Raw genomic sequence first — 230,686 nt, 5'->3', positions numbered from 1 at the left:
CGTCTGGGATGTGGGCCTCGCCGAGGTCGGCGTGGTCGAGCCCGAGATCGCGCTGACGAAGCTCCTCGCCGCGGAGCTCCTCGTCGAGCAGCCCGCGTCGCGCGTCCCGGCCGCGCGCGAGTTCCTGTTCAAGCACGCGCTCGTCCGCGACGTCGCGTACGCCTCGGTCGGCGACGAGCTCCGCCAGAAGCTGCACGCCGCCGCGGCGCGCTGGCTCGACCGGCACGGCGAGGACAGCGCGACGGTGGCGCAGCACTTCGACCTCGGCGGCGAGCACGAGGAGGCCGCGATCCGCTGGGAGGCCGCCGCGCGGCGCGCCCTGGCGACGAACTCGCTCCGGGACGCGGTCACCATGGCCGATCGCGCGCTCGTGTTCTCCCCCGACAAGCCGACGGGGTTCTCGCGCGCGGTCCTGCTCGAGGAGGCGTACTCGCGGCTCGACGCGCGCTCGCCCGAGCGCGACTCGGCGATCCGGGCGATGTGGGAGAACGTCCACGACGAGGCGAGCGAGCTGCGCACGCTCACCGCGCGCGCCCGCTACGACCACGCGTGCGGCTCCGGGATGGACCTGGAGGGGCGCCTGACAGAGCTGCGCGACCGCGCTCGGTCGATCGATCGGGTCGAGGAGGAGGCGCAGTGCTCGGCCACGCTGGCGCAGGTCCACGCGTTCGCCGGGCAGCTCGCGATGGCGGAGCAGGAGGCCGCGCACCTGCTCGACCTCGCGGCGCGGCGGGGCCTCGTCTGGGCGGCGGTCGACGCCTGGCAGACGCGCGCGGTCGCCCACCAGACGCGCGGCGAGCCCGCCGCGGCGCTGGAGGCGCGCCGGAACGCGGCGCGGGCGGCGCGCCGCGCGGGGCTGCAGGAGCGCGAGGCGATGCTGACGATGAACGTCGGCTTCGCGCTCACGACCATCGGCGCGCGGGCGGAGGCGCTCCAGGAGATCGAGGGGGGCATCGCGAGGGCGCAGGCGATCGGCAGCTCCGGGGCGGCGCGGCACGGGCAGATGATCCTGCTCTGCTGGGCGGCGACGTTCGGCCCCGAGCCGCAGCTCGACGCCGCGCTCGCGGAGCCGCGCGCGAGCGCGGACGAGGCCGCGGGGAGCATGTGGGTCGTGCGCGACCGGGTGACGCTCGGCATCCTGTTCTACCGGGGCTGCGAGCTCCTGCGCTTCGATTCGTCGGGCCTCGCGCGGGCGCGCTCGCTGCTGAAGAAGGCGACGGAGGCCTACCGCGTCACGGAGAACCGCGACGTCCTCCCCGTGGCGCTCGGGTTCTGCGCCGAGGCGGAGCGCCGCTTCGGCAACGCCGAGCAGGCCCGCGAGATCGCGCGCGAGGCGGCGGCGCTCGTCGAGGCGGGCGCGCCAAGCCTGCTCAACGAGGCGCCCATCTACCTCGCGCTCCACGACGCCTGCGTGGACATGGGCGACCTGGAGGGCGCGCGGGACGCGATGGAGCGCGCGATGCCGCCGCTCCTGCGTCGGCTGAAGGGGCTGGAGGGGACGCCCTACGCGAGCTCGTTCCTGCTCAACCTGCCGCAGAACTCGGCGCTGCTCGCGGCCGCCGAGGCCTACGGCTGCGTACCGCCGCCGCTCGAGGCGATGATGAGCAGCAAGCTCTAGGGCGCGCCGCGCTGAAGGCGGCGACGCGCGCCCGCGCCGCGCTGAAGGCGGCGACGCGCGCCCGCGCCGCGCTGAAGGTGGCGACGCGCGCCCGCGCCGCCCTCCGGCGGCTACGGCGAGCCAGCGGCCCCGGCCGTCACTTCCGGGGCGCGGCGCCGCCGCCCTGCTTGGGGGACGTCGGCTGCACCGGGCGGAGGTTGATGGTCAGCACCTCGTCGCGCGTGAACACCACGAAGCGCGCCTCCGGGGTGTACCCGTCGGCCGCGACCCGGATGCGGTGTCCGGTGCCATCCCGGCTGAACCGCGCGAAGAACGGGTTGCTGGGGAGCTCGACATCATCGAGGTAGATCTTCGCGTCCAGCGGCGTGGCGATGATCCGGAGCTCGATGAGATTGGCGACGACGGGCGGAGTGAAGGTGGGCGTCGGCCCGGGGCTGGTCGTGTCGACCGGAACAGGATCCGGCTCCGGCGACGTCCAGGGAAACAGCGAGATGACCGCCCACGTGCCGCCGATCAGCAGCACGGAGAGCGCGGCGATCCCCGCGCCCCATAGCGCCTTGCGCCGGGTCGACTTGGCGTTGGCGACCATGATCGTCGGGATCGTCTGGCGGTTCGAGATGCTGTCCTCGCGCGAGCTGTCGTCGCCCAGCATCGGGTCCGCCACCGGCGCGGCGAACTGCTGCGACATCTGCGACATCGTCATGCGCTGGGACCACGGCACCGCGGCGCGCTCCTCGAGCACCGGCAGGACCTCGAACTCCTCCGCGCCCTCGCCCGCGACCGAGTGGAGCCGCCCGAGCTGGTCGCTGATCGCGGCCCGCACCTCGGCCCGGCGGTTCGCGAACGTCTCGCCGATGAGGCGGCCGATCTCGGCCGACGAGGGGCGCCGGCCCATCGTCGCGAGGTAGGCCTCGACGTCCTCGCGCATCAGGGCCGCCGTCGCGTACCGGTCCTCCGGCGCCATCGCGAGGGCGCGCGAGCAGATCCGCTCGAGCGCTTCGGGCGCCGCGGGCCACCGCTCGCGCAGCTGCGGGATCTCGCCGAACGTGAGCCGCTGGAGGATCTGCACGTCGGAGAGATCTCCCCAGAAGCGCTCGCCCACGACGAGCTCCCAGAAGATGAGGCCCATCGAGAAGACGTCGGCGCGGCGGTCCACCATCGTCGCGAGGGCCTGCTCCGGCGCCATGTACCGGATCTTCCCCTTCACGACGCCGGTGCTTGTATCCGCGTCGCGCGTCGCCCACTTGGCGATGCCGAAGTCGACGACCTTCGCCTGCCCGTCGTAGGTGACGAAGATGTTGTGCGGGCTGATGTCGCGGTGGACCACATGGAGCGGCTGCCCGTTGAAGTCCATGAGGTCGTGCGCGTAGTGCAGCCCCGCGAGCGCGTCCGAGAGGATCGCCAGGTAGACCGCGCGATGACGTGAGGGGTCGATCTTCCTGCAGATCCGATCGAGCGAGTGCCCCTCCAGGTACTCCATCACGATGTAGTACTGGTCGTCGATCTGACCGCACTCGTACGTCTGCACGACGTTCGGGTGGTTCAGCCGCGCCGCGAGCCTCGCCTCGTCGAGGAACATCGCGTTGACCTCGGGCTCGGTCGCGATGCCCGGCCTGAGCCGCTTGATCACGACAAGCTTCTCGAAGCCGAGCGGGCCGCGATGCGCAGCGAGGAAGACCTCGGCCATCCCTCCCTGCCCCAGCTTTGCGATCAGCCTGTATCTCCCGAAGCCTCTCGCGGACTGCACGGGGAGCCGGACGATCATCGATGACGAGGTCACAGCACCCGATCGTTCGTAAGGATTGCTGACTCGTCAAGCAGACTCATGGAGATGTGCCTCCCGAGGACGCCGGAGAGATGTTGGGGCCGGAAGCGGATGGCCCCCGACCCCACATCTCCAATGTTGAGGTGAATTCAGCTACTTAGGGTTCGCAGTGGCGCGCTCACCCCTCGCCGATGGCGATGCCGAGCGCCTGACGCAGCGCGAAATACTGATCGCTCGTCGAGAAGATGATCAGCTCCTTGAGCTTGTCCTGGGGCGGGAGATCCCCGGGCTGCTGCGGCTCGGCGGCGATGATCTTCTTCGCGATCTCGAGATCGCCCGAGAGGAGCAGGCCGGTGCGCGCCGCCGTGATGTCGACGCACTGGACCCACCGCTTGATGTTCGCCTTCGCGCCCTCCGCGAGGAACTTCTTGACCACCATGCGGAGCCCCTCGAGCTGCACCGGCTGCATGAAGCCGCGGAGCGTCTGCGCGGTGGCCATGATCTGCTTCTCGATGTCCTGCGGCACCGACGTGTCGGGCGCGACGAGCTTGATCCCGGCGAAGAGGAGCACCGTCAGCTCGGTGACCGTCGGGAACAGCGTCTTGATGTAGTGCTCGCCGCGGTACATCGCGAGGTGCTTGCCGACGATGAACGTGAGGTCCTGCGGCGAGAACCCTGTCAGGACGGTCTGCCCCGCGACGGACGCCGGCTGCTCGTTCGCCACCGCGACGAGCGCGCCGGGCACGTCGCTCCGCACGTAGAGCCGCGGCGCCGGGAGGCCGAGGACGTTGGCCGCCCAGCCGAAGGTCCGGGCGAACGTCACCGTCGAGGTCGCCGGATCCTGCAGGAACCGCTGATCGAGGACCGGCAGCTCCCTCCTCTGCTTCAGCGTCTCGATCTTCGCCCTGAGCGCGGCCCCCGCGATCATCTCGAAGATCTTGCCGACGTAGAGGTTCTCCTCCTCGTGGAACAGGTTCCTGATCCACTGCTCGTTGTCGAGCCGGCTCTTCGCCGGGATCAGCCCCTGCGGGCGGTAGTCCTCGAAGTACTGCTGCTCGTCCGGATCGGCCTTGCGGAGGAACGCGAGCGCCGCCGCGACGCACCAGGCCTGGTCGTAGCGCTTGCCGTCCACGTACAGGCGGTAGAGCCGCTTGTACGGGTCGATCTTCATCGGGTCGATCTTGACCATCGCCTGGAACTCGCCGGTCGCCTGATCGAACTGCTCCGACTGCTCGTAGAGCTCCGCCAGGATCAGGTGCTCGGTCGCGTCCTCGGGCTTGAGCCGCGACGCCATGCGGAACGTCTCGACGGCGGCCGTCCGGTCGCCGAGCCGGTCGCGGTAGATGAGCCCGAGCGCGTGCCAGAGGCTGTACTCGAGGTCCGTGTTCCCCTTGCCGGCGACCCGGTGCAGCATCTTGCGGTACGCCCGCTCGAGCTGCTTCCACTCCTTCTGCGCCGTGAGGATCTTGTTGATGCGCTCGAAGGCCTCGAGGGAGTGCGGGTTCAGGTCCAGCGTGTCGTTGAACAGCTCCACCGCGCGCGCCGGGTCCTCCAGCTTGTCGCGGTAGATCTGCGCCATCGTGTAGAGGTAGCGGCTCTTGCGATCCGGCTGCGTCTCGAGCTCCGCGATCCGCTGGAGGCAGTCGACCATCTGCTCCCACTGCCCCGTGCGCTGGTAGAGCTGGAGCAGCTTGTGGAGCAGGACGTGGTTCTGCGGCTCGAGATCGAGCGCCTCCTCGAGGGCCTCCACGCCCTTCGAGGTGTTGTTCTCCTTCTCGACCCAGATGTCCCCGATCTCGTTCAACATCTTGAACCGCTCGGGGCCGTCCATGATGTTGTCGAGGATCAGCCGCTTGTAGTGGCAGACCTGCTTGTAGTCCTTGAGCGCGTCGTAGACGGAGACCATCGCCTCGAGCGTCGGCCGGTGCGCGGGGTCGGCCCCGAGCGCCTTCTCGAAGTTGTTGACCGCCTGCTTCGACTGCCCCTGCGCCTGCTTGATGCAGCCGAGCTTGTAGTAGACGGTGGCGCGCTCCTCGGTCTCGGCCTCGTCGAGGCTGGTGAGCACCTTCTGGTAGTTCGTCAGCGCGCTCGCCCAGTCGCCGAGCTTGAAGCTCACGTCCGCGAGGCCACGGATCGTCTCCTGGTCGGTCAGGTCGAGGTTGTGCGCGGCCGTGTACGCCTTGAGCGCCGCCTCGTCCTTGCCGAGCCGATCGAGGACCCTGCCGAAGGTCCGCTGCAGCCGGTGCTGCTCTGACCGGTCGCGCTTGCCGCTCTTCCTGACGAGCATCTCCGCGAGCGGCTCGGCCTGGGCCCACCGCTCCGTCGAGACGTACTCGTTGAGGAGCGGCATCGCGGCGTCCTCGTTGTCGGGGTCGCTCTGGAGCGCCATCTCGTACGCCTGCACCGCGAGCGTGTGCTCGCCGAGCATGTCGTCGCGGAGCTTGCCGAGCTCGACGAGCAGCCGCGCCTTGGCGCGGGGCGCGTCGGTGTTCATCTGCTCCTGCTCGAGGTAGCGCGCCGCGCGATCCCAGTCGGCCGCGTCGATCGCGATCACCCGCAGCGCCGCCAGGGACGGCACGTGGGCGGGGTCGAGATCGAGCGCCATCTCGAAGCGCTCCTGCGCCAGCGTCCGCTCGCCGAGCTTCTCGTCGAGCTGCCGACCGATCCGGAAGTACATCTCGACGCGCTGCTTGCCGTCGGCGGTCAGGTCCGCGACGCGCGTCATGTACTCGATGGCCTTCGCCGAGTTGTCCTGCTTCTCGTAGAGCTTCGCCAGCGCCTCCAGGGACGGGATGTGCGTGTCCTGGATCTCGACGATGTTCAGGTAGGCGTCGATCGCGCGGTCGAGGTCCTCGATCTCCTCCGCGTAGACCTTCGCCGTGTGGGACCAGAGCTCGATCTTCTTCTGGCGATCCTCCGCGGCGTTGATGTGCCGATCGTACGTGTTGATGAGGTCGTGCCACTGCCGGAGCCGGCGATAGCAGCGCTCCAGGGCCTCGAGCGCGGGCTCGTGCGTCGGGTCGATCTCGACCACCTGCTCGAGCCGCGCGGCCGACAGATCGGGCTTCAGGAACTGCTCCTCCTGGAGGGTCGCGATCTTCATCAGCACGTCGATGCGCTCGCGCTCGGTGGTGACCACGTCGAGCTGCATCTCGAGGACGCGCACGAGATCCGGCCACTGCTGCGTGGTCGTGTACACGCGCTCGAGCCCCCGCATCGCGAGGAGGTTCGACGCGTCGATCTCCAGCACCTCGCGGTAGACCGCGCCGGCCTTGTCGATCAGGCCGAGCTTGGTCTCATAGAGGCCGGCGGTGCGCAGCTTCACGGACGCGACGACGTCGGGCTCGCTGACGGCCCGCGCCTTGCGGAGCAGGACGTCGACGAGATCGTTCGACTGATCGCGATCCGTGTAGATCCGCTCCAGCGCCTCGAGGGCCGCGAGGTGAAGCGGATCGACGTCGAGGGCGCGCCTGTAGAAGCTGAGCCCCTGCTCGACCTCGCCCATGTGCTTCTCGAGGACCTCGCCGAGCTCGGTCAGGATCTCCTTCCGGTCGACGTCGATCACCGCGACGTTGAGGGCGTTCGTCAGCATCTCGCCCTGCCGCTGCCACTGGCCGGTCTTCTTGAAGAAGTTCGCCATCTGGCGCAGCACAGCGACGTTGTTCGGGTCGTACGCGTAGATCTGCTGGTAGTACGGCTGGGCGTACTCGGGGTGACCGAGGTCCTCCGAGTACCACTTGGCGAGCCGCAGGCAGAGCGTGATCTTCTGGACCGGGGACGTCTGCTGCTGCAGCCACCCGTTCACCGTCTGCACGAGCTCGGGCCAGCGGTTCGTCGCCTGCGCCATGCGCTCGAGGTACCGGACCGTCTCCATGTCGGAGAAGTCCATCTCGAACGCCGTGAGCAGCGCGTCGAAGGCCTGGGGCCTGTCCTCGAGCTGCTCCTCGAAGACCCGGGCCACCTTGCGGAGGATGTCGGTCTTCTCGTGGACCTCCTCGCGCGACTCGAGCCGCGCGAGGTAGAGCTCGATGAGCGGCTCGCTGCGCCGGGCCGCGTCGTGGAGCTCCTCGAGCGCCGCGAAGGCCTGATCGTGCGTCGGGTCGAGCTCCAGGACCTTCTCGTACGCGAGCGTGCCCCGGTCCTTCTCCTCGACCTGGTGCTCCCAGATCTGCGCCACCTCGAGGTACTCGCGCACCTTGTCCGCCGGCGACTCGTAGGCCGCCGCCCGGCCCATCTTCACGTCGATGACCTCGACCCAGCGCCCCTCGGCCCGGAGCAGGTTCTCCAGGGCGGCCATCGCCTCGAAGTCCTTCGGGTCGACGTCGAGCAGCTTCCTCCAGGCGTCGATGGCGTCGTACGCCTGCCCGAGGACGTGCTGGTAGGTCGTCCCGAGCTCGCGGTAGAGCGCGATCACGTTCTCGGCCGGCAGCACGTCCCGCGCCCGATCCACCGTCTGGTGGAGCGAGGTCACGATCTGCTCGGGCTCGTTGCGGAGCCGCCAGATCGCCGCGATGGCGTAGAGCGCCTCGAGGTTCGCGTAGTCGATGTCGAGCACGCGCTGGTAGTCGTCGAGCGAGGAGTCGTCGCGGCCGAGCTGCTCGTGGAACAGCTTGGCGCGGCGGAGGAGCACCGCGACGCGCGACTCGTCGTCGAGCGCGATGTCGTAGTGTCGCTCGAGGACGTCGCAGAGCTCGGCCCACTGCCCGACCCGTTCGTACAGGTTGGACAGCGCCCCGAGCGCCTCCGGATCCTCGCCGCGGAGGTCGAGGACGCGCTTCCACGTCTCGACCGCGCCCTGGACGTCGTTCAGCCGATCGGCGAGCAGGTGCGCCATCTTGGCGCGGATGTCGGCCTCCTGGCTGTCGCCCATCGCGTTCTCGAGCTCCCGCTCCAGCACGACCTTGAGCTGGGTCCAGGCCCCCTTGGTCGTGTAGATGCGCTCGAGGGCGCTGATCGCCTGCTCGTTCGTCGTCTCGAGCTCGTCGAAGATGCGCCGGAAGGCGCGGATGGCGTCGTCGAGCTGCCCGAGCCGCTCCTCGTACGTCTGGCCGAGCCGGAGGTACAGGTCGACGAGCTCCGGGCGATCCTCGGTCGCGCGCACCCGCTGCTCGAGGACGCTCGCGAGCTCCGGGTACTGCTCGAGCTGCGTGTAGATCCGGTCGAGGTTCGAGAGCGCCTCGGCCTCGAGCGGATCGATGCCGAGCACGTACCGGTACGTCTCCTCGGCCTTGGCGACGTCGCTGAGGTCGGTCTCGAAGACCCGCGCGAGCCGCTTGCCGATGCTGGTCTGCACGTCCTTGTCGGCGTGGATGCCCAGCACGTCGGCGTACGCGTTGGCGAGCAGCTCCCAGCCGCCGTCGACCGAGCCGGCGAGCCGCTCGACCTCCTCGATCGTCTTCTCGTCGCCCGGGTACTCCTTCAGCGCCCGGATGAAGACGGCGAGGGCCCCGTCCGGCGAGATGAGGCGCTCCTCCTGGAGCTCGCCGAGCCGGTAGTACATCGACAGCCGATCCGGCTCCTGGGTGAGGTGGGTGAGCTCCGCCTCGAGCACCCCGCCGAGCTTCTCCCACTCCGCCGCCGCCTGGTAGAGCGGCTCCAGGATCGCGCCGATCTCGATCTGCTTGATCCCGGCCGCGAAGAGCCCCTCGAGGGCCTCGAGCGTGGGCGAGTGCTCGGGGGCTGCGGTGAGCACCTCGCGGTACGCCGCGATGGCCGCCGGCAGGTCGTTGAGCCGCGTCTGGTACACAACGCCGAGCCGGTACTTGAACTCGAGGATCTCGTCGGGCGACTGGGCGACCTCCGACTCGCGCGAGAGGATCGTCACGAGGTCGCTCCACCGCTCCGTCGCCGTGAACAGGCGGTCGAGCGACGCGATCGCGGTCTGGTTCTCCGGCTCGACGTCGAGCACGCGCCGGTAGCGCGCGACGGCGCTGTCGATGTCGTCGAGCTGCGTCTCGAAGATCTGCGCGAGCCGGAGCCCGAGCTCGACGAAGCGCGACGGCTCCTCGTCGAGCCGGCCGAGCTCCGTGTCGTAGAGCGCGGCGACCTGCGGCCAGCGGTTCACCATCATCGCGAGCCGCTCGAGGTTCGCGAGCGACTCCTCGTTGCCGATGTCGAACGTCACCGCCCGCGCGTACGTCTCGAAGGCGGTCGCGTGGTCGCTCAGCATCTCCTCCGAGAGGCGCGCGATGCGGTGGAGCAGGTCGACCTTCTCGTACGGGTCCTCGGCCACCTTGACCCGGACCTCGAGCACGCTGATCAGCTTCGGCCACTCGCCGGACGCGTCGTAGATCGGCTCGAGCACCAGCGCGGCGCCGAGCGGATCGCGGCTGCCGTCCTTGATCTGCTCGAGCGCGCGGAGCGTCGGCTCGTGGTCGGGCATCTGCTGGAGGAGATCGCGGTAGAGCTCGATCGCCCGCGAGACGTCGTCGAGGTGCTTCTCGTAGAGCTCCGCGATCCGGTACTGGTAGCTGATGCCCTCGGCCGGGTCCGCGGTGATCTCCGCCTCGTGCTGGAGCACGCTGAGCAGCTCGAGCCAGTTCTGCGAGGTCTGGTAGAGGACGTCGAGCCGCCCGAGCGCCTGCAGGTCGTCCGGATCGATCTCGAGCACCCGCTGGTACGTGTCGATCGCGCTCGCGACGTTGCCGAGCTCGCGCTCGTACACCGCGCCGATCTGGTAGTAGATCCGCTTCTTCTCGTTCGAGTCGAGGACGAGATCGGCCTTCTTCGCGTAGACCGACAGCAGCTCCTGCCAGCGCGAGAGGCTGAGGTAGAGCTTGGTCAGCGCGTCGATCGCCCGCAGATCCTCGGCGTCGAGCTCGAGCACCTTGCCGTAGACGGCGATCGCCTGGTCGTGCCGATCGAGCACCTCCTCCTCGATGCTCGCGGCCTGGAACAGGGCGAGCTTCTTCTCGCTCAGGTCGTCGAGGATCTCCGCCTTCTGCTGGAGGATCTGCGACAGCTCGTTGTACCGCTCCGACGTCCGGAACAGCCGCTCGAGCGACTCGGCCGCGTGCAGGTTGCGCAGATCGATCTCGAGCACGCGCCGGTAGTGCCCGACGGCGCTGTCCATGTCGCCGAGGTCGCCCTCGTAGATGCGCGCGCTCATCGTGTAGAGCGTGCTCGCGAGCTCCGCGTCGGTCTGCTGCGCCGCCAGCGTCTCGAACACGCGCGCCAGGTCGGCGAAGCGACCGGTCGCGCGCGCGAGCCGATCGAGCCCCTCCTGCGTCGACTCCGAGGCCGGATCCTGGCTCAGCGCCCGCGCGTAGGTGTCGAAGGCCGAGTTGAGGTCGGCGCCCGCGTCCTCGTAGAGCACGGCGATCTGGTGGAGCAGCTCGACGCGACGGGTCACGTCATCGCTGCGGCGCACCTGCACCTCGTGCACGCCGATGAGCTTCTGGTAGTCGCCCGACTGGCGGTACAGCGGCTCGAGGATCTCCGCGATGGCGACCTCGTGCTCGGGGAGCTTGCCGAGGCGCTCGAGGGCCGCGAGCGCCTCGACGTTGGTCGGCTCGCGCTCGAGCACCTGCCGGTAGATGTCGATCGCCGAATCGACGAGCCGCATCCGCGACTCCCGCAGCGCGGCGAGCCGGAGCATCAGCCGGATCTGCGCCTCCTCCTCGGCCGCGATGCTGAGCTGCGCCTCGAGGTTGTCCGCCAGCTCCTCCCACATGCCCTGGCGGCTGAAGAGCCCGTCGAGCGCCGAGAGCGCCACGAGGCTCGTGTCGTCGATGGAGAGGACCTCGCGGTAGGCGGCGATCGCCTCCTCCGGCTGCCCGAGGCGCTGCTCGTAGACCTCGGCCATCTGCGCGTAGAGGCCCTCGCGCTCGGCGGGCTCGTGCACGAGCTCGATGCGGCGCCGGTAGACGCCGATGAGATCGCCCCAGCGCTCGGTGCGCCGGTAGAGCGCGTCCATCGCCTCCAGCGACTCCGAGTCGGCGGGATCGATCGAGAGCACGCGGAGGTAGCCGTTCGCCGCGTCCTCGACCTTGCCGAGCCGCTCGTGGGTGCTCGCGAGCCGCATCCAGTACTCGCGGCTCAGCCGGGTGTCGCTCAGCGAATCGGCGATCTCGCTGAAGATGACGTCGAGCCGATCCCAGGCGCCCGCCTGCGCGGCGAGCGACTCGAGCTCCGCCCGCGTCTCGGCGTGCGACGGGTCGTCCTTGAGCGCCCGCGACTGCGCGTCGAACGCGCGGTTCAGGTCGCTCAGGCTCTCGGCGGCCGTCCGCGCCACCTTCCGGAGCAGCGAGACGCGCGTCGCCGTGTCGCCCTCGGCCGCGGCGAGGATCTCGAGCGCCTGGATCAGCTTCTCCCAGTCGCCGCGCCCCTCGTAGATCTCCTGCAGGATGGCCGCCGCCTCCGCCCGCAGCGACTCGTTCGTGAGCAGCGCCTCCAGCGCGAGGCGCGCCGCGTCGTTGCCCGGATCGAGGATCAGGATTTCCTTGTAGTTCTCGAGCGCTCCGGCCGCATCGTTCAGGTGCTTCTCGAGGGTGCTCCCGAGCCGGAACTTGAGGTCGATGAGCGCCTCCTCGTCGAGCGGGGAGTCGATCCGCTTGCGGAGCACGTCGACGTAGGACTCCCAGTCCTGCTGCTCGCGGTAGAGCTTGTCGAGCGCCGCGAGCGCCTGCGGGTCCGTCGGCTCGTCGTCGAGCACCTGGCGGTACGTCGCGATCGCCTGCACCGCGTCGCGCAGCTCGCCCTCGTAGAGCTCGGCGATGGCGTAGAGGATCTGCTTGCGCTCCTCGGGCTCGGTGACGATGCCGAGCTTCTTCTCGTAGATGCCGAGCAGCTCGCCGAAGCGGCCCGTCTCGCGGTACAGCCGTTCCAGCGCGCTGATCGCGGCCTGGTTCTCGCCGTCCGCCTCGTACACGGCGCGGAACTGCGAGAGCGCCTCGTCGATGCGCTTCACCTCATCGAGCAGCACGCGCCCGAGCCGGAGCCGGAGATCGACCCCGAGCGCGATGTCCCCCTCGCTCTCGCCGCGCGCGATCGCCGTCGAGTAGGCGTCGATGAGGGCGTCCCACCCCTCGGTGGAGCGCGCGGCCCGCTCGACGTCATCGATGCACTGCTCGTCCTGCGGCGCGATCTGGAAGGCCGAGAGATAGCGCTCGAACGCCTTCTGCGGCTCCTTCAGCCGCGTCTCGTAGAGCGCCGCGACCTGCCGGTAGAGGTCGAGCCGGGAGGCGTCGTCCTGGTCGTGCGAGAGCTTCACCTCGATGGCGCCGGCGAGCCCCTTCGAGTTGTTCGCCTGCGTGTAGAGCGGGATCAGCGCCTCGGCCGCGGCGAGGTGCGCGACGTCGATCGAGAGCACCTTCTCGTAGGCGCGCGCCGCGCGATCCGCCTTCTGCTTCTGGACCATCCAGAGCTCGGCGATCTTGAGCAGCAGGCTGATCTTGGCCGCGTCGTCGGTCTCCTTCGCCTCCTGCGACTCGAGGACGCGGATGAACTCGTCCCACTTGCCGCTCTCGGCGTAGAACACCTCGAGGTCGTCCCAGCGCTGGAGCTGGAGGTACGCCTTCTTGAGCGCCTCCTGCGCCTTGCGGTCCTGGGGGTTCAGCGCGATCACCTCTTGCCAGGCCTTGACCGCGGCCTCGTCGTCCTTGAGGCGCTCGCCGTAGAGCTGCGCGAGCTTGCTGAGGAGCGCGAGCTTCTGGGTGCTGTCGAAGGTCGTGTCGACCTGCTTCTGAAGCACCCGCGCGAACGCCTGGTAGTCCTTGTTCTTCTCGTAGAGCCCCGCCAGCGCGTTCAGCGCCTCAGGGTTCTCCGGATCGTTCGCGAGGACCTCGTCCCAGAGCTCGATGCAGAAGTCGACCTTCTTCACCCGCTCCGACGCGAGCTTCGCGATCTCGAGGTACTTCGCGGCGCGCTCGCCGCCCTCCGGGAGCGCGGCGGCCTCGCGGCGGAGCAGCCCGATGAGCTTCTCCCAGTCGCGCCGCTTCTCGTAGCTCTGGCGGAGGAAATCGATCGCCTGCGCGTGCTCGCCGTCGATCGCGAGGATCGCCTCGTAGCTCTTCACCGCCTCGGCCGCGTTCGAGAACTTGCCCGAGTAGAGCTCCGCCGCCTTCGAGTAGTTCTCGATCTTCTCGGCGGGATCCGAGACCGCCTCGGCGATCTCGATCAGCGTCTTGACGTACTCGTTGTACCGCTTGGCCTGCTCCTGCTTCTGGGCCTTCGCCTTGAGCTCCTCGACGCGGCCCGCGACCTCGGCGGCCGGGGGCGGCGGCGCGGTCGGCCGCCGGCCGACCTCGGAATCAGCAGGCCTGCTCTCGGCGGGAGCGCGCGGCGGCGGCGCCGGCTCTGCGCCGACGACCGAGGATCTCGCGTCGCCGTCGTCGTCCGACGCGGCATCGACCGGAATGTCCGCAGGCGTGCTCGCCCTGCCGCTCAGGGGGGCAGGCGCGCTGAGCGGAGCCTGCGCGCTCACGGGCGCCGCTGCGCTCACGGGCGCCGCTGCGCTCACGGGCGCCGCTGCGCTCACGGGCGCCGCTGCGCTCACGGGCGCCGGCGTGCTCACGGGGAGCGGCGTGACGTCCGCGGCCCGCTCGACCGGCGCGACGGCAGCCGGCGCAGGCGTCGCAGCAGGCGCGGCGGCCGTGAGGCGCTCGCCGATCTGCGCCTCGAACGCGCTGACGCTCGGGTGCGTCGGCGCGACCGCCGAGAGCCGCTCGAACCAGCTCCTGGCCCGGATGAGATTGCCGAGCTGCCGCCAGGCGATGCCGCCCGCCTGGGCGATCATGAACGGGGAGTTGCCGTTCTGGTTCGCAGCGCTCTCCGCCAGCGCCGCGACGCGCTCCCAGTTGCCCTCCTTCGTCCCCCAGAGCTCGCGCAGGTAGGCGAACGCCGCCTCGTTCGAGGGGTCGTACCGGAGCGATTCCTCCAGGAGCTTCGAGCCGATCTCGACGTTCTGGTGCCGCGTGGCCCAGCGGACGCCGAACTTGAACGCCGCCTCGCCGCGCGCCACGCCGGCGCGCGACTCGAGGATGCCACGCTGCGTCTCGACGATCGCCTGCGGCCGCTCCTCCTCGGCGAGCAGCCCCTCGAACATCGCCGCGGCTTGCTTGTCGGAGGGCGCCGTCTCGTACGCCCTCCGGAGCAGGCCCTCGAGCTGGGCGCGATCGAAGCGCTTCGCGAGGCGCGCCGCGCGCAGCAGCAGCCGCTTGCGCTCGCTCGTGGTCGCGGCGGTGTCGGCCGCGTCGACCAGCTCCGCCATGTGCGCCGCCCACGACGACTGATCGACCTGCATGTCGCCGAGGCAGGCGCGCGCCTCCTCGCTCGTCCCGCCCGAGGCGCCGAGCGCGCGCGCGTACGTCGCCGTCGCTCGCTCGAAGTCGCCCGCGTCGCAGAGCACGTCGCCGAGCTCGACGAGGAGCTCGGCGGCCGAGGTCCCTTCGGGGGCGTTCCTCAGCTCGAGCTCCAGGAGCTTCAGGACCATGTTGGTCTTGCCGAGGTCCCAGTAGATGGAACGAGCCGACTCCAGCGCCTCGAGCAGCGCTGGATTCAGCTTGTACGCGTCCTGGAAGTGCTTCAGCGCCTTGACGGCCTGAAGGAACTTCTCCTCGAGCAGCCGCCCGAGCTTCAGGTGATATGCCGCCTTCCGGGTCGCGTCCCCTTCGGCCGCAATCCCCTTCTCGAGCTCCTCGACGAGCCCTTGCCAGTCATGAACCGACTCGAGATGATTGAGACGCTGCGCAAGATCCATTGATTATCGACCCTCGGCCCCGACCTTCGAACGGATTGAAACGCCTTACGTGTCCCGCGCCACGCGCGGCATCACGGCTACTGGCCACCGAGCCGCGCGACGAGCGTGTTCGCCGTCTCGCACTCGGTCTTGAAGCTCGCCGCCCTCGATCCCTTGCAGGCGCGCGCTGTGAACCCCTTGAGCATCTGGATCGCCTCCTGCTTGCGCGGCGGCTCCAGGGTCGCGTACGTGCTCCCGAGGCTCCAGAGGATCTGTACTGACTCCGGACCATCCGCCGGGGCAACCGCCCGAGCGGCCTCGAGCTCGGTCACCATCTCCGCCGTGGACCCGCGCTCCTGGTAGACCGACGCGAGCAGGCTGTGGACGCCGAAGAGGTACTTGTCTCCCGGCTTCGCGAGCGACTTCGCCTCCTTGAGCACCTGCTCCGCCTCCTTCGTGTAACCGAGACGGGTATACAGGTCGGCGAGCGCCGCGTAGTAGCGGATCTCGCTCGGGTTGTGCTCGATCGCCTTGGTGAGGTTCTCGAGCGCCTTCTGCTCGTCGTCCGTCCAGAGGTAAACGTTCCCGAGCTGCGAGTAGCAGTCCGCGAAGTTGGGATCGTTCTCGATGCACTTCTGGTAGGGCTCTTTGGCCTCTTCGTAGGAGATCGTCTTCTTCTTCGCCTGCTGCTCGAGCGCCCAGCCCCGCTCGAACCAGTAGTTGGCGAACTTCGGAGCGATCTGCGTGGCGCGAGCCAGCGTGGAAGCGACCTTATCCCACTCCTCTCTCTTCTTGTGCGCCATCGCCAGCTTGAAGAAGATGCGGTGGTTCATGGGGTCGAGCTTGGTCGCTTGCTCGTACTTGTTGGCCGCCCCCTCGGGGTTCACGGCGACTTCCTTGTCGGCGTGATTCGCCAGGATGACGGCCTCCTGCCGATTCCGGGAGCAGCCCAGCCCCGCCGCGCCCGCCGCGACCAGCCCAACCATCAAGAATGCCCCAAGCTTCATCTGCTCACCTTTCGAATGGGATCGGCTCTGCCGGCGTCCAAGTGTCCGCGGGGTCACGCCGCCCCTCTCCATCAATTCCTGGAGTCGGCTGCGCCGCTCCTCCAACAGTTCGCGGAGCCGGCCGCGCCGCTCCGTCAGCAATCCGGAGACGGGCTGCGCCGCTCCGTGTGGCACCGTCACAAGCGTCCTGAGGTGGCGCGCGTTCAACCTCGCGCGGCGTCGCGAGAATAGGCGGAGGCTACCGCGGAAGTCCAGGGCTTCAGACCCCGCTCATGCGCCGGCCGGCGGCGCCTTCCGGCGAGCCCCCGCCCCCTCCCCCGCGAGGGCGCACGCCGACCTGGTGGTCCCCCCAACGACCACGGCGCGGCGACCGCCGGTGACGTTGAGCGGCGCCCCGCTCCTGTCGCGTCCGGCTCCCGAAATGGCAAACGCCCCGCACAGTGCGTGCGGGGCGCTCGCGAGAGCCGACCGGCGAGACGAGCTCAGCCGCCGGGGCTGAGCATGATCGGGTAGACGACGGTGACGATACCGCCCTCGGGCTGCGGGAACGACAGGCCGTAGAACGCCCGCACCACGCAGGAGACCACGCCGTTGTCCGGCAGATCCGAGCCGCCGTTGCCGACGTTGGAGACCGCGCCGTCGCGCCCGATGACGAAGCGCACCGCAACGCGGCCCTGCAGATTCGGGTTGTTCCTGAGGCCGTTCTCGTAGCAAAGCCGGAATCGGCCGAAGTTCTGGCGAACGATACGCTGAATGACCTCGGGCGGCAGACGGCCGCTCACGCTCGTCGCACCCATGCGCACCTGCGGCGGCTTGGTGCGATGCGACCCGCCGAGGCGGCCGTGGCCGGAGCCGAAGCCCTGGCCGGTGCCGGTGCCGGCGCCGTGACCGATGGTCCCGATCGAGCCGAGGCCGATCCCCTCGCCGCGCCCGCCGCCGCCCTCGCCGATACCGGAGAGGCCGAGGCCGCCCGCGCCGAACGAGTCGCCGATCTGATCGCCCCACATGTTGCCGCGGGCGCTCAGCGCATCGTTGCCGAGCGAATCGTCGCGCCCCCACGGCGCGGTCGGGGCGTTCGGGTCGCCGCCGGCGCCGGCGTTCAGCAGGCCGATCATGCCGAACTCCGCGGCGTCGCGCAGCGCGGCCTGGCGGGCGATGTGCGGATCGGCGTTGTCCGCGGGGCCCTGGACGCCGTAGCGGTTGCCGGTGGCCTTGGTGTTCGGGTTACCCATCGAACCCTCTTCACCCTTGGCGCGCGTACCGGTGCCGCCCTCCTTGTTGTCCGCCGCGTTGTCGGCGACCTGCTCGGTCTCCTTCTCCTCCATCTCCTTCTCGGCGGCCGCCGCGAGGTACTGCTGGATAAGGAACTGCTGGTCCGCCGAGATCCCGTCCTCCCCCGTGTCGCCCAGCGGCGGCATGAAGAAGGCCATCGCCGCGAGCAGCCCGAGGTGCACCGCCATGGAGAGGCCCGTGTACAGCAGGCCCTGCGTGTCCAGCTGGAAATGGCCGGCCACGACCTTGCCCGCGTTCACGGCGGACACCTGGAAGACGATGCCGTCGAGCTCGACCTTCGCCTTCGCGCCGGTCGGAAGCGCCATCTGGTAGGCGCCCGACAGCTCGGAGCAAGGCTGCGCGCGGCCCTGGTCGATCGCCTGCTGCACCGTCATCTTCGGCGTCCCCGGGACCTCGATCGTGCCGGTGGCGCGGGGAAGGAGCACCACGGAGACCGAGCCCGTGCGGTCGGCGAGGACGATGGGCGCCCGCGTGGTGCCGAGCTTCTCCGAGGGGATGAAGTAGTCGCACTTGAAGTTCTTGCTCTCCTCCTCACCCACGTAGAAGGAGCGCGGCGGCGTGAGGTGCGCGACGTGAAGCACCGCGGCATCCCACAGAATCATGATCTCGACGGAGGCCGCCGGGACCTCGACTTCTTCGCTCGGCACGTCCGGCCCGTTCTTCACGAGCGTGTACGTGTACGAGCCTTCCGGCGCGTCGTGGGGCACCTCGTCGACGGCGGGCGCCGACTGCGCGAACGGGTTGTTGTAGGCAAACGGGTCTGCCCCGCTCGCAGCGGTCGCGGCGAACGGGTTCGACGGCGCGGCCGCGAACGGGTTCGACGGCGCGGCCGCGAACGGGCTCGACGGTGGCGCGGCGGCGAACGGGTTCGCGGGGACCGGCTTCGCAGGGCCCGCTGCCGCGGCCACCGCCACCGGCTCGGCGCGCTCCAGCATGATCTTCGTCCCGCCGATCTGGAGCTGATCGCCTGGGCTGATCTTGCACTTGTTGACGCGCGCCCCGTTCACCATCGTCCCCGGCTCGTTGCCGAGATCGATGAGCGTGATGTCCTGCGGGGAGGCGACCTCGATGACCGCGTGCATGCGCGAGGCAAGCTCGTCATCGACACGCAGATGGCTCTTCGCGTCCTTGCCTACCTTGACGATGTCCTGCGTGATCGTCTCTCGACGGACGAGCGCTTCGTTTTGGTAGAGCGCAAATGTGAGAGCGACCCTTTGCTTGCCTTCCATCTCCGCCAGCCTTCCCTATACGCCCCGCGGCGCACGCCCCCGGCACCGGGGGATAAATCGATAGGGCAGGCGTCAACCTGCCCGGCACATCAGAGGTTCTCGACCGACTTGAGCATCTCCGGAACGAACGAGGTGCGGGGCCGGATCAGCGTCGTCCGGACGGGGCCGGGCCGCACGCGGATGGTGGCGTCGTTGGGGCCGAACCCACCGGCGTTCAGCGGATCGTCGGAGAACTCGTACCCGTAGCCCTCACCCTTCCCACCGCCGGCGCCGCCCGGAGCAGCCTGCGCGAACGCCGATGAGGCGACCACGCTCGTAAGAACGGCAGCCACGACTCCCGCACCCAATCGGGTCAACCCTCTCATTCCAGCCTCCTCACAATGTTTCGACGCGGTTACAGTGCCATTGTACCGCCGGACGCGGCGGCCGGTCAACCAGCTTCGCATGCCATCGAGGCGCCGGAGAGCATGACCCACACTCGCCTCGACAGCCGAATCAACCCAAGGTTCCCAGAGCGTCTCGAAGAAACGACGAACCCCCCTCTCCTTACGTGCAGCGTGTGACGTGCAGCGAGAGAGGGGGGTTCGGAGCACTGTCTGACGCACCGCTGCACGGCCCGGGACGTCGGTTAAGCTCGCCCGGAATACTCCAGTATCCCTGGCTTGCTCTCCCTGGGCCTCGGGCCGCTCGCGACGTGCGTCAGACGGCGCCTGGGACAAGGCTCCTTCGGCCTAGGGCGCCGGAGTCGCCCCTTCTCCCCCTTCGCCCTCGTTCCCGGCAGCGGCCTCCTGCTCGGCTTCCTTCGTCTTCATGTCAGCCTCGGCCGCCTTGCGCTCGGCCTCGGTCTGCTTGTTGAAGGCGATGATCTGGTCGATCTCTTCCATGCGCTCCTTCGAGCGCTTCACCGCGTCGACGAACTCGGCATTGGAGCCCGCCTTCTGGATGAACTGGCCGAACAGCCCCTTCGCCGACTGGAGGGCGCCCTCGGCGGACTTGCCGCCCGACTTCGCCTTGTACTCCTGGGTCAGGATCGCCTCGTTGTAGTAGGTCTCGGGGCGCTCGGGGGCGAGCTTCTTGGCGGAGTCAAGCTCGGCGCTGGCGGCCGCCACCAGCTTGTCGAAGTTCGAGTCGTCGATCTGACCGCGCAAGGCGAGCGCGAGCCCCAGGTGTGCGTCGTAGTCGTTCGGACGCATCCTCAGGGCCGCACGGTAAGCCTCCTCTGCCTGCTGGAACCCGCGGAACTGGAGGTTCACCGCCGCGTAGTTCATCTGCGCTTCGTAGAAGGTCGGGTCGAGCTTCCTCGCGAGGTTGAACTCCTGCACGGCGCCGTTCAGGTTCGCGAGCTCGACCTGGATCATGCCCGCGGTGTTGTGGATCGGCGCGTAGTTCGGGTTCTTGCGGATGGCCTGAGAGCAGACCAGCGCGGCGAGCTCCAGCGCCTGCGTGTCGACCTTCTTCTGCTTGCTGACGTTTGTCGCGACCCCCTTGCCCGACCGCCGGCCCGCCTTCTGCTTCGCCGTCTCCAGGTAGTAGATGGCGAGCTGGTTGAACGCGGGCATGAAGGCGTCGTCGACGGCCAGCGCGCTCTGGATGTACCGCTTCGCGCGCTGGAAGTCGTTGGGGCCGTCGCTGTCGGCGACCTGGTTGCCGCGCTTCATGTACAGGAGCGCGAGGTGCACGAGCGCCTCGACGTTCTTGTACTGCGCATCGACGACGGCGGCCTGGCGCATCTCGCTGATCGCCGCGTCGATGTTCCTCTCGCCCGACTCCGCCAGGTTGTAGAGCGCCACCTGGACGCGCGCCGGGTGGAACTTCGGGTTCTTCTGGAGCGCCTGCTGGAAGTGCTTCTTCGCCTCCGAGTCCTTCTTGCAACGCTGGTACGCGAGCCCCGCGTTGTAGATGGCCTCGGCGAACGTCGCGTCCCCTTGCTCGTCCGCCGCGTCCAGGAACAGCTGGGCCGTCGAGCTGCAAGTCGCCTCGCTCCAGTCCCCAGCCTTGTCGTGCTGGACCATGGTGTCCATGGCGTTCTTGAACTTGTTGGCCGCCGCGACCGTCACGGCGTTGCCCTTGCTGTCGGTGAGCTCCTTGCCCGTCGTCGGATCCTTCGCCGCGCGATTCGTCCCGCTGACGCTCCCGCCGCCACAACCCGTCGCGGCCAGAAGGAGCACCGCAACCGCTGCCAATGAGGTGATGCTTCTCATATTTCGCTCCATCACTTCCTGGGTCGGGTCGTGGCCCGATCGAGCGCCGAGCCTTCCTTCGAGCCACCGGGCGCTGCCTTCTTGTCCTCACCCTCTTCCTTGGTCGCCGCCGGCTTGTCGGTGACGGCCAGCGCATCTCGGAACGGGGTCCCGTCGAGGTTCAGCGGCGCCGGACGATCGCTCAAGCCGGAGTTGACCCGCGACGGAGAGCCGCGGAATTCGTCGATGAGGTGGTACTCGGCGCCGTAGTTCTTCGAGAGCCACACCTCGCAGGTGCGCGAGTAATCGTCGAAGTACTGGTACTTCACCGACAGGTCGAGGCAGGTCTTGAACGCGCCCTTCGCCATCTGCTTCTGCGGCTCGCTCGCCTCGTCCAGGCGCGAGTAGTACTCGCCTCGGATCTCGTCGTACGAGACGTCGGTGCCCGGCACCACGCCGTGCCCCTTCCACTCCTTCGGAATGGGAGCGGCCCGGAACTCGGCGACGAACTTGCCCCACATCTGACCGACGCGCGCACCGGCGGCGATGACCCACCTCGGCGGGGGCGTCGGCTCCAGCTTGAGGATCTTCTGGTACTCCGCGTCGGCCGCCTCGATCGCCGGGCGCTTCTTCTTCACCCAGTCGGCGACCTTTGTGTTGATGTGCTTGAGGACGTCCTCGCGGTTCCCGGCGCCCTTGTACTCGGGGAACTTGATCTTATCGACGTCCTTCCGCTTCTGCTCCGCGAAGTGGAAGTAGGCCTCGCCCACCGCGGTCAGCACCTTGCCGAGCCGGCGCAGCTGCTCCGGCTCCTCGCCGCCGATCGCGTCGAGCTTCTTCAGCGCGGCCGCGGGGTCCTTCCAGTAGCCGCGGACCTTGTTGTACTCGCCGTTCGCCGGCGTCACGCTCTTCGTCTGTAGCAGGACGCGCGCGTACATCGCGTGCGCCTGCACCTGGACGTCGAACGTCGCGTTGCGGTCGATCTGCGGCATCGCCGTCGACAGCCGCCTGCGCGCCTGGTCCCAGTCCTCGCGATCGATGTAGTGCGCGCCGATCGCGAACGCGATCTGCGCGGTCTGCGCCGGCTTTGCCCTGCCGTAGTTCTTGTTGAAGAGGTCGGCGTCCTTGATCGCCTGGTCTTCCTGGCCGAGTCCGAGCCGCAACACGACCGCGTCCTGGAGCGCCTCCGCGGCCTTCTCCCCCTTCGGGTTCTCGCGGGCGTAGCGCTCGTACCAGTTCGCCGCCTCGTCATAGACCGCGATCGCCTGGTAGTTGCCGCCGATCTCGTAGATCGACGTCTTCGCCAGCTCGGTGTTGTGGAGGTTGTACCTCGGATCGAGCAGGATCTTGCGCGCCGAGATCGACTTGGCGATGAGGCGAGCGGCCTGGAACGCCTTCGCGGCGTTGTAGAGGACCTCCTCGCTCTTGTCGCACGCGGGCTGCTTCGCCTCGCACGCGGCCTCGCCGTACTTCTTCCACATGTCCATGTAGGCGACGGCGGCCTTCTCGTAGTTCTTGAGGGCCTCGACGCCGCCGGCCGCGTCCGCCGCCTCGACGAGCTTCTGGGCACGCAGGCGCTCGATGTCGCGCTGGATGCGGATCAGGATGCCGCACTGCTCGGCGTTCTCCTTCTCCTTGCCGCCCTTGCAGTAGAGGTCGATGAACTTGGGCACGTCCGCGGCCATGTCGTCGTAACAAGACGGACGCGGCGGGTCCATGTTCGCGCCGAGGACGTTGAGCGACTCGAGGTAGAGCTGGGACGCGTAGATGCCGACTTCCTTGTCGGCGTGGTTCAGCGCCACGTCGCGGAACGCGAGCGCGGCCTCCTCCCAGTGCTGCGCCTCGAAGTACGTGCGGCCGCGCGCGTACTTCACCTCGACGTACTGCTCCTGCGCATCCTTGTCGTTCGCGGCGGGCTTGATGTAGCAGACGTAGCGGTTGAAGGCGGTGATCATGCCCTTCTGGCTGTCGGTGAAGTCCTTCGGCTGGAACTTCGCCTTGTCCGCCTTCTTGTCCTTCTCGCCCTTCTTGCCCGTGCTCGGATCGGGGAGGTTGCCGGCCCCCTTCAAGTGGGAGCCGTCCTTGTGGGTCTCGGTGTAGATGTTCTGGTAACAGAGCACCGACGCGTACGCGGCCTCGGGTGCCTGCGGGCCGTTCGGATCCTCCGCCACGACCGAGTCGAAGGCGGGGCCGCACTTGGCCCAGTCCTTCTGGAAGTACAGAAGGTCGGCCATCGCGTACTTGATCTTGAAGATGTTCGGCCAGTCCTCCTTCAGGATGCGGGGGAACTCGAACTTGGCGAACTGCTCCTGCTTGAAGTTGTTGACGACCTTGTCGTAGAGCTGCGCCGCCAGCTGCATCGTCTTCTTGTCGCTGGTGCCGCGCACGCCGCCCGAGCCAACCGCCTCGAGGTGCCAGGCCATCGCCGTCTCGGTCATCAGGCCGGCGGTGATGTTGGAGCACTTCAGCTTGGCGTCCGCAGGGTGCCCGTCGCCCTGGAACTTGTTGTGAACGTCGAGCTGGCGCCCGAGCACGTCCACGATCTGGTCCTTGTTGCCAGACTTCATGGCGAGCGTCGCCTCGGCGATGTGCCCCTGGTAGACGCAGTACTTCGGGCCCCGATCGCGGGTCATCAGGTCGGTGTAGAGCTCGATGCCCTCCTTGTAATGACCGGTGTCGAGGTAGTTCTGCCCGAGGTCGTCCATCATCTTGAACGTCTTCTCGGAGCTGCCGCTCGAGTCGCCGCTGAGCGGCCGGAGGAAGTCATGGGACTTCCGCGGGTCGCCCGCCAGCGCGTAGACGGGGATGATGTCGCGCCGCGCCGAGATCGCGAGCTGCGCCGCGTTCGGCATCTGCTGGAACTGCTGCCCGTACTCGATCGTCTTCTTGAACTCGCTGATGGCGCGGGCGAAGTCGCCCTTGTTCCAGTAGACGTACCCGAGCTTGTAGTGGGCGTAGCCCCAGACCTTGTTCTCGGGCGCCGGGTACTGGGTGACCTTGACGTACGACTGCTCGGCGAGGTCCCACTTGGACGGGTCGCCCTGCGCCTCGTTGAAGAAGAGCTCGCCGAACGCGAGGTACGCGTTCGGGATGTACTTCGAGTTGGGCCAGTTCTTGATGAGCTCGAAGTAGACCTTGCGCGCGTCCTCGAGCTGCTGCGCCTGCTCGTACTCGTAGGCGAGGTAGTAGAGGACCTCGTCCGTGCAGCCCGTGCTCTTCGCGGGGTCGGACGCGTTGGTGCTCTGGCAGTACTTCGGGTACTGCGTCTTGAGCTGCGTGTAGTACTTGATCGCGCTCTTCCGCGCGGCGGCGAGGATCTTGTCGGCCTTGCTGACCTCGGCCCGGATCCCGGCGACCGCCTTCGGGTTCTTCCGCTTGGCCTCGTCCGCCTTGATCTGTCCCTCGGTCTTGTCGCGGAACGCCGCCGACTCCAGCTCGACGTAGCCCTCGGCGAGCCGCCGCATCAGCTTCGGTCGATCCGGCGCGTTCTTCGGCGTCGAGCGGTACAGGCCCTCGAGGCCCTGGATCTCGGTGATCAGCAGGCTCCTCACCTTGGGGGCGAGGCGGTTCCGCCGCTCGTCGCGCTGCGCCGAGGCCTGCGAAGCGGTCGGGTTGGCCGGCTTCGTCAGGTCGTCGCGCTTCTTCAGTTGAATGCCCGTAGGGGCCGATTTGAAGCTGACCTGCGGCTTCTTGCCCGCCGACACCTGGAGCTTGCCGCCCGGACAGGCGGCGATCGCATCCTTCGCCGGCTGCGTGATGCATGCGTCGGCCGCCGACGCGGGGCTCGTCGTGACGGCGCACGCCGCCACGGCCAGCGTGCCCGCCGCTGCGCGGAGCGCATGCAGTACATCGAACTTCGACTGCTTCATCTCCATCTCCGTCCCTCCGCCACGGACCCCCGTGAGGAAGCGCTGTTTGCCCCGCGGTCTCGTGCCGCGAGGCGAACCCTTAAGAAATCTCTCACTTGCTGCACTTCGAGGTCACGACCTGCCGGTAGAAGCCCAGCTCGTCGCGCCAGTACTCGCCGTCGAACGGCCACAGCACGTGCTCATCGTCGGGCTTGACGACGCCGTACGTGAGCGCGTCCTCCTTCGACAGCTGGCCGCTGACGACCTGCTGGTCGAGCTTGTTCCTCTCGGCCGCGGTGATGTCGATGAGGATCTTCGACGAGTCGCGGAGGTGCTCGTTGAGCTCGTCGAGGTTGCGCTGGTAGCGCTCCCGGCCGAGCGTGCCGGCGTTCCGGACCGCGAGGCTCCTCGCGAAGTCGAGGGCGTCGGTCACCTCGCTGCCCACCGGAGAGTTGCGGAAGTTGGCGGGCGCCTTCTTGAACCGATCCGCCTCCTCGTCGAGCACGCGCACGTACTCCATGTTGCGGCGCAGCTGGCGATCCGAGAGCGCGTTCTCGACGATCGGACGGACCGTCGGCGACAGGTTCGCCTTGCCGGCGCTCACGTCCTTCAGGAACTGGAAGAAGCGCTCCTCGTTCCCCTCCCCCTGGAACCGGTTCAGGATCGCCTCGAGCTCCTTCTTGATCGGCTCGTACTTCTTCTTCATCTTGGCGACGATCGTGATCGCGTCGCCGTACTGGCAGATCGTGAACGAGACGACCGCCTTCAGGATCTCGGCCTCGGGATAGAACGAGTTCGGGAAGTAGGGCGCCTCGATCGTGTGGATGTTGCCGAGCGCCTGCGGGTACAGCCCGGCCATGAAGTACGCCCAGGACCCCTCGAAGAGGCTGTCCAGCCAGTACTCGCTCGCGACGTCGACGCGGTTCCAGTACTTGACGGCGGCCGAGAGCTTCGCGGCGTCGATCGTCGGGACGTTGTTGTCGTCCAGGCGGACAGAGGCCGAGTAGTAGGTCCGCGCCATCGACAGGAACGCGAGGTCGCGCATGCGCGCCTCGTCCTCGAGGCCCTCGACGCCCTCGTCGATCGCCTGGACGATGCGCTGGAACGACTTGACCGCCGGCACCGACTTGCGCAGCTGCACGTACGAGATGCCGCTGAAGAACTGGGCCTGGACGTAGTACTTGCTGTTGGGGTCGACCTTGGCGAAGAGGGCGATGGCCTCCTCGTAGTTCCGGTTCCGGTACTTGTAGCGGCCGAGCAGGTAGTTGAGCTGCCAGTAGAGGTCGCGCTGCTGGGGGTTGTTGAAGCGCGCGATCTGCTCGGTCTTGTACTTGCCGACGCGCTCGATGATGTCCGCCGGCTCGGGGAGCTGCGTCGCGAGCTTGGACAGCCAGAGCAGCGTCTCGTTGAACTTGATGTGGCTCGGCTTGTCGGCGACCTGCGAGAAGATCGCATAGCTCGCCTGGTAGAACTGCAGCCGGTACAGCGCGATCGCGAGGTGGTACTGCGCAATCTGCCGGTTGCCCGCGTCGTCGCCGGTGTCGCCGTCGACGACGCGCTTCAGCTGCCGCGCGGCGTCGCTCCACCGTTCGCCGTCGAACAGCCGCTTCGCCTGCGCCGCCTCCTCCGTCATCTGGCCCGCGGTCACGGGGCCCGCATCGTCGTCGAGGTTGATCTCTTTGTTGGGCTTCGTGCCGCCCTTGGCGTCCGCCTTTTCAGCCGCGACGGGCTTACCCTTGCCGGCCTGCGCATGCCCCACGACGGGGGATAGCAAGAGGGCAGAAGCTACAAGGCAGATACTCGCCACCCGGTTCCGCATCGTCGTTCCTCGCTTTCGGCGACGTAAAATCGTGGCCCCTTCGCCCCGTTCGCGGCTCCACACACCGGAAGCGCGCGCCGTAGACCCCCGAGGCAGCTCGGTCGAGAACCAAAAAGTTCAATGAGAATCAACGGATACTTGCGTGTGGCGGGGGATGGTAGGATTGCGGCACGCGGATTGTCAAGCGATGCCAGCTGTGGGCCTGCTCTACATTCCCGGCCTCAGACACCGGGCGCCGCGTCGACCTTGGGGTTGCGCACTGCGTAGGAGTTGAGGGTGGAATGTTCGAACGGAAGCGCGACCGCTTCCTTAAGTAGGCGCGGCCGCTTCCTTCACCCGAGCGCCACGGCGGCGCCGCGCGGCGGAGGCGTGGCCGCCGGCTGCCAAGGGACGGGCGGGCGCTGGGTCGAACGCTGTGCGCCGGGCACGGCCCCCGACCTCGTCGGGGCGCGCCCCATCCGGCTGTTGACGCTCAAGGCGCGCTTCGTCTAGGGTCCAACCGCTGACGTTGTGCCTCTGAGCACCTCGACTTGAGCGTTTTCTTGCCTCCCGTCCGCGCGCCTCAGCCGAGGCGATGGCGCGCATCGCCGCCGAAGGAGCACGTTCTGATGACCCGTTCCATTCTGTCCGGCCTGCTCGGCCTGCTCAGCGTCGTCGCTATGGCGAGCCTGCCCTCCGCGTGTGAAAGCGGCGGCGTGGGCGACCCGTGCCTGCCCGAAGACGAGTACGATCCGCAGTTCGCGGGCTTCAAGGTGACGGAAGAGAACATCGAATCGCGGTCCTTCCAATGCCAGACGCGGATCTGCCTGGTGAACCACTTCCAGGGGCGCGTGAGCTGCCCGATGGGCCAGGAGGCGCCAGAGCCCTGCGACCCGAACAACGCCGCGTCCTGCGGGGGGAACCGCGATGCGTGCGACCTGTCCGGGGCGGTCGAGCCGCCGAACTGCGCTGGGAATCAAGACTGCCGGTGCCAGGGCGACGCCGACTGCTACGGCGAGGGCTGGAGCTGCGACACGGCCGACGGCATGTGCAAAGCGTACGTGTGCCGCGCCGAGAACGCCGACGGCAGCTTCAAGGAGTGCCAGGACCCGACAAAGTCTGCGGGGGAGAACGCGGGCAAGCCCTGCTGCGTGCCGGGGACCGACGATCCCGTCGCGTCGCCCGTCTGCGGCCAGTGCGCCGGCAACTCGCAACGGAACGCGGAGCAGGCGGTGTACTGCTCCTGCAGGTGCGGCGTGGCCGACGGAGAGGCGGAAGACCCGAACTTCAACTTCTGCGAGTGCCCGCAGGGCTTCACCTGCTCCGAGATCCGCCCGAACGTCGGGCTCGGCGACCCGAACATCACCGGCAAGTACTGCATCAAGCAGGGCTCGCAGTTCGAGGGCGAGCAGGCCTGCGGCGACGTGCCCGGCCGCGTCAACTCGGACCAGTGCGAAGGCTTCTAGGCATCGAGTGACGGGCCGCGGCGCCTCGCGCAGCCCTCGACGTGCGCCGGTCGATCAGGCCGGCGGCTCCCTTCCCTCCAGCGACGATTCAGGTTCACACGACGGCCTGCGGCCCGGGCGCACGGCGCGCCCGGAACGCGCAGCGCGCGCCGGAGCGCCGTCGGCCCATGCGACGGGCGACGCCGGCAGCGGTGGAGACGCGCGCGCCGGGGGCTCCGCGCGGCGCGGCGCCCGTGGCGAGGCGTCGCCGAGGCGCGCGGCGCTCACGCCCGATACCGCTCCGCCGATGGACGCGCGGAGAGCGCTCGGGGTGCGCGCGGAAGACGCCGTGGTCGCCTACCTCGCGGCGCAGGGAATGGAGATCGTCGCGCGCAACGCGCGGGTCGGCCGCCTGGAGATCGACGTGATCGCGCGGGACGGCCCGGTCATCGCGATCGTCGAGGTGCGGACGCGCGGCGCCGGCTCGTACGTTCGCGCCCTCGACAGCATCGACGCGGGCAAGCGCGCCCGCGTGCGACGCGCCGGAGAGCAGCTCTGGCGCACCCGCTTCTCGCGCGTGCGCGGCGTGGAGCGGATGCGCTTCGACGCCGCGTCGGTGACGTTCCTCCCGAACGGAGAGGCAGCGATCGAGCACATCAAAGCTGCCTTCTAGCGCGGAGCGCGGCGACGCCGCGGTCGGGGAGAAGACGACGCGGCCACGCTGTCGCCCGGCTAGCTCAGGTTTGGATATTCGGGTTGATTCTGGGTTGATTTCGAGCTGCTGCAGGGAATGCTCGAGGGGGTGCGCAGCCGCTGGAGCGGCGCGCGGTCGCGGTCACGCCTCGATCTGCTCCTGCATCTCGGCGCGGAGGCGCTTCAGCTGCGCGAGACCGTCGGGGTCGATCTCGGTGGAGACCTTCTGCGCGCGCGCGTCGGCCTCGAGCTTCGCGAGGATGGCGTCCATCTTCTCGATCTTGGCCTGCTGACGTGTCCGCAGATCCTCGACCATCTTCTCGAACGCCTCGAAGAAGTGCTGGAGCTCGTCGCCCTTCCGCAACCGCTCGCGCACGATGAGCTTGCCCTCGCCGACCTGACGGAGCAGCCGCTTCATCTTGAAGATCGGGCCGGCGATCTTGTGCGTGAAGACGATGCCGGCGACGCCGACGCCGAGGACGAGCAACGACAGCAGCGCGACGATGAGGCCGAGCAACATCTGCTGGTTGTCCGCGACGTCGGCGGCCTGCCGCTCGAGCGCCTCGGCGTGCTGCTGCAGCGTCGCCGCGTCGCGCTCGAGCCGCGCCTGCTCGTCCTTGAGCTTGATCTCGTCGCGCTGCGCCGCCTCGCCGAACGTCTTCGAGAGCTCGGGGTCGTCCCTGTACTCCTTCGCGATGTTCATCGCGACGACCTCGCTGACGCGACGGCTCTGGACAAGGACCTCCTGGCCGCGCTTGACGGTCTCCTGACCCTGACGGACCGTCTCCTGCCCCTGCTGCACGGCGCCGCGGCTCTGCTCGATGATCTTCGAGCTGGCGTTCCAGAGGAGCATCCCGAGCGCCACGGAGAGCGCGAGGCTGATCCCCACGAGGAACCCCGTGTATTTCAGCTGGAATTTCTGATCGAGCAGGTAGTTCCGCGCGCTCCGCTGGTAGCGCGCTCTGACCTCCGGCGCGGAGGTCTGCGGGGCCGTGCTGGAAGCGTCGCTCATGGGATCCTCGAAGCTGGCTGGAGATGACAAGGGTCGTGAGGCACGGGGAAAGCCAATATCGAGCAGCGATGGTGCGTCACAGCGAGGCGACGATCTTGTGGAAGGTGTCGACCGCGCTCTCGACGCACATCTTCATCAGGATGTTCTCGCTCTGGACGTCTTTCTTCGGGGTGCCGCTCTGCGTGAGCTTGGGCGCGAACTCGCCCTGGAGCGCCTTGGCCGGATAGGTCCACATGCTGACGCGCACCACCTGCGTGAGGTTGCCGCCCTGGTACATCGCGGGCTCGACCGTGGCGAGGAGGTAGAAGCCCCTCATCTTCTTGCCGCTCAGAATCTTCTTGCCCTGGGCGAGCGTCTCGCCCTTGGGGGCGACCGCGTAGCCGGCCTTCCCGAGGATCTTCGACTGAATCGCGGCGCGCACGAGCGGCTCGATCTCGGACTCGGGGCGGCCGCTCTTGTTCGTGATCTCGATGGCCACGTAGTACTTCGTGTCGGCGCCCGGCGGAGGCGGCGCCCCCGGACCGCCCCCGCCGCCCGAGGACAGCGTCGCGATCGACTTCTGCATCTGCGACTTGACGGCCGCGCTCTGCTCCCGGCCCTCGGCCCGCTGCAGGCACGCGAGCCCCGCGGGCTTGCCGAGCCTGCCGAGCGCCGCGGCCGCCGCGACCCTGACGGACGTGTTGGCGTCCGTGAGAGCGTCGCAGAGCGGCTTCGTGGCGGCGTCGTCCGCCGACGCACCGAGCGCGAGCGCCGCCTGCGTCCGGACACGGTAGTCGTCGTTGCTCTTGAGCTGCTCGGCGAGGTAGCTCGTACGCTGATCCGCGTAGCTCCTCGTGGGCATCAGCGAGAGTACAAGCGTAAAAACCAGCAACACGAGCGCAGGAAAGGGCCGACGCATTCCACGTCCGACGATACACGAGCGCATCGCGGCCGTGGCGATCGGATCGGCGGGCCTGCACTCGAAATTTGGTGCGCACACGCTCGCACTTTTGCCTTGCATTCGCTCGCTCCTCGTTGCCACCGAACTGGACGGTTTGACGCGGCCTCCTCGCGGGGCTTCAAGACGTGAAACATGTTGGGCTCCAGGGCGAACACGACATCATCATCCACTTATCTACCCGTCTACCTGTCCTACGCGATGCTTCCCCGACGCTCGGCCGACGTGTCACGTGCATGTCCGCTCACGTCCGCTCACGTCCGCGCTCGCCCGCGCCGCCTCGTCTCGCCCGCACGCGCCCGGGCGGGCTCGAGCACAGCGCTGCCGCGGCTCGGCTTCCCCTTGCCCGGGCGCTGCCCGCGTGACGAATAATGCGCGACCATGACGAGGAGCTCGCCGGAGGCGCTCGGGAGATGCGTGGCTTGAGACGATGCATGCAGGGCGCGCTCCTCGCGGCGACCGCGCTCGTCGCGGCGCTCCCGGCGCACGCGCAGACGCAAGGTGCGCCGCTCCGCATCCATGTCCGGGGGAGCGCGCAGATCGACGCGGTCGCGTGGACCGAGCCCGACGGGTTCGTCGTGCGCGGCAGCGTCATCGACGACGCGCGGAGCCCGGTCGCGGAGGCGCCGCTCGCCATCGACGCCGTCACGGGCGGCGGAGCGCCCGTGGACCTGCCGACGGCGGAGGGGTGCGCGGCCGACGGCGCGGCGCGCGGCCGCGAGCACCGCGCCTCGCACGGGGGGTATGCGATCTCGACCGACGAGCGGGGCGGGTTCTGCCTCCGCGGGCGCGCGCCGCTCGCGAACGCGACGCTGCGCGTCCGCTTCCCGGGAGGGAAGCTCTACGAGCCGGCGGAGGCGAAGATCCCGATCGAGACGCACGCGGCCCCGCTCGCGCCGGTGATCCTCCGGTTCGATCCGCCGGTGGACGCGATCGATCTGGATCGCCCGACCGTCAACGTCACCGTGGCGCTCCGGATCGATCGCAGCGGCGCGCGAGGCGCCGCGAGCGGCGCGACGTTCGAGCGCGAGCGGCTCCCCGTCGTGCTCGAGGACGAGCGCGGCACGAGGCTCGCGGAGGCGCCGACCGGCGGCGACGGGCGCGCGCGCTTCGAGCTCGCGACCGAGGGCCTCGGCGGCGCCGGGCAGGGCGTGCTGCGCGCGCGCTTCGACGGGACCGCCGCGCTCGCGAGGGCGAGCGTCGGCCAGGGCGTCGTCCGGTACGCCCAGGTCACGCTCGCGCTCTCCCACCCGGTCGAGCCGGCGCGCGCGGAGGACGGCGTGCCGATCGAGGTCGAGGTGCGCTCGTCCGGCGGCCCGGTCGAGGGCGGCGTCGTCGAGGCGCTGCGCGCGGGCGAGCCCGTGGGCACCGCGGCGGTGATCTCCGGCAAGGCGCGGGTGATCGCCGCGTTCACCGCCGAGCGCGAGGGGACCGTGCCGCTGTCACTCCGCTATGTGCCCGCCGCTCCGTGGTGGATCCCCGGCGCAGAGCTCGCGATCGACGTGCCCATCACGGGCCCCGGGGTGTGGCGGCAGCTCGCGCTCGGCGCCGCCGTCCTCGCGATCGCGGGCTGGGTGCTCGGCGGCTGGCGGCGGGCTCCGAAGCGCGCGGAGGCGCGCGCGGGCGACGAGAAGCCCGCCGCGCCGCCTGGCCGCGCGGGCGTGCGGATCGTGGGGCCGATCGACGACGCCACCGGCTGGCGCGGCGCCGTCGCCGACGCGCACGACGGCACGCCGATCGCGCAGGCCGAGCTCACGATCGTCGTGCCCGCGTTCGACGACAGCGGCGTCGTCGCGCGCGCCGTGACCGACGACGCCGGCGAGTTCTCGATCGAGGCGCCGTACCGGAGCGACGCGAAGCTCGTGGTGCGCGCGCCGACGCACAGCAGCTACGAGCAGGCGCTCCCGCCGCCGAGCAAGCTGGGCATCGCGCTGGTCACGCGTCGCCGCGCCGTGCTCGATCGCCTCGTCCGCTGGGCGCGGCGGCAGGGCGCGCCGTTCGAGGGGCCGCCGGAGCCGACGCCCGGGCACGTGCGCCGCGTGGCGAGCAGGGTCCAGCAGCACGAGGTCGAGGTGTGGGCGACCCGGATCGAGCACGCCGCCTTCGGGCCCGATGCCGTCGACGAGCGGATCGAGCAGGACCTCGGCGCGTCGGAGCCGAAGCCCGGCATCTCGCAGATCGCTCCGTGAGCCGAGCGCTCGGGCGCGCGGCGGCGACCCTGCCGCCGCGCCGACCTGCCGTTTCGCTGGCCGGATCGGGCGACCGCGCGAGCGCACGTTGACGTACGGGGTACGTCCCATATAGTCGGCTCCCTCGCCGGAGAACGCCAACGTGGAAATCGCCCTAATTATCGTCGGCCTCGTCGTGGTGGCGGCGATCGTCTACTTCGTCACGAAGAAGGCGGCGCCGCCCGAGATCGAAGCGCCCCCCCAACCGAAGAAGCTCCCGGAGAAGGCGAAGCAGCCCACCGCCAAGCCCTCCGACAAGCCGCGTGTCCAGAAGAAGCCTTCGGCGGAGGAAGAGCCTCCGGCGAAGGCGAAGGAGCCCGCGCCGCAGGACGAGCCGCCCGCGGCGACGCCCTTTCCTGTCGAGGTGCCCGCCGTGCCGCCGCCCGCGGACGAGGCGGCGCTGCCCGCGTCCGCGATCGCGGAGGCGCCCCTCGTCGAGGCGCCGGCCAAGCCGGCCCTCGCCAGGCCGGCGCGGGAGACGACGCCCCCGGGCGCGCGCAAGCGCGACATCGAGGGGCTCCGCAAGGGCCTCACGAAGGTTCGGGAGAGCGAGGGGTTCTTCGGCCGGCTCAAGGCGCTGTTCGCCGGCAAGAAGGAGATCGATCCCAACGTCGTCGAGCAGATCGAAGAGGTGCTGCTCACCTCGGACGTCGGCGTGAAGACGTCAGAGCTCCTCCTCGACGAGATCCGCTCGGCGCTCAGCCGGAACGAGCTCGCCGACACCGACAAGGTCTGGGACGCGCTGCGCGAGCACGCGAAGCGGATCCTGCGCGTCGGCGCCGGCGGCGGGCTCTCGCTGAAGACGCAGCCCACCGTGGTGATGGTGGTCGGCGTGAACGGCGTGGGCAAGACGACCACGATCGGCAAGCTCGCGACGCAGCTCAAGGCCGAGGGCCGGACGGTGGTGCTCGCCGCGGGCGACACGTTCCGCGCGGCGGCAGTGCAGCAGCTCAACGTCTGGGGCAAGCGCGTCGGCTGCGAGGTCGTGCGCGGCAAGGACGGGGCGAACCCGGGCGCGGTGATCTTCGACGCGATCCAGAAGGCGAAGGACACGGGCGCCGACGTGGTGCTCGCCGACACCGCGGGCAGGCTGCACACGAAGACGAACCTCATGGAGGAGCTGGCCCGGGTCGCGCGCACGATGAACAAGGCGCTCGAGGGGGCGCCTCACGAGACGCTGCTGGTGCTCGACGCCACGAACGGACAGAACGCCATGCAGCAGGCCGCGCTCTTCAAGGAGGCGCTGCCCATCACCGGCATCGTGCTGACGAAGCTCGACGGCACCGCGAAGGGCGGCGTCATCCTCGGCATCTGCGCCGAGCACGGGCTGCCCGTCCGCTACGTCGGCATCGGCGAGCGCGCGGAGGACCTCCGCGAGTTCGAGCCCGACGAGTTCGTCGAGGCGATGCTCGGCCGCGCGAGCGGCGCCGAAGACGCGGCCGCCTGACGAGCGCGGCGCCTCTCAGCGCGCTGTGCCTCGCGCGCGGCCAGGCCAGGCCAGACCAGGCCAGGCCAGACCAGGCGCCACGGCGAGCGATCTGTACCTCGCGTCCCAATCACTCCCCTCGACATCGGTCAAAGAAATGGGCGATGGTCCGATCTCTCGGGCCGCCTCGCCCGCACAAGTTGAGCCGTCAGGAACCGCCACCGTGAACCCCCAGAGCAAGCACACCGGCAGATCCGGGTCCGCGGTGATTGTGCGGCGAATTTGCGGATCGGCGCGAGTCCACCCGGGCGCGCGCCGTCTGGGGGCTCGACGGTCGCCATGGCAAAAGGATTTGGTTGTTGATCCTTTTATTTTCGCCGTGATATAGTCCGTCGGGCTTGGCGGTTGACCGAATTAATTAATGAATTCGCGTAGTTAGGAAGCTGTACTACCTGGGCGATCGATCGCTCACATCGCACGGACTTCGGAAGGGATGGCGATGAACCAGGCTCGCGTGGGGCTTCTCGTTGCGGCTGCGTTGGTCGCGGTGCCGCTTACGGCGTCGGCTCAGCCAAAAGAGCAACCCAAGGAAATTAACCTCGACGAGCCAGAGACTCCTGCCGAGGGCACGGAGCCGGCGGAGGGGCCCGCGGTCCCGGCCGAAGGCGATGAGGAGGCGGGGCTTGGGGACATCTGTAAGATCGATCCGACCGCGTGTCCCACGATCGACTTGGACAAGGAAGCGGCGAAGGTGCTCAGGCCAGAGACCTACGCAGTGCAGCAGATCTACGCGCTGCGCTATCACCGCTTCGAGGTGAACCCGTACTTCGGGCTGACGATGAACGACCAGTTCGTCGGTCACAACGGTCCGGGGCTCGCGGTCAACTGGTACCTCACCAACGTCCTCGCGATCGGGGTCAACGGTAACTGGTACGCCGGCCTCAACACGCCGTCGGACTTCAACTTCCAGACGAGCAGGGCGGCGCGTATCGGTGAGCCGATCACCGAGTACCAGTGGAACGCGAACGCGAACTTCACGTACGTCCCCGCGTACGGCAAGTTCGCCGGGTTCAGCGACTTCATCTTCCACTACGACTTCTTCGTACTGGGCGGTGTCGGCGCGATCTCGACGCGGCCCATGGCCGTCGTCGATCCGGACAACCGCACCTTCGACTGGAAGCCGAAGCTCGCCTTCCACGTCGGCGGGGGCATCCGCATCTTCTTCAACCGCTGGTTCGCGGCCATGGCCGAGGTCAGCGACTACATCTTCTTCGACGAGCTCGAGAACCCCAGCGTCGATAAGGACAGACTCCAGGACAAGAGCACGTGGCTGGCCGATGAGAAGAGCTTCACCAACAACGTGCAGGCCCAGGTTGGGTTCTCGGTGTTCCTGCCGTTCTCCTGGGAATACCGGCTGCCGAAGTAAGGCCTTTGGACGTGGGGACGCGCAGACGCCGAGCGCGAGACATGGGATGATTCAGCCAAAGACGGGGACAGGCATGATGCGTCGATTCGTCCAAAGCCTTTGCACCGTGGTGGCAGGGCTTACCGGCTGTGCACTTCTGATGACGGCTGCGCCCGCGGAGGCGCAGGAGATTCAGCTGACGGGCCCTCTGGCCGGTGCACCCGCCGTGCGGAAGCTCCGGCTCCATCGTGAGGGACGGTTTGAGGTGGCTCCAGGCGCGTCGTTCACGCTGCTGGACGAGTACCGGCGAACGATCATGCCGGGGCTGCGCCTCACCTACCATCTCACCGACTGGATCGGCATTGGAGCCTGGGGCGGGTACGGGTTCCAGTACAACGCCGGGCTGACGGACGAGCTCCAGCGCGTCGCGATCGACAGCCGCGGCTGCGCCGACCGGCCGTTCACGAAGGCGTGCCAGCTGACCAGGGTCAACCTGACACGAGGCCAGCTCACGGAGGACCAGCTGGCCCAGATCCAGTGGGTCGCAGCGCCGCAGGTCACGGTCGTGCCCTTCCGCGGCAAGCTGGCGCTGTTCGCCGAGCTCTTCGTGGATACCGACGTGAACTTCTTCGCCGGGGTCGCGGCGATCGGGGTGAAGGAGCGCAAGCAGTGCACAACGGACTGCGTGAACACCTTCGGGCTCGAGAGCCGCATGGCCTTCGCGCCGACGTTCGGCCTCGGCCTGAACTTCTATCCGTCGGACTTCATCGGCTTCGGCGCGGAGTGGCGCGCCCTGCCGTTCGAGTGGAATACTTCGGGCTTCGACAACCACGGGGCCGGCACGGATGAGGCGTTCCCGGACAACAAGGTGGACGACAAGGACCGCGAATTCCACTTCACCAGCATGGTCACCGTGAGCCTGAGCGTTCAATTCCCCACCGCCATCAAGACGACGGAGTAGACGGCTTCGCCGGCTCGGGTGACCGAGCCGGCTCGTCCGGGGCAGCTCGGACGGGAAGCCTCCAGTGCCGGGAGCAGCAGGCTCGGCCCTCGGCAGTGGAGCCCGGCGGTGATCGCCGGGCAGCTCGGACCGCGGCGGCGGGACAGCCACCAGAGGTCAGCGTTGGGTATTTTCGATTTTCTCCGCAAAAGCAATCCGCCGGCCGGCGGCGCCCCCTCCGACAACAAGAAGGTGGCCGGTCCGGCCAAGGTCGTCGCGGACAAGCGCGCTCAGGCCTACGACCGCCTCGACGCCATCCAGACGCTCGCCGCGATGAAGAGCGCCGACGCAGCGGCGGCGCTCCTCCGGCGCTTCACGTTCTCGATCGACCCCTCGATCACGGATCAGGAAGAGAAGGATCTGGCGTTCCGGGGCATCGTCGACGCCGGCAAGGACGCGGTGCCGGCCGTGGTCGAGTTCTGCCTCAAGGCCGAGACCCTCACCTGGCCGCTCAAGATCCTGCGGGCGCTGCTCGATGACGCAAATTACCGCACCGAGCTCGTCCGGCTGCTCGATCGGTGCGACACGGAGTATGCGCGCAACGTCGAGCCGAAGCAGCAGATCATCGTCGCGCTGGGCGAGATCAAGGACGACAACGTGCGGGTCGCGGTGGAGCGGTTCCTCGACGACGTCAACGAGACGGTCCGGTTCCACGCCGTGCAGACCATCTTTTCCCAGGGCGACGAGGCGAGCGTGCCTGCGCTGGTGAAGATGCTCGCGGCCGAGGAGTCGGTCCGGGTGAAGAACAAGGTGGCCGAGGGGCTGCTGACCCACGGCTGGACAGTGCCGGCAGAGCTGCGGAGCAGCGCGAACCAGGCGCTCCAGGACTCCAACGGCTACAGCGTGGGACCGGACGGCAAGCTCCGGAAGGGCGCTGGATACAGCTGACCGGGCGTGCTTTTGCGACAAGGCTGTTCGTCCTGCGATCGGGTTGACAGCGTTGCCGCGCGTGGACGAAACTCCGCGCCATGCTTGTTCAGGCCTCGGCGGCAGCTGAGAGCACGGGCCGCGTAGACCGGCCCGCACCAGCGGAAAGCGAGCGCAGATTTCGTGACTGAGCACCGCTCGTCGATGGCGGAGCTCCCGTCACGACGTCGTGAGCCATGCCCCTGCTCCGCCGGAGCGCGCAGACGGAGAGCACAGCGCACCTCGCTGTCGCGCGCGCTGGTCGCTGCCGGCCTGCTGCCCTTCGCGCTCGCCCCGCGCGGGGCAGCTGCTGCCGACTTCGAGGTCGAGTCGAGCACCGGCGTTCAAGCCTACGAGGTGGCGAGCCCCTGGGGAGCCACGAACATCGAGCGACGGCGTCTCCTGCAGACGCTGGGGCTCGCCGTCTACAACCTCCAGGGCGACTCGGTCCCAGGCGAGGCCGACTACTCGGCGACCGTGCGGCTCCGGCTGGACGCGGACTTCGGGGTGAACGGCCACCTCGAAGGCGCGCAGCAGGGCGGCGAGACCGACTACAGCGTCGCCGGCGGCTCGCGCTACATCCCGGGGCTGCGCGAGGCGCCGCTCGATCTGATGTACGCGTACGTCGAGGGCCGGAACGTCGCCAGCGGGTGGCTCGGCTTCCGCGTCGGCCGCCAGTACGTGAGCGACGTGCTCGGTTGGTGGTCGTTCGACGGCGCGCTCCTTCGCGTGACGACGCCCTACTACGTCCAGATCGAGGCGTACGGCGGGCTCGAGCAGCGCGGCGGCCTGCCGCTCTCCACATCGCGCTTCGAGCAGCAGGGGATCTGGCGCGGCAACCATCGGGGCTTCGGCGACGACCGGACGCTGCCCGGGAGCGCGGCCGACTACCCGTCGTATCAGGAGGCCCAGATCGCCCCGGCGTTCGGCGTCGCGCTGGAGAGCGCGGGTCCGAGCTTCGTCCACGGCCGGCTGACCTACCGGCGCGTCTACAACATGGGGCCCTCGATCACCCAGCAGTTCCCGGATCGCGACGGGAACGTCCAGACGACCGACGGGTCGCGCATCTCGCAGGACCGGCTCGGGTACGCGGCCGACGTCAACGTGCCGGCGATCGGCGGGCTCAAGGGCGGGGTGACCTACGACCTCTACAACCAGCTCGTCGGCTCGTTCTTCGGCGGCCTGGAGGTGTACGCGGGGAGCCGCGTCACGCTGGGCGCGGACGTCGACTACTTCGTTCCCACGTTCGACGCCGACTCGATCTGGAACTGGTTCACCCACGATCCCATCACCACGATCACCGGACGGGCGGCGGTCGACATCACCCGCGAGGTCGATGTCGCCGCCTCGGGCGGCACGCGGATGTGGATCGCCGAGGGGAACCCGGAGGAGTTCGGCGCCGGCCAGTGCCGGGCAGCGCAGCTCGGGCCGGATTGCGTCGGGACGACGGCGCTCGATCCGTCGAGCGACAGCGACCTCGAGGACTACGCTCGTGATGAAGAGAACCGCGCCACGACGATCACGACCGACGTGCTCGCGAACCTCGCGGGCCGCTACCGCACGCGCACGACGTCGGTCGAGCTCCGCGGGATGCTGCAGACGGGGGAGCGCGGGCGCCGGACAGGGGCCGATCTGTCGGGGGAGAGGCGGCTGAGCGGGCAGCGCTACGCGCTCGGAGCGCGGGTGTCGCTGTACAACTGGGCGGATCCGCTCAGGCCGGACCGGGACGCGACATCGTTCGGGTACGTCCTTGGGGCCGGGTACCGGCCGGGTGAGTTCGCAGACTTCAAGCTCGAGTGGGAGCACGACATGAACCGGCTGGTGGGCCAGCGCTTCCGCGTCGTCGGCCTCGTGAACCTGCGGGTGGCGCCGTGAGCGAGGATCGCATGGACGCAAGACAGGACGGCCGGCGCGGCGCGCGGCGGGATGACCCGAGGCTCGTCCCGGGGTGGGTCGCCATCATCGCGTGCCTGGGCGCGCTGGCGCTGGCGATCGTGGGTCCCGAGGCCGCCGCCCAGCCGAAGCCGCCGGCGACGGCCGACGACGACAGCGCGGACGCGGCCGAGGACGCCGAGGAGGGCGACGCCGAGGAGGACGCCGAGGGAGAGAAGGGCGCCCATCCGCCGCCGGGCGGGTACAGGTCGGGCCTCCACCCGATGCCCGACGACGCGGAGGTGCCGCTGGCGTGGATGCCGCCCGGGACGAGCGCGACCCCGATCCCGAGCGACGAGATCTACCCCCCGCAGACGCTGACGATCCGCTTCAACCACAAGAAGCACGTCAAGGGGCTCAAGCAGACGTGCAAGTCGTGCCACGCGGGGGCCTACACGAGCGGCGCAGTGACCGACCGGCTGCTGCCGAGTCCGGCGCAGACCTGCGACAACTGCCACGACGTCGATCACTCCGACATCACCCAGGTGAAGGCGGGGACGAACGAGAACGGACAGTGCGTCTACTGCCACATCGGCGACGACGCGGGCAGCGGCGGAAAGGTGGCGCCGCTCGTGCTGCCGCACGCGAACCTCCGGTTCCCGCACCAGAAGCACGTGAGCCGGAACATCAAGTGCAGCCAGTGCCACGGCCGGGTCGACCGGCTCGAGCTCGCCACCCGCGAGCAGCTGCCGCGCATGGCAGGCTGTTTCTCGTGCCACAACATGAGCGGCGCAGCCCAGGGCGACGCGAAGAGCGACTGCGACGTCTGCCACCTGACGCGCCCCGACGGGCGGCTCATGACCGAGTTCGCCACGGGCGATCTGCTGCCGCCCCGGTGGCTGCACAACGCGGGACACACCCCCGACTGGCTCGAGCGGCACAAGCAGGTCGCCGCGAACGACAGCGCCTTCTGCGGGACATGCCACACCACGAACTACTGCACCGACTGCCATGACGGGAAGGTCCGTCCGCGCGACGTTCACCCGAACGACTTCCTCTCGATGCACGCGCAGGCGGCCCGGCAGGACAATCCGCGCTGTGTGAGCTGCCATCAGGAGCAGACGTTCTGTGCTGACTGCCACCGCCGGACGGGCGTGGCGCGCGACGCGCCGAGCGCCGCTCGGCCCTCAGGGCGCCGCTTCCATCCCCCGCCGGCGGAGTGGACAACCGCGCCGCGCAGCGCGAAGCACCACGCCTGGGAAGCTGAGCGAAACCTGAATGCGTGCGTTTCCTGCCACACCGAGCGGGACTGCGCGACCTGCCACGCGACCCGCGGGGTCTCGGGCGGGCAAGGGCTGAACCCGCATCCGCTCGGGTTCGAGAGCAAGTGCAAGACCGCGTTCTCCCGGAACCCGCGCCCGTGCCTTGTGTGCCATCAGTCGAGCGACAGCTTCCTCCAGCGTTGCCAATGAAAAGTCAAAATCGGTCAGTATATTCCTTGCCCTGGCCTTCCGGCGACGGGTATAGCGAGGTGCGCGCGGCTTCCCTAACGATCGCCGCGAACGCCAAGGAGAACGGGCGTGAAGGAGCTGATCAAGTACCTGATCGACAACCTCTATCTCGATTTCCAGGGGGAAATCACGCTGGAGACAGTGCGGGGCTTCCTCCGCGAAGACGACGGACGGGAGGCTCGCCAACTTTTGTCGAAGCTCATCGAGGAGAAAGGGGTCGACGACATGCTGATCACGCTGGCCGACTGTCTCAAGGAGCACATTCAGAGCGGGGTGAACGAGAAGATCGTCCGCGAGCAGCTCTCGCTCTACGCCGAAAGCTGAGCAGGCCGGCCCGCGCGGCGCGCATCGCTTCCCTCCCCTTCTTCCTCCACATGGCCCTCGCGACGGCCGGCTGCGACGTGGGGGAAGCCTCCTACCAGCCGATCGACGCCCCCCCTGTCCACCTGATCGAGGCGCGGGCCACAACCGGCCTCGACCAGAACTACCAGCCCGTCCGCACCCCGCTCGATCCGAGCGGCGCCACCGAGGTGCTGTCGACCGCGAGCTTCGTGCTCAAGTTCGATCGCTTCCTGCTGCCCGGCTCGGTGAGCGGCGCGGTGGGGCCTGGGTCCCTGTGCGTCTCGGGCGATCTGGCCACGGAGGTCCGGACGTTCGCGGACTGCGTGAACCCGATCGCGCTGGCGCCGACGTACAACCCCGTCCAGCGCGAGGTCATCTTCCGTCAGGTCGAAGGCATGTCGGGCCTCTTCCCGGGGACCCGGTATGCGCTCACGGTCCTCGGGCCTGTGGACGAGGCGGCCCCGGCAGGCATCCGCGCGTTCGACGGCGCGCCCCTGGACGCCAACGTGCGCATCGAGTTCACCGTCGCGGCGACCAACCCGCCTCAGGCGATGCCGGAGCGCCAGCCGAGCGGCGACTTCTACTGCCAGCGAGACCTCGAGTGCATCGGGAGGACGGCAGATTGCCAGGACAATCCGGACACGCCGGCGAACGACCCGGCGGATCCGGAGTGCCACGCCTGCGTGAAGGGCGCAGCGAGCCTCCTCTACTCCTGCGTGCAATGCCACAGCGACGGGAACGCCGCCGCTGGGCTGAACCTGAGCGTGGCGAAGCTGGAGACGTCGGAACTGATGCCGGGGAAGGCGATTCTGAAGTACACGAAGCCCGACCCGCTCTACCAGACCGCGATCGGGCACGCCGCGCACCAGACCCAGATGGGCGAGCGCGCGCACGTGGGGGAGGAGACCCCGCAGCGCTTCGGCAGGGCCATGCCGCTCATCGACCCGGGAAACCCGGGGAACAGCTACCTCCTCTACAAGATGATCGTCGGGCAGAGCGCGCTCGACCCCTCCTTGCCCGCCGAGCAGGCCGAAAAACTCCGGGAGGAGACGGAGCGGCTGCGCGCCGCGTTCGTGATGGGGATGCCCATGCCGCCCCCGCAGTCAGACCCCTGGTTCTGGTTCCACCCCCAGATGGCGAACGACCCGAACGTCACGGTGTACGTGGACGGGATGGATATCCTGTCCGCGTGGATCCTCGACGGCGCCGAGCCGCGCGATTGCTCCGTCCCGCCCCCGCCCTGACCGCGCCCGCGCGCCGTCACATCACCCGATTCCGTCCGCCCTTCTTCGCATGGTAGAGCCGCTCGTCGGCGCGGCGGTAGAGCTCCATGGGCGAGACGGGCGCGTCCGGCGTGATGCCGGCGACCCCGAAGCTCGCGGTGACGGCGATCTCGCCGTCCTCGAAGCGGAACGGCGTGCGCTCCACGAGCGCGCGCAGCTTCTCGGCGACGACGCGCGCGCCGTCGACGGCGAGCTCCGGGACGAGCAGCGCGAACTCCTCGCCGCCGACGCGCGCGAGGACGTCGTCGCGGCGGACGTTCGCGGCGGCGAGCGCGGCCATCTGACGGAGCACGGCGTCGCCCGTGAGGTGCCCCCGGGTGTCGTTGATGCTCTTGAAGTGATCGATGTCGAACATGATGAGCGCGAGGTGGCGATGGTAACGGCACGCGCGCGACACCTCCCGCTCGAGCGCGACCTCGAAGGAGCGCTTGTTGTGGACCTGCGTCAGCCCGTCGAAGGTCATCAGGCGGTAGATCTCTTCGTGGTACGAGAGCTCGACGTTCCCCCCCTGGATGAACTTGAAGATCGTCCGGCCGATCTTGACCTGATCGCCGTCCTTGAGGACGCGCTCGTCGATCGAGACGTCATTCACGTAGGTGCCGTTGGTCGAGCCGAGATCGCGGACGACGTAGCCCATCCCGTTCCAGGAGACGCGCGCGTGGCGGCGGCTGACCGCCTCGTCGTCGAGCGGGATATCGGTCTGTATGGCGCGCCCGCACTCGATCGCCCCGGTGCCGAGCGCGATGCGGCGCCCGAGCTCCGTGCCGTAGATCACGACCAGGCACGCGGTGCCAGGCTCCACCGGAAGCGCCGGCGGGGCGATGGACGTGCAGGTGACGAGCGTCTGCCGGTGATCGTTCTCTTGCTTCGCCACGCGGGAGGACCCAAGTACACCAGAGCCGGCGTTCCGGGGCAACGCACGTCGCGCGTCGGACATGGTAGGCTTCGACCATGAAACGCTGCGGTTTCGCGCAGATGTGTGTGGCCGCCACGGCGGCCGCCGCGCTCTCCGCTCCCTTGAGCGGGTGTGGTCAGAGCGCGCCCCCGATCGACGAGAGCGACGCCTCGCCGCCAGGGCCCCAGATCGTCTCGCGCTTCCCGGACGCCCCGCCCCTCCCGGGCGAGGCCGAGTGCAAGGTCGTCGTGCAGACGGGGATCCGCGTGACCTCCGCGCAGCACATGCCCGCGTGCACGCCCGTCCAGTACGAGACAAACCCGCCGAGCGGCGGAGATCACTGGGGCCTCTGGGCCAAGTACAAGCGCTACGAGGCCGAGGTGCCGCGGGAGCTCTACGTGCACAACCTCGAGCACGGCGCGATCGTCCTCGCCTACCGGTGCCCGTCGTCGGGCTGCGCGGAGGTGGAGGCGATGCTCGACGAGGTGCGGACCGAGGCCGCCTCGGATCCGAGATGCCTCACGCTGCCCGGAGGGCCCGAGGCGCGCCTCGTGATGACGCCCGACAGCGCGCTGGACACCCCCGTCGCCGCCGCGGCCTGGGGCGCCACGTACACCGCGACGTGCCTCGACAAGCCGTCGCTCGCGCGCTTCGTGGCAGACCACTACGGCAAGGGCCCGGAAGACACGTGCAGCGACGCGTCGGCCGTCGACGTCGATCTGCCGGACGGCGGCGCACCGAGCTGCGGTGACGTGCCGCCCAAGGAGGGCGCGGGCGACACGCCCGACGCAGCCGGCGGCGGCCCGCCGGAACCGTAACCCGGTTGACAGGTGGCCCGCAGCCCGGGAGCATTCCTGGAATGAGCGAGCCGTCGACCGTGACACCTCGGTTGGCAGAGCGCTTCCGGCTGCTGGATGTCGCGGGGTCGGGCGGGTCGGCCGAGGTCTGGAGGGCGGTCGATCAGGAGCGCGGCGGCATGGTGGCGCTCAAGATCGAGCGACGCGAGCGCGGCGCGTCCGGGGAGGAGCGCGCGGCCGCGCTGCGGGCGCTCGCCCGCGAGGCGTTGCACGCGGCGCTCGCGCTCTCGCCGCGGCTGCCGGAGCTCGTCGATGTCGGGTGGCTGTCGGCGCGCGCCGGCGTCGCGCGCGTCGAGGGCGCCCCCGGCGAGGAGCGGCGCGCGTTCGTGGCGATGCGCTGGATCGAGGGGCGCGCCGTCGCCGAGGCCGTACGCGAGCTGCCTCCGGGCGAGCGCGCGGCGCTGGCGCTCGCCGTCGCGCGCGACGCGGGCGAGGCGCTCGGCGACCTGCACGGCATCGGCCTGGCCCACGGGGATCTCAAGCCGGAGAACCTGATCCTGACGCCGGAGGGGCGGATCGGGGTGATCGACCTGGGGCTCGCCTGCTCGATCCACGAGACCGCCGTGGAAGGGGCGACGCTCAGGTACCTCGCGCGCCGCGACGCGGAGCTCGGAGACGCGCGGGCGAGGGACCTGCTCGCGCTGGGGACGCTGCTCGCCGAGATCGCGCTCCCCGGCGTGGGGGCCGCGGACGATCCCATCGGGGCGGCGCGCGCCGCGGTGGCCGCGGAGAGCGCGGCCGGGCCCACGCTCGACGCGATCTGCAGGGCCCTCCTGTCGCCCTGCCCCACCGCGCGGCCGTCCTCGGCGTGGGTCACCGAGTCGGCCCGCGCCGCGCTCGCCGGCGCGCGGCCGGCGCGCGATCCGCTCGCCGGGAGATCGGCGCGGCGCGCGGGCGACGATCCCGGGGCGCCGGGCGCGGAGCGCGATCGGCAGGACCGCGACGCGCGCCGCGTGCGCGCCGCCTACCTGCGCCTGCGGCGACACGAGCTCGAGACGGCGCCCGGGGTGCGCGACGACGTGGCCTCCTGGCTCGCGGACGCGTTCGCGGTGGTCCAGCGGGCGCGCGCGCTCTCCAGCGCGGAGCCCGGCGCGGGCGACGGCACGGCGCGCGCGGGCTCGCCGCAGGGCGAGGCGGCGTGGCTGGGGCGGCTCGGCCCGGACCGCGTCGCGCGGTGGCTCACCGCGCTCGTGGGGACGAGCGCCGCGGCGTGGCCGATGAGGACCCTCGCGGCGGCGCCGGAGCGCGCGCTGGCCGACGCGCTCGTCGCCCTGGCGCGGCAGATCCCGCCGCGGGCCTGGACGTTCGCGGACGTCGAGGCGGCCGTGCTGGGCGACGGCGCGCGACGGCGCGCGACCGCGGCGACGCGCGACCGCGGCGCCGCCGGCGAGGGCGCCGCCGCGGCGCAGGCCATGGGCGCGGCGGAGGCGGCGGAGCTGGCGCTCGCGATCGCGCGGGTGCCGCCGGATCCGCTCGCGATCGAGGCGATCGAGCAGCGCGACGACGCGCCCGCCAGCCTCGTCGTCGCCGCGGCGAACGCGCTCCGGCTGCACGGCGATCTCGGTCGCGCGCGGAGCCTGATGCTGCGCGCGTCCGTGCGGGACGCGACGGAGGCCGCGGCGCTCGCCGCGGAGGTCCTGCGGCGCGCCGGGGATCGCGTCCTCGCCGAGGAGCGCGCCCGCGCCGCCATCGACGCCGGCGCAGACCCGGACGGGCGCGCGGCCGCGGTGCTCGCGCGCATCGCGATCGACGCGGGGACGCTGGACGCGGCCGAGGCGCTCGCCGGGGCGGCGGTCACCGCGCCCCTCTGCGAGGTGCGCGCGCTGATCGCGGTGCTGCGCGGCGACGCCGCGCGGGCGCTGTCCGAGGTGGCGCGCGGCGAGGCGCTCGCGGGCTCCGTCGAGGAGCTCGCGCGGATGGCCGCGGTGCGCGGCTATGCGTGGCACGCGAGCGATCCGGAGCGCGCGCACGCGTCGTTCAGCGCCGCGGTCGACTACGCCGTCCGCGCCGGGGCCGTGGTCGAGGAGGCGACCTACCGGACCGGCGAGGCGGCGGCGGCGGTGGATCTCGGCGATCTCGACGGCGCGATCGCGACCTCGACCCGCGCGGCGCTGCTCTGGGAGCACCTCGGCCGGCCAGCCCAGGGGGCGCGCGCGCTGCTCGCGTGCGCGGCCGCCTACGCCACCGCGGGCCTCGCGCACGAGACCCGCCAGATGGCCGAGGACGCCATCGCCCGGGCCCGCGACGCGGGCGACACGAAGGCGGAGGCCTACGCGCTCTGGGCGATCGCGGACGTGGCCGCCACGCGCGGGGGCGGCGTCGCGAGCGCGGAGGTCGGCTCGCGGCTCGACGCGCGCGCGGCGGCGGAGCGCGCCGCGGCGCTCCTCGCCGGCGGCTCGGCGGACGACGCGCTCCGGGCGGCCGCGCGGCGCCTGCGCCACGGCGCGGGCGAGCTCGATGGCGCCCGCGTCGAGGAGCTCGACGAGCTCGCGAGCGGCCCGGATCTCGCCGCGGCTTCGCGGCTCGACTGGTGGGGGGCGCGCGCGGCGCGCGCCGCGGACGACGTCGGCGACGCGCCCGCCGAGGGCAGCGGACAGGGCGGCGCGGCGCGCTCGGCGACCCACGGCGGCCGCAGCGACCGCGTCCTCGCCGCGCTCGCCTCGCTCGCGGGCGCCCGCGCGCCGATCGCGTCGCGCGGCCCGGCGCTCGCCGCGGCGCACGCGCTCGCGGTCCAGACCGGGCAGACGGACGTCGCGCACCGGGTGCTCGCGGCGCTCGCCGAGGCCGCGCGCGAGCTCTGCAGGCGCAACGCGGACGCGGGCTCGGCGGGGGCCTCCTCCACCTCGCCGGGGCTCTCCGGCGCCGTCCGGTCGCTGCCGTGGGTCGCCCGCGCGCGGGCGCTGCCGGAGAGCGGCCTCGGCCCCGAGCAGGCGCGCGATCTGGAGGCGCTCGTCGGCGCGCTCGGCGAACGCGAGCGGCTCACGCCGCTGCTCGATCGGGTCGTCGACGCGCTCGTGCTGTGGACGGGGGTGGAGCGGGGGCTCCTGCTCATGCGCGCCCCGAACGGGCGCCTCGTCCCGCGGGCCGCGCGCAACCTGGCGCGCTCCCGCCTCGGCGCGGAGCAGCTCGCGCTGTCGCAGACGCTCGCGCGCCGCGCGCTGGAGGCGCGCGAGCCGGTGGTCGCCGTCGACGCCGCGGGGGAGCTGCCGAGCGTGCACCGCAGCGTGCACGCGCTGAAGCTCCGGAGCGTGCTGGCCGTGCCGCTCATCGCGCGCGGCGAGGCGCTCGGCGTCGTCTACCTCGACGATCGCGTTCGCCGCGGCGCGTTCGGGGCGCAGGAGCTCCGGTGGGCGCGCACCATCGCGTCGGTCGCGGCGCTGGCGATCGCCGACGCGCGCGCCCAGGTGCAGCTGCGCCGCGCCGTTCGCCGCGCGGAGCGCGCGTCGTCGCGGCTCGCCGAGGAGCTCGCGCGCCGCGAGGCCGAGCTCGACGCGGCGGCGATCGAGCTCGCCAGGGCGCGCGGGGGCCGGGACACGCGCTACCGGTACGACGCCATCATCGGCGAGAGCGAGCCCGTGCACGCGATGCTGCGCCTCGTCGACCGCGTGACCGCGTCCGAGGTGCCGGTGCTCGTCTGCGGCGAGTCCGGCAGCGGCAAGGAGCTCGTGGCGCGGGCGATCCACCACAACGGCCCGCGCGCGGCGCACCCGTTCGTGAGCGAGAACTGCGGCGCGATCCCCGAGGGGCTGCTCGAGTCGGCGCTCTTCGGGCACGTGCGCGGCGCGTTCACGGGCGCGGATCGGCCGCGCGCCGGGCTCTTCGAGGTGGCGGACCGGGGGACGCTGTTCCTCGACGAGATCGGCGAGATGAGCCTCGCCATGCAGACGAAGCTGCTGCGCGTCCTCGAGGACGGCCTCGTGCGGCCGCTCGGCTCGGAGCGGACGCGCAAGGTCGACGTGCGCGTCGTCGCCGCGACCCACCGCGATCTGGAGGCGCTGGTCCGCGCCCGCGCCTTCCGCGAGGATCTCTTCTACCGGCTGAACATCATCACGATCCGGGTGCCGCCGCTGCGCGAGCGCGCCACCGACGTGCCGCTCATCGTCCAGCACCTCGTCTCCAAGCACGGCCGCGGACCGGTCCGGGTCACGCGCGGGGCGATGGAGCGGATCTCGGCCTACGGGTGGCCCGGCAACGTGCGCCAGCTGGAGAACGAGATCCGGCGGGCGATCGTGCTCTGCGATGGGACCATCGATCGGGAGCACCTGTCGCCCGAGATCGCGCAGGGCGGCGGCGCGGCGCCGCGCGAGCTCGGCCTCAACGTCCGCGGGAGGATCGACGCGCTGGAGACGGAGCTCGTGCGCGACGCGCTGGAGCGCACGCGCGGGAACCAGACGCAGGCGGCCAAGCTGCTCGGGCTGTCGAGGTTCGGCCTGCAGAAGATGATCAAGCGGCTCGCGATCGAGGCGTGAGGCGAGCCCGAGCGCGTCACCGCTGCTTCACGAGAGCGCCGGCGTCGCGCAGGATCGCGGGGATCCCCTCGTCGTTCGCCTCGTAATAGCCGCGGATCACGCCCTCCTGGTCGACGAGCACCAGGCGCTCGCCATGGAAGATGCTGAAGAGGCCAGGGCTCGACTCCGTCTTTCCCATGGCGATCTTGAAGCCCTTGATGATCGTCGACTCTATCTGATCGAGAGGGCCTGTCAGGAACGTCCAGCGCTCGAGCGGGAGCTTCTGCGACGCCGCGTAGGCCGCGAGCACCTCCGGCGTGTCGTTCTCCGGATCGACGGTGAACGTCACGAGGTGCAGCGCGTCACCGAGATCGCGCCCTCGCTTGTCGATCTCCTTCATGCGCTGCGTGAGCTTGGGACAGACGGTCGGGCAGGTCGTGAAGATGAAGTCGGCGATCCACACCCGGCCCCGGAGCTGCTCCAGGCCGAACCGCTCGCCCCGCTGATCCGTCAGCTCGAAGGCCGGCAGGGGGATGCGGATCGCGGGCGGCTCCGCGGCCTGGCCGCGGATCGCGCGGCCGACGAGGAAGGGCACGACGAGCCCGACCAGCGCGACGAGCGCGATCCAGAAGAGCGGCCTGCCGGTGAGCGCCCCGCGCCGAGGTGCCGGCGCGGGGCCGCGGTCTTCCGGAAGCAGCTCGTCGGTCGGTTCCGCGGTCGGAGGAGCGCCGTTCGCCGGGCGCGTCGGCTCCATTGAAACCATCCGAGGACGCTTAAGGGCCGGTCCCTGGCGCGTCAAGGCGGCCGGGCGCCGCTCAGGCGCCGATCATCAGCGCGGCGAAGAGGAGCACCAGATACACCATCGAGGCGAAGAAGACCCGTCGTGCCCAGGGGGCGCCGGTGCCCGGCCGGAGACCGCTAACGCCGAGCCCGAAGAAGGCAGCGCCGAGCAGGACCGCGGCGCCGAGGTAGACCGGGCCCGCCGCGCCGAGCGGGAAGAGGAGCACCGAGGCCAGCACGAGCAGCGCGAGATAGCCGACGATGTGGAGCCGCGTTGTGCGATCTCCCTTCTCCAGGGGCAGCACCTTGAGCCCAGCGCGCCGATACTCGTCCTGACGGAAGAGCGCGATCGCGAGGAAATGCGGGATCTGCCAGAGAAACATGACCGCGAAGAGCATGAAGCCGGGCGCATCGATCTGCCCGGTGACGCTCGTCCACCCGAGCAGCGGCGGGATGGCGCCGGGGATCGCCCCGATCGGCAGCGAGAGCGTCGTCCTGCGCTTGAGCGGGGTGTAGACGAGCACGTAGCTGAGCAGCGCCAGCGCGGCGAGCGCGCCCGTGACGGCGTTCACCCCGACGAACAGCAGCAGAAGCGACGTGACCGAGAGCGCGATCCCGAACCAGAGCGCCACCTCCGGCGCGAGCCGCCGCGCCGGCAAGGGGCGGCTCCGCGTCCGCTCCATCAGCCGATCTGTGTCGCGCTCGATGTACATGTTGAGCACATTGGCGCCCGACACGACGAGGACCGTCCCGAGCAGCGCCAGCGCGAGCTGGGTCGCAGGCACGGCCGCGCGGTCGACCGCCTGTCCGCCCAGCCCGACGCCGAGGTAGCGGCTCGCCACCCACATGCCGCCGAGCATCGTGGCGGCCACCATCCTCGTGATGCGCGGCTTGGTGAGGCTCACGAGATCGGCCGCTACCTTGAGCAGCGGGCGCGCGCCCGTGGGAAGCGCGCAGTCGTCGCCTTCAGAAGGCTCGGCCTGGCGGATGTAAGGGACCGGGGCCCGCTCCGCGGCCGGCTCGACGCTCATGGTCACGCGCGCACCTCGCCGCCGTGACCGGCGCTCGCGCCGCGTGCCCGCGCGACATCTCCTGAGACCCCTGTAGGCGGGATAGCCAGGCCGGAAAACGACGTCATCGCCTGAGCGCGGGTGGCGGGGGAGAACAGCATCTGGGCCGGGACACTAGCGCGCGCAACGCGGCTCGGGGAGTCGAGTTCGTCCGTTGTCGCCGCTTCCCTTTAGGGCACGAGTCGCCGTGCGGCAACCGTCGCGGCGCGCCCGTCCGCCTACTTCTTCGCGTCGAGCGAGCTTCTTCGCGTCGAGCGCGGCAGGGAGGGTCGTTTCTCGCGCGGATCGCCGCCGGCCGGGCGACCCCGGGCGCGCCGCCGCCTGCGGCAGGCGCCGCCGGGGACCTCACCAGAGGCCCTTGAGCTCGTCCTTGTTTTCCGCCGGCTCAGGCTCGGTGCCGGCGTACGTGAACGTGACCTGGGCGGGCTTGTCGTCCGCGACCGTGACGTCGGCCGTCTTCAGCCCATAGCGGGAGTGCCACGCCTCGAGCTTGTACTTGCCGGCCGGGACCTTCTCGATCGTGAAGGAGCCGTCATCACCGCTCACGGCAAAGAACGGGTGATCCGTCACCACGACAAAGCCGCGCATCCACGGGTGAATGTCGCAGGTGAGCTTGATGATGCCGTCGTTCCACGTCTTCGTGAGCGGATCGGCGCCCCTCGGCTGCGCCTGGTTGAACAGCGTCTCAGCGCCCTTGTAGGAGTGCACGTTGTGCAGCGTCCGGTCGCTGTTCTTGATGTCGACCTGCTGCCCGGAGACCACGCCCAGGATGCGCGGCTCATACATGCAGTCCTTCTGGTCGACCACGGCGTGGGTGTCGGGCGCCTTCCAGCCGCCCTGCACGCCCCCGACCGCGATGCGGACGAAGGTGTCCTTGAGCTTGCCGTCGTTGACGACGACGGCGTTGAACACGACGTCCTTGTCCTGGCAGATCGGGGCGTCCTTGCGCGCGGCCGGGACCTTCATCTCGACCGGCTTGCCGGTGAGCTTGACGACCCCCTGGATCGTCCCCTTGCCCTCGGGCGCGGCCGGCGCGGCCGCCTGTCCCGTCGCCTTCGGCGCTTCAACCGCCTGCGGCGCCGCGCTGGGCGCCTCGGCCGAGGCCGCCGGCGCGACGGCCGTGGACGTCGCCGCCGTGCCGCCGGCGGGCCTCGCGGGCTCCTCGGGGCACCCGGCGCCGAGCGTCAGCGCGACGAGCGCGAGAGCGGACAGCGAGACGAGATCGCGACGATGCATGAGGACTCTCCCGTGCGTGCCCCACGGCGCGCCTCGCGAGCCTGGGTCGCGCCCCGCGGGGCCCGGTGAAGGAGAGACCGGCGGGACCGGATGGCTCCCGCGCCGTCCCGGCGGCGAGCAGCAGGTGGAACGCTGCGCGCGGATCGCCCGCGCGGCGAGGGCGTGCTTAACGAGTGTCGTCGCTCGCGTCAACCTGACGCGCCCCGGGGGATGTCCGGCTCTCCGGCGCCCGGGAGGCGCTCGAGGTGCCCTCGCGCTCGGTCGCGAGCACGGCCGCCCAGAAGCCGCGCTCGTCGCGCGCGGCGAGCGCGACGCAGAGGGCGGCGATCAGCAGCGACAGCGCGTTGAGCGGCACCTCCGGGGCGCTGCGCGCGACGAGCAGCAGCGCGAGCGCGCCGCCCAGGACCGGCAGCCGCGGCGGCGCGATGAGCGCGAGCGCGACGACCACCACCGAGAGCGCGCCGACGAACAGCTGCATCGAGAGCGGCACGACCGGAGCGGGGCGCGTGAGCAGCCGGTCGAGCGCGCGGCGGAAGAGCGCCTCGATCATCGACGCGTCGTCGGCGGCGCCCGCGAGCGCCGCGCGGGTGACGAGCAGCGACAAGGCGAGCGCCGCGAGCGAGAGCGGGCTGACGAGGCGCGGCCGCGGCGGCTCGGCGTCGCGCGGCCGCGGCGGCTCGGCGTCGCGCGGCCGCGCCTCGCGGCGCGCGCCGAGCGCGACCGTCGCCACGAGGACGGCCAGCGCGTCGAGCGCGAACGCGGCCGTCGCCACGGAGCTCGTCGCGCCGGCGAGCGCCTTCGAGCCGCGGTCGTTCGCCCAGACGGCGAGGAAGACGCCGGTGAGCCGCACGAGCGCGGAGGCGCCGACGAGCCCGAGCGCGGCCGCGACCGGCCGCATGAACGGGATGCGGAGCGCGTCCCAGGCGCTGCCGAGCGCGAGGATCGCCGCGCTCACGCCAATCAGCGCGGCGGAGAGATCGGGCACGCGCTGCGCGGTCGCGTGCAGGACGACGAGGATGACGAAGCTGCCCGCGACGATCGCGGCGATCCGCAGCGCGTACGGCGCGCGGCTCCGCACGACCGCGCCGATCAGCGCCATCGCGATCACGATCGCGCCGATCGCGAAGAGCTGCGATGCGCCGGCGCCGGCGAGCTCGATCGCGTGCGCGGCGCGCTCGATGCCCACGGCCAGGCCGACCATCGCGGGCGCGAGCATGCGGCCGAGGATCATCGCGAGCAGGGCGAGCACGGCGAGCGGCCGGATCAGCCGGAGCACGGGCAGGCCGGCGAGCGGCGGGCGCTCGGCGGCGGACGACCGGCGCTCGGCGGGCGGCGCGTCGCCGCCGTCCTCGCGACGGGGCGAGGCGGCGGCGTCCGGTGCGACGGAGGGAGGAGGGGCTTCGGGGGGAAGATCGATGTTGAGGAGCATGAAGAAGAGCGCCCGTCGCTCAGCCCTTGTCCCAGGGGCGGGGGGCGTCGAGATCGGTGAAGACCGCGGCGGTCGCCGAGGCGTCGATCAGGTCCTGCATCCGCTGACCGCCGGCCTCCTCGACGATGCGGTCGTCGTACTCATCGGCGAGCACCGACAGATCCCGGAGGGCGACAAGGATCTCGTCGGCGTCGAGCGTCTCGCCGCCGAGGAGCGTGTGAACGATGACCACACACGAGCCCTGCGCGACGTAGCCGAAGGCGCCGAAGCGGATGCGCGCGTTCAGGCGGAGCAGCTTCATCGCGAGATCCGGCGTCATCTCGACGCCGCGGGCGAGCTGCGCGACGAGGCGCACGAGCGCGCGATCCGGCGCCCAGGGCAGGACATGAAGGTACACGTACGCGGTCCCCTGGCGGACGACGTAGAACAGCGGCTCGATCCGGGTGAACGCCGGGGAATCCGCGAGCGCCGCCTCGATGCGCGCGATGGTGACTTGAACGGCCGCGTCGGAATCCTTCGACATGCCGCCGAGAATACATCGCCGCGGTCCCTGTGCAGAGACGGGACCTAACGCCGGAGCGGGAGCAGCGGTCCAGGCGGCGCCCGCATCTTCTCGTCGCCCGGGACGGGCCGCGGCGCCCTGCGCACCGGCGCCGGCTCGACCGGGGCGGCATCGGACGGCGCCTTCAGCAGGAAGGGCTGCGCGTTGCGGGTGGAGCACGCGTCGTACGGATCCCGGTGGAACTCCCAGTGCAGGTACACGTTGCCGTCGGGTGAGACGATCGCGTCCGGCGCCTTTCCGAACGGTGACGCGCGGTGCACCGAGTTGAGCGCGACCATGTCGAACGCCGTCATCCCGCTCGGCCTCGTGACCCCGAGGCGCACGATGCTGCCGCTGTCCTTGTTCAGCACGATCTCCAGGTGCGTCACCCGGTTCTGGTTGAACGCGTGCCCCGAGGGCAAGCTCTCGAGCGACGCAAGGAACTCCTCCGCGAAGATCGGGTGGAGCCGGTTGTGGATCATGTTGATGTACGTCGCGAACGGCACCCGCGCGGCGTTGAGGGACGTCTGGTTGCCAGGCTTGACCGAGGGGTCGTAGTTCTCGATCGCGGCGCGCCACTTCTTCCACTTGTCCGTCGTCTCCCACGAGCCCCGGTGCGCGCTCTTGCGGGACGCGCCGTCCGAAGCCCGTTCCGCCCTGAGCTTCTCGTTGCCCACGGCCGCCTGCACACCGGCCATGTTCAGGTTGAGGTTGGGCCCGCCGGGGAGCCCTGGAGCGCCGAGGCCGATCGAGCCGACGCGGACCGGGCTCTGGTAGGGCTGCGGCGTCGCCTTCTTTCCGGCGACGCGGCTCTTGCCGTCGCCGCCCGGGTTGGCCGGGTCGAGGGTGTAGCCTGCGCTCGGGCTGTCGACGACCTCGGGCGACGCCGGCCCGGAGCCGCCCGCGGCGCCCCTCTCCGGCGCCGGCATGCCGGGGGGCGCCTGGGCCACGCGGCCGCCGCCGCTCGCGCCCGGAACGCTCGCGGGCGGCGCCGCCCGAGCGGCCTGCGCTGCCTGCGCCGGGGACGCCGGGCTGTGATGCTCCGCGCTCTCGCTGTCGGGGTTCCTCTCGCCGGGCGCGTTCTTCTCGCTGCCGGCGCGCTCCTCGCTGTGGCCGCTGTGATCGTGGTCGCTGTCGCCGACCCTGTCCTTCGGCCCCCTCGGGCCGGTCGCGCTCCCGGGCGTCGGCGTGGGATCGTCCTGATCCTTCGAGCGGATCTGCGCCATGGTCTCCTCGGCGACCTTGTTGGCGTCGTCCGCGATCCGGTCCGCCTCGGGGTTGTCCTGCTGGTCCTTCTCGACGTGCTGGCGGACGGCGATCCGCCGATCCGCCGGCGGCAGCGGCGGCGGCGGCACCGGCTGGACCGGCACGACCTTGGCCACCTCTTCCTTGGGCGGCTCCGGCTTCGGCGGCGCGGGCGGAGGCGCCTTCGCCTGGCGCGGCGGCTCCGGCTTCGGCGGCTTCTTCTTCTCCGCCTTGGCCGGCTCGGGCTCCTGCTGCGGATCGGTCGGCGCGTCCTTGTCCGGGTCGCCGTCCGGCGAACTTTCCGGCGGCGCGAGCGGGGCGGGAGGCGGCGTCGTCGCCATGCCGTCGGTCAGCACCTCGAACGTCGTATCGCCCGGACGGAGGCCCTCCCGCACCGCGTCGACCATCCGGCGGAGCTGCGCCCGATCCTCGATGCCCTGCGCCACCTCGACCGCGCCCCCGCCGCCCGCCATGTGCGCCACGATCGCCGCGCAGATCCACAGGGCGAGCGGGATATGGGCGTCGCGCGACATGGTGCTCAGCGCCTCCGCGCTGCAGAGGCCGCACCGCGCGATGAGGCGCAGCCGGAACAGCAGCGAACGACGGTCACCGGTGGCACCTCCAGACTCCGCGAGAACGACCTGCTCGAACAGTACGTCGATGCGCCAATCGCACCCCGGAAGCGCCTCGAACCTAGCATCCGGGGATCAGCACAGCAACGGTCGGCGCGCGCCGAGGCCTCGCTTCTGCCGCGTCCGCCGCGACCGCCGCGCGCCACGTGAAGCGCGCGGCCCGCTGGGAGCAGCCCTGGGCGGCGCGCTCGATGCGGCGCGCTCGAGCCGCCGCCGGCCGTCGGCGCGGCGCCCTCACCGGCGCTGCGATCAGAGCTTGTTGATCGCGTCCCAGTGATCGGCGATCTCCTGCGCCGTCCAGACAGCGCCCTCGTCCTTGAACTTTCCGGGGCTCTGAACGACCTTGTAAATGTACATCTGCGCACCGGCGACGGCGAGGACGTTGCCCGTCCGGTCGGCGCACAGGTTGGACGCGAGGAACAGCGCCGCGGGCGCGACGTGCGCCGGCGTGAGGGTGTCGCCGGCCGACTGGAACATGGGCAGATCCTCGGTCATGCGGGTCTTGGCGATGGGCGCGACCGCATTGACGGTGATCCGCTGCTTCTGCAGCTCGATCGCGGCGGTGCGGGTGAGCCCGTAGATGCCGGCCTTGGCGGCCGCGTAGTTGGCCTGTCCGAAGTTGCCGAGCATCCCCGAGACGCTCGTGGTGTTGACGATCCGCCCTCCCTCGCCCTGCGCGACCATCTGCTTCGCGGCGGCCTGCGTGCACAGGAACGTCCCCTTCAGGTGAACGGTGATGACGGCGTCCCACATCCCCTCATCCATCTTGAGGAGCGTCTTGTCGCGGAGGATTCCCGCGTTGTTCACGAGGATGTCGACCCTGCCGAACGCGTCGACGGCGGTCTTCACGATCCTCGCCGCGCCCTCGGGGGTCGCCACGTTGTCGAAGCTCGGCGCGGCCTGCCCGCCCGCGGCCCGGATCTCCTCGGTGACCTGCGCCGCCAGTGCGTCGCTCGAGCCCGATCCGTCGCGCGCGCCGCCGAGGTCGTTGACGACGACCTTCGCGCCCTCCCGGGCGAAGAGCAGCGCTTCCTCGCGGCCGATCCCGCCGCCGGCTCCCGTGATGATCGCGACCTTTCCGTCGAGCAAGCCCATCGCAGATTCCTCCTGATCCGCGCGCCGGCGCGCCGCGCCGGGCCGTTTTCGGGCGGAGCTTCGCACAGCGGGCCGCCATCCGGGCGCAGATTCGTGCGTGCCAGCGGGCGCGCGGGCGGCGAGCGCGCGGACGCGCGGACGGCGAGCGCGCGGACGCGGCTTCTTTGCCCGATCGCGCGCGGCGATGATAACGCCGCATTCGATGCAACTGCCCAGCCGCCTTTCCACGTCGACCCTGGGAGACCTGCTCGGCGCGCTGCACCGCGAGAGGACCACCGGGCTCCTGGAGCTCTGCGAGCTCAGGACGCCGAGCGGCTCCACGGTGCCCGGTCGCCAGCACCGGATCCAGCTCTTCTCCGGCCTGGTGACGGCCGTCGAGACGCCGCTCCGGGTGCCCCGCCTCGGCGAGATCCTCGCGCGGGAGGGCTCGGCGCCCGAGCCGTCGATCCAGCGGCTCGCCGCGCTCGTCGCCGCGCATCGGGGGCGCCGGACCGGCGAGGTGCTCGTGGCCGCGGGGCTCATCCCGGAGAGCGCGGTCGCGCGCGCGCTCCAGATCCAGCTCCGCGCCCGCCTCGAGGCGCTCTTCGCCATCGAGGAGGCGACCATCTGCTTCCACACGGCGAGGCCGCTCGCCGGGTCGCTCCGGCAGACCGGCCCGCTCGCGCCGAGCGATTTCCTCCACGGCCGCCCGCGCGCGCGGGACCGTCACCGGCGCGTCGCGGGCGCCGCGCGCGGCGGGCCGTCGAGCGCGCCCCCGCGCGGCGCACCGTCGAGCGCGCCCCCGCGCGGCGCACCGTCGAGCGCGCCCCCGCGCGCCGTCCGGCTGGACGAGCCGCGCCGCCGGGCGCTCGAGGTGCTCGGCCTGCGCGAGGGCGCGACCGAGGCCGAGATCCGCCGCACCTTCCGCCGCATGGCCGCGGTGCTGCACCCCGACCGCGGCGCCGCGCAGCCCGGCGAGCGCGCCCAGCGCACCGCGCAGTTCGCCGAGCTCTCGGCCGCCTACCACCTGCTCGTCGCCTGATCGCTAGACCCTGCCCACCAGGCGCTCGACGAGGAACGACGCCACGGTGATCGGCTTCGTGCCGGGGCCGAAGCCGGCGTCGAAGCCGAGCTCGACGGCGAGGTTGTGGTCGATGCGCGGGCCGCCGAGGAGCAGGATCACCTTGTCCCGGAAGCCCTGGCGCGTCGCCAGCTCGACGAGGGCCGCCGCGTTCTCCTTGTGGCAGTTCCGCTGCGTGATCACCTGCGACACGAGGAGGGCGTCGGCGCCGAGCGCCTTGGCCTTCTCGCAGAGCTCGGCGTTCTCGACCTGCGCGCCGAGGTTGTGGGCGTCGATGCACTTGAAGCTCTCGAGGCCCTTCTCTCCGGCAAAGCCCTTGTAGTTCAGGATCGCGTCGATACCCACGGTGTGCGCGTCGCTGCCTGTGCAGGCGCCCACGACGACGATCTTGCGGCCGAGCTTCTTCGCCTGTTCCTCGATCTGATCGCGCGTGAGCGGCTGGGCGGCGAGCTCCTCCACCTCGATGTCCGAGGTGTCGACCCCGTGCTGGGAGTGGCCGTAAACGACGAAATAGGTGTGCTCCCGGCTGGCCTGCTCCATGGCCGTGACCAGCGGCTCGCGCAGGCCGTGCGCCTCGGCGAAGCGCTTCGCCACCTCGCGCGCGCGGTCGCCCGGCAGGATGCGGAGGGTGAACGACATCTGGACCATCCCGTCGCCCTCGCGATCGCCATACGCACGCAGGATGTTTCGCTGTGTCATGGAGCCCATGGTGTACATCACTCCGCGGCGGTCCGGTACTGCGCCTCGCCGCCGGCAGGCGGGACTCGCGTGTTCGCCCTGGCCACCGCGCGGGATCTCGTCCGCAGGCACAGCGGCCGATATGTCATCGGCGAGCCGAAGAGCCACCGTATTCCAGGGCTCTCCTGACGAAATCGGCGTGTTCGTCGCCTCCGGGATCGGCTCGCAGGGCGGCGCACGGTGCCGAGCGCCCTCGCGCGCCGGCGGGTCACGAAGCTCACCGCCGCGGTCGGGCACATCGCCTGCGGCCCGCTGCAACGGTTGATGCAGGCGTTGCAGCGGGCGACTCGGGGGCCGAGTCGGCTATTTCAAGGCTTGAGACGGCCGACTCGGCGGGCCAGCGGGGCAGATCAAGGCTTGAAAGCGCCGGCTGGGCGACCGAGTTGGCCATTTCAAGGCTTGAAAGCGCCGGCTGGGCGGCCGAGTTGGCCATTCCAAGCCTTGAAGCGGGCGACGGGGCGCCAGAGAGGGCGATTTCAAGGCGAGCGAGGGCTCACCGCCGCGCTGGCGGCCTGCCGCCGCGGCCGCCCGGCTAGAACGCCGAAGAGGTTAAAATTCAGCTAAATTCAACAGATTGTGGCCCCCGTCGGAGCCGCCGAGGAGCACGCTGGAAGGGCACGGCACCCAGTCAGACGAGAGACCGCAAGGGCGCGAGAGGCGCAAGGGAACAGAGATAAATCATATTCTTCTCCCCCCTTGCGCCCCTTGCGCCCCTTGCGGTCCTCTTCCCATGAGTCGATTTTAGCGGATTTTCAATGTAATCGGCGTTCTAGTGGACTACGACGAGGATCGCTCCAGCACCTCGAGGATCGGATTCAGGTAGTCCGGGTGCCGGGCGACGACCCCCGAGTACCCCTTCCCTCCCGTGCGCGTGCGCTTGACGTCGCCGAACGCGCCGCGCCCGATCGCGTCCCAGAGGGTCTCCCGCTCGACCTCGCGCAGGAGCGCGTGCGCCTTGTCGAGGACCTCGCGGGCGCGCGACTCGACGATGCCGCCCGGCTTCCACTGGATCTCGTCGCCGAGGTGCCGCGCCGCCGTGAAGATGTAACGGGCGCTCTTCAGCGAGAGATACCGGTCCATGAGCAGCGGCGTGTGGACGGCCTCGCTGAACATCCCGAGCAGCGCGATCGACTGGCCGGTCGTGATCCCGACCAGGTTGAACATCGCGTCATGGACGTGGCTGTGGAAGATGTCGCCTGTCTTGAACTTCGTGGGCGGCATCCACTTGATCGGGTGCCGATCGAAGATCTGCCGGACGAGCTGCGCCTGGGCGAGCTCGAAGAGGAGGCTGTCCTCGAGCCAGGGGTTGATCTCGAAGGCGTGGCCGAGGCCCATCAGCTCCTCACGGAGGCCCGCGCGCCGGGCGAACGCCTCGTTGATGAACTGCGACGCGAGCACCGTGTGGGCCTTCTCGACGGCGTCGGCGGTCGTGAGGTAGTTGTCCTCTCCCGTGTTGATGACGATGCCGCTCCGCGCGATGATCCTGCGGGAGAAGTACTGATCGATGAACGTCCGCTGCATGTTGATGTCGCGGAACAGGATCCCGTACATCGCGTCGTTGAGCAGCATGTCGAGCCGCTCGACCGCCGCCATCCAGGCGATCTCGCTCATGCACAGGCCGGACGAGTAGTTCGTCTGCGCGAGGTAGGTGCCTGTGTCGCGGGTCGCCTCGTCGGCGGCGCGGCGGATGATCCTGAAGTTCTCCTGGGTCGCGTACGTGCCGCCGTACCCCTCGGTGGTCGGCCCCTCCGGGACGTAGTCGAGGAGCGACTGGGCGGTCGCGCGGATCACGGCGACGATGTCGGCGCCGGCGAAGCCGGCGGCCTTGGCCTGGACGGCGTCGTCGTAGATGTTGCCGGTCGCGACGATGACGTACTTGAGCGGCGCTGTGCCGACCCGGTGCGCCGCCTTGTTGGCCTCGCGCTCGTCGCGGGCGCTGTCGATCCGGGCGATCGCCTCCCGCGTCGCCGCCTCGATCGCGCCGCGCGCCTCGGCCGCGGACGGGCCCGGGCCGAAGTCGGCCGCCTCGCTGAACGCCAGCATCTCGGCGGCCTCCTGCACCGAGGCGGCGCCCTCGCAAAGCGCCCGGCCGAGGTGGTACGCGACCCCGCGGCCGACCTGCCCCGCCTTGTGGATGCGGTCGACGAGCGCGTTGGCGAGCGGCGTCCCCTCCGCGTCGGCGCCGACCACGCCGTAGGCGCGGGCCACGGTGCGCTCGACGCCGACCGTGGTGTGGCGGTCGATGAAGCGCTGCACGTCGTCGGCGATGTCGGCGGCAAACGCGCGGCACGCCTCCACCTTTTCCTGCTCCACGGGGACAGTCGTCATGGATTTCTCCGGGGCAGGCGGTCTTAGCGCACTCTCACCGCGGCCGGTACTCCGGCGCGGGATCCGCAGCGGAGCAGCCGGCCGCGGGCGGCGCGGCGGCGGCGCGCGACCACGGCGCTGACGGCGGCGCACGGCGGCACGCGGCAGCGCGCGGCGCGCGGTCCCGCACGTGCGCGGCGCCACGTGCGCGGCGCGACGGGCGGCGCTAGACGGGGGGTCATGGGCAAGCTCATCCTGCTCTTCACGGCGGTCCCGATCCTGGAGCTCTGGCTGCTCCTGTCGATCGGCGGCGTCATCGGCTTCTGGCCGACGGTGGCGCTCGCGCTCGGAACGGCCCTCCTCGGGGTAGCGCTCGCGAAGCACGAGGGGCTCAAGGTGCTCGCTTCCTGGCGGGGCGCGACGGCCGAGGGCCGCGTCCCGGACGAGGGGCTCACCGGCGGGCTGCTCGTGCTCCTCGGCGCGGCGCTGCTCGTCACGCCGGGGGTGCTGACCGATGTGGCCGGGCTCCTGCTCCTGGTCCCGCCCGTGCGCCGCCGGCTCGCCGCGGCCGTGCGCGAGCGGTTCGAGCGGCGGGTGGCCGCGGCGAGCGCCGCGGCCGCGGCGAGCGCCGCCGGCCTCGGCGGGGACGGCCCGGGCAACGGGGCGTTCTTCACCATGAGGGTCATCGACTTCGGCGGCGGACCGTTCGGCGGGCGCACCGCGCAGCGCCCCGGCGCGTCCCGCGAGCGACCGGCGTGGCCGGCGTCAGGCCCGGTCATCGACGTCGAGGCGGAGGTGACCGAGGACGACGAGCGCGGCGGGCCAGCGCAGCAGCCGCGACGACTGCCCCGCTGACATCCCGGTGACATCTGTGTTTCGGCGAGCCCATGCGCGCTCGCCCGCGCCCCTCCCGGCACCCACGACTCCCGCGCTCGACGCCTGAACACCCGCGTGAGGGGCCGGTGAAACACGCGAGCAACAACGCGAGCAACAACGCAAGATGATGATTCACGCGCGGGCTGCATGAATGAAACGATAAAGAAACACAGGATATTGTAGGCTCCTGAACGTCGTCGGCGCGGTCCGACATCCCAGGAGAGACGAGATGAAGATCTGAACTCGCACAACGTGACGCGACAACGCACAAGCAACCAACGCAGCAACCCCTATGCTAGATCCAACTCGACACGCGATCCCATCGAACGAACCGCGCCGCTCGGAGTGCGGCACGAAGAACGGCGCTGGTACGACGTCCAGCCCTGAACAGCAGCGCCGCGCTCGCCTGGGCGCGCCTCGCGCGGCGATGAGCCAGCGATCGCACGGCGCGCCCTCGCGGAGGGTGCCGCGATGAGGCTCATGCGAACCATGGCCGGCTGGCTGCTCGGGCACATCGATCCAAGGGAGCCGCTCGGCAGCTCGCTCATCAACGCCATCTCCCGGCTCCCCATCCACCTCGCCGCAGACGCCGTGTGCCTCCGAAGGAACGCGGACTCTGGCGCGCTCGAGGTGCTCTTGACCCGGCGAGGAGCGTCGGAGTCGGGCCCAGGACAGTGGTGCTGCCCCGGGAGCGTCCTGTCGCCGGGCGAGCAGCCCGAGCAGGTCCTCCATCGGGTCGGGATGACGATCTCCGATTTCACGTTCGTCGGCGACTACTTCTCGGCCGCCGCGCGCGGCTGGATGCTCTCCCGGGTCCACCAGGCGAAGCTCGCCGAGGTCCCGGCCACCGGCGCCTGGTGGCCCGTCGAGCAGCTGCCGAACAACATGGTGCCCAAGCATCGGGAGCAGGTCATCCCGATGGCGATCAAGGCCTTCCACGCCCAGCACGCGAAGCTCGCGCAGAAGGTCGCCCCCGCACCGCTCACGTGAGCCGCGCGCCGCGGGGCGCTCGCCGGCACCGGCGATGTAGAGCCCGCACACACCGGTGAAGGAACCGTGGGGGGTCCGCGCCGACCGTCCGCTCCGGACGCGCGCAGCCGGCCGCTGGGGTTCGCGCGCCGCCTGGGCTATTCTGCGGGGTACGGCTGCGGATCCCGGCGGCGGCGCTCTCCGCGGGTGATTCCGCAGGAACATGGAATCCATGACGGTCGACAAGACAGCTCTCATCGTGGGAGGAACGGGCCTGGTCGGCGGCCACTGCCTGCGCCTCCTCGTGCAGCAACCCGCGTACGCGCGGGTCGTCGCCCTGCTACGCCGCCCGGCCCCGATCGAGGATCCGCGGCTCTCCCAGCGCATCGTCGACTTCGAGCAGCTGGACGGCGCGGACTTCGCCGGCGTGACCGACGTGTTCTGTGCGCTCGGGACGACGATCGCCAAGGCCGGCTCCGAAGAGGCCTTCCACCAGATCGACTATCGTTACCCGATCACCGTCGCCAGGCTCGCCGAGAAGGCGGGGGTGAAGCAGCTCATCCTTGTCTCCTCGGTGGGCGCCGATCCGCGCTCGACGAGCTTCTACCTGCGCGTGAAGGGCGAGCTCGAGCAGGAGCTCTCGGCCGCGAGCTTCGCGTCGGTCCACGTCCTGCGCCCGAGCCTGCTCCTCGGAGAGCGGGGCGAGGTCAGGAGGGGCGAGGCCATCGGCGTCGCGGCGGCGCAGACGCTCCGGTTCACGATGAAGGGCGGCCTCCGCAGGTACCGCCCGATCGACGCGAGGACCGTCGCCGGCGCGATGGTCGCGGCCGCGCTCCAGGGGAGCCCCGGCCGCCACGTCTATCACTTCGACGACATGGAGACGCTCGCCAAGGGCATCGGCGTCGTCCAGGCCTGATCGGCCGGCCCGCACGGCGCCCCCCGCGCCGCCATGGCGCCGCCACCGCCGGCGCGACGCAAGCGCGCGGAAGTGCTAGGGCTCGCGGCGGGCACGGCGCTCGCTCGACGCTGCCGCCATGGTCTTCGCCGAGCCCCCCTTGCCGACCGTGACCGAGCGCCTCGCCTCCTCCCTGCTGCGCCCCCCGGAAGACCCGCCCCCGTCGATCGACGCCGTGCTCGCGGATCGGTTCGGCATCGCGGCGTTCCGGCCGTGGCAGCGCGAGGCGATCGACGCCCTGCTCGGGGGCGCGGGACGCGTCCTCGTCGTCGCGCCGACCGGCGGCGGCAAGTCGCTCTGCTATCAGCTCCCAGCCGTCGCCCTGCCCGGCACGACGCTCGTCCTGAGCCCGCTCATCTCCCTGATGGAAGATCAGGTGCGCGCGCTCGATGCGCGGGGCATCCCCGCGACGTTCATCGCCTCCAGCCTCTCGCGCGAGGAGAGCGGCCGGCGCCTCGGCGCCCTCCGCCGCGGCGAGTACAAGCTCGTCTACGCCGCGCCCGAGCGCCTCGCCCTCGACAGCTTCCTCGATGCGCTCGCCGCGAGCCGGCTCTCGCTCGTCGCCGTCGACGAGGCGCACTGCATCGTCCAGTGGGGGCACGACTTCCGGCCCGACTACCTGCGCATCGGCGCCGCGATCGCGCGGCTCCGCCCGCCCCGGGTCCTCGCCTGCACCGCGACCGCGACCCCCGACGCGCGCGACGAGATCATCCGGCGGCTCGGCTGGCCGCTGCGCCCGTCCGACGGCGACGACGGCGGCGCCGCGGGCGGGCACGGGCCCGAAGGGCCGCCGCCCACGGTCATCCTGCGCGGCTTCGCCCGGCCCAACCTCCACCTGCAGGTCTCCGCGGTGGACGGCCCGCGCGAGGCCGGTCTCCGCACGGCGCGCGCGCTCCTGGACGCCCTCGGCGACCCCGGGCGGCCCCGCGGCGCGGGCATCGTCTACGCCGCCACCCGCAAGGGGGCGGAGCGCCTCGCCGAGACGCTCCGCGACGCCGGCTGGGACGCCGAGGCCTACCACGCCGGCCTCGCCCCCGAGTCGCGCGCGCGCCTCTCGGCCGGGTTCGCCGATCGCAGCCTCTCCGTTGTCGTGGCCACGAACGCCTTCGGCATGGGCATCGACCGCCCCGACGTGCGCCTCGTCGTGCACGCCCAGCCGCCGTCGTCGATCGAGGCCTATTACCAGGAGGTCGGCCGCGCCGGCCGCGACGGCGACCCGGCCCGCGGCCTGCTCCTGTTCGCGCCCGCGGACATCGCGCTGCGCCGCCGGCTCTGCCAGCTCGGCGACGGCGGCGCCGAGGCGAACGCCGACGACGCCGCGCGCGCGTGGGGGCTCTTCCGCGAGCTGCTCCGCTACGTCGACGCCGCGACGTGCCGGCACGACTTCATCCTCCGCTACTTCGGCGACGAGGCCGAGTCGCTCGGCGGCTGCGGCCACTGCGACGTCTGCCTCGAGGTCGACGCCCTCGAGGCGAGCGACCCGGCGGCGCTCGCCCGCGACAACGACCTCGTCCGCCGCGCGCTCGCCGGCGTCGCGCGGGTGAAGGGCGGCGCCGGGATGCAGGCGATCGCGTCGATGCTCATCGGCGAATCGAACGAGCGCGTCCGCCGCATGGGGCTCGATCGGCTCTCCACCTTCGGCGTCCTCGAGGGGAAGCGACTCGACGAGGCCATGTCGATCCTGCGCGTGCTGCTCGCCAACGCCTGGATCGACCTCACGACCGGCGAGTTCCCCGTCCCCCTGATCACGTCGGCGGGCTGGCGCGTGATGCGCGGGGAGGTGCCCACCCGGGTGCGGCTGCCGCCCCCCGCCGCGCGCCGCAGGCCGCTGCGCCGCGCGGCGCCGGGCCCCTCGCCCGCCGCGCGCCGCGCGACGGCCGCGCTCTCCGCGCCGGCGCGCACGCCGCCGGCCGCGCTCTCCGCGCCGGCGCGCACGCCGCCGGCCGCGCAGGCGTTCCGCTCCGCGGCAGCCCACGGCGATGCGGCGCCCCTCGAGCCGACCGCTCGCGGAGCCTCCCCGCCCGCGCAGGAGGCGCCCGGGGCCGAGCTGGAGGAGCAGGATGTCCCGCTGTTCGAGGCGCTCCGCGCCCACCGGGCCACGCTCGCCAAGGAGAAGTCGCTGCCCGCCTACATCATCGCGCACGACCGGACGCTCCGCGAGATCGCCCGGATCCGGCCCGTGTCGCTCGACGACCTCGCGCTCGCGCGCGGCATGGGGCAGGCGAAGATCACGAGCTACGGCGAGGGCATCCTCCGCGTGGTGCGGGAGTTCTCGGGCCCCTGATCGCCCGAGGCGAGCCCGGGCGCGGCAGGTCGCTGGAGCGGCCGGCAGACGGGCGCCCGGGAGACGTGGAGGCGGGGAGAGCGCTCGAGTCGACTCACCCCGTCTCCACGCCTCCCGGCGCGATCGTGCGCGCTCTTCACGCGTGACCCGCGACGCGGAGCTCCGCGATGAGCTGGCCATCCAGGCTGACGAAGGTCGTGAGCCGGCCCTCGACGTTGATGAACACGTCGAGCATCACACCGGCGCCGAGATCCACGACGTGGAGGTCGTCCTTGAGGACCACCGCCGAGGCCTCGCCTCCCCTCGGCGGGCGCCTGGAATCCCTCGCCATGGCCTTCTTCGAGCTCATACCTCGCCTCCACCCGCCCGCCCGTCCGCGCCGGGCGCCCCCGGAGCCGCCCCGGCGCGCCGCGCGGTCGACCCGGGCGCGACCCGGCGCACGAGACGCCTTGGTTGCCGGCGGACACGACAAGCGCGTTCCATGCCGTGCTCGCACGGCCGAAGTGATCCTTCCCTTCACGCAGCCCCCTTTCTCTCCGCTCCTCGCCGGACCGGCGGTGTCTCCATTTCATCGGATCGGTCGGCGGGAAGGTAAGAAGTTCAGAGGACAATCGGACTTTTCTTCCCGGCTTCCCATCCTCGCGCTCGAACCGGGCAACCACGGTCGGACCGGGCAACCACGGTCGGACCGGGCAACCACGGTCAGGCCGGGCAACCACGGTGGATCAGCTCACGCGCGCCCAGGACGCAAGCGACGCCGCGGCCCCCACGGAGACCCTGCCCGAGGCGAGCACCGGGCCGAGCGCCGGCTGCTCCAGGAGCATCGCCTCGACCCGCAGCAGCGCCGGCAGGTAGACGACCTCCCGCGCCAGGCCGCCCCCCCGGTGGACGCGCGCCGCGATGCGCAGGGCGTCGGCGGTGGAGCACGCGCCGCGCGCCTCGAGTAGCCGCGCCGTCTCGACGAAGCCGGCGCCGCGCTCGACGCTCCGGGCGGCGAGGTGGCGCAGCCCGAGCTCGATCCGGCGGGCGCCGACCAGGTATCCCTCGGCGCGCTCGCGCGCGAGCGCCCAGCCCTCCTGATCGTCGCCGCCGTTCGCCGTCCCGATCGCGAAGATCCCGAGCGGGAGCGCCGCGGCGCGCACGCTGGGCGCCGCGTGCCCCTCGATCTCGTGGAGCACGGTGCGCTCCACGTCGTCGCGCGTGAGCATGCGCCCCCGCGCGATCTGGATCACCCCGTCGCCCGTCGCGGCGAGCGGCGCGATGTCAACGATCACGACCCGGAGAGGCAGGCGCCGCTCCCCGATCTCGCGCCGCATCCGCGACACGAGCGACCGGGGCGAGCGCGCATCGTCGCTCCGCACCCGATCCTTGTCGCCCGCCGCCGCGCCCGCCTCCTGCTCGACCCAGGTCGCGGCGAGCGCGTCCGCCTGCTCGTCGAACGCGTCGCGCGCCACGTAACGGCGGCGCGCGGCGGCCCAGCACCCCGCCCCGCCCGCGGCCTCGCAGATCGCGGCCTCGGCGGCGAGCTCGACGGCGCGGCCAGCGTAGACCACGCCGAGCTCCCCCTGCCCAGCGAGCCGCTCGGCCGCCGTGTCCATCGCCTTCCGCAGATCGCTGTGGTCCTGCGCGGGCGCGTAGGTGAACCGCGGGAGCTCCCCGCCGCCCCTCCCCCACACGGCGGCGAGCCGCGCGAGCTCCTCGACGAGGTTCACCGGCGTGCTCGATCCGACCACGCGGATCCGCCGCGCGGCGGCGCCGAGGAGCCGATCCGCGTCCGGAACCCAGGCCGGCGGCCCCGCCGAGCTAGCCCGAGGACGCCGCGCCACGACCCTCCGCTCCTCTCGCGCTCACCCCCACCCGGCTCACCCCCGCCCCGCTCGCCCTCGTCCCGCTCGCCTCGCGAACGCGCCGCGCGCCCCGTGCCGCGCGCCTCAGAGCAGGTTCGCCGCGAGCTCCGCGAGCTCGCTGCGCTCGCCCTTGGCGAGCACCACGTGCCCCGCGATGCGCTCGCGCCGGAACCGCTCCGCCACAACGAGGAGGCCGTTCGACGCATGATCCACGTAGGGGTTGTCGATCTGCTGGGGATCGCCCGTCAGCACGATCTTTGTCCCCTCGCCGCACCGCGTGATGATCGTCTTCACCTCGTGCGGGGTGAGGTTCTGGGCCTCGTCCACGATGAGGTACTGGTGCGGCAGGCTGCGCCCGCGGATGTAGGTCAGCGGCTCGACCTGGATCCGCCCGCTCTCCAGGAGCTCCACGAAGCCGCGCGCGTCGCGCCCAGGCTTCGCGCCGCCGTTCGAGAACAGGAACTCGAGGTTGTCGAAGATCGGCTGCATCCACGGGTTCAGCTTCTCGTCCACGTCGCCCGGAAGGAAGCCCAGATCGCGCCCGAGCGGCATGATCGGCCGGCTCACCAGCAGCCGGGTGTAGGCGTTGTCCTCCGTCGTCCGCTTGAGCGCCGCCGCGAGCGCCAGGAGCGTCTTGCCCGTCCCCGCCTTGCCGATGAGCGTGATCAGCCGCACCGAATCGTCGAGCAGGAGGTCGAGCGCGAAGGCCTGCTCCTTGTTGCGCGGCCGGACCCCCATCACCCCCTCCCGCCCGACGCGGAGCGCGACGATCTGCCCGCGCGCCGCGTCGAAGCGGCCGAGCGCCGTGTGGCTCGGCGCGCCGGCGTCGCGGAGGAGCACCGCTGAATTCGGCAACAGATCCGCCAGGTTGGCGCCGGTGAGGACGCCGCTCTGGAAGAAGGCGTCGACCTCGGCGCCGGGCACCTCGAGCTCGACGACCGCCTGCCCGACGGCCGGGTCGTGCACCCGCTCGTTCTCGTACGTCTCCGCCGGGATCCCGAGCGCGTCGGCGCGGATCCGGAGGTTCGTGTCCATGGTCACGAAGATGGTCGGCCGATCCTTGTGCCGGTCGCGGATGTCGATCGCCGTCTGCAGGATGGCGCTGTCCTGCGAGCCCGACTCCAGCCCCACGAGCAGCTCAGGCCGCCGCTCCGGGATCGCGATGCGCAGCGTGCCGCCGTTCTCCAGGAGCACGCCGGTCGCGAGCGTGCCGGCGCCGCGGACCTCGTCGAGCAGCCGGGCGATGGTCCTCGCGTTGCGCCCGCGCTCCGAGCCCTCCCGCTTGAACTGGTCGATCTCCTCGATCGCGTAGATCGGGATGATGACGTCGTTGTCTTCGAACTTGAAGATCGCGTGGGGATCGTGGAGCACGATGTTCGCGTCGAGAACGTAGTTCTTCTTCATGGGGGGAGCGCGACGGCGTAGCCGCCTGCGGCGACGGGCGCAAGGGAGTGTTGAGTCGCCCGCCCGAGGATGCCGTCACCCGCTGATCGGCAGCAGCCCGGACATCGGGAGAGATACCGAGCTTCGACTCGGCCGGATCTGGAACATCGCCCACGCCGTCCACGCCTTGTTCCAGGCGGCCCGCCGCGATCACAGATCGATCCGGTAGTCCTTGATCTTGTAGAGCAGCGCCCGGTGGCTGATCTCCAGCACCTCGGCCGCCTTGGTCCGGTTGCCCTTCGTCTTCTGGAGCGCGCGCCGGATGAGGATCTCCTCGATGACGCGCGACGTCTTCTTGATCGACAGCTCGCCGCTCGTCAGCTGCATCTGGATCGGGTCGCGCGCCTCGCGGATCCGCTCGGGCAGGTCGGCCTCGCCGATGCGCTCGCCCTCGCAGAGCACCATGGCGCGCTCGACGGTGTTCTCCAGCTCCCGGACGTTGCCCGGCCACCGGTACTCCAGGAGCAGCCGGCGCGCCTCGGGCTCGAAGCCGCGGATGTTGATGCCGAACCGCGCGTTGTTCCTCGCGAGGAAGTGATCCATCAGGATCGGGATGTCCTCCCGCCGCTCCCGGAGCGGCGGGATCGCGATCGGGAGCACGTTGATCCGGTAGAAGAGGTCCTCGCGGAACCGGCCGGCCTGCGTCTCGGCCAGCAGATCGCGGTGCGTCGCGGCGAGGATGCGGACGTCGACCTTGAGGTCCTTGTTGTCGCCCAGGCGGCGGATCGTCTCCTCCTGGAGCACCCGGAGCAGCTTCACCTGCAGCGGCAGCGGCAGCTCGCCGATCTCGTCGAGCAGCAGCGTGCCGTGGTTCGCCTGCTCGAACAGCCCCGCCCTGTCGTTCACCGCGTCGGTGAACGCGCCCCGCTTGTACCCGAAGAGCTCGCTCTCCAGGAGGTTCTCCGGGATGGCGCCGCAGTTGACCGCGACGAACGGCCCGCCCCGGCGGCCCGACCTCCTGTGGATCGCCCGGGCCACGAGCTCCTTGCCGACGCCGCTCTCGCCCGTGATGAGCGCCGTGGTCTTGTAGTCGGCGACCTTCGCGATCGTCTTGAAGATCACCTGCATCGGCGGGCTCTTCGCGAGGATCTCCTCGAAGAGGTTCTCCCGCCGGATCTCCTGGCGCAGGGCGCGGTTCTCGCGGCGCAGCGACTCCCGCTCCTCCGCCTTGCGGAGCGTGAGCAGCATCTCCTCCGCCTTGAACGGCTTCTGGATGTAATCGTAGGCGCCCGCCTTCATCGCCTCGATGGCCATGTCGATGTTGCCGTAGGCGCTCATCACGATGACCGTGGCATCGCTCCCCTTCGCCTTGAGCGTCGCCAGGAGATCGAGGCCGCCCATCCTGGGCATCCGGACGTCGGTGAGGATGACGTCAGGCCCGAACGTCTCGACCATCGCGAGCGCTTCCTCACCGCTCGAGACCGCCTCGACCTCATAGCCGTCCCGCTTGAGGAACGTGCGCACCACGAGTCGCAGGTTTTCTTCGTCGTCGACGACTAGGACACGGCGCATAGACCCTGAAAACTTTTCCTACACCGGCGCGAACCACTCCGCAACGAGTTGCATCTCGCCGCATGCCGCGGTGCGGCCATCCGCCGGGAAGGCGGCCTCGGTGGGCCTCGGTTGGCCTCGGTTGCCAGGGCGCGTCGCGCCGCGCGGCGGGCGGGCTCTGCGAAGGAGGCCGCGCACCGCGCGAAGGCCGCTGCGCGACGCGGATCGCGCCTGCGCGGCGGCCGTGCTGCGCGGCGCGCGCCCGCGGTGGTATGCGTTGACGCAGGTCGCGCAGGCTGCTTTAGCGGCGCGACGCGCACCGGGAGCGAGCAGGGCCGCGCGCGGCCCGACACGACACGCCGGAGCGGCCTTCGCGGGCAGGACCGCGTCCCTTAATTCATACGATCGCGTGAGGAGCCAGGGCATGAGCATGAAGGATCGTCTGGTCGACCAAGCAAAGAAGCTCGCCTCGTCGGGCAGGGTCGTCCGTGTCGTCAGCAACGATCGCGTGATGCGGCTCGCCACGGGGGTCATGGATGCGAAGAACCGCCTGCGCGCCGCCCGGGAGCTGGCCGCGGAGGCGTGGGACATCCTGCTGAACGGGCACGCGCTCCCGAACCTCGATCCGGCGCTCGACGACGAGGCCGGCGTCCACGTGGCGGCGCCGGCCCGCGCGGCGTCGCCGCGGCCCGCCGCGCCCGCCTCGAGCGGCGCGGGGCTGTCGGCCGTGGAGACGACGGCGAGCGCCGCGCCCGAGCGGGCCGCCGCCCGCCCGCACGTGAACGGCGCCTCCGCGAACGGCGCGGGCACCTACGTGGCGGCGGCGGCCGAGCAGCAGCTCGCGACCCAGATGGCGTCGCGGACGTCGCTGTCGCGGATCGGCGGGCGCGACGTGTTCGAGAAGGCGTACAAGTTCATGACCGCGGACAACGCCCGCGCCATGGGCGTCTACCCCTTCTTCCGCCCGCTCGACTTCAACAACGGCCCCGAGGCGCAGCTCGAGGGGCGGACCGTGACGATGCTCGGCTCGAACAACTACCTCGGGCTGACGACCCACCCGAAGGTGCGAGAGGCCGCGCGGAACGCCATCGACAAGTACGGCACGAGCATGACCGGCTCGCGGCTCGTGAACGGGTCGATGCGCCTCCACAACGAGCTCGAGGAGAAGCTCGCCGCCTACCACGGCAAGGAGGCCGGGCTCGTGTTCACGACGGGCTATCAGGTGAACATCGCGACGATCTCGGCGCTCCTCAGCAACAAGCGGAGCGTCGCGATGATCGACAAGGACGATCACGCGTCGATCTACGACGGCGTGCGGCTCGCGCAGGCGTCCGGCGCCCGGATGGTGCGCTACAAGCACAGCGACCCCGCGTCGCTCGACAGCGCGCTCTCCGAGATCGCCGACACCGAGGGCGCGCTCGTGATCACCGACGGCGTCTTCAGCGCGCAGGGCGAGATCGCGAGCCTGCCCGGGATCGTCGAGGTGGTGAAGAAGCACAAGGCGCGGCTCCTCGTCGACGACGCGCACGCCCTCGGCGTCATCGGCCCGGGCGGCCGCGGCACCGCCGCGCACTTCGGCCTCGACAAGGAGGTCGACCTCATCGGCGGCACCTTCTCGAAGTCGCTCGCCTCGATCGGCGGCTGGCTCGTCGGTGAGCGCAAAGTGCTCGATTATATTCAGCATTTCGCCTACAGTTTCCTGTTCGCGGCGAGCGCGGCGCCGCCCTGCGTCGCCGCCGCCATGGCCGCGCTCGACGTCATGCAGGAGGAGCCGTGGCGCCAGGAGAAGCTCCGCGAGAACTTCACCTACATGCGCACGGAGCTCCAGAAGCTCGGCTTCGAGCTCGGCAAGACCGAGACGGCCGTGATCCCCATCTACATCCGCGACGACCTCAAGACCGTCATGATGTGGAAGTCGCTCCTCGACGACTACGCGCTCTACGTGAACCCGTTCATCACGCCGGGCGTCCCGCCCAAGCAGCAGGTGCTCCGCACGAGCTACATGGCGACCCACGAGCGCAAGCACCTCGATCGCGCGCTCGAGGCGTTCGAGAAGGTCGGGAAGAAGTTCGGCGTGATCTGAGCCGGAGGCCGCGCCGTCGGGCGCGCCGGCCGCCGGCGGCTTCCGGGACCGGTTCTACCGCGACCACCTCCGGTGAGCGGCGCCGCCCGCTTCGGCATTTTCGCCGGACCACGGCCGTGGTGACATGAGCGATCATGGATCTTCGACCGTTCATGCAAGGGGTCGCGGCGGCGCTGGGGCCCGCGATCCGCTCCTTCTTCCTGACCGCCGCGGCGATGTCGCTCCTGGCCGTCGTCCTCGCCGCGTCCTCGTACGCCATCGCGGCCGACGGCTCGGCGCTGCGCGGGACGCTCGCGGCCGTCGCGGCGCTCGTGGCGTGCGCCGTGCTCGGCTTCACGCTGTCGTGGAAGCGGGCGCTCGGCGCCGGCATCCTGCAGGTCGTGCGGTCGAAGCGGCTCGGAGGGATGCTCGTGACCGCGGTGTTCGACCGGCTGCTCGGCGTCTCCGAGCAGGCCGAGGCGGGCGCGCGCGGCGGGCGCATGGCGCAGGCGGTGGAGGGCGTGCCGATCAACGAGGCGGCGAAGCGGCTGCGGCTCGCGGTGATCCACCGGGTGCAGGCCGCGCCGCAAGGGGGCGGCGTGCGGGGGTTCCTGCGGCGCCAGATCGAGGCGCGGCTGCTCGGAACCATCGAGACGCTGACGCTGGCGCGCTTCCGGAACGAGGCCAACCAGAAGGGGGGTATCGACCTGCTCAAGGCGCGGGACGAGCTCGCTCAGGGGGTGGACGACCTCGTCACGGACGAGATCGAAGGGACGCTGCTTGTCACGACGCTGCTCCTCGTCGGCGCCGCCGCCATCGCGTCGCTCGGGGCGGCCGCTGGCATCCAGTACATTCCGCTCTGAGCCGGGACATCCCCCCTCCGGGCTAGATGGCCGGCAAGCGCGCTGCCTCGGCCGCGGGTCGCGGCGAGCGCGCCGCCTCGGATCGCAGGCGCGGCGTCGATCTCTCACGGCCATGCACATCGGCTTTGCCTAAGTGCTCACGACTACGTTACTGTCATCCCGCTGCCGTTACTTTCCGTGTTGCTCTCACGTTTCATGTGGCTTTCATGTCATGTTGCGCAGAGGTCATGTTGCGCAGAGGAGGCAGTTCGATGATGGAGAACGGTATGGGAAAATGTGGCTCGGCCCTCGCTTGCGTCGTGGGGTTGCTCGCGTCGCCGGCCGCCTGGGCTCAGGATCCCGCGCCCCCCCCGGCTGATCCGGGCGCAGCGGCGGCCCCGCCGGAGACCACCGCGCCGGCGCCCCCGGTAGAGCCGACAGCGACGGCGGGCGACGCGGCGACAGCAGGCCAAGCGGCGCCCGTCACGCCGGCGCCCGTCACGCCGGCGCCGGGCACCACCGAGCCGGTCGGAGAGCCCGCGGCGGAGCCGAGCCAGATCCCGAGCTGGTTCCGGTTCGATGCAGACAACGTCGGTCTCCAGGTCTGGGCCGGCGCCTCGCACCAGCTCGGCCCCATCAGCCTCTCGAGCGACATCTATGTCACCACGCTGGGAACGGCGGAGTTCGACATCGGCCCCGCCTTCACGATGGGTCCGGTCACCATCAACCCGATGGTGGGCATCGCGTTCAACTTCATGACGCAACAGCCGGCGGCGCTTGTCGCTCCGCAGCTGTTCACCTACATCGACGCGAAGCCGGTTTACTTCGAGTCGTGGATCCTGGGGTCGTTCTCCAGCATGTTCGACGAGAGCGTCCAGAACTACCTCTACTCGCGCGACTTCCTCCTCTTCTATCCGACCGACGACTTCGGCATCGGCCCGCACCTCGAGCTCTCGATCGACCTCAACGAGGTCGTGATCGCCACGGACGACCCGACCACGCTCGGGGTGGACGAGGGGGCCGTCGACAACACAGGTCTCGCCAGCCTGCAGCTCGGCGGCGTGATCGGGCTGAACTACGGCACGGGGAACAAGCTGCTCCTCTACCTCGGCTACGAGACGCAGAAGGAGAGCCAGGTCGTGGGCGGCGACAAGCTCGCCGGCCGGTTCACGTTCATCCGCAACTTCTGAGGCGCGCCGCGCCGAGCCGCCGGCCGGAGCGAGGGGCGCACACGGCCTGTCCCCTCGGGGTCGGGCTTCCCATCGGCCTGGCGCGCTGGTACCGGAGCGCCATGGCCCAACGGATCTCGTTCATCACGACCGCGCTGTGCGCGCTGCTCGGACTCGGGTGCCAGGCCCAGGACCGCGTCCCGCCGGCCTCGCCAGACCCGGGCGCCTCCGCATGCCAGCCCGCCGACTGCGGCTCGCTCGCGACGATCGCCCGCATCTGCGACGACGGCTCCACGGGCGCATCGCAGTGCATGCGCGCCGAGGGCGGAGCGTGCCGCTGGGAGCACGTCTGTCCCGGCGAGAGGTCGCCCGCCGGCCCGGCGCCGACCCGGCCTGTCCCCCAGCCGACCCAGCCGCCCGGGCAGGAGCCGCCCGCGGAGCCGCCGCGCCCGAACCAGCCGGCCGCGCAGCAGCCGGGCGCGGGCTTCGCCGACGCCAATGCCGCGTTCGCACAGCGGCTCTACGGCAAGCTCGCCGCCACGACAGGCAAGCTCTTCTTCTCGCCGGCGAGCGTCTCGACCGCGCTGGCCATGACCTACGCCGGCGCCCGGGGCGAGACGGCGGCCCAGATGGCGAAGGCGCTCGAGTTCACCCTCCCGCCCGAGGCGCTGCACCCCGCGTTCGGCGGGCTCGTCAAGGAGCTGACGCAGGCGGCCGGCCCCAAGGCGCCCGAGCTCCGGATCGCCAACCGGCTGTGGGGCCAGGCCGGGCTGCCGCTCGATCCGGCGTTCCAGAGCACCACCCAGCAGCACTACGGCGCGGGGATCGAGCTCGTCGACTTCAAGGGCGGGAGCGAGCCGGCGCGCGGGCGCATCAATCGATGGGTCGAGCAGCAGACGAACGCGAAGATCAAGGACCTGATGCCGGCGGGCAGCATCACGCCGCTCACGCGGCTCGTCCTCACGAACGCCATCTACTTCAAGGGGAAATGGGCGACGCCCTTCGACAAGCAGGCGACTAAGAACGAGCCGTTCACGGTGAAGCCCGGCACCGCGCCGGCGGTGCCGATGATGCGCAAGACCCTCCAGGCGCGCTTCGGGCAGGCCGCCGATGCGTCGGTGCTGGAGCTCGCCTACGAGGCGCAGAACCCCGACCGACCGCTGGCCATGGTCGTCATCCTGCCCGCGCAGGTGGACGGGCTGCCCAGGGTGGAGCAGCGCCTGTCGGCCGGGCAGCTCAAGGGATACGTGGAGGCGCTCCGGCCGACGCGGGTCGACGTGGCGCTCCCGCGCTTCAAGATGACCGCGGAGTTCGAGCTCTCGAAGACCCTGGCGGAGCTGGGAATGCCGCTCGCGTTCGACGACGCGAAGGCCGATTTCTCGGGGATCACGAGGGCGGAGCCGCTCTTCATCTCCCAGGTCCGCCACAAGGCGTTCGTGGAGGTCAACGAGGAAGGGACCGAGGCCGCCGCGGCGACAGGCGTCGCCATGGCGACGCGGTCGGCCCCGGCGCCGTCTCCGGTGTTCCGCGCGGATCACCCGTTCGCGTTCCTGATCCGCGACGTGACGACAGGCGCGGTGCTGTTCATGGGTCGCGTGACCGATCCGCGATGACCCGGCCGTCCTGAGCCGTTTTGCCGGGGCCTTCACCGGCTCCGCCAACCCTCGATGTGAAGGAGCGAGCGATGAAGAACGAAGACGCGGCGAAGGTGCTGCATGCCGTCCGTGACCTGGCCCCCTCGATCGCCGCGCGGAGCGCGGAGATCGAGGAGGCGCGGCGCCTCCCGGCGGACCTGCTCGAGCAGCTCAAGGCAGCGGGATGCTTCCGGATGTTCCTGCCGAGGAGCCACGGCGGCCACGAGGTCGATCTGCGCGCGGGGATGGACGTCCTGGAGACGCTCGCCCGGGCGGACGGGGCCACCGGCTGGACGGTGATGATCGGCTCGGAGAGCCCGCACCTCTTCGCGCTCCTGCCGCGCGAGCGCTTCGACGCTGTCTACTCCGCCGGGCCGGACGTGATCATCGGCGGCGGCTTCAACGCGCAGGGCGAGGCCCACGCGACGGAGGGCGGCTACCGCGTCACCGGGCGCTGGAGCTTCGCGAGCGGCTGCGAGCACGCCAGCTGGCTGTTCGGGAACTGCGTGATCCTGGACGGCGGTCGCCCGCGGATGGGCCCGGCGAGCGAGATGAGCGAGATCCCGGAGATGCGCGGGATGCTGTTCCCCGCGAGCGAGGTGCGCATCATCGACACCTGGTCCGTGCTCGGCCTGCGCGGCACGGGCAGCCACGACATCGTGACGGAGGGGGCGTTCTGTCCCGCGGCGCACAGCTTCGATATCTTCCAGGGCCAGTCGTCGGTGGCCGCCCCTGGGTTCGTCGCGCCGGTTCTGCACTTCGTGCTCCACATGGGGGCCGTGGCGGTGGGCATCGCCCAGGGGGCGCTCGACGACGTCGTGACGCTCGCGAGCTCGGGCAAGAAGCGGCTGTATGCGCGCGCGCAGCTCGCGGACTCCCCGGTGTTCCAGGTCCACCTCGGCCGCGCCGAGACGAGCGTGCGCGCCGCCCGCGCCCTGCTGCGCGACACGGGGGACGAGCTGTGGGCCGCGTGCGTGAACAACCCCGGCGCCGCGCTGGCGATGGCGCCGCGGATCTCGGGCACCCTGGCCTGGGTGACGGAGGTGGCGGCCCGGGCCGTGGACGCCTGCTATCAAGCCGGCGGGGGCGGCGTCGCCCGGAACGCCTCGTCCGTGCAACGGCGGTTCCGGGACATCCATACCCTCTCTCAGCACGCCGCCGCCGCGGAGGGGTGGCTCGGTCAGGCCGGCGCCGCGCTCCTCGGCCAGCCGACCGGCTTCTGGACCTGAGACGCCGCGACCCGGAACGCCGCGCCCGCCGCCGCGTCGCGACCGGGTCACGCCGCGCCCCCGCCGCGGTATAGGTGGTCGCGCCTTGCGCTCCGCTCCGCTCGCCCCGCTGGTCCTCGCCGCCCTGTCGTTCCTCGCCTGCGCCGGCGCCCCGGGGCCGGCCGCGGCGCCCGCGCCGCCGCAGCTCAGGGAGGGCGCCTGCCCGCCTCGCCCGGCCTGCGACGCGCCGCCGCCGGCCGTCCTGCCGCGCGGGTTCAGGCACACGCGCTCGCGCCTCGTCGCGAGCGGGTGGCCGCGCCACCGCGGGCGCGACCTCTTCGCGCGCCCCGAAGGGCCCCAGTGGGCCATCGCGAAGCTCGCTTACGGTCCTCAGGACGACGATCTCGAGGACGAGGACGTCGAGGCCTATCTCCTCCGCGGCTGCAGCGGCCCATGGGAGAGGCTCGGCACCTTCCGGACGAGCGACGATGACCACCCGCACCCGACCGCCGAGGGCATCCCGGACACGGGCGGGCGCATCTATCTCGATCTCACCGCGGGGCGGCGCCTCGAGGTCGGCCGGCACCGTGTCCACCTCGCCGTGGTCGGCGACGGCACGAGCGCGGATCTGTTCATCGAGGTCCTCCCGCCCGGCGCGCGGGTGGCCGTCACCGACGTCGACGGGACGCTCACCTCGAGCGAGGTGGCGGTGGTCGGCGAGCTCTTCGGCGGCGCCCCGCCGGCCGCCCACCCCGGCGCGGCCGAGGCGATGCGCGCCCTCGCCGACAGCGGGATTTACCTCTTCTACGTGACCGCGCGCCCCGAGTGGCTCGTGGGCAGCACGCGAGCCTGGCTGAGACAGCAGGGCTTCCCGCCCGGCATCCTCCACACCACCCTCGGCGTCACCGGCGCCATGGGCCGGGCCGCGGCCGATTACAAGATAATCGAGCTCGGATGGCTCAAGGCGCGGACGGGCATCGTGCCGTCCTTCGGCTTCGGCAACATGCCGAGCGACGTCACGACGTACACGGCCGCGGGGATCGCCCCTTCACGAAGCTATTATCACAAGCTCGGCGGCGACCTCCGCGGCGGCGTGCCCCACGAAGACTACCGGGCTCTCGTCCCGGCGCTCTTCAGCCCACCTGCCGCCTGCGCGCCCTGAGGGCGGCGCTCGCGCCGCGGAGGCGCGACCTGCGCGGCGGCGCCTCGACCGCGGGGGCGCGCCCTCTCCAGGCGGCGCCCCCGCCGCCGATCACTTCGGGACCTCGATCACGTCCTCGCAGGTGAAGTCGACCGCCAGGGCCGCCTGGGGATCGGACTTCACCGCGTTGCACGCGCTGTCGCAGAGCTCGATCTGCGTCGGGTTCGCGGGGTCGTCGTAGCGCCAGGCGTCATCGCTCGCGCACGCCTGATCATACGCGAGGGCATTCGGCTCGCCCGCTCCGCTCGTGTACGTCACGCGCACCCGCTGCTTGTCGAACGCCCTGCCCTCGGGAGCCGGCGGGATCGCGACCGTGCACGACACCGAGGCGCCGCGGATCTCGTCGATGGCCGCCCTGAACGTGGTCGCCGTCGCGTCGGGGTTGCCGGTCTCGATGATGAACGCCTCCCTCGTGCCGCCGGCCACGGCGATGTCGCGCAGGTTGTCGACGTTCCCCGGCCCGTCGTCCGGCGGGTTCGCCACCCCGATCACGTAGGTCGGGATGTTGTCGGCGAGCGCCTCGTCGACGTGCTCGACGACGGCCTCGATCGAGTCGGCCCCATCGCACAGCTGCGGGTAACCGTCGGTCACGAGCACGAGCGCGTACTTCCCGGGGTCCTCCCGGCGCTGCGCCTGGATGAACGAGATCGTCCCTTCGACCACGAACGCCGTCGGCGTGCCCATGCGCCAGTCGTCGTCGGTCGCGGGTGTGACCTCGTCGATCGCTTCGGCGAACGCCTCGGAGGGCAGCGGCGTCATCTCGACATCCGGCGCCTCATAGGTGCGGGCCGAGCACATTCGCCGCCGCTCGCCGCCGGGAAAGAACGTGAGCGAGGCGGTGAGCCCTGCCGACGCGGGATCCGCGAAGAACTGCTTTGTCGCGCTGACGACGGGATCCCACTTGAGCTCCTTGCTGTGCGAGGGCCGATCGTTCGCGCCCATGCTGCCCGACACATCGAACGCGACCGCCAGGTACACGGGCTGGAGCTCGGCCGTGGCCGTGTGCGTGGCGCAGGCGTCGCCGGCGCCGGTCGAGCCGCCGACACCGCTCGGACCGCCCGGGTCGATGCTGCCGCCCACGTTCATACCGCTCCCCACGCCGAACCCGGTGCCGGCGCCTCCGCTCCCATCACCCGAGCTGTTCGCGGCCCCCGAGCCGCTCTGGGAGGTGCCCTCGCCATCGGCGCTCGATCCGCCGCCGCACGCCGCACCGAACGCAGTCACCATGGACAAGGCAATGGCTATCGCAGGCGATCTCATGGCCTGACTCCTTTATAAGCAAGTGCCGGCGCCGTGCGCCGGTAGAGAGAAGCAAACTAGCAACTGAGGTTTCAGGAGCCAACACACCGCCGAGCCGCGCTCCAGAGACCTCGCCACCCATGAATAGTATAAGCCAGAAATATGCTCATTGCGAGACATGGTTTTTCAAATACCGTGTCAGTCGCGTCGCCCTCGTCGTCCTCGACGCGCTGAGAGCGCAACTCACCCGTGTGACCGCAAAGCCTGTGCGCCGGTGTATCCTGCGTGCTCACACGCGCGCTCGCCGGTGCTACGCTCCACACCGTATGGTCCGCGCGGTGTGTTTCGATCTGATGGATACCGTCCTCTACGACCCGTACCGCGAGGCGCTCGCCGCGGCGATCTGGACCGCCGCGCCGGCCGAGGTCGCCAGGCACCGCGACCGCGCGTGCTGGCCCGCGTTCGAGACCGGCGAGATCGATGAGGCCGAGTTCGCCCGCCGGTTCTTCCGCGAGGGCGCCGAGGGCGTCTCGTTCGATATCGACGCGTTCAACCGAGTGCGCCGCGCGGGATATCGCTTCTTGCCCGGCGTCCGGGAGGTCGTCGAGGCGCTCCGGGGCCGCGCGCTCCGGTTCGTGGCGAGCAACTACCCCGTGTGGGTGGAGGAGCTGCGCGAGACGTTCGCGCTCGATGCCCTGTTCGAGGGTGTCTATTCGAGCCATCACCTGCGCGTGCGCAAGCCGGCGCGCGAGTTCTTCGATCGCCTGGTAAGCCGCATCGGGGTCGACGCGGGCGAGTGCCTGTTCGTCGACGATCGCGCGGAGAACTGCGACGCGGCGGCCGCGGTCGGGATGCGCGCGCACCTCTTCGACGGGGCCGCGGGGCTGCGCGCCCGGCTCGTCGGCGAGGGCTTGCTCGACGAGGAAGGGCGCTAGGCCCGCTCTTCCGCCGCGCCGGCCAGGGCGCCGCAGAGCGGGCACGACGCGCCGACGTGCGGCGCGTCGCCGCGATGCAGGTCGAGGATCGCGCGCGAGATCTGCGCGAGGTCGCGCCGCACCTCGCGGCGCATCCCCTTCACGCGCGCGATGGACATCGAGTCGTAGGCCGTGGTCTGGTGCCGCATCCAGGCGATCACCGCCGACTCGGCGCGCCGCGCGACCGGGATCCGCTCCGTGCGCGCGACGGTGCCGCTGCCGACGGGGGTCGCGTGCGCCGTCACGCGGGTCGCGAGCGTCCGCGCGAGCGCCGCGTAGCGCGGCGAGAACCGGAGGAACGCCGCGACCTCGGCCTCGAACTCGCGCACGTACTCTTCCTGGTCGCGCTCCCGCCGCCGGGCGTCCGCCTCCCGCTTCTTCGCGTAGGCGGGCGTGCTGCGCTCCGCCTCGAGCGCGGCGCGGGCGGCCTCGATGGCGGCGGCCGGCGCCCAGAGGCCCCGGGAGAACGTCTTTCGCCCGCGCTTCTCGACCACCATCCAGGACGGGCCCGCGAGCTTCACCCGGCGGGTGAGCCCGGCGTCGCCCGGAGGCAGGCACGCCCACCCCTCGGGGGGCGAGAGCAGCGCGCCGTCGGGCGCGCGGAAGCGGCGGGGATCCTCGGTCGGGGCCAGGGTCAGGCTCTCGGGCATGGCGGCGCGGCCGGCGTGGTAGGCCAGGTCATCCCGCGTGTCCAGCCGCCGTCGCCCGCGCCGCGCTGGAACCGCCGAACAGGGCGATGGTACGCTCGGCGCCTGCGAGGGGCCCGCCCTTCCGCCCCGGCGCGGTCAACCGGGCAGGAGGCCAGCCCGGCGCGGTCAACGCGACAGGAGGCCAGCGTGTCGGACGACGATCGCACCAGGTGGGACGCCCGCTACCGCGAGGGCGGCGACGATCCAGGCGAGCCCTCGGCGGTGCTCACGGCGCTCGAGCCGCTGCTGCCCCGGCGCGGGCGCGCGCTCGATCTGGCGGGCGGCGCCGGGCGGCACGCCCTGTGGCTCGCGCGGCGCGGGCTCGACGTGACCCTGGCCGACATCGCCGAGGTCGGGCTCGGCGTCGCGCGAGGCGCCGCGGCGAGGGAGGGGCTCGCGCTGCGCACGGTCGCGCTCGACGTGGAGCGCGATCCGCTCCCCGGCGGTCCCTGGGACCTGATCCTGATCTTCTATTTCCTCGAGCGCAGGCTCGCGGCCTGCGCGGCGGAGCTCGCCCCGGGCGGCCACCTCGTCGTGGTGCATCCGACGCGGTCGAACCTGCTGCGGCACGCGCGCCCGAGCGCGCGCTGGCTGCTCGAGGACGGCGAGCTCCCCGGGCTCCTCGGCGAGGCGCTCGAGGTGGTCCGCTACGACGAAGGGTGGCTGGAGGAAGGGCGTCACGAGGCCCGCCTCGTCGCACGGCGGCGGGGCGCCGCGGCGCCTCGTCCGTGACGGCGCGGCGCCCGCGCGATGGCGCGGCGCCTGTCCGTGACGGCGCGGCGCGCGGGCGCGATGGCGCGGCGCGCGGGCTTGCTGCGACGCGATGATCGCGCTTTGCTCTCGCCATGCGCTTCGCCCGACTCGCGCCTCCGGATCAGGATCGCCCGGCCTTCTTCGCTCGCCTCGACGGCGCAGCCGCGCTCGTCCTCGACGCACCACCCTGGCTCGGCGGCAAGGCCACCGGCGAGGCGGTGGCGTGGACCGAGGTGGACCTCGCCTGCCCCGTGGCCCCCACGAAGATCGTGTGTGTGGGGCGCAATTACGCCGCGCACGCGCAGGAGCTCGGCAACGACGTCCCGGTCGAGCCGCTCCTCTTCCTCAAGCCGCCCTCGGCGCTCATCGGTCCGGGCCAGTCCATCGTGCTCCCGCCGGAGAGCCAGCGGGTCGAGCACGAGGCCGAGCTCGGCGTGATCATCGGCCGCCGCTGCAAGGCGGTGCGGCCGGAGCAGGCGGGGGATCACGTGTTCGGTTACACCTGCGTGGGCGACATCACCGCGAGAGATCTGCAGAGGAAGGACGTGCAGTTCACGCGGGGCAAGGGGTTCGACACGTTCTGCCCGGTCGGGCCGTGGATCGAGACGGAGCTCGACCCGGCGGCGCTCCGCGTGCGGGCCGTCGTGAACACCCAGGTGCGGCAGGACGGGATGACGGCACAGATGCTCTGGAGCGTGCCCGCGCTTGTCGCGTACATCAGCCAGGTGATGACGCTGGAGCCCGGCGACATCATCGCGACCGGGACGCCCCAGGGCGTGGGGCCGCTCGCGCCCGGCGACGAGCTCGTCATCGACATCGTCGGCGCCACGGCCGGGGCGCGCGGGCTCGGGGCGCTGCGCGTGTCCGTGGCGGCGCAGGGCAACGGCGCCGGCGACCGCTGAGGGACCGAGCAGCCCCTCGGCGTCGCGCTCCGGGCCCGCGAGGCCCGGAGGCTCGGCCGTCCGCTGCCCGGAGCTCGACGACGGTGCGTGATGCCTGATCGACTCACCCGCCCGTCGACCCTGCGGCGTTCCACCATCGAGCGAGCGCCCGCTTCCTCGCATTCACGGCGGTGATCGGCGGCCAGACCGGCCAGCGCTCCCGCTGCCCGGCGTGGCAGGCTCTGTGCACTGACCCGCAGGCGAACGCATCCTTCCCACCGTCGTTGCGGTCGCCGGAGCGCCCCCCGCCAGGGGGCCGCGCGCGCCGCAGCAGATCTCCGAGGTCACCGATGACATCCCCTGCGACTGCGAACACCTGGCCATGGCACCCCATCGCGCTCCTGGCCTTCGGCGTCGGCGCGGCCCCCGGCGCGGCCGCCCGAGGCCCCGCCCCGCCGAAAGAGGCCTCAGAACGGTTGCCCGTCCCGGAGCACGATGGTCACGTGCGAGAGCCCGGTGCCGCCGAGGAGCATCGCCTTCACGAGGAACTCGACCATCGTGTCCAGGCACTCGGCGGGTGAGAAGCCCGCCCGCCCCGCCCCGAGCAGGGGCAGCGCCATGCTCCGGAGCTTCATCGTGTTGGCGTGGTAGAAGCACCCTTCGAGGAGCCGCACGATGAGATCGCGGGTCGGCCGGTAGGTCGCCACGTGATCCCAGTCGAGCGTGATCGCGTGGAAGACGAACCGCGCGCTCAGCCTGCCGGCGGAGCTGACGACCACCCCGCCGTGACGCACGGGCACATACTTGCGCGTCTCCAGGTGGCACACGCCGCCGCTCGCGTGGTTCAGCGCCATCGCCACGCCGGCGGACATCGTGAGCTGCCCGTCGTCCGCGCTCACGAGCGCGTCGGCCGACACGCCCGCGATGTTCGCGCGCACGATCGCCAGCGTCCTGTCCCCGTGGAACTGGAACGCGGTGACCGGCCCGACCGGGCCGCCCGCCAGAAGCACGGGGCGGACGCGCTGGTACTGCTCCAGGTACATGCGGAGCGTCAGATCGTGCGGGTCGCCCCAGCGCGTGCTCTGTGGGCCCATGAGCGCGGCCTCGATCTCCTCGAAGGACTGGAAGCGGTCCTTCGGGTCCTTGGCCAGGCAGCGCTCCAGGACGGCCTGAACGTCCTCGTCGAGCTCGGGCCGGAGCGCGCACGGCCGGGTCGGGATGTCCTGCCGGTGCGCGAGCAGCAGCGGCAAGAGCTCCTGCTCCTCGAACGGCCGCTGCCCCGTGGCCGCGTGGTAAAACGACGCACCGTAGCTGTAGATATCGGCCCGCGTGTCGCTCTCCTGCGGGCTCCACGCCTGCTCGGGCGCCATGTAGAACGGCGTCCCGAGCACGGTCCCCATCGCCGTGAGCGGATGCTCGCGCAGGGCCGTGGGCCCCGTCGTGGCGGTCAGGCGCGCGAGGCCGAAGTCGGCGACCTTCAGCTCTCCGGACGGCGCGATCAGCATGTTCGACGGCTTCAGGTCGCGGTGCATCACCCCGAGCTCCGTCGCGGCGGCCATCCCCCGCGCCGCGTGGAGCATGTAGCGCCGCAGATCGTCGAGCGGCAGCGGTCCGCTCTGGAGCCGCGCGGCCAGCGACGGGCCGCCCACGTACTCCATCACCATGAACGGCGAGCGGTTCGAGAGGAAGCCGAAGTCGTGACAGCTCACCACGTGCGGCGACTTGATGAGCGCCGAGATGCGCGCCTCGCGCAGCATCCGCTCCCCTGCGTTCGGGTCCGCGTGCCCCGTGAGCACCTTGATCGCCACGACCCGCGCGAGCGCGAGGTGGCGCGCGCGGAACACGGCGCCCATCGAGCCCACGCCGAGCAGCCCCTCCACGCTGTACCGGCCCGCGAGCTCCTTACCCAGCGTCAACGCGTCGATCATGGCCGAACCATCGCTTGCACCACCGAGGATGTTCGGAACCCCGCGCGCCGCGGTCAAGGGGCACGGCGCGCCGCGCATTTCCCGAGCGCGGCGTGACGGCCCGGGAAGCGATCGCCGTCGGGCGGGACGATGTGGTGAAGACGGCGCCCGTTCAGACGGCGTGGGCCGACGGGGCGCCGCCCTGCGCGCGCTGCCGGGGCGCCTCGCGCAGCCTCGCGAGCTCGGCCTCGACGCGGGATCGGAGGCGCGGATCGTCGGCGAGCCGCCTGGCCCAGAGCCGCCTCATGCGCGCCCACACGGTGCGCCGGATCGCGCGCTCATCGAGCGCGGCGGCGGCCCCGTTGCGCTCGGTCGCGACGAGCAGCCGGGCGTAGTCGGCCGCGCTCAGGGCGCCGCGGACGGCCTCCCACGCGGCGACATAGGCCTTGTCGAACCGGTCGCGGAGCGCTCGCTCGCGGCGCCTGGCCTCTTCCGCCATCGACGCGCGCCATCGCCGCTCGGCCTCGTCCCAGCGCGCCACGGAGAGGCCGTGCGCCCTGAGCACCTCGGCGCGGGGGATCGGCCTCTCCTCGAGCTCCGCCGCGACGGCAGCGCACCGCTCGAGGCTCACCTCGTCGCCGTCGCCGAGCGGCAGGAGCGCCTCGGCGGGCGGCTCGCCGTCGCCCCGGAGGACATGAAAAAAGCGGGAGGCGGCCGGCGGCTCGGGCTCCCGCGAGAGGGCGCCCGGGGCCGAGGCGGCCTGGAGAGCGACCTCGACGAGCGGAGGCGAGGCGGCCTGGAGAGCGACCTCGACGAGCGGAGGCGAGGCCTCGTCCAGCGCGAGGGTCGCGAGCCCCGCGGACAGGTCGGGCGCCGGCGAGGCGCGCTCGCCGGACCACGGGGCGCCGGGGATCGGCGCCTCGGGCGGCGCGAGGCGGGGCGCCGGCATCGGGTGGATGAAGAACGGGATCGCGGGTCGATCGCCGGCGCGCGCCTCGTCCGCGTCCGACAGGGCGAGCGTCAGGCTCGCGGCGGCGGCGACGTCGCCCTGCTGTGGCGTGAGCCCCGGCCAGCTCTGCCGCGCCGCTCCCGGCGCGAGCGCGAACGGCAGCGCCGGCGCGCGCACCGCCGCCTCGCCCTGCTCCTCGGAGAGCGCGAGCGTCTCCAGCGGCGGCGGGCCCTGCAGCAGGTCGATGAGCTCGATGTCCTCGTCCGAGAGGTGGATCGTGCGTCCCGGATCCCCCGCCCGCTGGCCCGCCGGGCCGCAGGCAACGGGCGCGTCCTCCATCAGCACGGTCCCTTCCGGACCGTTCCGGGGAGCAGGCGGCTGCGCTGCCTCGACGCGCCGGGCTCGCCCGAGGCGCAGATCGGGCCACGCGACCTCCTCGCCGTCGATCGCGACGCCGGCGGCGATCCGCACGGCCGCGAGGGCGCCCTCGCCGGGGACGGGGACGATCTGACGCCACACGACCGTGCAGCGCTGCTCGGCGCCGTCGATGCGGAGCGTGTCGGCGCTCAGCGCGAGGGTCTCGCCCCCTGTCGCAGCGGACGCGGCGAGCCCTTCGATCCGCGCGACCCCGCGCGCCCTCGGCAGGCGCATCTCCAGCCGCGGCGCGGCCGGGTGCAGGTTCTCGAGCACGATCCACTCGTCGCCGCGCAGGAAATCGATCCGCTGGTCCGGGGGCGCCGCCTGGAAGTACGACCAGTCGAAGCCCGCGGGGATCTCCGCGTTCGGGCCCTCGAGCGTCTCGCGCCGGGTCTTGCCCAGCAACCGCTTGCGCGCGGGCCACGCGCGCGCGATCGGGCCGAACCCCGCGGGCCGCGCTGGGTCCTCTGGATCGACGAGGATGGCCTCGCCGCCGTTCGGGTCGACGCCGAACGGGTTCTCGCACCCGTTCGCGCCGCGGACCGCCTTCTCGTAGACGAGCGGCATCCGCTGGAACGGCTTACCGTCACGGACCAGGAGGCGTTTGTCGAGCGCGCAGCCGCTCGCGCCAAAGACCGCGATCCGCACCGGCAAGGACTGGACCTGCGCGCCATCCGGCGCATGCGCGTCGCCCGTGAAGAGGACGTCGGCGCGGCCCAGGTAGGGCGCGAGGTCGCCGGTGAACCGCACGCTCCGCGCGGGGTTCTTGCCGTGATGGACCTCGGCGCGGAGGATCTCCTGCGGCTCCGTCCGCCACATGGCCGCGCCGGGCGTGAACGCGAAGCTCGCCTTGACGAGGATCGTGATGTACCGCCGGCCCTGCGTGCGCCAGGAGATGGCGGCGGCCTCGGCGCCGGGGAGCGCCGTCACGATGTCGGGGGGGAGCGCGCTCACCCTCGCGCGCTCCGGCAGCTGCTGCCGGCCTTGGCTCGCCTCGTCGTCACGCATTGCTTCGCGACAAGGAGTACCTCGCGGGTGGTGACGGACGTGTTGCAATCCCGTGATCCGCTCGTGGAGCCAGCGCCCTCGCGGCCCGGCGCGGCGCACGGCGATGACGGCGCACGGCGATGACGGCGCGCGCCGCGCCGCCGCTCACCCGCCGCGCGTCCTCGCCCGACATTCCCGGACGAAGCCGAGCTCGCTCTGCCCCGCCTCGATCCGCTCGATCCACCAGGCGAGCCCCGGGTAGGTGCTCCGGATGAGCTCCGCCCGCTCCGCCAAGCGCGCCGCGTCTCCCCGCGCGGCGTGGAGCTCGGCGCGGAGCGCGTGGGCCTCCGGCGCGTAGACGCCGTCGAGCACGTCGAGCACGGCCGGGTCCACGTCGCAGAGCGACTCCGGCCCGTACATCAGGTAGCGCAGGGCGCGGTTGAAGCGGAGCGGATCGCCCGGATCCACGCGGGCCTCGACCGGCGCGCCGCCGTCCGGGGGCAGGCTCGTCCAGCGGCCCCAGGAGCCTGTGCGGGCGAGCTCGGGCGCGAGGCGCTGCAGCTCGCGCTGCTCCTCGAGATCCGGCGCCGCGAGCTCGATCGGCACCGGCGGGCTCTCCACGCGGTCGGGCGGCCCCTCGTAGACGATCGCGAGCGTGTAGTGCCCTGGCTCGAGACCCGAGGGCAGATGCGAGGAGACGTCGATGAGCATGCGCCGGCACGTCCCCGGCGAGAGCAGGAACACCGGCGTGCCGAGCTCGCGGATCACGACCGGCGAGGGCTCGGTCCTCACGACCTCCTCGCCCGAGCCCGCCCTCGTGAGGCGAACGCCGATCGCGCCGGCGTTGCCTGCCCAGCTCGCGCGCGGCAGCCGCCGGATGCAGGTGCCGGGGCGATCGGCGCACACCGTGATGGCCACGTGCAGGGGAAAGCCGAGCACATAGCGGCGGTCGTGATCGATCGAGCGCAGCGCCAAACCGGGCGGGCCGGCGGGCTCTCCCTCGTTGCACGCAGGGTTATCCGACATGACGGCTCCTCATCTCCATCGCAGTCCTCTGTTCTCCTCGAGGCGCACGCGCCGGGTCTCCTTCACGTGGCGCCCGCACAGGTCATTGCCGACCAGCTCGGCGGTCCCCGGGATGAGCTGCTGGTCAGCGTCGATCATCCAGTGGGAGCGGTAGTTCATGCAGCACGTCGTCCGGCGCGGCGTCAGGTAATCGAAGTAGCCGCACTTGTGCGGCATCCCGAACGCGTGCGTGAGCTCGTGAACGATGGTGTGGAGCGTGCCTTGCTCGTATCGGCCCCGGGGCTGCCCGCGCTCGGGGTCCCACCACGCCCTGTGATGGGTGAAGAGGATCGTCCTGCCGGCGAAATATCTCGCGACACCGACGTCGATCGTGGGGCTCATGCCGGCGGCGTAGGCGGCGCCCGGCCCCCGCACGACGGCCTCGACGCGCGCGGGGATGCCATAGCCCGGGGGCTCCCACGCCGCGCCCCTGCGGCGGGCGCGAGGGAAGAAGAAGAGGCGGTCCCTGTACGCATGCGCCACCGACCCGTCGCCCGCGGTGAACTGGCCCTGGATGTCGTGCGGATCGAGCCAGAGCTGGGTTCGCGGCGGGTCGGACAGGACGGACGCGATCGCGACCGAAAATCCGATCTGCTGGCCATTCCAGCGGAACGTGACGTAGCTCGCGTCCGGGTGGTCGCCCGGGATCTCCACGTACTCTCTGCGCCTCTCTCCCTGCCCGCCGTCCAGGATCGTCACAGCCCCGGTGAACAGCAGCGCGCCCTGGACCTCGGGCAGAGGGTGCGGCTCCAGCGCGGCGATCAGGCAGAACCAGCCCGGCTCCCCGGCGTGGGAGAAGATCTCGCTCACGAAGCGGGACGCCTGCTCGCCGAGCGTGCCCGCGTCGAGCGAGAGGTGCTGCAGGTCCTGGATCACCCGCTCTTCGGAGAAGTCGAGCTGGGTGAAGACCGGCTCGAAGTGCCTCGGCACCTGCGCAATCGGCAGCGCAGGCGCGCTCTCCATCCTTATGTACTCGACGTCGATCCGGCGCCAGAGCGTCATGATCCCGGTCTCGTCGGCGGCGGCTTCCTCGAGGCCCTCGGCCTCGATCTCGGCGCGGACGATCAGGTTGTCTCCGGCGATATCGGTCATGTGCCGCCGGATCGTGCTCCGCCCCCCCACGATTGCCGTGCTCGCGCTGGTCTCCGCGGCGTCGGACAGCGGGTAGCCCTCCACCTCTTCCCAGCTCGGGCTCCTGTCCGGCGTCCCCTCGTCGTCCCCTTCGACCGGCCCCGCGTACGCTCCCGCGGCGTCGTAATCGTTCTCGTCGAGGGTGGAGCCCCAGTCCGGGTGCACCTCCGGCCGCTCGTTGGACGGGTCGTCCGGATCGCGCGCGCTCCAGCGGATCCGCGCTCCTTCCGGGAGCTCGCCGTCGGGGCTCGTCACCTCGGCCGTGATCTCGATGAGCTGCGTATTCTTTGCCCAGCGCCCGTCGAGATCGCGATTGATGTAGACGCGTCCCTGGTTATCCAGGCTCGTGTAGCCGGGCCTGACGCCAGCCGCTCGGGTGGTCCCCGGCGGCGCCGAGCTGTCCGGAAAGCCCGGGAGATAGAGACCTTTGATATCGACGATCCGGACGGTGACCATCGGCATGAAGCATTGCAAATGTCGCGCTCAGCCCGGCCGCCTCCGGACGTCTCATTCGCGGCAACGCGAACGGGGTGGAAGAGCGGAGCGGTCCTGGGAAGCGCGCCGAAGTCGAGCCCCTCGGCGGCGAGCCCCTCCCGAGGAGGAGCCCCGCCGCGGCGACAACGGAGGAGAGCGCGGCGATCCGCGGCGATCCAACCGGCAGCCTTCGACGTGGCCTGGAGGCCCCATTGCCGCTTTCTCCCGGCGCGCGTTCGTGCGTAGACTCCGCGCCCTCATGAGCTTCGAGCCAGTTGCAGGGTTTCGCTTCGGCGCCATCAGCGCGGGGATCCGGAAAGACGGGCGTATCGACGTCGCGCTCGCGGTGGCGGATCAGCCGGCGGTGGTCGCCGGCATGTTCACCCGGAACCTCGTGCGCGCCGCGCCCGTGGACATCGCCATGCAGCGCGTCCTGTCGGGGCGCGCCCGCGCCGTCGTCGCCAACAGCGGATGTGCCAACGCCTGTACGGGCGAGGCCGGCTGGAAGGCCGCTCTCGATACGACGCGCGCCGTCGCCGAGGCCATCGGCGCCCAGGAGGACGAGGTGCTGCCCGCCTCGACCGGCGTCATCGGCGCCGTCTTGCCGGCGCACCGGATCATCGAGCGAGTCCCCGAGCTGTCGGCGCGCCTGTCGCCGAGGGGCTACCTCGACTTCGCCCAGGCGATCTGCACGACCGACCGCTGGCCGAAGCTCTCTCAGCGCAAGGTGGGCGGGGGCGCCACGCTGCTCGGCATCGGCAAGGGCGCCGGGATGATCCACCCCGACGTCGGGCCGCCTCACGCGACGATGCTCGTCTTCCTGTTCACCGACGCCGTGCTCGACCCGGGCGAGGCGAACGCGGCGCTCTCGGCCTCGTGCGACGTGACGTTCAACGCGTGCACCGTCGACGGGGACACCAGCACCAACGACACGGTGCTCCTCCTGTCCTCCGGCGCGTCCCAGCGCCGCGTGTCGCGCGACGAGCTCACGACGGGCCTCACCGAGGTCTGCGGCGAGCTGGCGCGCTCGATGGTGGCCGACGGCGAGGGCAGCACGCACGTCGCCGAGATCCGCGTCCGCGGCCTCTCGACGCGCGACGGGGCGCGCACCGTGGCGCGCACCGTGGCCACGTCGCTGCTCGTGAAGACCGCGCTGTTCGGCAAGGACGCGAACTGGGGGAGGCTGCTCGCCGCCGCGGGGCGCGCCGGCGTCCCGTTCGATCCGCGCGAGGTCCAGATCCTCGTCGGCGGGATCCCGATCGTGCAGAACGGCGCGCCTGTCGGGGCGGAAGCCGAGCTCAAGGCGAACGAGGTGCTCGCGCGCGACACCTACGTCATCGAGCTCGTGCTCGGCAGCGGCCCCGGCGACTTCTCCTACCTGACGAGCGACCTCGGGCACGGGTACGTCGACGTGAACGCCGGCTACCGCTCGTGAGCCGCGCAGGGCGACCGGCCGGGCGGCTCGCGGAGAGCGTGCCCGCGTCTTCGCCCTGACCGGAAGCGCCTGGCTGCGTCCGGCGGGTCCATGCCGGCCCCGGAGCGACGACCCTCCGCCGCCTCACGTTGTGCGCCCCCTCGGCCCAGCGAACGTCGCGCGACGGAGCGCGCCGCCGGCCCGGCGAACCTCGCGCGACGAGACGCGAGCGAGGCCAGTGAACCTCGCGCGACGAGAGCTGGTGAACGCAGGTTCACAATGCGCGAAGCCGGTCGGGCTTCCCCGCGATCCTCTCCCGCGGCCCCCCTGGCACGCTGCGTGTTAGCGCGCGGCATGGTAGTCGTGCGGGAGGGCCGCGCCGGTGCCGGCCGCCGCTGGAGGACTTCGATGCTTCTTTATTCCCCCCTTGCGAAGATCCTGGGTCAAGGCGCGCTGTTCCTGATGCTCGCCGCGACCGCGGCGGGCTGTGGTGGCTGTGGTGACGCCACGCTCCAGTGCGACCGCGACGGCGAGAACTGTTTCCTCTGCGACGGCTACGGGTGTCGCCCGGCGGAGTCCGACGTAGGCGCCGGCGGCGCCGGCCAGGGCGGCCCTGGCCAGGGCGGCGCCGGCCAGGGCGGCGCTGGCGGCGAGGAGGTCGCCTGTGACGCGGAGCTCACCACGTGTCCCTGCGACGGCGACGACGCGTGCGAGGACGGCACGCGGTGCGTCGAAGGGCTCTGCATCGCGGCGTGCGAGTTCAGCTACGAGTGCGGCGCGGACCGGGTGTGCGTGAACGGCGAGTGCGCCGATGGCTGCTCCGACAGCGCCCCCTGCGCGGCGGCCGGCACGCGCTGCGACCGCGGTGTCTGCGTCCCCGACCCCGCGAACCCCGAGTGCAGCGACGCGGCGCCGTGCGAGGGCAGCGCGCTCTGCGTCGACGGCGCCTGCACCGCCGGGTGCACGACGCACGACGACTGCGCCGCCGGCGAGGTGTGCAATGCGGTGACCGGCGCGTGCATGGCCGACCCTTCGCCGCAGCCCGGATGCGCCACAACGGCCTGCGCGGCCCAGGGCCAGGAGTGCATGGACGACGGCTACTGCCACTACCCGTGCGACAGCGAGCGAGCCTGCCGGCTCATCGACAGCCGCTTCGTCGGCTGCGCGGACGGCTTCTGCAAGACACGGGAGGAGGTCGCGCCCGAGTGCACGCTCGACGAGCCCTGCCCTGACGGTGAGAGCTGCATCTCCGGCGAGTGCCTCTGATCCGCCGCCGCTGACCGAGGCCCCTCGCGCCGCCGTTCCGCCGCGGCGGACGAAGGGCCTCCCTCGACGCCCCCTCACCTTCCCCGGTCCTGCCCCCGCACACCTTGACCGTCCGTCACGCGGCGGGTAATCGCCTCGGATGGTCGCCCGCTCCCCCGTGCATCGGCCCGCGCCGCTCCTCGTCCGGCTCGCCCGCGCCGCCGTCGTCTCGCTCGCCCTCGCCGCGCCGAGCGTCGCCGCCGCCGAGACCCGGATCGCCGTGGTCGACGTGCAGCACGCCGTGATGCAGACCGAGGACGGCATCCGAGCGCAGGCCACCCTGAAGAAGCTCTTCGACCGACGGCAGCAGGAGCTCGACGCGAAGCAGACCGAGCTCCAGCGGGCGCGCGAGGACATCGAGAAGCAGTCGCGCGTGCTCTCGCGCGAGTCGATGCAGAAGCGGATGGAGGACTGGCAGCGCCAGATGGTCGAGCTCCAGACCGTGTTCGTCGACTACAACAAGGAGCTGCAGAAGAAGCAGGGAGAGCTGACCGGGCCCATCGTCAAGAAGATGATGATCATCGTCGCCCGGATCGCGAAGAAGTCGGGTTACGAGGTCATCCTGGACAAGCAGGCGGCCCCCTATGTGCGCGCCGACCTCGATCTGACGGAGCAGATCATCCAGCTCTACAACACCGGCGGCGGCGAGGACGACGCGGGCGGCGAACCGGCGGAGAAGAAGGACACCGCCAAGTAGCGCGCTCCACGCCGCGGAAAGGAGCCGGACTTGCCCGAACGAACCCAAGAGCCCGTCACGCTCGAGATCCATCAGATCCTGTCGATCCTGCCGCACCGCTACCCGCTCGTGATGGTCGACCGCGTGACGGAGGTCACCGCCAACAAGAGCATCCGCGGCTACAAGTGCGTCGCGTACAACGAGCCCTGGTTCCAGGGGCACTTCCCCCAGCGGCCGATCATGCCCGGGGTGCTGATCCTGGAGTCGCTCACGCAGCTCGGCGGGATCCTCGCCTACGCGTCGGACCCGTTCGACGCGACGTCGAACCTCATGTTCTTCCTCGGCATCGACAAGGCGAAGTTCCGCCACACCGTGACGCCCGGCGACCGGCTCGATCTCTACGTCGAGGTGCTGCACCACCGCTCGAACGTGTGGAAGCTGCGCGGCGAGGCGAGCGTCGACGGCACGCTCTGCGCCGAGGGGGAGATGCTCGCCTCCGTCGTCGATCGCGAGCCCTGATCCAAGAGGAAGATCTCACCATGAGCCGGAGCCCGTCGCCGTCGTTCGCCCGCATCGCCGCTGTCCTTTGCGCCTCCATCGCCCTCTCGCTCCCGGCCGGCTGCGGCGGCGCCGCGCCCGCCGCCCCGCCGGCGCCTCAGGCGGGCGGCGGCCTGATCGGCTCGGCGGCGCCCGAGCTCGCGGCCGAGGTCGTGAGCGGCGAAGGGCCCTCCACGCTGAAGGACGCGAGCGGCAAGGTGGTGATCGTCGATTTCTGGGCGACCTATTGCCACCCCTGCAGGAAGTCGTTCCCCAAGTACCAGGAGCTCGTCGAGCGCTTCGGCGGCGATCTCGCGGTGCTCGCCGTCGCCCTCGACGCCCCCGAGGACGTCTCGAAAGAGCAGCTCGTGGAGTTCGCGGACGAGGCGGGCGTCAAGTTCAAGATCCTCTGGGACAAGGACCAGAGCGCGGTAAAAAATTACAACCCGCGGAGAATGCCGACCGCCTTCATCGTCGACCGGAGCGGCGTCGTGCGCCACGTCCACGCGGGCTACGAGGACGGCGAAGAGGAGAAGATCTCCCGGGAGATCGAGGCGCTGCTCGGCGAAGCGGCCGCTCCGCCGGCGGCACCTCCCCCGGCGGCACCTCCCCCGGCCGAGGCGCCCGCGCCGAGCGACGGCGGCCGCTCCTCTCCGTGAGCCTCGTGCGAAGGCGGCGATGGCCCTCATGTCCCCTACCCTGATCCGGCGCGTCTCGATCGAGGCGCTCGACATCCCGCTGCACGAGCCGTTCGGCATCGCTGGCGGCGCGCAGGAGCGCGCGGCGAACCTCCTCGTCACCGTGGAGCTGGCCGACGGGACGCTCGGCTTCGGCGAGGCCGCGCCGCTGCCCGCCTTCAACGGCGAGACGCAGGAGGCCTCGCGCGCCGCCGCCCTCTCGCTGCGCGCGGCCGTGGTGGGCGCGGACGCGCGCGCGTGGCGCGCCATCGCTGTCGCGCTCCGCGCCGCGGCGGGCGGCGGCGCCGGCGCGGCGCGCTGCGCGATCGAGACGGCGATCCTCGACGCGCTCACGAGGCGCGCGGACATGCCGCTCTGGGCCTTCTTCGGCGGCTCGGGGACGGCGCTCACGACCGACATCACCATCACCACGGGCTCGCCGGAGCGCGCGGAGGAGGCCGCGCGGCGCGCCTCGGCCATGGGCTTCCGCGCGCTCAAGGTGAAGGTCGGCGGCCGCCTCGCCGCGTCGGACCCCGCGCGCATCGAGGCGATCCACGCGGCGGCGCCGGAGGCGGCGCTGATCCTCGACGGCAACGGCGGGCTCACGGCGGGCGAGGCGCTCGCGCTCGTCGCGCACGCGCGCCGGCTCGGCGCGCGCGTCGCGCTCCTGGAGCAGCCGGTGCCGCGCGACGACTGGGACGGCATGAAGGAGGTCACGCGCCGCGCCGGCGTCGACGTGGCCGCCGACGAGAGCGTCGCCTGCGCGGCGGACGTCCTCCGCGTCGCGTCGGAGCGCGCGGCGACCGTGGTCAACATCAAGCTGATGAAGGGCGGCATCGCCGAGGCGCTCGACGTCGCGGCGGTCGCCCGCGCGGCGGGGCTCGGGCTGATGATCGGCGGGATGGTCGAGTCGATGCTCGCGATGACGGCGTCGGCCTGCTTCGCCGCCGGCCTCGGCGGGTTCTCGTTCGTCGATCTCGACACGCCGATGTTCCTCGCCGAGAACCCCTTCGACGGCGGCTTCGTCCAGCGAGGCCCGGCGCTCTCGCTCGAGGAGATCGGGGCCGGGCACGGCGTCACCCCGAAGCGCCGCGATCCGGAGGCCGGCTAGCTCCGCGCTTCAGCTTGGCAGGCGGAGCCAGCGCGCCGCGACGCAGGCCCCGGCGCGCTCACGCCGCCGGCGCCGCGCCGATCCACGCCGGCACGCCCAGCTGATCGAACGGCCCTCGAAGGTCGTCGGGCAGCGACGCGGCGATGCACAGGGGAGCGCCCGTCTCGGGGTGGGCGACGGCGAGCTCGGCCGCGTGCAGCGCGAGGCGGTGCAGCGCGTAGCGCTCGCGGAAGAGGCGGTTGTGCTCGCCCTTGCCGTAGTTCACGTCGCCGATGATCGGGTGGCTGATGTGCTTGAGGTGCCTCCGCACCTGGTGCAGGCGCCCCGTGCGCGGGCGCGCCTCGACCACGGCGTAGCGCTCGAGCGCGTGGAGGCGCTCGAAGTCGGTGACGGCCGGGACGCGCGGGCCCCCCTCGCGCCGCGGGATCGGGTGATCGACGCACCCGCGCTCGGGGGGCACGCCGCGGACGAGCGCCAGGTAACGCTTCCGCACGAGGCCCTGCTCGAACTGCGCGCAGAGCAGCGCCGCCGCGACCGCGTCGAGCGCGACGAGCAGCACGCCGCTCGTCGCGCGGTCGAGGCGGTGGACCGGAAAGACCTTCCGGCCCAGCGCCCGCTCGGCGAGATCGACGAACACGACCGGCGCGCTGCCCCAGCCGCGGTGCACGAGCAGCCCGGACGGCTTCGCGAAGGCGGCGACGCGGTCGTCCAGGTGGAGCAGGGAGAGCTGCATCGCGGAGGCCGCGCTCAGCCGGTCCCCAGGGCGAGGTACCGCGCGAGCCGCTGGTACAGGGCGGCCGCGAGCTCGGCGTCGTGGTCGCACACCTCGGCGAAGTCGTCCTTGCGGATCCGGATGAGCCGCGTCCGCGCCGCGGCCACGGGCAGATCGCCCTTGCGACGCGCGCCCACGAGCGACTCGGGGAAGAGCAGGCCCGAGGAGACGATCCGCCGCCCGTCGGCCAGGTCCACGGCCCCGTCGAGCACCAGGTAGGCGACAAGATCGCTCGCGACGTCGCGCGGGATACGATCGCCCGCGCCGAGCTCCACCTCCACGCCCGCCGCGAGCGCCCCGAGCACGGCGGCCGGGCTCATGCCGGCGAGGAGCGGGCAGGCGGAGATCACCGAGAGGTCGCGCGAGGACGGACCGGCGTCGTCCGCGCGCGTCACGAAGCGCTCCTTGATGTCGATGACGACCACGCTCGCGTTGTCGAGCCCGCCCCGGTCGCGCGCGTGCTTGAGGAGGCCCGCGGCGACGTCCTCGGGGCCGCCCTTCGCGCAGAAGCGGGAGAGCGACGCCTCGCTCTCGATCGCGTTGTGCACCCCGTCGGTGCAGAGGAGGATGCGATCGCCGCGCGAGAGATCGACGAACAGGGTGTCGACCGAGACGGTGCCCGCGAGCCCGATCGCGTTCACGAGCGGGTTCCGCTGCGGCTTCCTGGCCGGCGTCGCGTTGCCGGCCGCGCGGAGCGTGTCGTAGAGGGCGTGGTCCTGCGTGAGCTGGACGGTGGTGGTCGGGCGAACGAGGTACGCGCGGCTGTCGCCCGCGTGGGCGAAGAAGGCCCGGCTGTGCGCGAGCACAACGAAGTCGAGCGTCGTGCCCATCCCCTGGTAGCTCGGCTCGGTGCGGCGCGCCTCCAGGATGGCCGCGTGCGCCGCCTCGCCCACGCGGCGGAGCAGCGCGAACACCTCGCGGCGCGCCTCGATGTTCGGGTCGGCCACGTACGCGTCGAGGATGGCGGCCGCGGGCGGGCGGAGCACCTCGTCGCGCAACGTGTCGATCGCGATCTGGGCGGCGACCTCCCCGGCGGCGTGGCCGCCCATCCCGTCGGCGATGCCGAAGAGGGCGAGCTCGGGGCAACAGAGGATCCGGTCCTCGTTGCTCGGGCGGACGAGGCCGACATCGGTCGATGCGGCGAACTCGATGCGATAGTCGAAGCGCGGGAGGATCTGGGACACCGCGCCCAGGATAGACACCGTGCGGGCGGCGTCAAAATCGCGCGGCTCTTGACGACCGCGCGCCCGCTCGCCCGCGCTCGCCCCCCCGTCCCTGCGCCGCGCCGCGCGATCGTTGCCGGGGACACGCCGGCGGCCCGGCGCGCCGTGCGCACCGGCCGCGGCGAGGCCGTGCCCCCGGCAGACACACCAGCGTGCAACGCGCACGGATCCACGGTTGGCCCGACTCTCGCGTCTTCCGGGGGCATGCAACTCATCGAGGTGGACGTCGGGCGCTTTCGGCTCGAATTTGGCGGTGGGCTCGGGCTGGAGGTCATCCTCCTGTTCAGCCGCTCGGTGGCCTTCTGGCGCTGGGGTGGCGAGCTCGTTGCGGAGGTCAGCGTCGGCGTGAGCTGAGCCGGACAGCCGTCGTCTCGGCCCGCGCCCACCGGCCGGAGCAGCTTCGGGGCGCGCAGCGAAAGAGCCCCAGACGAAAAATTCCGGTAGGATTCGGCTCGACCGCATGAGGCCTTGCTGCTGTCTGCCATCCACCACGCTCGCTCCTGCCGCGGCGCTGCCGCAGGCTCGCACAGCGATTCCGCCGTTCACGCTCGAGCCCGGCGGGCCGGCGCGGCAAACGATCGCGCGCGCGGCTTGGCGCATCACCTGGAGCGCGCGATGACCGTGCAACCGCGGATCGACGTCGCCGCCATGCGGCGCGCCCTGTCCACCGCCGAGGCGGTGATGGCGCTGAACCCGCCCGAATCGCCGATGATCGACGGGTACCGGCTGTTCCGGGTGTCGGGCGGCGACGTCGCGTGGCTGGACATGCCCGCGAACGCCGGGGCGTACGCCGTCTTCGGCTCGCACCCGCGCTGCGACGTGAAATTCGCGTCAGGCGACGACGTGTGCGTGCGTCACCTGGTCGCCACCTGCTGCAACCTCCCCGACGGCGCCTTCGGCCTGCGGCTCATGGATCTGCAGACCTCGATCCCGTTCTTCGTCGACGACGACGTGCCGCGGCGGTCGATCGTGGTCAGCGGCCCGCTGCTCGTGCGCATCGGCAAGCATGTGGTCGGCGGGCTCCCGGTCGGGCCGCGCGCCTCGTCGCGCGTGCTGCAGGTGAGCTCGTGCGGGATGAGCGAGCCGCCGCGCGGGATCGAGAGCATCGCGGAGAAGCCCGCCGACAGCGCCGCGCCCCCGGCGCCGACCGAGGGCATCACGACGAGCCATCGGTTCGCTCGCGGGGAGATCTCGCACATCACGTCGGTCCGACCCGTCTCGCACATCGAGGAGATGGTGGCGCCGCGCGCGAAGACCGGGTACGTGCGGCTCACGCTGCAGTCGAGCGAGCGCAGCGCCGCGGTCGAGCTGCCCGAGCAGGCGCTCGACGACGGCGTGCTGCTCGGGCGCGCCGACAACTGCCTGGACCGCGGGCTGCGCGCCGTCCTGAGCACCCACATCTCGCGGACCCACCTGCTGCTCCTGCGCGACGGCACCGAGGTCATGGCCCTCGATCTCTGCTCGACGAACGGGACGAGGTACGCGGGCCAGAAGGTCCGCCGCGTGATGATCCCCACCGAGGGTCTGGCCCTCACCCTGGGCCCCGAGCTGACGCTGATCTGGCACCCGCAGACGTGAAGCCGGCCGCCCTCGCGGCGACGAGGGCCGAGGCCGGCGTCCTTCCGGCCTCGACCCTCGCCCCTCGCCGCCGCGCGGCGTTCGCTACGACAGGAGCTGGCGCGCGATGAGGATGCGCTGGATCTGGCTCGTGCCTTCGTAGATCTGGAGGACCTTCGCGTCGCGCATCATCTTCTCGACGGGGTACTCCTTCACGTAGCCGTTGCCGCCGAACACCTGCACGGCGTCCACGGCGGTCTGCATGGCGCTGTCGGCGCCGTAGGCCTTCGCGAAGCTCGAGACGATCGGGTCGCGCACCCCGTGATCGAGGTTCCACGCGGCCTTCTGGTAGAGCAGGCGCGTCCCCTCGACGCGGATCGCCATCTCCGCGAGCATCCACTGGATGAGCTGGTGGTTGCCGATCGGCTGGCCGAACGTCTTGCGCTCCTTGGCGTAGGCCACGCACTCCTCGAGGCAGCGCCGCATCAGGCCCGTCGCGGCCGCGCCGATGTCGGGGCGGGTCTGGTTGAACGTCTCCATCGCGAGCTTGAAGCCCTGGCCCTCCGGCGCGAGGAGGTTCTCCTTCGGCACCTTCACGTCATCGAGGAACACCTGCGCGGTGTCGCTCGCCCGCTGGCCGAGCTTGTCCTCCTTCTTGCCGACGCGGAGGCCGGGCGAGTCGCGATCGACGATGAACGCCGCGATCCCCTTGTGCCGGAGCTCCGGGTTCGAGGTCGCGAAGATGACGTAGTAGCGCGCGTAGCTCGCGTTCGTGATCCAGCACTTCTGCCCGTTCAGCACGTAGTCGTCGCCGTGCTTCACGAAGCGGGTCTTGAGCCCCGCGACGTCGCTGCCCGCGTCCGGCTCGCTCGTGCAGTAGCTCGCCATGATCGGCTCGGCGGTGAGCATGCCGAGGTACTTCTTCTTCTGCTCCTCGCTGCCCGCGAGCTTGATCGGCGTGAGCGCGAGGCCGTTCGCGAGGAAGCTCGTCTGGATCCCGGTGCACCCGTACGAGAGCTCCTCGGCGAGGAGGGCGTTCTCGAGCTCGCCCATCCCCGGGCCGCCGTACTCGGCCGGACAGGTCGGGTTGACGAGGCCGAGGTTCCAGCCCTCGATGAAGACGTCCATCGGGAAGTACGACTTCTGATCGCACTCGGCCGCGATCGGGGTGACGCGCTCCTTCGTGAAGCGCCGCGCCGTATCGATGAGAGCCTTGTGCTCTTCGCTCACAGAGAAATCGACCACGTGACCTCCGGCTAGTGCGGCGGGGACGGCGCTCACCGAGCCCGCCGGCAACGCGGGACGAGGGCTCGCGCCCCCGTCACTCCTTCATTCTGCGCTTACGTCGCTCGAGCTCGGCGCGCACGGCGCGGCTGCCCAGGATGTAGCCGACGATCAGCCCCAGCATCAGCACCACGGGGATGTAGAGCGCGTGCTGCGGGGTCATCTCCCCGAGGTTCGGCATCAGCTCGTCCCCTGGCCCGCGCCGGCCCGCGCCTTCTGCACGGCGGCCTCGAGCGCGTCGATCCGCCGGTCGATCTGCTTCTGCCGGCGCCAGGAGAGGAAGACCATCGCGAAGATGATGAGCCAGATCGCGGCGTAGGCCTCGACGAGCAGCTTCTCTCCGCTCTGCATCTGGTTTCCGCCCTCCACGGGGCGGAACGCCTGCGCTCGGTCGTCCGTGGCCGTGCCCGTCGGTTGCTGCAGGGCCGCGTGGGAGAACAAGGAATGAAGGGATTTCACGTTATCAGTCCTCTCCGATACCGACTTCGAGGGCCTCTTGCTCGAGCTCCGCGAGCCGCGCCGACGCGAGATCGACGCGGAGGCGCGCCCACAGGAGGGCGAGGGAGAGCAGGGTGAAAGAGAGGAAGCCGAGGCCGAGCGCCAGCTTCATGTCCGGGTGCCCGAGGCCGCCGCCCTTGCCCGTGATGACCGTGGGGTGATTGCCGCCCCACATCTTCACCGAATAATGGATGATCGGCAGGTTGGCCGCGCCGAGGACGCCGAGGGCCGCGGCGAACTTGCGCTCGGCATCGCTGTCGCCCGTGAAGGCGCGGAGCACGACATAGGCGATGTAGATAAGGACGCTGAGCAGCGAGGTCGTCAGGCGCGGGTCCCACGTCCAGTACACGCCCCACGCCTTGGCGGCCCAGAGCGGGCCGGTGATAAGGACGATGAGACCCATCGCCACGGCGACCTGCGCGCCGGATTTCGCCAGCGAGTCCCACCACTGCGTGCCGCGCGCGAGGTAGCCGGCGGAGCCGATGAAGCAGGCGGTCGCGCCGAGGTACATCGCGTACCCGGCCGGGGCGTGGAAGTAGAAGATCTTCTGCACGATCCCCATCGAGGCCTCCGTCGGCACGACGTAGGCGACGAAATGGAGGGTGCCGATGATGGCGAGGGCCGACGCGGCGAGCAGGACCGAGAAGGCGATGCTGGAGCCTCCCGACGCGCCGCGCACGCCGCCCGCCGTCGCATCCCCGCTCGCTGCCAAAGCCACCCTGCGCGGCACCCGCTCGTCGTTGGCTCCCATGCTGGCGCGCCACCGTAGTGCCAAGGACGGTCGCGTTCAAGCCGCGGTTGGGGTCGGACGCGGGGCGGGCGAAGGTCGGCGAGGCGGCGGCGAAGGTCGGCGAGGGGCGGCGGCGAAGGGCGGCGAGGCGGCGGCGAAGGGCGGCGAGGGGCGGCGGCGAGGCGATCCCCGCGCTCAGCGCGGCCGCCCCCTTGGTCAAGTACCGTCCGGAGCGATCGCGTCCCAGCCGGTCGCCTTCGCGAGGCGCGACATCGCCATGTCGAGCTCCATCGTCGCGTTCAGCTGGTTGAAGCGGTTCGTGGCGTACGCCTTGGCTGGATCAATCAAGTCCTTCTCCGCCATCGTCCCGACGTCGATTCCTGTCTGCACCATCACGAGCCAGCGCTTCCCGTACCTGGCCGCCTTCGTGTAGGCCTCGAGGCGCTTCTGGGCCTCCACGACCTCGGCGTAGGCGGTCTCGACCTCGGTCGCGACCCCGCCCATGGCGAAGCGCTGCGTCGCGGCCATCTCCTCGAGCTGCGCCTCGGCGAAGCGGATGCGCGCCGACTGCGGGAGCAGGTCGAGCTTCCATTGCAGCACGAGCGCGGCGCCGTAGTGGAAGTAGTTGCCGGGGTCGCTCGTGAACGGGTTCAGCTGATCCGCGACCTCGGGCGCGGCGCTCACCCCGACCTGCAGGCCGACGCCGATGTCGGGGAACAGCTGCGCGCGCGCGAGCCGCACCTGCGCGGACCTCGCGTCGAGGCCCGCGCGCGCCTGCGCGATCTCCGGCCGGTACAGGCGCGCCGCGGTCAGGTATCGGCTGACGTGCCCGAGCCGGTGCGTCGGCGGGCGGATCGGGACGTCGGGGATGTCGAGCTCCGGGACGCCCGTGTAAAAGCGCAGCCCCGCCAGCGCGACCGAGACGTATTTTTCGACCTCCGCCGCGCGCGCCTCGAGCTCGGCCCCGAAGGTCTGGAGCTTGAGCAGCTCGATCGGATCGCCGTCGTCGCTCTCGACCTGCTCCTCCAGGCGGCGGAGCGCCTTGTCCATCTCGGCCCTCACGTCCGTGAGCAGGCTCCGCGAGTCGCGCGCGAGCTGGAGGCCGAAGTAGGCCTTGCGGACGTCGAGCCGCACCGCGTCCCGCTCCTTCTCCACGTTCGCCTGGTTCACGCGGACGTTCGCCTCGGCGGCGTCCCAGAGGCTCGTGATCTTCCCGAAGGTCCAGAGCGGCACCACGCCGTCGATGTTGGCGCGCCAGGCGACCCCGAGGCTCGAGGTGAGCGAGACGTCGGTGTTCGGGCTGAAGATGTTGTTGCCGCGGACGGTCGGCGCGAGCGCGACGCCGCCGGTCAGCTTGAACTGCGAGAACGGGGCGTAGCGGGCCTCGTCGAGCTGCGCGCGGACCTGGTTGAGCTTCGCGCGGGCGGCGAGGACGTGCGGGTGATTGCGGTCGGCGAGCGCGAGGACGCGGGGGAGATCGTGGATCATCGCCGCCTGTCTCGGGGGAGCCCCGCCGGTGTCGGCGGCGGCAGCGGGGAGCGGGGCGAGCCGGACCGCGAGGGAGACGGCGGCGGCGGCAAGGGCACCTCGTGCAGCGCGTCGGGCCATTTTCGGCGCAACGTAGCACGAGCCGGCCACGCGCTCGCGCGGCGCACGGCGCGCGGCGCACGGCGCCCGCCGCGCGCGTCAGTCCGCCTCATCCCCGTCCGGCGCCGCCGCGGTCCCCGCCTCTTCCACGTCCCCCGCTCCGTCCCCCTCGGCCGCCTCGTCTCCCCTCGACGCGACCTTTTTCTTGAGCCTCCGGAAATTCGAGCGATCCATGCCCGCCCGGCGCGCCGCCTCGCTGAGGTTGTTGCCCGTGCGCTGCAGCAGGCGCCCGATGTAGATCTGATCGAACGCGTCGACGGCGCGCTCCTTGGCCTCCGCGTACGGGAGCTCGCAGAGCTGCGCGGGCAGGACGAGCGCGTCCCTCGGAGGGCGCCGATCCGGCCCCGCGCGCCCCGACACCGAGGGCGGCAGATCCGCGGGCAGGATCGCGTCGCCGCGCGCGGAGAGCACGGCGTGCTCGATCGCGCTCTCGAGCTCGCCCGCGTTGCCCGGCCAGGCGTGCTCGCGCAGGAGGCGCGCCGCCTCGGGGCCGATCCGCTTGACGTCGCGCTCGTGCCTGCGCGCGCACCGGCGCAGGAAGTGGCTCGCGAGCAGCGCGATGTCCTCCCGGCGCCGCCGGAGCGGCGGCAGCTCGATGACGATGACGCCGAGGCGGTACAGGAGATCGTCCCGGAACTGGCCGGCGGAGGCGCGCTCCCTCAGATCGGCGCACGTCGACGCGATGACACGGACGTCGACGCGGCGCGGCTCGCCCCCGGGCCCCGCGACCTCGCCGCGCGTGAGGACCCGCAGCAGCCTGGCCTGCGCCTCGAGCGGCAGCGCCGAGACCTCGTCGAGGAAGAGCGTGCCGCTGTCCGCCGCCTCGATCAGGCCCCCGCCGACGCGCCCGTCCGGCGAGGTCTCGCGCTCCCCGCCGAAGAGCTCCTCCTCGGCGCGCGGCGCCGGGAGCGCGCTGCAGTCGACCGCGACGAACCGCCGCCCGGCGCGCGGCCCGCGCCGGTGGACGGCGCGCGCGACGAGCTCCTTGCCCGTCCCGCGCTCGCCCGACAGCAGGATGGGCGCGCCCACGGACGCCACGCCGAGCGCCCTCCGGGTTGCGTCCTGCATCGCGGCGGAGCTCGCGATCACCTCGCCGAGCTGCTCGTGCTCGCCGACGCGCTCCTCGAGGGCCCTCGCGCGCTCGGCGAGCCGCCGGCGCTCGATGGCGCGCTCGATCGCGATCGAGAGCGCGGCCTCCGGCTCGACGGGCTTCATCACGAACGCGTAGGCGCCGGCGCGCACGGCCGCGACCGCGGCGTCGACCTCGTCGTGGCCGGCCATCACCACGACCTCGACGTCGGGGTACGCCGCCTTGATCTGGTCGAGCACCTCGGCGCCGCTCATGCGCGGCATGGCGAGGTCGAGCAGCACCGCCTCGACGCGGGTGGTCGCGAGCAGCCCGAGCGCCGCGGGGCCGTCCTCCGCGGTGAGGACGTCGAAGTCGCGCACGAGCGCGCGCGCGAGGCCGCGGCGCTGGGCCGGCTCGTCGTCGACGAGGAGGATACGGGCGCGGGCTCTGGCGTTCACGAGGCGGGGCGGCGGGGCAGGATCAGATGGGCTTGCGTGAGGTGAGCGGCGCGAGATCGGCGCCCCGGCGCGTCTGCGGCTCCCTCGGCTCGTCCTGGGCCGCGGCGAAGGCGGGATCGCTGGACCGCCGGAGCTTGCCCGGGGGCGGCGGGGGCGGCGGCTCGGCGCTCCCGGTCGGCGTGTAGATCTGGCCGTGCTGCTGGAAGACGCAGATCCGGTTGCCGCCCTCGCGCTTCGCCTGGTGGAGCGCGCTCTCGGCGGCGCGGATGAGCGCGTCCTTGGAGCGGACGTCGCGCGAGGGGTAGAGCGAGACGCCGATCGACACGCTGCACGGCCTCGACGCGCCGCCGAACTCGACCGGGTTGCCGGAGGCCTCGCGCCAGATCCGCTCGGCCACGGTCAGCGACCCGGCGAAGTGCGTGCTCGGCAGGACGATGAGGAACTCCTCGCCGCCGTAGCGCGCGATCACGTCGACCTCCCGGACCGAGCGGCGGATCCCGTCGGCGACGCGCCGGATCACGGCGTCGCCGAGCGTGCGCCCCCCGATCTCGTTCATCGCCTTCAGCCGGTCGATGTCGACGAGGACGCAGGCGAACGGCTCGTGGTAGCGCTCCGCGCGCTTGAACTCCTCGTTGAGCCGCGTGAAGAGGTAGCGGTAGTTGTAGAGCCCCGTCATCTCGTCGTGGATCGAGAGCTGCTCCAGGTAGGCGCGCTGCGCCGCGACGTGGTCGTGCAGCCGCTTGATCCGGAGCATCGAGCCGACCCGCGCGAGCAGCTCCTCCTCCTCGAACGGCTTGCACACGTAATCGTCGGCGCCGATCTTGAGCCCCTCGACCCGGCTCGCGGTGTCGCTCTTCACCGTGACCAGCACGACGGGGAGGAACGTCTCTGCGGTCATGCTCTTGAGCAGCCGGCACGCCTCGAGGCCCGTGAGCCGGGGCATCACGATGTCGAGGAGGGCGAGGTCGACGCCTCCCCGGCCGATGAGCTCGATCGCCTCCTGGCCGTCGTCGACCGCCTCGACCTGGAAGCCGGCCTTCTGGAGGATGCTCACAAGCATCTGGCGCGCGAGGCGGTCGTCGTCGGCGACAACGATCCTGGCCGGTCGGCTGCTCAGGAGCTCGGCCGGCACAGAGAGCGGAGCGCCACGGATGTCCTCGCTGTTCGGCACGGGCACATCCTCCCTTCGGGCGGGGCCGGGCGCAACGAGATCGCACGACGGCGGAAGCCGCCTCGTCGCCGGTCACGCGGTCCGCTCGCCGGCGCCGCGCCGGCGCGCCGCGCCGGCCCTCGCATGGATTGCGCGCGCGTTGCCTGTCGCGCGCGGGCTGTCATCGCCCTGGTTTCGCGGTAAGGACCCCCGCATGAATCAGGCGCGGTTCTGGAAGCTCGCGGCGGTCGCGCTGGCCTTCACGCTCGGCGTGATCGTGTGGGGCGCGTTCGTGCGCGCGACAGGCTCGGGGGCCGGTTGCGGCAGCCACTGGCCGACGTGCAACGGCGACGTCATCCCACGTTCTCCGAGCGCGGCGACCTTCATCGAGTTCACGCACCGCGCCACCTCGGGCGTCGCTTTCCTGCTCGTCGCGCTGCAGCTCGTCTGGGCCCTGGTCGCGTACCCGGCGGGCCACCCGGTGCGCGGCGGCGCGGCCGCGTCGATGCTGCTCATGGTCACCGAGGCGGCGGTCGGCGCCGGCATCGTCCTGCTCGAGTACGTCGCCAACGACGCGTCGGCGGCCCGCGCGCTCTGGATGGCCGTGCACCTCATCAACACGTTCCTGCTGGTGGGCGCCATGACGTGCACGCTCTACTGGGCGCGCGGGGGCCGGCGCGTGCGCCTGCGCGGCCAGGGCGCGACGGGCGCGCTGCTCGCCGCCGCGCTCCTGGGCGTCCTCGCGGTGGGGGTGACGGGGGCCATCGCGGCGCTCGGCGACACGCTCTTCGCGGCGGGCTCGCTCCGCGAGGGATTCGCGCAGGACTTCTCGCCCACGGCGCACTTCCTTGTGTCGCTGCGCGTGCTGCACCCGGTCGTGGCAGGGGTCGTGAGCGTTTACCTGCTCTACGCCCGCGGCGCGGTCGCGGCCCGGCGCCCTTCGCCGCTCGTCGAGCGGCTCGGGGCGGCGACCGGAGGGCTCGTGCTGCTGCAGATCGGCGCGGGGGTCCTCAACCTGCTGCTGCTCGCGCCGGTGTGGATGCAGCTCGTCCACCTCCTGCTCGCCGACGCGCTGTGGATGGTCCTCGTCACGCTCGCGGCCGCCGCGCTGAGCGAGCCGGCCGCGGCGGCGGACGCGGGCCCGCGCGGGGAGAAGGCGCAGCCGGAGGCGGTCGCCACCCTGGGGTAGCCCGACGCGCGCGCTAGAACTCGGTCGAGCTCTCGTCGCTGCCCGCGGGCTCCTGCGAGATCGTGGGGCGGACGGCGCGCTTTCGCTGTTCTTCGGCCTGCGCTGGGGCGCGCTGCTCGGGGATGGACGGGGGGAAGTCGACCTGCAGCACGATCCCCTGATCGGTCTCGACCACGCGGTAGGTCGCGTCGGTCTGCGCGCGCAGGTCGATCACCATGTCGAGGTCGTTGCCCTGGTCGACGAGCTGCACCTGGGCCACCGGGGTCGCGAAGAACGAGGTGACGAGCGGGAAGCGGTTCGTCTGGATCGCCCCCGCCCCCTTCATCCGGTAGACAAGGCGTCCCGCGGCCTTCGACTCGGCGACGTCGACCTTGCCGCCCTGGATCTGCACGAAGACGCGCGAGCCCCCGGTCGGGAGCATGCGGAAGCCGGGGAAGGTGGCGACCGGCCGCCCGGTGACATCCAGCGGCGCCTCCTTCGGCTTCGGCTTGCGCGCGCGGGGGGCGCGCTTCCGGGGGGCCTGCGCGGCGCCGGCCGCCGTCTTCTGCGGGGCGGCGGCCTTCGCCGGCGCCGGGGCGGCGGCCTTCGGGGCGGCCGGAGCGCCCTGCGCGAGGGCCAGCGGCGAGGCGAGGCCGAGGGCCAGCGAGAGGCTCAGCGAGAAGCTCAGCGAGAGATGCCGGGGAGGTCGCACCGAACCAGTACAGCACGACCGCCTGGCCCGGAGAAGACGGCAGCACGTTAAGCTCGACACGTGCCGCCTCGCGTCGCCCGCCTCTCGCACGTCATCGGCGTCGACGACGCGCCGTTCGCCCGCGACCACCGCGGCGACGTGCCGATCGTCGGGACCGTCTTCGCGGGGCTGCGCCTCGAGGGGGTGCTCTCGACCCGCGTCCGCCGCGACGGACGGAACGCGACGCCGGCGATCGCCGCGATGATCCGCGGCTCCCGCTTCTACGCTCAGGCGCACGTGGTCATGCTCCAGGGCATCGCGGTGGCGGGGTTCAACGTGGTCGACATCGCGGCGCTGCGCGACGCCCTCGCCCTCCCGATCGTGGTGGTGGCGCGGCGCCTCCCGAACCTCGACGCGATCCGCGACGCGCTCCTGTCGCGCGTCCGGGGAGGGCGCCGCAAGTGGGCGCTCATCGAGCGCGCCGGCCCGATGGAGCCGGTCGCGGGCGTGTACGTGCAGCGCGCCGGGATCTCGCTGGAGGACACGAGCGCGCTGATCTCGCGGCTCTCCGTGCACGGCCATCTCCCCGAGCCCCTGCGCGCCGCGCACCTCATCGCCGGCGGGCTGACCACCGGCGAGAGCCGCGGGCGCGCGTGACGGAGCGCTAGAGCTGCCGCCGGCTGGGCGCGCTGGCGGTGCCCGGCTTCTCGACCTTCTTACCGCGGCCGGTCACCTTCGAGTAGATGACGTCGAGGTTGGCGGTGATGTCGAGATAGAACTGAGCTTCAGGGCTGTAGAAGAAGCTCCTCCGCTGGCCGCCGTAGCCGATCTGCCGGTCCGTGTTGTTGTAGCCGAGCGTGAGGTCGACGACCTCGAAGACCGGGTAGTTCACGCTGACGTCGAAGGCCGTCTGGGGGACGTAGGTCGTTCCCTGGGAGCCGTCGTACGGGGCGCAGCCGGTCTGGGTGGCGACACACCCCCCTTCGAACTCGTGCTTGAAGTCGCTGAGCAGCCCGAAGCTCGTCGCCAGGGAGAGGTCCTTGTAGAGCGGCAGGTCGAGCTGAAGGCTCGTGGCCAGGCGATCCATGGCCAGGGACGAGCCGGTCAGCTGGTCATCGGGCGCCACCGCACCGCTCGGGGTCATCCGCTCTTGCCCGAGGCCACCCTTCACCGGCGTGTACGACTCCGCGAACAGGTGCGCGTAGGTCACGCCGAGCGTCGCCGTCAGGTTGTTGAGCCCGTCGGCCTTCGAGCCGAGCAGCTTGATCTTCTGGATGATCTGCGGGCCGACCGACACCGTGAAGTACTTGCCCGCGTTCCAGCTCGCCGGCGAGGTCGGCAGGATCAACCGCAGCCGCATGGCGGCGTCCGTCTTGTACTCTCCTCGCTCCGCGCCACCGCTCTCCCAGAGCTCGCGGCTGTACCGGGCGTTGAGGGCCACGTCCTTGAACTGCGGCTCCCGGTAGTGCGTCGTGATGTCGCTGTTCGTGAGCTCGGTGACCCAGCCGATGTCGGCGGACACCGCGACTTTGTCCTTGGGCCGATCGAGCACGTAGAAGTTCGGCCGAAACGTGAAGTCCCAGCCGTAGACCTGGATGGCAGGGATGTACTCCCCGCCAACGCCGAAGAGGGTCGTGCTGCCGCCCTGGTTCCAGGTGAACGTCGACCCGCGCCAGCGCAGGGTCGTCTCTTCTTCGTCCTCCAGCAAGGTGTCGGCCGCGGTGACCTGGTTCCACCGCACTGCAGGCGACGTGGCCGGCCCTGCCTCGGGTCCCGGGGTCGCCCTGGGAGTCAGCGGCTGCACCGGAGGCGCCGGCTCCGCGGGGGGCGCCGGCTCGGCGGGCGGAGCAGCAACGGGCCCAGCTGCAACGCCAGGGGCACCGGGAGCGGCTGGGGCACCGGGAGCGACAGGAGCACCGGGAGCAGGCGGGGAGGCTTCCGGGGCAACAGGCGCCGGAGCAGTCGGCTGAGCTTGCTCGGCGGGCGGAGCCGGATCGGCCGGCGGGGCTTTCGCCGGCTCGGGCGGCGTCTGCGCGGACGCCACCGAGACGCTGCCCAGGATACCGGCAGCCACAAGCATCGATCGGAACGTCATCTCCACTCCCTCTCCTGGTCGCTTCGGACCCTCACGCTCCACCGCGCGCCCGGCCAGACGTCCGCCCGCGCTCCGCACGCCCCCCGGCGTTCAGCCCGCCGGGAACCCTGCTCGGTCGGCCCCCTCTGCAGAAAACATACCCTGCCCCAATAGGACGGTAAATATTTGAAATAATTGATTATTTATGGCCACAGCCGAGGGCGCGTTACCCCGCTGACGCGCGCCCCCGTTGCGAATGTGACGATGCCTGAAGTAAGCCAACGGGCCATGGAGCCGATGTCCTTCCCGGGCGACAGGGACTCGCCCCTCTCGTCGCCATCCCCCGGAGGCCGCCGCGGCGACGACGCAGGGGGCCTCCGGCCCACCGAGATCAACGCCCTCCTGGGCCGCGGCACGCACTTCGAAGGCAAGCTCTTCTTCGAGGGCCGGGTGCGCATCGACGGCAGCTTCCGCGGCGAGATCCGCGGCGAAGACGTGCTCGTGATCGGCGACGGCGCGCTCGTGATCGGGGAGATCCACGTGGTCACGTGCATCGTCACGGGCGGCGAGGTCCAGGCGAGCATCCGCGCCCGCGATGCGATCGAGCTCTACGCGCCGTCCAAGGTGACCGGCGCGCTGCACGCGCCCGCCATCTTCATCGATCGCGGCGTGCAGTTCGACGGCTCCTGCAAGATGGCGCCTCTCGAGGAAGAGCCTGGCGAGCGGCCTGTGCGGCCGCCCGCGGCGTCCTCCGAGCCCGACGCCGACGCCATCGGACAAGCTGCGAGGGCCGCCGAGGACGGCGGCGGCACCGCGCAGCGCGGCGCGGCCGCGAAGCGCTCCGACGCCGACCGCTGAATTCCGACCTCCGTCGAAGATCCCACAATTTCTGTAACGTGCAGGGGTGCGGCTGCCCGCTCAGCGAGGTACATGTAGTGAGCGGCTGCGCTCTCGCCCGCCCGAGGCGCACGCCCACGACGTGGCCGGCAGCCCACACACCGACGGACGCTGCTCGCACAGGAGAGTCCATGAAGAAGCTGTGGTCCCTGTCCCTGATCGCCTTCTCGCTCGCCGTCCTCGCCCTCTCGCTCTCGCCACGCATGGCCCGCGCCGCCGACGCCGAGTCGGAGAAGCTCGCGTCGCTCGGCAAGGCGCTCCGGTACACCCTGAAGACCACCGGGCCGGCCTCCGCGATCGACACAGGGGGCGCAGCGATCCTCGTCAAAGCGCCCCTGCCGGCCGTCCGGAAGCTCGTCACCTCCTACGGCAGCTACAAGACCTTCATCAGCTCCTTTGACCAGAGCCGCGTGCTCGCGAAGCGCAAAGGCACGAGCGAGGTCTATCTCCAGGTGCCAATCCTGAACGGCGCCGCGCACATCTGGACCGTCGCCGACATGTCGCCGCCCACGAAGGACGGCGCCGACGAGGTGATCTCCGGGCGCTACAAGCGCGGCAACGTCTCCGATTTCCGTGCCCGGTGGCGGCTCCGCGCCGTCGATGAGCACCACACCATCGTGAAGCTCGAGCTCTTCGTCGACCCGAAGCTCCCCTTCCCGGCCTCGGTCGTCACCACGCAGCTCGCCAGGGCGGCCGACAAGGCGGTGACAGCGGTGCGGACTCGCGCGCAGGCCGCGGCGCCCGCCAGCGCGCAGGCGAGCACCACGGCCGCCGCCGCCCCCGGCGCCTCGCCCGGCGCCGCCGCGAGCGCGACCGCGACCGCCCCGAGCGGCTCCGCCCCGGTCACGCAAGCCGGCGAACAGAGCCGCACGCCGGCGACTCCCGCCCCGCCGCCAGAGTCCATGTCCGACCGGCCGCCGGCCGATGGCGACAGCGTGCGCCGCCAGAAGGACATGGCGCGCCGGTAGCCCCCCTTCCGCTGACTGGGCATCTGCCGACAGAGCGCCCAGGCCACCCGCCTTCCCCCCTGCCGCCGTCGAGGCGGCTCATGACTCCCGTCGTGAAGCCCCGCCGCCGCCGACACGCCGCCGCGCACCGCCGAGCCTGTTGATAACCGAGGAGCGCCCCGGGCGTGCCACGGCGCGCCCGGTTGCTTGCAATTCCGCAGGCCTACAGAGGATCGCTGCCCGGACCGTCCGTGGTTCTCAACAGGCTTTTCAACACGCTTTCCGATCTTCCCACAAGAATTCCCACATTCTGCGGGAGTTTTTCAACAAGCCATGCGCCCGGCGGAGGTTGCGAGGGGACGGATGCATGAAGTAAAGCCTGTGCGGTGAGGTATCCCTTGCCGGACGAGCATCCACGCGCGCCGGCGCCCGCCCAGCATCCTGCCGCGTGGGGCGCCTGCGCTTCCCAGGAGCGGCAGCTGGCCGTCTCGTGGTGGTGATCAGGACATCCCTCCTCATCGTCCCGACCGAGCGACACGTCGAGCGCGAGCTCGCAGCGCTCGACCTGCGCGACCCGCGCGCCGCGGATCAGGAAGTCCGTTCACGGTGGAGCTTCGTCTCCGAGGCGCTCGCCGTGCTCGCGCCGGACGTCGCCATGGCGAGCCCGCAGGCGACCCGCCTCGCCACGCGGCTCGCCCTCGACGCGCTGCCGCCGGCTCGGCTCCGGCAGCCGGCCGAGCCCGCCGCGCGCGTCGCGCTCGCGCACGCCCTGGACCGCGCCCTCGGGAGCTTCCGGCGCGCCGGGACCTCCCCGGCGGATCTGCGGGCGCTCGGCACCGCCTATGCGCTCGCCGTCGCCGAGGTCCTCGATCGAGCGGACGCTGCCCTGCAGGCGGCGCACCTCGTGGACCCGCGCAGCGCAGGGTTCCTGCTCGCGCGGGCGCTCCGCGCGGCCGGCGCGGCCAGCGCGCTGCCGCTCCCGCGCAAGGTCACGATCCGCGGCGCCGTCGCCTGGGAGCCCGACGATCTCGCCTGGATCGAGGCGCTCCACGCCGCCGTCCGCGCGCGGGACGGCGCGGGCGTGACCGTCGAGCTGCCCGCGCTCCAGGGCGACGGCGCGGCGCCCGTGGCCGACGCGCTGGAACGGCGCTGGGCCTCGCTCGACGATGCGCCGGAGATCGCGTGGGTGCCCGACCGAGAGGCGGAGCCGCTCGCCGCGATCAGCGCGAGGACCGCGGAGGGCGAGGCGCGCGCCGCCGCCGCCGAGGTGGCCGCGGCGCTCGGCCGCGGGGTGCCGCCCGAGCGGATCGCCGTCGTCGTGCCCGCGCTCGACGACGCCGCGATCGAGCCGCTCCGGGCCGCGCTGGCCGACGCGGGCGTCCGCTTCTCGGAGCCGCGCGGCCGCGCCGCCGCGAGCTGCCCCGACGGGCGCGTCGCGCTCGCGATCCTCCGCCTCGCCGTGGGCCCGGTCCGCCGCGAGCAGGCGATCGAGATCCTCCGCGCGCCCGGGGTCCACGCCGGCGCCTGGATGGACCGCACCTCCGTCGCCGAGGCGGAGAAGCGCTCGGCCGACCTCGCCCACCGGCTGCGCGACGTGCCGGTCGAGGTGGATCGCACGGGCCGGCTGCTCATCGAGAGCCTCATCTCGGTCGTGGCGGCCCGCCGCGCGGACCGTCGCGCGGGGCCGCCGCGGACCGCCGGGCGGGACGCGCTGCTCGAGGAGGCGGAGCTCGATCTCGGCCTGGCGGCGCTGCACGGCGTGGGCGACGCGCACGGCGACGACGATGAAGCGTGGATGCCGCACGCGCTCGAGCGGCTGCTCGCCAGCGCCCGCTGGATCGGCGAGGCGACGACGCGGCCCGAGATCGTACGGCGCTTCCTGTCGCTCCTCGACAAGCTGAGCTTCGGGGAGCCCGGCGTCGAGGAGCTCCGCGCGGCGCTGCGCGGTGAGCGGCGGAGCGGCGGCGCGATCGCGCTCGAGGCGATGGGCGCGATGGGCCAGGGCGCGCGGGCCGCGCGCGCGATCCGCGAGCAGGCCGAGGCGCTCGCGCGGGCGGCGCACGAGCTCGGCTGCGAGGACCGCCCCGCGTCCGCGGCGGAGGTCTACGCGGAGCTCGATCGGGCCGCCGGCGAGCAGGGCGCGGGGCCGCGCGGCGACGCGGGCCGCGCCGGCGCCGTGCGCGTCGACGTCGCCGCCGGGGTCACGGCGCTCGAGCACGACATGGTGGTGGTGACCGGGCTCGAGGCGCGCGCCTACGGCGGCAGCCCGGGCGCCGACGAGACGCTGCTCGGCGAGGCGCTCCGCGCGAGGCTGCCGGCGCCGTGCCGCCCCGCGTCGGGGCGCGAGCGCCAGGCGGCCCAGCGCGCGGAGCTCGGCTGGGCGCTCGCCGGCGCGAGGAGCGTCGCCCTCTGCTTCACGCGGGGGGACGACAGCGAGCCGAACGAGCCGCACCCGCTCTTCGCGGCGGCCGTCGCGGCCGGCGCCCCCCAGCGGACGGAGCCGGCCTCGCGCGTCGCCCCGGACGCGGCGACGCTCGGGCCGCGCGACGCGGAGCTCATCGCCCTCGCGGGCGGCGGGCGGCCGGCGGCGGACATCGCGGAGCGGATCCGGATCGAGCGCGCCCGCGCGGACTTCTTCCTGGATCCGCGGGCGCCGATCGACCTCCACACGGGGCGCGTCCTGCTCGACGCGGATCCCGCGCTCGGCGCGCAGCTCCGGGCCGCGATCGGCGGGGCGCACCCCGACAGGCCGATCGCGGTCACCCACATCGAGCGCGCGGTGGGCTGCGCGTTCGCGGGGTTCGCCCGCCGCGTGCTGCACGTGCGCCGCGCGGAGGACCTCGCCGAGTCGGCCGACGCGCGGGAGCGCGGCACGCTGATCCACCGCGCCCTGCAGGCGTCGTTCGAGGCGCTGCGCGAGCTCGGCCCGGACCGCGATCCGGCCGAGCAGCTCGCGGCCGCGCGCGCGGCGGCCGAGGCGGCGCTCGGCGTCTCGGCGCCCATGGCCCCGCTCCGCCGCGAGGCGGTCGAGAAGGCGATCGCCGACGTGCTGGAGGTCGTGGTCCGCGCTGTCGACGGGGAGGAGTCGTCGCCGGAGCTCCGCTTCTTCCTCGCCGAGCGGCGCTTCGGCGCGGGTGAGCCGGCCCCCTGGCAGCCGCTGGAGCTCCCCCCGTCGGACGACGAGGGCGAGGGTACGGCGGGCGCGTCGAGCGTGTGGGTCGACGGCCAGATCGACCGGATCGATCGGTCGACCGACCAGCGCGTCGTGCGGGTCGTCGACTACAAGACCGGCAAGCTCCCCGAGGCCAAGGAGCGGCGGCGGGCGCTCCAGCTGCCGCTGTACAGCGCCATCGCAGCGCGCGCGCTGGGCGCCGAGGAGGTGCGCGCCGTCTACATCGGCGTGCGCCAGCGCGGGCTCATCGAGCTGTGGCCGCGCACGGCCGAGGACCAGCGCGCGCTCGCCGAGGGCTGGGCGGAGGCCGCGCGCACGGCGCGGGCGGCGGTCGTCGCGCTCTGGGAGGGCAAGGCCGCGCCGCGGCCGGCGCTGGCGACGATGTGCGCGCGCTGCGACGCGCGCGATGTGTGCCGGCGCCCCGCGGTCGTGCCGATGGACGAGGCGGCGGAGGAGGTCGCGTGAGCCCCGCGCCGCACGGGGCGGAGCTCGCCGAGGGCGACGCGCTCATCTACGCCTTCCGCCGCAACGTCGTGGTCGCCGCGAGCGCCGGCACCGGCAAGACCCACCGCCTCACGGCGCTCTACGTGCTGCTCACGCTGGGCCTCACCTCCCTCGGTCAGCCCGACGCCGCGTCCGCCGCGCCGCCGGTGCCGCCGGACCGCATCGTCGCGACGACGTTCTCGCGCGCGGCGGCGCGCGAGATCGCCCACCGCGTCGAGCGGTCGCTCCGGGAGATCGCCCGCTGGGACGGCGAGGCGGACATCCCCTTCGCCGACATCCTCCGCGCGCGGCAGGCGGCGGTCGCCGCCCCGCGCGGCGCGGCGCTGCCCGTGGCCGAGCTGCGCAAGCGCGCGGAGGAGGCGCTCGCCCGCCTCCCGGCGGGGCGCATCGACACGCTCCACGGCGTCGCCAAGCAGATCGTGGACCGGCACGCGATCGCGATGGGGCTCTCGCCCTCCGCCCGGATCCTCGACGAGGAGGAGGCGCAGGCGCTCAGCGATCTCGCGGTCGACGAGGCGCTGAGCCGCGCGTTCGCCGAGGGGGGCGAGCGCGCCGACGCCGCGCGCGCGCTCGTCGCCGCGACGGGCAGCGTGGAGTCCGCGCGGAGCGAGGTCACGCGGCTGCTCGACCGGCTCGACGAGGACGGCCTCACGCCGCGCCGGCTCTCGCTGTCCGACCACGCCGCCGAGGCCCGCGCGCTCGCGCTGGAGCTCCACCGCCTCGCGGCCGAGAGCGCGGCGCTCGGCAGCGCGGCGTTCCGCGAGCCGGCGGCGGCGCTCGTTGCGGCGCTCGGCCGCGAGGGCGGCGCGCCCTTCCCCGCGAGCGCGGCGAGCGCCCCGCTTGTCGAGCTGCTCACGCAGCGCAAGCCGCACAAGAGCAAGTGCACGCCGGCCGACGAGGCGCTCCTCGCCTTCCGGGAGGCGCTGGCCGGCGAGACCCACCGCGACAAGGCGCAGCAGCTGCTCGGCTTCCTCCGCGAGGCGCCGGCGCTGTCGCGCCGCGAGGCGCGGATCGTCGATCTGCTGGAGGAGATCCGCGAGCGGCTCTCGGCCATCCGCCGCACCGAGGGCGGCCTCGGGTTCGGGGACCTCCTGCGCGCCGCCCGCGACGGCCTGCGCGACGATCCGGCGATCGCCGACGCGGTCCGCGGGTCGGTCGACGTGCTGCTCGTCGACGAGTTCCAGGACACGAGCGCTGTGCAGCGCGATCTCGTGTACCTCCTGCGCGAGCAGGACGACGCTGCCCGGGCGCGCCCGGCCGGCGTCGCCCCGACGGCGGCCGGCCTGTGGGGCCATGGGCTGTTTCTGGTCGGCGATCGCAAGCAATCCATCTACGGGTTCCGCGGGGCCGACGTGTCGATCTTCTGCCGCGTCTGCGCGGAGCTCGCGGGCGCCGCCGCGGGCCGCGCGCTCGAGCTCTCGCCTTCCCTGTGGTCGCCCGAGCCGAGCGCCGATTTCGTCGCGCTCCGCGAGAGCCGCCGGTCGACGCCCGAGCTGCTCGCGTTCATCAACGCGTTCTCGGCGCGCGATTTCGCCCAGGATCGCGCCCCCGAGGCGCGCGGCGGCAGCCCGGGCGCGCCGCGCGAGTTCGAGATCGCCTACAGCGCGGCGGAGCACCTCGTCGCGGCGCCGGGCGGGGCCGCGCAGGGCCCGACGGAGGTCGCGCTCATCGACGATGACGGCAGCGCCGCGGACGGGGTCGACGCGCTCGTCCGCGACGCGCGGGGGCAGCTGCGCGAGGCGCTGATCGCGGCCGCATACATCGCGCGGCGCGTCCGCGGCGCGGGCGCGGCCGAGCCAGCGGGCGGCGACCTGCGCTTCCGCGACGTCGCCGTGCTCGCCCGGCGCCGGAGCACGATCCCGCTCGTCGAGCTCGCCCTCGCGCGCCTCGAGATCCCGTACGTGGTGGCGGGTCGCGCGCTCTTCGACGCGGCCGAGGTGCGCGACGTGGCCGCGATCCTCCGCCTGCTGCTCGACCCGCGCGATCGACTGGCGCTCGCGACGGTCCTCCGCGGCCCGATGGTGGCGCTCTCCGACACGGCGCTCGCGGTCCTCGCGCCTCCTGGCCGCGGCCTCACGGTCCCGCTGCTCGGCCGCTGGACGAGCGCCGCCGGGGCGCAGGGGGGCCGGGCGCCCTGGCCGGAGGACGATGGCCCCGGCGACGCGCGCCCCCTCCCCGCGCTCGCGCGGCTGTCCGCGGCGGATCGCGAGCGCCTCGAGGCGTTCCGCGCCCGCTTCGCCGGGCTGCGCCGCGCGGCGCTCCGCTCGACGCCTGGCGAGGCGATCCGCGCCGCGGTCTCCGCGTTCGATCTCGACCGCGTCCTCGCCGCGCTCCCCCGCGCCCAGGCCCGGCTCGGCAACGTCGATCGGCTGATCTCCATCGCCCGCCGGCGAGGGGGCTCGCTCGCGAGCTTCGCCCGCTGGCTGGAGCGCCGGATCCGCGACGAGGCGGACGAGCCGGAGGCCGCCGTCTTCTCCCCCGAGGACGACGCCGTGCGGCTCACGACGATCCACGCCAGCAAGGGGCTCGATTTCCCGGCCGTGGTGCTCCTGGACCTCAACGCGGAGCCCCGCGCGGATCAGCCCGGCCTGAGCTACATCCCCGCCGCGGGGGACGTCCCTGCCGCCCTGCTCGTGCGCCACCACGCGCGGCGCGTCGACCGGCCGTCGCGGCTCGGCTCGCTCCACGACGTCGAGGGGTCGGCGCACGGGCCGTCGTTGCCCCTCAGCACGCCCGCGCTCCAGGCGGCGCGCGCCGAGGTGCGGGCGCGGGAGCGGGCCGAGCGGCAGCGGCTCACGTACGTCGCGATCACCCGCGCCCGCCGCGAGCTCGTGCTCGTCGGCGCCGCGGTCAAGCCGCGCAGCGGCTCGGCGTGGCTCACGCTGAAGGGGACGGCGAACGCCGAGGATCCCGCGCCGCTCGCCGGCACGATCGGCGCGACGCTCGAGGCCCGCGCGTTGCTCGCGGAGGCCAGGCCGCCGGCCCCTGGCACCGACGCTTACGCGCGCGCCGCGCCGCTCCCCCGGGCGGCGCCGGCGACGGAGCCTGCGCGCGCGCAGACCGTGCGGATCGCGACCGCGTCGCTCGCGACGTTCCAGGCGTGCTCGCGCCGCTTCCGACTGAGGCACCTCCTCGGGATCAGCGAGCCCCCGGGCGAGGGTCAGCTCGGCCTGTTCGACGTCGAGGGCCCGCCTGAGCTGCCGGGCGAGGAGCGTGTCGAGCTCGACGACGGCGCCGACCCTCGCCCTCCTGGCCGCGCCGCGCACCGCGTGCTCCAGCGCTGGCCGCGCGCGCGCTGGGGTGAACCGACCGAGGCCGCGGCCGTCGTCGCGCGGCTCGCCTTCGAGGGGCTCGCGCCCCATGGCCCGGACACGCCGCGCGTCGCCGAGGGCATCGCCCGCTTCCTGGGGGGGCCCTATGCGCGGGAGGTGCGCGGCGAGGAGGCCGCGCTCCTCCGGGAGGAGGCGCTCGTGCTCGATATCGACCCCCAGAGCGCCGGAGAGCGGCGCGGGGCGAGGCTCGCGCTGGCGCTCGCGCTCGATCTGGTGGTGCTGCATCCGAGCGGGCTCGTCGATGTCATCGAGTACAAGCGCGCGCGACCTCGGGCGGATCTCGCGCCCTACGAGCTCCGCCTGCGAGCCTACGCGCTCGCGTTGCGGAGGCGCCATCCGGACCGCCCGATCCGCGCGGGTGTGCTGTTCGTCGGCGCCGAGGTGGAGCCCGTGTGGCTCAAGGCCTCGGGCCCCGTGGGCTCGATCGCCGACGAGGAGCACGCGCGGTTCGAGCGCGAGCTCGCCCGGCTCGCCGAGCGCTTCTCCGAGGCGAGGGCCGAGGGTCGCTTCGACGGGATCCCGGTCGAAGCGTGCCGCAGGCTGCGCTGCGGGTTCGTGCGCGCGTGCCACGGTTAGCCGCCTCGCGGGCGCGGGCCGTGGCGCGCGCGACGCAGCTCTCCTTGGGCCGCCCCGCTCGGAAGCCCCCGCTTACGCCCCGGCCTGCTCCTCGACCTCGTCCGCCGACGCGGTCTGCGCCGGCGCGCGCCGCGGCGGCTCCAGGACGATCGGCAGGATCTCTTCCATCGAGGACACCATCGTGATCTTGACCTGGTCCTTGACGTCCTGCGGCACATCCTCGAGGTCGCGCCGGTTCTTGGCCGGGATGAGCACGTGCCGGATGCCGGCCCGGTGCGCCGCGAGCAGCTTCTCCTTGATGCCGCCGACCGGCATCACCCGCCCGCGCAGCGAGATCTCCCCCGTCATCGCGATGTCGCTGCGCACCGACGCGCCGAGCAGCAGCGACGCCACCGCGGAGAACATCGTCACCCCCGCGCTCGGCCCATCCTTCGGCGTGCCGTGCTGCGGGATGTGCACGTGCAGATCGATCTCCTTGAGCCACTCCGGATCGAGGTGCAGCCGTTCGGCCTTGCTGCGCACGAAGCTCACCGCCGTGCTCGCCGACTCCTGCATCACGTTCCGCATGTTCCCGGTGAGCACCACGTTGCCCTTGCCCGGCATCTTCGTCGCCTCGATGAAGAGGATCTCGCCGCCCGCCGGCGTCCACGCGAGGCCGGTCGCGACCCCGGGCTGGAGCGACCGCTCGGCGAGCTCGGGGCGGTGCTTGTGCGGACCGAGCACCTGCTCCACGTGCTCGGGCGCCGCCACCTCGCGCACGTCCTGGCCCTCCGCGACCTTCACCGCCGTGGAGCGGCACACCGCCGCGATCTGCCGCTCCAGGCCGCGCACCCCCGCCTCGCGCGTGTAGTGATCGATGATCGCCGCGATGCCCGGCTCCGTGAACTCCAGCCGCTCGTCCGTGAGCCCGTGCGCCGACAGCTGCTTCGGCACAAGGAACTCCCGCGCGATCCCGAGCTTGTCGGTCCGCGTGTAGCCGGGCACCTCGATGACCTCCATGCGGTCGACGAGCGGCCCCGGGATGCCGTCCCAGTTGTTCGCCGTCGCGAGGAACATCACCTGCGACAGATCGAACGGCAGGTCGAGGTAGTGATCCTGGAAGGTCGAGTTCTGCTCGGGATCGAGCACCTCGAGGAGCGCCGCCGCCGGATCGCCGCGCAGATCGACGCCCATCTTGTCGACCTCGTCGAGCACGAGCACCGGGTTCCTGGTCCCCGCCTTCTTGAGCGCCTGCAGGATGCGCCCGGGCAGCGCGCCGACGTACGTGCGCCGGTGCCCGCGGATCTCCGCCTCGTCGCGCACGCCGCCGAGCGCGATGCGCTCGTAGCGCCGCCCCATGCTGCGCGCGATCGACTTGCCGAGCGACGTCTTGCCGACGCCGGGCGGCCCGATGAAGAGCAGGATCGGCCCCTTCTTGTCCGAGCGGAGCTGCCGGATCGCCGAGTACTCGACGACCCGCTTCTTCACCTTCTCCAGCCCGAGGTGATCCTCGTCGAGGCAGCGCCGCACGCTCTCGACGCTGAGCTTGTCCACCGTCGTCTTGGACCACGGCAGATCCGCGATCCACTCGAGGTAGGTCTTTGTCACGTTGAACTCGGCCGACTGCTGCGCCATCGAGCGCAGCCGGCTGAGCTGCTTGCGCACGACCTTGTCGACCTCCGCCGGCACCTTGGCGCGGCGGATCCGCTCGCGGAGCTCCTCGATCTCGTCGTCGTCGCCGCCCTCGCCGAGCTCCTCCTTGATCGACTTCATCTGCTGCCGGAGGATGTACTCGCGCTGCGATTTGCCCATCTCCTCCTGCACCATGGAGGAGATCTCCTTCTTCACCCGCAGCACCTCGAGCTGCCGGCCGACCATCGCGAGCACGAGGCGGACGCGCGCCTTCACGTCGAACGCCTCGAGGATCTCCTGCTTGTCGCCGACCGACGCCTGCGCCTGCGGGAAGTTCGAGGCGATGAGATCCGCGAGCGCGCCGGGCTCGCGCACGTTGTCGAGGATGCCCGCGGTGTCGCGCGGCAGGTTCGGCATGAGGCCGAGCACCTCGCGCGTCGCCTCGCGCAGGCCCGCGCCGAGCGCCTCGAGCTCCACGTCGCGCACGAGCGACTCCGGGATGCGCTCGATCCGCGCGCGCATGTACGGCTCCAGCGAGAACGCCGCCTTCATGCGGAAGCGGCCGAGCCCGTTCAGCACGACCGAGTAGTTGTTCGGGCCGAGCCGGATGACCTTCACGACGCGGGCGATGGTCCCGACGGAATAAAGCTCCTTGAACGTCGGCTCGTCCACGTCCGGCGACCGCTGGCTGATCACGCCGACCAGCGCGCGCTCGCGGCCGAGGAGATCCTCGACGAGGCGCACGCTCCGCGGCCGGCCGACGTTGATCGGCACGACCGACATGGGGAACAACACCGAGTTGCGGAGCGGGAGGATCGGGACGCTGTCCGCGTCGGGCGAGGGGGGCGTTCGCGAAGGAGGATCGCCGGTCGGCATGCCGACAACCCTAGTACAGCGCTCTTCTCGAAGCCATGACGCGGGCGAGCCGCTAGAAGTCCTTGATCTTCCAGACCCCGTGCTCGCGCGTGAAGGCGACCGTGCCACCGGCGCCGTACGCCATCGAGGCGCTGTCCCCCGTCTCCTCGATGGTCGCGGTCGGCAGCGCCGCCTTGATCGCCTGGACGACCCGGTTGATCTGCTCCTTCTGCGGCCCCTCCCAGGCGGCCTTCAGCTTCTCGGGGGTGAGCTGCGCCGCGCCCACCGCGCCCCTGACCGTCCCGGGCCGACCGCCCGGCTTCTGCGCTGCGTCAGCGCCCGCGCTCCCCGCCGCGCCTCCGGGGGCAGCGGGCTGCGCCGTGCCCTCCCCGCGCGGCGCGCCCGCCTCGCCGAGATCGCCCGCCTCGCCGGGCGCGCCGCCCGCCGGCTCCACGAGGCCTTCCTTCTCGGCGTCGGGAACGTAGCGCATGATGATGTCGTAGCGCCTTCGCTCGAACGCCCGCAGGAACCCCACCAGCGCCTGCCGGGGGGTCGCCTGGCCGTAGAGATCGACCGCCGCCGCGTCGAGCCGCCAGCCGCCCCCCTCGAAGACGAGCAGGAGCTCCTCGCCGTTCGGCATGGTGACCGTCGCCGTCACCACCGGATCGGCCGCGGGCCGCGCGATGGCGCGGGCGATCTCGAGCGCGTCGTCCGGGTTGTCACGGACCGCGCGCCGGAAGGCCTCGAGCGACATCGACCGCTTCGCCTCGTCCGAGAGCAGCCGGTAGGCCGCGTCGACGCGCCCCTCCTGGAGCGCCTGCGCGTACGCCCGGAGCGTGTCGCTCGGGCCCTGCTGGGCGTAGCTCGATCCGCACGCGGAGAGCGCGAGGGTGAACAGGAGAAGGGCCGTGCGCTTCACGGGTCGGGCCATAGCACACGCAGCGCCGAGCGCGCAGGCGCCGAGCGGCGCGAGCCCGCCGCGAGCCCCGCGCCGCTCGAGCACGCGCCCCCGCGGGCCGCGGTCACCCTCACTTCGCGCGTTTCAGGACCGCCCCGTCCTTCACCGGGGTGCCGTCCTCCTGATCCGGCGAGCCCTCGTTGATCCAGTAGACCGTCGTCTCGTCCAGCGCGATGTCGCCGGGGCGCGTCTGCTGCGAGGCGAGCACCTCCTCGTCCCCGCCGTCCTTCGGCATACGCACGACCGTCCCCTCGTCGCGGCGCGTCCAGTAGACGTGCTCCGCGTCGACCGCGACGCCGTTCAGCTGGCCCTGATCCCACACGATCTCCTCGGGCTCGCCGACCGCCTCTCCGCTCAGGTCGACCCGGAAGACGCTGCCGCCCTCGAAGCTCGCCCAGTAGACCGCCACCGCGTTCCCCTGAGCGTCCACGTCGAGCGCGATCTCCCGCGGGGTGAGCTGCTCGGCGGCGACCGTATGCGTCTCGCCTCGCACGCGGCACGCCACCGCGCCGTCTTGCTGGCCCAGCGTGCCCTGGTAGGTCCAGCACACGGCGTCCTCCGCGCTGGCCACGCGGTACGGGGACGCGAACGCCGAGCCGGGCGGCATGAGGTCCTCCGGTGTGCCGAGCTCGACCTCGGCGTCGCTGTCGCTCAGCAGCGCACGGAAGACGCCGCCTCCCCAGAGCTCGGTCCAGGTGAGCGCGTCGCCGGAGAGCGAGAGCCCCTCGGGCTGCTTCAGATCCGCGAGCAGCACGCGCGGCTCGCCGCCCGCGAGCGGGGCCGCCATCAGGGTGCCGTCCCCCGCGTTCGTCCAGAAGGCGAGCTGCCGCGCCTCGTCGATCGCGAGGTCCCTCGGCGAGGCCTGCGCCGCGCCGAGGGCCAGCGGCTCGCCGCCGCCCGGAGGCGCGGTCTTCAGCGCCCCGTCCGCCTGGGCCATGCCGGCCTCGTCGAAGGTGGTGCCGGAGATCCAGGCCACGCCGCCCGCGGTCACCCGCAGCGACACCGGGTGGACCTGCGCGACCGCGACCGGGATCGGCGCCGATGCGTCAGGCCCCGTGTACTGGCCTCCACCCGACGCCGACCACGGGCCGCACGTCGGCAGGTCCGTGCCCTTCTTGCGGCACGTCGCCCCCTCGCCCGCGTCCGCGAGCCCCGCGATCGCGATCGCGATCCCCGCGAGCTTGCCCTGCTGCGCCCGCTTGCACACCTCGGGGGGCAGCCGGAGGACGTTGCCCTCCTCGACCCGGAAGCCCGCGTCGCTGTCGGCGTCGAGCGGGACGTAGCACGCGCTCTCGCCGCAGATGCCGCCGCCCTGCGTGAGGAGCGCGACGTTCACCTCGCCGCCCGGCGCGTTCGCCACGCAGTCGCCGGGGTTCGCGGCGAACCTCTCCAGATCGACAGGCGCCGACACGGCGGCGGCGAAGCACTGGACGGTGTCGAAGCAGAGCCCGTCGCTGTCGCCGTCGCCGCCGCCGAACACGGCCTTCACCTCGAACTCGGGCAGGGCGCGCGAGTCGATCTCGCGCGGCACGCACGAGCCGGCGACGCAGCTCTGACCCTCGGGACAGCTGTTCTTGACGAGCACGTTGCCCTGCGCGTCGCGCAGCGCGTTGCCCGCCTCGTCGCGCTCGACCTCGGCCGAGCCGTCGCACAGGAACTGGATGGGCATGTGGAGGGTCGCGGTGCGCCCCTCGGGCACCGTCGTGAGCACCTCGCGGAGCAGGCGCACCCCGTCCTTGCCGCCGCGGCTCGCGATGACGCGCACCCGGAGCGCCTGCGCAGGATCGTCGGAGGCGAGGAAGCCGAGCGTGGCCGGCAGGCGGATCGAGCCCTCGCCCCCGAGCCGCTCGAAGGTCTCGTCGTAGACGATGGACCCGTCGAGCGTCGCCTCGACCCGGATCGTGTCGATGTCCTTCGGCAGCGACATGTCCGTCTGGAAGACGACCATGAGCTGCCCCTTCTCCCCGCCGCAGGACGCGACCGCCGCCGCCCCCGCGAGCGCGAGGAACGCCGCCGCCATCGACACCGAGCTCGTCCGCTTCGTGCGCATCAACGTCTCCCTCCAAATCCGAGCGGGACCGTGCCGAGGCTGCCCTGCTCCGCCGGCGTCCCCGGCTCGAAGAGCAGCGCGCCCGCGACGAGCGCGCCGGCGAAGATCGCCGCGCCGCCGCCGATCCAGAGCCACTTGCTCGCGCCGCCCGGCCCCGGAGCGCGCTCCAGAGAGACGTCGATGCGGCGGAGCTCCTCGTCGCGGACCAGGACCTGCACCTCGTGGGGCGTCATCCCGGGCGCCGTCACGCGCAGCGCGTGGGTCCCGCTCGCCACCGGGCCCTCCCAGCGGCCCTTGCCCGCCACCTTGCCGTCGATCGCGATGAGGTCGTCCCGCCCCGCGGCGACCACGAGCCGACCCCGGTGCACCGCCCGCTCGAGCCGCGCCACGAGGGCGATGCTGCCGCCGCCGACCACCTTCTCCCGGCGAACGAAATCGACGAAGCCGGGCTTCGACACGCGGATGCGGCGCTCGCCGATGTCGATCGGCACCGGCGCCGTGAGCGGCGTCGTCCCGACCGGCTCGTCGTCCACGAACACCGTGGCCCCCGGCTCGCTGGCCGCGATCTCGAGGCGCGACACGAACGCCCCGGCGGCCTGGATCAGGTCGGCGATGTCCTTCCTGTCGCGGGCCGACAGCGCGGCGCCCGCCTCCGCCTCCATCCGGCGCAGCGTCGCGAGCATCTTCGCGTAGCGCCGCAGGTTCTTCTGGCAGAGCGCGACCTTCCAGAGCAGCCGGTGATCGCGCGACAGCTCGTAGGCGCGCTCGAACCGCGCGAGCGCGCCCGCGTAGTCGCCATCGTCGAACAGCGCGGCGCCCGCCCCGTGCTCGGCCCTGGCCATCCCGGTCAGCGACTCCGCGAGCGGCTTGTCTGCGGGCGCGGCAGGCGCGGCGGGCGCGGCGGGCGCGGCGGGCGCGGGCTGGGCCGCCGCCACGCCAGCCGTGAGCGCGACGCTGAGCGCGGCCACGATGGCGCCCCCCCACGGGCCGAGATGCTTCCGTCGCATCGATGCTCCTTGCTGGCGGAGGCAAACCTCGCAGGGCCGCGCTCCGGTCAGCGCGATGCTAACCGATGCGCGCGCCGGGCGAGCAACATGGAAACGTCGCGGACAAATCGCCTTTGCTCCGCTTGCGCTCGCGAGGATACCATCCGGCGCCCATGAGAGGCCTCATCACGGTGGGCGCGGCGCTCGCGAGCGCGCTCCTCGGCATCGCCCTGGGCGCATCGTCCGCCCGCGCGGAGGGGCCCGGCGCCGTCGCGCTGAGCCGGTTCGAGCCGACCCCCGCGGGCGACCCGCTCTTCGGCGTGCCGTCGCCGTTCATCGGCGGACACCTGGCTCCGCGCGGGCTCGTCCTGTTCGATCACGCGGAGGACCCGCTCACCCTCTCGGACGGCGCCTCGCCCGAGCGGGTGATCGTCGGCAGCCAGTCGCACCTCCACGTCGGCGGCTCGCTCTCGCTCTGGGATCGGCTGCTCGTCTCGGCCTCGCTCCCGCTCGCGCTCGCCCAGAGCGGCGACGGCCCCGCGTCCGCCGCCGGCGCGGGCGCGCCCGAGGCGCCGTCGTCCCCCGCGCTCGGCGACCTGCGCCTCGGCGTGCGCGTCCGGCTGCTCGGCGACGAGCGCGACGCGCTCCAGATCGGCACGGGCGCGGCCCTGCACCTGCCCACGGGCAGCTCGGACGCGTACGTCGGCGAGGGCGCGGTGCGCGTGACGCCGCAGCTCCTGCTCGGCGGGCGGGTCGCGCAGGTGGTGTGGAGCGTCGCGGGCGGCGCGGTGATGCGGAGCTCCGAGAACCCGTCGACGCTCGCGTACGGCGGCGGCGCGGCCGTGCTCCTCTGGGACGAGCGGCTGCAGATCGGCCCGGAGGTGTACGCCGAGACGATGCTGCAGGGCGGCTCGCTGTCGCTCACCCCGCGCGAGCGGGTCGCGGTGGCGAGGACCACGAGCGCCGAGCTCCTGCTTGGCGCCCGGCTCCGCCCGCTCGCGGGCCTCGTCGTCGGGGCGGCCGCCGGTCCGGGCCTCGGGGAGGCGATCGGCGCGCCGTCGTTCCGCGCGATCGGGACTGTGGCGTGGGCTCCGCCTGCGCTCCCTCCCGAGCGCGCGGCGGACCCGGACCCGGACGCGGACGGCATCTCCGGCGCCGAGGACGCGTGCCCGTACACGCACGGGCTGGCCAGCGCCGACGCGCGGCGAAACGGCTGCCCCGTGGAGGACCGGGACGAGGACGGCGTCGCCGATCCGGACGACGTGTGCCCCGACACGGCCGCAGGCGGCGGGGGCGGCGATCCGGCGCGGCGCGGCTGTCCCGCGGACCAGGACGGCGACGGCCTGCCCGACGCGCTCGACGCGTGCCCGGCGGAGAAGGGCGACGCGGCGGGCGGCGCGACGCGGCCGGGCTGCCCCCCTGCGGCGCCGAGCAAGCCCGCGGATCAGGACGGCGACGGCCTGCTCGACGACGCCGATGCGTGCCCGCGCGAGAAGGGCCCGGCGAGCGAGGACGCGGCCGCGCGCGGCTGCCCGACGCGGGTGCGGGTGCAGGGCGAGCGGGTCGTGCTGCTGGAGCCCGTCGTGTTCCGCGTGCTGAAGAACGATCCGGCGCCGATCGATCCGAAGAGCGAGGCGCTGCTCGCCGAGGTGCACGACGTGATCGCGCAGCACCCGGAGTGGGTGAAGATCGAGGTCTCCGCGCACACGGACGGCGCCGGCAACGCCCGGTTCAACGAGACGCTCTCGACGGCGCGCGCGGAGGCGGTGCGCAGGCGGCTCGTCGAGAAGGGGATCGCGCCCGAGCGGCTTGTCGCGAAGGGATACGGGGCGAGCCAGCCGATCGCGGACAACAAGAGCGCGGCCGGGCGGGAGAAGAACCGGCGGATCGAGCTCCTGGTCCTGGAGACGAAGTGACCCGCGGGCGGGTGGTGGCCGGATTTGAACATGAAGGCGGGCAGACGGGACAGAAACATCAATAATCTTCATGACTTACCGCCTTCATGAGATTCACTCCGGGGCCCATCAGGCCACCACCCAGAAGAGAGAGAGAATGAAGCGAATCGTCATGGCCGCAGGGCTCGGCGTCACGCTGGCGCTCGTGGCTGCCCCGCGGAGCGCGGCGGCGCAGTGTGGTGCCGCGGGCCCCGTTCAGGAGCTCGTGGATGGCCTCACCTTCGTGTGGGACGTCGGGACGGACGGGGTGGTCAACAACGGGACCATCGACGCCTTCGACACCGGCATGATGCTGCGGGTGGACGGGGCGAGGTTCCCTCCCTCGACCCGGGTGGCGGAGATGGACGGGAGGCAGCTCGCCCACGGGCCGGCGCTCCTCGGCCGCCTCGAGGTCACCAGGAAGGTGTACGTGCCCACCGACGAAGGGTGGGCGCGGTTCCTGGAGATCCTCCACAACCCCACCGCCTCCGAGCTGCCGGCGGTCGTGCGGATCGAGACGAACGTCGGCTCCGACAACGACACAACGATCACGCAGTCGCACAGCGGAGATCTGGAGTTCACGCCGGTGGACCGGTGGCTCGCCACGGACGACGTCGACGCGGGCGCGGATCCGAGCCTCCATTTCAATTTCTACGGACCTTCGGCGGCGATCGCGCCGGGGAGCGTCGGGATGACCACCGACAACTGCGCGGCGACGCAGGGGCCCGCGGTCGAGTTCGCCCTCTCGGTGCCACCCAGGGGGACGCGGGTCCTCATGCACTTCGGCGGGCAGCACGCGAGCCAGGCCGACGCGCACGCGACCGCGATCCGCCTCGATGCCCTCCCGGCGAGGGCGCTGCTCGGGATGACGGCGGCCGAACAGGCCGGCGTGGTCAACTGGGACCTCAACGGCGACGCTGACGGCGACGGCGCGAACGACGACGGCGACAACTGCCCATCGGTGCCGAACCCCGACCAGGCCGACACGGACAAGGACGGACTGGGCGACGCGTGCGACGACGACGACGACAACGACGCCTCGGACGACAAGGCCGACAACTGCCCGTCGGTGCCGAACCCCGACCAGGCCGACACGGACAAGGACGGACTGGGCGACGCGTGCGACGGCGACGACGACAATGACGCCTCGAGTGACGAGGCCGACAACTGCCCGTCGGTGCCGAACTCCGACCAGACCGACACGGACAAGGACGGACTGGGCGACGCGTGCGACGGCGACGACGACAACGACGCCTCGAGCGACGAGGCCGACAACTGCCCTCTCGTCCCCAACCCCGATCAGGCCGACATCGACGGCGACGGCGCAGGCGACGCCTGCGACGCGAGCGCGCTCGACAGGGATGACGACGGTGTGGAAGACGGCGCAGACAATTGCCCCTCGACCCCCAACCCCGATCAGGCCGACATCGACGGCGACGGCGACGGGGATGCGTGCGACGGCGACGACGACAACGACGGGGCCCCGGACGGCTCGGACAACTGCCCACTCTCGGCGAACCCGAGCCAGAGCGACACCGACGGCGACGGCCAGGGCGACCGGTGCGATGACGACGACGACAACGACGGCGCGCCCGACGGCGCCGACAACTGCCCGGTCCTGTCGAACCGCGGGCAGGAGGACGCGAACAGCGACGGCGTGGGCGACGCGTGCGACTGCGACGCGCCGCCGAAGCCCGACGGCACGCCCTGCGACGACCGCGACCCCTGCACCCTGGCCGACGCCTGCGACGACGGCGTCTGCAGGGGCAACGAGCCGGTCGCGTGCGCGCCCTCCGGGAATGCCTGCACCTCCGCGCAGTGCCATCCAAGGTACGGCGAGTGCGCGCTGTTCCCGAACGAGGGCGCCCGCTGCCCCGGCGGCACCTGCGTCGCCGGCGGCTGCGTGCCCGACGATGCCGGAAGCGGGGGCGGCGGCGCTGGCGGGGGCGGCGGTGACAACGGCGGCGGCGCTGGCGCCGGCGGCGGTGACAACGGCGGCGGCGGCGCTGGCGGGGGCGGCGGTGACAACAGCGGCGGCGCTGGCGCCGGCGGCGACGGCGCGACTTCCCGGCCCGGAGGCGGCGAGCCGCGGGCGCACGGCAACGGCTGCGGCCTCGCGATGCGCGCCGACACATCGGCGACCTCGGCTGCGGTGTGGCTCGCCGCTGCGGCGCTCCTCGCCGGGTGGCGGCGACGGCGGGGGTGACCCGCCGCGCCGCCGTCGCGCGGCTCGCCCAGCTAGCCGCGGTGATGCGCTGGCCGGGCGGGAGCGCGAAGACGAGCGCTCCCCCTCGATGCTGACGCTGCCGGGCGCGATCCCCGCAGCGTTGTGCCCTTCGTCAGGGCTCCTCCGACCCCGACGTGAGCCACGGCCCGCACGTCGGCAGCCCCGCGGTCTTCTGGGCGCAGTCCGTCGCCGGCGCCGTCAACACGGCCACCGCCGGCGCCGTCAACACGGCCGCGATCTTGCCGTTCGCCATCTGCTTGCACACCTCCGGCGGTAGCTGGATCCGCCCGTCTTCCTCCACCCGGAAGCCATCATCGCTGGCGGCGTCGAGCGCCACAAGGCAACGGCGGTCGTCGCCATCGCCGTCGCACACGCCGTCGCCGGCGACGGTCTCCAGCGCCACGTTCCGCGGAGCCCCGCCGTCGCCCGCGATCGTGCAAGCCGCCGCGTCGACCTCCGCCGCCGTCGCCTCCTTGAAGCAGGTCGTCACGTCGAAGCAGTCCCCGTCCCCACCGCCGTAGACGTCGCCGGCCGAATAGTCAGGCAGCGTGCTCGAGTCGATCTTGTTCGACACGCACGCCCCCGCGACGCAGGTCTGGTCGTCTCCGCAGAGCGTGTTCTCGACGTCGTTCCCCGCGCTCTCCCCTGAGCCGTCACAGAGAAAGTTGAGCGGTAGGGTGAGCAACGCGACGCGATTCTCCGGGATCGTCGTGACCGCCTCACGCACGATGCGCACCGCGCCGAGCGCGTCCTTGACGCGCGCGCTGACCCTGATCCGGATGGATTCTCCCCCGCTGTTCGAGGAGTAGAACCCGATTGTCGCCGGGAGCTGCGCGTCGGCATCGGGCTCGCCAAGCCGCAGGTAGGCTTGATTGAACCCGCCTCCGCCGCTCTTGAACACCTGGACCTGGAGGACATCGAAGTCCTTGGGAAGGGCGAGATCCGTCGAGATGGCGACGACGATCTCGTCCGGCGAAGAACACCCTCCGCACGCGAGCGCGAGGAGCGCGGCGAGGACGAAGCGGCGGCCGCGGATCATCGGCCTCCTCCGAAGGGGATCGCGAACGAGGCGCCGCCCCGCGCGGACAGGGCGACCGAGCCGGGCGACAGGGTGCCGTCGACCGGCGGCTCCCCCGCGAAGACGCCCAGGCCGACAAGGAGCGCGCCCGTGAGCACGGCCACGCCGCCGCCGATCCAGATCCAGCGCTCGATGTTGCTTTCCTTGGGCTTCGGCACCAGCGAGACCTGCACGCGGCGTGTCTGGTTGTCGAGGATCATCACCTCGGACTGGTGCGACAGCATGTCGGACGCCGTGACGCGGAGCGCGTGGCCGCCGCTCGGCACCGGCCCGTCATAGCTGCCGCGGCCGACCACGCGGCCGTCGATGGAGATGACGGCGTTCGGCGGCGCCGCGACGATGAGCCGCCCCTGGTGGACCTCCCGCTCGAGCGTGGCCTTCACCGTGACCACATCGCCGCCCGCCACCGGCTGGGAGACCTCGACGTCCTTGAAGCCCTTCTTTGTCACCCGGATCTTCCGGGTGCCGACGTCGAGCAGCACGGGCTCGCGCAGCGGGGTCCGGCCGACCTCCTCGCCGTCGACGAAGACGGCGGCGCCCGCCTCGCTGGCCTGGAGGTCGAGGCGGCTCACGTAGGCCTTCGTCGCCTCGATGAGCGCCGCGGCGTCCTTGCGATCCTGCTCCGTGAGCTGCGGACCGGCCTCCTGGAGGAGCTTCTCGACCGTTCCGAGCAGGCGCGCGTAGCGCTTCAGGTTCTTCTGGCAGAGGGCGATGTTCCAGAGCAGCCGCGGGTCGCGGGAGAGCTCGTGGGCGCGCTCGAACTTGATGATGGCGTTGCGGTAGTCGCCGTCGTTGAAGAGGATCCGCGCGGCCTCATACTCGGCCTTGGCCTCCCCCGTGAGGGTCTCGGACAGCGGCCCCTGGGCCGCAGGAGCGCTCGCGGCAGGCGCGGCGGCCGGCGCAGGCTGGGCCACGACCGGCGCGCCGGCGGCCGGCGCAGGCTGGGCCGCGGCGGGCGCGAGCCCCGCCAGCGCGGCGCCGCCGAGCGCGAGCGCGGCACAGACGCGCACGCTCTTGCGGCTCCGCAGCGGGAGTCGTTCGCTTCCAGGCCAATTCATCTGGGTTTACCTTTGTCGTTCAGCACATCGAAGATGCTGGGGCTGTCGTTCCCCTGTGACGCGGTCGTGGTCGACGTGGCCGAGGGCGCCGCTGTCGACGCCGGTGGGGCCGAAGGCACCGCGGAGGCCCTCGGCCGAGGCGCCGTGGGGGTGGACGTCGTGGGCGCCTTCGCGGTCGCCGTCGCCGAGGTTCGGGCGCTCGCCGACGGCGCCGGGGGCGCTATCGCCACCGCGGTCGTCGTCGGCGCCGGGGTGGCGACCGTGGCCACGGCGGAGACGTCCGGAGGAGCGACCGGCGGGGGCGGCACGGACGTCGTCGCGGGCGGCGGTGGCTCGGCGGAGGTTGTCGCGGCCAGCGGCTCGACCGCAGGATCCCCCGCGTCGCCGCGGAACGTGACGAAGCGCAGGACCCCGCCGATCACCGCCGCGACGCCCACCCCGGCGATCGCCAGCGCCACGCCGCTCCGCCTGCGGCCGGCCGACGCGGGGCTCGCGGCCGTCCAGCCGGGAGCCGAGCCCGCCGGGCCCGCCGTGTGGCCGACCGCGGCGCCTGACGTCGCGCCGGCGGGCGGCGCGCTGGACCGCCCCTGCGCGGTCGCCGCGGGCACGCCGCTCACGCGCTCCTGCGCCGTCGGCCCGGGGGGAACGCTCATCCGATCGCGCGCCGAGCTCGCCCGGTCGCGCCAGCTGACCGCGGGCACGAGCCCCAGCGTCCGCTCGATCCGCTCCAGCGACGCCAGCGCGAGCGGAGGGCCGAAATCGACGATGGCGCCCGCGAGCTCGGCGACGGACCTGAAGCGCTTCGCGACGTCCCTCTCGAGGCAGTGCAGGATCGCCGCCTCCAGGCCCGGCGGCAGGTCGCGCCGGAAGGTGCTCGGGGACGGCGGCGCCTCGGTGTTGATCATCAGGATGAGCTCGGACAGCGAGGTCGCGTCGAAGGGCACCCGCGCCGTGAGCAGCTGATAGAGGATGGCGCCGAGCGACCAGATGTCCGCGCGCGCGTCCACCGAGCGCGCCGAGCGCATCTGCTCCGGCGCCATGTAGAGCGGTGAGCCGAGCACCATCGCCGTCTTCGTCAGCCCGAGCTCGGGCTCGGCCCCGGCCGACTCGGCGAGCGCCTTGGAGATGCCGAAATCGAGCACCTTCACCATGCCGCTGCCGTCCGCTCCGCGCGTGAGGAAGAGGTTCGCCGGCTTGAGATCACGGTGGATGATGCCGGCCGCGTGCGCCTCGGCGATGGCCTCGCAGGCCTCGAGCACGTAGCCCACGGCCTCCTCCAGCTCGAGCGGGCCGCGCTGCCGCAGCGTCTCCTGCAGGTCGCTCCCCTCCAGGTACTCCATCACCATGAACGGCGCGCCGGTCTCGAGCGTCCCGACGTCGAGCACGCGCGCGACGTGCTCGCTCTTCAGGCGCACCGCCGCGCGCGCCTCGCGCACGAAGCGCTCCACCATCTCGGCGTTGGCGCCGGGGTGGAGCATCTTGATGGCGACCCGCTGGTGGAGCTGCTCGTGCAAGGCGGCGACGACGACGCCCATGCCCCCTTGCCCGAGGATGCGCTCGACCCGGTATTTCCCCGACAGAACTTGACCTTCGGCAACCGGTGAGCTCACGGACACTCCTGCGCTGGGGCTGCCGTCAGGGCGCGCCACCACCGCCACGTTATCCAGGAGGCCACCTTATTCCATCCGCCGCTCTCATCCAAGGCCTCGCCTCGGCCGTTCAGCCACGTCAGAGGCCACGTCAGGCGACGTCAGAGGCCACCACGCTCGGTCGCCGTGCCTCCGGCCGTGCGCTGGACCGAGGCGGGGCGGGGCAAGCCGGACGCCCGGCTCATCCGTGGTGCTCCCCATCGTCGCCCGGGGCGACTACCCTACGCGCCATGCCCCGCATCGCCAAAGTCGAGCGCAAGACGCGCGAAACGGACATCCGCATCGAGATCGATCTCGACGGCCAGGGCCGCTCGTCGATCAGGACGCCGCTCCCCTTCCTCACGCACATGCTCGATCAGATCGCCCGCCACGGCCTGTTTGACCTCACCATCCACGCCGAGGGCGACATCGAGATCGACGGCCACCACACCACCGAGGACTGCGGCATCACCCTGGGCGCGGCCGTGCAGCAGGCGCTCGGCGACAAGGCGGGCATCGCGCGCTACGGCGAGGCGACGCTCCCCATGGACGAGGCGCTCGCGCAGTGCGCGCTGGACCTCTCCGGCAGGCCCTACTTCGTCTGGCGCGTGCCGCTGCCCAAGGCGAAGCTCGGCACGTGGGACGTCGAGCTCGCCCCCGTGTTCTTCGAGGGCTTCGCGCGCGGCGTCGGCGCGAACCTCCACGTCCGCCTCATCGAGGGGGACAACCTGCACCACATCGTCGAGATCTGCTTCAAATCGTTCGCCAAGGCGCTGATGAAGGCGACCCGCATCGAGCCCCGCGTCGCCGGCATTCCGTCCACCAAGGGGAGCCTCTGAGCCATGCAATCGATCGCGCTCGTCGACTTCGGGATGGGCAACCTGCGCTCCGTGGAGCGGGCGCTCCTCCAGGCCGCCGGGGACGCCGGCGAGCCGTGCGCGGTCACGCGCACGGGCGATCCGGAGGTCATCGCGCGGGCCGACAAGGTGGTGGTGCCAGGCCAGGGCGCCTTCCGCGACTGCGCGGCCGCCCTGCAGGACGGCATCGGCGAGGCGCTGCGCGAGCAGATCCGGAAGGGGGCGCCGTACCTCGGCATCTGCCTCGGCATGCAGGCCCTCTTCGACTCGAGCGAGGAGGCGGCCGGCGCGCGGGGGCTCGGCGTGTTCCCCGGGATCGTCAAGCGCCTCACGCCGGAGCCGAGCGCGGCCGAGGCGACGGCGGTGGCCGGCGAGCCCTGGGCCGGGATCAAGATCCCCCACATGGGGTGGAACCGCATCGCGATCACGCGCGACGTGGAGGGCCCGCTCGGCGTGTTCGCTGGCGAGCGCCCGTTCGTCTACTTCGTCCACAGCTACCACGCCGTCCCGCTCGACCCGGCGCTCGTGGCGGCGACGACGGAGCACGGCCCGCACCGGATCACCGCGGCGATCGAGCGGGACAACGTGACCGCGACGCAGTTCCACCCCGAGAAGAGCCAGGAGACGGGCCTGCGCCTGCTCGTCCGCTTTCTGAACGGGTGAGCCGACCGCGGCGCTGGCCTGTCATGGGTGCGGGCGCTGCGCCCGGTGGTACAGGTGCTTGACGTGCGCGAGCTTGAGGTGCGCGCTCAGGGGCAGCTCGGACGGCCGCCGGGCGAGGCCGCGCCGTGACGGGCGCGCTCGGCCCGCGCGCCCCTCGCGCTCCAGCGATCGCGGCGCGAGGGGGAGATCGACGACGAACACCGCGCCCCGGCCGAGCTCGCTCTCCACGCGGATCGCCCCGCCGTGCGCGCGCGCCGCGGCGTGCGCGATGTAGAGGCCGAGCCCCAGGCCGCCGAAGCGATCCGGGACCGCCCGCTCGAACCGCGCGAAGATCCGCTCCTGGTCCTCCCTCGCGATCCCCATGCCGTGATCGCGCACGATGAGCCGCGCCCGCGCGCGCGTCGCGCGCACCTCGATCGAGATCGGCTTGCCCTCACCGAAGGTGATCGCGTTCTTGATCAGGTGGAACGCCATGCGCTCGATCTGGGACCGGTCCCAGCGGCCGATCACCGCGCCCTCGGCCGCGACCGCGATGGCGCCGCGCGCGGCCGGCCGATGCGCGACCGCCACCGCCACCACATCGCGGATGAGCACGACGAGATCGACAAGCTCGCGGGCTGGCACGCGCCGGGCCGGATCGGCGCGCCGGACCTGGAGCATGTCGTCGCACAGCCTGGCGAGCCGGCCGAGCTGACGATCGAAGACGGCCAGCATCGCCGCCGCCCACGCCGGGGTGTTCTCCGGCTCCCGTTCGCTCATCCGCTTCGTCAGCTGGAGCTGCAGGAGGAGCGAGGTGACAGGCGTCCTGATCTCGTGCGCAGCGAGCACGAGGAAGTCCTCCCGGAGCCGGGCGGTGTCTTCCCGGAGCGGGACGGCGGGGACGCGGTCGTCGAGGTCGTCGCAAAACGCGGTCATGGCAGAGCCTGCTGGCAGAGTTCGGTGATGATCACGAAAGCATGGCCCGTGCCGCTCATGGCGGTTCGCAGATCGGCACTTCCGGCGGCAGAACAGGGCCACTTCTGCCGGGCGGACGCGCGTCGACGCATCGCACCGCGCCGTCGACTGCGCAGAACCTCGCGGCGTGAGCCGCCTGGACGGTCAGGGCCAAGCGCGGCGCCTCGGGCGGCTCCGGAGCGCTGCCGGGCCGCGGCGCAGGCGGGTCCGGGCGCGCCCTTGCTTGCGGGCCAGGTCCCGCGGAGCAGCTTTGTCCGCATGCAATACCAGAGCGGAGAGCAACACCAGAGTGGAGAGCCAGGAGCCAGGGCTCAGGCCCGCGGATCCATGGGTGAGCTGCACGCGCTGCTCAGGGAGTTCGACACGGCCATGCTCGTCACCATGACCCCGGAGGGGCTGATGCGGGGTCGGCCGATGGAGATCCAGGAGCCGGCCGAGCTGATGGACTGCGATCTCTGGTTCGTGACGCAGGAGGAGACGGCGAAGACCGGCGAGATCGCCCGGGAGCAGCAGGTGGCGGTCTGCTGCTACCGGCCGCGGGATCGGGCGTACATCTCGATCTCGGCGCGCGCGACGATCGACAGGAACGAGGAGAAGATCCGGAGCCTCTGGAAGCCCTCGTGGAAGACGTGGCTGCCGGACGGCCCCGCTCACCCTCACGCCGCGATCCTGAGGCTGAACGTGGAGCGCGCCGAGTACTGGGAGCCCGAGGGCGGGCGGCTCCGGATCCTGTACGAGAAGGCCAAGGCGCTCGTTCAGAGAAAGCCGGCGAGCGACAAGCTGAATCCGCCGAAGCACATCTGAGCGCCGCGCCTGCCCGCAGCGGCCCGGCTCTCCCGCGCGGCCGCCCGATCTAGCGCGCCGCTGCCGCCCCGAAGATGCGGCTGAGCGCGTCGGTGAGGGAGCTGTCGTCGTTGCTGCCGACGACCAGCTCGGCCACCTGCTTGAGCGCCTGCGGGCTGTGACCCATCGCGATCGGAAGACCGCAGGCCTTCAGCATGGGAATGTCGTTCTCGCCGTCGCCGACAGCGACCATCTCCCGCGCGGACAGCCCTCGCCTCTCGGCGATGAACGCGAGCGCGCGCCCCTTGTCGATCCGGCTGCGCGTCATCTCGATGTAGTTGTCCTTCGAGCGCGCTACCGCGATGCCGTCGTCGAGCGCCGCGAGCTCCTTCGCGAGCCGAGCGTTGTCGCGGTGCCCTTCGTCGGTGATCATCAGGAGCTTCTCGGTCACGGGGCGGCTCGCGAAGCCGGCATCGACGGTGGGCGCGAAGCCGACGACGTCGGCCTCGGCCCTGACGCGCCGGTCCGCTGCCTGAACGATCCAGTCGAAGCCGGCGTAGAGGTTCAGGCTGACCCGCTCGTCGCGTCCATGGCGCGCCAGGATCTGCTCGACGGTGGCCGCCGGCAGGGGCGAGCGGTCGAGTATCCTCCCGCCGGAGCTGAAGACGAAGGCGCCGTTCAGCGCCGCCCACGGGCCTTGCAGCTCCAGGCTGTCGGCGATCTGCTCCACGGAGCGAGGGGGGCGCGAGCTGATCAGCGTGAGCAGGAGCCCCCGCGCGGTCAACGCCGAGCACAGCGACCGCATCTCGGGCGAGACCGAGTGATCGGACCGCAGCAGGGTCCCGTCCAGATCGAAGGCAACGCCGCGAAAGCTCCCTGGCACCATGCGCGCTCTCCTGTCCTGCCGCTCGCCCGTACCACAGCCGAGCGCACGCGCGCGAGCTCTCCGGAGGTCGTTCGCCGCGCGCGCGGGTGGGCCGGGGCGCCGAGCTGGGAGCTCGGCGGAGCCGGCGTGGCTCGGCGTCAGGCCTTCTTTCTCGGATTGAACTCGGTGACCGTGTGAAGCGTCTGGGCCACCTTCTCGCCTCTCCTCGGCGGCGTGAGCCCTTCTCCATGCAGCTCGGCGACGATGGCGGTGATGTTGTCCTCCCCGCCGCGCTCGCTCGCCAGCGCGACGAGCCTCTGGCATGAGGCCTCGATCGACGGGCCCCGCTCGATCACGGCGAGCATGTCGTCGGCCGAGAGCTTGTTCGAGAGTCCGTCCGAGCAGAGCAGGAGGCGATCGTCGCGCCGCAGCTCGAGCCGGGCGACGCTGGCCTTGACGTCCGGATCGAGGCCCATCGCCTGGAGCAACATGCTCCTCATCGGGTGCTGCTCGGCCTCCTCGGGTTGAATCATCCCTGCGTCGATGAGCGCCTGCACGAAGCTCTGATCGTGCGTGATCTGGAGGATCTGCCCGTTGCGAATCAGGTAGGCGCGCGAGTCGCCCACCTCGGCGACGTGCGCCTCGGTCCCGTGCACGCAGATCGCGGTGAGCGTCGCGCCCATGCCCTGGCGGCCCGGCTGCTGCGAGGCTTGCCACACCTCGCGGTTGGCTCGCTCTACAGCCAGGAGGGTCGCGTCGTCCCAGTTGCCGCGCGCCGTGGCCATCGCCCGTCGAAGCGCCTCCACGACCAGGGCGCTCGCGACCTCGCCGGCCGCCGCGCCGCCCATGCCGTCGGAGACGGCGAGCAGGACGGGATAGGAGGCTTCAAAGGTAACCGCATGGGCAGGCGGCGCGGTCTTGGCGACCGACGTGAGGTGCGCGATGAGGAGCGTGTCCTCGTTGTTCTTGCGAACCCGCCCCAGGTCGGTGATCCCGCAGGCTCGCACCGTGATGTCCCCGGCTCCCCGTGTCGCTGCTGTCATGTAATGTCTCCTGTTTCCTTGCTTCCACCCACGAACCGACCGCTAGATAGGGCGGGAACGCACAGACTGTAACACCGAACACATCTCAACTCGCCTGGAGTTCCCGTATGCCGTGGGCGCGTCGCGGATCGCCGCCATCGCTACTCGTCTGGTGCGGCGGCGGGCCACGTCAAGCAGGGCCTGGCGAGCTGATCGGCGGGGGCTGACCCGGGTTCGGGGGGCGGCGGTGTGATCGAGGTACGTCGGCCGGCGGTGTGCCCCGGGTTGACCTGTCGGCTGCCGGCCGTCCGCCCCCGGGCGGGTCCCCGACTCAGGTCGAGATCCCCGCGGCGGGTGGCGGTGGGTGGCGGGCGGCAGCGGAGGGCGGACGGCGAGTCGCCGTCAGGGTCGGTGAGTCGCAGTCAGGTCGGCCGTCAGCGGCGGTCGACTCAGGGGATCGCCGCGGACGTGAACGGTATCGGGAAGATCTGCCCCGTCCTCCACGCCTCGGCATGATCCGCGTAATGGCACGTCCGCGGATCCCCGCTGATGCCCGTGCTCATCACCCCGAGCGAGCCGTCGAGCGGCGCGAGGTTCCAGATCAGCCGCGTCGCGCTGAGCGAGTCCTGATCGAGCGCGGCGCGCACCCCGCCTGCGTCCTCGAACTCGCCGGGCGGGAGCGCCAGGATCCCGACCTTCGCGAACCACCCGCCGATGTTCACCGTCTCCACGTCGCCGGTCGCCGGGAAGGTGCCGATGTCGAAGCGCGGGTCCTCGCCCGCGAGCGGATGGTTGTAGGTCAGCTCGTGGATCCCGCCCCAGGTCCACGCGCTCACGTCCGACCCGAGGGCCCCGCGGAGCATCGCGTCCGCCTCGCCGAGCGCCGTGCGCACGGCCTCATCCCGGGCGACCCCCGGATCCACGCCCTCGCTGATGCCGAAATAGGGCGCGCGCGGGCTCTCGAGCACGTCCATCAATCCGTTCAGCTGATTCGTGAGGAACACGTTGGGCGCGAAGTACGCGTACTCATCGGGACCGATCACGTCCCTCACCGTGTTGCGCAACAGGATCAAGGTGAGCATCTCGTAGACGGCCGCGCCGCGGCTGCTCGCCGCCGCATTTCCATCCCACTGTTGCAGGGCCTCCACCGCCGCGAGGGCGCTCGGATCGTCCCCAGGCAGCCCGACGCGCCCGAGCGCGGCCAGGTAGCTGTCGCGCAGCGGCAGCCCGATCGTGGTCTGTGTGTCGAGCTGGATCGACGCCATGTCCTGCGGTGTGAGCGGCTGCGTCGCCGTGGTCAACCGGGTCATGATCCGCTGAGCGCGCCAAGGCATGTCCCAGTAGTTGGCGAGGTGCACCGGCCGCCCCTGCGGCGCGTAGCTGCGCGGGACCATCCGGTTGTTCGCCGTCACAAGGATATGCGACGGCGGATCGTAGACCGAGGGCAGCTCGGCGTTCGTGGCGTACCCGGTCCACTCATGTCCTCCCGTCCCCGGCACCGGATAGAGCGCGTTCAGCGGGCTCTCACGCTGCGGCGCGAGACCCGAGTTCTGGTAGCCGATGTGGCCGTGGGCGCCCGTGTAGTCCGCGAAGATGAAGTTCCAGCCGATGCTCTGCTTCAGCGCCGCCGATCTGAACTGCGGCCAGCTCTGCGCCGCCGGCATCTCGAAGTAGCCGTCGACCTTCCACTCGGGTTGAGCCGCGGTCGACTTGAGCGCGAGGGTGCCAAACGCCTCCAGCCCATCCAGGCCGTCGTTGAGGACGGGCCCGTGGGGCGTCGAGCGGAACGTCCGCTGCACATCCGGCTGCCCCTTCACCCGGATGGTCTCGACGCGCCTCTTGACCGGCCTCCACTGGCCGTTGATGAGCACCTCCTCGCCTCCTCCGCTCGCCTCGCGGAGCGTCTCCACGTACAGATCGACGCTGTCGTAGAGCGAATACGTCGGCACCCAGGCGATGTGGTCGGTGTGGCCGCTGATGAACCCGGGGAACCCAGGCATCATCCAGCCCGCCACGTTGTACTGACCGTTCACCTTGAGCTGGGCCATGTAGACGGCGGACGGGGTCGCGTGGGGGAAGTGCGGATCGGTCGCGAGGAGGGGCTTTCCGGTCGAGGTGAGGTGCCCGTCGACCGCCCACGCATTGCTCGCGCGTCCGCTCGCAGGCGTCATTCGCAGGAGCTGCTGCGAGAGCTGACGCGACCCCTCCAGGCAAGACGGCGGCGGCGGGTTGACGACGGTCGCGGACGGCGCGGTCGGGCCGGGCGGCACGAGGAACTGCGAGACCGGATTCAGGTTGCCCTGCGCGTCGAACATCGACACCCCGTCCGCAGCCTCCTTGATCAGCGTCGTCGCGACCTCCGTGCCCGCGATGGTTGCCACCGTCGCGCGCTCCAGCTTGGTGAACCACGTCAGGGTGTCGAACGTGACGCCCACATAAATGTAGGCCAGGACGCTGTCCTGGGGCGTCCAAGGAGCCGGCTCATAACCGAGGGTCTGGAACTCGATCGGCAGGCCGTCGCTCGATGTCTTGGCCACGGAGATGTACTTGTTCACGCCCTCGGCGCACCCCTGCAGCACGCGCTTCGTCCGCGAGGCCGCCGCTGCATAGCGCGCCGCCGCGAACGCGGGCAGGTTCTGCGCGCGGACGAGGAGATCCTGGCCGAGAATGCTGTCGTCGTCCCCGGGCCCGTAGATCTCCGCGAGGCGCCCCTGAGCGCTCCGGCGCAGCACGTCCATCTGGAAGAGCCGGTCGCGCGCCATCGCATAGCAAAGGCCGGCATAGCCTGCCTTCTCGTCCCACGCGGTGACGTGCGACATCCCCCGATCGTCCACGCGGATGTACGCCGCGTCGAGCCCACTGATCTGAACCGCGGTTTCCTTCGCCGCGATTTGCTCTGTCAACACCTGTTCATCCTGGGCCACGCTGCACGCGGCAGCAGACAGCAGGAATGCCACGCCGGTCATTCGCCTGATCATGCCGATCTCCTTCTGCTGGCCCTCTCGCAGGGCCGCAGTTTGCAGGTCACGTGCGCCACGCTCACCCTGAGTCGCGGCCGCTCCCCATGAGAGTGCGCGGCGAGCGACTGTCAGTACAAAATGCCGCCCGAAACAAATCAGGCGAATTGCAGAGTGTTCGCTGACAAGCAGCGGACAAGACGAACGGGCGCGCCTCCTACGTTGCTTTCACATGCACGAGATAAGCGAATAGGAATTAACTAATGCAGCTCGAAAGTCAAGCTATTCGTTATCCACGCCTCTTGTACAGCCACGCTGTACACCGGCGCTCACAGACACCCTTTCAGGCGATCTGGCAAGCGATCTGGCAAGCGATCTGGCAAGCGATCTGGCAAGCGATCTGGTTTGCCTGGTTGCACGCGGACTGCCCGTAAAATCAGCAACCTAGCACTCAGCTGACATGCGCGCCACGCGGCGCGGGGCCTGCGCTGGATTCCGACGGTCGGGTGGTCGGGTGGTCGGATGGGCGGGTGGTTGGACGGGCGGGCGTCCGGTCAGACGGCTCATCATTCCGCATTGCCCGCATTCCGCGCCCGGCCCTCGCACACGGCAGTCCGGCGCTTGTCTCGTGGTGCGTGGCGCGTGGTGCAAGGTGCCGCCGTCGACAGATCGTCCGCGGCACCGTCCAGCGCAGGAATCCGTCGTCGGGGCGTGAGGTCGCCCCAGGAGAACCCTTTACCCGTAACGCGTTCTGGGACGGCTGACCGGCCCGGCGTCGCGACGCCCGAAGAGAGCTGCTCTCCCCCGTCAGGGCCCTTCGAGCCACGGCGAGGACATCGTGAGAGAGCCCGGGCGAGCTCGCGTCACCCGCGTCCGGGAGATCGCTCTCCGGCATCGGCCGCGCCCAGGGGGCGCTCGCCGCCGCGGGCGCCGCCACCGTCGAGCGCTGCGCAGATCTCGGTGAAGCTGTCGAACGGCGTGCACGGGATCCCGTCGCGCGCGCAGAGCGCGTCGAGGGCGCTGCCCCGCACCGCGAACACGCGATCGCAGCACCGCGCCGCGGGGTAGTCGAGCCGACCGTCGCCGATGTAGACCGCGACGGTCTCGCCGGTCGCCGCCTTCAGCTTGTCGAGGACGCGGATCTTGAAGTCGTCCCCCGGACCGAGCGACACCGCGTCCGGCACGGTCACGCGCCAGCGCCCGTCGAAGACGGCATCGAAGCAAGAAAACGCCGTGCCCGGGGGCAGGAACTCGCGGATGTAGAACGGTAGACCGTGGCTGACCACGTGAAACACCCACCCCCGGCGAGCACACAGCGAAAGCAGCTCCTCGAAGCCCGGGCGCAGCCCGGCGTGGGGACGGAGCTCGGCCAGGAGCTCGTCCGCCGAGCGATCCACATCCGCATAGCCGCGCCGGAGGAGCTCGAACGGCGTGATCTCGCCGCTGGCAGAAGGCGTGAGCAGCGCCTGCCGCCAGTCATAGCGGAGGTGGGCGTCCCAGATCTGGTTCGTCAGGTCGGCGCAGGTGATGGTCCCGTCGAAGTCGCTGAGGATGAGCACGACCGACGATTGTGCACCTCTTCACGCCGTCCCGCCAGCGCCGACGGTCAGATCGCGACGGGGAACGGGTTCCGCTCGGCGAACCCGGTCTGGTGAAAGTAGGGGTACGCCAGCCTCGTCTTGCTCGCTGCGTCGAGCTTCGCGATCTGCTCCGGCGTCAGGGTCCACCCAACGGACCCGAGGTTCTGTCGAAGCTGCTCCTCGTTCCGGGCGCCGATGATCACGTTCGCGACGCTCGGTCGCTGCAGCAGCCAGTTGATCGCGATCTGCGGGACGGTCTTGCCCGTCTCCTTCGCCACCGCATCGAGCGCGTCCACCACGCGATAGAGATACTCGTCGTCCACCTGCGGCCCGCCCTCGACAGACAGCTTGTTCCGGAGGCGGCTGACCTCCGGCAACGACTGTCCGCGCCGGACCTTGCCGGTGAGGCGCCCCCAGCCGAGCGGGCTCCAGACCACGGCGCCGACCTTCTGATCGAGCGCGAGCGGCATCAGCTCCCACTCGTAATCGCGCCCGATGAGCGAATAGTACGCCTGGTGCGCCACGTACCGGGAAAGACCGTACTTCTCCGAGACGGCGAGCGACTTCATCAGGTGCCAGCCGGAGAAGTTCGAGCAGCCGAGATAGCGAATCTTCCCCGCCCGCACGAGGTCGTCGAGCGCGCCGAGGGTCTCCTCGATCGGCGTGAGCGCGTCGAAGCCGTGAAGCTGAAAGAGGTCGATATAATCCGTCTGCATCCGGCGCAGGCTCCCCTCGACCGATCGGATCAGGTGGTGCCGCGAGGAGCCGACGTCGTTCGGGCCCGAGCCCAGGCGGAAGGTCGCCTTCGTGGAGACGATGACCCGGTCGCGCCGGCCCTTGATCGCCTGACCGAGGATCTCCTCCGCCAGCCCGTCGGAGTAAACGTCGGCCGTATCGAACATGTTCATCCCGGCCTCGAGCGAGACGTCGACAAGCCGGGTCGCCTCCGCCACGCCGCTCGAGCCCCAGCCCTGGAAGAACTCGTTGCCTCCGCCGAACGTCCCCGTCCCGAGACTCAGCACCGGCACCTTGAACCCTGACCCGCCGAGCAGCCTGAACTCCATGTATCTCCTCCGCGCTGTGCCCAATGGGGATAACCTTCGACGCAGGGGAGAGGTGTGCCGGACACCAGGCGCTTGCCCCTTGGCCGCGGTCGTGCACGGTTAGGAACTCCAGGGCGATCCGGAAGTCAAGCCCCATCGCGACGCGCGGACGGCGCGGCCACGGTCGCGAGGCGGGGCGCGCGCCGGAGCCGATCACAGCCCGATGTCGCTCCGGAACGCATGCAGGGCCTCCGCGCTCGCGGAGCAGCGGAGCCGCTCGTCGCGGGGCATTTGCCCGAGCGTCCGCGTCTGCCCGGCCGGGATGAACATCGGCTCCCAGTGGGTGCCCTCGTCGCCCCGCCGCTCGCAGGCGATCTCCCCGAGGATGCTGCCCGTGTAGACGCGGAGCGTCCGGCCGTCGCAGTAACAGACCTTCTGGACGACCCACGCGGCGCGAGACACCCCCGGGGGAATGAGGCCGCAGATCCGGTCCTGCAGCCGCTCCCAGAACGGCCTCACGAGCGGGCCCGGGAAGCCGTTCAGATGCTCGATGAACAGCCCGCCGTGCTCCACGAAGAGCGGCACGAGCGCCAGCCGGTAGGCGGCGAGGGCCTTCTCCCGCACGACGATGTCGAGATCCGAGGAGAGGACCTCGGGCACCTCGAGCCGCAGGACCCGGAGCGGCGTCGGCCCGTCCTTCCAGCCATGGGCCATGTCCTCGAGCTTGTGCTCGTTCGAGGAGACGAAATAGACCATGACCCGCGCCCCTCACCCGTCCAGCGCATCGAGCAGAGCCACCACGCTCTGCGTCTTGTCGTTGGGGTCGAGCTCGATGACGTCGACGTGCCAGGCCTCGAGCAGCGCCGGCTGGACGAGCCCGGCGCCGAAGGTCGCCCAGTAGCCGCGGCGGTTCGGCGCTCGCTGCGCGCCGGGCGAGCTGCCCTCGATGCGCATCTGCTCCATGCGATACCAGATGTAGCGGATGTCGACGTCGCCGAAGCTGTAGCCGAGGAAGAGAAAGCTGTTGCTGAGCAGATCGGCCCGGAGGCGCTGATCGGGCGCGGCCTCGAGCCTCAGGCGGCTGAAATACTGGGCTTCGGTCAGCACCACGGTCTCGGGACGGTTGAGGTCACCGTGGAACTTGATGACATGGCATGCCCCCTGGGCCGGGCACCGCGCGAAGTCGTCGAACGTGGAGAGCGCCACGGCCTGCTTGCCCGCGTCCCGGAGCGCCTCCTCGATATGGTGCTCGAAGTTGGTCGTGTAGATGGTCGGAAAGTGGCGGCGCGCCAGCGCCTTGTGCTGGCACGAGCCCTTGCGGCGCTCGTCGACCGCACGCGCGTGGAAGCGCGTGCGCATCTCGGCGATGAAGCTGTCGAGGCCGCCCGCGCGCTCCCGGGCGAAGAAGCCGGCGAGCTGCGGGGGCAGGCCGTGCAGCTCGAAGAGCGCAGGCTCGAAGCCGAGCGCCTCGCCCATCCACCCCACCAGCTCCTTCCACATGGGCAGCTGGAGCGGGGCGGAGAAGCCTGCGCCCAGAAAAGGAATGAGGCGTCCTTCCCGGTACGCCTGCCGGAGCGGGACCGCCGCTTGCTCGAGCGTCAGCACAGCCATCGTCGCGAGCGATGGTATCCGCCCGTCGACCTCACGCAACCGGCGCCCGCTCGGCCCGGGCGCGTCGCCCCGCCGCCGGGCCCCCTCGCCCATGGCAGCGCTCGGCCACGATGCTCGGGACGGGAGCAACAGCGCCCGGCGGGTCGGGCGAGGCGCTCGCCCGAGGCGCCCTTCGCGGGTCCCTGAATCCTTGACGCGACCGCCGTCGCGCGCGACCCTCCCGCCGTGTCGGCCACGCTCGCGGACGGAACGGTCTTTGCGAACCGCTATCGCGTGGTGCGCCTCCTCGCCGTCGGCGCGATGGGATCCGTCTACGAGGCGGTGCACATCGAGACAAACCGCCGCCGGGCGCTGAAGGTGATGCACGCGTACCTCTTCCAGAGCGAGGAGATGCGCGGCCGCTTCAAGCGCGAGGCGCAGATCACGGCGGACATCGAGAGCGAGTACATCGTCGACGTCTTCGACGCGGGCATCGACGAGTCGACCGGGATGCCGTTCCTGGTGATGGAGCTGCTCCGCGGCGAGGAGCTCGGCCAGCGCCTCAAGCGCCTCGGCAGGCTGCCGCCCGGCGAGGTCTCGACGTACCTCCAGCAGACCGGGTCGGCCCTCGACCGGACCCACGCCGCATCCATCATCCACCGGGACCTGAAGCCCGAGAACCTGTTCGTGACCCAGCGGGACGACGGGACGCCCCGCATGAAGATCCTCGATTTCGGCGTGGCGAAGCTGCTCGCCGAGGGGGGGAACGCGGCCGGCGTCACGCGGAGCCTCGGGACGCCGCTCTACATGGCGCCCGAGCAGTTCCGCGTCGACACGCAGCTCACCAGCGCCGTCGACATCTACGCGCTCGGGATGATCGCGTACACGCTGCTCGTGGGCACGCCGTACTGGAGCCCGGAGGCGCTCGGCGCCGGCGACGTGATCGCGTTCGCGCTGGTGGTCGTCCACGGGCCGCAGGAGCCGCCGGTGCAGCGGGCGATGGCGCACCGGGTGCTGCTGCCGCAGACCTTCGATGCGTGGTTCGCCCGGGTCGCGGCCGTCGACCCGTCGGCGCGGTTCCGCACCGCGAGCGAGGCGGCGCAGGCGCTCTCCGAGGTGCTCGGCTTCGCCGCGGCCGGCAGCGGACCTGTGCCCCACCCGAGCGCTCCGCCCTGGTCCCTGGCGAGCGCCTCCATGCCGGCGCTCGCCACGCCGACGCCCGGGACGATGACGCCCACCTCGACGGCGCCCGGCATGACAGCGCACGGGACGGCCGCGCACGGGATGCCGGCGCCCGGCATGACAGCGCCCGTGCTGATGACGCCCGCGATGACGAGCGTCGCCCCGCTCGGTCCGGATCACCCGGCCCGCTCGCCGGGCGTGCCGCTCGCGGCGACCATGACGGAGACCTCGATGACCTCCATCCCCGCAGGGGCGCTCGTCCCTGCGAGGCCGAGCCGGGCGCCGCTCGTCGCCGCGGCGGTCGTCGTCGGGCTCGGGGCGCTGGGCGCGGGGAGCTGGCTCCTGATCCGCGCCGGGGCCGAGCCGGCGGTGGCCGCGTCGCCGGAGGCCGCTGCGCAGGACGCCGCCACGGCGGGCGTCGTCGTCACCCCTGCGCCGAGCGCGACGCCGCCGGCGGCGACAGAGCCCTCGGCGGCGGCAGAGCCCTCGGCGGCGGCAGAGCCCTCGGCGGCGGCGCCCGACGCCGCGGCGCCCACCCCCAGCGCCAGCGCGAGCGCCGTCGCGGGCCCAGCCCCGCGCCGGCCGGCGAGCGCTCCACCGAGGCCAGCCACGAGCGAGCGACGGGGCTCCTCGACGCGCCCCAAGGTCCCCTTGCTCGGACGGGATTGAGATCCATGTCCGCCGCGATGCCGGCCTCCCCCTCACCCACGCCGGCCGATCTCTCGCCCTGTGGATGCGCCAGAACATGACACGATGCCTGCGCCGGATTGCCCCTCTCGCCCTCATCCTCTGCCCGCTCGCCGTCGCGGCCCCCGCCGCGGCGCAGGACAGCGCGGCGGCGGAGGCCCTCTTCAACCGAGGCCTCGCCGACATGGAGGCAGGCCGGTACGAGACGGGCTGCAAGGCGATCGCCGAGAGCCATCGGATCGAGCCCAAGCTGGGGGCGCTCTTCACGCTGGCGATCTGCGAGTCGCGCTCGGGCCACATCGCCGCCGCGTTCACGCACTTCGGCGAGTACCTCGCGCAGGTCGATCAGCTGACGCCGGAGCAGAAGAGCCGGCAAGGGGAGCGACCGAAGGTGGCCAGGCAGGAGCACGACAAGCTGGCCCCGCTCGTGCCGGAGCTCTCGCTCGCCCTGCCGCCGGGCGCCCCCGCAGGGACGGTGGTGAAGCGCGACGGCCGCGTGGTGGACAGCGCCGCGCTCGCGGGCGCGCCGGCGGAGCCGGGAGAGCACGTCGTGTCGACCCAGGCGCCGGGAGGGCCCGTCTGGGAGACGCGGATCCAGCTCGCCCAGGGCGAGAAGAAGCGGGTCGAGCTGCAGGTGAAGGACGCCTCGGCGCCCCCCGCCGGCGGCCTCTCGGGCCGGCGAGCGGCCATGGTCGTGGCCGGCGGCGTCGGCGTGGCGGGGCTCGTGATCGGCGGGGTCACGGGCGCGCTCACGCTGGGCAAGAAGAGCGTCGTCGAGAAGCACTGCGGCAGCGGGATCGGCGTGAGCGACGAGACGGCCTGCGATCAGGCCGGGATGGACGCCGCCGACAGCGCGAGCACCACGGGGCTCGTGAGCACGATCGGCTTCGGCGTGGGGCTGGCCGGGCTCGGGGCGGCCGCGGTGCTCTACCTGACCGAGCCGGCGCAGCGCGAGCCGACCGTCGGCGCGACGTCAAGGCGGATCCGCGCAGGGGTGCTCGCGGCCGGGCCGCAGGGCGTGGTGCTCGGGGCGAGCGGGGCGTGGTGACGCGGCGGCCGCGCGCGCCCTCGCCGCCTCTACCCGCCGGCGCGGAGGCGCGCTAGACCCGCCGCGTGCAGCTCATCCCCGCCATCGATCTTCTCGGAGGCCAGGCCGTGCGCCTCCATCAAGGACGCTACGATCAGGTCACCGTCTACGACCAGGACCCGGCCGCGCTCGCCGCCCGCCTCCGCCGCGCCTGCGATCGGCTGCACGTGGTCGACCTGGAAGGGGCCCGGGCCGGCCGCCCCGTGCAGGCCGACGCCGTCCGCGCCGTCGTCGCGGCGTTCGGCGTGGACGGAGGCAGCGTGCAGGTGGGCGGCGGCATCCGCTCCGCCGCCGCGGCCGAGAGCTACCTCGAGCTCGGCGCCGATCGCATCGTGCTCGGGACCGCCGCGGTGAACGATCCCGCGCTCGTGCGCGACCTCGCCGGCCGCTTCCCGGGGCGCGTCGTGGTCGCCGTCGACGCCAAGGACGGGCGCGTGGCCGTGCAGGGCTGGGAGCAGGTCTCCTCCGTCACGGCCCTCGACGTCGCCCACGCGCTCGCCGGCTCCCCCATCGCCGCGCTCCTCTACACCGACGTCTCCCGCGACGGGACGCAGGTCGGCCCCAACCTGGAGGCCACCCGTGAGCTCGCCGGCTCGTGCGGCTTCCCCGTGCTGGCCTCCGGCGGAGTCGGCTCGCTGGCTCATCTGCGCGCGCTCGCGCAGATCCCGGGCGTGACCGGCGTCATCGTGGGCCGCGCGCTCTACGAGGGGGCCTTCACGCTCGCCGAGGCGATCGAGGCGGCGAGCGCCTGACGGCGCGTGTGCGTTTTCGTGTACGCTCCACCCGACGATGCCCGAGCGCGACGACCCCCGGCCTTCCACCCGCGAAGTCGCAGCGGAAGAGTTCCTGTTCCACCTGCACCGGGGCAGCGAGCTCCTGCAGGACAACCGGGTCCACGCCGCGAAGGCGGAGCTCGAGCGCGCCCTCTCGCTCCAGCCGAGCGATCCCAAGGGGCAGGACCTCCTCGGGATCGTCTACTTCCGGCTGGGGCTCTATCCGCGGGCGATCGCGATCTATGAGCGGCTGATCCAGGCCCACCCGGACGCGGTCGAGCCGCGCATCAACCTCGCGCTCTCGTACCTCAAGACCGGACAGCCCGCGCAGGCGCGCTCCGAGCTCGAGAGGGCGCTCGAGCAGAACCCGAAGCACCAGCGCGCCTGGGGGTATCTCGGGCTCGCGTTCCAGCGCATGGGCGACTACGAGCGCGCGAGCCACGCGTTCGCGGCGGGCGGCCATGACGCGATGGCGCGCCGCCTGCTCGACATGACGAGCGGCGCCACGGGAAGATACCCGGTCGAGCCGCCCGACACCGAGGACCAGCCGCCGGTCGAGGCCAAGGCCGAGGCGAGGGCCGAAGCGAGGGCGGAGGCGAGGGCCGAGGTGCAGCGCGCCGCGGGCGAGGCGGTGCAGGCGCTGGATCGCGCCAGCGCGGGCTTCCGGCACGACTCGGATCTGCCGCGCATTCCCTCCGGGACCTGGTCGGCGATCGAGCCTGGCCGCGAGACGATGCCGACCATCCCGGCGCCGCCGTCGCTCCGGAGCCTCGGGGCGGACAGCCGCGCGGCGAGCGCGGCCGGCGCGTCCCGAGCGCCTGGCCCGCGGGGCGGCGCGGCCCCGACGGTCCCGTCCATGCCGGCGGTCCAGGCGCCGCCCGCAGGGGGCGCTGCGCCCGGTGTGCGCCGCGGCTCGATGGCGCCGGAGGAGCACTCGATCACGGGCCGCTTCACGGTCGCCGTCCCCGCGACCGGGGACGCGGGGACGGCGAGCAGGAAGGCCGCCGCGCGCTCGTCGGTTCCGCCCCCCACGGTGGCGCCTGGCACGCCGCCGCCGTCCACGACGCCGCTCGCGGTGCAGCCGCCGGAGACGCTGCTGGCGGTCGCGCGCGAGCGGCAGCTCATCTTCCCGCGCGACGTCGCGGTCGCGCGGCACGCGAGCGGCGTCGTCCTCGTGCAGGCCACGAAGGGCTTCGTGGTCCGGCTCGACGCGCTGCGCACGATGAGCATGCACCCCGGGACCGCCACACACGTGCTGAAGCGGCAGGCGCGCGGGCGCATCTTCGACGAGCCGCTCGGCGGACCGAGCACGCCCTTCGTCGAGATCGCCGCGCGCTGCGAGCTCGTGCTCGGCGCGCCGGAGGGGCGGCGGCTCCACGCCGTGACGCTCGGGGAGGAGCCGATCTACCTGCGCGAGGACGTCCTCGTCGGCTTCGAGCTGCCGATCGGCTACGAGAACGGCCGCCTGCCGGCCGGCGACGGCGAGGCGGTCGCGATGGTGCAGCTGCGCGGCCGCGGCCACATGGTGATCTCGGTGCCCGAGCGCGCCGCGGCGCTGGAGATCACCCCGTCGCGGCCGACGTCGACGCGCGCGACCGCGGTGCTCGGGTGGATGGGCCGGCTCCTGCCGCGCACGCTGCCCGCGGCCGAGGCGCCCGGAGGGATGCAGGGCTTCGTGACGTTCGGTGGAGAGGGGATGGTTCTCGTCGATGGTCGCTAGCGCGGGCACGTCCCTGCGGGGCATCAAGGCGCAGCGGCGGAGGACGCTCTGGGAGGACGCGAAGAACGTCCCGAACCTGCTCACGTTCGCGCGGGTCCTCATGATCCCCGCCGTCCTCCTGCTCCTCTCGAGGGGCGCGCCGCGGGACTGCTTCTGGGCCGCGTGCGTCTACTCGCTCGCGGCGATCACGGACATGCTCGACGGCTACCTGGCGCGGCGGCAGGGCCTCGTGAGCGTGCTCGGCAAGTTCCTCGATCCGCTCGCCGACAAGCTCATCGTCGCCGCCACGCTGGTGTGGCTCGTCCCGATGGGCCGGATCCCGGCGTGGGCGGTGGTGCTGCTCATCTCGCGCGAGATCACGATCACGGCGCTCCGCTCGATCGCGTCGACGGAGGGGCTCGTCATCGCGGCGGGCGACGGCGGGAAGATCAAGACAGCGCTGCAGATGATCGGCATCGTCTGCCTGATCCTCGGCTACCCGTACCACATCCACCTCGGCGTCGACTTCGGGGAGGTCGACGTGGTGCACGTTGGCCGGCTGCTCATCTATCTATCGCTCGTCTTCTCGATCACGAGCGCCGCGCAGTACATGGGCCTGTTCATCGACGCCATCGACGCGAAGAACCGGGCGGCTCCTCCGCCGTAGATGGGCAATAGGCAAGCCCGCCTGGTTCTGCTAGACCAGCGCGCGTGAAAGCCCTGAAGACATCGCGCAACGCCTTGCGCCCCGCGCTCCTCCTGGCCGCGCTCGCCGCGGCGTTCGTCGCCTCCGCCGCGAGCTGCAGCGACCAGCAAGAGGGCGAGCCCTGCGAAATCGCGAACGGCAACGAGGACTGCGCGGAGGGCCTCCAGTGCACGGGTATCGGCCAGCAGCAGCAACAACACCGTTGCTGCAGGCCCGGCGTGATAACGCAGGTCTGCGATCCCACCCAGGATCCGACGACGAGCACCACGACGACCAGCGCGAGCGGCACGGGGGGCGGTGCAGGGGCCGGCGGAGGAGCGGGCACCGGCGGAGACGGCGGGGCGGGCACCGGCGGAGACGGCGGGGCGGGCGCCGGCGGCGACGGCGGGGCGGGCGAGGGCGGCAGCGCCGGAGGCAGCGGCGGCTCCGGCGGCAACGGCGGACGCTAGCGCAGCGGACGCGGACGCCGCGGTCCGGCCACGGAAGCAAGGCGCACGAGCGCTCCGCGCCGTGCGCCGCCCGTCCTGGCCCGCCTCGTCAGGGCGTCTCGCTCCGCCGGCAGGCCGCTCCCGGCGCGCGACACGGCCGCCTCAGGCTCGAGGCGCCGGCTGCGCGAACGCCTGCCGCAGCGACGCGCCCGCGAAGGCGAGCGCCTCCTTGCCCTGCGCGAGATCGACGAGGGGGGCCACCAGGACAAAGCCGTGGAGCACGCCGTCAAAGCGCTTGAGCTCCACGGGGACGCCCGCTTCCTTCAGGCGGGCGGCGTACGTCTCGCCGTCGTCCCGCAGCGGATCGTACTCCGCGGTGATCACGGTCGCCCCGGGCAACCCCCCGAGGTCGCGCGCGCGCAGCGGGCACGCGAGCGGGTTCTCCCGGTCGGCGTCGCTCGTGAGGTAGCTGTCCCAGTACCAGCGCATCTCGGCGGCCGTGAGCATGTAGCCTTCGCTCAGCGACCGGCACGACGGCATGTCGCAGCGCGCGTCGAGCGCCGGGTAGAACAGCACCTGGTGGACGAGCGCCGGACCGCCATGCTGGCGCGACGCGACCGCGACGGCGGCGGCGAGGTTGCCCCCCGCGCTGTCGCCGGCCACCGCGACGCGCGCGGGATCGCCCCCGAGGCGCTCGGCGTTGTCGGCCACCCATCGCACCGCCGCGAGGCAGTCCCCGAGCGGCTCCGGGAACCTGTGCTCGGGGGCGAGGCGGTAGTCGACAGACACCGTGATGCAGCCGGCGAGGTTCGTCAGCGAGCGGCAGACGCCGTCGTGCGTGTCGAGGTTGCAGAGCACCCAGCCGCCACCGTGAAAGTAGACGACGATCGGCAGGGCGCCCGCGGTCGCGCCCGCGGGCCAGTAGATCCGCGCCGCGATGTCGCCGAGCGGGCCCGGGATCGCGCGCTCCTCGACGCGTCCCACCGCCTCGCTGGCCGGCATCGCGGCGGCGAGCTGGCTCGCGGCGGCGCGCGCCTCGCGGACCGGCACCGAGAAGATCGGCGGTCCCGAGAGCATGTCCAGCAGCACCTGGGACTTGGGATCAAGAGGCATGGGCGCTCCCGTGTGGAGACGAGGGGGAGGCCTCACTCTATCCGAGCGCCCGCCCCTCGCGGTAGGGGGCAGGCGCCGCGAGGTGCGGCGCGCCGGCGCGTCGCACCACCTCCCACGCCGCGCGGTCGCCTCAGCCCTGCGTCCGTCGCGCGCGCACGCGGCGCCTGAGCACGGCCGCTCCGGCGAGCGCGGCCCCGGAGAGCGCCGTCCACGGGGCGAGGGGCGCGCTCGGCGCGGCGGCGCGGCACGCGCACCCCGCTGCAGGCGTCTCCTCGGCCGGGTCGATCGGATCCGGCGTCGCGCCGCCGGTCGCGCCGGGCTCCGGCTCCGGCTCGACGGGGTCCACCGGATCGGGATCGACCGGCGGCGGCTCGACCCCGAGATCGGCGCTCTCCACCGTGACGGCGGTGACCGGGCAGTTCCCGTGACCGATCACCATGTAGTACGTCTGCGTGGGATCGAACGGCGGATCGGACTTCTCGTCGATGACGATCTCACCGTACGTGTCCGTGATCGCCTCGACGCTGTAATCGTAGCTCGTGGCCTCCGGCAGCATGTCGCCCGGCGTGAAGCCGACGTGCCGGGCGGTCCTCACGTAGATGCTCCACTCGAGGTCATCGCCGCCTTGGGGCTGGAGCTGCACGGTGAAGCGGATGCCCTTCGCGGTCCGATCCGGCGTGCTCTTGAAGTGGAAGAGGCTCTGGAGGCTGAGCTGCCGGCGCCACTCCGTGCAGGACCCCCCGGCCCCGTAGACCAGCGAGTCGATGCCGAACATCTGCGTCCTGCGCAGCTTGCCCCCGCTCAGGTCGAGCACCTCCTCGCAGTCGTCCAGGCCGCGGCTCTCGATCAGCGCCTCGACGGCGCTGGCGTCCGCCGCCGTGAGCTCGCCGGTGCTCACCAGCTTGTCGGCCGCCCTCTTCAGCCCCTTGGCGAAGTCGCCGAGCGAGGCGTTGCGGGTCAGCAGCGTCAGCGCGCTCCACACGAGCCTGTCGCCCAGCTCGGCGCCGAATTTGTCGTGCAACGACCACGCGAGGCTGCCGATGAGCTCGCCGTCCTCGTGCACCTCGCCGACCAGATCGTCGGGGCAACTCTTGACGTTGTCCGACAGATCGCGCTCCGCGCCGAAGGGCGCGAGCGACGCCTCACCGAGCGTGGGGTCGCCGTTCACGGTGCAGGCGAAGTAGTCCGCGATGCCCTCATCGATGCTGCCGGCCCAGGGAGAGAGCCCGTACTCGTTGACGGCGAACTGGCCATCGTTGTAGCCGATCGCGTTGGCGCTGACGTAATGGGTGAACTCGTGGAGGAACACGTCGGAGTCGTCCGAGAAGTCGAAGAACGAGCCTTGGCCGATGGCGATGAGGTTCGGCGCGCGGAAGGGCGCCTCCGTGCCCTGCGGCGAGAAGAACGCGTTGTCCATCGGCCGGCCCGACTCCAGCATGTTGGCGACCGCGACGAGCTTCCAGCCCGGCGTCCCCATGTCGAGCTGGTGGGCCTTCGTGAAGTAATCGCGCATCCGGGTGAGGTGGTAATAGACGCCGACCTGCGCGAACTGGTCCTTCACGTCGTCCACGCTCGTCGGCGGATCGTAGAGGAAGTCCTCCCCCGCGTTCGGCCCGACGCTCTGCTCCAGGGTGAGCGAGACGCCGCCCACGAGGTCGCCATCCACGTAGTTCGCCACCTTGAAGTTGCCGTTCCAGCCGCTCAAGGTCTGAGGGTCCGCCGCGTCGAGGCCGACGAGCTCGCGATCCTCGAGCTGCGGCGTGACCGCGGAGCTGATCGGGTAGACGCGCCCCCGCGCGTGGACGGCGAGCGACCGCCGGTGGACGATCTTGCCGGCGTGCGCGTCCACGAGGAAGCGCTCGCCGCCGAGCTCCGACCGGACATCGACGACCCAGACGAGCTTGCCGCCGGTCTCCGCCTCGGGGAACACCGCGAGCGCCGCGCTCGGCCGCTCCGCCAGCGTCATCCCGTAGGTCGCCTCGACCGCGCTCCGCGCCGCCTCCTCCCTGTATTTCGGCGCCGTCGGGACCGACAGGCCGCGCGCCACGTCGAGCACCACGACCTCCACGCGGCCCTCCGGGGCGACCTGGACCGCCGCGGCGCCGCCGAGCACGGGGTGTCCGGCGTGGAACTGCGCGAACCGGACGGTGCGGTGATCGCCGTCCTGGAGCTCGTTCTCGTAACCCAGCGAGAGGCCCTCGATCCGGAGCTCGGAAGCCGCGTGCTTCAGATACGTCTCTGCCGCGCCGCGCGCGCCGCTGGTGGTGCGGAGGAAGGACAGGTCCGCGGCGGGCGAGCCCGGTGCTACGGTGTGCCAGTCGGACGCGGCAGCCGACCCCGCAGCGGCGAGAGTCGCGAGCGCGGTCAACGGAAGCAAGATCAGCTGTCGTCTCATGGTTCTTTTCTCCGGCTGGATTTCTGCTTGCGGCGCTCGCGTGAGGCGCGGCGGGGCCGGACCGACGAGCGCGACCAACGTATCGAGTTACGTTGGGTCATCAAGGAGGCGCCACGCGGCGTTCTCTCGGAAAAGTAACAAGTTGTAGTGGCGGTTGGCTCCTTGCCTGACGTCTTGGGTCAACATGCGTGTTATGTCTCCGGCACACCCGGCGCAGGATCCCGTGACTCTCCCCGAAACAAACTTCTTGACTGGGTTCCCGTCGACGTTCGCTCCGAGCGACATCGCCTCCGCCGGTGCGACGTTGCCCGGCAGGGTGCGCGTCGGCGGCCGCGTGCTCGAGGTCGCGGAGGGCGCCGTCGTGCTCGGGGACGCCTTCGGCGCGCTGCGTGTCGCGCTGGAGGGCGCGCCCGCGCCGCGGCTCGAGGCCGGCGATCTCGCGGTCGTCGAGGGGGCGCCGGCCGACGGCGCGCTCGCCGCGGCGCGGCTCGTCGAGCGGATCGCGCCGCGGAGGCCGCCGCGGGGGCGCGCGGGGGCCGCGGCGCCGCCGTCGAGCGAGACCGAGCGGACGATCCACCGCGGTCGCGGCGCGGCGCTCGCGCGGCGCGCGGCGGCGCTCGCGGCGGTGCGGGCGCTGTTCGCCGAGCGCGGGTTCCTCGAGGTGGAGACGCCGAGCATGGTCCCCTCCCCCGGGCTCGACCTGCACCTCGACGCGTTCGCGGTCGAGGCGGCGCGCCCGACGTTCCTGATCACGAGCCCGGAGTACCAGATGAAGCGGCTGCTCTCGGGCGGCGTCCCGCGCTGCTTCCAGCTCGCGCGCTGCTTCCGGCGCGGGGAGCTCGGGGACAGGCACAACCCGGAGTTCACGATGCTCGAATGGTACCGCGCTTTCGCCGGGGTGGACGACGTGATGGCCGACACGGAGGCGATCGTGCAGCGCGTCGCGGCCGCGCTCGACGCGGACGGGACGCTCTCGGCGGCCGGCAGGCAGGTGCGCCTCACGCCGCCGTTCCCGCGCATCTCGGTCGGCGACGCGTTCGCGCGGTGGGCGGGCGTGCCCGCGGACGACGCGATCGCGCTCGCGTCGCGCGACGAGGAGCGGTTCTTCCGCCTGCTCGTGGACCAGGTGGAGCCGGCGATCGCGGCGCTGCCCCACCCGGTGTTCCTTGTCGATTTCCCCGCGCCGCTCGCGTCGCTCGCGCGGCTCAAGCCGGGCGATCCCCGGGTGTGCGAGCGGTTCGAGCTCTACGTCGCGGGCGTCGAGCTCTGCAACGGCTTCGGCGAGCTGACCTGCCCGGTCGAGCAGCGCGCGCGGCTCCTCGCCGATCAGGCGGCGCGGGCGGCCCAGGGCAAGCCGGTCTACCCGATCGACGAGCGCTTCCTCGACGCGCTCGAGGAGGGGATGCCGCCGGCGGCAGGCAACGCGCTCGGGGTCGATCGCCTCGTCGCGCTGTGCCTCGGCGCCGCGTCGATCGGCGACGTCCTCGCGTTCCCCCACGGCTGGCTGTGAGCGCCGCGACGCCCCCCGACGGCGGCGAGCGCCTCTCGCCGGAGGTCCTGTCGCAGCTCGCCCGCAAGTACCGCGCGCTCGCGGAGCTCCGGCGCGCGCGGGCGGCCGGCGAGGCGATCCCGGCCAAGGAGGTGTTCCGCGCGCTCGCGGGGGAGTTCCCCGGCGCGCTGAACGAGCTCGACAACCTGCCGTTCGACGAGATCGAGCGGCGCCACGACGCGCTGGCGCGGGCCCTCGCCGGGGGCGCGGAGGAGCGCTGGATGGCGTGGATACACGGCTATCACACGCTGATGCGGGCGGCGCTCTACGTGAAGATCCGCGTCACGCGGCGGCAGGAGCTCTCCGGGAGCGAGGCGGCGGCGCTCGCGGAGCGGGCGGCGAGGCACGCCGGCGTGGCGGTCGACGCCGCCTTCGTGATCGCGGTCAAGACGCCGCCGGACGGCCGGCTGAACCGCCTCGTCCTCGGCCGCCTCGCGGCGCAGTTCGGCGCGTCGACCGCCGAGATCCGGGAGACGATCTTCCCGCGGCGGCCGGCGCAGGGCGGCTGACGCGCCTCGCGCTCCCGCTCGTCCATGTCGACGAGCCGTCCTCCTGCACCTCGAAGGTCGACGCGAGCCCGTCGCGGTCGCGTGGAGGTCGAGCGCGCCTCGTGACGCGCTCCGGTCATGGACTAAGCTCCGCGCCCGATATGGAACGGCTCTTCTTCCTGCTCTCGGGCGTCTACGGGTTCCTCGGGGTGGCGCTCGGCGCCTTCGGCGCTCACGGCCTCAAGGAGAAGCTGGACGCGCTCCCGGACGGCGCGCTGCGCGCTTCCTGGTGGCAGACGGGTTCCCTGTACCACCTCATCCACGCGCTCGCGCTGGCGCTCGCCGCCCACCTCGCCGCGCGCACCGGCGGGGGGGCGGCCACCACCGCCGGCTTCTGCTTCGCGGCCGGCGTGCTGCTCTTCTCCGGCAGCCTCTACGTGATGACCTTGACCGGCGTCCGCGTCCTCGGCGTGGTCGCGCCGATCGGCGGGCTGTTCCTCCTCGCCGGCTGGGGCGCGGTGGCGGTGGCCGCGCTCGGGCTCGCGAAGGGCTGAGGCGCCCCGGCCCAGCGCCCCGCCTACGTCGTCCTGCGCGCGACAAGCCGGCCGAGCCGCGCGGACGCCCGCTCGCGGAAGGAGGCCATGCGGGCCCGGGCGCGCCCCCAGCGCTCGCTGTGCGCGAGATCGTCGAGCAGCGAGTACGAGACCGGCGTGACGATCAGGGTGAGCAGCAGGCTCAGGGACTGGCCGCCGATGACCACCACGGCGATCGCGTGGCGCTCCTCGGCCCCAGGCCCCGTGCCCAGCCAGAGCGGGAGCATGCCCGCCACCAGGGCCAGCGTGGTCATCAGGATCGGCCGCAGCCGGTCGCGGTTCGCCTGGAGGATCGCCTCCGCGCGCGGCATGCCCTCGGCGCGGAGCCTGTTCATGTGGTCGACCTGGAGGATCGAGTTCTTCTTCACCACGCCGAACAGCACGAGGAAGCCGAGCGCCGAGTACAGGTTGAGGGTGTTCCCGGTCGCCCACAGGCTGAGCAGCGCGAACGGCACCGCCAGCGGCAGCGAGAGCAGGATCGTGACCGGGTGGACGAGGCTCTCGAACTGCGACGCCAGGATCATGTACATGAGCACGATCGACAGGAGGAACGCCCAGATGAACTCCCCGAACGCGCGCTCGAGCTCCGCGCCGCGGCCGCGCACGCTGGTCGTGTACGCCGCGGGCATGTCCATCTCCCGCGCCGCCCCGCGCAGCGCCTCCAGCCGGTCGGCCAGCGCGTAGCCGGGCGCCACGCCGGCCCGCAGGCTCGAGACCCGCTGGCGGTCGAGCCGGTCGATGCGCGACGGGCTCCTCGCCTCCTCGATGCGCACCAGGTTGTCGAGGCGCACCAGATCGCCCCGGAGCAGCGGCGATCCGGCCGACGCGGTCCCGTCGCCGGAGCCGCGCGCCTGCGGCGCCGCCGGCGCGCGCACCGACCGGGGCACGTACAGGCGGCGGACGGCCGACAGCCGATCGCGGTCCTCCTCGACGAGCCGCAGCTGCACGTCGTAGTTCTCGTTGGCGGCCTCGTCCCGGAAGCGCGAGACCGCGTCATCTCCCCCCACCATCAGGCGCAGCGCGGTCGCGATGTCCTGCGTCCGCACCCCGAGCTCCGCGGCGCGCTCGCGCTCGATGAGCACCCGCAGCTCGGGCCGGTCGATCTTCAGCGTCACGTCCGCGTCGATGATGCCGCCGAGCTGCGCTGAGCGCTCCCGGAGCTCGTTCGCGTAGCGCTCCAGCGCCTCGATGTCGGGCCCCTGGATCGCGAAGTCGATCTCGAAATTCCCGCCGCCGATGTTGAACGACGGCACGTTGCGGACCGAGATCCGGAGATCGGAGTACTTGCGCAGCTTGCGCCGCACCTCCTGCATCACCTCGTTCTGCGAGTAGTTGTCCCTGAACGCGCGGAGGGGGTTGCCGGAGAACGTCTCCCGGAACAGCCGCGTCAGGGAGAACGTGCGCTCGTCGTGCGGGGCGATGCGGACGAATGCCTCGCCCGAGCTGACCCCGCCGATGAAGCCGCCGCCCGCCGTGGCGAGCACGCTCCGCACCCCGCGCACCCCGCGGACGTCGTCGCCGATGCGCCGCATCACGTCGTCCATCGCGTCGATGCTCGCGCTGAGCGGGGCCGTGACGCGGATCTCGAACTCCGCGTCGTCCGCGCCGGAGGGGATGTACTCCTGCTTCACGAGCCCGTAGAGCGGCACCGCCGAGGCCATCACAAGGACGGCGCCGGCCGACACGAGCAGGCGGTGCCGCATCGCGAACGCGAGGGCGCGCAGGTACCTGGCCTCGAGCCGCCCGTAGAAGCCCGGGCGCGCCGCCGCCTCGCCCCCGCCCCCCGCCTCGCCCGCGCCGTGGGCGTGGGTCCCCTCCTTGCGGAGCAGGCGCGCGCTCATCATCGGGGTCAGCGAGAAGCTGACGAGGAGGCTCACGAGGATCGCCACCGTGGCCGTGATCCCGAACTGGAACAGGAACCGCCCCGAGATCGACGACATGAACGACACGGGGACGAAGATGACGACGAGCGACAGCGTCGTCGCGAGCACGGCGAGCCCGATCTCCTGCGTGGCGGCCCGCGCCGCCTCGAAGGAATCCATCTTCTTCTCCTCGACGAACCGGAAGATGTTCTCGAGGACGACGATGGCGTCGTCGATGACGATGCCCACCATCAGCACGAGCGCCAGCATCGTCACGCTGTTCAGGGTGAAGTCGAGCGCCCACATCATGCCGAACGTCGCGACGACCGACGTCGGGATGGCGATCCCCGCGATGATCGTCGACCGCCACGACCGCATGAACAAGAGGACGACCGCGCACGCCAGGATGCTGCCGAGCACGAGGTGCACGTTGATCTCGTGCAGCGCGGTGTAGATGTAGCCCGACTGATCGCGGATGACCTCGAGCCGCACGTCCTCGGGCAGCTGCTCGGAGAGCGCCGCCAGGTTGGCCTTCACGGCCTCGATCACCGCGACGGTGTTCGCGCCCGACTGCCGCACGACGTGGAGGACGACGGTCGGCTTGCCGTCGAGGCGGGCCAGCGAGCGCTGCTCGTAGGTGCCGTCCTCGGCGCGGCCGACGTCGCGCACCCGGACGGGCCGCCCGTCGACGCTGGCGACGACCATGTCGTTGAAGGCCCCCGCGCTCTCGAGGCGGCCCATGGTGCGCAGCGTCCGCTCTTCCTCCTTCCCCGTGACGTTGCCCGCAGGGATGTTCGCGTTCTGCTGGACGATGGCGTCGCGGACGGCCGTGACCGGGAGGCCGTACGCGGCGAGCCGGTCAGCGTTCAGCCAGATCTTTATCGCGCGCTCCTGCCCGCCCACGACGCGCACCTCGCCGACGCCCGACGAGCGCTCGAGCTGCACCCGCACGAGCTTGTCGGCCACCTCGGTGAGCTCCCGGATCGATCGATCGGCGGAGAGCGCGATCGACATCACCGGGGTCGAGTCGTTGTCCTGCTTCGCGATGATGGGCGGATCGGTGCCCACCGGCAGGCGGCGCAGCGCCGCCTGCACGCGATCGCGCACGTCCTGCGCCGCCGAGTCGACGTCGCGATCGAGGTTGAAGGTGGCGATGACGACCGAGGTGCCGCTCGACGAGATCGAGCGGAGCTCGGTGATCCCCTCGACGGTGTTGACCGCCGCCTCGATCTCCTCCGAGATCTCCGCCTCGACGTCCTCGGGCGCGCCGCCGGGGAGCGTCGTGCGGACCGAGACCGTCGGCAGATCCACGGCGGGGAAGCGATCCACGCCCAGCTTGAAATAGGCCACCGCGCCGACGACCACGAGGGCGAGCGCCAGCATGGCGGCGAACACGGGCCGCTGGATGCAGATCCTGGCGAGCGTCTGCATCCTAGCTGCCCTCCACCACGCGCACCGGCTGCCCCTGCTGGAGCGACCCGGGCCGGGCGACGACCGACTCTCCCACGGCGAGACCGGACACGATCTCGACCCGATCGCCCGCCGTCTTTCCGGTGGTGACCTGCTTCTCCTTCGCCTTGCCGTCCTCGACCGTGATCACCTTCGCGAGGCCGGCGAACCGGACGATGGCGGTCGCCGGCACGGTCGGCACCGGCCTCACGGTCACGGCGATCTGCGCGCTGACGAGGCTGCCAGGCCGCAGGTGGCCGGGGTTCTTGATGTCGCTCTCCACGAGCAAGGTCCGGCTCTGCGGGTCGAGCGCGGGCGCGAGGCGCGCGACCGTCCCCTCGTAGCTCACGTCGTCTCCCGGGATCTTCACGCGAACCACCTGCCCCGCGCGCACGGCGGCCGCCTCGAGCTCCGGGATCGCCACGCGCAGCCGCAGGGGGTCGATCCGGACGACCTCCACGATCGGCGCCCCCGCGGCGAGGTACTGGCCGACGCTCGCCCGCCGCACCTGGACGACGCCGTCGAGCGGCGACCGCACCATGGCGTCGGCGAGCTGCTGCCGCGCCATGCGCAGCTCCGAGCGCCGCTGGCGCACCGCCGCCTGGCGGATCCGCACCTCCTCCCGCGCCGACTGCACGGCCGCCTCCGCGCGGACCGCCGCCGCCACGGCCGCGTCGAGGTCCATGCCCGACATCAGCCCTTCCCTGGCGAGGCTCCGCGCGCGCACCTGGTTGGCCTGCGCCTCCTTCAACGTCGCGAGCGCCTCCTTCACGATCGCCGTGCCCTCGACATCGAGCTCTTCATCGGGACCGTCCTGCGGCAAGCCGAGCTGCGCGCGGCTCTGCGCCAGCGCGGCCCCGGCCTGCTCGATCCGCAGCTCGTAATCCCTCGCCTCCAGCTGAGCGACGACCTGATCTCGCTTCACCGGGCTCGCCAGGTCGACCGAGATCGAGGCGAGGCGGCCCGGCACCTTGGCCCCGAGCGTCACCTGCTCATCCGCGTCCAGGGTCCCCGAGATCTCGATGGTCTGTTCGATGACGAGCTCCGTCACCGGCGCGAGCGTCACCTCCTTGGCGCCGGCCCCAGGCTTCTCCGCCTTGGCGCCGTCAGGCCGAGGCGCTGCCTCCTTGTCGCACGCAGCGCACTGCAGAAGCACAGCCAGGAGCGCGGCCCAGGATGTCCAGAACACCCTGAGCTGACTGGGGGAGCGGCGGACGGAGGTGAAGGATCGGCGGAGCGCGGGGCGGGCAATCCACATGTCGGTGGCCTCGAATCACCAAGAACGCCCCCCCGAGCGTATGTTGCGACAGGATATTGACGCATCAGCGTTGGGGCGCAACGTACGCGCAGGCACGCCGACGCCGCGGTCGCCAGCGCGCGCAACGCGATGGCCGCGCCGCGAGCTCCGGTCGGGCGGCGGAGAGGCAGCTCCGGCGGCGGGCGGCGCTCAGGGGCCAAGCTTCACCACGTAGCCATCGGACTCGCCGCGCGTGGTCACGGGGCCGCCGCCGAAATCCACGGTGCCGCGGAACGAGCCGACGGCGAACACCTCGCCTTTGGGGCCGAGGGCCACGCCGCCCGCCGCCTGCTCCACGGGATCGCCGATCTGGCGGCTCCAGAGGTGCTTGCCGTCCAGCCCGAGCTTCGCGATGTAGATATCGCCTCCGCTGCGGGATCCGTTCGGATCGTCGACCGTGCCCTGGCTCTCGAGGACGGTGCCGTCGAAATCGATGCTCCCGAGGAAGGTCCCCGTGATGACCGCGTTGCCCGCCGGATCCACCGCGATCGACGCGACGTCCTGCAGCTCGGAGTCGCCGAAGCCCCGGCTGTAAAGGTGCTTTCCCGCCGGATCGAACTTGGCGACGAAGAAGTTCGGCTTCGTGCCGAGCGCGACGAGCGGCCCGCCGCCGAAATCGACGCTCCCCTGGAACATCCCGGCCAGGAACACGTTCCCTGCGGCGTCGAAGGCCACCTGAGAGGCCGCATCGTAAAGGCTGTTTCCGAACGCCTTCTGCCATAGCAAAGCGCCCTTTGGATCGACCTTGGCAAAGAAGATATCGCGTCCTCCCTTGGAGACGAAGGGCCTCACCCTCGGGTCGAGGTTGAAGTTCTGATCGAACGTGCCCGCGATCGCGACGTGGCCCTCCGCGTCTGCGGCCAGCCCGCCGGCCCCGAGCGACGCCCTCTCGTCATCGATGTATATCGTGAAGACGTGCCTGCCCGCCGCGTCCAGCTTGGCGACATACACCGCATTGCCGCTGATCGCGTCGCCGATCGGCCCGCCGCCGAAATCCGCCGTGCCGCCGATGGAACCGGAGATGAGGACCGTCCCGCTGCCCCCGAAGGCGACGTACTCGAGCTCCTTCACGTACTGATCGCCGAACCCCTTGCTCCAGACGTGCTTGCCCGAGCCGCTCTCGAACCTCGCGAGCCCGAGCCCGCCGCTGCTCTCGGGCAGCGGCCCGCCGCCGAGATCGAGGTTCCGGAAATAGCTCCCTCCCACGAAGACCGCGTCGCCGAGGCCGTGGGCGACGTGCTGGCCGCCGGCGAGGCTCAGGCCGAACGACTTGCTCCAGACGTGCTTGCCGTCGCGATCGAACTTCGCGAGATACGACCCGGAGCCGCCCTGCGCGACGATGGGGCCTCCGCCGAGATCGATCGCGCCGGAGAACCGCCCGATGACGATCGGGTTCCCGTCGGAGTCCACGGCCACGCTCGCGGCCGAGTCGAAGCCGTTCTCGCCGATCTGGAGCGCCCATTGAAACCGCCCCGGCCCGACCGGAGCGCCGCCCTCACCGCCGCTTCCGCCATCTCCGCCGCCCGCGCCAGCGCCGCCAGCGCCGCCAGCGCCACCGCCACCGCCGCCGCCGCCGCCGCCGTCTCCGCCGCCACCACCACCACCGCCGCCGCCGCCCTCCCCACCCTCACCGAGGCCACCGCTTCCATCGCCGTAATTTCTCACCTTGGGCGAGCAGGCCACGGCGCCGAGGGCGGCGATCGAGAGCAACACGAGGGCGCGAACATGAGTGCCATTGTCGAGTGAACGCATCCCTGGAGTATATAAAGGGTGCGGGCGCGGGGTTTCCTTGAAACCGCGCGCTGCCGCTCGATGCTGTCGCGGAGGAGGCGATGAGCGCGGCGCGCAGCTCACACCGCTGCTCGCGAGAACGCCGCCAGCGCCCGGGGCCGCTCGTCCGCCGCGGGGGCGATGGGCGCGAGCGGGACTCCATCCCGGTAGATCACCCCATGACCGAGCGCGGCCGGGACGCGGGGCCCCGGCGTGACGATGCCCACGAGGTTCAGCGGATCGCACGCGCTCAGCTGGACGATCTCGCCGGACGGGGGCGCTCTCCGGACGGCGCGGAGCGCGTCGAGCGCCTCGGGCAGCGCGAAGTGCTCGCCCACGAAGCCGGCGATGAGGTGGCCGCCGCGGAGCTCCCCCGTCATCTCGAGCCGCCGGTAGACCCGGAGCAGGTCGCGCCACGCGGGCGGCCGCGGCTCGCGCGCGAGCAGCTCGCGGCAGACCACGCCGTAGCGGCGGAGGTACTGGTGCGCGAGCGCCTCCACCACGTCGGGGCCGTCGGTCCCGTCCCCGGCGGCGCCGGGGGCGGGCGCGGACGCCTCCGGGCGCGCCCGCAGGAGCGACCACCTGCCCGACGCGACAGGGCCCGCCCGGCGCGCCCCGCCCCGCAGCCGCCCGGCGCCCAGCGCGACGGACGCGGCGCCGCCGCCGAGCAGCGAGCGCAGCGCCGCGAAGCCGTCGCCGGTCACGAGCCCGGCGGCGACGAGCTCCCAGAGCACCTCCTCCACCTCGGACCGGGAACGGCCCGCGCCCGCGACGATGTCCTCGAAGAACGACGCGCCCGCGCGCGACAGGAACGACAGCACGCCCTGCGCCGCCTCCGAGAGCGACGCCGGCGGCGGCTCGCCGTCGGCCTCCCGCGGCGCGAGGAGCCACGGGAGATCGCGGCGCAGCGCCAGCGTGATCGGCGCCGCGCGCGTGGGCGCCGCCGCGTCGCGCGGGACCACGCGGCCCCAGGCCACCTCGCCGGACAGGCAGAGCGCGTCGAGCAGCCCCTCGTCGTAACCGGCCACGCGCGCGGGCAGCACCTCCCGCTCCCACGCCCCGGCGGCGAGCTCGAAGCCCTGCAGCTGCTCGATCACCCGCCCGAGGCCCCCCGGCCCGCGCGCCTGGGTGCCCGGCGCCACGCCCTGCCACGCAAGGAGGAACCGGAGGAGCTCCGCCGCGGTCGCCGGCTCGATCGCCTTGCGCAGGCCCGTGACGGTGCGGCGGTGGATGCGGGCGAGGAGGCGGCGGTCGCACCACTCGATCGACAGATCGCGCGAGCCCGCGCCGACCTGCGGCGCCCGCGCCGGCGCGCTCGGCCGGAAGCGCCCGCGCAGCGCGCCGCCCGCGAGCTCGATCCGCGCGAGCGCGGACAGCGCCTCGTCCGCGGGCACGTCGAGCCGCCGGACGAGCTCCTCGGTCGAGACCGGCCCCGCGGCGCTCAGGAAGCCGCGCACGAGGGCCGTGATCGCGGCGCCGCGGTCCTCCGCCCCCGCGGCCGGCCGCAACGCGGGCGGCACGGCGACGTCGGGCGCGAACACGGCCTCCGGCCAGATCGCCTCGACAAGCGGCCGCCGCTCGGTCGCGACCCAGCGCGGCGCGCACGGCGAGCCCGACCCCGCGCCGGCAGGAGCGCGCACCTCCGCCGCCCGCCCCGCGGCGCAGAGCGCCTCGAAGAGCCGCGCGAAGCCGCTCCGGCCCCCCTCCTCGGCGGGGAGCGCGACCCGGTCGAGCAGGAGCTCGTGCAGCTCGTCCGCGTCGCGCGCGTCCGGCCGCGCCTCGGCGATCACCTCGGCGATGACCTCCGGATCGAGCCCGCCCAGCCGCTCGGCGACCTCCGCCGGGAGCCCGCGCCGCACCCGGACCGCGCGGGCGCGCCGCTCCTCCAGCGGGGCGTCGTCGAGGAACGCGTAGGGGTTCGCGTTCAGGATCTCGTGCGAGAAGACGCTCGGCTCCGGCGTGTCGAGCGCCACGACCCGGATCGCCCCGCTGCGCAGGCCGACGAGCAGCCCGCGCAGCCCCTCGACATCCATCAGCTCGGTCAGGCAGTCGCGCAGCGCCTCGCGCACGAGCGGGTGGTCCGGCGGCTCGACGTGCGCGAAGAGCCCGTGGTTGTCCTGGCACCCCTGCTGCTCGGGGAAGATCGAGAGCAGCAGGTCGTCGGCGCGCATGCGCTGGAGCGCCGGCGGCACCCGCCGGCCCCCCCGGAAGCGGAGCAGCGCCAGCGCGCGGGACGCGGCCCAGCGGAAGCGCGTGCGGAACATCGGGCCCTGGAGCGCCGCCTGGACGAGCACCTCCTCGAGGCCCTCGGGGCGGACGAGATCCAGCACCTCCTCGATCGGGATCCCGTGCTCCGCCGACAGCGAGAGCAGCACGCCGTCGTCGGTCGCCGCCGCCTGGAGCTCGAAGTCGAACGAGCGGCAGAAGCGCTTGCGGAGCGCGAGCCCGAGCGCGCGGTTCACGCGGCCGCCGAGCGGCGAGTGCACGACGATCTGCTGCCCCCCGGCCTCGTCGAAGAAGCGCTCGACCACGACGGTCGCCCCGCCCGGGACCGCGCCGAGCGCCGCGCGCCCCGCCTCGATGTAGTCGCGCACGAGCAGCGCCCCGCGCGCGTCGAGCGCGCACTCCTGCATGAGCCAGCGCGCCGCCCGCGATCGCGCCGCGCGCGCGTCCTCGCCGCCGCCCTCGCCGCGCGGCGCCCCGGGCCGCGCGCCCTCGGCCCGCTCCTCGTCGAGGCGCGCGGCGATCTCGGCGCGGAGCGCCGCGACCTCGGCCGAGAGCTCCGGCGTGCGCGCGGGCGCCTCCCCGAGCCAGAACGGCACCGTCGGCGCGGCGCCGTGGGCGTCCTCGACCCACATCTGCCCGCCCTCCAGCCGGAGCACGCGCCACGACGTGTTGCCCAGCAGGAACACGTCGCCGCCGGACGACTCGATCGCGAAGTCCTCGTCGAGCGTGCCGACCTTCGTGCCGTCGGGCTGGAGCACCACGTCCACGGCCGCGATGTCCGGGATCGCCCCGCCCGACGTGAGCGCCGCGAGCCGCGCGCCGCGCCGCCCGCGCAGCCGCCCCCCGATGGCGTCGCGGTAGACGAGCGCCCCGGCCCGCTGCCGCGCGCCCCGGGCGGCGGAGGCGCCCTCGTCGCCCGAGCCCGCGCCGCCGCCCGACACCATGGCCACGACCGCGTCGAAGTCGCGGCGCGACAGGCCCTCGTACGGCGCGGCCCGGCGGACGAGCGCGTAGAGCCCCTCCTCGTCCCGCTCCTCGCACGCGCACGCGGCGATGATCTGCTGCGCCAGCACGTCGAGCGGCCCCTCGCGCGACGCCATCCGGTCGAGCTCGCCGCGCCGCGCCGCGCGCACGATCGCCGCGCACTCGACGAGTTGGTCGCGCGTCAGCGGGAAGAGCCGCCCGCGCGGCGTCGCCGCGAGCGCGTGGCCCGAGCGGCCGATGCGCTGGAGGGCGACGTTGATCGACCGCGGCGAGCCCACGAGGCAGGCGAGGTCGACCGCGCCCACGTCGATGCCGAGCTCGAGCGACGCGGTCGCGACAACGACGCGGAGCTCCCCCGCCTTGAGCCGCCGCTCCGCCGCGAGCCGCCGGGCCCGCGAGAGGCTGCCGTGGTGGGCCGCCACGACGTCCTCGCCGATCCGCTCGGCGAGCGCGTGCGCGACCCGCTCGACGAGGCGGCGCGTGTTGACGAAGACCAGGGTCGACCGCGCTCCCGCCGCGAGCGCCGCGATGCGGTCGTAGATCTCGGTCCACTGCTCGTTCGTGCAGACCGCGCCGAGCTCGTCGCGGGGCACCTCGACGGCGAGGTCGAGGTCTCGCCGCTGCCCGACGTCGACGATCCGGGGCAGCTCGCGCGCGCCGGCGACGAGCCGGGCGGCGACCTCGATCGGGCGCACCGTGGCGCTGAGGCCCACGCGCTGCGGCCGGGCGCCGCCGCGGCTGACCACGAGGTCCTCGAGCCGCTCGAGCGTGAGCGCGAGGTGGGCGCCGCGCTTGTCCCCGGCGATCGCGTGGACCTCGTCGAGGATCACGGTGCGCACCCCGGAGAGCGCGCGCCGCCCCGACTCGCTCGTCAGCAGGATGAACGCCGACTCCGGCGTGGTGACGAGCACGTGCGGCGGCCGGGCGGCCATGGCGCGCCGCTCCTGCGCGGGGCTGTCGCCGGTCCGCACGACGGCCCGGATGCCCGGCGCGGGCAGGCCCGCTTCCCGCATGGCCGCCGAGATCTCGGCGATCGGCTGCTCGAGGTTGCGGTGGACGTCGTGGGAGAGCGCCTTCAGCGGCGAGATATAGAGGACGTCGGTGCGGTCCTCGAGGGCGCCTCGCGTCGCGTCACGGACGAGCCGGTCGAGGCAGAAGAGGAAGGCCGCGAGCGTCTTGCCGGCGCCCGTCGGCGCGCTGATCAGCGTGTCGTGTCCGGCCGCGATGACCGGCCAGGCGCGCTCCTGCGCGGGGGCGGGGGCGCCGAAGCGACCGCGGAACCACCGGTCCACGACGGGGTGAAACATCCCGCCGAGGGTAGCCGGGGCGGCCGTGGGGCGGAAGCGGGAGGGCGGGAGTAAGAGTGGGAGGAAGGGCGGGAAGAAGGGCGGGAATGAAGAGCGGGAGGAGAGCGCCGGGCGGCCGCTGGGCCGGGACGATCCTCCCGGAGACCGACGACGGCGTGCTACGCTGGACGCCATCGTGATGGATCAAAGCGCAGTCGTGCTCAGGCAGAGCGCGGACAGCGAGGCGCCGGCCAGGCCAAGGCTGACCCTCGCCGGCTGGATCTGTTTGCCGGAAGACGAGCCGGGCGAGCTCGTGGATGGCGTGCTTGCGGAGGAAGAGGTGCCGGACGCGGTTCACGAGGTCATCGTGACCTGGGTCATCGGGGTGCTCCGGAGCTGGCTGATCTCGCGGGGCGGGCTGGTGCTGGGCTCCGAGGCGAAGTTCGCCGTGACCTCCTCCTCCGGCCGGAAGCCCGACGCCTCCGCGTACCTGCCTGGGAGCCGCAAGCCGCCGCGCCGCGGCGTGATCCACGTCCCGCCCGACATCATGGTCGAGGTGATCTCTCCCTCGCCGCGCGACGCCCGCCGGGACCGCGTGGAGAAGCTGCACGAATACGCGCTCTTCGGGGTGCGCTGGTACTGGCTCATCGACCCGCAGGCAGCGACGCTCGCTCTCCTCGAGCTCGGCCCGGACGGCCGCTACGTGCACGCGCACGCCGCGGCGGACGGCATGGTCTCCGGCGTGCCGGGCCTCGAGGGGCTCACGCTCGACCTCGACTCCCTCTGGAGCGAGGTCGAGCGGCTCGGCCCTGAATCCGGCGAGGCGCCGCTCGTCGGGCGAGAGACCGAGTAGCGGCGTCACCGCGCGGTCACCTGTTGGCCGCCGACACGCCGGGACCGACGGGTGGATACTTCTGGAGCTCGGGAGTGCGTTCAAGCCGCGTCGACAGGCTGACCAGGCCAGGGTGATGCGAAGCCGGAACGATCGACGCCAGCATGGACTGCGTGAACTGCCATGCCACGGCGGCCGAGATGGATGCCTGGCAGCGCAAAGCCGAAAACACCTCCGGCCTGCGCTGGACCTCGCCCTCTAACCCCGAATACGCCGCCGGCAGCTGGCCCGTCACACGCTCCAACCACGGACGCTCCAGAGACACGGCAACCCTTCTGACATACGGCGAGTCGAGCATTCCTATCCGTCGCATGAGTCTCTCCCTCGGCGACTAACGTCCGGCCGGCCGGCCGCGCCGTCAGCGCCGGCCGCGACCCTGCCGCGCCGCGCGATCCGCCTCTTCTTCCTCTTCCTCGCCGCGCGCCTCGGACTCGGCGCCGTCCTCGTCGAGCGGCGCGATCCGCTGCCGGCGCGCCGCGTCTTCCGGCGGCGCCGGCGGCGGCGGAGCGCTGCCGCGGATCTCCTGCGCGATCCGCGAGAGCACCGTCGCGACGCCCTCCTCGACGGCGTGCCCGAGCTCTTCCGCGCTCCGCTCGAGGCGCTGCTTGCGCTCGAGGCGCTCGACCCTGCGCTGCTCCTTCAGCCGCCGCTCCTGCTCCCGCCGGGCCCGCGCGGCGCTGCGCTCGAGCTCCCGCCGGAGCCGCCGCGGGGACACGTCGCCGGAGAGCGCGGCGCGCGCATGGAAGGCGAGCCCCAGGCCCCACGCGAGCAGCGGCCAGAAGAACCACCACGGCCCGGGCGTGAGCGCGTTGACCGCGAAGAGGAACGCGTTCACGGCGACGAACGAGAACAGGTGCGAGCGGAAGCCCCTGCGCCGGCGCGCGACGATCTCCGCGCGCGCCTCCTCCTCCCCCCGGACATGCTCGACGTCGCGCGACGCGGCCTCGATCGCGTCCCGCGAGATGCCGATCTCCTCGGCCGCCGCGACCAGCTCGTCATGGCTGACGTCACGCGCCTGCGCGTCTCGCAGCGCGCGCCCCAGGATGGCCCGCACCTCGGCCTCGGTGTACCGCCGCCCGCTCTGCCTGTCCGGTTTCGCCATCGCTCTATGACCTTCCCGCGCGCGCGGAGCATACGCTTGACCGCGTGCGGCCGCGCCGCTTCCATGGGCGCAAGGACCTCATGAGCAGCGACACGGCCCTACGACGCGTGGGGATCACCATCCGCAACAAGTGGACGCTGGAGCGGCTGCTCGGCGCCGGCGGCATGGCCGCGGTCTACGTCGGCGTCCACCGCATCGGGCGCCGCGACGCGCTCAAGATCCTGCACCCCCAGGCCGCGAAGTCGAAGGAGATCTGCGACCGGTTCGAGCGCGAGGCGCAGGCCGCGAACCGCTTCCATCACCCGGGCGCCGTCGAGATCCGCGACATCGACGTCGCCGAGGACGGCGCGCCGTTCCTGGTGATGGAGCTGCTCGAGGGCGAGTCGCTCGCCGAGCGCGAGCGCCGCCTCGGCGGCATCCCGCTGGCCGAGGTGCTCCGCTTCACCGCGCAGGTGCTCGACACGCTCGGCGCGGCGCACGCGCAGGGGATCATCCACCGCGACATCAAGCCGCCCAACCTGTACGTCGTCCGCGACGACGCCGCGGCCACGCCCCTGCCCGGCGGCGGCGTGCGCATCAAGGTCCTCGATTTCGGGCTCGCGCGCATCCGGCAGGACTCCAGCCTCCAGGGGGAGCTCACGCGGATGGGCCTCGTGCTCGGCACGACGCCGTACATGCCGCCGGAGCAGGCCAAGGGCCGCGACATCGACACCCGCGCCGACCTGTTCGCGGTCGGCGCCACCATGTTCCGCCTGATCGCCGGCCGCCACGTGCACGAGGCGAGCACCGACTTCGACCTCCTGCTGAAGATGGGCAGGGAGCCGGCGCCGTCGCTCGCGCAGCGCGCGCCGCACGCGCCGCGCGACGTGTGCCTCGTCGTCGACCGCGCGCTCGCCTTCGACCGCGACCAGCGCTACCCCGACGCGCGCCTCATGCTCGAGGACGTGCTCGCCCTCCTGCGCGGCGAGCCGCCCCCGTACGCGTCGCGGTTCGCGCACGCGCTCGATCCCGACGCGATCACGCTGCACGGGCAGCGATCACCGGCCGCCTCGGACGAGGACAACGGGCCCATCACGATCCCGACGAGCCCCGCGAGCCGCCCGACCGTCGCCGACGCCATCGCCGTCGACTGGAGCGAGGATCCGTCCATGAGCGGCAGCTCGGTCACCGTCGAGTGGGACGGCCCTGCGAGCGCGAGGGAGGACTCGATCGCGGTCGACTGGAGCGACGAGCCGCAGGACGTGGGCGCGCCCGCGTCGCACCGCGCCCGGCGCTGACGGCCCGGGGCCCGTCGGACCGCGGCCCCGCCAGACGCGCCCCGTCGGACCGCGCCCCCTCGGGCCGCGGCCTCAACCGATCCTGCCCTTCAGGCCGCCCCCCGGCGCCGCCGCAGCCCGAGCATCGCCATCGCCAGGAGCGTGCCCAGCGATCCCGCGGTCGTGGTCGCGCCGCCGCCGGCGACATCGCAGCCGCAGCCGTCGCCCTCGGCGACCACCCTGGTGCTGTCGGTCGGCGCGTCGGCCCCACCGCTGCCGCCTGCTCCGCCCTCGCCGCTCGGAGCCCCTCCCTCACCGCCGACGCCGCCCTCGCCGCCGGCGCCGCCCTCGCCGACCGGCGGCTCGCCGCACCCGGGCGCGTCGGGGACGAGCGCGCCGAACGGCTTGTTCTCGATGCCGCGGACCGCGATGTCGTCGATCTCCCAGCCGAAATCGCCCGAATAGGTGTCGGTGCCGATGCGGAAGCGGACCTTCACCGTCTTCCCCGCGAACACGGCGCCGAGATCCAGCGTGACCGGCTCCGGATCCGGCCAGCCCTCGTTCTCGCCGACGAAGCCCTGACGGCCGGCGAGCGGGTTCACGGACGGCTCGTCGACCGTGTTGCCGATCGCGCCGCGGTACCCCGGGGCCGCATAGGCCGCGACGTCCTCCCACGTCGCGCCGTCGTCGTCGCTGATCTCGATGAGCCCGCCGTCCCAGTAGACCGCCGCCTCGGCCTCCGTCTCCGGCGAAATCTCGAACGAATACCGATGGTTGAACGTGATCACGAGCGGCTCGCCCTCGCCGACCGAGAGCGGCGGCGAGACGAGCTGCGTGTCGGAGAGGCTCGGGTTGTCGACGCCGCGCCACGCGTGGTTCGTCAGGTCCGTCTTCTCGCGCGACCAGATGGCGTCCGCCTCCTCGCCCTCCTTCGCCCAGACGGGCGCCTCGCTCTCGACCGAATCGACGGTCGACGCGCCCGGCACGTCGTCGACGTTGAGGCGCGCCCCGGCCACGGCGAGGACCGCCGTCTCGCACGCCCCGTCGGCCGCGACCTCCACGTGGAGCTCCAGCGTCTCGATCCCCTCGGCGGCCTCGTCCACGCTCAGCTCGACCTCGACGGTCCTCGCCCCGAACGGCGGCACCTCCGGCACCGCGAACGTGGTCCCGCCCGGGAACGACACGTGGCCGTTCGTCGAGGAGACGGTCGCCTCGGCCCCGACGAGCGGCACGGGGCCCGCGTTCCGCACCTCGAGGGCCACCCGGCCGCGCTCGCCCGCGTCGAGGAAGCCGTCCTCGTCGCACGCCTCCACGCCGTCGTCCGGCTGCCCCACCGACAGGGCGCTCGACGGCTTCAGCTCGAACCCCTCGACGACGCCGGCGAAGTCGCGCGAGTCGCGCGGCGCGGACACCGCGCACGTCCCCGCCCCGCGCCGCGCGAAGCCGGCGGCGAGCGCGAGCATGTCGGCCTCGCTCCGCGCGTACGCGGCGGCGAGCAGCGCGTCCCGCTGCTCGGTGTAGGTCGCGTCGGCCGGCGCGAGCTTCATCCCCGCCACAACGATGTCCGACATGAGCCGCCGCGCCTCCTCGTACGTGTAGACGCGGCTCCCGTCCTCCTCCCGCGTCAGCAGCCCCACGTAGGCCTCGAACAGCATGAGCGCCCAGACCTCGCCGGCGTTGTGGGCCTCGGAGTTCGGCAGCCTGAGGCCCTCGTGCATCGGGTGCTCCGGGAGCTCGACGCCATCGGAGATGTGCCTGAACGTGAGCCCGTTCTTCGCGAAGTCGACCGTGTAGGGCGCCCGGCGGCCGCCGTAGTAGGCGCTGTCGCCGCTCTCCTCCGCCGCGTAGATCGCGGTCGCGAAGGTCCCGCCGAGGTCGTCGTCCTCGCGGAGCGCCATGTGCAGCGCGATGAAGTCGCCCCAGCCCTCGCTCTGCGCGTCGCACTGCGCGGTGCCGCACCGGGTCAGGCGCCTGTGGATGAAGTGCCCCCACTCGTGCGCGGTGACGGTGTTGTCGATCGTGCCGTCGCGCACGAGCCCGAGCACGCGCTCCATCGCGGCCGAGACCGGCCCTTCGAGGAGCGCGGCCTTGAGGCTTGTCCCCTCCTCGAAGGACGTGGAGAGCACCGGGAGGGTCACCTCGACGTCGGGCGCGCCGTTGGACATGCCCGGCGCGGGGTCGCCGGGCGCGTTGTTGGCGAGGACGAGCGCGACCGCGCCGGCGGCCTCGGCGTTCACGGCCTTCTGCTTGAAGCTGCAGACGCCCCGATCAACGAGCAGGATCTTGCCAGCGACGTTGGAGCGCGGCGCCTCGCACCCGTCCCGGGTTCCATCCACCGTGTCGTCGGGGGTGGCATCGACGCCGTCGTCGACAAGGACGATCTCGGCGGTGACGTTGAAGTTCGCGGCTCCGAACTCGGCCGTGTTGGTGCTCAGGCTGGCGCCGCCCGGATCGAGCGTCAGCGAGCGCCGGAGGTCCTGGCTATTCCACAGGTACATCTGCATCCGGGGCGAGGCGCCGTCGGACAGGGCGGTCATGTTCGCGTTGTTGCGCTCGGCGCCCGGCATGCCGGCGCCGTCCTGCGCCTCGGCGTGCATCGGATCGCCGCCGAGGCCGCCGCGGCCCATGTTGTCCTGCTGGGCGTTGCCGGCGGCCTCGTCGAAGCCCGAGTCGTAGTACCAGTCGTGCAGCCAGTTGTTCACGTAGAACAGCTGGGTCACGGCGGCCATGATCTGCGCCTCGCTCGACACCGGATCGAGCAGGGGGTCGTAGACGTGGTCGAACGTCTTCGCTGCGGTGAGGGTCGCCCGGAGATCGCCGTTCGAGTAGCCGTCGGGGTCCTTGTGGTCCGCGTAGGCGTCCACGTTGTTGCCGAGGCTCTCGACCGCGCCCGGCGGCAGCCAGGGGTCGACCGCGCCGCCTGGGCCCTTGTTGAACCCCTCCATCGAGACGAGCGGCGCCGGGATGAACGCCGGCTGGGACCCGTCCGGCATGCCGCTCGGGTGCGGCAGGAAGTCGGCCTGGGGCCCATCGAGGGGCCGCCCGTCGCCCGTGGTCTCGGCCCAGACGCGGTAGGTGAACGCGTCGCTGTCGACCAGGTTGCGGCGGTAGAGGATGCGCCCGTCGTCGGCCGCGATCACGTAGTCGTAGGCGTCCGAGGACACGGACTTCACCTCTCCCGAGATGAACTCGACGAAGTACGCCGGGACCAGCGTCTCCGGCATCGGGAAATAGACCTTCTTCACGCGGGCCGGCTCGACGAGGTGGAGGCGCGCGGCCCGGAGCGCGCTGCCCGGCGCGAGGTCGAAGGTCTGGTAGTCGCCTGCGGGGCGCTGAACGTCGACGAACTCGACGACGCCGCCCGGCCCCGGGTGGATCCCGTAGAGGTCCTCGAGCGCCCGCGCGAGCGCCTGCCCCGGCGAGAGGCGGAACGCGCGGCGGCCCGAGCTCGCCTTCGCGGCCACGGCGGCCGGGTGCAGGTTGCCCGAGATGGCGACGAGCTCGAGGTTCTGCCGCATGAGCACCTTCAGCTCGGTCTGGAAGAGGTCGACGCCGTCCACGCGCTGCCGCAGGACGACGATGACGGGCCCCTGGCCCTGGTCGTGGACGTGGACCCCCTGCGCCGTCGCCAGCGCGGCCCGGGTGAGGCCGTAGGCCGCGGCGAAGCGGCCGAGGTGGAGCCGGGCGGCCGCCTCCGGGGTGGCGCCTGCGACGACGGCCGCCGCGGCTCCGGCCGCCGCGGCCCCGGCCGGCGCGGCCCCGTTCGCGGCCCACAGGAAGGTCGGGGCGCCGCGCTGCTCGTCGATGGACGTGACGATCCCGCCCGCGCGCGCGGCGCGAGCGCCGGCCGAGGCGCGCGCGGCGCGAGCGCCGGCCGAGGCGCGCGCGTCGGCCGGGGCGCTCGCCGCCTTTGGCGCGCGCAGGTAGGCGTTGAGGTCGGGCCGCTTGCCGGGGTGCGCGTGCGCGAGCGAGCCGGCGAAGAGGGCGAGCGAGAGCGTGAGACAGCGAATGGAACGCTTCATCCGATCTTCTCCGTGCGTGACTGGATAGCGGTCTTGCCGCCGGATCGCGTCGTTCCCCGGGGGAACCGGCCCAATGAATGAAGATCCCTTGATAGACGTTGCCGCCGCACGAGGGAAGCCGCTCGGCGGCTCCGGACGGGTCTTACCCCGGCTCCAGAGGCCACGACGGAGCGAGGCGGCAGCGGCAAGCGGGCTCTGCGCTACCGGGACGTACCCCGGGCGAAACGAGGCCTGTGCCGCGCGCGGGGCGGCTTCCTTGGCGCCCCGGCGGTTTGTCTCCTTCTCGCCGGACCGCCCGCTCTAGGATGCGCCCGACATGCTCGGCGAAGCGAAGCGGATCTACCTGGCCACGCGGAAGAAGCACGATCAGCTCTTCAACACCTACGTCATGCGCCCGCTCGCCGGCGGCGTCGTCGCGCTGCTCGCGCCGACCTCGATCACGCCGAACCAGGTCACGCTGCTCAACCTCGCCGTGTTCATTGTCGCGGCGGCGCTGCTCGTCGCGCTGCCCACGGCGGCGGGGGGCCTCATCGCCATCGGCGTGCTCGAGCTGAGCTACCTCCTCGACTGCGTCGACGGGATGCTCGCGCGCCACAAGAAGATCGCGTCGAAGGAGGGTCACCTCTTCGACTTCTTCACGGACGAGCTCAAGGCGGTGCTCCTCTCCGGCGCCCTCTCGGTGCGCTTCTTCCGCGGCGGCGGCCTCGGCCTCGACGGCGGCCTCTGGCCCGCGGGCGACCCGCGCTTCCTGCTCGCCGGGGTCGTCGGGGTCGCGGTGATCGCCTCGGCGATCTCGCTGACGAACTTCGTCCGCCGCCCGGAGATCAGCGGCAAGGAGACGTCGGTCTCGGCGTACTACGAGACCGCTTCCGAGGAGCGCCCCCGGTCGCCCGCCGCCCGCGCGGCGGCGCTCGTGACGACGTTCCTGCGCTTCTTGAACCACTACCCGAGCCACATCTGGGCGTTCGCGCTCGCGGACCGGCTCGACGTGTTCTTCTGGATCTACGTGCTGATCAACGGCCTCTACCTGGCGAGGGGCTGGCTCGGGCTGCTGCTCAGGTTCGGGCGGCCGTAGAACGCCGTTCACGTCGATCGAGCGAGAAATGAACCGCCAAGGCCCCAAGGCGCCAAGGACGCCAGGATCATGTTCTTTTCTTGGCGTCCTTGGTGCCTTGGCGGTTCGAAATTCTGCTCTCTATCTGGCGGTCTCAACCCGTTTGTCGCTCCATAGCGGGGTGCGGGTTCAAGGTGAACGCGGTGGGCGCAGGACGCCTTGATCTTGGCTCGATCGCGTCTTCCGTCGTACCCCTCTGACCTGCTCCCCGCTCCAGTACCGCGTCGCCCGACGAGAGGGCCCGGCTCCGGCTTGCCTTCGCCCCTCGCCCTCGGTAGCGTCGGCCGCGGGTAAAGTTCTCGTGGCGGCCCCGATCGTCGTCGACATCGCGTCGGGCCCTGCCGTGCACGGCGAGCTCCCGGCGCTCCTCGTCGAGGCGTGCTCCGGCGCCGCCGGGGGCGGCGGGTGCGCGCTCGGCGACCCGAAGCGCACCGGGACCCCGATCCGGGCGCTCGCCGTGGTCTGGCTGGACGGGCCGGACCATCGCCGCTTGCGGGTCGACGTCGCCTCGCTCGGCGCCCCCGAAGGCACGCTGTCGTCGCGCGAGATCGAGTTCCGCGAGGAGGATCCCCTGCCCGACCGCTACCGCACCGCGGGGCTCCTCGTCGCGGCCCTGGCGGCGGAGCGCGCCGCCGCCCCGGCGCCGCCCGACCCACCTCCCGCGCCGGAGGACGCCGAGCCGGCCGCGGGCGCGCCGCCACCACGCCCGCTGGGCTGGTTCGTCGGCGCCGGTGGGCTCGCCGGCAGCGGGCTCGACGGCGGCCCCGCCCGCGCCGGCGCCTGGGTCATGGCCACGGCGCTCGACCGGCGCTCGGGGTTCTTCGGGGTGCTGTCGGCGTCCTACGCCACGGCCCTGGGCGAGCCGGCGCCGGGGGTGTCCGTCCAGTGGCTCGCGCTCGGAGGCGGCGGCGGCATCGCCGCGCCGATCGCGCCGCTCGACGCGCTCGCGCGGGCGCGGATCGAGGGCACCGTCGACTGGGTGATGGCCTCCCCCCGCGACCCGAAGAAGCCGGAGGAGACCGGGCACGGGTGGGCCTTCGGGACCCGCACGGCGATCGATCTCGTGTGGCCCGCCGAGGGCAGCGTCGCTCTGCTCGGCAGCGCCGAGGCGTTCGTGCGGATCCATCAGACCGACCTCCACGTACACCCGAAGCCCAAAGCGACGCTGCCGAAGGGCGGCTTCACGGGGATGCTGGGGGTGCAGCTACGCCTCCGGTAGGCCGGCGGCGCGGCAGGCATCCAGCAGGGCGGCGGCGCGGCGGCATCGAGGAAAATCCGCGGCTCAGCCTGCTTTCGAGCGGACCGGCTACTGCACGAGAATGGGAACCGTCGAGCCACGACCCGCAAGCCGCCGGCTCAGGCTCGTCTCCACCCAGGAAGCCGAGCCCCCCGCGCCCGCGCCTCCGCCCGCCAGCGACGAGGAAATCCTGCTCGCCTTCCAGCGAGGCGAGCGAGGGATCGGGCTGCGCCTCTACGAGCACCTGCTCCCGGTCGTCGATCGGACCCTGTACCGGATCCTGGGTTGCCGCGAGCAGGACCATGTCGACCTCGTGCAGGGCGCGTTCGAGCAGATCGTGAGCACGCTCACGAAGCGCCGGTTCGCGGGAGAGTGCAGCCTGGCGGGCTGGGCGGCCGTCATCGCCTGCCACGTCGGGCTGAGCGCGCTGCGCGCCCGCCGGCGCGAGCGCAAGGTCATCGATCGCACGCCGGGGCCGCCGGAGATCGGCGCCGGGGCCGAGGCGCCCGCGCGCAGCGCCGATCCCGAGCGGGAGGTGAGCGCGCAGCGCGATCTCGAGGCCCTGCGCCGGCACCTCGCGGCGATGGACGGCGACCGCGCGACCGCGCTGCTGCTCCACGCCATGGGCTATTCACTCAAGGAAATCGCGGACTTGACCGGCGTCTCCGTGGCCGCAGCCCAGTCGCGGCTGTCGCGCGGGAGGCGGGAGCTCCAGGCGCGCTGTGAACCCGACGCGGCGGCGCAACGCGACCCCGCCCGATCCGAGGAGCCACGATGAAGCAGGACGACGTTGACGCCACCCCGGAGGATCGCGCCGTGGAGGCCTCGCTGCGGGCGCTTGTCGAGCAGCCGGTGCCCCCGCTGCCCAGGGCCCAGGCGAGGTACCTCCAGCAGCGGATCGCCGGCCGTATCGATCAGCTCGCGGCCGAGGCGGCGGAGCGGCGCGCCCGCGTCGCCCGGCGGAGGCGCTCGGTCCTCGCCGCGACCGCGCTGGCGGCCGCCCTCGCCGCGGCGGTCGCCGGCGTCTGGATCGGGGTCCGGGCGCGCGACGCCTCGCCCGCCGCGGCGCAGGTGACGGCGCTCGAGGGCTCGGTCGAGATCGCGGCCGGCGGCGCGACGCGCTCGCCGCCGTCGCTCGCCCTCGTGCCGCTCGCGAGCGACGAGGAGCTGCGGACCGGCGAGGGCGCGCGGGCGAAGGCGTCGCTCGCGACGGGCACGACCGTCGAGGTCGGGCCCTCGACCCGCGTGAGGTTCGCGCCGGCCGGGGACGGGCGCGCCCGATTCGGCGACATCGTCACCCTCGATCAGGGCCGGATCGCCGTCGAGGTGCCGCCGCTGCCGGCGGGCGTGAGCCTGTCGGTGCGGACCCTGGACGCCGTGGTCACGGTCCACGGGACGCGCTTCTCCGTCGAGCGGCGGCCCGGCGCGGCGGGAGAGCCCGCCGAGACGCGCGTGTCGGTCGAGGAAGGGCGGGTCGCCGTGCATCGCGGCGTGGTCGAGCGTTTCTTGAGCCCGGGCCAGACGTGGTCGTCCCGCGACGAGGAGCGCCGGCCGGACCAGCCCGCCGGGGGGCGGCCGGGCGACGCGCAGGCGCCGCCGCGCGAGGCCGAGCAGGACAGCGCCGCCCGCGAGGGCGGCGGGGGCAGCCGAGGCGGCGAGGGCGGCGGCGTCGAGGGGGAGCCCCGCGCGCCGCGCGATCCGCGCGAGGCCCCGGCGCGCACCTCGCTCACGGCCGAAAACGAGCTGCTCCAGAGCGCGATGGCGGCGCGGCGGCGGGGCCAGCCGAGGCGGGCGATCGAGCGGCTCGACCTCCTCCTCGGCCGCTACCCGGACTCGCCGCTCGCCGAGATCGCCCGCGTGGAGCGCCTGCGCGCGATCGAGGGGCTCGGCGACAAGGACCGGACCGCCGCGGAGGCGCGCCGGTACCTCAGGGACTACCCGCAGGGCTTCGGGCGCGAGGAAGCCACGTCCGCCTCCCGCGCCGGCGGCGCTCGCCCGTGAGCGCCCGCGCGTGACAGCCGCCTCTTCGATGTCTCGCGGACAGCCGCTCTTCGATTTCTGACGAACCCTGCCTGCTCCCGGCGCCTCCGGCGACTTCCACTTCATCGAGGAGATCATCGCGCCGGCGATCGGGTTCGCCGGCCGCGCTCCAGGTCGTGCTTGCTTCGAGCAGGAGGATGCCGATGCGTTCGTTCGTGTTGACAGGGTGGTTCTGTGGTGGGCTGTTGTCTCTCGCGGTCGTCGGCTCGGCCTGCACCGGGCTGACCACGGGGCTCGCCGGCAGCGGCGTGGTCTCCGGGGAAGACGGAGAAGACTGCGTCCCGTCGGACGAGGGGGGGAGCGCGCCCGCGCCGAGCTTCCCGGGGTCTGGCACGTGGGGCGCCGGCGATCCCATCACGGCGGACCTCGATCCGATGTCGTGCGGGGCGAGCCGCCGGGGCATCCCGGTGGACGGGACCGCCCAGGTCGACTGCTATTATACGAACAGCGACCCGACGACCCCGATGGCGTTCGTCGAGCGGGTCGTCGAGATCGCCGAGGGCGACGAGCTCGTGCACGTGCGGCTGACGCTCAACCCCGCGTTCGTCGACAACACGTACGGCGCGACGGCCGTCGGCTGGGGCGGCGACGCGCTGCCCGGCGGCCCGCAGCCCGGCGGCCCGAAGCCCGGCGACGGGCCGAAGCCGAAAGGCCATGGGGGGCACACGTTCAAGGATCTCGTGGGCAGCGACAAGGCCCAGTTCCAGATGACGGACGGGACAGGAGAGCTCGTGCTCGACTTCTTCGTCGACTACCTCTCGGCCGTCGAGTCCGTGCCCTCGGGCTACGGGTCGCTCGGCGTGCTCGGCGGAGAGGGCAAGATGCTCCTCGGAGACCCGGGCGCCATCGTCGCGGCGACCACCTCGCTCGACCGCGATCTCAACGCGTGCGGGTACGGCGCGTACGTCGTCGACTCCCCGGAGACGGACGAGGAGTACACCCCCAACCCGGAGACACCGGGCTGGGATTACCGCGTCGTCTATGACGTGTGGGTGAGCGCCTCCGCGTTCGGCGCAGCGGGCTTTGGCGACGCGACCATCAGCTACGTGCACGCGTCTCCGAGCAAGTACCCGTCGGACACGATCACCGTGACGCCGGGGCCGTGCCTTCCCACGACGTGCGAGGACGAGGACCCGCCGGCCGGCGACGGGGGCGGAGATCCAGGGGAGGATGCGGGCGGGGGCGAGGCCTGCAAGGAGTCAGGTGGAGAGTGCACGGAGAACGCGGACTGCTGCTCGGACAGCGACGTGTGCTCGAGCGGCGTGTGCCAGTCGTTCGAAATCCCCCGGTGAGGTGAGCTCCGGAGGTTCTCCGGAGCCCGCTCCGGCAGGTCGCGACCTGCCCCCGCCCCCTCGCGAGGGGGTCTGGTCGATCCAAAACCGAGCCGGAGGCCCTCCGGAGCCCGCTCCGGCAGGTCGCGACCTGCCCCCGCCCCCTCAGGAGGGGGTCTGGTCGATCCGAAACCGAGCCGGAGGCCCTCCGGAGCCCGCTCCGGCACGTCGCGACCTGTCCCCGCCCCCTCGCGAGGGGGGCGCGGCCGATCGAGACCCTGCCCGACGTCCTCCGGAGCCCGCTCCGGCAGGTCGCGACCTGCCCCCGCCCCCTCAGGAGGGGTGCGCGGTCGGTTCGAGCCCCTGCCGGAGGCCTTCCGGAGCCCGCCCGCGGGGGAGCCTCGGGTGCCCGGGGGGTCATCCCCCGAGCTTGATCAGGCCGTAGCCAGGGCACCACCGGGGAACTTCAAGACAGTCGCTCGGCGTGACGGTGTACGGGCACGAGGGCGTGAAGCTCTCATGGCCGTGCTGGGCGAGGAGCTCGGCGTTCTGCTCCTCGTGTCGGGCACGCCCGCCGAGGTCGACGCCGTCCAGCGGTCAGTCACGACCCTTCTTGTCGTTCGCGGGGATCTCGCGCACGCCGCCGATGCTCGGCGGCACGTCGGCCGGGCGCGGCGGGTGCTCGAACCAGAACGCGAGGCCCTCCTCGGCGAAGATGCGGGAGAGGAAGTCGTAGTCGGTCTCGCTGTACTGGACGGCGTAGGAGCGAGGCGCGTGCGGCGCCGAGAGCCGCGTCTGGAACGGCACACCGTGCTCCGCCAGCACCTGGGCGGCGATGGCGTCGACGGTCATGTCCTGGAAGACTCGGGTGCTCGTCCTCTTGGTCAATCGGTTCGCCGCACACCCCGGCGCGTCGCTTCGTCCTCGCGCTCGTGGGCCTCTTGTCGCTCGCGGTCGCAGCGCCCTCGGCGCTGTTCTCCGCCGCCTTGGCCGTGGAGGCGCTGCGCGGTCGCGACCACTGGCTCGGCGTGCTCGCGCTGATGGGGCCCCTGTGGGTGCTCAGCAGCGTCGGCGCGTGGCTCTGCCTGCGGCCGCTCGTCGGCACCACCCTCCGGATCGGCACGGACGGCCTCTCGATCCGCCGGCTGCTCCGGCGGCGCTTCGTCCCGCGCGCGGAGATCGCGGGCGTGGGCGTGCGTGGGGCCGCGCTGGTCGTCGAGCGCCCGAGCGGCAAACCGGTCGTGGTGACGACGTCGGGCGCCGAGGAGGCCGCTGCGCTGGCGAGGCGCGTCGCGGAGGCGCTCGCCGGGCAGGCGGCGGCGGCGCCCGTCGAGGCGCTCGCGGCGCTCGATCGGGCGGGCCGGCCGCTCGCGGAGTGGAGGCATGCGGTCATCGCGCTGCTGCGGGAGAGCGCAGGCTACCGGCGCGCCGGGATCATCGCCGACGACCTTTTCAGCGTCGTGGAGGACGGCGCGGTCAGGCCGGAGCGCCGCGTGGCCGCCGCGGCGGCGCTCGCGTCCTGCGGCGAGCCCTCGGCGAAGGCCCGCGTGCGCGCGGCCGCCGAAGCGTGCGTGAGCAATAAGCTGCGCATCGCGATCCTGCGGGCCGCCGACGGGGAGATCGACGAGGGCGCGCTCGCGGCGGCCGAAGAAGAGGCGATGCGGCGGGCGTGAGGAGCGCCGGGCGAGCCGCTTGCGGCCGAGGCCCCCGCCCTCCTACCATCGGCGCCTCGGTTCGCATCGGCTGGCACGGAGGACCTCATGCCGAAGCTGGTCATCCATGGCGCGAAGCTCAAGTGCAGCGAGGGGCTCTCCCCCTCTAGCCTCACCGTGCTCCCAATCATCGGCGCTGACGTCGACGAGCAGCCCACGGCCACCATCATGGATCACGCGCCGATCGTCAACATCGCTCCTTTCGGCATGTGCAAGACGCAGGCGAATCCCCAGGTCGCCGCCGCCACAGCCGCTGCGCAGGGTGCACTCACGCCTATGCCTTGCGTTCCGGTGATCACCGCCCCCTGGTCGCCGGGCTCCTCCGTCGTCACCATCTCGGAGAAAAAGGCGCTCACTGACGACTCGAAATGCAAGTGCGCCTGGTCGGGGAGCATCGAGATCACCGATCCGGGCACGGGCGTGGAGATCGATTAGCATCCAACGTTCTCGCGGTTGGGTTTGCATTCAAATTGTCCGCCATGCCCCTGACGACATCGTCGAGGGTCGCTTCGTGCACCCTGGTGATGGAGGCATCGAAGACTTGCATGAGGAACAAGACGGCTCACGCCGCCGCGGCTTCGAGCTCGCCGAGGACGAGCGCCGTCGCGACCGCTGGCTCGAAGAGCTCGGCGCGCGCTGCGCGGTACTGCGCATCCGCGAAGAACCGCTCCCGCGTCGCGCGGTCGGGGAACAGGAGCGTGAAGACGCGGTTGATGCGCGCGTCCCCCTCCAGCACGCGCGCCACGATGAAATCGTGGCCGAAGGCGCCGCCGTAGGACGAGAGGATCGGCGTCATGCGGGCGCGGTAGCTGGCGTAGGTCGCCTCGTCCGTCACCTGGAGCCCCATCAGGAGCACGTGCTTCCCGCCCTCAGCGCCCATGGGAGTAGCCTCCATCCACGTCGAGCGTCGTGCCGGTCACGAAGCCGGCTCTGGCCAGGAACAGCGCTGCGTCCGTCGTGTCCCTCACCTCGCCGATCCGCCCCAGCGGGTGGAACGAGGCCATCGAATCCGCGTCTTCGCCGATGAGCGGCGTACGAATGATGCCGGGTGCCAGCGTGTTCACGCGGATGTCGTGGCGGGCGAGCTCGGCCGCGAGCGAGACGGTGAGCGCGTGGACGCCGCCCTTGCTGGCCATGGCGGCCGAGACGGGCATCCCCATCATGGCCTGCTGGACGAGCACCGTGCCGACATTGATGATCGAGCCTCCGCCGCCTTCGATCATCAGCGGCACCGCGGCCTGCGTCATCAGGAACGTCCCCTTCAGGTTGGTGGCGAAGAACCGGTCCAGGTCCTCCTCCGTGCTCTCGAGGAACGGCTTCACGCCGAAGATCCCGGCGTTGTTGATCAGCACATCGACGCCGCCGAAGTGCTCCCGCGCGGCGGCGACGACCGCCCGCGCCGTCGCCCGCTCGCCCACGTGGCCCGGCACGGCGACGACGCGCGCCCCGCCGTCGAGGCTCCGCCGCGCCCGGTCGAGCTTCTCCGGGTCACGCCCGTTCACGACGAGGCTCGAGCCCTCGGCCAGAAAGCGCCTCGCGAGATCGAGGCCGATACCGCTGCTGGCGCCGGTGATGATGACACGATCGATTCGGTTGGACATGGAGTGTCGTTCCTCTCTGGTCGACAACCTAGGACCGCTCCTCCGACCAAGAAAATGGTATGTTTCTATGGACTTCATAACCCCAGGTTCTGGACTCCGCGCGCGCCGCCATGACCTACGACCAGCTCGTCGCCTTCCTCGCCGTCGCGGGCGAGGGCTCGTTCAGCGCCGCCTCCGCGCGGCTGCACAAGTCCCAGCCGGCGGTGAGCAAGCTGGTGCGCAACCTGGAAAGCGAGCTGGGGGTCGAGCTGTTCGATCGCCGGGAGTACCGCGCCACGCTCACCGATAAGGGCCGCCTGTTCCACGAGCGCGCGGCGGCGGTCATCGAGAGCACCGAGGCGCTGCGGAGCTTCGGGATGTTCCTCTCGGGCAAGGTGGAGCCGATCGTGCGGCTCGCCGTCGAGGCGGTGACGCCGCTCGGGCCGATCATGGACATCTTCCGCGGGGTGCAGGCGCGCTATCCGCTGGTGCGCATCGAGCTCGGCACCGAGCGGCTGGCGGGCGCCGCCGACGCGCTGCGCGAGCGCCGCGCCGATCTCGCCGTCGCCACGAGGCTCGGGATCGACGCCTCCGAGGTCTCCGAGGTGGAGCTCGCGCGCTTCTGCGACGTGCGGGTGTTCCCCGTGGCGCGCTTCGATCACCCGGTGGCCACCTGCGGCACGCCGATCCCGCCGGCGCTGCTGCGGGCGCACGCGCAGATCGTCCTGCGCGACAGCGCGGGAGGGAGCGCCTCGCCGTCCCTGAACGTGCTGCAGGGCGGCCTGCGCTGGACCGTCACCGACGTTGCGGCGAAGAAGGAGGTCATCCTCGCGGGCATGGGCTGGGGCGGGCTGCCCGAGCACATGGCCGCCGACGCGCTCGCGACGGGCGAGCTGGTGACGTTGCAGGTGCCCGAGTTCGAGGTCGACCTCATGGAGCTGTTCGTGATGCGCCGCCGTGACCGCCCGCGCGGCGTGGTCGCGCAGGCGCTCTGGGAAGCGCTGCGGCGGCGCGGAGCCCAGCGTCGCTGTGCGGCGATCGCGGTCAAAGGCGGCCGCCGATAGGGCGCTGTCACGGTGCTCCAGATCTCCTGATCGAAGATTGGATGTCTCTGCAAGAGCTCTCGCCGCAGTCCGTGGTGAGCGCCACCCTCCCACGAGGACCGGGCGATGTGCGGGAGCGGACCGCCCCCGGCGCACACCCCGCCGAAAACTGGCCCCCCTCCCCCGCCTGTGCACTACGGTCTGCCCGCCATGGACACGCCGCCCCGACCGCGCGCCGCAGCTTCACCCGCGGCGCGCCGCCCTGCGTTCGCGTTCCTCGCCCTCGCCGCGCTGCTCTCGGGCTGCGGCCAGTCCCAGTCCAGGAGCACCCCCGACTCCCCGGTCGAGGCCCACGGCGGCGCTGGCGGCAAGGAGGCCGCCGCGCAGGGCCCCGCCGCCACCGCGTCTCCCTCCCCCCCGGGCTCCCCCGAGCCGGCCGAGGACGAGCCGCCGCCCGGCCAGCCCGCAGCTCCGCCCATCGTCTCGCTGAGCGGCGTCTCCACCCCGCCCCTGCCGGCCCGCGAGGGCAGCCCGCGGCTCGCCAGCATCGCGATGCTCACCCGCGTCTACGCCCGGCCCAGCACCGACGCCAAGCGCGTCGGCTTCCTGCGCGCCGGCACGATCGTGGAGATGGATCCCGAGCCCGCCGGCACCGCCGGCTGCCCCGGCGGCTTCCGCAGGATCAAGCCGTTCGGCTACGTGTGCCTCGGCCCCGACGCGACGCTCGACCTCGATCACGAGATCGTCCGCGCCGCGGCGCGCCGCCCCGACGTCACCCACAAGCTCCCGTACATGTACGGCACCGTCACGCGCGGCGGGCCCGCCTACGCGCGCATCCCTTCCCAGGACGACGTCGCGCGCTTCGAGCCGAGCCTCAAGAAGCACCTCGACCGCTGGGCCAAGGACGAGGAGAGCGGCGCCACCTACGGCCTCGACGTGTGGCTCAAATGGAGCGCCGAGCCCGCCCCGCCCGCGCTCGACGCGCTCGCGCAGCGCATCACCGATCGCGAGATCCCCTGGTTCCTGCGCGACGGCCGGCGCGCCCCCAACCTCTCCGGCCTCATCCAATCCGACGACGCCGTGAAGATCGACGAGGTCTCGCGGCGCAACGGCATGGCCTTCATCGAGTCGTTCCTCCACGAGGGCCGGCGCTACAACGTCACCACCGATCTCCGCGTCGTCCCCGCCGACAGGTTCCGCCCCATCCGCGGGTCCGATTTCCACGGCGTCGAGATCGGCAAGGACATCGACTTTCCGTTCGCGCTCGTGCGCCGCCAGGGCGGCAAGCGATGGCGCGTGGAGGGCAAGAAGCTCGTCGACGGCGGAGAGCTCGAGTGGCGCTCCGCCGTGCCCCTCACCGGCAAGCAGCAGTTCTTCGGCGGCAAGCTGCACTACGAGACAAAGGACGGCGACTGGGTGGACGATCGCCACGCCGGCCGCATCGACCCCGCCAAGAAGATGCCCGCCTGGGGCAAGAACGGCGAGAAGTGGCTCGACGTCAGCCTCACGAAGCAGGTGCTCGTCGCCTACGAGGGCACGAAGCCCGTCTACGCCACCCTGATCTCGAGCGGCGAGGCAGGGCTCGAGGACCACGAGTCCAGCACCGCGACAAAGCGCGGTATCTTCCGTATCCACACGAAGTACATCTCCATCACCATGGACTCGGACGCCGTCGGCGAGGAGTTCGAGCTGCGCGACGTCCCCTACGTGCAGTACTTCGAGGAGGGGTATGCGCTCCACGGCGCCTACTGGCATGACAAGTTCGGCCGCCCCAAGAGCCACGGTTGCATCAACCTCTCTCCGGAGGACGCCCGCCGCATCTTCTTCTGGACCGAGCCGGCCGTCCCGCCGGGATGGCACGGCGCGGCGCGCTCGCTGACCGGAACGGTGGTGTTCGTGCACCCCTGAGCCACGGCGCGCCCGGCGGCCGCGCACCCCGCGCCCGGCGGCCGCGCTCGCTGGCAGCCCCGCGCGAGCGCGTACGCTTGAGGAGCAGGACAGATCGATCGCGGATCACACTTCGCGCGACTGCCGGCTCGAACAGCAGCAGAGTCGTGGTAGCGTCCGGCCCATGCAGCTTGCCGTCGTGGGAACAGGGTATGTCGGCCTCGTGGCCGGCGCGGGGTTCGCGGATTTCGGGAACGACGTGGCGTGCGTCGACGTGTCCGCTGCAAAGATCGAGATGCTCAAGCGCGGAGAGGTGCCGATCTACGAGCCCGGCCTCGACGTGCTCATCGCGAAGAACGCGCGCGACGGCAGGCTGAAGTTCTCCACCGACGTCGCCAGCGCCATCCGCGACGCGGAGATCGTCTTCATCGCCGTCGGGACGCCGCAGGCCGACGACGGCTCCGCCGACCTGTCCGCCGTCGATGCCGTCGGCGAGACGATCGGCAAGAACATGAACAACTTCAAGGTGATCGCCACGAAGAGCACGGTCCCTGTCGGGACGGCGGACCGGCTCCGGCAGATCATCGGCGCGCACACCGCCCAGCCGTTCGCCGTCGCGTCGAACCCGGAGTTCCTGAAGGAGGGCGACGCGGTGAACGACTTCATGAAGCCCGACCGCGTGATCATCGGCTCGGACGACCCGAAGGCGCGCGAGATCCTGCGCCACCTCTACAATCCGTTCGTCCGGGCGAGCGATCGCATCCAGCTCATGGACGCCCGCTCGGCCGAGCTCACCAAGTACGCGGCCAACGCCCTGCTGGCGTCGCGCATCTCGTTCATGAACGACCTGGCCGTGCTCGCCGAGAAGGTCGGCGCGGACATCGAGCTCGTGCGCAAGGGCGTCGGGGCCGACCCGCGCATCGGCACGAAGTTCCTCTTCGCCGGCCCGGGGTTCGGCGGGTCGTGCTTCCCGAAGGACCTCTCGGCCATCCTCTTCACCGCGAGCTCGGTGGGGCACGACCTGGAGATCGTCCGGGCGACCGAGCGGGTCAACGCCCGGCAGAAGCGGCTCCTCGCGAGCAAGGTGAGCGCCCACTTCGACGGGGCGCTGAAGGGCAAGACGATCGCGGTCTGGGGGCTCGCGTTCAAGCCGCAGACCGACGACATCCGCGAGGCGCCCGCGCTCACCCTGATCGACGCGCTGCTCGAGGCGGGCGCGACCGTCCAGGCGCACGACCCGCAGGCGATGCCGAACGTGCGCGCCATCTACGGGAACCGCATCCTCCTGAGCGACAACATGTACGGCGCGGCCGAGGGCGCGGACGCGCTTGTCGTCGTCACCGAGTGGCACGAGTACCGGCGACCCGACTTCCACCGGCTGAAGCGCATCCTGAGCTCCCCGGCGCTCTTCGACGGGCGCAACGTCTGGGAGCCCGACGAGCTCCGCGGGATGGGCTTCGTCTACACGGGCATCGGCAGGAAGTAGCGCGCCGCGCGCCGCATGGCGTCGAGCAGGGGCGCGGCGCGGCTGTCGCGCCTGTCAGCGCCGGCCGCGGCGCAGCTGTCGCGCCCGCCAGCGCCGGCCGCGGCTCAGCTGTCGTCCGCGTCCGGCGACAGCGAGATCCGCCGGCTGCTCGGCGGCTCCTCGCCGAGGTACCGCTGCGCGTTCGCGGGCGTGAGCCGCCGGCTGCTCGGCGGCTCCTCGGAGAGGTGGCGCGCCGCGGTCGGCAGCGACATCCGCCGGCTGCTCGGCGGCTCCTCCCCGGTGTGCCGATCCCAGCGCCGCTCGAGCATCTTCCGGTCGACGCCGATGAGCCGCGCCGCGGCCGCCTTGTTGCCGCCGCAGCTCTCGATCGCGTGGTGCAGCACCGCGCGCTCGATCACGCGGAGCTTCGAGCCGAGCCGCTCGGGCAGCGCGAGCAGCGCGCGGGCCAGCCGGTCGATCTCCGCGGTGGCGTCCACGATCGGCCGCTCGCGCGCGAGCTCCTCGAGCGTCGGGACGTCGATGAGATCGTCGTCGGCGAGCAGCCCCAGCCGCTCGACGACGTTCCGGAGCTCGCGCACGTTGCCGGGCCAGGGCCGCCGGACAAGCCACGCGATCGCGTCGTCCGTGTAGCGGAGCCTGCGCGGGACCTCCGCGCTGAAGGCGAGCAGGAGCTCGATGAGATCGGCGTCGCGCTCGGCGAGCGACGGGACGTGCACCGTGACGACGTTGAGCCGGTAGAAGAGGTCCTCCCGGAAGCGCCCCTCGCTGATGCGCTTCTCCAGGTCGACGTGGGTCGCGGCGAGGATGCGGGCGCGCAGCGGGATCTCCGCCTCGGCGCCGAGCGGGCGGAAGCGGCGATCCTCGAGCACGCGGAGGAGCTTCGCCTGGAGCTCGCCGGGCATCTCGGCGATCTCGTCGAGCAGGATGGTGCCCGCGCCCGCGAGCTCGAGCTGGCCGCGCATGCGCTTCTCGGCGCCCGTGAAGGCGCCGCGCTCGTGCCCGAAGATGAGCGACTCGATGAGCGTCCCCGGCAGCGCCGAGCAGTTGACGGCCACGAACGGCTCGCCGCGGCGCGAGCTCATCTCGTGCAGCGCGCGGGCGACCATCTCCTTGCCGCAGCCGGTCTCGCCGCGGATGAGCACGGTCCTGCTCGACTCGGCGACCCGCTCGACGATCCGGCGCACGCGCTCCATCGCCGCCGACGAGCCGAGGAGCGCCTTCGTGCCGAACGTGCGGTCGACCCGCTCGCGCAGCCGCACCACCTCGCCCTTGAGGAGCAGCCGCTCGCGCTGCCCCTCGATGATCGGCAGGAGCATCTCGGGGCAGAGCTCGTCCTTCAGCACGTAGTCCTGCGCGCCGAGCCGCATGGCCTCCCGGATCTCGGAGAGCTCGCTGACCGAGGTGACCATCAACGCCGGCGTGCTCCGCCCCGAGGCCCGCACCCGCCGCAGGATCTCCAGGCCGCCGCGGTCGCGCGGATCGTCCGAGAGGCGCACGTCGAGCAGCAGGAGGTCGGGCGCGCTCCGCTCCACGGCGGCCATGGCGTCGTCGAGGCCGACCGCCTCCAGCACCTCGACCTCATCGAGGGCGCTCAGGATCTGCCGCAGCGTGCGGCGTCCGCTCCGCTGATCATCGACGATCAGGATCTTCACGCGACCTCGTGCTCTGCGGTCATGGTGACATCGGTGGCCGGGATCGTGATCGCGAACCGCGTCCTGCCGTCGCGCCGCTCCGGGTCGATGGACCACCCGTGGGCCCGGACGATCCGGTGCGTGATGGCGAGCCCGAGCCCCGTCCCGCCCGGCTTCGTCGTGTACCAGGGCGCGAAGATCCGCGAAGCGTCCCCCGCGATGCCCGGCCCCGTGTCCCACACGACGAGCTCGGCGCCGTTCTCCGAGGGCTCCCAGATGACCCCGACCGTCCCCTTGTCGCCGGCCGCGTCGAGGCCGTTCGAGAGGAGGTTGACGAGCACCTGCGTGGCCTGATCGGGGTCGCAGTGGAGCCTCGGCGTCGCGCTCACCCGCGCATCGATCCGCCGCTTGCCGAGCTGATCGCGCAGGAGCATCTCCGCCCGGCTCACGAGCTCCTCGACCGCGAGGCGCCGGCGCTCGAGCTTCCTGTGCGTCACGCGGCGCAGGCCCATCACGAGCCGCTCCAGGCGCTCGACCTCCTCGCAGCCGATCTCGACCTCCTCGGCGTCCAGGCTCTGGTTGCTCGAGCCGCGCTTGAACACCGAGCGGAAGAAGTTGATCGGGTAGCGCACCTCGTGGGTGATCTCGGCCGCGAGGGTCTCGATGAGCGCCGCGCGCTCGTCGCGCCAGGCGGCGGCCTGCTCGCGCCGCCGCCGCTCCAGCTCGGCGTAGCTGTGGGCGTGCGCGAGGGCGAGGGCGGCCTGGTTGCCGATCGTGCGGAGCAGGTCGAGGTCCTCGCTCGTGAACAGAGCGCCGCCGCGCTTCTTGCCCACCTCGAGGACGCCGAGCAGCCGACCGCGGAACATGACCGTGAGCGAGAGCTCGCTCGCGCTCTCCTCGGGCGGCTCGATCCCGATGAGCCGCTCGCCGCTCGGCTCGGCGGCCCTCGGGTCCTGCTCGCCGGGCGCGCCGGCCGCGTCGACGACCTCGATCGCGATGCGGCGGAAGGTGACGCGCTCGCAGGACAGCCAGCGCGCTACCGTGCGCTCGACCGCGTCCGAGACCTCGTCGGGATCGGCGACGAGCGTCAGCTCCTCGCTGAGCTGCTCGACGGTGGGTTTGTACTCGGCGCGCGCCGGGAAGAGCGTCCGGTCGCCGGCGCCGAGCGCGAACACGACGAGCGCGGCGCTGACGATCGCGGCCGGCACGGCGACCTTGATCGCGCCGAGCAGCGGCAGGCCGGCGTACCCCGCGCAGGCGGAGCAGAGCATCACCGTGAGCGCGACCATCATGGCGGCGATGATGATCCGCGTGAGCGGGCGCGACAGGAGCGCGCGGCTCCCCCAGAGGTCGTAGCGGATGAACGCGACGACGCTCGCGACGGGCGTGAGGGCGAGCGCCGGGACCACGAACCACGCGAGCGCCGACGCCGGGACGCCGAGCATGGCCAGGAGGAACCCGAGCGCGATCACGACGTGCGGCGGCGCCATGGCCAGGAGCAGCGCGCGCAGCGTGCGGCGGCGATCCCCCTTCGCCGCGGCGAAGCGGACGATCAGGGTGATCGCGAAGAAGAGGAACGACGCGACGACGAGGGTCGCGCAGATGCTCCGGATCCCGACGGTGGTCCAGCCCATGGCGTGCGAGGCGAGCAGGGCGGCGGCGAGCAGGCCGCCGATCCCATGCGCGATCCGGGCGAAGACGGGGTAGCGCGCGATGAGCGCGACGTCGTCCGGCAGCCGCAGCGCCAGGGTGAACAGGCTCATCGGGACGAGCGCGTAGGCGACGTGGAAGAACGGGACGAGATCGCGCGAGCTGTGGTAGTCGAACAGCGCGAGCTGGAAGAGCGCGGTGAACAGCGCGGCGGTCGCGAACGCGCGCGCGAGCTTGCCGCGCGGGCTCGCGGTGAGGGCGATGAGCGCGGCGCCCACGTAGAGCGAGGCGACGACCATCAGCCCGCTGGCGTAGAACCACCACGCGAGCGGATCGAAGGGGACGAGGGAGAGCTCGACGTCGCGCACCCCCGTGCCCGTCTCGACGCGGACGCGCACCGAGCGCTCCCCCTCGCGCGCCGCCTGCTCGATGGCGGCGTCCCAGGTGCTGGCGCGGTAGCGCCCCGCCGTGCTCTCGAGGGGCCAGCCGTTGACCTCGACGACGCGATCGGGGAACCGGAGGCCCTTCTGGAAGCCTTCCCAGGAAGGCAGGCCCAGGCTCGAGATCACGCCGTCCGGGTCGACGAGGACGCCAGGAAACGGGCGTTCGTACCAGCTCAAGGCGCTGCTGATCCCGGAGCCGCCCAGAACGAGCGCCGCGATGACGACCGCTGCAAGGAGCCAACGCCGATTCTCGATAGCTGGCATCGGGAGACTCGACGGCGCGTAAATTGCGCCACGAGCCACCCACGATACGCTGGAACCCTGGGTGAACCAACGGGGCTCACGCGCTGGACGGCACGCGCCGCCGCGATGGCCCGCGCAACGGCGACCGCGGCGGCGCTGTTACGCGATGTTCATTACGTTTTCACGCGGAGATGAGAGGGGGATCACGCCGTGAAACGGGTGAGGGAGCGCGCTCAGGCGGCGCCCTGCCGCGCGCCGCGCTCCGCGGCGTCCGCGAACACGGTGTCGGCCAGCTCGCCGAAGCGCGACTCGACGGCCTGCACGGCGGCGGCGTCGGTCGCCGAACGCTCGAGGCGGTCGAGCAGGGCGGCGACTTCGTCGCGCACGCGCGGCGCCGGCGCCTGACGGCGCGCGGCGAGGCCGCGGACGAGGACCGAGAGCTGCCGCAGGATGACGCCCGCGCCGTGGGCGCGCCGGCGCGCGGCGTCGCCGGCGGTGAGGCGGGCGTGGCGCGCGAGCGCGCAGACGCCGTGGCAGAGGCTCGGGTCGGCGAGCAGCACCCGGACGGCCCAGCGCGCGAGGCGGCGCGAGTACAGGCCGCGGACGAACGGATCCGCGGCGCGGGCGTCGTGCCAGGCGCGCGCGGCGCCGTCCTCGCCGATCAGCAGCAGCGCGAGCGCGATGGGGTCGCCGGCGGCGAGGCAGGCTCGACCCGCGTCGATGCGGCCGTAGCCGTGCTTGGCGCTGTGGCCGTCGCGATCGCGCCCGTCGGGGAGGAGGTCCCACGGATCGGCGATCGGCTCGGCCGACGCGGGGGCCGCGGGGGGCACCGGCGCGAGCGTGCGCCGGACGAGGGCGTCGAGCTCGGGCAGGCGGAGCGCGGGGTTGCGCGACAGGACGAGGAGCAGGACGCCCGCGGCGAGGGCCGAAGCCCCGCTCGACTCGGCGTGGCAGAGCCGCTCGGACATCGGAGCCGCGCCGGATGCGGGCGCCGCGCCGGATGCGGGCGCAGCGCTGGATGCGGGCGCAGCGTCGGGCGCGGGCAACACGCTGGACGCCGGCGGCGCGCTGGATGCAGGCAACACGCTGGACGCCGGCGGCGCGCTGGATGTGGGCGGAAGCGGGCAGGTGATATCGTCGCCGGGCGCTAGCCACCGCACCGCCGGGCCGCGGTTGGCGAAGGGGCGGCTGCGCCCCCGGCGATCCCGCCAGAGGAACCACCCGTCGCCGCGGGCGCCCGGACCGACGCAGAACACCCGCGGGTCGCTCGCAGGCTCGCCGAACCCGAGCGAGAAGCTCGCGTGCAGCGACTCCGGCGGACTCGAGGCCTCGCGGCCGGTGGGGAACACGACAGGGCAGCCCCGACCGCGGCGCCCGAGGCGGGCGGCGAACTCGAGCGCGTCGTCCAGCATGGGCGTCGTCGAGCCCTCGACGTACGCGGCGCAAACAACGACGTCGGCGCCGTCGCTGACGGCCTGGACGATCGCGACCGGGAGGGCGAGGACGCACGAGCCCGGCTTCGGGATCAGGTAGAGCCGCGGCGACGCGTCCGGCGCGACGCCGCGGAAGCCGCCGGGGCGACGGCTCCCGACCGCCCACGCGACCATGAACGAGCCGTGCGGCTGGCTGCGCGGGGGGTGCTCGATCATGACGAGCACCTCGCGGTCGAGGCCGAGCTCGTCGGCCGCCCAGGCGTCGTCGTCGATGACCCCGAGGCGCATGCCGGCGCCGCCCCCACAGCGGCGGCGGTCGACGCCGATCCCGCCCTCCCCGTCGCGCAGGAACCAGCGGCCGGGCGTGATGGGATCGTCCTCGGACGACGCGCCGCGGACGGTCCACCCGTCGGGGCGCGGCGCTGCGCCGGTGGCCGCGTCGAAGCGCGGGGCGACGGCGGCGCTCGGGCGCCGGGCCGACGCGACGTAGCGCACCGGGAGCGCCGCGGCCGAGAGCGCCGCGGCGACCTCGGCGCGCCGCCCGCGGTCGGGAGACCGGACGCGGAGCCAGAAGATGGGCGGCCGCTCGATGACCCGCTCGACCTCGAGCGCGGACCAGCGCGCCGAGAGCGCGCCGGCCAGGTCGCCGGGGGTCACGGGGCAGCGCAAGGCCACGACGATGTCGAGGGGATCGCCGTCGTCGTCGCCCGCGGCGGTGGGCACCGGGGCATAGCCGAAGTCCCACGGCGGTCGCGGGGGGCGCGCCCTGGGCGAGGCGGTCGACGCGGGGGGCGGGGCGCTCGGGCGGCCGCGCGCGGGCCCCTCCTCCGGAGCGCTTGCTCCCCCCCCTGAGGCCCCCCCCGCGGCCGCGTCGCGGCCCCGGCTCATGCCAGGACGGCCTTGGCCCAGGCGTTGAGCGCGTGGGCGCGGTTCGCGAAGCCGGGGCTCTCGGCCTCGCACTGCGCGAGCTCCTGCGCCTGCGCCTCCCTCGACGCCGCCCAGGCGGCGACGCGGCGGGCGCCGAGGGCCGCGGCGCGCCGGCGCGCGGCGCGGAAGCACCGGCGCTCGCCGTCGAGCATCGCCGCGAGGACGCCCGAGTCGAGGACCATGCGGCGCACGGGGAGGAGCGACGAGATCGCGGCGGAGGCCGGCGGCTCGCTCTTCTCCCGCGCGATCGCGGCGATGCCCCAGGGCGGCGTGCCGAGCGGCCCGTACGCGACCGCGCCGCGGTGGTGCGACCCGGCGGCGCGGTCCCGATCGCGCGCGCCCGTGGACGTGACGTCGGGCTCCCCCTGCGCCCGCGATCGGAGCTCGGAGGCGAGGACGACGGCCCAGGCGCCGCCCCGCTGGTAGTCGTCCTGCCAGTCCATGACGTCGTCGTGGAGCTGCAGCCCGAGCCACACCGACGAGAGCAGCCGCGCCAGCACCTCGCGCTGCTCGGCCGTCCAGCCCGCGGCGTGCGCGAGGGCGATCGACGCCGGGAAGCCGACGCTCTGCTTGCCGAGGGAGAGCGCGTAGTAGCGGCTGAAGCCGGCGGGCTCACCGTTCGCGAGGAGGCTGCGCTCGGTCTCGATGGCGAGCAGCGTGGCCTCGTCGGCGCGGGCGAAGTCGATGGCCGGATCGTCGACGCCGGGCGCCACGCGGCGCAGCGCCTCGTCGCGCGCCCGCCGCGCGTGGGCCAGGACGGCCTCGAGCTGCCAGGTCGGGCGGACCTGCGCGTCCTGGATGCGATCGGTGCCGAACGCCTCGATGACGGCCAGGAGGTGCGCGAGGAGGGCGTCCTGCACGGTGGCCCCGCGGACCCCCGGCATGGCCTCGGCGAGCAGCGCGGGCGCCGCCAGGGTGATCTCGTTGCTGAACACGGCGCTCCAGGGCACGTCGCGCGACGGCGCCAGGCCGAGCGTGTAGACCAGGCCCTGCGCCTCGGCGTGGAGCATCCCGGGGAGGGTCCGCCAGAACGCCTTGTAGAGCTCGTCCACCCAGAGCGCGTCATCCATGGGCGGGCACCTCCATGGCCGGGCGCGGCGCGGCGCTCGCCGGGCGCGCCGCCGCGCCGCGCCGGCGCCGCGAGCCGGTAGATGGCACCGGGGCAGACCCGCGCCGGTGAGACGTACGCCGATGGCGGTGCAACCCCGCCTGTCGCCTGCGCCGCAGCATCAATAAACGTTCGACTCCTTCCAGGGTGACAGGCACACGTTGATGCGCTCCTCGACCACGATCGCGCGCCACTGGAGCACCTGGGAGGCGCTCAGCCCGTCGAAGGCGCCGCCGATCCAGGAGCGGATGCGGCTGTTGAGCAGCGCGCGGACCGCGGCCGCATCCGCCGGCTCCTCGTCGGCCTCGGCCGAGACGATGTAGAGCGAGAGCAGCTGCTTGAACTCGTCGAAGTGCTCCTGGTTCCGGAGCAGCGAGATGTAGAGCGCACGCAGCTGCGCGTGCGGGTCGACCGTATTCACGGTTTGCATGGGCCTCCATCGCCGGCCCGCGCCGGCTTCGGACGGCACATTGCACGTCACGGGCCGCCGCAGGCCAGCATGTAAGCCGTTGAAATCACTCGACCGCCGGGGGCAGCCGGCGGCGACCGATACCCGAAACTGACCATCACCTGCCCGGATTCGACCGTTCCATTCGAGGTGAGGTCGCTCTCGCTGTGGCAGTGGACATAGATATGTCCAGCCCCGCACGCGTCCGACTCGACACCACCCGGGATCACGCCAGTCGCGCCCCCGTGATGCCGTTCAATTCAAGTTCAACCGAATCGGGTAGTGAAGCTGGATCACTTCCCGCCCCCGAAGCTCGGGCTGCTCCCGCCGGTCGGAACGAAGAGGATGCCGCCGGGGCCACCGCCTCCACCACAGTCGCTGAGCGATGTGAGGATAAGGAGGGCGATGATCAGGACGACGATGAGCACGATCACCGTGCCGCCGCGCAGGCTCGTTCCCCCGCCGATCCCGGGCCTCGGCGGGGGCGGCAGGTGGAAGGCGGCGGCGAGCTCCTTGCCCGGCAAGGGTGAGCAGAACGACACGCTGACCTCGGTCGGGGCCTGCTCGATGCTGACCTTGCCGTCGGCGCCCTGGTAGTCGGTGGCTTGCACCCCCTCGCCGATCTCGACCTTCCAGTAGAACTCGCCGATGACGTACTCCACCTCGGCGTGGACGCTCTGCTTGAGCGCGTACGTTCGCCCCTGGTAGCTCGCGCTCGACCCCATCGGCTGGACCTCGCCGGGCGAGAGCGGGGTCACGAGCTGCCACGCGCCGTCCTCTTCCATGAGCCACAGGTAGCCGACGCTCGGCCCGCCGTAGAGCAGGTATTCCCGCCAGTGGTAGCGCTCGCCTTCCACCGTGCAGCCGCGGATGACGAAGCCGATGCAGAGCACGCGCATGCCGCGGAGCTGGCCCTCGGCGCCGAGCGGGACGTACGGCTCCATGGGCGGCGGGGGCACCTGGCCGAGCGCGACGAGCGCGCCGTTCGTGAGGTCGCTCGCCGTGCCGCAGTACCGGCAGACGATGCGCTCCGCGGTGCCGGGGGCGGCGAGCGGCAGGTTGCCGCCGCAGCTCGGGCACGCGACGGCCGCCACCTGCGCCGCGGGCTTCTCCACGGGCGCGCCGGAGTCGAGCTGCATCACGGCCGGATCGATCTGCCGGCCCAGATAGAGCTTCGGCGGGATGATCCGCCCGTCGCCGTAGTCGAGCGTCCCGAACTCGCCCCGCGGCCCCGCGATGTCGACGAAGCCGGTCACGACGCCCGGCGCGGCGACGGAGGGCATCTCCCCCTCGGCCGAGATCACGCGCCGGCGGCCGACCTCGACGACGGTGAACATGCCGTGCCCCTCGAGGTGGACGCGGCCGCCGGGCTGGAGGGAGGTCCACGGGGGCAGGCCGTTCAGCGGGAGCGGCGCCTCGGTGGTCGCGTACCAGCGCCCCTGGGCGAAGGCGACCCATGTCCAGCGGCCGCTGGCCGGGAACGCGATGAAGATCTCCTGCCACGGCGCGCCCGGCGCGCTGGCGCGATCGAGCTGGATGCGGCCGTCGACCACGAAGGGCTCGTTGCCCCAGCGCCCCGTGGCCCCGAGCTGGAGCGGCGTCGGGATATCGACAAGATCGGCGACGCGCCCGACGGCGCGGAGGTCGCGGTCGGTGCGCGCGACCACGAACTTGCAGTGCTTGCACACCTGGGCCATCGCGCCCGCGAAGCGAAACGTGATCGGCGCGCCGCACGAGGGGCACGCGGCGGCTCGGTCGAAGGGCGTGCTCACGCGAGCACCATACTAGAGGCCCCGGTCAGGGAAGAGGAAGCGTTTCAAGCGCCGCTCCGGCGTGGCGTGGCGGCCCGATGGCTGTCGCGATGCGGGCGGCGGCGCGATGGCCGCGCGGGGGCTCGCCCGAACGGGCTGTGGTCCAGCGCGAGCGGTGCTAGGACCGCGCCGATGCCGGCCACCGAGGAGAGCTCGACGGGAGCTGCGGGCGCCCCGCGCGGGGACGCGGCGGCGCCCTTCCCTGCGGCGCAGGCGCTGCCCCGGCTCGTGCACCCGGCGCTCCTCGCGAGCGTGTTCGTCATCGCCACGTCGGGGCTCATCTACGAGCTCATCACCGGCACGCTCGCGAGCTACGTCCTCGGCGACTCGGTGACGCAGTTCAGCTTCGTCATCGGCCTCTACCTGTTCGCGATGGGGATCGGCTCGTACCTGTCCCAGTACATCGAGACCCGCCTCCTCGAGCGCTTCGTCGAGATCGAGCTCGGCCTCGCGCTCGTCGGCGGCCTCTCCGCGCCGATGCTCTTCCGCGTCTACACCTCGCTCGGGGCGTTCCGCGCGCTGCTCTACTCGCTCGTGCTGCTCATCGGCATGCTCGTCGGGCTCGAGATCCCGCTGCTCATCCGGCTGCTCAACTTCTCCCTGGATCTCAAGCGGCTCGTCGCGCGCGTGCTCACGCTCGACTACATCGGCGCCCTCGCCGCGAGCCTGCTCTTCCCGTCGCTCCTCCTGCCGCGCCTCGGGATCCACAAGACGAGCCTGTTCTTCGGCCTGCTCAACGCGGCGGTCGCGCTCGCGAGCACGTTCCTCTTCCCGCTCGAGCGCGCCGTCGTCCTCCGGCTGCGGGCGCTGTGCGTGGTCGTGATCGCGGGGCTCGTGGTCGCCCTCGCGCTCGTCTCGCGGTTCGTCGAGCGCTCGGAGGCGCTCTACTTCGGCGCGCCCATCGTCTACGCGGCGCAGTCGCCGTACCAGCGCCTCGTCATCACGAGGAGCCCGCGCACGACGCGCCTCTTCCTGAACGGCAACCTCCAGTTCTCGTCGGACGACGAGCACCGGTACCACGAGGTGCTCGTGCACCCGGCCGTCGCCGCGCTGGGCCGCGATCCGCGGCGCGCGCTGATCCTCGGCGGCGGCGACGGGCTCGCCGCGCGCGAGCTGCTCCGCTACCCGTCGATCGAGCAGATCGTCCTCGTCGACCTCGACGCCGCCGTCACCGGCGCCTTCCGCGACCTGCCGCTCGCCGCGGACCTGAACGGGGGCGCGCTCCACGATCCGCGCGTCGCCATCCGCAACGAGGACGCGTTCAAGTACCTCGAGGAGTCGACCGAGTCGTTCGATCTCGCGGTCGTCGACTTCCCCGATCCGGGCAACTACGCCGTCGGCAAGCTGTACACGGACGCCTTCTACCACCTGCTCCGGCAGCGGGTCTCCGTGCGCGGGCTCGCCGTGATCCAGGCGACGTCGCCGCACTACGCGCGCGAGTCGTACTGGTGCGTCGTGACGACGCTCGAGGCGGCCGGCTTCAAGACCGCGCCGCTGCACGTGTACGTGCCGAGCTTCGGCGAGTGGGGCTTCATCCTGGCGGGCGGCGAGGGGCTCACCGCGCCCGGCGCCCTGCGGATCGACGCGTCGAGGCTCCGCTACCTCGACTCGAGCGGCCTGCCGGAGCTCTTCCGGTTCCCGCGCGATCTCGGCCGCGTCGAGGCGCCGATCAACCGGCTGAACGACCAGAAGCTCGTCTCCGTGTACACGCGCGAGTGGGCGGAGTGGTCGCGGTGATCCAGTGAACCGCCGCGCCTTCCTGAGCTCTGTGGGCGCGGGCTGGCTCGTGCACACGGCCTCCCCGGGGCGGGCGCCGCTCGCCGGCGAGATCGTGGGCGCGGCCCACGGCGCGGGGCACCTGCTCCGCGGCGGCGCGCCGCGCGCCTCGACGTTCGGCCCCGCGGAGCGCGCGGACGTCGTGATCGTCGGCGGCGGGGTGAGCGGGCTGTCGGCCGCGTGGCGGCTCGCCGGCGCCGGGCTCGACCTGCGGGTCCTCGAGCTCGAGCCGCGGCCCGGCGGCACGAGCGCGTGGGGCGAGGACGGCGTCGTGCCCTACCCGTGGGGCGCGCACTACCTGGCCGCGCCGAACGTCGAGGCGCGCGCGACGCTGCGGCTGCTCGATCAGATGGGCGTCGTCACCGGCTGGGACGCGGCCGGGCGCCCCACGTTCGATCCGCGGCGGCTCTGCCACGCGCCGGGCGAGCGGCTGTTCTACGAGGGCGCGTGGCACACGGGCCTCGCGCCGGCCGATGCGCTCCCGGAAGACGCGCTCGAGGAGCTCGATCGGTTCCACGCGCTCGAGGAGGAGCTCACGGAGCTCACGGGCCGCGACGGGCGCGCGGCGTTCCAGATCCCGCTCGAGCGCTCGTCGCGCGACCCCGAGCTCCTCGAGCTCGACCGGATGAGCATGGCGGCGTGGCTCGATCGCGAGGGGTACCGCACGCCGTTCCTGCGCTGGTACGTGCGCTACGCGATGCTCGACGACTTCGGCGGCACGCCCGAGGAGATCTCGGCCTGGGCGGGGCTGCACTACTTCGCGGGGCGGAAGGCGCGCACCCCGGAGCTCGCGGGCAGCCACTACCTGATCTGGCCCGAGGGCAACGGCCGGCTCGTGAAGGCGCTGCTCGAGCGCGCGGCGCCGCGCGTGTCGCTGGGCGCGCTGGTCACGTCGGTGCGCCCGCAGCCGGGCGGCCGCGTGGAGGTCAGCTACGTCGACGTGCAGCGCGGCGAGGCGCGCCGCGTCGAGGCGCGCGCCGCGATCCTCGCGGCGCCGGCGTTCGTCGTGCGCCGCATCTTCGAGGGGAGCGCGGCGGGCGAGCTGCCGTCGCGCGTCTCGTCGGCGTGGCTCGTGGCGAACCTGCACGTCGAGCGGCGCATCGATCCGAACCACGCGTGGGATTCGGTCCTCTACGGCGCCGAGGGGCTCGGCTACGTCGACGCGCGCCACCAGCTCACCGATCTCGCCGCGGGGACGACGCAGCGCTCGCGGCTCGCGGCGCCGATGCAGCGCACCGTGCTCACCTACTACCGCGCGTACGGCGGGCCCGACGTGGCCGGCGCGCGCGCGGCGCTGCTCGGCGCGCCGTGGGAGTCGCTCGCCGAGGGCGTGCTGCGCGATCTCGCGCCGGCGCACCCGCACCTGCGCGACGACGTCGAGCGGATGGACGTCATGATCTGGGGTCACGCGATGCCGCGCCCTCGCCCCGGCTTCCTCGGCCCGCGGCCGTTCGAGCCGGTCTGCGCGCTCTCCGAGCGCGTCGCCTGGGCGCATGTCGACCAGCCCGGGATGGCGCTCTTCGAGGAGGCGCAGGCGTGCGGCGTGCGCGCCGCCGAGACGATCGCGGCTTCGATCGGGCTCGCGATCGGCGAGAGCTGGCTCTGAGCGCGCGCGCGCGGCGGTCAACCGGCTCGCGCCCGTCGCTCCGGTAGGCGCCGCGCGGCGGGGAACCCCACGTCCCCTTCCATCTTTCAAGAGCAAAGTGCGTCCGGCGAGCGGACGCCTCCGGGCGGGGCCGCCGCCCCGTCGCCGACCGCTTCTTGCCGGCATGAACGGCCTGCTGCGGGAGATCCGGCCCAGGATTTCAGCTTTGCCCTCGCCTTGAACTTGCGCTGCCCCCCTGCTCCGCGTCTACTCTCTGCCCATGTTGCGGACCCGGTTTGCCGGGATGACGGATACCGGGCTCCTCCGGGACCACAATGAGGACAACCTCCTCGTCAGCGAGGAGTACCGTGTCGTGGCCGTGGCGGATGGAATGGGCGGACACCGCTCGGGCGACGTCGCGAGCCAGCTTGCCGTGAGCACCCTCTCGGACTTCCTGTCCGTGACGGTCGGGAGGGACGCCACCTGGCCGTTCCCTGCCGATCCGAACCTCACCGAGGAGGAGAACTACGTCGTCACCGGCCTCAGGCTGGCGAACCGGCGCATCTTCGATCGCTCGCTGAAGACGCTCGCCGACTTCGGCATGGGCACGACGATCGTGGCGGCGATGTTCTCCAAGGACGCCGAGCACGTGACGGTGGGCCACGTGGGCGACAGCCGCTGCTATCGCCTGCGCGACAGCCAGATCACGCAGCTCACCCGCGATCACTCGCTCGTCAGCGACGCGGCGCACATGGCGCCGTGGATGACCGAGGAGGAGGTCCGGCAGCTGCCCGCGAACGTCATCACGCGCGCGCTCGGCATCCGCGAGGACGTCCTCGTCGATCTCGTGACGGACGAGACGCGCCACGGTGACGTGTACCTCCTCTGCTCGGACGGCCTGTCCGGGATGGTGAGCGACGATCAGATCCTCGAGCTCGTGATGTCGAGCGGCTCGCTGGACGCGGCGTGCAAGGCGCTCATCGATCGGGCGAACTACTTCGGCGGCACCGACAACATCACCGTCGTCCTCGCCCGCGTCGAGGAGGTCCCCGACGGCAAGCGCGCCTTCACCGACGAGCCCACCCAGGAGAGCCGCTAGCCCCGCGGCTCGTCCCCGGTCGCGCGGCAGCGCTGGTCGCCGCGCGGGGGTCTCGATGCCCGCTCAGGCGGCCCAGCGGGGTCGCCGCGCTGCCCGACGACCGAGGGTCTCCTCGGGCCGGGCAGCTCGGCACGGCCTCTCGCCGACGCGCCGGTTACAGGACGAAGTGATCCATGAGCTGAAGGACCTCGAGGTTCAGCCCCTTCAGCGCGGCGCACTCCCGCTCCACCTCGGCCTGGAAGACCGGCTTGATGTGGTAGAGCATCGTCGGCAGATCCTTCGGCGCGTGGAACTTCTGGAGCTCGAGGGCGAGCGTCTGCGGCGTGTGGTGGCCGCTCACGGTCGCGAGCCGCTGTTCCCGGTCGGGGAAGCTGACCTCCATGAGCAGCGCGCGGAGGTTCTGCTGCTGGTTCAACACCTCCCAGAGCCGCTCGGTCGGCCCGGTGTCGCCGCTGTACGCGATCGCGCCGCCGCCCGCCTCGATCACGAACGCCGACGCGTCGATCGTGTGCGTCACCTGGACCGCGCGCACGAGCCGCCCGGCGACCATCGTGGGGCGCTCCGGCTTGAGCTCGAGGTACTGGATGGTCGGCTGCGCGGGCGTCGGGATCACCGCGAAATCGGGCCACAGCACGTTGTTGAAGAAGTGCTTCTTGAGCGTGCGCAGCGTCTCGCGCGTGCCCGCGATCACGAGCGGCGGGCACCCGAGCTGGCAGCGGTTGTCCGCGATCGTGGCCAGATCGCGGATGTGATCGAGGTGCGCATGGCTCACGAGGCACGCCTCGATCCGCGCCTGCTCCTTCACCTCGAGCCCGCTCGTCAGCGAGCCCGCGTCGATCGCGAGCACGTCGTCCACGACGAACGCGCACGTGCGATGCCTGGGAGTCTCCCCGCCGTGGCAGCCGATGACACGCAGCTCCACGGGATCAGCTCTCTCCGCCGAACTTCTGCGGCGTCTCCAGGAATTCTATGAAGTCCCGGAATCGCCGCATGTCGGTCACCATGATCGCCGCGTGCGCAGGCGGCCCGTCCGAGAGGAGCTTCAGCCGGCGGAGCCGCGCCATCACCTCGTCCACCATTCCTTGCTCGACGTCGACCTCGCGCGCGATGTCCGCGGGGGAGGCGCGGAGGCGAATCCCTTCCGGCGTCTCTTCCCCGAACGCCTCGGCGTGGCGCGCGAGCGCGAGCATCACCCGCGCCTTCGGGTCCCGGTGCATGAGGATCTCGACGAGCGCGTCCGCCGCGTCGAGCCGCTTCGCGAGCTTCTTGATCAGCCGGAACGCGATCTCGGTGTCCCGCTGCAGCATGACCTCTAGCTTGCGCGCCTCGACCACGAGGCAGCGGGACGGCTCGCTGACGGTGGCCGTCGCGATCCGCGGCTTGCCGTTCAGGATCGCCATCTCGCCGACGAACTCGCCGGGCCCGAGCACGGCGAGCACCTTGTCCTCGCCCTCGACCGATTTGGTGATCCGCACAGCGCCGGTCTGGATGACGAACATGACATCGCCGGGGTCGCCCTCGTGGAAGAGCACGTCGCCCGGCGCGTACGCGCGGCCATAGCGGGCAAACGACGACTCCGACATTGCCCGAGAGTCTAGCGCCCAGCGTGACCGCCGGTCAAAAACCCAGGCGAAAGCTCTCGCCCTCACAAAGCGCGAGGGGTCCTCCAAGCCAGCATGCTTTGGAGGACCCCTCGGCCCGCTTCGTCGGGAGCGGCGCGCCCGGGGCCGACGCCGCCCGAGAGCGGCGGCAGCCCGAGCGCGGCCGGACAGGCGATCAACCCATGTCGAAGTCGCCCATGCCGCCCATGCCGCCCATGCCGCCCATGCCGCCCATGCCGCCCATGCCGCCCATGCCGCCCATGCCGCCGGGGGCCCCGCCGGCCGCGGCCTTCTCCTTCTTGGGCTTGTCGGCGATGAGGGCCTCGGTCGTGAGCATCAGCCCCGCGACGCTGGCCGCGTTGGAGAGCGCGTGCCGCACGACCTTCGCCGGGTCGATGACGCCGCCGGCGAGCAGGTCCTCGTACGTGTCGGTCGCGGCGTTGTAGCCGAACGTGGGCGCGCCCGACCGGACCTTCTCGGCCACCACCGACCCGTCGACGCCAGCGTTCTGGGCGATCTGGCGGAGCGGCGCCTCGAGGGCGCGGCGCACGAGCCGCACGCCGACGTCGCGCTCGTCGTTGAACTTGAGCGCCTCCAGGGCAGAGGCCGCCCGGAGCAGGGCCACGCCGCCGCCGACCACGATGCCCTCCTCGACGGCCGCGCGGGTCGCGTGCAGCGCGTCCTCGACGCGCGCCTTCTTCTCCTTCATCTCCGTCTCGGTCGCCGCGCCGACCTTCACCACCGCGACGCCTCCGGCGAGCTTCGCGAGCCGCTCCTGGAGCTTCTCGCGATCGTAGTCGCTCGACGTGTCCGCGATCTGCTTGCGGATCGCCTCGATGCGGCCCTTGATCGCGGTCTTCTCGCCCTGGCCGTCGACGATGACCGTGTTGTCCTTGTCGATCTCGACCCGCTTGGCCGTCCCGAGGTCGCGCACGGTGGCGCTCTCGAGCTTCTGGCCGAGGTCCTCCATGAACGCGGTCGCGCCCGTGAGGATCGCGATGTCCTTCAGCATCTCCTTGCGGCGATCGCCGAAGCCGGGCGCCTTCACGGCGGCGACCTTGATCGTGCCGCGCAGCTTGTTCACGACGAGCGTGGCGAGCGCCTCGCCCTCGACGTCCTCGGAGAGGATGAGCAGCTCGCGCCCCTGCTTCACCACCTGCTCGAGGAGCGGCAGGAGGTCGGCCATGGACGAGATCTTCTTCTCGTGGACGAGGATGAGCGGGTTCGTGAGGATCGCCGTCATCTTCTCGGGATCGGTCACGAAGTACGGCGAGAGGTAGCCGCGGTCGAACTGCATGCCGTCGACGGTCTCGAGCTCCGTCGTCATGCGCTTGTTCTCCTCGACCGTGATCACGCCCTCCTTGCCGACCTTCTCCATGGCGTCGGCGAGGATCTGGCCGATCTCCGTGTCGCCGTTCGCGCTGACGGTGGCGATCTGGGCGATCTGGTCCTTGTCCTTGGTCGGCTTGGCGACCTGCTGCACGGCCTCGATGACCTTCGCGACGGCCGCGTCGATGCCGCGCTTCAGGTCCATCGGGTTGTGCCCGGCCTCGACGAGCTTGAGGCCCTCGCCGTAGATCGCCTGGGCCAGCACCGTCGCCGTCGTCGTGCCGTCGCCCGCCTTGTCGCTGGTCTTCGAGGCGACCTCGCGCACCATCTGGGCGCCCATGTTCTCGAGCTTCCCGGCGAGCTCGATCTCCTTCGCGACCGTGACGCCGTCCTTCGTGACGACCGGCGAGCCCCAGCTCTTCTCGATGACGACGTTCCGTCCCTTGGGCCCGAGGGTCACCTTGACCGCATCGGCGAGCGTATTCACGCCCTTCAGGATCGCGGCGCGGGCGCCGCGGCTATACACAATCTGCTTCGCAGCCATCTCTCAATCCCCTCGCGGCCGCGTACGGCCGCATCTGCAACGCTTGCGTTCGGTTGCCCTGGAGCCGGATCACTTCGCGGCGGAGGCGGCCTCGGTCACGGCGAGCACGTCGTCTTCGCGGAGGAGCACGTGCTCCTCGCCGTCGAGCTTCACCTCGGTGCCGCTGTACTTGCCGAACAGCACCTTGTCGCCGACCTTCACCTCGAGCGGCCGAACCTTTCCGTCCTTCAGGACCTTGCCGTTGCCCACGGCAACGACGCGCCCCTCGATCGGCTTCTCCTTCGCGGCGTCGGGGATGATGATGCCCCCCTTGGTCTTCGTCTCGCTCTCGACACGCTTGACGACAATCCGATCCTGCAGCGGCCTGATTTTCATGGTGGCTCCCTCGTCCTCGGCTTGTTGACTGACCATCGGCTCGCCGGAGGTCCCGATCGCCCCCCCGCAGGGGCCTTCCGCCCACACGACGAGAGCTAAGTGCCCAGGATCACAGTCGCTTGGCACTCTCCTAGGCCGGTGGCTAAACCGCGGCCGAAGGTAAATCGATCGCCCGGCGCGTCAAGGGCGCGCAGCAGACAGTCGCGACTTTTCCGCGGCCGGCGCCCACACGCCGTAAAGCTGGAGACCCTGGAATCGTCGACCGGATCCCGCGCGATGTCGCGGGCGCCGTCCGCCACCGTGGAGCCATGCAGCGGGAGGCGAGCCAGGTCAATGGCAAGAGGGTGGTGTAAGTGGAATTTGTTGGCAGCTTGGCCGCGGGTAGGATGCGCGCGATGTTGCCGACAGAGGGCGGCGCGAAGGAGACGGGGGCGGCAGGGGCGGGGCAAACCGCGCGAAATACCGGGGATTTTCGGCCCGGGGACTTTTTCTGGGGCGGCCCCGGTTTTGATCGCTTGACATACCAGACAGCCCGAGTAGATTCCGCGGCCCGTGGCGCTGATGAACGCGGCGCTGACCCCTTGGGGGATCGTCTAACGGCAGGACGCAAGATTCTGGCTCTTGCTATCAAGGTTCGAATCCTTGTCCCCCAGCCAGGTCGATCAGCTCTGCTGTCGACCTTCTCGACAGAACAAGGTCCCATCGTCTAGCGGTTAGGACATCGGCCTCTCACGCCGGTAACGCGGGTTCGATTCCCGCTGGGATCGCCACTTTCTCGTCTTTTTTTCTTGCCAGCCTGTCGCTGGTCAGCCTGAGGCGCCGCGGGCCGCCGGGCCTTCTCGGAGGGGCCCGCCGACGCGACGAGGAACCCCTCGGCCCGGTGCGAGGCGAGGCCGCAGCGCGCGTTCATGCGCTTCGCGATCTCGTCGCCGGCCCGGACGAGCGCGTAGAACCACCGGATCCCGAAGCGATCGTGCCCCTGCTGGAGCGCCAAGGCCTGGAGCGGGGCCCCGAGCCCGCGGCCGCGGTACTCCTCGCGCAGGCAGGTGCAGATCGGCATGCCCGTCCACGAGGGCCCCGAGGGCGCCTCGCCCACATCGGAGATCCAGAGCGGCGGGGCGCCCAGCAGCCCGAGCTGCCCGAGCTGGGAGAGCGCTCGATGCCCGCCGTCCTCGGCGGCATCTGGCCGCGTCAGGACGCACAGGGTGGTGCAGCCGATCAGCGCGCCCCTGCCGTCGCGCAGCGCGAGGGTCAAGGAACGCCCCTCGCCGCCGCGCAGGGTCCAGCCCGGGAGCGGCGCGTGGCCGCTCTCGGCCTGGAGCTCCTGGATTGACCGGATCGTGACGTCGTCGTCGTCCGGCGACACCCGGGACACGCGGAGGCCCGCCGGAAAGGAGCGAAACCGGTCGAGCCCCTGCACGGCGGCGCGCACCTCGCCGGCCGGGGCGCCCATCACCGAGAGCCCGTCGTCCACCGCGAGGCCCGCCTGGCGCAGCGACGCGGCGAGCGCAGGGAGCTCCGGTCGGGGGGCGTGCAGGAGCACGCGCTCGAAGCAGCGCACGAGCGTCTCGCGCCGCTCCGGCGGTGTCCTCTGGGCGTGCAGCAGGATGAGCGAGCGCCCGTCCGTGGTGATGCCGTCCTGCTCCGCGATCCAGCCGCGCGCGGCGTACAGGATCCGCTGAGCGCGGTAATCCGCTGCCTCGCCGAAGCAGCCCGGTCCGTCCGCCGGAGCGGGGCCGCGCTGCTGCGGGGCGTCGTCGCGATCGAGGTCGAAGGCAAGCATCATGGCGGCATTCCTCCTGTCGAGAGGGTACGGAGGCTCCCACGAGAGCCGAAAGCCGGCCGGAGCGGCCCGCGCCCTGCGCCCGGACGAGCCCCTGCCGCGCCGCCGAGGTCCACCGGCGAGATGGCCTGAAGCGGCGGTGCGTGAATTCGGGAGAACCCCGCTCAACCGGCGGCTGTTCAGCCCGCGTGTCGAGACTTCAACTTATCCTCGCTCGGCGATCGCGCAAGCCGCGACATGCCATGATCCGGGCAGCGCTCCAGCCGGGGCGAGCACGCTCACGCTCACTTATAAATATTTGTAATTATTAATAAAAATTACCAATATCCGACTTCGTCCACAAGGCATCTCGCCGTCCGACGGCGCCGATGCGTGGACATAGAACGACCTAGCCTGGAGCGATGCGTGGCCCGGCCCGTAACGCCCGGAGGGGGGACGCGCGCTCCGGGGGCGGACCGGCGAGGCGCCCTGGACCCGGGAGATCGCCGGCGATGACCTCGGCGGTTGAGGACGATCGCGCGCCCTGGTAGGTTGCCGTCCAGTATTGCGCGATGACCACCGCCCTTGTCACCCAACCCGACAGCGCCGCGCCCCTGCCACCACGTCCGTTCCTCAAATGGGCGGGCGGCAAGGGCCAGCTGCTCCGACAGTTCCAGCCGCTCCTGCCGACGTCGTACGGGCGCTACTTCGAGCCGTTCGTGGGAGGAGCCGCGCTCTTCTTCTGCCTGCAGCCGAAACGCGCGGCGCTGACGGACGTCAACGCCGAGCTCGTCGACTGCTACCGGGCGGTGCGCGACCGGGTCGAGGAGGTCATCGCCGCGCTGGGCAGCCACGCCTACGAGGAGGCGCATTATTACAGGGTTCGCGATCTCGACCCCGCCTCGCTCACGCTGCCCGAGCGCGCCGCGAGGACCATCTTCCTGAACAAGACGGGGTTCAACGGGCTCTACCGGGTCAACAGCTCCGGCCGCTTCAACGTGCCTTTCGGCCGCTACGTCAAGCCGGCGATCTGCAACCCGCCCCAGCTGCGGGCCTGCTCGGCGGCGCTGGAGCACGTCGAGCTCGAGGTCCGCGACTTCGAGCGCGTGCTCGACCACGCGACCGAAGGCGACTTCGTCTACCTGGACCCGCCGTACTCGCCGGTCTCGTCGACCGCGAACTTCACCTCGTACAGCGCGGGCGGCTTCAGCTTCCGCGACCAGGAGCGCCTCGCGGCCCTGTTCGCGGCGCTCGACGAGCGCGGGGTCCAGGTGATGCTCTCGAACTCCGATGTTCCCGAGATCCCGCCGCTCTACAAGAGGTTCAAGATCGACCGCGTCGCGGCGCTCCGGAGCATCAACGCGAAGAGCGACGCCAGGGGCCGCGTGGGAGAGATCGTGATCCGGAATTACGGGACCCGGCGGAGCCGCAAGGCCGCGGCGGACAAGGCGGGCTGAGCCCGGCGCCGCCGCGGGGCGCGCGCCTCAGTCGACGGTCTTCGACCCGTGCTTCTTCGGATCGGGGGCCGCGAGCTCCTCGGCGTACGCCATGGCCACCTCGATCTCCTCGTGGATCTCGCTCGATGTGACCTTGTTTCCCGAAGGATCGACGGCCTCCCACACGAAGCCGCGGAGGTCGCCCGGACGCTCGGGTATCCAGCGGACCCGCAAGGTCCAGCCGTTCATCTCGGCCGTATACGCACCGTCCTCGTGATCTCGCTGCCATGCGGAGACGGTCGGGTGCTTCAGCATCGCGAGATCTCCTGAGCAGGTCGAGAGGACAAAAGAACTGTTCCCGAATGGCCGCGCTCCCCCCCCGAGCAACGCCGCCGTCCGGGAACACAGGGAAGATAGCAGGCGCCTGGCGCCGGGCGATCAGGCAGGCGTGTGTTCCTCATGGGGGTGCACCTTACTCCAGTCCCAGCGCGAGCCGAAAGCTCCTCGCAGGCGCGATGGGCTGTCGGTAGAAACCGCATGAACAGCGCAGGCGTGATCGCACGGACGGGCGGCGCCTGCGACACGCGCCCCATGCTACGAAGCCTGGATGGGGGCAGGAATCGTCGTCTTTTTCGGGCTCGCGCTCGCCGGCTATCTCCTGGTTGCCCCCCTGGTGGCCTTCGTGTTCGCCGTCCGGGCCAACCGGCGCAACGAGGACTTGCTCCTGCGGATCCACGCGCTCGAGCACCGGCTGGCCGAGCTCTCCGGGCAGCGCGGCCGCGCCGAGCTGACCCGAGCGGCGCAGCGCCCGCGCAGCGCGCAACCGCTGGAGCCGGAGCAGACTGCCCAGGACGCCCGCATGACCCCGGCGGTCGCGCCCTCCGCGATCGCCGCCGGGGCCGCGGGCGCGCCGCCCGCGGTCGACGAGGCGGCCGCCGGGGCGCAGCCCGCGATCGCGTTCCCGGACGTCGCCGTTGCGCTGTCGACGGCGGCGCCCCCGGCGCTCGCCCCCGGCGAGGCCGGCGCTCTGCCTGCGGTCGCATTCCCGGAGACCGCCGCCCCCCGGGAGCCTCGCCCCGCAGCGACGCTCGGCGAGAGCGCCGCTGGCACCGGCTCAGCCGCGCGCCACGGAGCCCAGGAGACACCACCCACCATCGAGGAGCGGCTCGGCCTCACCTGGCTCACCCGCGCAGGCGCGGCCACCTTCCTGCTCGGCGCGCTCTTCTTCTTCAAGTACGCCTCGGACAACGCCTGGATCGGGCCCCTCGGGCGCGTCGCGATCGGCGCCGCGACCGGCGCCGCGCTCCTCGCGGCGGCCGAGGTGCTCCGCGGGCGAGCGCAGCGCCGCTTCGTCCACGCGCTCATCGGCCTCGGGCTCGCGGTCCTGATCGCGTCGGTGTGGGCGAGCGCGGTGCTGTACGAGCTCATCCCGATCCCCGCCGCCTTCGCGGCGGACACGGTGCTCCTGCTGCTCGGCGCCGCGCTCGCGCTCCGCCACCGCGGCGAGGCGATCCTGATCCTCTCCCTCGTCGCCGGCTTCCTCAACCCCGTCGTGCTGTCGACCGGGCAGGACCGACCGCTCGCCCTGTTCGGCTACCTCCTGCTCGTGACGAGCGTCGTCCACGCGGTGGCGGCGAAGCTCGGCTTCCGCGTCGCCCCCTGGCTCGCGCTCGCAGGCCACACGGCGCTGTTCTGGGGCTGGTACGATCGGCACTTCGACGCGAGCGCCCCCCCGGACGGGGGAGCCCCGACCGCGGCGCCCTGGCTCGACCAGCCGGCCGAGGCGCTCGCGGGGCCCTACCTCCCGCTCGCCGCCCGCGCCGTACCGCTCGCGTTCGTCGCGCTCGCGGCGTTGCAGGGCATCCTGCGCGCGCTGTGGGTGCGCCGCGCGCTCGCGCGGAGCGCCGCCGCTCTCGCCGCGCCCGCCCCGAGCGCCGGCGCGGCCCCGAGAGGCCCGGCGCCGGCCGGCCGCCTCCCCGGAGCGGCGTCCACGGACGCCACCGCGTTCGCGGTCGCCGCGCTCGTGCTCGCCCACGCAGGCGCGGGCGCGCTGCTCTTCGACGCCCCGCGCGCGCTCGCCGCCGCCGCCGTCGCGCTCGCGATCGCGGCGACCGTCGCGCTGCGCGCGCTCGGCGAGCGCGGCTGGCTGCTGGCGCCGATGGGCTCCGCCTTCCTCGCCTTCGCCGGGACGTTCGCCGACGCGCCGGCGCCGCACCGGACGGCGCTCGCCGCGCTTGTCGCGGTCTGGACCGTCGTCTACCTCGCGGGCTGGCTCCGCGGCGCCGGGCTCGCGGGCCGCCTCGAGCGGGGGATCGCCGTCGCGTGCTCCGCCGGCGCGGCGCTGTTCGCCTGTACCGCGGGGATGCTGCTGCTCGAGACCGAGGCGACGCTCTTCGCGCTCACGATCGCGGGCGCCGCCGCCGTCTCGGCGTGGATGGCCGCGCGGGCCGAGCTCCCTGCGCTGCTCCTCGTCGCGGCGGCCGGCTCGGCGGGCGCGCTCGCGGCGGCGGCTCCAGGCGCGCTCGCGCCGCACGGCGCGGCCGCGGCCGTCGACGCGGGCTTCCTCGGCGCATCGTCGCTCGTCATGCTCGTGTTCCTCGGCGCCGTGGGCGCCTCCGCGTGGCGCCCGCGCGCGCCCGGCGCGCCGGCGCTCCCCTGGTACGGCGCGCTCGCCGCGAGCGTGGCGACGCTCGGGTTCGTCGCGGCGGCGCTGGGCGCGACGTCCGAGGAGACGCCGACGCTCCGCGCGCTGCTCACCGCCGCCGCCGGCGCCCTGGATCTCGCGCTCGGCGCGGCGCTCCTGCGCGCCGGCGCGGCCCGCGCCCCCGCCGCGCCTCCGGCCGCCGATCGCATCGCCCTGCTCCTCGGGCAGGCGCTCGCCCTCTTCGCCGCGGCCGTCGCGTTCGGGCTCGGCGGAGCGACGGTCACCGTGGTCTGGGGCATCCTCGCGGCGGTGGCGGCCGCGATCGCCGCGCGCACCGGCGAGCGCGCCTGGCTCGCCGTCACCCTGCTGCTCTTCCTCGCCACCCTCGCGCGGGCGCTCGGCGTCGATTCCCTGGAGGCCGAGGCGCTCGTGACGACCTGGTTCGAGACGCGCGGCCGCGACGGGGCGATGTCCGTCCCCGTCCTGCTCAACGCGAGGGCCTACGCGTTCGTCGGCGTGAGCGCGGCCCTGCTCGCCGCGGGCCGGCTGCTGTCGCGCGCCGGGGCCGCGCGCCCTGCGAGCGCCGTCGGCCCCGTGAGCGCCGAGCTGCGCGCCTCGGGGCTCGCGGCGGTCGGCGCAGGGTATGCCCTGCTCCTCGCGACCGTGGTCATCGAGGTGCGGAGCGCGGTCACCGCCCTGCCCCCCGCGCCCCCTGCCCCGCTCGACGCGGCCGAGTTCATCGAGCTCGCCGTCCAGCACCGCGCCGCCCTCGAGGACCAGCAGGGGAGCCTCGCGATGGCGACCACGCTCGTGTTCGCGCTCGCCGCCATCGCGCTGCTCACGGCGGGGTTCGCGGCGCGCGACGCCTTCCATCGCTACGCCGGGCTCTCGCTGTTCGCCGTCACGATCGCGAAGCTCGTGGCCTGGGACGTCTGGCACGTCGAGCGCATCTACCAGATCGCGCTCTTCACGGGCGTCGGCGCGCTGCTCGTCGGCGGCGGCTTCCTCTACGCGCGGTTCGGCCGGCGCCTCGTGACGCTCCTGCGCGCCGGGCCGAGCGGCGCGGCCGGGCTGCTCGCGCTGCTCGCGGCGACCGGCCTCGCGCGGCCCTCCGAGGCGCAGACCGGCGCGGCGCTGCCGACCGAGAAGCACGCGCTCGTCCGGCCCCTCGACGGCGTGGACGCGGCCGGCGACCACCGCATCGACGTCGATCTCGACCTCTACCGCGAGAGCCGCGCCGAGGAGCTGCTCGCCGACGTCCGCATCGCCGGCCCCGACGGCGCCGAGGTGCCGTACGTGCTGCGCGAGGCAGGCGCCGCGCCCTCCTCCGGGCGGATCGCCGCCACGATGCTCGATCCGGGGGTCGACGCCGCCGGCGTGGCGCACGCGACCTGGGCCCTCGACGCGCCCGGCACGCGCCACTGCCGGATCGAGCTGAGCGTCCTCGGCAGCAGCTTCCTCCGCGAGGCGCGCGTCGACACCGGCGCAGACCCGCGGTCGCTCAGCGAGGTGGCGCGCGGCGCCCACGTGTACCGGATCCCCCGGGGATCGGAGGCCGTCGAGCACCTCTCGGTCGCCTATCCCCTCTCGCGCGCCGCCCTCGTGCGGGTCCGCCTCGTCCCCGACGGCGCCCCGGCGCGCGGCGCGGCCGCGGACGTCCGGATCACGGGCGGCACCGTCGCGTGCGAGCCGCCGGCCGCCGCCCAGAAGGCCGCGCTGCTGCCGCTCGCGATCATCGAGACGCAGCGGGACAGCGACGCGCAGGCGACCCATGTCACGCTCGACGCCGGCGCCGACGGCGCGCCGCTGCAGGCCATCCTCCTCGACGTCGCCACACCGGAGTTCAGCCGCCGGGTCGACGTGGCCTCAACCACCTACCGCGCGGTCTGGCCCTCCGTGGGAAGCGGCCGGATCCATCGAGTCCGTCCGCTCGGCGAATCCGGGCCGGCGCTCGCGTCGACGCGGGTCCCGTTGAGCCCCACCCGCAAGCGCTTTCTCCGCCTCACGATCCACGATGGCGACTCGGCGCCGCTCTCCCTCTCGGGCGCGCAGGGCGAGGTGCGGGCGCGCGAGATCGTGTTCCGCGCCGGCCAGCCGGGCCCGCACCGGCTCTACCTCGGCGACCCCCTCGGCCAGCGCCCCAGCTACGACCTGGCCGACGTGCTCGACAGCGTCGAGCGCGAGCATGCGCCCGCCGCGGCGCGGCTCGGCGCCGCGCAGGCCAACCCGAGCTTCGGCGCCGCCCGGCTCGCGCGCGATCTCCCGTTCACCGAGCGACACCGCGCGCCGATCGGGGCCGCGCTGGTCCTCGGGCTGCTGGCGCTCTCGGCGTGGGCCGCGCGGCTCCTGCGACAAGGAGCGCGACCGCCCGACAACGAGCCTGTGCCACCGCAGCAGGGAACAGCAGACAAAGAGCCCCGGCCATGATGTGATTGCATGTGCGATTGGCGGCCGGGGACAAGAGGGCTTTCCGGCGGTCGCGAGCCATTGTCGAGGTCGATGCACCATGAGAGGCCGGCGCTCTATCTACTTGGGTCTCTGTGCGGGCGTCGGGGCGGCGCTCTGGATTTCGGGCGGGTGCTTCGCTGTATCGCCCAGCCCGCAGGGGCCCGGCGCGGACGGCGGCGGGGGCGCGACCGGCGCCACGACGGCGGAGACCGGCGCCGGCGGGAGCCCCGCATCGACGAGCTCGGGGGACGATTTCGGCAAGGGCGGCGCCCCGGTCGACGAGGTCGACGAGCCCGACAGGGATGGTGACGGCTTCACCGTGGCGGACGGCGACTGCAACGACGACGACACGAACGTCAATCCGGGCGCCCTCGAGGTCGCGATCACGGAGCCAGACGACACCGGTGTCGTGCCCGAGCCGGCGGACGAAGACTGCGACGGCGAGATCGATAACGTGCTGCCGACGTGCGACAGGAACATCGCTCCCGCCGACTTCGACGCCATTCACGGGGCCCACGCCGTCGACCTCTGCGCCAAGGCGTCGCCCGGCGACAGGAAGTGGGGCGTGCTGAGCGCGGAGTACGTGCGCGGCGACGGCTCGCCCGCGGAGCCCACGCCCGCTGTGGGCGTGCTCGATTCCTTCGGCCCCAACGTGCACGCGCAGGGCGGGACCCGCATGCTTGTCCTGTCCACGGGTCGCGCCCGGATCGCCCACTGGCCAGGCGCGTGCAACTCGTCGAGCTGCACGAACTATGGTCTGGGAGCGGCGCCGCCCGGCTTCCCGCAGGACAACCCGGATTGCCCTCCTTCGTCGACCATCAACGACGACATCGGCCTCGAGCTCATCCTCCGCACGCCGACGAACGCGACCGGCTACGAGTTCGCGTTCAAGTTCTACACCTTCGAATACCCGGAGTTCGTCTGCAACCACTTCAACGACCAGTTCCTCGCGCTGGCGACGCCGGCCCCGCCCGGGTCGCTCAACGGCAATCTCTCGTTCGATAGCCTGGGCAAACCCGTCAGCGTCAACATCGGCTTCTTCGATGTCTGCGAGGGGTGCGAGCTCGGGCCGGACGAGCTCGCGGGCACCGGCTTCGGGCTGTGGGCCGACGCCGGCGCGACCCGCTGGCTGCGCACGCACGCCCCGGTCACCGGCGGCGAAGAGCTCAAGCTGCGGTTCATGATCTTCGACACCGGCGACGACGCGCTCGACTCGACCGCGCTCGTCGACGGCTTCAGGTGGGTCGCGAACGGCGGCACGGTCGCGGTCGGGACCACGCCGGTCGAGGATCCCCGGTAGCGCCCCGGGCCATCTCCCGCGCGCACGCACGGCCTGCAGCGCCCCGTGTAGCGCAACCGAGTTTTCACGGACGGGATTGTTGCGGTGGACGATACACTGCGGCCATGCTGCTCCCGTCGCTGGAGAACCTCGCCTGCTTCGAGGCTGCAGCGAGGACGCTGAACTTCCGGACCGCGGCGCGCGCCGTCGCGCTCAGCCCCGCGGCGTTCGGCCAGCGCATCCGGCAGATCGAGGAGCAGGTGGGCGCGCCGCTGTTCGAGCGGACCACCCGCCGGGTGCACCTGACGCCGGTCGGGCTCGCCTTGCTGCCGCGCGCCCGCCAGTGCCTGGCGCTCGCCGAGGACTGCCTCCGCAGCGTGATGAGCCACGCGCCCGCCCCGGTCGAGCTGACGCTCGGCACGCGCTTCGAGCTCGGGATGTCGTGGCTCGTCCCCCAGCTCGGCCCGCTGACGCGGCGGCGCCCGGAGATGATACTCCACCTCTACTTCGGCGCCTCCGAGGATCTGCTGAGGCGCCTGCACGACCGCAGCGTCGATTGCGTGGTCACGAGCGCCCGCTGGAGCGCGGCGACCCTCGCGGCGGAGACGCTGCACGAGGAGCGCTACGCGTTCGTGGCCGCGCCCAGGCTGCTGCGGCGCGAGGCGTTCTCCCGCCCGGAGCACGCGTCGCGGCACTGCCTGCTCGACATCGACGCGACGATGCCGCTGTTCCGGTACCTCGCGGACCAGATGGGCGGCGTGGGCCGCTTCGCGTTCGCGCGCCATCGCTGGGTGGGGCTCGGCGCCGCCATGAAGGCGCTTGTGCTCGCCGGCGAGGGCGTGGCCGTGCTGCCGCTCCACATGGTCGCCGCCGAGCTCCGCGGCGGCAAGCTGAAGCGGCTCCTCCCGTCGGCGGCGCTCGCGCGCGACCACTTCCGGCTCGTCTACCGGCGCGACGACCCGCGGAGCTCGCTCTACGCGAAGCTCGCCGAGTCGCTGCGCGCGGCGCCGATCCAGTGAGGCGCGCCGGGCCCGGCGCGGCGCGGCCTCGGGTAGACTCGCGGCGAAGGACCATGAGCGAGCTCCCCCACGGCGACGCGTGCTTCCGCAAGACGCCGATCACGGCGCAGGACATCAACGGCGGACCGGACCCGAGCCACCGTGTCCCCTTCGTCATCACGGCGCCCGGCCAGTATGCGCTGGCGGAGGACGTCGACTGGGTGGCGGCGGGCGAGGACGCGCGGGCGATCACGATCGCGAGCGACGATGTCACGCTGGACCTGTGCGGGAGGACGCTGCGGCAGCTCGACCCTCCGGCGCCCGTCCTCGCCCAGGGCCCGAGCGCGAGCCGGGGCGAGGTCGTCTCCGGGAACGTGGGCGTCTACGCCGAGGGGCGGCGGCGGCTCGTCATCAAGAACGGCAGCGTGCTCGGGATCCAGGGGGTGGGGATCGCCGTCAAGGCGTGCAGCCAGGTGGATCTGCTCGATCTGTCGGTCAGGCGGTGCGGCGGCGACGGGGTGTTCGACACGAGCTTCCTGCGCCGGAACGGCGGGATCTTCGTGATGGGCGCCCAGGACGCAGACAGCAACATCGCCTTTGCGTCCGACATCCGGATGCTCGACTGCGTGTGCTCGGAGAACGCGAGCCGGCTCGACCTCGTCGTGACGCTCGGCGCGCTCGTCCTGTTCTGCGACAACGTGGAGGTCAAGCGGTGCGTGTTCAACCACACGGCGAACACCAGCGCTCGGCCGAGCGGCGTGCAGTTCAACGTCGTCGGCGCCGACTTCGTCATTTGCCGGAACGTGCTCGTGGAGGACTGCGAGGCGCACGACAACACGTCCGGCGGAGAGCCGGCCGGCTTCTTCGCGTGGGGAGAGAACTACAAGTTCCTGCGCTGCCGGGCGAACCGGAACTTCACGCTCACCGGCAACCGGGCGTGCGGGTTCAACATCTCGACCACGAGCAACCTGGAGATGGTCGACTGCGAGGCGGACGGGAACTACAACGCGAACCCGGTCGCGTCGGCCGATGTCGTCCGGGATTTCTCCGCGCTCGGCTTCCGCATCGGCCGGGCGGTGTACCGCGGGCTGCTCGATGACTGCCGCGCGATGGGCAACCACAGCGTGGGCGCGAACGCGCCCGCCGCCGGCTTCGCGCTCCACTCGACCCGCCAGGTGGTGCTCCGGCGCTGCGTGGCAGTGGGCAACAGAAACGCGAGCGGAGCGGCCGAGAATGACGGGCTCGCGGCCGGGTTCATCGCGTCGGCGCCGCTCGCGGCCCCCGAGGGCGGCCTCGTGGGAGGGGAGGACAACGCGTTCGTCGACTGCATCGCCGACGGCAACACGGTCCACCGCACCCCCCTGTTCGTGCAGCCGCCGGCCCCGCCGGTCGACGCCGGTCCGTCGCGCGGCGACCCGCAGAAGGGGGCGGGGTTCCTGCTCGATCGCCAGAAGGATGCGCGGATCGTCGGGTGCCAGTCCGCGAACAACGATGGCAAAGGGATCTGGCTGCGGGCCTGCGCGCGCGCGCTGGTCGAGGGAAACACGCTGTCGAGGAACGCGCTCTACGGCATCCAGAACGAGGACCCCGCCGGGCTGAGCGCCTTCACGGGCAACCGGGCGCACCTGAACGGGTCCCGCCATCGCCACAACTACGTCGGTCTTCCCCCCGGGACACCGGTCCACAAATGGACGCTCGGCTCCCCTCCCCCCGAGGGCCCTTCGGGGCAGCTGGACAATCTCAGCATCCGGCTGCCCTGACGAGAGCGCGGGCGCCGGAGCAGCGCTCGCCCGGAGGCCCCTGAGCCGCGCGCCGCCGGGCTCTCCGCCTCGCTCCGGCGCGCGTCAGCGGTTCCCGTCCGGTGCCTGCTCGACGCGCGCCCGGATGGCCGCGACGGCGCGCGCCGAGCCGTCCAGGTTCTCCGCGTTGAGGAGGCTCTTCGGCAGCGGCAGCTTCGGCCGGAGGAAGATGTCGAGGGACAGGCGTGTTGTCCGGGCGTCGATCTTCTCCAGCCGCCAGGTGGCCTGCAAATCTTTCACGTTGCCGGAGACGAAGCGGGACGAGTAGGTCTCGACCCCGTCCGCGAGGACTGGCTTCTGGATCTCGATGCGCGCCCACATCGTGATGGCGCCCTGCAGCGCCGAGACTTCCATGTAGATATCCCATCCGCCCGCGGGCGTGCGCCCGAGCAGGCGGCACTTCTTGTAGTGCGGCATGAACTCCGGATAGCGCTCGAACGAGAGCACCGTTGCGCGCACGCGCTCCACCGGCGCCTTGACGACCGCCGTCGCTCTACCGCGCGAGAACCCGGTGCTGCCGATCGGGACCGCCACGCTCGCGATCCCTGCCGTGTCGGGCGCCGGCTGCGCGCGCTCGCTCCTCCCATCGTCCCCCGCGGCGGCCAGGAGCACATCGCCGCTATCGCGCTGCCCCAGCGGCAGGCGCAAATCCAGGTTGCTCCCCCGTTCACCGGCCCCGCACGCCGCCGTCGCGAGAGTGAGTCCTCCGGCGAGCGCGGTCCGTATCAGGGCGCGCTGGACGGCCTTGGTCGAGCGAATTCTCCCCATGCCCGCCGAGCTTGCCAGCAACGTGCCCGCCGCCGCCCCCCCCGACGCTGATACCGCTCCGCACATCCACGCTCAGGCCCCGCCCCACCCCACCACCCCGAACGGATCCCTCCCCACCCACCGAGCGCCAACCGCCCACCAAAATCAGCCCCCCCTCCCCCCCGCCGCCCCCAAAAAAATCCCGAACTCCCCCTCCCCCCCATCCCTCCGCCCCCTCTTCCCACCCCCTCTCAATCCATCCCCCCCAACCGTTGCCGGGGCTCACCCGCACAGGAGACGGGCCCAGATCGGCGTTTTCGGCGCGGAGGCGTACTCCTGTACGCCGAGCACCGAAAACGTCGAGATGGGCCCGTATCCGAAGCGGGTGAGCCCCTAAGACTCACCAGAGAGGTAGGAGATTAGGGTGGGGATCGGGGTGGCGGTGGGGCGGCCGAACTGCCAGTCGGCGGACTCGACCGCGACGCCACCGATGTCGAGATGGATGAACGGGAGCGTCCCCCCCTTGAGCCCCGAGGCGATGTCGAGGAACGCGAAGGGGAACTGATGCCCGCGCGGCGTGTTCACCGAGGCGAGGCGGTTCGACGAGACAACGTCCTCGGCGCTCGACCGGGGCGCGACGAACGCGTAGTCCTCGCGCCGCGGCCGCACGCGCTCCATCGGCTCGCCCCAGCGCTCCGCGAGGACGTCGAGCCGGTCGAGCTCGGCGCGCGCCGAGGAGTTGCAGATCGCGCCGGTGTAGGGCCCGTGGGCGCGGTAGACGTGCCCCGTCAGCGTCGCGACCGAGAACAAGATCGGGTCGGGGGCGCCGCTCATGGCGAGCTCCCGCGCGAGCGCGAGGAGGTCGGCCTGGATGAGGCGCCCCTCGGCGTCGGTGTTGCCGATCCGCACGCGCACGCCGGCGCGGCTGCGGATGATCTCGTCGCTGACGTAGGACTCCTCGCCGATGCTGTTGCGCACGAGCCCGAGCAGCCCGACGATGCGCACGCCCTCCAGGCCGAGCGCCGCGGCCGCGCGCACGAGCCCGGCGACCGCGCCGGCGCCGCCCTTGTCGCGGGACATCCCGGCCATGTGCCCGTCGGTCTTCAGGTCGACGCCGCCGGTGTCGTAGGTGACGCCCTTGCCCGCGAGCAGCACGGTGCGCCGGATCTCCCCGCGAGGCCGGTAGTCGAGCCGCACGACGCACGGCCGGTGCCGCTCGACCACCCGCGACGCCCGCGAGACCGCGCTGATGAGCGGGTAGTCGTCGACGTTGCGCTCGATCTTGACGAGCACGCCCGTCCTGGCGAACGCCGCCTCGCACAGCTCGGCGACGCGGCGGGGCGCCATCCGCTCCGGCTCGGTGCCGGTGATGTCGCGGCAGAGCGCGCGGCCGACCTCGATGGCCGCGATCTCTCGGGCGCGCGCCTCGGGCAGCCCGAGCACCGCGAGCGACTCGGCCGAGCGCGGGGCCATCTCCGCCTCCCGCGCCTCCAGCGGGGTCCACTGGCTCCCGAGCGCGGCGAGGGCGCCCACCTCGACCGCCCGCGCGAACCGCGGCGCGGCCGGCGCGCGCACGACGAGCAGCGGCCGGCTCGCCCCCGCGTCCACCGCCCGCGCGAAGCCGGCCGCCGCCGCCTCGGCGACGGAGCGGACGTCGTCGACGTCCTCCGAGAGCGCCCCTGTCGGCGCGAGCACCAGGCGCCCGCCGGGCACCCCGGGCGCCGGCAGGACGATCGGCGCACACTTGCCCTCCAGCGCGCCGTCGACGCGCGCGGCCGCCTCGACCACCGCGCCGAGGGCGGGCCCGAGCCCCCCCGCGTGCTTCGCGATCGGCGACGGCGCGACGAGGACGACAGCATCGCAGCCCGCGGTCGCCGCGGTCGACTCGACGAGGGCGTTGGCGAGCAGCCCCGCCAGGGAAGTGACATGGACCATGGCGGCGGATGATGTCACAGGGGTCAGCATTTTTGCAGCACCAGTCGCCGCCGGCAGAGAACCGACATCGTCCCCTCAAGGCAGCTTGCGGACGGGACCGGCCGCCACGCGCCCGCGCCGCGACCCTGACCCGCAGGGCGCGATCGCCCGCGCGCGTCCGCCCCGGCGGTCACGCGCGCAGCCGGCGGCGCCGAGCGCCGCGCGCCACGTGCGACGGCGACGGACCGCCCTCCCTCCTCGCGCGGGACGGGAGAGCGCTCGCGATGGAAGTAAGGAGAGCGGAAGGGAGAGGAGCGACGGAGAGGCGCGCTTCAGGAGAAGAGCACCACGCTGCGGATCGACTCGCCTGAGTGCATGAGGTCGAAGGAGCGATTGATGTCGTCGAGCGGCATCGTGTGGGTGATGAGCTCGTCGATCTTGATCTTGCCCTCCATGTACCAGTCGACGATCCGGGGAACGTCGGTGCGCCCCCTGGCGCCGCCGAACGCCGAGCCCTTCCAGACGCGCCCGGTGACGAGCTGGAAGGGGCGCGTGGAGATCTCCTCGCCGGCCCCGGCGACGCCGATGATGATGCTCGTTCCCCAGCCCTTGTGGCAGCACTCGAGCGCCTGGCGCATCACCTTGACGCTGCCGATGCATTCGAAGCTGAAATCGGCGCCACCCCGGGTCAGGTCGACGAGGTAAGGCACGAGGTCCCCCGCCACCTCGTTCGGGTTGACGAAGTGGGTCATGCCGTACTTCTCGGCCAGCTCGCGGCGCTTCGGGTTGATGTCGACGCCGACGATGAGGTCGGCGCCGGCCATCCGGGCGCCCTGGATCACGTTCAGCCCGATGCCGCCGAGGCCAAAGACCACCACGTTATCGCCGGGCCGCACCTGCGCGGTGTTGATGACGGCGCCGATGCCCGTCGTCACGCCGCAGCCGATGTAACAGACCTTGTCGAACGGCGCGTCCTCGCGGATCTTGGCGACGGCGATCTCGGGCAGGACGGTGAAGCTCGAGAAGGTCGACGTGCCCATGTAATGGTGAATCCGCTCGTTGCCGATCGAGAAGCGGCTCGTTCCGTCCGGCATGAGCCCTCGGCCCTGGGTCGCGCGGATGGCCTGGCAGAGGTTTGTTTTTCCGCTGGTGCAATAAGAGCACTGGCGGCACTCGGGCGTGTAGAGGGGGATCACGTGATCGCCTTTCTTGAGGCTCTTCACGGACGGGCCGACGTCGACGACGATGCCGGCGCCCTCGTGGCCGAGGATCGCGGGGAAGAGGCCTTCCGGATCCTTGCCCGAGAGGGTGTAAGCGTCGGTGTGACAGACGCCGGTGGCCTTGATCTCGATGAGGACCTCGCCTTCGCGAGGGCCCTCCACCTGGACGTCCTCGACCGTGAGCTTCTCGCCGGCCTTGTGGGCGACGGCTGCGCGCGCTTTCATGATCGGTGGTTCTCCTCCCGCAAGCGGGGCGTTCGGGGCCTGAGCGGCGCCCGAGCCCCTCCAATAGCCGGCCGGGGAAGCAGGTTTCAAGGGGGACCCGGCCGGCGCCGCGCCGCGCCGCCGCCCGGCCTGCTCGCATCGCGGCGCCCGCCGACGCGGCCCGCTCGCCCCCTCCCGCGACGAGGGCCCCGCCCGCGCGCCCGGCGGAGCGTGCTCCCACTCCCCCCCACAGGCGACGCGCTCCGCGCGTGGGTGGGGAAGACAACCTCTGTTGCGCGGGGGCATTGCCCGCCGTGCACGCGGCGTCACGAAAGGTGGCTCTCGGCCAGCTTGGCAGTGAATCGGATGGCGCTCGTGGACCGGCGCGCGTACCATCGCTCCGTTATCCTTATGCGCACCCCCCCTTGTCCACTCGGTCACCGCGCTCTCATCGCAGCAGCCGGGCTGGTCCTCGCCGCCTGCTCTGGTGCTCAATCGCCTGACGGCGTGGCGGCGGGCAAGGACGGCGGCGGGGGGAGCGTCTCCGCCGAGGGCGGCCATGGCGGACAGGGCGGCGGCCAGGGCGGCCAGGGCGACGTCATGGAGTGTGTCGACGAGTGCCCCGCGGAGAAGGGTGGAATCAAGATCGGCTGCGAGACCCGCTTCATGTTCGGAATGAACTATGCGTGGCACAACTTCGCCGGCGACTTCGGCGGCATCGCCGCGTGGGACAAGCGCGGCGTCGCGGCCGAGGCGGAGACGCACGCGAAGAACCTCGCTGGCATCCGCGCTCACGGGGCCAGCGTCGTGCGGTGGTGGATGCTGCCGGAGCTCCGGGGCGAGAGCGTCGTGTTCGACGCGGACGACAACCCCATCGGCCTCGGCGGGACGACGCGGAGCGACGTCGAGAAGGCGCTCGAGCTCGCCGAGCAGGCGGACGTCCACCTCATGTTCTGTCTCTTCTCCTTCGACAACTTCCACGCGACCCGCGTCGACGCCGACGTGAAGACCGTCGGCCTGGCCCCCCTCGTGATGGACGCCGAGAGGCGCGCGGCGCTCCTGGAGAACGTCGTCAAGCCGCTCGCCCAGGCGGTCGAGCAGAGCCCTTACCGCCACCGGATGGTCGCCTGGGACGTGATCAACGAGCCCGAGCTGGCCATGACCGGATCGAGCCCGTACGGCGACCCCGACTACGACCCGGATCCCCAGGTGGAGCCGATCGCGCACGAGCAGATGGAGACCTTCCTCCTCGACACGATCGGGGTGCTGCGCGCGGAGAGCAAAGCGCTCATCACGATCGGCTCGGCCTCGATGAAGTGGGCGCGCGCCTGGACGACCACCGACCTCGATTTTTACACATTTCACATGAACGACCGGGTCAACCGCTACTGGCCTTACAACCAGTCACCCGCGGACTACGGCATCACCGACAAGCCGGTTGTCATGGCCGATTTCCCCATCGCCGGCCTGGCCACCGCCACCTTGTCAGTACTCCTCGAGAGCTGGTACAGCCAGGGATACGCCGGCGCGATCGGCTGGGCCTACGGCGACGCGACCACGACCGAGCTCGAGACGATAAAGGCCTTCGCCGATTCGAAGGGCTGCGACGTGCAGTACTGAGCCGGATAAAAAAAAACAAGGCGCCGAGGAGCTCTTCTCCTCGGCGCCCTTGGAGCACCGTCGGCGCCGCAGCGCTGGACTACGAGGAAGGCAGCCAGTAGTCGACGAGCGACGCCCCCGTCACATCGTGGGCGACCCCGCTCGCGATCGCCCACTGCGCCAGCGCGCGCCCCAGCGCCGCCATCGTGGGAAAGCGCCCGTCGGGCGCCTTGGCCAGCCCCCGCTCGATGATTTCCCAGAGCCGCGGGTGCGGCTCGAGCACCTCCGGGCGCTGCGGATCGAGGCGCAGCACGTCGTGCACGATGGAGAGGCTCGCCGGCCCGCCGAACGGGCGCCGGCCGCTCACGAGCTCGTAGAGCACAACGCACACGCTCCACACGTCAGAGCGCGCGTCCGACTCCCGCCCGCCGCGAACCTGCTCGGGCGCCATGTAGGCAGGGCTCCCGACCAGCGCCTCCCTCGGCCCGTCGTCGAGCGCGCGGGTCGCCGTGAAGGCGATGCCGAAGTCGATCAGCTTGGGGACGATCCGGCGGCCGTCGCGCACGAGCACGATGTTCGCCGGCTTCACGTCCCGGTGCACGACCCCGGCGTCGTGCGCGGCGCTGAGCGCCCCGATCACCGGCAGGAGCAGCTGGACCCCGGAGATGGGCGCCATCGCGCCCGACTCGGCCAGCACCTGGGCCAGCGACCGGCCCTGGAGGAGCTCCATCACCACGAACGGCTCCCCCTCCGCCGTGAAGCTGAGATCGAACACCCGCACCGCAGCGCGGTGGGACACCCGCGCCGTCGCCTGGGCCTCCTTGAGCAGCCGCGAGGCAGCCTCCGGCACCGCGCAGTCACGACGGATGAGCTTCAGCGCGACATCGAGGTTCAGGGCGAGATTCCGAGCCTTCCACACGGCGCCCATGCTGCCCTCCCCGAGCATCTCCGTGAGGCGATAGCGCCCCGCCAGGACGTCGCCTGGGGCGTAGCGCCGCAGCGCGGCCGGCGCATCGGCCGCCGGAACCGACAGGGCGGCAGCGGGCGACATGCCGGCAAGCCCGGCCCGCAGCGTGACGGGCGAGACGCTCGCCGGGGCGGCCGAGGCGTCGCTCGCCGGGTCCAGCGGCACGGCATCCCCGCCAGGGCGCCATGCCGAGCCGGACGGCCGCGGCAGCCTGCCCGGCGTCCAGAGGTCGACAGGCTCGAACGGCGGGCGGTGCGCCGAAGGCCAGCGCGGAGATCGCGGCGAGCGGTACGCGCGCGGAGAAGAAGCTCTGCCCCCGCTCGGGGGACGGGATCGATTCGACGCGGGTTCCATCGATGCGCCATGTGGCGTCGTGGAGCTGTCAGTTCGTCGGGTGTCCATGATCTTGCCTTGCCCACGGGGACTGCAAGGAACAGGCCGACAGAAAACGCCGAAACTGCGCCTCATTCGCGCCCGCTCGGCGCCGCGGTGCGGGGCCGAGGCCTCACATCCAGCGCCCTTCGCCGTCAGTTCGCCTCAGACCCGCGGCGCGTCGCCGGCTTCAGCGGCCCGGGACAGCGCGCGACCGATCCGCCGGCGCAACGGTTGTAGCGCAACGCATTCCCTGCGCACGGCGCCTGGGGCGGCGAGCACATCGGCGTCGGGTGTCAGCCCCCTGCCCCTCCACGGGATCGCGAGCGTGCGGGCCAGGTCGTTGCCTGTCCCGAGCGGCACGAGGCCGAGCTGCGCGCGATCCTCGCACCCATCGCCGCCCATCGCGCCTCCCGCGCGCCTCGTACGGCTCAGCGGGGCGCGCCTGATACGACGCGCCCCTTGAACGCGATCGGCACCTCGAGCGCCGTGGCTGCTTCGACGAGCAGCGCGTGCTCGCTCTCGTGGATCACGCCGTCGGCGGCGATCAGCCGGACCGCCAGCTCGATCGCGGCCTCGCGCATCCGCACGTCGGGCAGGCGCGCGCGGAGGGCCAAGAAGCGATCGGGCCTGCCCTCCTCGCGCACCGAGCGCTCGATGATCGCGATGAGCGACTCGACGACATCCGCCCCGAGGCGGCCCGCGCTCATCGCCGCCGCGTGCGCCGTGAGCTCGGCGCGCTCAGCCTCGTTGATGGATCCGTCAGCGTACGCGGCGAGGAACATGATCTCGACCATCGCCTCGAGCTTGCTGATCTCGAGGTGAGGAAAGGAAAGCTGCGTCTCTTCCATCATGAGGTCCTCAGGCTAGCGTATCACGACCCCGCCGGACACGGCGCCCGCGCGCCCGCTCGCTCGACGCCGCCGAGGCGCTCGGATTTGCCCCGGAGTGAATCGCATGAAGGCGGGAAGGCAGGAAGATCATTGATCTTTTCTTCCCGCCTTCCCGCCTTCATGTTCGAATCCGGCCACCACCACCGCCGGTTGGTGCTCAACTCCTCCTCCAGATCAGCCCCTCCACCTCCACCTCGATCTCGGTCTTCCCCCCCCAACCTCGGTCTTCCCCCACCTCAACTCCCCGACCATGAGCTCCACCACCCCGACCGACCTCTTCCTCTCGCTGACCCCGCACAAGGTGATCGAGGCCGTCGAGGCCGCAGGCGTCCTCTGCAACCGCGTCTGCTATCCGCTGAACTCGTTCGAGAACCGCGTCTACGAGGTCGAGCTCGAGGACCGCACCCGCATCATCGCGAAGTTCTACCGACCAGGGCGCTGGACGCGTGAGCAGATCCTGGAAGAGCACCGGTTCCTCGCGGAGCTCGCGGACGCCGAGATCCCCGTGTGCCCGACGCGCCTCTTCCCCGACGGCGAGACGCTCCACCAGATCGACCACATCGAGTACTGCCTCTTCGAGCGCATGGGCGGCCGCGCCCCCGACGAGCTCGGAGACGAGCTGTTCGTGCGCCTCGGCAGGCTCGCCGCCCGCATCCACAACGTGGGCGCGCAGAGGACCGCCGAGCACCGCGTCCGGCTCTCCGCCGACACATACGCGCGCGAGGACCTCGGCTGGCTCGCCGAGCGCAAGGTCCTCCCCGCCACCGTCGCGCCCCGGTACCTCGCGGCCGCGCGCGCCGTCGCCGACGCGGCCGAGGAGCGCCTGCGCGGCGTCGACGTGCACCGCATCCACGGCGATCTGCACCCGGGCAACCTGCTCCTCCGCGACGGCGCGCTCCGCGTGCTCGACTTCGACGACATGGTCGTCGGCCCCGCCGTGCAGGACCTCTGGCTCGTCCTCCCCGGCCGCGACGCGACCGCTCGCCAGCAGCGCGAGCTCTTCATCGAGGGCTACGAGGAGCTCCGCCGCTTCGACCGCTCCACCCTCGGGCTGATCGAGCCGCTCCGGGGCCTCCGCATGATCCACTACGCCGCCTGGATCGCGCGGCGGTGGCACGACCCCATTTTCCCGAGGACTTTCCCGCACTTCGGCTCGGAAGCGTACTGGCGCGACGAGGCGAGCTCGCTCGAAGAAGTGCTCCAGTTGACCCGCTCCGAAGACGGCGGAGGCGCCGGTGGAGGCGCAGACGAGCCGCCGCCGAGCGGGGGCAAGTACTTCTGGGACCTGAACTGACCGGCGCGCCGCGCGGCGCGGACCGGCGCGCCTCCGAGCGCCCGCGCGCGCTCAGAGGCGCTGCAGCACCAGGATCAGCCGCCACGCCGCGGCGCGCTCGAACGGCACATCGACGTTGAAGTCGCCGAGCGTCGCGACCAGGGAGAGCTCCGGCACCCGCTCCGCGACGCGCCGCCAGCCCGCGAGGTCCGGGATGTGCCAGGTCGCCACCTGCCGGAACGACGAGAGCTCCCGCGGCGCACCGCCGTTGCGCCGGGCCGAGCACACGACCTCGAGGCTCACGGGCACCACGCGATCGGGCGTCGCCTTCTCGATGTGGATGCGGAACCGCGCGTCGATCGACTGTTCGCCGCGCAGCTCGGTCCACTCGGTCCGGTTCACGCCGGACGGCGTGAGATCGACCGGGTGCGTCGCCTCGATGACGTGGACGCCGCCCGGCAAGAGGAGCGAGGCCGCGAGGCGGAGGTG

165 protein-coding genes and 2 tRNA genes (2 of these 167 only partly in view) are annotated in these 230,686 nt (G+C 72.2%); 81 read left to right on the top strand and 86 right to left on the bottom strand.

Translation table 11 applies throughout. From position 1 onward, the window contains the following. On the top strand, nucleotides 1-1,618 hold the final stretch of the coding sequence (locus WME75_RS15060; protein WP_437491123.1) for a serine/threonine-protein kinase. The gene continues 2,273 nt to the left of window position 1, outside the view; the window shows 1,618 of its 3,891 coding nt (coding positions 2,274-3,891); its start codon lies beyond the left edge, outside the window; its stop codon occupies nucleotides 1,616-1,618. A gap of 136 nt (nucleotides 1,619-1,754) precedes the next feature. Here the strand turns inward: WME75_RS15060 and WME75_RS15055 are convergent, their stop codons facing one another. The 8 genes from WME75_RS15055 to WME75_RS15020 form a co-directional block, all read right to left on the bottom strand. After that, the gene (locus tag WME75_RS15055) at nucleotides 1,755-3,383 is read right to left on the bottom strand and encodes a serine/threonine protein kinase (protein WP_437494823.1); all 1,629 of its coding nucleotides are present in this window, start codon (nucleotides 3,381-3,383) and stop codon (nucleotides 1,755-1,757) included. A 178-nt stretch (nucleotides 3,384-3,561) separates the two neighbouring features. Beyond that, nucleotides 3,562-15,081, bottom strand: a complete 11,520-nt coding sequence (locus WME75_RS15050; RefSeq protein ID WP_437491121.1) for a tetratricopeptide repeat protein — start codon at nucleotides 15,079-15,081, stop codon at nucleotides 3,562-3,564. A gap of 77 nt (nucleotides 15,082-15,158) precedes the next feature. Continuing rightward, nucleotides 15,159-16,067, bottom strand: a complete 909-nt coding sequence (locus tag WME75_RS15045) for a tetratricopeptide repeat protein (protein WP_437491118.1) — start codon at nucleotides 16,065-16,067, stop codon at nucleotides 15,159-15,161. A gap of 482 nt (nucleotides 16,068-16,549) precedes the next feature. Next, nucleotides 16,550-18,589 (bottom strand): AgmX/PglI C-terminal domain-containing protein, encoded by a 2,040-nt coding sequence (locus WME75_RS15040; protein WP_437491115.1) that lies wholly within the window; start codon nucleotides 18,587-18,589, stop codon nucleotides 16,550-16,552. An 89-nt stretch (nucleotides 18,590-18,678) separates the two neighbouring features. Continuing rightward, nucleotides 18,679-18,921, bottom strand: a complete 243-nt coding sequence (locus WME75_RS15035; protein ID WP_437491112.1) for a hypothetical protein — start codon at nucleotides 18,919-18,921, stop codon at nucleotides 18,679-18,681. Between the two features lie 399 nt (nucleotides 18,922-19,320). Next, nucleotides 19,321-20,790 carry a tetratricopeptide repeat protein gene (locus tag WME75_RS15030; RefSeq protein WP_437491109.1) on the bottom strand — a complete coding sequence of 490 codons (1,470 nt, stop codon included), beginning with the start codon at nucleotides 20,788-20,790 and terminating at the stop codon, nucleotides 19,321-19,323. An 11-nt stretch (nucleotides 20,791-20,801) separates the two neighbouring features. Beyond that, on the bottom strand, nucleotides 20,802-24,638 hold the full coding sequence (locus WME75_RS15025; RefSeq protein ID WP_437491106.1) for a hypothetical protein: 3,837 nt from the start codon (nucleotides 24,636-24,638) through the stop codon (nucleotides 20,802-20,804). 91 nt (nucleotides 24,639-24,729) lie between these two features. Beyond that, nucleotides 24,730-26,391, bottom strand: coding sequence for a tetratricopeptide repeat protein (locus WME75_RS15020; protein WP_437491105.1), 1,662 nt, complete (start codon nucleotides 26,389-26,391; stop codon nucleotides 24,730-24,732). 653 nt (nucleotides 26,392-27,044) lie between these two features. On the opposite strand from WME75_RS15020, the gene WME75_RS15015 reads away from it, so the two are divergent. Both WME75_RS15015 and WME75_RS15010 read left to right on the top strand, forming a co-directional pair. Then, nucleotides 27,045-27,881 carry a hypothetical protein gene (locus tag WME75_RS15015; RefSeq protein WP_437491102.1) on the top strand — a complete coding sequence of 279 codons (837 nt, stop codon included), beginning with the start codon at nucleotides 27,045-27,047 and terminating at the stop codon, nucleotides 27,879-27,881. A 286-nt stretch (nucleotides 27,882-28,167) separates the two neighbouring features. Then, nucleotides 28,168-28,533: a YraN family protein gene (locus WME75_RS15010; RefSeq protein WP_437491100.1), complete on the top strand. Its 366-nt coding sequence runs from the start codon at nucleotides 28,168-28,170 to the stop codon at nucleotides 28,531-28,533. A 162-nt stretch (nucleotides 28,534-28,695) separates the two neighbouring features. Here the strand turns inward: WME75_RS15010 and WME75_RS15005 are convergent, their stop codons facing one another. Both WME75_RS15005 and WME75_RS15000 read right to left on the bottom strand, forming a co-directional pair. After that, on the bottom strand, nucleotides 28,696-29,565 hold the full coding sequence (locus tag WME75_RS15005) for a HAMP domain-containing protein (RefSeq protein WP_437491097.1): 870 nt from the start codon (nucleotides 29,563-29,565) through the stop codon (nucleotides 28,696-28,698). Between the two features lie 76 nt (nucleotides 29,566-29,641). After that, the gene (locus WME75_RS15000) at nucleotides 29,642-30,406 is read right to left on the bottom strand and encodes a HEAT repeat domain-containing protein (RefSeq protein ID WP_437491094.1); all 765 of its coding nucleotides are present in this window, start codon (nucleotides 30,404-30,406) and stop codon (nucleotides 29,642-29,644) included. A gap of 509 nt (nucleotides 30,407-30,915) precedes the next feature. Here WME75_RS15000 and WME75_RS14995 point away from each other — a divergent pair. The 9 genes from WME75_RS14995 (at nucleotide 30,916) to WME75_RS14955 (ending at nucleotide 42,436) form a co-directional block, all read left to right on the top strand. Continuing rightward, nucleotides 30,916-32,691, top strand: a complete 1,776-nt coding sequence (locus tag WME75_RS14995) for a carboxypeptidase-like regulatory domain-containing protein (RefSeq protein ID WP_437491091.1) — start codon at nucleotides 30,916-30,918, stop codon at nucleotides 32,689-32,691. Nucleotides 32,692-32,833: 142 nt separating this feature from the next. Next, nucleotides 32,834-34,177 (top strand): signal recognition particle-docking protein FtsY, encoded by a 1,344-nt coding sequence (gene ftsY, locus WME75_RS14990; protein WP_437491088.1) that lies wholly within the window; start codon nucleotides 32,834-32,836, stop codon nucleotides 34,175-34,177. 709 nt (nucleotides 34,178-34,886) lie between these two features. Next, nucleotides 34,887-35,582: an outer membrane beta-barrel domain-containing protein gene (locus WME75_RS14985; protein WP_437491085.1), complete on the top strand. Its 696-nt coding sequence runs from the start codon at nucleotides 34,887-34,889 to the stop codon at nucleotides 35,580-35,582. 244 nt (nucleotides 35,583-35,826) lie between these two features. After that, entirely contained in the window at nucleotides 35,827-36,522 is a 696-nt protein-coding gene (locus WME75_RS14980) for a hypothetical protein (protein ID WP_437491082.1), read from the top strand. A 162-nt stretch (nucleotides 36,523-36,684) separates the two neighbouring features. Then, nucleotides 36,685-37,449: a HEAT repeat domain-containing protein gene (locus WME75_RS14975; protein WP_437491079.1), complete on the top strand. Its 765-nt coding sequence runs from the start codon at nucleotides 36,685-36,687 to the stop codon at nucleotides 37,447-37,449. 162 nt (nucleotides 37,450-37,611) lie between these two features. Then, the gene (locus tag WME75_RS14970; RefSeq protein ID WP_437491076.1) at nucleotides 37,612-39,342 is read left to right on the top strand and encodes a hypothetical protein; all 1,731 of its coding nucleotides are present in this window, start codon (nucleotides 37,612-37,614) and stop codon (nucleotides 39,340-39,342) included. A gap of 11 nt (nucleotides 39,343-39,353) precedes the next feature. Beyond that, nucleotides 39,354-40,811 carry a cytochrome c3 family protein gene (locus WME75_RS14965; RefSeq protein ID WP_437491073.1) on the top strand — a complete coding sequence of 486 codons (1,458 nt, stop codon included), beginning with the start codon at nucleotides 39,354-39,356 and terminating at the stop codon, nucleotides 40,809-40,811. Nucleotides 40,812-40,919: 108 nt separating this feature from the next. Further along, on the top strand, nucleotides 40,920-41,174 hold the full coding sequence (locus WME75_RS14960) for a hypothetical protein (protein WP_437491070.1): 255 nt from the start codon (nucleotides 40,920-40,922) through the stop codon (nucleotides 41,172-41,174). A gap of 50 nt (nucleotides 41,175-41,224) precedes the next feature. Then, nucleotides 41,225-42,436 (top strand): hypothetical protein, encoded by a 1,212-nt coding sequence (locus WME75_RS14955; protein WP_437491067.1) that lies wholly within the window; start codon nucleotides 41,225-41,227, stop codon nucleotides 42,434-42,436. Nucleotides 42,437-42,452: 16 nt separating this feature from the next. On the opposite strand, the gene WME75_RS14950 is transcribed toward WME75_RS14955, so the two are convergent. Further along, nucleotides 42,453-43,349, bottom strand: coding sequence for a diguanylate cyclase (locus tag WME75_RS14950; RefSeq protein WP_437491064.1), 897 nt, complete (start codon nucleotides 43,347-43,349; stop codon nucleotides 42,453-42,455). Nucleotides 43,350-43,426: 77 nt separating this feature from the next. On the opposite strand from WME75_RS14950, the gene WME75_RS14945 reads away from it, so the two are divergent. Both WME75_RS14945 and WME75_RS14940 read left to right on the top strand, forming a co-directional pair. Beyond that, a complete protein-coding gene (locus WME75_RS14945; protein ID WP_437491061.1) occupies nucleotides 43,427-44,188 on the top strand; it encodes a DUF3105 domain-containing protein in 762 nt (253 codons plus the stop codon). Between the two features lie 59 nt (nucleotides 44,189-44,247). Beyond that, nucleotides 44,248-48,696, top strand: a complete 4,449-nt coding sequence (locus WME75_RS14940) for a sigma 54-interacting transcriptional regulator (protein WP_437491058.1) — start codon at nucleotides 44,248-44,250, stop codon at nucleotides 48,694-48,696. 16 nt (nucleotides 48,697-48,712) lie between these two features. On the opposite strand, the gene WME75_RS14935 is transcribed toward WME75_RS14940, so the two are convergent. From WME75_RS14935 to WME75_RS14905, 7 genes are all read right to left on the bottom strand, one after another. After that, on the bottom strand, nucleotides 48,713-49,429 hold the full coding sequence (locus WME75_RS14935) for an SCO family protein (protein WP_437491055.1): 717 nt from the start codon (nucleotides 49,427-49,429) through the stop codon (nucleotides 48,713-48,715). A 61-nt stretch (nucleotides 49,430-49,490) separates the two neighbouring features. Then, nucleotides 49,491-50,486: a heme o synthase gene (cyoE, locus tag WME75_RS14930; protein ID WP_437494821.1), complete on the bottom strand. Its 996-nt coding sequence runs from the start codon at nucleotides 50,484-50,486 to the stop codon at nucleotides 49,491-49,493. Between the two features lie 384 nt (nucleotides 50,487-50,870). Beyond that, complete coding sequence (locus WME75_RS14925; RefSeq protein ID WP_437491052.1) at nucleotides 50,871-51,761, bottom strand: carboxypeptidase regulatory-like domain-containing protein; 891 nt, start codon at nucleotides 51,759-51,761, stop codon at nucleotides 50,871-50,873. A gap of 166 nt (nucleotides 51,762-51,927) precedes the next feature. Continuing rightward, nucleotides 51,928-53,190, bottom strand: a complete 1,263-nt coding sequence (locus WME75_RS14920) for a hypothetical protein (RefSeq protein WP_437491049.1) — start codon at nucleotides 53,188-53,190, stop codon at nucleotides 51,928-51,930. Nucleotides 53,191-53,209: 19 nt separating this feature from the next. Continuing rightward, nucleotides 53,210-53,713 (bottom strand): T3SS (YopN, CesT) and YbjN peptide-binding chaperone 1, encoded by a 504-nt coding sequence (locus WME75_RS14915; RefSeq protein WP_437491047.1) that lies wholly within the window; start codon nucleotides 53,711-53,713, stop codon nucleotides 53,210-53,212. 44 nt (nucleotides 53,714-53,757) lie between these two features. Continuing rightward, the gene (locus WME75_RS14910; protein ID WP_437491044.1) at nucleotides 53,758-55,509 is read right to left on the bottom strand and encodes a hypothetical protein; all 1,752 of its coding nucleotides are present in this window, start codon (nucleotides 55,507-55,509) and stop codon (nucleotides 53,758-53,760) included. Nucleotides 55,510-55,857: 348 nt separating this feature from the next. Then, the gene (locus tag WME75_RS14905; protein WP_437491041.1) at nucleotides 55,858-56,703 is read right to left on the bottom strand and encodes an SDR family NAD(P)-dependent oxidoreductase; all 846 of its coding nucleotides are present in this window, start codon (nucleotides 56,701-56,703) and stop codon (nucleotides 55,858-55,860) included. 202 nt (nucleotides 56,704-56,905) lie between these two features. Between WME75_RS14905 and WME75_RS14900 the strand changes: the two genes are divergently transcribed. Next, nucleotides 56,906-57,724 (top strand): J domain-containing protein, encoded by an 819-nt coding sequence (locus tag WME75_RS14900; protein WP_437491038.1) that lies wholly within the window; start codon nucleotides 56,906-56,908, stop codon nucleotides 57,722-57,724. A gap of 3 nt (nucleotides 57,725-57,727) precedes the next feature. On the opposite strand, the gene WME75_RS14895 is transcribed toward WME75_RS14900, so the two are convergent. Beyond that, nucleotides 57,728-58,462: an OAM dimerization domain-containing protein gene (locus tag WME75_RS14895; RefSeq protein ID WP_437491035.1), complete on the bottom strand. Its 735-nt coding sequence runs from the start codon at nucleotides 58,460-58,462 to the stop codon at nucleotides 57,728-57,730. An 816-nt stretch (nucleotides 58,463-59,278) separates the two neighbouring features. Then, entirely contained in the window at nucleotides 59,279-60,829 is a 1,551-nt protein-coding gene (locus WME75_RS14890; protein WP_437491032.1) for a lysine 5,6-aminomutase subunit alpha, read from the bottom strand. A 219-nt stretch (nucleotides 60,830-61,048) separates the two neighbouring features. Here WME75_RS14890 and WME75_RS14885 point away from each other — a divergent pair, with 219 nt between their 5' ends. From WME75_RS14885 to WME75_RS14870, 4 genes are all read left to right on the top strand, one after another. Next, nucleotides 61,049-61,663 (top strand): FxsA family protein, encoded by a 615-nt coding sequence (locus WME75_RS14885; protein WP_437491030.1) that lies wholly within the window; start codon nucleotides 61,049-61,051, stop codon nucleotides 61,661-61,663. A 492-nt stretch (nucleotides 61,664-62,155) separates the two neighbouring features. Then, nucleotides 62,156-62,674 (top strand): NUDIX hydrolase, encoded by a 519-nt coding sequence (locus tag WME75_RS14880; RefSeq protein ID WP_437491027.1) that lies wholly within the window; start codon nucleotides 62,156-62,158, stop codon nucleotides 62,672-62,674. A gap of 202 nt (nucleotides 62,675-62,876) precedes the next feature. Beyond that, nucleotides 62,877-63,569: an oxidoreductase gene (locus WME75_RS14875; protein ID WP_437491024.1), complete on the top strand. Its 693-nt coding sequence runs from the start codon at nucleotides 62,877-62,879 to the stop codon at nucleotides 63,567-63,569. Between the two features lie 118 nt (nucleotides 63,570-63,687). Further along, complete coding sequence (locus WME75_RS14870) at nucleotides 63,688-65,892, top strand: DEAD/DEAH box helicase (protein ID WP_437491021.1); 2,205 nt, start codon at nucleotides 63,688-63,690, stop codon at nucleotides 65,890-65,892. Nucleotides 65,893-66,028: 136 nt separating this feature from the next. Here WME75_RS14870 and WME75_RS14865 read toward each other — a convergent pair whose 3' ends face one another. From WME75_RS14865 to WME75_RS14850, 4 genes are all read right to left on the bottom strand, one after another. Continuing rightward, nucleotides 66,029-66,241 carry a hypothetical protein gene (locus tag WME75_RS14865; RefSeq protein ID WP_437491018.1) on the bottom strand — a complete coding sequence of 71 codons (213 nt, stop codon included), beginning with the start codon at nucleotides 66,239-66,241 and terminating at the stop codon, nucleotides 66,029-66,031. Between the two features lie 376 nt (nucleotides 66,242-66,617). Next, on the bottom strand, nucleotides 66,618-67,718 hold the full coding sequence (locus WME75_RS14860; RefSeq protein WP_437491015.1) for a tyrosine/phenylalanine carboxypeptidase domain-containing protein: 1,101 nt from the start codon (nucleotides 67,716-67,718) through the stop codon (nucleotides 66,618-66,620). 105 nt (nucleotides 67,719-67,823) lie between these two features. Further along, the gene (locus WME75_RS14855) at nucleotides 67,824-69,143 is read right to left on the bottom strand and encodes a PhoH family protein (protein WP_437491012.1); all 1,320 of its coding nucleotides are present in this window, start codon (nucleotides 69,141-69,143) and stop codon (nucleotides 67,824-67,826) included. Nucleotides 69,144-69,332: 189 nt separating this feature from the next. Beyond that, complete coding sequence (locus WME75_RS14850) at nucleotides 69,333-70,694, bottom strand: sigma-54-dependent transcriptional regulator (RefSeq protein ID WP_437491009.1); 1,362 nt, start codon at nucleotides 70,692-70,694, stop codon at nucleotides 69,333-69,335. Nucleotides 70,695-71,097: 403 nt separating this feature from the next. On the opposite strand from WME75_RS14850, the gene WME75_RS14845 reads away from it, so the two are divergent. The 6 genes from WME75_RS14845 (at nucleotide 71,098) to WME75_RS14820 (ending at nucleotide 78,750) form a co-directional block, all read left to right on the top strand. Then, a complete protein-coding gene (locus WME75_RS14845) occupies nucleotides 71,098-72,756 on the top strand; it encodes an aminotransferase class I/II-fold pyridoxal phosphate-dependent enzyme (protein ID WP_437491006.1) in 1,659 nt (552 codons plus the stop codon). Nucleotides 72,757-72,890: 134 nt separating this feature from the next. Next, nucleotides 72,891-73,598, top strand: coding sequence for a hypothetical protein (locus WME75_RS14840; RefSeq protein ID WP_437491003.1), 708 nt, complete (start codon nucleotides 72,891-72,893; stop codon nucleotides 73,596-73,598). A 251-nt stretch (nucleotides 73,599-73,849) separates the two neighbouring features. After that, nucleotides 73,850-74,767 carry a hypothetical protein gene (locus WME75_RS14835; RefSeq protein WP_437491000.1) on the top strand — a complete coding sequence of 306 codons (918 nt, stop codon included), beginning with the start codon at nucleotides 73,850-73,852 and terminating at the stop codon, nucleotides 74,765-74,767. Nucleotides 74,768-74,868: 101 nt separating this feature from the next. Further along, nucleotides 74,869-76,359: a serpin family protein gene (locus WME75_RS14830; protein WP_437490998.1), complete on the top strand. Its 1,491-nt coding sequence runs from the start codon at nucleotides 74,869-74,871 to the stop codon at nucleotides 76,357-76,359. Between the two features lie 71 nt (nucleotides 76,360-76,430). Next, on the top strand, nucleotides 76,431-77,609 hold the full coding sequence (locus tag WME75_RS14825; RefSeq protein WP_437490995.1) for an acyl-CoA dehydrogenase family protein: 1,179 nt from the start codon (nucleotides 76,431-76,433) through the stop codon (nucleotides 77,607-77,609). 85 nt (nucleotides 77,610-77,694) lie between these two features. Further along, nucleotides 77,695-78,750 (top strand): LNS2 domain-containing protein, encoded by a 1,056-nt coding sequence (locus WME75_RS14820; RefSeq protein WP_437490993.1) that lies wholly within the window; start codon nucleotides 77,695-77,697, stop codon nucleotides 78,748-78,750. 90 nt (nucleotides 78,751-78,840) lie between these two features. Here WME75_RS14820 and WME75_RS14815 read toward each other — a convergent pair whose 3' ends face one another. Beyond that, nucleotides 78,841-80,016 carry a vWA domain-containing protein gene (locus WME75_RS14815; protein WP_437490991.1) on the bottom strand — a complete coding sequence of 392 codons (1,176 nt, stop codon included), beginning with the start codon at nucleotides 80,014-80,016 and terminating at the stop codon, nucleotides 78,841-78,843. 350 nt (nucleotides 80,017-80,366) lie between these two features. On the opposite strand from WME75_RS14815, the gene WME75_RS14810 reads away from it, so the two are divergent. After that, nucleotides 80,367-80,963: an HAD family hydrolase gene (locus WME75_RS14810; protein WP_437490988.1), complete on the top strand. Its 597-nt coding sequence runs from the start codon at nucleotides 80,367-80,369 to the stop codon at nucleotides 80,961-80,963. Here the strand turns inward: WME75_RS14810 and WME75_RS14805 are convergent. Next, a complete protein-coding gene (locus WME75_RS14805) occupies nucleotides 80,960-81,652 on the bottom strand; it encodes a DUF2293 domain-containing protein (RefSeq protein ID WP_437490985.1) in 693 nt (230 codons plus the stop codon). The two genes, WME75_RS14810 and WME75_RS14805, sit on opposite strands and share 4 nt — an antisense overlap. A 186-nt stretch (nucleotides 81,653-81,838) precedes the next feature. On the opposite strand from WME75_RS14805, the gene WME75_RS14800 reads away from it, so the two are divergent. Next, nucleotides 81,839-82,423, top strand: a complete 585-nt coding sequence (locus WME75_RS14800; RefSeq protein WP_437490983.1) for a class I SAM-dependent methyltransferase — start codon at nucleotides 81,839-81,841, stop codon at nucleotides 82,421-82,423. A 113-nt stretch (nucleotides 82,424-82,536) separates the two neighbouring features. Further along, nucleotides 82,537-83,346, top strand: coding sequence for a fumarylacetoacetate hydrolase family protein (locus WME75_RS14795; protein WP_437490980.1), 810 nt, complete (start codon nucleotides 82,537-82,539; stop codon nucleotides 83,344-83,346). A 446-nt stretch (nucleotides 83,347-83,792) separates the two neighbouring features. On the opposite strand, the gene WME75_RS14790 is transcribed toward WME75_RS14795, so the two are convergent. The 4 genes from WME75_RS14790 to WME75_RS14775 all read right to left on the bottom strand — a co-directional run bounded on the left by WME75_RS14790 (nucleotide 83,793) and on the right by WME75_RS14775 (nucleotide 90,243). Beyond that, nucleotides 83,793-85,253, bottom strand: a complete 1,461-nt coding sequence (locus WME75_RS14790; RefSeq protein WP_437490977.1) for a serine/threonine-protein kinase — start codon at nucleotides 85,251-85,253, stop codon at nucleotides 83,793-83,795. Nucleotides 85,254-85,404: 151 nt separating this feature from the next. Continuing rightward, complete coding sequence (locus WME75_RS14785; protein ID WP_437490975.1) at nucleotides 85,405-87,606, bottom strand: DUF2169 domain-containing protein; 2,202 nt, start codon at nucleotides 87,604-87,606, stop codon at nucleotides 85,405-85,407. Nucleotides 87,607-87,750: 144 nt separating this feature from the next. Continuing rightward, nucleotides 87,751-88,611: a hypothetical protein gene (locus WME75_RS14780; RefSeq protein ID WP_437490972.1), complete on the bottom strand. Its 861-nt coding sequence runs from the start codon at nucleotides 88,609-88,611 to the stop codon at nucleotides 87,751-87,753. 9 nt (nucleotides 88,612-88,620) lie between these two features. Beyond that, nucleotides 88,621-90,243, bottom strand: coding sequence for a hypothetical protein (locus WME75_RS14775; RefSeq protein WP_437490970.1), 1,623 nt, complete (start codon nucleotides 90,241-90,243; stop codon nucleotides 88,621-88,623). A 271-nt stretch (nucleotides 90,244-90,514) separates the two neighbouring features. Here WME75_RS14775 and argJ point away from each other — a divergent pair, with 271 nt between their 5' ends. The 6 genes from argJ to WME75_RS14745 all read left to right on the top strand — a co-directional run bounded on the left by argJ (nucleotide 90,515) and on the right by WME75_RS14745 (nucleotide 95,975). After that, nucleotides 90,515-91,690 (top strand): bifunctional glutamate N-acetyltransferase/amino-acid acetyltransferase ArgJ, encoded by a 1,176-nt coding sequence (argJ, locus tag WME75_RS14770; RefSeq protein ID WP_437490967.1) that lies wholly within the window; start codon nucleotides 90,515-90,517, stop codon nucleotides 91,688-91,690. A 387-nt stretch (nucleotides 91,691-92,077) separates the two neighbouring features. Then, a complete protein-coding gene (locus WME75_RS14765) occupies nucleotides 92,078-92,935 on the top strand; it encodes a hypothetical protein (RefSeq protein ID WP_437490964.1) in 858 nt (285 codons plus the stop codon). Between the two features lie 139 nt (nucleotides 92,936-93,074). Beyond that, the gene (locus tag WME75_RS14760; protein ID WP_437490961.1) at nucleotides 93,075-93,671 is read left to right on the top strand and encodes an OmpH family outer membrane protein; all 597 of its coding nucleotides are present in this window, start codon (nucleotides 93,075-93,077) and stop codon (nucleotides 93,669-93,671) included. Nucleotides 93,672-93,701: 30 nt separating this feature from the next. Continuing rightward, nucleotides 93,702-94,169 (top strand): 3-hydroxyacyl-ACP dehydratase FabZ, encoded by a 468-nt coding sequence (gene fabZ, locus WME75_RS14755; RefSeq protein ID WP_437490959.1) that lies wholly within the window; start codon nucleotides 93,702-93,704, stop codon nucleotides 94,167-94,169. 20 nt (nucleotides 94,170-94,189) lie between these two features. Beyond that, nucleotides 94,190-94,846: a TlpA family protein disulfide reductase gene (locus tag WME75_RS14750; protein WP_437490956.1), complete on the top strand. Its 657-nt coding sequence runs from the start codon at nucleotides 94,190-94,192 to the stop codon at nucleotides 94,844-94,846. Nucleotides 94,847-94,874: 28 nt separating this feature from the next. Next, nucleotides 94,875-95,975, top strand: a complete 1,101-nt coding sequence (locus tag WME75_RS14745; protein ID WP_437490953.1) for an enolase C-terminal domain-like protein — start codon at nucleotides 94,875-94,877, stop codon at nucleotides 95,973-95,975. Nucleotides 95,976-96,033: 58 nt separating this feature from the next. Here WME75_RS14745 and WME75_RS14740 read toward each other — a convergent pair whose 3' ends face one another. Together WME75_RS14740 and WME75_RS14735 are read right to left on the bottom strand one after the other, a co-directional pair. Then, nucleotides 96,034-96,708 (bottom strand): pseudouridine synthase, encoded by a 675-nt coding sequence (locus WME75_RS14740; RefSeq protein WP_437490950.1) that lies wholly within the window; start codon nucleotides 96,706-96,708, stop codon nucleotides 96,034-96,036. 14 nt (nucleotides 96,709-96,722) lie between these two features. Beyond that, nucleotides 96,723-97,931, bottom strand: a complete 1,209-nt coding sequence (locus WME75_RS14735) for a protein phosphatase 2C domain-containing protein (RefSeq protein ID WP_437490948.1) — start codon at nucleotides 97,929-97,931, stop codon at nucleotides 96,723-96,725. 243 nt (nucleotides 97,932-98,174) lie between these two features. On the opposite strand from WME75_RS14735, the gene WME75_RS14730 reads away from it, so the two are divergent. Both WME75_RS14730 and WME75_RS14725 read left to right on the top strand, forming a co-directional pair. Then, on the top strand, nucleotides 98,175-98,324 hold the full coding sequence (locus WME75_RS14730; protein ID WP_020735437.1) for a hypothetical protein: 150 nt from the start codon (nucleotides 98,175-98,177) through the stop codon (nucleotides 98,322-98,324). A 261-nt stretch (nucleotides 98,325-98,585) separates the two neighbouring features. Continuing rightward, nucleotides 98,586-99,548, top strand: coding sequence for an FHA domain-containing protein (locus tag WME75_RS14725; RefSeq protein ID WP_437490945.1), 963 nt, complete (start codon nucleotides 98,586-98,588; stop codon nucleotides 99,546-99,548). 84 nt (nucleotides 99,549-99,632) lie between these two features. Here WME75_RS14725 and WME75_RS14720 read toward each other — a convergent pair whose 3' ends face one another. From WME75_RS14720 to WME75_RS14690, 7 genes are all read right to left on the bottom strand, one after another. Continuing rightward, the gene (locus tag WME75_RS14720) at nucleotides 99,633-100,772 is read right to left on the bottom strand and encodes an acyl-CoA dehydrogenase family protein (protein WP_437490943.1); all 1,140 of its coding nucleotides are present in this window, start codon (nucleotides 100,770-100,772) and stop codon (nucleotides 99,633-99,635) included. A gap of 76 nt (nucleotides 100,773-100,848) precedes the next feature. After that, on the bottom strand, nucleotides 100,849-100,992 hold the full coding sequence (locus tag WME75_RS14715) for a hypothetical protein (protein ID WP_165373172.1): 144 nt from the start codon (nucleotides 100,990-100,992) through the stop codon (nucleotides 100,849-100,851). Then, a complete protein-coding gene (locus WME75_RS14710) occupies nucleotides 100,992-101,270 on the bottom strand; it encodes a CcmD family protein (protein WP_437490941.1) in 279 nt (92 codons plus the stop codon). The genes WME75_RS14715 and WME75_RS14710 overlap by 1 nt, the downstream gene beginning before the upstream one ends. 4 nt (nucleotides 101,271-101,274) lie before the next feature. Then, complete coding sequence (locus WME75_RS14705; protein ID WP_437490938.1) at nucleotides 101,275-102,060, bottom strand: cytochrome c biogenesis protein; 786 nt, start codon at nucleotides 102,058-102,060, stop codon at nucleotides 101,275-101,277. Nucleotides 102,061-102,255: 195 nt separating this feature from the next. Continuing rightward, the gene (locus tag WME75_RS14700) at nucleotides 102,256-103,527 is read right to left on the bottom strand and encodes a TolC family protein (protein ID WP_437490936.1); all 1,272 of its coding nucleotides are present in this window, start codon (nucleotides 103,525-103,527) and stop codon (nucleotides 102,256-102,258) included. Between the two features lie 198 nt (nucleotides 103,528-103,725). Then, nucleotides 103,726-105,213, bottom strand: coding sequence for a sigma-54-dependent transcriptional regulator (locus WME75_RS14695; protein ID WP_437490933.1), 1,488 nt, complete (start codon nucleotides 105,211-105,213; stop codon nucleotides 103,726-103,728). A 22-nt stretch (nucleotides 105,214-105,235) separates the two neighbouring features. Beyond that, nucleotides 105,236-106,384, bottom strand: coding sequence for a diguanylate cyclase (locus WME75_RS14690; protein WP_437490930.1), 1,149 nt, complete (start codon nucleotides 106,382-106,384; stop codon nucleotides 105,236-105,238). Between the two features lie 193 nt (nucleotides 106,385-106,577). On the opposite strand from WME75_RS14690, the gene WME75_RS14685 reads away from it, so the two are divergent. Next, nucleotides 106,578-107,552 (top strand): COX15/CtaA family protein, encoded by a 975-nt coding sequence (locus WME75_RS14685; protein WP_437490928.1) that lies wholly within the window; start codon nucleotides 106,578-106,580, stop codon nucleotides 107,550-107,552. A 13-nt stretch (nucleotides 107,553-107,565) separates the two neighbouring features. Here WME75_RS14685 and WME75_RS14680 read toward each other — a convergent pair whose 3' ends face one another. Next, entirely contained in the window at nucleotides 107,566-108,243 is a 678-nt protein-coding gene (locus tag WME75_RS14680) for a hypothetical protein (protein WP_437490926.1), read from the bottom strand. Between the two features lie 60 nt (nucleotides 108,244-108,303). Between WME75_RS14680 and WME75_RS14675 the strand changes: the two genes are divergently transcribed. Then, a complete protein-coding gene (locus WME75_RS14675) occupies nucleotides 108,304-108,879 on the top strand; it encodes a DUF99 family protein (protein WP_437490923.1) in 576 nt (191 codons plus the stop codon). A gap of 7 nt (nucleotides 108,880-108,886) precedes the next feature. Here the strand turns inward: WME75_RS14675 and WME75_RS14670 are convergent, their stop codons facing one another. After that, nucleotides 108,887-110,026, bottom strand: coding sequence for a hypothetical protein (locus WME75_RS14670; protein ID WP_437490920.1), 1,140 nt, complete (start codon nucleotides 110,024-110,026; stop codon nucleotides 108,887-108,889). Between the two features lie 558 nt (nucleotides 110,027-110,584). Here WME75_RS14670 and WME75_RS14665 point away from each other — a divergent pair. The 4 genes from WME75_RS14665 to WME75_RS14650 all read left to right on the top strand — a co-directional run bounded on the left by WME75_RS14665 (nucleotide 110,585) and on the right by WME75_RS14650 (nucleotide 119,724). Continuing rightward, a complete protein-coding gene (locus WME75_RS14665; protein WP_437490917.1) occupies nucleotides 110,585-111,154 on the top strand; it encodes a bactofilin family protein in 570 nt (189 codons plus the stop codon). A 170-nt stretch (nucleotides 111,155-111,324) separates the two neighbouring features. Next, nucleotides 111,325-112,161, top strand: coding sequence for a type II toxin-antitoxin system RatA family toxin (locus WME75_RS14660; RefSeq protein ID WP_437490914.1), 837 nt, complete (start codon nucleotides 111,325-111,327; stop codon nucleotides 112,159-112,161). A gap of 475 nt (nucleotides 112,162-112,636) precedes the next feature. Then, nucleotides 112,637-115,777: a PD-(D/E)XK nuclease family protein gene (locus WME75_RS14655; protein ID WP_437490912.1), complete on the top strand. Its 3,141-nt coding sequence runs from the start codon at nucleotides 112,637-112,639 to the stop codon at nucleotides 115,775-115,777. Continuing rightward, nucleotides 115,774-119,724: a UvrD-helicase domain-containing protein gene (locus WME75_RS14650; RefSeq protein ID WP_437490910.1), complete on the top strand. Its 3,951-nt coding sequence runs from the start codon at nucleotides 115,774-115,776 to the stop codon at nucleotides 119,722-119,724. The genes WME75_RS14655 and WME75_RS14650 overlap by 4 nt, the downstream gene beginning before the upstream one ends. A 72-nt stretch (nucleotides 119,725-119,796) precedes the next feature. Here WME75_RS14650 and lon read toward each other — a convergent pair whose 3' ends face one another. The 4 genes from lon to WME75_RS14630 form a co-directional block, all read right to left on the bottom strand. Next, nucleotides 119,797-122,211, bottom strand: a complete 2,415-nt coding sequence (gene lon, locus WME75_RS14645; RefSeq protein ID WP_437490907.1) for an endopeptidase La — start codon at nucleotides 122,209-122,211, stop codon at nucleotides 119,797-119,799. 52 nt (nucleotides 122,212-122,263) lie between these two features. Beyond that, nucleotides 122,264-123,109: a hypothetical protein gene (locus WME75_RS14640; RefSeq protein ID WP_437490904.1), complete on the bottom strand. Its 846-nt coding sequence runs from the start codon at nucleotides 123,107-123,109 to the stop codon at nucleotides 122,264-122,266. A 109-nt stretch (nucleotides 123,110-123,218) separates the two neighbouring features. Further along, nucleotides 123,219-125,198: a hypothetical protein gene (locus WME75_RS14635; RefSeq protein ID WP_437490901.1), complete on the bottom strand. Its 1,980-nt coding sequence runs from the start codon at nucleotides 125,196-125,198 to the stop codon at nucleotides 123,219-123,221. Then, nucleotides 125,198-126,205: a PEGA domain-containing protein gene (locus tag WME75_RS14630; protein ID WP_437490898.1), complete on the bottom strand. Its 1,008-nt coding sequence runs from the start codon at nucleotides 126,203-126,205 to the stop codon at nucleotides 125,198-125,200. The genes WME75_RS14635 and WME75_RS14630 overlap by 1 nt, the downstream gene beginning before the upstream one ends. A gap of 152 nt (nucleotides 126,206-126,357) precedes the next feature. On the opposite strand from WME75_RS14630, the gene WME75_RS14625 reads away from it, so the two are divergent. Together WME75_RS14625 and WME75_RS14620 are read left to right on the top strand one after the other, a co-directional pair. Further along, entirely contained in the window at nucleotides 126,358-128,100 is a 1,743-nt protein-coding gene (locus tag WME75_RS14625; protein WP_437490895.1) for an OmpA family protein, read from the top strand. A 136-nt stretch (nucleotides 128,101-128,236) separates the two neighbouring features. Beyond that, nucleotides 128,237-130,324 (top strand): thrombospondin type 3 repeat-containing protein, encoded by a 2,088-nt coding sequence (locus tag WME75_RS14620; protein ID WP_437490893.1) that lies wholly within the window; start codon nucleotides 128,237-128,239, stop codon nucleotides 130,322-130,324. A 133-nt stretch (nucleotides 130,325-130,457) separates the two neighbouring features. Here WME75_RS14620 and WME75_RS14615 read toward each other — a convergent pair whose 3' ends face one another. The 3 genes from WME75_RS14615 to WME75_RS14605 are packed head-to-tail and all read right to left on the bottom strand — an operon-like array spanning nucleotide 130,458 to nucleotide 134,091. Next, the gene (locus WME75_RS14615) at nucleotides 130,458-131,384 is read right to left on the bottom strand and encodes a hypothetical protein (protein WP_437490891.1); all 927 of its coding nucleotides are present in this window, start codon (nucleotides 131,382-131,384) and stop codon (nucleotides 130,458-130,460) included. After that, nucleotides 131,381-132,481, bottom strand: a complete 1,101-nt coding sequence (locus WME75_RS14610; protein ID WP_437490888.1) for a PEGA domain-containing protein — start codon at nucleotides 132,479-132,481, stop codon at nucleotides 131,381-131,383. The genes WME75_RS14615 and WME75_RS14610 overlap by 4 nt, the downstream gene beginning before the upstream one ends. Continuing rightward, nucleotides 132,478-134,091, bottom strand: coding sequence for a protein kinase domain-containing protein (locus WME75_RS14605; protein WP_437490885.1), 1,614 nt, complete (start codon nucleotides 134,089-134,091; stop codon nucleotides 132,478-132,480). Before WME75_RS14605 ends, WME75_RS14610 begins: the two co-directional genes overlap by 4 nt. A 269-nt stretch (nucleotides 134,092-134,360) precedes the next feature. Between WME75_RS14605 and hisB the strand changes: the two genes are divergently transcribed. Further along, nucleotides 134,361-134,948 carry an imidazoleglycerol-phosphate dehydratase HisB gene (gene hisB / locus WME75_RS14600; protein ID WP_437490882.1) on the top strand — a complete coding sequence of 196 codons (588 nt, stop codon included), beginning with the start codon at nucleotides 134,361-134,363 and terminating at the stop codon, nucleotides 134,946-134,948. 3 nt (nucleotides 134,949-134,951) lie between these two features. Further along, complete coding sequence (gene hisH / locus WME75_RS14595) at nucleotides 134,952-135,629, top strand: imidazole glycerol phosphate synthase subunit HisH (RefSeq protein ID WP_437490880.1); 678 nt, start codon at nucleotides 134,952-134,954, stop codon at nucleotides 135,627-135,629. Nucleotides 135,630-135,650: 21 nt separating this feature from the next. Here hisH and WME75_RS14590 read toward each other — a convergent pair whose 3' ends face one another. Continuing rightward, a complete protein-coding gene (locus tag WME75_RS14590) occupies nucleotides 135,651-136,544 on the bottom strand; it encodes a sensor histidine kinase (RefSeq protein ID WP_437490877.1) in 894 nt (297 codons plus the stop codon). 366 nt (nucleotides 136,545-136,910) lie between these two features. Between WME75_RS14590 and WME75_RS14585 the strand changes: the two genes are divergently transcribed. Then, on the top strand, nucleotides 136,911-137,387 hold the full coding sequence (locus WME75_RS14585; RefSeq protein ID WP_437490874.1) for a pyridoxamine 5'-phosphate oxidase family protein: 477 nt from the start codon (nucleotides 136,911-136,913) through the stop codon (nucleotides 137,385-137,387). Nucleotides 137,388-137,436: 49 nt separating this feature from the next. Here WME75_RS14585 and WME75_RS14580 read toward each other — a convergent pair whose 3' ends face one another. The 7 genes from WME75_RS14580 to WME75_RS14550 form a co-directional block, all read right to left on the bottom strand. Beyond that, a complete protein-coding gene (locus tag WME75_RS14580) occupies nucleotides 137,437-138,252 on the bottom strand; it encodes a Cof-type HAD-IIB family hydrolase (RefSeq protein WP_437490871.1) in 816 nt (271 codons plus the stop codon). 137 nt (nucleotides 138,253-138,389) lie between these two features. After that, nucleotides 138,390-139,274, bottom strand: a complete 885-nt coding sequence (locus WME75_RS14575) for a PP2C family protein-serine/threonine phosphatase (protein ID WP_437490869.1) — start codon at nucleotides 139,272-139,274, stop codon at nucleotides 138,390-138,392. A gap of 428 nt (nucleotides 139,275-139,702) precedes the next feature. Further along, the gene (locus WME75_RS14570) at nucleotides 139,703-142,231 is read right to left on the bottom strand and encodes a penicillin acylase family protein (protein ID WP_437490866.1); all 2,529 of its coding nucleotides are present in this window, start codon (nucleotides 142,229-142,231) and stop codon (nucleotides 139,703-139,705) included. A gap of 842 nt (nucleotides 142,232-143,073) precedes the next feature. Beyond that, nucleotides 143,074-143,769 carry an HAD-IB family phosphatase gene (locus WME75_RS14565; protein ID WP_437490863.1) on the bottom strand — a complete coding sequence of 232 codons (696 nt, stop codon included), beginning with the start codon at nucleotides 143,767-143,769 and terminating at the stop codon, nucleotides 143,074-143,076. A 47-nt stretch (nucleotides 143,770-143,816) separates the two neighbouring features. After that, nucleotides 143,817-144,854, bottom strand: a complete 1,038-nt coding sequence (locus WME75_RS14560) for an aldo/keto reductase (RefSeq protein WP_437490860.1) — start codon at nucleotides 144,852-144,854, stop codon at nucleotides 143,817-143,819. A 192-nt stretch (nucleotides 144,855-145,046) separates the two neighbouring features. Continuing rightward, nucleotides 145,047-145,589, bottom strand: a complete 543-nt coding sequence (locus WME75_RS14555) for a non-canonical purine NTP pyrophosphatase (protein WP_437490857.1) — start codon at nucleotides 145,587-145,589, stop codon at nucleotides 145,047-145,049. A gap of 12 nt (nucleotides 145,590-145,601) precedes the next feature. Beyond that, the gene (locus WME75_RS14550) at nucleotides 145,602-146,444 is read right to left on the bottom strand and encodes an SIR2 family NAD-dependent protein deacylase (RefSeq protein ID WP_437490854.1); all 843 of its coding nucleotides are present in this window, start codon (nucleotides 146,442-146,444) and stop codon (nucleotides 145,602-145,604) included. 225 nt (nucleotides 146,445-146,669) lie between these two features. Between WME75_RS14550 and WME75_RS14545 the strand changes: the two genes are divergently transcribed. The 6 genes from WME75_RS14545 (at nucleotide 146,670) to WME75_RS14520 (ending at nucleotide 153,006) form a co-directional block, all read left to right on the top strand. Continuing rightward, a complete protein-coding gene (locus WME75_RS14545; RefSeq protein WP_437490851.1) occupies nucleotides 146,670-148,274 on the top strand; it encodes a serine/threonine-protein kinase in 1,605 nt (534 codons plus the stop codon). Between the two features lie 76 nt (nucleotides 148,275-148,350). Continuing rightward, the gene (locus WME75_RS14540; protein WP_437490848.1) at nucleotides 148,351-149,340 is read left to right on the top strand and encodes a hypothetical protein; all 990 of its coding nucleotides are present in this window, start codon (nucleotides 148,351-148,353) and stop codon (nucleotides 149,338-149,340) included. A 65-nt stretch (nucleotides 149,341-149,405) separates the two neighbouring features. After that, a complete protein-coding gene (hisA, locus tag WME75_RS14535) occupies nucleotides 149,406-150,131 on the top strand; it encodes a 1-(5-phosphoribosyl)-5-[(5-phosphoribosylamino)methylideneamino]imidazole-4-carboxamide isomerase (protein WP_437490846.1) in 726 nt (241 codons plus the stop codon). A 37-nt stretch (nucleotides 150,132-150,168) separates the two neighbouring features. Continuing rightward, nucleotides 150,169-151,872 carry a tetratricopeptide repeat protein gene (locus tag WME75_RS14530; RefSeq protein ID WP_437490844.1) on the top strand — a complete coding sequence of 568 codons (1,704 nt, stop codon included), beginning with the start codon at nucleotides 150,169-150,171 and terminating at the stop codon, nucleotides 151,870-151,872. Continuing rightward, nucleotides 151,862-152,518, top strand: a complete 657-nt coding sequence (gene pgsA, locus WME75_RS14525) for a CDP-diacylglycerol--glycerol-3-phosphate 3-phosphatidyltransferase (RefSeq protein WP_437490842.1) — start codon at nucleotides 151,862-151,864, stop codon at nucleotides 152,516-152,518. Before WME75_RS14530 ends, pgsA begins: the two co-directional genes overlap by 11 nt. 44 nt (nucleotides 152,519-152,562) lie before the next feature. Continuing rightward, nucleotides 152,563-153,006 carry a hypothetical protein gene (locus WME75_RS14520; RefSeq protein ID WP_437490840.1) on the top strand — a complete coding sequence of 148 codons (444 nt, stop codon included), beginning with the start codon at nucleotides 152,563-152,565 and terminating at the stop codon, nucleotides 153,004-153,006. Nucleotides 153,007-153,147: 141 nt separating this feature from the next. On the opposite strand, the gene WME75_RS14515 is transcribed toward WME75_RS14520, so the two are convergent. Both WME75_RS14515 and WME75_RS14510 read right to left on the bottom strand, forming a co-directional pair. Continuing rightward, entirely contained in the window at nucleotides 153,148-154,098 is a 951-nt protein-coding gene (locus tag WME75_RS14515; RefSeq protein WP_437490837.1) for an alpha/beta hydrolase, read from the bottom strand. Between the two features lie 130 nt (nucleotides 154,099-154,228). Continuing rightward, complete coding sequence (locus WME75_RS14510) at nucleotides 154,229-156,493, bottom strand: hypothetical protein (protein ID WP_437490834.1); 2,265 nt, start codon at nucleotides 156,491-156,493, stop codon at nucleotides 154,229-154,231. A gap of 223 nt (nucleotides 156,494-156,716) precedes the next feature. On the opposite strand from WME75_RS14510, the gene epmA reads away from it, so the two are divergent. The 3 genes from epmA (at nucleotide 156,717) to WME75_RS14495 (ending at nucleotide 159,084) form a co-directional block, all read left to right on the top strand. Next, on the top strand, nucleotides 156,717-158,003 hold the full coding sequence (gene epmA, locus WME75_RS14505; RefSeq protein WP_437490831.1) for an EF-P lysine aminoacylase EpmA: 1,287 nt from the start codon (nucleotides 156,717-156,719) through the stop codon (nucleotides 158,001-158,003). After that, nucleotides 158,000-158,551, top strand: a complete 552-nt coding sequence (locus WME75_RS14500; protein ID WP_437490829.1) for a hypothetical protein — start codon at nucleotides 158,000-158,002, stop codon at nucleotides 158,549-158,551. Before epmA ends, WME75_RS14500 begins: the two co-directional genes overlap by 4 nt. Before the next feature lie 140 nt (nucleotides 158,552-158,691). Beyond that, nucleotides 158,692-159,084 (top strand): DUF423 domain-containing protein, encoded by a 393-nt coding sequence (locus WME75_RS14495; protein WP_437490826.1) that lies wholly within the window; start codon nucleotides 158,692-158,694, stop codon nucleotides 159,082-159,084. Between the two features lie 23 nt (nucleotides 159,085-159,107). On the opposite strand, the gene WME75_RS14490 is transcribed toward WME75_RS14495, so the two are convergent. From WME75_RS14490 to WME75_RS14475, 4 genes are all read right to left on the bottom strand, one after another. After that, the gene (locus WME75_RS14490) at nucleotides 159,108-162,416 is read right to left on the bottom strand and encodes an efflux RND transporter permease subunit (protein WP_437490823.1); all 3,309 of its coding nucleotides are present in this window, start codon (nucleotides 162,414-162,416) and stop codon (nucleotides 159,108-159,110) included. 1 nt (nucleotide 162,417) lies between these two features. Further along, nucleotides 162,418-163,623 carry an efflux RND transporter periplasmic adaptor subunit gene (locus WME75_RS14485; protein WP_437490820.1) on the bottom strand — a complete coding sequence of 402 codons (1,206 nt, stop codon included), beginning with the start codon at nucleotides 163,621-163,623 and terminating at the stop codon, nucleotides 162,418-162,420. Nucleotides 163,624-163,881: 258 nt separating this feature from the next. Continuing rightward, nucleotides 163,882-165,483, bottom strand: coding sequence for a hypothetical protein (locus WME75_RS14480; protein ID WP_437490817.1), 1,602 nt, complete (start codon nucleotides 165,481-165,483; stop codon nucleotides 163,882-163,884). 98 nt (nucleotides 165,484-165,581) lie between these two features. Continuing rightward, nucleotides 165,582-170,018, bottom strand: a complete 4,437-nt coding sequence (locus WME75_RS14475) for a DEAD/DEAH box helicase (protein WP_437490814.1) — start codon at nucleotides 170,016-170,018, stop codon at nucleotides 165,582-165,584. 178 nt (nucleotides 170,019-170,196) lie between these two features. Here WME75_RS14475 and WME75_RS14470 point away from each other — a divergent pair, with 178 nt between their 5' ends. Then, nucleotides 170,197-170,850, top strand: coding sequence for a Uma2 family endonuclease (locus tag WME75_RS14470; RefSeq protein ID WP_437494820.1), 654 nt, complete (start codon nucleotides 170,197-170,199; stop codon nucleotides 170,848-170,850). A gap of 16 nt (nucleotides 170,851-170,866) precedes the next feature. Here the strand turns inward: WME75_RS14470 and WME75_RS14465 are convergent, their stop codons facing one another. Then, nucleotides 170,867-171,202 (bottom strand): hypothetical protein, encoded by a 336-nt coding sequence (locus tag WME75_RS14465; protein WP_437490812.1) that lies wholly within the window; start codon nucleotides 171,200-171,202, stop codon nucleotides 170,867-170,869. Between the two features lie 45 nt (nucleotides 171,203-171,247). Next, on the bottom strand, nucleotides 171,248-171,991 hold the full coding sequence (locus WME75_RS14460; RefSeq protein WP_437490809.1) for a 2TM domain-containing protein: 744 nt from the start codon (nucleotides 171,989-171,991) through the stop codon (nucleotides 171,248-171,250). 80 nt (nucleotides 171,992-172,071) lie between these two features. Between WME75_RS14460 and WME75_RS14455 the strand changes: the two genes are divergently transcribed. Then, on the top strand, nucleotides 172,072-173,268 hold the full coding sequence (locus WME75_RS14455; protein WP_437490806.1) for a serine/threonine-protein kinase: 1,197 nt from the start codon (nucleotides 172,072-172,074) through the stop codon (nucleotides 173,266-173,268). A gap of 89 nt (nucleotides 173,269-173,357) precedes the next feature. Here the strand turns inward: WME75_RS14455 and WME75_RS14450 are convergent, their stop codons facing one another. Beyond that, nucleotides 173,358-177,269, bottom strand: a complete 3,912-nt coding sequence (locus tag WME75_RS14450; protein WP_437490804.1) for a M36 family metallopeptidase — start codon at nucleotides 177,267-177,269, stop codon at nucleotides 173,358-173,360. A gap of 316 nt (nucleotides 177,270-177,585) precedes the next feature. Between WME75_RS14450 and WME75_RS14445 the strand changes: the two genes are divergently transcribed. The 5 genes from WME75_RS14445 (at nucleotide 177,586) to WME75_RS14425 (ending at nucleotide 182,952) form a co-directional block, all read left to right on the top strand. Beyond that, complete coding sequence (locus tag WME75_RS14445; RefSeq protein ID WP_437490802.1) at nucleotides 177,586-178,344, top strand: CDP-alcohol phosphatidyltransferase family protein; 759 nt, start codon at nucleotides 177,586-177,588, stop codon at nucleotides 178,342-178,344. Nucleotides 178,345-178,684: 340 nt separating this feature from the next. Further along, on the top strand, nucleotides 178,685-179,602 hold the full coding sequence (locus WME75_RS14440) for a hypothetical protein (RefSeq protein ID WP_437490800.1): 918 nt from the start codon (nucleotides 178,685-178,687) through the stop codon (nucleotides 179,600-179,602). Nucleotides 179,603-179,702: 100 nt separating this feature from the next. Next, nucleotides 179,703-180,398, top strand: coding sequence for an RNA polymerase sigma factor (locus WME75_RS14435; protein ID WP_437490797.1), 696 nt, complete (start codon nucleotides 179,703-179,705; stop codon nucleotides 180,396-180,398). Beyond that, nucleotides 180,395-181,621 carry a FecR domain-containing protein gene (locus WME75_RS14430; RefSeq protein WP_437490794.1) on the top strand — a complete coding sequence of 409 codons (1,227 nt, stop codon included), beginning with the start codon at nucleotides 180,395-180,397 and terminating at the stop codon, nucleotides 181,619-181,621. The genes WME75_RS14435 and WME75_RS14430 overlap by 4 nt, the downstream gene beginning before the upstream one ends. Nucleotides 181,622-181,803: 182 nt before the next feature. Then, a complete protein-coding gene (locus WME75_RS14425; RefSeq protein ID WP_437490791.1) occupies nucleotides 181,804-182,952 on the top strand; it encodes a hypothetical protein in 1,149 nt (382 codons plus the stop codon). A 576-nt stretch (nucleotides 182,953-183,528) separates the two neighbouring features. Here WME75_RS14425 and WME75_RS14420 read toward each other — a convergent pair. Then, the gene (locus WME75_RS14420; RefSeq protein ID WP_437490789.1) at nucleotides 183,529-183,819 is read right to left on the bottom strand and encodes a contractile injection system protein, VgrG/Pvc8 family; all 291 of its coding nucleotides are present in this window, start codon (nucleotides 183,817-183,819) and stop codon (nucleotides 183,529-183,531) included. Nucleotides 183,820-183,863: 44 nt separating this feature from the next. On the opposite strand from WME75_RS14420, the gene WME75_RS14415 reads away from it, so the two are divergent. Continuing rightward, nucleotides 183,864-184,604: a PH domain-containing protein gene (locus WME75_RS14415; protein ID WP_437490786.1), complete on the top strand. Its 741-nt coding sequence runs from the start codon at nucleotides 183,864-183,866 to the stop codon at nucleotides 184,602-184,604. An 87-nt stretch (nucleotides 184,605-184,691) separates the two neighbouring features. After that, nucleotides 184,692-185,078: a DUF4280 domain-containing protein gene (locus WME75_RS14410; RefSeq protein ID WP_437490783.1), complete on the top strand. Its 387-nt coding sequence runs from the start codon at nucleotides 184,692-184,694 to the stop codon at nucleotides 185,076-185,078. Nucleotides 185,079-185,205: 127 nt separating this feature from the next. Here the strand turns inward: WME75_RS14410 and WME75_RS14405 are convergent, their stop codons facing one another. Further along, nucleotides 185,206-185,523, bottom strand: coding sequence for a DUF1330 domain-containing protein (locus WME75_RS14405; RefSeq protein WP_437490781.1), 318 nt, complete (start codon nucleotides 185,521-185,523; stop codon nucleotides 185,206-185,208). Continuing rightward, the gene (locus WME75_RS14400) at nucleotides 185,513-186,244 is read right to left on the bottom strand and encodes an SDR family NAD(P)-dependent oxidoreductase (protein WP_437490778.1); all 732 of its coding nucleotides are present in this window, start codon (nucleotides 186,242-186,244) and stop codon (nucleotides 185,513-185,515) included. Before WME75_RS14400 ends, WME75_RS14405 begins: the two co-directional genes overlap by 11 nt. Nucleotides 186,245-186,354: 110 nt before the next feature. Between WME75_RS14400 and WME75_RS14395 the strand changes: the two genes are divergently transcribed. The 3 genes from WME75_RS14395 (at nucleotide 186,355) to WME75_RS14385 (ending at nucleotide 190,639) form a co-directional block, all read left to right on the top strand. Beyond that, nucleotides 186,355-187,287: a LysR family transcriptional regulator gene (locus tag WME75_RS14395; RefSeq protein ID WP_437490775.1), complete on the top strand. Its 933-nt coding sequence runs from the start codon at nucleotides 186,355-186,357 to the stop codon at nucleotides 187,285-187,287. A 189-nt stretch (nucleotides 187,288-187,476) separates the two neighbouring features. Beyond that, nucleotides 187,477-189,174 (top strand): L,D-transpeptidase, encoded by a 1,698-nt coding sequence (locus tag WME75_RS14390; RefSeq protein WP_437490773.1) that lies wholly within the window; start codon nucleotides 187,477-187,479, stop codon nucleotides 189,172-189,174. Between the two features lie 163 nt (nucleotides 189,175-189,337). After that, nucleotides 189,338-190,639, top strand: coding sequence for a UDP-glucose dehydrogenase family protein (locus WME75_RS14385; protein WP_437490770.1), 1,302 nt, complete (start codon nucleotides 189,338-189,340; stop codon nucleotides 190,637-190,639). Between the two features lie 104 nt (nucleotides 190,640-190,743). On the opposite strand, the gene WME75_RS14380 is transcribed toward WME75_RS14385, so the two are convergent. The 6 genes from WME75_RS14380 to WME75_RS14355 form a co-directional block, all read right to left on the bottom strand. Then, entirely contained in the window at nucleotides 190,744-192,291 is a 1,548-nt protein-coding gene (locus tag WME75_RS14380; RefSeq protein ID WP_437490767.1) for a sigma-54-dependent transcriptional regulator, read from the bottom strand. After that, on the bottom strand, nucleotides 192,288-194,540 hold the full coding sequence (locus WME75_RS14375; RefSeq protein WP_437490765.1) for an ATP-binding protein: 2,253 nt from the start codon (nucleotides 194,538-194,540) through the stop codon (nucleotides 192,288-192,290). The genes WME75_RS14380 and WME75_RS14375 overlap by 4 nt, the downstream gene beginning before the upstream one ends. A 299-nt stretch (nucleotides 194,541-194,839) precedes the next feature. After that, nucleotides 194,840-196,762, bottom strand: a complete 1,923-nt coding sequence (locus WME75_RS14370) for a S8/S53 family peptidase (RefSeq protein ID WP_437490762.1) — start codon at nucleotides 196,760-196,762, stop codon at nucleotides 194,840-194,842. A 161-nt stretch (nucleotides 196,763-196,923) separates the two neighbouring features. Next, the gene (locus WME75_RS14365) at nucleotides 196,924-198,036 is read right to left on the bottom strand and encodes a hypothetical protein (RefSeq protein WP_437490760.1); all 1,113 of its coding nucleotides are present in this window, start codon (nucleotides 198,034-198,036) and stop codon (nucleotides 196,924-196,926) included. Nucleotides 198,037-198,195: 159 nt separating this feature from the next. Beyond that, on the bottom strand, nucleotides 198,196-198,504 hold the full coding sequence (locus WME75_RS14360) for a hypothetical protein (protein WP_437490757.1): 309 nt from the start codon (nucleotides 198,502-198,504) through the stop codon (nucleotides 198,196-198,198). 311 nt (nucleotides 198,505-198,815) lie between these two features. After that, on the bottom strand, nucleotides 198,816-200,294 hold the full coding sequence (locus WME75_RS14355; protein WP_437490754.1) for a DUF4178 domain-containing protein: 1,479 nt from the start codon (nucleotides 200,292-200,294) through the stop codon (nucleotides 198,816-198,818). A gap of 171 nt (nucleotides 200,295-200,465) precedes the next feature. On the opposite strand from WME75_RS14355, the gene WME75_RS14350 reads away from it, so the two are divergent. The 3 genes from WME75_RS14350 to WME75_RS14340 all read left to right on the top strand — a co-directional run bounded on the left by WME75_RS14350 (nucleotide 200,466) and on the right by WME75_RS14340 (nucleotide 204,793). After that, a complete protein-coding gene (locus tag WME75_RS14350; RefSeq protein WP_437490752.1) occupies nucleotides 200,466-202,070 on the top strand; it encodes a polyamine aminopropyltransferase in 1,605 nt (534 codons plus the stop codon). Nucleotides 202,071-202,074: 4 nt separating this feature from the next. Beyond that, entirely contained in the window at nucleotides 202,075-203,715 is a 1,641-nt protein-coding gene (locus WME75_RS14345; protein WP_437490750.1) for an FAD-dependent oxidoreductase, read from the top strand. A 259-nt stretch (nucleotides 203,716-203,974) separates the two neighbouring features. Then, nucleotides 203,975-204,793: a PP2C family protein-serine/threonine phosphatase gene (locus tag WME75_RS14340; RefSeq protein WP_437490747.1), complete on the top strand. Its 819-nt coding sequence runs from the start codon at nucleotides 203,975-203,977 to the stop codon at nucleotides 204,791-204,793. Nucleotides 204,794-204,947: 154 nt separating this feature from the next. Here the strand turns inward: WME75_RS14340 and WME75_RS14335 are convergent, their stop codons facing one another. The 4 genes from WME75_RS14335 to groES form a co-directional block, all read right to left on the bottom strand. Then, nucleotides 204,948-205,715, bottom strand: coding sequence for an MBL fold metallo-hydrolase (locus WME75_RS14335; RefSeq protein WP_437490745.1), 768 nt, complete (start codon nucleotides 205,713-205,715; stop codon nucleotides 204,948-204,950). Nucleotides 205,716-205,719: 4 nt separating this feature from the next. Then, nucleotides 205,720-206,376 carry a Crp/Fnr family transcriptional regulator gene (locus WME75_RS14330; RefSeq protein ID WP_437490742.1) on the bottom strand — a complete coding sequence of 219 codons (657 nt, stop codon included), beginning with the start codon at nucleotides 206,374-206,376 and terminating at the stop codon, nucleotides 205,720-205,722. 193 nt (nucleotides 206,377-206,569) lie between these two features. Then, the gene (gene groL, locus WME75_RS14325; RefSeq protein WP_437490739.1) at nucleotides 206,570-208,267 is read right to left on the bottom strand and encodes a chaperonin GroEL; all 1,698 of its coding nucleotides are present in this window, start codon (nucleotides 208,265-208,267) and stop codon (nucleotides 206,570-206,572) included. Between the two features lie 69 nt (nucleotides 208,268-208,336). Beyond that, nucleotides 208,337-208,642: a co-chaperone GroES gene (gene groES / locus WME75_RS14320; protein WP_437490737.1), complete on the bottom strand. Its 306-nt coding sequence runs from the start codon at nucleotides 208,640-208,642 to the stop codon at nucleotides 208,337-208,339. Between the two features lie 582 nt (nucleotides 208,643-209,224). Between groES and WME75_RS14315 the strand changes: the two genes are divergently transcribed. From WME75_RS14315 to WME75_RS14300, 4 genes are all read left to right on the top strand, one after another. Next, a tRNA-Gln gene (locus WME75_RS14315) sits at nucleotides 209,225-209,298 on the top strand. A gap of 39 nt (nucleotides 209,299-209,337) precedes the next feature. Then, a tRNA-Glu gene (locus tag WME75_RS14310) sits at nucleotides 209,338-209,412 on the top strand. Nucleotides 209,413-209,847: 435 nt separating this feature from the next. Beyond that, nucleotides 209,848-210,324, top strand: a complete 477-nt coding sequence (locus WME75_RS14305; RefSeq protein WP_437490734.1) for a hypothetical protein — start codon at nucleotides 209,848-209,850, stop codon at nucleotides 210,322-210,324. A 652-nt stretch (nucleotides 210,325-210,976) separates the two neighbouring features. Further along, nucleotides 210,977-211,861 (top strand): DNA adenine methylase, encoded by an 885-nt coding sequence (locus WME75_RS14300; protein WP_437490731.1) that lies wholly within the window; start codon nucleotides 210,977-210,979, stop codon nucleotides 211,859-211,861. A gap of 27 nt (nucleotides 211,862-211,888) precedes the next feature. On the opposite strand, the gene WME75_RS14295 is transcribed toward WME75_RS14300, so the two are convergent. After that, a complete protein-coding gene (locus WME75_RS14295; RefSeq protein ID WP_437490728.1) occupies nucleotides 211,889-212,155 on the bottom strand; it encodes a hypothetical protein in 267 nt (88 codons plus the stop codon). A 292-nt stretch (nucleotides 212,156-212,447) separates the two neighbouring features. Between WME75_RS14295 and WME75_RS14290 the strand changes: the two genes are divergently transcribed. From WME75_RS14290 to WME75_RS14275, 4 genes are all read left to right on the top strand, one after another. Beyond that, nucleotides 212,448-216,911, top strand: a complete 4,464-nt coding sequence (locus WME75_RS14290) for a DUF2339 domain-containing protein (RefSeq protein WP_437490726.1) — start codon at nucleotides 212,448-212,450, stop codon at nucleotides 216,909-216,911. Between the two features lie 79 nt (nucleotides 216,912-216,990). Next, nucleotides 216,991-218,232 (top strand): choice-of-anchor L domain-containing protein, encoded by a 1,242-nt coding sequence (locus WME75_RS14285; RefSeq protein ID WP_437490724.1) that lies wholly within the window; start codon nucleotides 216,991-216,993, stop codon nucleotides 218,230-218,232. 104 nt (nucleotides 218,233-218,336) lie between these two features. Beyond that, a complete protein-coding gene (locus tag WME75_RS14280; protein WP_437490722.1) occupies nucleotides 218,337-219,230 on the top strand; it encodes a LysR family transcriptional regulator in 894 nt (297 codons plus the stop codon). Nucleotides 219,231-219,283: 53 nt separating this feature from the next. Continuing rightward, nucleotides 219,284-220,969 carry a right-handed parallel beta-helix repeat-containing protein gene (locus WME75_RS14275; RefSeq protein ID WP_437490719.1) on the top strand — a complete coding sequence of 562 codons (1,686 nt, stop codon included), beginning with the start codon at nucleotides 219,284-219,286 and terminating at the stop codon, nucleotides 220,967-220,969. 84 nt (nucleotides 220,970-221,053) lie between these two features. On the opposite strand, the gene WME75_RS14270 is transcribed toward WME75_RS14275, so the two are convergent. From WME75_RS14270 to WME75_RS14260, 3 genes are all read right to left on the bottom strand, one after another. Beyond that, entirely contained in the window at nucleotides 221,054-221,776 is a 723-nt protein-coding gene (locus tag WME75_RS14270; protein ID WP_437490716.1) for a type II toxin-antitoxin system RatA family toxin, read from the bottom strand. A 372-nt stretch (nucleotides 221,777-222,148) separates the two neighbouring features. Further along, a complete protein-coding gene (locus WME75_RS14265; protein WP_437490713.1) occupies nucleotides 222,149-223,690 on the bottom strand; it encodes an aminopeptidase in 1,542 nt (513 codons plus the stop codon). A 311-nt stretch (nucleotides 223,691-224,001) separates the two neighbouring features. Continuing rightward, the gene (locus WME75_RS14260) at nucleotides 224,002-225,114 is read right to left on the bottom strand and encodes an S-(hydroxymethyl)glutathione dehydrogenase/class III alcohol dehydrogenase (RefSeq protein ID WP_437490710.1); all 1,113 of its coding nucleotides are present in this window, start codon (nucleotides 225,112-225,114) and stop codon (nucleotides 224,002-224,004) included. A gap of 486 nt (nucleotides 225,115-225,600) precedes the next feature. Here WME75_RS14260 and WME75_RS14255 point away from each other — a divergent pair, with 486 nt between their 5' ends. Next, nucleotides 225,601-226,713 carry a hypothetical protein gene (locus WME75_RS14255; RefSeq protein ID WP_437490708.1) on the top strand — a complete coding sequence of 371 codons (1,113 nt, stop codon included), beginning with the start codon at nucleotides 225,601-225,603 and terminating at the stop codon, nucleotides 226,711-226,713. 79 nt (nucleotides 226,714-226,792) lie between these two features. Here WME75_RS14255 and WME75_RS14250 read toward each other — a convergent pair whose 3' ends face one another. The 3 genes from WME75_RS14250 to WME75_RS14240 all read right to left on the bottom strand — a co-directional run bounded on the left by WME75_RS14250 (nucleotide 226,793) and on the right by WME75_RS14240 (nucleotide 228,885). Beyond that, a complete protein-coding gene (locus WME75_RS14250) occupies nucleotides 226,793-227,824 on the bottom strand; it encodes a serine/threonine-protein kinase (protein WP_437490705.1) in 1,032 nt (343 codons plus the stop codon). Nucleotides 227,825-228,196: 372 nt separating this feature from the next. Beyond that, nucleotides 228,197-228,436: a diacylglycerol kinase family protein gene (locus WME75_RS14245; protein WP_437490703.1), complete on the bottom strand. Its 240-nt coding sequence runs from the start codon at nucleotides 228,434-228,436 to the stop codon at nucleotides 228,197-228,199. Between the two features lie 26 nt (nucleotides 228,437-228,462). Beyond that, nucleotides 228,463-228,885, bottom strand: coding sequence for a TerB family tellurite resistance protein (locus tag WME75_RS14240; RefSeq protein WP_437490700.1), 423 nt, complete (start codon nucleotides 228,883-228,885; stop codon nucleotides 228,463-228,465). Nucleotides 228,886-229,174: 289 nt separating this feature from the next. Between WME75_RS14240 and WME75_RS14235 the strand changes: the two genes are divergently transcribed. Continuing rightward, nucleotides 229,175-230,218, top strand: coding sequence for a serine/threonine protein kinase (locus WME75_RS14235; protein ID WP_437490697.1), 1,044 nt, complete (start codon nucleotides 229,175-229,177; stop codon nucleotides 230,216-230,218). Between the two features lie 51 nt (nucleotides 230,219-230,269). Here WME75_RS14235 and WME75_RS14230 read toward each other — a convergent pair whose 3' ends face one another. Continuing rightward, nucleotides 230,270-230,686, bottom strand: the final stretch of a protein-coding gene (locus WME75_RS14230; protein WP_437490695.1) for a GNAT family N-acetyltransferase. 978 nt of this gene lie beyond the right edge of the window; only the last 417 of its 1,395 coding nucleotides appear in the window; the start codon falls outside the window, past its right edge; the stop codon is at nucleotides 230,270-230,272.

It is taken from the genome of Sorangium sp. So ce1014 (genome assembly GCF_051521505.1).
In the GTDB taxonomy this organism is placed as follows: Bacteria; Myxococcota_A; Polyangia; order Polyangiales; family Polyangiaceae; genus Sorangium.
This window is presented reverse-complemented; position numbering and strand designations above follow the sequence as displayed.

Bases quoted from the DNA above. Each gene is read 5' to 3' on its own strand.
- WME75_RS15055 (WP_437494823.1), bottom strand. From the start codon at position 3,383: ATGATCGTCCGGCTCCCCGTGCAGTCCGCGAGAGGCTTCGGGAGATAC.
- WME75_RS15050 (WP_437491121.1), bottom strand. From the start codon at position 15,081: ATGGATCTTGCGCAGCGTCTCAATCATCTCGAGTCGGTTCATGACTGG.
- WME75_RS15045 (WP_437491118.1), bottom strand. From the start codon at position 16,067: ATGAAGCTTGGGGCATTCTTGATGGTTGGGCTGGTCGCGGCGGGCGCG.
- WME75_RS15040 (WP_437491115.1), bottom strand. From the start codon at position 18,589: ATGGAAGGCAAGCAAAGGGTCGCTCTCACATTTGCGCTCTACCAAAAC.
- WME75_RS15030 (WP_437491109.1), bottom strand. From the start codon at position 20,790: ATGAGAAGCATCACCTCATTGGCAGCGGTTGCGGTGCTCCTTCTGGCC.
- WME75_RS15025 (WP_437491106.1), bottom strand. From the start codon at position 24,638: ATGAAGCAGTCGAAGTTCGATGTACTGCATGCGCTCCGCGCAGCGGCG.
- WME75_RS15015 (WP_437491102.1), top strand. From the start codon at position 27,045: ATGACCCGTTCCATTCTGTCCGGCCTGCTCGGCCTGCTCAGCGTCGTC.
- WME75_RS15010 (WP_437491100.1), top strand. From the start codon at position 28,168: ATGGACGCGCGGAGAGCGCTCGGGGTGCGCGCGGAAGACGCCGTGGTC.
- WME75_RS15005 (WP_437491097.1), bottom strand. From the start codon at position 29,565: ATGAGCGACGCTTCCAGCACGGCCCCGCAGACCTCCGCGCCGGAGGTC.
- WME75_RS15000 (WP_437491094.1), bottom strand. From the start codon at position 30,406: ATGCCCACGAGGAGCTACGCGGATCAGCGTACGAGCTACCTCGCCGAG.
- WME75_RS14995 (WP_437491091.1), top strand. From the start codon at position 30,916: ATGCGTGGCTTGAGACGATGCATGCAGGGCGCGCTCCTCGCGGCGACC.
- WME75_RS14965 (WP_437491073.1), top strand. From the start codon at position 39,354: ATGGACGCAAGACAGGACGGCCGGCGCGGCGCGCGGCGGGATGACCCG.
- WME75_RS14955 (WP_437491067.1), top strand. From the start codon at position 41,225: ATGGCCCTCGCGACGGCCGGCTGCGACGTGGGGGAAGCCTCCTACCAG.
- WME75_RS14945 (WP_437491061.1), top strand. From the start codon at position 43,427: ATGAAACGCTGCGGTTTCGCGCAGATGTGTGTGGCCGCCACGGCGGCC.
- WME75_RS14935 (WP_437491055.1), bottom strand. From the start codon at position 49,429: ATGGAGCCGACGCGCCCGGCGAACGGCGCTCCTCCGACCGCGGAACCG.
- cyoE (WP_437494821.1), bottom strand. From the start codon at position 50,486: ATGAGCGTCGAGCCGGCCGCGGAGCGGGCCCCGGTCCCTTACATCCGC.
- WME75_RS14925 (WP_437491052.1), bottom strand. From the start codon at position 51,761: ATGCATCGTCGCGATCTCGTCTCGCTGTCCGCTCTCGCGCTCGTCGCG.
- WME75_RS14920 (WP_437491049.1), bottom strand. From the start codon at position 53,190: ATGCTCCTCAACATCGATCTTCCCCCCGAAGCCCCTCCTCCCTCCGTC.
- WME75_RS14915 (WP_437491047.1), bottom strand. From the start codon at position 53,713: ATGTCGAAGGATTCCGACGCGGCCGTTCAAGTCACCATCGCGCGCATC.
- WME75_RS14910 (WP_437491044.1), bottom strand. From the start codon at position 55,509: ATGTCGCGCGACGCCCATATCCCGCTCGCCCTGTGGATCTGCGCGGCG.
- WME75_RS14905 (WP_437491041.1), bottom strand. From the start codon at position 56,703: ATGGGCTTGCTCGACGGAAAGGTCGCGATCATCACGGGAGCCGGCGGC.
- WME75_RS14900 (WP_437491038.1), top strand. From the start codon at position 56,906: ATGCAACTGCCCAGCCGCCTTTCCACGTCGACCCTGGGAGACCTGCTC.
- WME75_RS14895 (WP_437491035.1), bottom strand. From the start codon at position 58,462: ATGACACAGCGAAACATCCTGCGTGCGTATGGCGATCGCGAGGGCGAC.
- WME75_RS14890 (WP_437491032.1), bottom strand. From the start codon at position 60,829: ATGACGACTGTCCCCGTGGAGCAGGAAAAGGTGGAGGCGTGCCGCGCG.
- WME75_RS14885 (WP_437491030.1), top strand. From the start codon at position 61,049: ATGGGCAAGCTCATCCTGCTCTTCACGGCGGTCCCGATCCTGGAGCTC.
- WME75_RS14880 (WP_437491027.1), top strand. From the start codon at position 62,156: ATGAGGCTCATGCGAACCATGGCCGGCTGGCTGCTCGGGCACATCGAT.
- WME75_RS14875 (WP_437491024.1), top strand. From the start codon at position 62,877: ATGGAATCCATGACGGTCGACAAGACAGCTCTCATCGTGGGAGGAACG.
- WME75_RS14870 (WP_437491021.1), top strand. From the start codon at position 63,688: ATGGTCTTCGCCGAGCCCCCCTTGCCGACCGTGACCGAGCGCCTCGCC.
- WME75_RS14865 (WP_437491018.1), bottom strand. From the start codon at position 66,241: ATGAGCTCGAAGAAGGCCATGGCGAGGGATTCCAGGCGCCCGCCGAGG.
- WME75_RS14855 (WP_437491012.1), bottom strand. From the start codon at position 69,143: ATGAAGAAGAACTACGTTCTCGACGCGAACATCGTGCTCCACGATCCC.
- WME75_RS14850 (WP_437491009.1), bottom strand. From the start codon at position 70,694: ATGCGCCGTGTCCTAGTCGTCGACGACGAAGAAAACCTGCGACTCGTG.
- WME75_RS14845 (WP_437491006.1), top strand. From the start codon at position 71,098: ATGAGCATGAAGGATCGTCTGGTCGACCAAGCAAAGAAGCTCGCCTCG.
- WME75_RS14840 (WP_437491003.1), top strand. From the start codon at position 72,891: ATGGATCTTCGACCGTTCATGCAAGGGGTCGCGGCGGCGCTGGGGCCC.
- WME75_RS14835 (WP_437491000.1), top strand. From the start codon at position 73,850: ATGATGGAGAACGGTATGGGAAAATGTGGCTCGGCCCTCGCTTGCGTC.
- WME75_RS14830 (WP_437490998.1), top strand. From the start codon at position 74,869: ATGGCCCAACGGATCTCGTTCATCACGACCGCGCTGTGCGCGCTGCTC.
- WME75_RS14825 (WP_437490995.1), top strand. From the start codon at position 76,431: ATGAAGAACGAAGACGCGGCGAAGGTGCTGCATGCCGTCCGTGACCTG.
- WME75_RS14815 (WP_437490991.1), bottom strand. From the start codon at position 80,016: ATGGTGACTGCGTTCGGTGCGGCGTGCGGCGGCGGATCGAGCGCCGAT.
- WME75_RS14805 (WP_437490985.1), bottom strand. From the start codon at position 81,652: ATGCCCGAGAGCCTGACCCTGGCCCCGACCGAGGATCCCCGCCGCTTC.
- WME75_RS14795 (WP_437490980.1), top strand. From the start codon at position 82,537: ATGCGCTTCGCCCGACTCGCGCCTCCGGATCAGGATCGCCCGGCCTTC.
- WME75_RS14790 (WP_437490977.1), bottom strand. From the start codon at position 85,253: ATGATCGACGCGTTGACGCTGGGTAAGGAGCTCGCGGGCCGGTACAGC.
- WME75_RS14785 (WP_437490975.1), bottom strand. From the start codon at position 87,606: ATGCGTGACGACGAGGCGAGCCAAGGCCGGCAGCAGCTGCCGGAGCGC.
- WME75_RS14780 (WP_437490972.1), bottom strand. From the start codon at position 88,611: ATGTCGGATAACCCTGCGTGCAACGAGGGAGAGCCCGCCGGCCCGCCC.
- WME75_RS14775 (WP_437490970.1), bottom strand. From the start codon at position 90,243: ATGCCGATGGTCACCGTCCGGATCGTCGATATCAAAGGTCTCTATCTC.
- argJ (WP_437490967.1), top strand. From the start codon at position 90,515: ATGAGCTTCGAGCCAGTTGCAGGGTTTCGCTTCGGCGCCATCAGCGCG.
- WME75_RS14765 (WP_437490964.1), top strand. From the start codon at position 92,078: ATGCTTCTTTATTCCCCCCTTGCGAAGATCCTGGGTCAAGGCGCGCTG.
- WME75_RS14760 (WP_437490961.1), top strand. From the start codon at position 93,075: ATGGTCGCCCGCTCCCCCGTGCATCGGCCCGCGCCGCTCCTCGTCCGG.
- WME75_RS14750 (WP_437490956.1), top strand. From the start codon at position 94,190: ATGAGCCGGAGCCCGTCGCCGTCGTTCGCCCGCATCGCCGCTGTCCTT.
- WME75_RS14745 (WP_437490953.1), top strand. From the start codon at position 94,875: ATGTCCCCTACCCTGATCCGGCGCGTCTCGATCGAGGCGCTCGACATC.
- WME75_RS14740 (WP_437490950.1), bottom strand. From the start codon at position 96,708: ATGCAGCTCTCCCTGCTCCACCTGGACGACCGCGTCGCCGCCTTCGCG.
- WME75_RS14730 (WP_020735437.1), top strand. From the start codon at position 98,175: ATGCAACTCATCGAGGTGGACGTCGGGCGCTTTCGGCTCGAATTTGGC.
- WME75_RS14725 (WP_437490945.1), top strand. From the start codon at position 98,586: ATGACCGTGCAACCGCGGATCGACGTCGCCGCCATGCGGCGCGCCCTG.
- WME75_RS14715 (WP_165373172.1), bottom strand. From the start codon at position 100,992: ATGCCGAACCTCGGGGAGATGACCCCGCAGCACGCGCTCTACATCCCC.
- WME75_RS14705 (WP_437490938.1), bottom strand. From the start codon at position 102,060: ATGGGAGCCAACGACGAGCGGGTGCCGCGCAGGGTGGCTTTGGCAGCG.
- WME75_RS14700 (WP_437490936.1), bottom strand. From the start codon at position 103,527: ATGATCCACGATCTCCCCCGCGTCCTCGCGCTCGCCGACCGCAATCAC.
- WME75_RS14685 (WP_437490928.1), top strand. From the start codon at position 106,578: ATGAATCAGGCGCGGTTCTGGAAGCTCGCGGCGGTCGCGCTGGCCTTC.
- WME75_RS14665 (WP_437490917.1), top strand. From the start codon at position 110,585: ATGGAGCCGATGTCCTTCCCGGGCGACAGGGACTCGCCCCTCTCGTCG.
- WME75_RS14660 (WP_437490914.1), top strand. From the start codon at position 111,325: ATGAAGAAGCTGTGGTCCCTGTCCCTGATCGCCTTCTCGCTCGCCGTC.
- lon (WP_437490907.1), bottom strand. From the start codon at position 122,211: ATGCCGACCGGCGATCCTCCTTCGCGAACGCCCCCCTCGCCCGACGCG.
- WME75_RS14635 (WP_437490901.1), bottom strand. From the start codon at position 125,198: ATGCGCACGAAGCGGACGAGCTCGGTGTCGATGGCGGCGGCGTTCCTC.
- WME75_RS14630 (WP_437490898.1), bottom strand. From the start codon at position 126,205: ATGCGACGGAAGCATCTCGGCCCGTGGGGGGGCGCCATCGTGGCCGCG.
- WME75_RS14625 (WP_437490895.1), top strand. From the start codon at position 126,358: ATGAGAGGCCTCATCACGGTGGGCGCGGCGCTCGCGAGCGCGCTCCTC.
- WME75_RS14620 (WP_437490893.1), top strand. From the start codon at position 128,237: ATGAAGCGAATCGTCATGGCCGCAGGGCTCGGCGTCACGCTGGCGCTC.
- WME75_RS14615 (WP_437490891.1), bottom strand. From the start codon at position 131,384: ATGATCCGCGGCCGCCGCTTCGTCCTCGCCGCGCTCCTCGCGCTCGCG.
- WME75_RS14610 (WP_437490888.1), bottom strand. From the start codon at position 132,481: ATGAATTGGCCTGGAAGCGAACGACTCCCGCTGCGGAGCCGCAAGAGC.
- hisB (WP_437490882.1), top strand. From the start codon at position 134,361: ATGCCCCGCATCGCCAAAGTCGAGCGCAAGACGCGCGAAACGGACATC.
- hisH (WP_437490880.1), top strand. From the start codon at position 134,952: ATGCAATCGATCGCGCTCGTCGACTTCGGGATGGGCAACCTGCGCTCC.
- WME75_RS14590 (WP_437490877.1), bottom strand. From the start codon at position 136,544: ATGACCGCGTTTTGCGACGACCTCGACGACCGCGTCCCCGCCGTCCCG.
- WME75_RS14585 (WP_437490874.1), top strand. From the start codon at position 136,911: ATGGGTGAGCTGCACGCGCTGCTCAGGGAGTTCGACACGGCCATGCTC.
- WME75_RS14580 (WP_437490871.1), bottom strand. From the start codon at position 138,252: ATGGTGCCAGGGAGCTTTCGCGGCGTTGCCTTCGATCTGGACGGGACC.
- WME75_RS14575 (WP_437490869.1), bottom strand. From the start codon at position 139,274: ATGACAGCAGCGACACGGGGAGCCGGGGACATCACGGTGCGAGCCTGC.
- WME75_RS14570 (WP_437490866.1), bottom strand. From the start codon at position 142,231: ATGATCAGGCGAATGACCGGCGTGGCATTCCTGCTGTCTGCTGCCGCG.
- WME75_RS14560 (WP_437490860.1), bottom strand. From the start codon at position 144,854: ATGGAGTTCAGGCTGCTCGGCGGGTCAGGGTTCAAGGTGCCGGTGCTG.
- WME75_RS14555 (WP_437490857.1), bottom strand. From the start codon at position 145,589: ATGGTCTATTTCGTCTCCTCGAACGAGCACAAGCTCGAGGACATGGCC.
- WME75_RS14550 (WP_437490854.1), bottom strand. From the start codon at position 146,444: ATGGCTGTGCTGACGCTCGAGCAAGCGGCGGTCCCGCTCCGGCAGGCG.
- WME75_RS14540 (WP_437490848.1), top strand. From the start codon at position 148,351: ATGACACGATGCCTGCGCCGGATTGCCCCTCTCGCCCTCATCCTCTGC.
- WME75_RS14530 (WP_437490844.1), top strand. From the start codon at position 150,169: ATGCCCGAGCGCGACGACCCCCGGCCTTCCACCCGCGAAGTCGCAGCG.
- pgsA (WP_437490842.1), top strand. From the start codon at position 151,862: ATGGTCGCTAGCGCGGGCACGTCCCTGCGGGGCATCAAGGCGCAGCGG.
- WME75_RS14515 (WP_437490837.1), bottom strand. From the start codon at position 154,098: ATGCCTCTTGATCCCAAGTCCCAGGTGCTGCTGGACATGCTCTCGGGA.
- WME75_RS14510 (WP_437490834.1), bottom strand. From the start codon at position 156,493: ATGAGACGACAGCTGATCTTGCTTCCGTTGACCGCGCTCGCGACTCTC.
- WME75_RS14495 (WP_437490826.1), top strand. From the start codon at position 158,692: ATGGAACGGCTCTTCTTCCTGCTCTCGGGCGTCTACGGGTTCCTCGGG.
- WME75_RS14490 (WP_437490823.1), bottom strand. From the start codon at position 162,416: ATGCAGACGCTCGCCAGGATCTGCATCCAGCGGCCCGTGTTCGCCGCC.
- WME75_RS14480 (WP_437490817.1), bottom strand. From the start codon at position 165,483: ATGCGTTCACTCGACAATGGCACTCATGTTCGCGCCCTCGTGTTGCTC.
- WME75_RS14475 (WP_437490814.1), bottom strand. From the start codon at position 170,018: ATGTTTCACCCCGTCGTGGACCGGTGGTTCCGCGGTCGCTTCGGCGCC.
- WME75_RS14470 (WP_437494820.1), top strand. From the start codon at position 170,197: ATGGATCAAAGCGCAGTCGTGCTCAGGCAGAGCGCGGACAGCGAGGCG.
- WME75_RS14465 (WP_437490812.1), bottom strand. From the start codon at position 171,202: ATGCGACGGATAGGAATGCTCGACTCGCCGTATGTCAGAAGGGTTGCC.
- WME75_RS14460 (WP_437490809.1), bottom strand. From the start codon at position 171,991: ATGGCGAAACCGGACAGGCAGAGCGGGCGGCGGTACACCGAGGCCGAG.
- WME75_RS14455 (WP_437490806.1), top strand. From the start codon at position 172,072: ATGAGCAGCGACACGGCCCTACGACGCGTGGGGATCACCATCCGCAAC.
- WME75_RS14450 (WP_437490804.1), bottom strand. From the start codon at position 177,269: ATGAAGCGTTCCATTCGCTGTCTCACGCTCTCGCTCGCCCTCTTCGCC.
- WME75_RS14445 (WP_437490802.1), top strand. From the start codon at position 177,586: ATGCTCGGCGAAGCGAAGCGGATCTACCTGGCCACGCGGAAGAAGCAC.
- WME75_RS14435 (WP_437490797.1), top strand. From the start codon at position 179,703: ATGGGAACCGTCGAGCCACGACCCGCAAGCCGCCGGCTCAGGCTCGTC.
- WME75_RS14430 (WP_437490794.1), top strand. From the start codon at position 180,395: ATGAAGCAGGACGACGTTGACGCCACCCCGGAGGATCGCGCCGTGGAG.
- WME75_RS14425 (WP_437490791.1), top strand. From the start codon at position 181,804: ATGCGTTCGTTCGTGTTGACAGGGTGGTTCTGTGGTGGGCTGTTGTCT.
- WME75_RS14410 (WP_437490783.1), top strand. From the start codon at position 184,692: ATGCCGAAGCTGGTCATCCATGGCGCGAAGCTCAAGTGCAGCGAGGGG.
- WME75_RS14405 (WP_437490781.1), bottom strand. From the start codon at position 185,523: ATGGGCGCTGAGGGCGGGAAGCACGTGCTCCTGATGGGGCTCCAGGTG.
- WME75_RS14400 (WP_437490778.1), bottom strand. From the start codon at position 186,244: ATGTCCAACCGAATCGATCGTGTCATCATCACCGGCGCCAGCAGCGGT.
- WME75_RS14395 (WP_437490775.1), top strand. From the start codon at position 186,355: ATGACCTACGACCAGCTCGTCGCCTTCCTCGCCGTCGCGGGCGAGGGC.
- WME75_RS14390 (WP_437490773.1), top strand. From the start codon at position 187,477: ATGGACACGCCGCCCCGACCGCGCGCCGCAGCTTCACCCGCGGCGCGC.
- WME75_RS14385 (WP_437490770.1), top strand. From the start codon at position 189,338: ATGCAGCTTGCCGTCGTGGGAACAGGGTATGTCGGCCTCGTGGCCGGC.
- WME75_RS14365 (WP_437490760.1), bottom strand. From the start codon at position 198,036: ATGGATGACGCGCTCTGGGTGGACGAGCTCTACAAGGCGTTCTGGCGG.
- WME75_RS14360 (WP_437490757.1), bottom strand. From the start codon at position 198,504: ATGCAAACCGTGAATACGGTCGACCCGCACGCGCAGCTGCGTGCGCTC.
- WME75_RS14350 (WP_437490752.1), top strand. From the start codon at position 200,466: ATGCCGGCCACCGAGGAGAGCTCGACGGGAGCTGCGGGCGCCCCGCGC.
- WME75_RS14340 (WP_437490747.1), top strand. From the start codon at position 203,975: ATGTTGCGGACCCGGTTTGCCGGGATGACGGATACCGGGCTCCTCCGG.
- WME75_RS14330 (WP_437490742.1), bottom strand. From the start codon at position 206,376: ATGTCGGAGTCGTCGTTTGCCCGCTATGGCCGCGCGTACGCGCCGGGC.
- groL (WP_437490739.1), bottom strand. From the start codon at position 208,267: ATGGCTGCGAAGCAGATTGTGTATAGCCGCGGCGCCCGCGCCGCGATC.
- groES (WP_437490737.1), bottom strand. From the start codon at position 208,642: ATGAAAATCAGGCCGCTGCAGGATCGGATTGTCGTCAAGCGTGTCGAG.
- WME75_RS14300 (WP_437490731.1), top strand. From the start codon at position 210,977: ATGACCACCGCCCTTGTCACCCAACCCGACAGCGCCGCGCCCCTGCCA.
- WME75_RS14295 (WP_437490728.1), bottom strand. From the start codon at position 212,155: ATGCTGAAGCACCCGACCGTCTCCGCATGGCAGCGAGATCACGAGGAC.
- WME75_RS14290 (WP_437490726.1), top strand. From the start codon at position 212,448: ATGGGGGCAGGAATCGTCGTCTTTTTCGGGCTCGCGCTCGCCGGCTAT.
- WME75_RS14285 (WP_437490724.1), top strand. From the start codon at position 216,991: ATGAGAGGCCGGCGCTCTATCTACTTGGGTCTCTGTGCGGGCGTCGGG.
- WME75_RS14280 (WP_437490722.1), top strand. From the start codon at position 218,337: ATGCTGCTCCCGTCGCTGGAGAACCTCGCCTGCTTCGAGGCTGCAGCG.
- WME75_RS14275 (WP_437490719.1), top strand. From the start codon at position 219,284: ATGAGCGAGCTCCCCCACGGCGACGCGTGCTTCCGCAAGACGCCGATC.
- WME75_RS14270 (WP_437490716.1), bottom strand. From the start codon at position 221,776: ATGGGGAGAATTCGCTCGACCAAGGCCGTCCAGCGCGCCCTGATACGG.
- WME75_RS14265 (WP_437490713.1), bottom strand. From the start codon at position 223,690: ATGGTCCATGTCACTTCCCTGGCGGGGCTGCTCGCCAACGCCCTCGTC.
- WME75_RS14260 (WP_437490710.1), bottom strand. From the start codon at position 225,114: ATGAAAGCGCGCGCAGCCGTCGCCCACAAGGCCGGCGAGAAGCTCACG.
- WME75_RS14245 (WP_437490703.1), bottom strand. From the start codon at position 228,436: ATGGGCGGCGATGGGTGCGAGGATCGCGCGCAGCTCGGCCTCGTGCCG.
- WME75_RS14240 (WP_437490700.1), bottom strand. From the start codon at position 228,885: ATGATGGAAGAGACGCAGCTTTCCTTTCCTCACCTCGAGATCAGCAAG.
- WME75_RS14235 (WP_437490697.1), top strand. From the start codon at position 229,175: ATGAGCTCCACCACCCCGACCGACCTCTTCCTCTCGCTGACCCCGCAC.